This window comes from Acinetobacter sp. SCLZS86 (assembly GCF_021560715.1).
GTDB classification, from domain to species: domain Bacteria; phylum Pseudomonadota; class Gammaproteobacteria; order Pseudomonadales; family Moraxellaceae; genus Acinetobacter; species Acinetobacter towneri_A.
This window is the reverse complement of record NZ_CP090864.1, coordinates 2,822,244-3,052,929: the sequence shown is the minus strand read 5'-3', so window position 1 is coordinate 3,052,929 and position 230,686 is coordinate 2,822,244. Positions and strand designations below refer to the sequence as shown.

The following is a 230,686-nucleotide window of genomic DNA, read 5'->3' as shown; positions in this document are numbered from 1 at the left end:
TTTAAATCGGTGTAGTCGGTCAGTGATTTTTGAATATGTGCATTGATAAATTCGCGCACATCTTCAGTACTCATTGGTGTACCTTGTTTGGTAATCACGTGTTCAATTTCAGGTTGCCCTTCAATTTTAATACGATAAACAAAGTTTTTAACCACTTTGTAGGCATCGTCCAATTTTTCAATGCCTGTGACATAGTGGTAAGCATGTTCAAAATTAAGATCGGTATGTGAAAACACAAACTGATCAAACAGTTTGATTTTCTGACCGTTGTCGAGTGCCTGAATGTCATCTACGATGCTGGCTTCAAACTTCATGCCATATTTTTCAGAAATAGGCTGACCATCAATAAATAAAGACACCATACCATCTTCAAGTGGTGTCACGGTGATGTTGTTTAATTCAGTCATGTTTCTCTCTGCATCGTTGAGGTGAATTGAAATGTGGAAGCATGGCAATCAGGCTTTGCATTGCCAAAAATAGGCAGGATAAAAACTTGAAAATGCTTGTGTGATGCCATTTTACCGCAAATCAATGTGCAAAAATTGGCAATATGCTAGGTTAAGTCCATAAAAAAGGAAGCAAGCGCTTCCTTTCTTAGAATCAAATGACAGGACTAATCCTGTGCATCAATACTTTGACCATTCATGTGCAAGCTGTCATCGCCCATTAAATATAAATAGGCCGGCATGATGGCATCGGGTGTAGGTAAAGTTTTTGGATCTTCATTTGGATAGGCTTTGGCGCGCATGGCCGTGCGGGTCGCGCCCGGGTTAATGCAGTTGTAGCGAATATTCGGATGCACTTGCTCTTTGGCAAATAATTGACTCACTGCTTCAATTGCAATTTTAGATACCGAATAAGCACCCCAGCGTTCACGTGATTCACGACCTACACCTGAACTGGCAAACACCACTGAAGCATGTTGTGATTTCGCCAAAAGCGGCAATAATTCCTGAGTCAAGACAAATGGCGCACGTAAATTCACGGCCATGACATCATCCCAAACATCTGCAGGGTAATTGGCCAGCTCGGTGCGTTCACCTAAAATGCCCGCATTGTGCAAAATACCGTCTAAACGTCCGAATTGTTTCTCTAGAGTATCGACCAGCAACTCATAGTCACGTGGCGAAGCGCTAGACAGTTGCAGCGGTAAAATAGCAGGTTGTGGTGCACCTAAACTTTCAATTTCATCATAAATCACTTCAAGTTTATTGAGGGTACGACCATGCAGTACCACGGTTGCTCCGTGTAGTGCATAACTGAGGGCAGCCGCTCGTCCAATACCATCACCCGCACCAGTAATAAGGATAATACGATCTTTGAACAGATCGGGACGAGGTTGATATTCTGAATATTTCATGGTCATCCCTCCTATATTGATTTTTTATTGGTCATGTTTTAAAGGTGATATTCGTACTTTGACAGGTGTAATAGAACCAACTCAGGCATTGGCATTCAGGCTGTTTACTGATGTTGCGGCTTGCAGCACCAATTTATCTAAAACCGTATGTAATTCAGCGACTGAATCTACTATACAATCTGCTTGCCATGCTGTTAAGTCATCTTTGTGTTGTAACGGTAAATAACCGTAAGCGGCTAAAATCGTATACATATTGGCATTGCGACCTGCATCTATATCACGTGGATGGTCACCTACATAAATACAATCTTCTGGGGCAACTTCAATATGTTTGGCCGCCAAATACATAGGTTCTGGGTCTGGTTTAGTGTGGCTAACATCTTCAGGGCAGACCAAAACTGCACAGCGTTCAGTTAAATTCAGTGCTTTGAGTAAGGCTTCGCTAAGCCAGCGTGGTTTATTGGTCACAATGCCCCACGGAATTTGACGCTGTTCTAACGCTTCAAGCAGGGGATACATGCCTTCAAACAGATCAGTTTCGACTGCAATATCTGCGCCGTATAGATCTAAAAAACGCTGTCGATGGGCCAGAAATACAGGGTCATCTACCTCAAGTTCTGGATAGACCAGTTTGACCATTGCCCGTGCACCTTCAGATACCTGTGTGCGAATGGCTTCTGCTGCCACAATCTCACAGCCTTTATCGCGGCACATGTCTTGAATGATGCGAATAAAATCTGCAGCGGTATCAATTAAGGTGCCATCGAGGTCAAATAAAACCGCCTTCATTCCGTTGCCTCATTGACCGTGTAGACCATGTAGTTCACATCCACATTTGGTGCTAACCAATAGCGCTTGGTCAGTGGGTTGTAGTGTAAGCCCGTCATATCTTTTAGTTTTAAGCCTGCTTGGCGGATGTCATGCGCCAATTCAGATGGTTTAATAAATTTATGATAATCGTGTGTGCCTTTGGCCAGCATGCGCAGCACGTATTCTGCCCCAATAATGGCAAATAGGTATGATTTAGGGTTGCGGTTAATGGTGGAGAAGAATACATGACCACCTGGCTTGACCAGCTTTTGGCAGGCTTGAATAATTGAGGCAGGGTCGGGTACGTGCTCTAACATTTCCATACAGGTCACCACGTCGTATTGACCAGCTTGCTCATTAGCCAGTTGCTCAACAGGAATTTGGCGATATTCAATATTGTGTACACCTTCTTGTTCTGCATGCAGGCGTGCCACATTTAAAGGTGCTTCGCCCATATCGATTCCAAGCACATTGGCACCGCGACGCGCCATGCTTTCAGCCAAAATACCGCCACCGCAGCCGACATCCAGTACTTTTTTGCCTGCCAAGCCGCCTGCGTGTTCATCAATCCAGTTTAAGCGCAGTGGATTAATCATGTGCAGGGGACGGAACTCGGAATGCTGATCCCACCATATGGCAGCAAATGCTTCAAATTTGGCAATTTCTTGTGGATCAACATTCAAATGCGACATGGGTGTCACCTCAATTGGGTCGTGATGATTGGAAAAATAGATATAAATCCTAGTGTAGCGTTAATTCTAAAAAAAGCGATAAAAGCTGTAAAAAAGTTCACAGAAGGAAAACGAAATCGGCATAATTGATTTATAGTGTTGCCATACACTAAACAGAATGATTTAGAGGATTATAAACGCAATGAAAAAATTCCTTTTAGGTAGTTTGGCAACTGCCATCTTTGCTATTTCTGGTAGCACTATGGCTGCAAATTTTGTAGCAGGTAAAGATTATAGCGTTGTCGCTAACCCAGGTAAGGTCGATGTACCGGGTAAAATTGAAGTGCGTGAGTTCTTTTGGTATGGCTGTGGTCACTGCTTTACTTTAGAACCATATATGCAAACATGGTTACGCCAGTTACCTAAAGATGTGAATTTTGTGCGTACTCCTGCGGCTATGAACCCTGTTTGGGAAATGAATGCGCGTGGTTATTATGTGTCTGAAGCTTTGGGTGTGCGCAAGAAAACTCACTTGCCACTTTTCCATGCCATTCATGACAAAGGCCAGCAAATTTTTGACCAGCAATCACAGGCTAAATTCTTTGTGAAATATGGTGTACCTGAAGCGAAATTTAACAGTATGTTTAACTCGTTTGCGATCACCTCTAAAATTTCACAAGCTAAACAATTGGCGCGTCAGTACCAATTGACGGGTGTGCCTGCGGTAGTGGTAAATGGTAAATACATTGTGCAAGGCGATAACGGCAAAGTGATTCAAGTAGTCAACTACTTGGTTGATCAAGAGCGTAAAGCCAAGAAATAAGCAGATGCAATAACAAGATGATGCAATGCTGAATCAGCAGCACATCGTTACAAACCGCAATGATTGCAATGTCATTGCGGTTTTTTTAATGCAGGTTAAAAGCCTGTTGTATGTTTAATCTGCAACAGGCTGTGGACGTTGCCAGTGATAAACGCCACGAAATAATAAATGTACTTGGGTAATGGTTTGTTGAATAAAACGCTGCTGTTGTTCAGGTAATTTTTCGGCTTCAAATTGGCGTTCTAAACCAATCCAGCTCATTGCCCAATTTAATAATAAATTAATTAAAATATTGGCCAGAATGTGCAAGTCTTCAGTATGCTGAAAATGTTGTACACTTTCGACCCGTTGTAACTCATTGGCTAAGTCTTCAATTAAAAAATCAATTTCACGGGCAATCGCTTGGCGTAAAATGGTCGAACCGCCCCAGCGTTCGGAAACTAAAAAAATCCATTGTTGTGGGTGATGATCGACCGATTTAAAAAACAGGGTCAGTGCCGTTTCGGTCTGTGCATTGGGTTGGTACAAATAAGCTTGACCCAATTGATACAAAATCCCTTTAATGTGCAAGGCAACTTGATCGACCAAATCTAGCCCCAATTCATCCATATCTTGAAAATGCCGATAAAACGCGGTGGGCACGAGTCCAATCTGTCGTGAAATTTCTCGTAAGCTAATGCTACTAAATGAACGCCCTGCGCTGCTGAGGTGTAGCACTGCATCAAAAATTGCCTGACGACTTTGTTGTTTTCGTTCTTCCCGAATCGACATTGTATTTCCTGATTCTGCCAGTGCCACGCAGTCTAACAAAAACCTGTGTTTCAGGATAATACTAAAAGATGAATGAAGCTACCTTATAAAAATACAGGCAAAATTTACCGAAACAGAACACGACAAGCTTTGGATAAGCGACCTGCGCGGTGGCATCTGTTATACTTGCGGGCAATTTATTTGAGTCAAAAATAGGACACATTATGCGTATTGACCAACGAGCTTTAGATCAATTACGTGAGGTAAAAATTACCCGTAACTATACTCGCTATGCTGAAGGTTCAGTGTTGGTAGAGTTTGGTCATACCAAAGTTTTGTGTACTGCAAGTATTGATAACTCTGTACCGCGTTTTTTAAAAGGGCAGGGACAAGGTTGGGTAACTGCAGAATATGGCATGTTGCCACGTTCAACGCATACCCGTAGTGACCGTGAAGCGGCACGTGGTAAACAAAGCGGGCGTACACAGGAAATTCAGCGCTTAATTGGTCGTAGCTTACGTGCTATGGTTGATTTGAAAAAACTGGGCGAAAACACTATTACTATTGACTGCGATGTGATTCAGGCCGATGGTGGTACGCGTACGGCAGCCATTACAGGTGCAGCAGTAGCGTTGATTGATGCCATGAATGTGTTGCTAGAAAAGAAAAAAATTAAGCATGATCCATTAAAGGGTTTAGTGGCTGCAATTTCTGTAGGTATATACCAAGACCAAGTGTTATTGGATTTGTGCTATGAAGAAGATTCCAATTGCCAGACCGATTTAAACGTGGTGATGACCCAAGCAGGTGAATTTATTGAAATTCAGGGGACTGCTGAAGATAAGCCGTTTACTCGCGAGCAGTGCAATGCCATGTTAGAAATGGCAGAAAAAGGCATTCAGGAATTGGTGAAAAAACAGCAGCAGGCTTTGGGTTGGTAAGCCAAGTTTTCTAAGATTGTACCACTGATTTAAACGCATCTTCGGATGCGTTTTTTTATGGATGCGCTTGAATCATGTCAGGAGGGCTGAATCAAAATTATACAATACCGATGCGTGGATTCTTTTAAGATGATCAAAAATGTTTAAAACAGGAAGATGCCCATGAAATTACTGATTATTTTGATGTCTGCCATGATGTTGCTACTGACCGCATGTGATTCACGTTCAGAACGTGAAAATGAAGACAATCGTAGTGTACTCGGTCAAGCTTCCGACAACGACAACGACAACGACAACGACAACGACAACGACAACGACAACGACAACGAAGATGATGATTGAGTAGAAATTCAGGCATAAAAAAGGAGGCAAGTTTGCCTCCTGAATTTCAACTTATCTAAGTTTAAGCATTGAAACGCATTGATAAATCCACAGCTTTGACGTCTTTGGTTAAAACACCCATCGAAATATAATCTACCCCTGTGCTGGCCACTTCACGTAAATTTTCAATGGTGATGTTGCCTGACGCTTCAAGTTTGCAGCGACCTGCTACATGCTGAACAGCCTCAATCATTTGTTGCTGGCTAAAGTTATCCAACATTACAATATCGGCATTGGCTTCAAGGGCTTGATTCAGTTCATCCCAAGTTTCCACTTCAACTTCTACAGGTTTGCCCGGGGCAATGGCATGTGCTTTGGCAATCGCCTGAGTAATGCCACCTGCAGCCATAATGTGATTTTCTTTAATCAAAAAGGCATCAAACAAGCCTAAACGATGGTTTTGTCCACCACCGACAGTCACGGCATATTTTTGTGCAATGCGTAAACCCGGTAAGGTTTTACGGGTATCTAACAGTTTGGTGTTTAAGCCTTCGAGTTGTTGTACATAGGCCGCAGTTTTGGTCGCAACAGCAGACAGGGTTTGCACAAAATTCAATGCAGGGCGCTCTACGGTTAACAGGCTGCGTGCAGAACCTGCCAATTTCAAAAATGCTTCATTGGCAGCAACTCGATCTCCATCATTTTTTAACCACGTGACTTGCACATTGGCATCGTATGCTTGAATCAGGGCATTTACCCACGGTTGACCTGCCAAAATCATATCTTCACGGCTAATAATGGTGGCAGTGGCCTGCTCATCTTCAGGGGTCAATAATGCGGTAATATCACCATCGCCAATATCTTCTTGCAGCGCTTGCTGAATATTGATTCGGATGGATTGTTCAAGCAAAGCTGGAGAGATGCTCATAAGATTTTCCGTGTCGATCTTGCCCATGAAAATTGCGCGTTATATTAACACTGTTCTGCGTCTGGATGTGTTTTTTAGCCATGTTCGGGTGTAATTTATGATGTTCATTGTCATGGCTTGGCATTAAACTGAAATAGACTTCTATTTTTCTATTCTAATTGCTTGAGGGTTGCCTTATGCAGCATGAGCCGTCGTTTCAGGTGGTTGAGGGTCAATTACAAGGGGCAAGACAAGTCCCATCTCCGAATTTCAACGCACGTCCGACTGACCAAGAGATTCAATTGCTGGTCATTCACAATATTAGTTTGCCGCCGTCACAATTTGGTGGCGGTTATATTGAGCAATTTTTTCAAAATCAGCTGGATTGGTCGCAGCATCCTTATTTTCAGACTATTCAGGGCATGCAGGTTTCGGCACATTTGCTGATTTTAAGAACAGGCGAGGTACTGCAATTTGTTAATTTTGCATATCGGGCGTGGCATGCGGGGCGTTCTAGTTATTTGGCACAGCCTGAATGTAATGACTATTCGATAGGTATTGAGCTGGAAGGCAGTGACGATTTACCTTTTGAAGAGGTACAGTATGCACGTTTGGTACAAGTGGTGCAGGCCTTGCAACAGGCGTATCCACGTATTCAACAGCATATTGCAGGACATTCCGATATTGCACCGGGACGTAAAACTGATCCGGGGCCGTATTTTGACTGGCAGTATTTTCGTGAACAGTTATCTCAAGCTAAAGCTTCGACATCACAGGAAAAATTGATCAATCAATAACAAAACTTTGTTGATGCTTTGATTACAATAGCGACTAAATTTTTAATTGGGTGGTAACGATGGCGCTTTGGCGATCGACCTTTATTGTCAGTGCAATGACCATGCTGTCACGGGTGCTAGGATTAGTCCGTGATGTGGTGTTGTTGAATGTGTTTGGTGCAGGTAAAGATTTCGATACCTTTGTGGTGGCGTTTCGCATTCCGAACTTTTTCAGGCGCTTGTTTGCCGAAGGGGCATTTTCGCAGGCTTTTATTCCTGTATTGACCGAATATAAAACCAGCCGCACCCATGCCGAAGTACAAATTTTAATTAGTCGGGTTTTTGGCTGTCTAATGACGGTAATGACAGGGCTTACCTTTGCCGCCATGGTGGCTGCGCCTGCGGTGATGTATATCTACGCACCGGGTTTCCATAGCGACCCTGCTAAATTTGCTTTGGCGACAGATATGTTCCGCCTGACCATTCCTTATTTGTTGTTTATGTCGCTGACGGCATTTGCCAGCAGTATTTTGAATAGCTATGGCTCATTTACCACGCCTGCCTTTGCACCTGTATTGCTGAATGTGGCGATGATTGCAGGTGCATTATGGCTTACTCCGTACATGGCAGAGCCAATTATGGCACTGGGTTGGGCGGTGATTATTGCGGGGGCTTTACAACTTGCGATTCAAATTCCAGAACTATGGCGTAAAAAGCTGCTGATTCCCCCTAAAGTTGATTTCAAGCATGAAGGGGTGGATCGGATTATGAAGCTGATGCTGCCTGCTTTATTTGGGGTATCGGTCACGCAAATTAACCTGCTACTCAACACCATTTGGGCATCTTTTATGCAGGATGGTTCGGTGTCGTGGTTGTATAGTGCGGAACGTATGACAGAGCTGCCACTGGGCTTAATTGGTGTAGCGATTGGGACGGTCATTTTACCGTCACTGTCTGCGCGTCATGCAGAACAAAATATGGATAAATTCCGCGGCATGATGGACTGGGCTGCACGGGTGATTATTTTGGTAGGTGTCCCTGCCAGTATTGCACTGTTTATGTTATCAACGCCTATTATCCAAGCCTTGTTTGAGCGTGGTCAGTTTAGTTTTAAAGATACGCAAATGACCGCTTTGGCCTTGCAATGTATGAGTGCAGGGGTGATTTCATTCATGCTGATTAAAGTCTTTGCACCGGGTTTTTATGCACAGCAAGACACCAAAACACCAGTACGTGTGGGTTTAATGGCTGTGGCTGCCAATGCGATTTTAAACGTGGTGTTTATTGGCTTCTTTAAACTGATTGACTGGCAAGCTGAACACATGGCATTGGCATTGGCATCATCAGGTTCAGCGTTGGTGAATGCAGGCATGTTGTATTTCTATTTGCATCAACGCAAGATTTTCCGTTTTGGTGCGCACTGGAAAAAACTTATTCTGCAATTTTCCGTTGCCAATGCGGTGATGATTGCGGCGTTGTGGTATGCCTTAACTTGGTATAACGGGGATGTATCACAATGGATGCGTGTGGCTGAAGTGACTGCACTATGTGTAGTGGGTGTGCTGGCATATGCGATTGGTTTATTGGCAACAGGCTTTAGACCACGTCATTTAAAACCATAAATACAGAAATCGCTGTTGAATGCATCCCAAACATCAAAGTAAAAAAATACCGCAATTTAAATTGCGGTATTTTTCTCTCAGCGCTTGATCAAAAGTGTGAGTGGTGATTATTTTAAAATCTCTAAGAGTTCCACATCAAAAATAAGCGTGCTGTTTGGCTCAATGGCATCACCTGAGCCAATTTGACCGTAGGCCAATGCAGCAGGAATGAAGAAGCGGTATTTGGCACCGACTTTCATTAGCTGTAAACCTTCAGTCCAGCCCTGAATGACTTGACTCACCTGAAATTCAGCAGCCTGATCACGAGCAATGGAGCTGTCAAATACCGTACCATCAATTAGGCGACCTTCATAATGCACTTTGACAGTCGAGGTGGCTTTTGGTGATTTACCTGCACCCGCTTGTAAGACTTGATATTGCAAGCCAGACTTAGTGACTTTTACCCCTGCCTTTTTTGCATTGTTACTTAAAAAGGCTTGCCCAATTTTTGCATTGGCATCGGCTACTTTTTTTAGTTCAATCAGTTGTTTGGCTTCGGCTTGTTTTCTAAATTGGGTTAAAACCCGCGCCATTTCTTCATCGCTCAGACTGGCAGGCTGGTCTTGGGTAGCCATTTTTAAGCCTGTCATAAAGGCTTCTAAATCAATATCTTTTAGCGTTTCCGCATTACTGCGCCCCATTAAATAACCAAAGCTATAACCGACCTGATCTGCAACAGGACTTTTATTAGTTACGGTTTTGGCAAAACCACTGCTACTGAGTAGCGCAATACACACAAGGGCAAGGTGTTTTTTCATTCTTTACGTCCTAAGACCATACAGGAGAGCCAAGCTCTCCTGAAAGGGTGATGTTGTTATTTCACTTCAATCAGTTCAACATCAAAAATTAAAGTGCTGTTGGCAGGAATCATGCCGGGTACACCTTGTTCGCCGTAGCCCAGTTTTGATGGAATATACAACGTAGCTTTACCACCTTCTTTCATCAGCTGTAAACCTTCAGTCCAGCCTGGAATGACTTGATTCAGAGGGAATTCAATTGGCTCACCACGTTGCACTGAGCTGTCAAATACTTTGCCATCGACCAGTTTACCCGTGTAGTGCACTTTGACCACAGAGCTTGCCGTAGGTTGTTTACCTGTACCTTCTTTAACGACTTGATATTGCAAACCTGAAGCTGTGGTTTGTACGCCTGCTTTTTTGCCATTTTCAGTTAAGAATGAATCACTGGCTGTTTGTGCAGCTTGCGCTTGAGTGGCTTGTTTTTGTTGCAACTCTTGCTGAAATTGCTCATAAGCTTTTTGTAATTCTTCTTCGGTGTAGGCAGGTTGTTTACGCGCATGACCTTCACGCACACCTGTTACAAAGCTGTTGATGTCTAGCTCTGGTGGGGTTTGATGTGCCACTTCATAACCCAAAGCGTAGCTGATTTTTTCAACCGCAGAAGCATTTGCCGACGCTTTAGAGGTCGCCACTGCTGGGTTTTGAGAGGCATAATAAACAGGAACAAGTGCAGCACCGCCTAAAATTACAGCAACAGCGATGGGTAAGGCTTTACTCATAGGTTTTCTCAAATTCATTTTATAGTTAAAAAAGCAGCATTCATCTTAGCAGACTTTTTCACAGACTTTTCTATTTTGATACCTGCGTTGAAGCAGGTATCGATTCAACTTTTTAATATATGCTGCTTACGCAGTTTATTCTATAACAGACTGAATATCTAAAACATTTTTTATACATAAATCTTATCAATTCAGGATTCGCTGTGAGCAAATTAAGAAAACTCTGATTTAGTTTGAGCTGCAGGAAAATTTTTATTGTAATCGTAAAATGATTAAGACAGCGTTCTGTGGGCTTGTCGTCCAATAATTGGATTAACCTTCGGTTCGACCCACTTTTGTTTCGGCAAAAGTGGGCAAAACCATTGTCATCCACAAAACCTGTTTAATGCTTGTATCCCTTTCATTATTTCGCAAAAACAATAATGGTCTAATGCTACGCAGGTTGTGGATGACATTTCCGAGTATCTTCATGTTATCTAGGTTTTTAGATGAGCGGTTTTACCTAAATAAAGAGAGACATAAATATATTTGACTATCCTGATTTAACTTAAAAATCAGTCAAAGTCGGCCTTTAACACCACCCGATAGCGTGCCTTGCCCTGATGCAAATGTTCAATTGCCTGATTGATTTGTGACATCGGAAAAACTTCCACCTGTGGGGCAATCTGTTTGCGTGCGGCAAATTGTAGTAATTGACGCAGCGCTGCAGGCGAACCTGTCGATGAACCAGTAACCGATTTTGCACCGCCAATTAAGCTACCCGCCTTAATTTGCATGGGTTCTAGCGCTACACCTAGCATGTGAATAGTGCCATGTGGTGCAAGCGTACTTAAATAAGCATTCCAGTCCAAGCTTACGTTTACCGTACTTAAAATCAGGTCAAACTTGCCACGCTGGGTTTTAAGGGCAGCAGCATCACGGCTGTTCACTACATGGTATGCACCCATAGCCAGTAATTCTGCGGTTTTGTCTGGATTGGAACTGAACGCCGTAATTTCACAGCCCCATGCTTTTAATAATTTGATGGCGATATGCCCCAAGCCACCAATACCAATCACCGCAACATGATGTACTGCCTGAATTTGATGTTTCAAGATCGGATCAAATACGGTAATTCCACCACAGAGCAAAGGCCCTGCACTGACAGGATCGACCTCATCGGGTAATGGAATGACCCACTGCCAACCTGCACGGACTTTATCGGCAAAACCACCTGCATGTCCCACAATGGTTGCGGTGGTGCCATTGCTGCACAGCACTTGTTCGCCTGCAATACAGGCATCGCAGTGTTGGCAACTGTCTGCAGTCCAGCCAATGCCTACACGTTGCCCCACGGTTAAGCCTTTGGCTTCACTGCCCAATTGAGTAATCGTGCCAATAATTTCATGTCCTGCCACCACAGGATATACTGAGGAATGCCAGTCATTTTGAATGACTGAAAGATCGGAATGGCATAAGCCACAATATTCGACTTTGACTTCTACCTGATGCGCCTGCAGTTCACCCGCATCAAATTGATAGGCTTGCAGGGCTTCACCTGCCTGCATTGCGGCATAGGCTCGAATGGTATTACTCATATTGCACCGTCCTTGTCATAAGGCTGACTGTATTGATTGGTGATCTTGCTATTATGGGTTGAGCAGTTTTGAATACTAAAGCTTGGATGTTGCTTTAAGATGTTGTTTTAAAGTGACAGTGATTTTCATGATCATCGACCATGCCTACAGCTTGCATAAAAGCATAGCAGGTGGTCGGGCCTACAAATTTAAAACCATTTTTCTTTAGGGCTTTCGACATGGCAACACTGGCGTTGGTTTGTGCAGGTGCAAGACGATAGTCAGGCACATCATTCCTAAAAGGTCGCTGTGCGACAAAATCCCAAAGCCAAGTCACGACGTTTATATCGGTGTCTTTTAGTTTTTGCCATGCACGTGCGTTGTCACGAATCGCTTGTAATTTACCTCGATGTCGAATCAATCCAGCATCTTGTAATTTGAGCGTAAGATCGTCATCACTGAATGCGGCAATTTCAGTAATGCTGTATTGGAAAAAATGCTGACGATACGCTTCACGTTTTTTCAATACAGTAATCCAAGACAAACCTGCTTGTTGTCCTTCCAAACACAGCATTTCAAATAAATGCGCTTCGGTAAATACAGCTTGTCCCCACTCTAAATCATGATAGGCCATATAGAGTGGATCATCGGAACACCAACCACAGCGTTGTATCGTCATGGGTCATGCTCCTTGTTGAATAGATAGCTAAATAGATATAAATGGGAAGGACTTAAAGCTGAAAAGCTGCCCATTGGTCATGTTGGTTATCCCAGTAATATAGTTCTGCCTGTTGCAGATCGTGAAAGGAAATCCAGTTGTCTTTACCGACTTTATCTGAATAACCTGTGCTGATGAGCAGGGCATCTTCAGTAATTTCCATGACCCAGCCTTGGTGGACTTGTCCTGTCAACACAATTTTTTGTTGATTGCCAGATTCTGCAAATTCCACCAATCGATTTATCAAGGCTTCAGACATGAAATGTTCCTAACAAAATTAACGTAAATAAGGATAAGGATTGACCGCGCCGCGTCCTTTACCATTTAAATAAAGTCCGTAATGCAAATGTGCGGCAGTGTGTCGGGCGTTGCCTGTATTGCCGACATAGCCAATATGCGTTCCTGCCTTGACATAATCGCCCACGTTTAAACCGCGTTTGTGTCCATCTAAGTGTGCATAATAATGCCAAGTGCCTGCAGGCCCTAATATCCAAATTACTTTACCACCTAAGCGATTATCGCGTAAGTCTGCAATTAAACCTTCTGTGGCGCTATACACTTTGCTGCCTTTCGGAGCAATGATGTCGATGCCTTCATGTAAACGTCCGCGACTACGAGATGCGCCCCAAGTGTCATTCAATTGATGCGCTTTAATGCCCTGTACTGGAATGGGTAAGCGAGTTTTTAAACTCATTTGATTGAGTTTTTGCACCAAGGCAGGCGGGAGTGGGGTACTGGGACGTTTCGGTGTAGAACTACAGGCCGCAATCAATAAAGTGAAGAGTGATAGGCTTAAAACAGCAATCCATCGAAACATAAGACATCCTTGTAATGGCAGTGAAAAGCAAAAATTTCATTCATCACGATGCTTGACTATGTCATAAATTGATTGCCGAGATCAATTTTTTCATGGCGGTTGGAATGCCTAAATCGCTGGCGTGTTCTGGACTATGCCATTCTCCATTCAGTTCAATTGCCAAGTGTTCTTTTAAATCAGCATCGATCTGAAAACAAAGAGCTTCAAGCTGCCAAGTGAAATGGGTAAAGCTATGCGAAATCTGTGCACGTTGCTTTACGTGTTTAAGGCTCAAGCTTTGACACAGTTGTTCAAAAGCTTTTGCATCTTCAATGACAGGCAAACACCAGAGTCCACCCCAAAGTCCTGTATGAGAACGTTGTTGCCACAACCATTGATCAGCACATTGCAGCACCAAGACGTGTGCAGCTTTAACAGGCACAGTTTTTTTCGGTTTTTTAAAGGGCAATTCCTGTTCTAAACCTTGTTGATGTGCTTTGCAGTGTTGTTGCATCGGGCAATATAAGCACAGTGGTTTTTTGGGGGTACAAATGGTGGCACCCAAATCCATAATAGCTTGTGTATAGTCGTGATTACGCACTTCGGGGCAGAGTTGTTCTGCCAGTTGCCACATGGCACGTTCATGCACAGGTTTAGATAAATCGTCTTCAATAGCAAAAAAACGTGCCAACACCCGTTTGACGTTGCCATCCATAATCACGCCGTATTGGCGTAAACCCAGCGACATCATGGCACCGCCCGTAGAGCGACCAATGCCCGGCAAAGCCATCCACTGTTCTAGTGTGTTTGGAAAATATCCTTGTTGAGCCACAATGGCTGCTGCTTTGTGCAAGTTACGGGCGCGGGCGTAATAGCCTAAACCTGCCCAATATGGTGCAACTTCATCCCAAGTTGCGCGTCCTAAATCTTGCACTGTCGGAAAGCGCTGCAAAAAACGCTCAAAATATTGCAATACGGTTTTGACCTGAGTTTGTTGCAGCATTATTTCAGACACCCACACCGCATAAGGATCATCTGCGACTTGCCACGGCAGGTCATGGCGTCCGTGTTGATCGAACCATGTGAGGAGAGCATCGGAAAATGAAAAAGCAGTCATGCGAACCCAGTTTGTAAAGTAGCGGCTTAGTATAGCCAAACTGGCGTGGGAATTACGTGCATAAAAAAGAAGATGAGCGTGCATCTTCTTCTTTAGGTTTGGTTTCACTTGGTTTGGGATAAAACGAGTCGTGGTTTAAATTTGACCGCTCATGCCCCAACGGTTATCCAGTTTTAAGGTCTGACCTTCATAACGCGGAATAATGTGGATGTGTAAATGCTCAGATTTGGCATCGAATACATCGCCATCATTAAAACCCACATGGAAACCCGCAGGCTGATGACGTAATTGCAACTCATTGCGCGCCAATTCTAATAAAGACAATAAACTTTTACGTTCTTTGTCTGTAATGTCAAAAAAAGAACCCACATGACGTAGCGGAATGATTACGCAATGTCCTTTAGAGAGGGCATTGGGTTCAGGCAAAATCACCCCAAATTCATTTTTTGCCAAAACATCGTAATCATCATAATTGCAATAAGGGCATTGCTCAGTCATTGTTATATCCTCTTCTTTAAAATTTTCTTGGCTTGCGTTGAGTATATGCTGCGTAATGTGAACAGCAGATTAATCTGCTAAACGACGATCCAACACTTCATACATGGCAGCTAAACCTTGTTGCTCTGCCGATGCGTTGTAGCCTAAATCGACCCCATTGGCTTTGGCACGCTCATCAGCTTGAGGGTTACTAAAGCCGTGTTTGGCATCTTCAAAAATAATCACTTCATGCTCTACTTGAGCCGCGTGCATTTCTTCACGGAAACTTGCGACGTCGTCTAAAGTCACCATGCTGTCTAGTTCACCATGTAACACCAAAATCTCGGCTTGTACCTGACCTTGTTGCGCAGGGGCTTTCGGGCTGAGGTTGGCGTGAAAGGTCACCACGGCTTTTAATGCTGCGCCAGAACGAGCCAAATCCAGTACAACTTTGCCGCCATAACAGAAACCAATTGCAGCGAGTTTATCGCGATTTACTTCAGGTTGGGCAGCTAAAGTGTCCAAAGCTGCAGACGCACGAGTCACAATTGTGTCGGCATCTGCAAAAGTTTGCATCATCCATTCATTGGCTTGGGCTGCGGTGGTGGTGACTTTTTTATCGCCATACATATCAATCGCTAAGGCTGCAAAACCATGTTCAGCCAATTCACGCGCGCGTTGTTCGGTGTATTCGTTACGTCCCCACCATTCAGGTGCGACAATCACCCCCGCGACAGCTTGCGCTGTTTCTGGTGCAGCAAAATAACCGATCAGTTTGCTGCCATCTGCAGCAGTATATTCAATTTCGCGAGTTTTGATTGCTAAAGCCATGCCTTATTCCTTATCGTTTTCAATGCCATGATTAAAGCATAATAATATGGCACGCATTTTTAAAAACAGGGTAAATACTGCCTATAAATGTGAGAAAATATTTTTAAAAGAGCCAAATTGCCATTTGTTGCGTAAAAAGCGGATATAAAAAAAGAAGGAAAAATCCTTCTTTTTTATCTGATTTTTAGGAATTTATAGACGAGATGACTAGACTTTTCCGCGAGATAGGAAACCAACAATTGCTAAAATCACAGCAATCACCAATAAAATAATGGCAAAGTCTTTAGATAAACCTGCGACACCACCAAAACCAAGTAAACTCGCGATTAACGCAATCACTGCGAAGATTATAGCCCAACGAAACATAATTGTTCTCCATGTGTTTTTATAGCTTCTGGATTTATTATAGGGGGCTGAACGCAGCACACTGTTTTGTTTTTGTGTATTAAATGTTCAGTTGTTTGAGTTAAGTGTTTGATTCATTTAAAGACTAAACAAAAGCAACAAGTTGAAACAAGGCTGTTATAATGACGCAGTTTTGTTATTTTCTGTGCGCTATGTCTGATCAATTACGACCTGAATTTTGGAAAAACTATCCGCTGAATGCCTTAAATACTGCGGAATGGGAAGCCTTATGCGATGGTTGCGGTTTATGCTGTTTGGTCAAATTAGAAGATGAGGACACGCTGGAAGTTGCCTATACTAAAGTGGCATGCAAGTTACTGGATTGTAACACTGCATGTTGTTCAGATTATGCCAATCGCTTTGACTTTGTACCCGATTGCATTCAACTCACCCCCGAAAAACTGGAAAAAATTCACTGGTTACCGCCAAGTTGTGCCTATCGTCGTTTAAAACAGGGCAAAAATTTGCCATCTTGGCATTACTTAAATACGGGCTCACGCCAAAGTGTGATTAAAGCCAAAAAATCTGCGGCAGGGCGTTGTATTTCAGAACTGGATGTTGCAGAAGAAGATATCGAAGATTATGTGGTGCGTTGGGTGCGTTAATTCATCCTGCAGAACAAACCGTGAATCGTGTTTTAGCGATAAATCGGTACGATTAGAAATACTCCAAAGCTTGAGATCATAGTAGACTAGGTTGAAGTCAAGTATAGAAATAACAAGATGTCAGAGAGTCATATTCCACTGCCTGAGCGTTTGCGTCCACGCGATTTATCGCAAATTATTGGTCAAGATCATCTTTTAGGTGAGCAAGCGCCGTTACGCCAAATGATTGATCAGGGGCATTTGCCTTCAATTATTTTCTGGGGGCCACCAGGGGTGGGGAAAACCACCATCGCTTTGCTGTTGGCGCAGGCGGTAGATCGTCCTTTTATCAGCCTTTCTGCCTTGAATACTGGGGTCAAAGAGCTGCGTGAAATTATTGCCGAAGGCGGCGATTTGCTCACACCAGTGGTGTTTATTGATGAAATTCATCGCTTTAATAAGTCGCAGCAAGATGCCTTATTAAATGCGGTGGAAAAGGGCAAAATCACCTTAATTGGTGCGACCACTGAAAATCCATCTTTTGAAGTCAATAGTGCGCTGCTTTCACGTTGTCAGGTCTATACCTTAAAGGCTTTAGATGCCGATTCGATTCAGACTTTGCTTACTCAAGCCATTCAGCAAGATCAATTCTTAAAAGACCGTTATATTCAGATTGAAGAATTTGATGCTCTGATTCAGTTTGCTGCAGGTGATGCACGCAAGGCTTTAAACCTACTGGACTTGGTGGCAAGCACCTTTGAACCCGAGGTGGAAAATATCATCACCAACGCGATTGTGGTCAAGGTTGCGCAACAAAACATTGCCCGTTATGACAAGTCAGGCGAGCAACATTATGATTTGGTATCGGCTTTTATTAAGTCAATTCGTGGCAGTGACCCCGATGCTGCATTGTATTGGATGGCGCGCATGCTCAAAGGCGGTGAAGACCCGAGCTTTATTGCGCGTCGCATGTTGATTGCTGCTTCGGAAGATATTGGCAATTCAAATCCGAATGCCTTGTTATTGGCAGGTGAATGTTTCCGCTCGGTACAAGTGTTGGGTATGCCCGAAGCACGGATTATTTTAGGACAATGTGCAGTATATTTGGCGACCAGTGCCAAAAGTAACAGTACTTACTTGGCGATTAACAAAGCCATGAATTTGGCTGAAAAAACCGCCAACTTGCCTGTGCCACTGCATTTGCGTAACGCGCCGACCAAACTGATGAAAGAACAAGGCTATGGGGTAGATTATTTGTATCCACACAATTACCCCGAGCATTTTGTATTACAAGACTATTTGCCGCCTGAACTCAAAGGCACAAAGTTGTATGAGTCGGCACGTAATAAACGTGAGGTGGAAGGTGAGCGCTTACAACAACGGCGTTGGCAGCAGACTCAATCCTAAGCGATTTGGTATAGCTGAAAAGATATTTGTAAAAGTATTGGCATAAAAAAGCTCAAGAATCAACTTGAGCTTTTTTAGATTTGTTTGCAGCCTTGAGTGCTGCATTCAAAGGTTTAAAGCGGTTTGATGTTTACAGCGTTCGGGCCTTTTTGACCTTGCGCAATGCTGAATTCAACTTGTTGACCTTCATGTAAAGTCTTGAAGCCTGAGTGTGCAATTTCGCTGAAGTGTGCAAACACGTCTGGACCTGATTCTGGTTGAATAAAGCCAAAACCTTTAGTTTCGTTGAACCACTTTACAGTGCCTTTCATCGTAGTATTCGACATAGGGAAATATCCTGCTGAATTTTAATATGTTGCAATCTAAAAAGATTTGGAATAACTGGGAAAAAGATGCGACTTAAAATCTGAACAAAACGAAGGATTACAAAATAAAACTACGGGCTTAGACGATTAAAACGAACTTCATATTTTTCTAGTATGACAACAAGCATACACGGAATTGCAGAATACACAATTTAAATTCAAATTAATTTAAAAATAGGCAGACAGACTGGGCATTGTGGATGGGGCGATTTTTTCAAAGATTTGGTTTGTAAACCCTGTTTGGTCTACAGCAAAATACAAAAAACCGAGCAATGTTGCTCGGTTTTGGGAATTCAGCTTTTAAAATTGAAAAGCTTGAATTAGATGTTGTCTAAGTCGATGCCTAAACGTGCAGCAACTTCTTCATAAGCTTCAACCACACCGCCTAAACCTTGACGGAAACGGTCTTTGTCGAGTTTCTTCTTGGTGTCTTTGTCCCATAAACGGCAACCGTCTGGAGAGAATTCATCGCCCAAAACGATACGGTCGTGGAATACACCAAACTCAAGTTTGAAATCGACCAGAATCATGTTACCTGCATCAAACAATGCTTTTAATACATCGTTGACTTGGTAAGTCAGTTCTTTCATTTTTGCCAATTGTTCTGCATTGGCCCAACCTAAAGCAATCGCTTGAGATTCATTGACCATCGGATCGCCAAGCGCATCGTCTTTAAAGAACAATTCAAATGTAGGTGGGGTCAGTTCTTTACCTTCTTCTACACCTAAACGACGGCAGAGTGAACCTGCAGCGTAGTTACGAATAACGCACTCTACAGGAATCATGTCTAACTTTTTCACCAATACTTCGTTTGGTGTAAGTAGTTTTTCAAAGTGAGTTTCGATACCCGCTTCAGCCAATTTTTCCATGATAAAGGCGTTAAAACGGTTGTTCACCTTACCTTTACGATCTAGTTGTTCGATTTTTTCGCCATTGAACGCAGAGGCATCATCACGAAAGACTAAAATCAGGTGGTCTGCACTGTCTGTGGTATAAACAGATTTTGCTTTACCAGTATAGAGCAAGGTTTGTTTTAACATGAGGGAACCTTTTTCAAAAAAAAATGCCTAGTACGGCTAGGCTGACCAATTTTGGTAAATCTGGGCCAACAGATCTGCAGCTTTTTCTTGATCTGCAAAGCTGTTATCGGCATTGAATACGGCTAGGTTGTTGCTCGAACCGACAGAGGTCAATCTTAAGACATAAATCTGTTGATCGACCTTAATGGTTGCCTCGTAACGGTTCTTACTTTGACCAACAATGCTGTAATTCATACTGCTGAGGGTGGCAAGTGTGTATTGCCAAATTGTAGCAGAATTTCCATCAATTTTGAGTAATGGATTTTGGTTTCCGTCAACTACAGGTTGAGGACGCCCAATTTGCGTACTGTCTTGAACAGTCGTATTCGCTTGCACAGCTTCAGGACGTGGCATCGCAAAACGGTTGCCACGTGCATTTTCAAGCTTAGGTGCATTTGCCGTTGCTAGCGGGTCAACGCTTGGTGCAGGATACAATGGGGTTGCAGGTCGAACCACAGAACCTTCTGGATATTGAAGTGGTGCTAAAGAAGCGGTGTCTTTATAGTCCAAGGAACCATTATTGATGGCAAGAGAACTACAACCAGCCAAACTCAATACTGAAAGTGCGGCGATAAAACCAAAACGTAATTGCATCATACTAAGCTCTTTTATTGAATGACACCCGCAGCCTGAAGGGCTTCGCGTAACGGTGCACGATATTGTTCTGCAAGCGGAGTTAATGGTAGGCGAATTCCTGTACCAATTAATCCCATTTCATGAAGTGCCCATTTCACAGGAATTGGGTTCGATTCACAAAATAGAATATTGTGTAAATTTGCAATCGTACTGTTTTGTTGCTCTGCAGCTACAGCATCACCTGCAATTGCAGCTGCGCAAACTTGGCTCATGGCTTTTGGTGCAACATTAGCAGTTACAGAAATATTGCCTTTTGCACCATGTAGCATCAATTGATATGCCGTCGCATCATCACCTGAGTACACCACCATGTTTTTGCCGTTTAAGCCAGCCAGTAATTGCTGACCACGTGGCACATCGCCCGTTGCATCTTTTACACCCACAATATTAGGGATGTCGGCCAAGCGGATAACCGTTTCATTGGACATATCTACACCAGTACGACCTGGTACATTATATAAAATGATAGGTAAATCAACTGCTTCTGCAATTGCTTTATAGTGCTCGTATAAACCTTGCTGAGTTGGCTTGTTATAATAAGGCGTCACCAATAAAGCTGCATCTGCGCCCAATTGTTGTGCTTCTTTGGTGAGTTCGATGGCTTCATGCGTTGAGTTTGCACCAGTACCAGCAATGACAGGAATACGCTTATTTGCGACGCGAATAATTTCTGCGATTACTTTGGTGTGCTCTTCCATACTTAAGGTCGATGCTTCACCTGTTGTACCCACAGCAACAATACTGTTGGTTCCTTGTTCTATGTGCCACTCAACCAGCTTCTCGAGACCTTTCCAATCTACGCTGCCATCTTCTAACATTGGGGTGACAATTGCGACAATTGAGCCTTGAATGGTCTGTGCTTGCTGAGTCATTTTTTAAAAAGATCCTATTTTTCCATCCACAGAGGTGTAGAAAAGTAGATGTGGATGGTTGCAGTATTTTGATTTGGGGCAAAATTCAATCAAATTGATTAAATAATGCTTAGCCAAATTATGACTGATTCAGTGTGTCAGAACAATATGCTTTCGTCAAAGCAATCATAAACTTTGTTTAATTTAGTATTTTAGGATCAGCAGCTTGTTGTTCAAAATAAAAAAATAATAACCATCTCCTTTGTACCCAAATTTTCATTGGTATGGCGCAACCCTCATCAGCACTTTTTTAGCCTCAAGTTTGAAATACAACGCTGAATAAAGGGTCTGCTGACATTTCATAAATGGCTTGCGCTGTAGGCTAAAACTGAGCAGATCAGGCATGAAATGCAAGGAATAGCGAGACTGTTGCCAAGTTTCATAACGCAATCTGAGAAAGTTTTAGCCACATGAGCAAAAACAAAGCATTGCTTTGTTTGCTGCGCAAGGGGACAAGCATATTTTTTGCTGCTATTGCGTTATGTGCCAGTCATTTAGAATGACTAAATTTCCTGCCTCATGCCTTATATCAGCTAAAAAATCTTGCGAGATATATCTCTCACGTCGCAAACATAGATGAATTGTCAACAGACCCTAGATATTTATATAAAAAAACGCTCAATTCAGACCTTATAGCTCTTATATCTGACTGTTTTAATCGGGATATTTTGATTTTTGATTCTTAAGAATAATAGCTTTTAAGTCTACCTATGTTGTCGCTGACTTCTTAAATGGTGAGAAATCTTGCGCTGAATTTACTGCTTTAAGCGGGAAAATAGCGTGTAATTTGCCAGATTTATTGTTTTTTTCGCTATGTTTTTTTCTACATGCTGCGCAACACGTTTGCGCTGATCTGAAAAAATTCACTTTGGTCTAACACTTATTGATAGCTATTGCTGCAGTTTAAAACTGCGCAAGATGCAGGCTTTCACATGGCTATCTAATTCTAGTAGAGGGACCCAATGGATAGATCAACACAACATAGCGATCAGCGGCATGCGGTTATTACCGTCGCGATCTGCTTTTTAATTGCAGTGATTGAAGGTCTGGATATTCAGGCAGCAGGTATTGCTGCGGCAGGTATCCGTGAGCATTTTGGTTTAGACAGCTCGCAGCTTGGGGTATTTTTTAGTGCGGGTATTTTAGGTTTATTGCCAGGTGCTTTGGTTGGCGGACGTTTTGCAGACCGTATTGGTCGTAAAAAAGTATTAATCTGGTCTACAGCAGTCTTTGCTTTATTTACCTTATGTACGGTGTGGGTGAATAGCTTTGAAAGCCTATTGGCGGTGCGCTTCTTGGCAGGTGCGGGTTTAGGGGCAGCCATGCCAATTTTAATTACTTTGGCATCTGAAGCTGTTTCGCCACAAAACCGTGGTCGTGCTGTGGGCTTGATGTATTGTGGTATGCCTGTGGGTGCAGCCATTTTATCTTTAATTGCCAGTACAGATTTTGGCTCAAACTGGAAAAACATTTTCTATTTGGGTGGTTTGCTGCCATTTATTGTCATTCCATTGATGATGTGGTTATTGCCAGAATCACGTGAATTCTTAAAAGCACAAGCGGCAGGTAAAGATGTCACAGCACAAAATGCTGCGCCAAAAGCATCTTTTAAAGATTTGTTTAATTCACAAAACTTATTGCGTACCTTATTTATTTGGGTGAGTTACTTCTTTACCTTGATGGTGGTTTACATCATGTTGAGCTGGTTACCATCTTTATTTATGGAATTAGGTTTCTCGCGTAAAGAAGGCAGTACTGCACAGTTCTATTTCATGGTGAGTGCGACAGTCGGTACTGTAATTTTGGGTATGCTGACCGACCGTTGGAAAAAAGCCTACGTGATTTTATTGATGTATGGTGGTATTTTGGCAGGTTTATTTGCTCTAAATGCAGCGGGTTCACTCATGCAAATGTATATGGCTTCAGCTTTGGTCGGTGCTTTTGTGATTGGCTGTCAGGGCGTGTTATATGCTTTTGGTAGTATTGTCTACCCAACCGAAGTACGTGGTACTGGGGTCGGTGTTGCCTCTGCTGTTGGTCGTGTAGGCGCAATGCTTGGCCCTGCTATTGCAGGTCAGTTGTTGGCAGCAGGCTTTGGTGCGGCTGGGGTTATTTCAGCAGCCATTCCATGTATTATTATTTCAGCCATTCTCATGTTGTTATTGCTACGTCGTATTCAAACTGTTTAAAAGAATGAGAACAGTTGAAAGACCAAATAGCCTGCACCTGCAGGCTATTTTTTTGTATTTTGATTGCTGATTTTTGAGAGAAAATGCTCGAATGAATTGTGACAAGTACTGTCGCAAAGCTGCCTGTTCTACTGGGTGGTAATGACGCAAGCAGGGTATAATAAGACCTAAAAAACAGTAAAGATAAGAGCATTATTTGAAGCAGAAAAAATTAATCGCAGAATTTCAGTTGAATCAACAGCAGTTTTCGCTGTATCTGATTGAATATGAATTTATTTTAGAATTGAAATGCCATTTTCGAGCAACACGGACTTCTCCAAAACAAAATGCATGGCTGGCATTTGCCGATCAAGCCACTTATGAAGATGTCAACGCAGGTATTGATGCCTTTAAGGTGATGCGTTTAACTCGACAGCATTTGGTCAATTATTTAACTCGGCATCCACTGCCTTATTTTTATTTTCATGCTGCGACTGCACGCAAAGCCAAAATCTATCCACGTTTTGTAAGGCAATTATTGTTACAGCTACCGAACTATCAACATTGTGCCGAACACAATTCTTTTTATTTTTATCAAAGTGAAACCACTCAGACTTAAATTTCAGCTATGCTGAAGGTCGCATTTAGGATGAGAAAGGAAACAGCATGCAGCAGCTGAATAGCGCCTTGATTGTGGTCGATGTGCAAAATGGTTTTTGTCCAGGAGGTAATTTGGCGGTTGCAGATGCCGATCAAATTATTCCCTGCATTAATGCGTTGGGACGTGTGTTTCAAAACATTGTGATCACCCAAGACTGGCATCCTGCAACACATGTGTCCTTTGCTGCTAATCATGCAGGCAAACAGGACTATGAACAGATTCAACTCAGTTATGGCGAGCAAGTCTTGTGGCCTGTGCATTGTGTACAGGGCACAGCTGATGCCGAATTACACCCAGACCTAGATTTGCCTACAGCGCAATTGATTATTCGCAAAGGTTTCCACGAGCAAATAGACAGCTATTCTGCCTTTATGGAAGCAGACCGTAAAACCACCACAGGTTTGGCGGCCTATCTAAAAGCCCGTGAAATTGATACGGTTTATATTGTGGGCATAGCTACCGACTTTTGTGTGGCTTGGACAGCGATAGATGCCTGTGTGTTGGGTTTTAGTACCTACGTGATTGAAGATGCCACCAAAGCGATTGATTTAAATGGCTCTTTAGAACAAGCATGGCAACAGATGTTGGCACATGGGGTACAGCGAGTGCAGAGTCAGCACTTACTTGGCTAAAAGTAGATAACGAACTGGCCGCGAAAGGGAAGGGCGAAATCTTCCTTTTTGCTATAAAAATAGATTAAATGTAAAATAAATAAAAATCAATTTTTTACATATACCCAATTTTGACGAAATGTTCTGCGATTGATTGGGGGTGTAACATGATTGTCATAATCTCTACCTACCATGCCTTGCACAGAGGCGAAATAAGCAGACTGTCTTAAAAACAGCATAGAGAAGATATGGAACACTTTCAGCATTCATCTGATACTTATTTTAACCGTGAACTCTCTTTAATTGAGTTTAACCGTCGGGTTTTGGCGCAGGCTTTAGACCCTGAGTTACCTATTTTAGAGCGACTCAACTTTCTGATTATTTTTTCACGCAATTTAGATGAGTTTTTTGAAATTCGTGTTGCAGGTTTGATGAAGCAACTTGATTTGAATGCCACTACCCGCACCCCAGATGCCATTCCGACTGAACAGGTCTTGGCAGAACTGTCTGATAAAGTGCATCAGGCGGTTAAGCAGCAATATGACACGTTAAACTATGCCATTTTGCCGCAGTTGCAAAGTTTAGGGATTCACTTTATTCAATATCATGACATTTTGGATAAACATAAAGTGTGGATTGCTGATTATTTTGCGCGTCAGGTACAGCCTGTTTTGACGCCAATCAGCCTTGACCCATCACATCCATTTCCCCGTTTGGTGAATAAAAGCCTGAATTTTATTGTCAGCTTACAAGGCAAAGATGCCTTTGGTCGTGAAATTGAAATGGCGATTGTACCTGCGCCACGCTCCTTGCCACGTTTAATCAATTTGCCAAAAGAAGTGGCAGGCAGTGCAACAGAACACATTTTCCTGACTGCGATTATTCAGCAACATATCAATGATCTGTTCCCAGGCATGAAAGCCACAGGTTGCTATGCGTTTCGAGTGACCCGCAATGCCGACCTGATTTTAGCCGAAGATGTTGATGATTTGGCAGTCGCCTTAAAAGATGAATTATCTTCACGTCGTTTTGGGCGTGCAGTACGTTTAGAAATTGAAGATGATTGCCCGCAAGATATTATTGATTATTTGCTCAGCGAGTTTGATTTAGATGAACAGCAATTATATCGGATTAGCGGGCCGATTAATCTGTCGCGTCTGACCAGTAGTTTTGATCGACCTGAATTGAAATATCCCCCTTTTGCACCTGTGATTCCTAAAATATTTCGAAAGCAAAAGCCGATGTTTGAGATTCTGAAAAAGCAGGATGTGTTGCTGCATCATCCATTTGACTCTTTTCAGCCCGTGATTAATTTACTCAAAGAAGCGGCTAAAGATCCAAATGTGTTGGCGATTAAGCAAACGCTGTATCGCAGTGGCCCAGATTCTGAAATTGTGCAGGTACTTGCAGAGGCCGCGCGTAATGGCAAAGAAGTCACTGCCGTGATTGAGCTACGTGCACGTTTTGATGAAGAATCTAATATTATGGTTGCTAATGTCTTACAAGAGGCAGGTGCTGTAGTGGTGTATGGCATTGTGGGTTATAAAACCCACGCCAAAATGATTTTGATTGTGCGTCGTGAGCAAGAGCAGTTGGTGCGCTATGTGCATTTGGGTACAGGCAACTATCACGCAGGCAATGCGCGGATGTACACCGACTACGGTTTAATGACTACACATCCTGATATTTGTGAAGATGTGCATCGGGTGTTTCAGGAGCTCACAGGTATGGGCAGATCGGCAAAATTAAAAAACTTGCTGCATGCACCATTTACCTTACACAGTGAATTGCTCAAACTGATTGAACAAGAAATCGGGTTTGCACAAGCAGGCAAAGCTGGCCGAATTATCATTAAAGTCAATGCATTGACTGAGCCACAGTTAATTACGGCTTTGTACCGCGCTTCACAGGCAGGGGTACAGGTCGATTTAATTATCCGATCAATTTGTTGTTTGATTCCAAAAGTGAAAGGGATGTCTGAGCGTATTCATGTCCGTTCGATTGTGGGACGCTTTTTGGAACATACCCGCGTGTATTATTTTGAGCATGGCGGTGCGAAAAAATTGTACTGCGCCAGCGCAGACTGGATGGGACGCAACTTATTTTCACGGGTGGAAACCTGCTTCCCTATTTTGGATGAGAAAATTAAACAGCGTATTGTAGAAGATGGCTTGCTGAGTTATTTGCATGACAATCAAAATGCGTGGGAGCTACAAGCCAATAGTGAATGGCAGAAAGCTGCTGTGGTGGGGCAGGCTGCGGTACACAATGCGCAAATGTATTTGGTCGAGCAAAAGCAGCTGAATGTGTAAATTTGGCTGTAGTGAATGGATGTGATCTCGCGTCTACGAATATAAAAAACCTGAGTATGTGCGCATACTCAGGTTTTTATGTTTTTAAGGCATCTTATGGATTATTTTAAGAGGCTTTTGAATGTTTGCCTTTTAGAATTTCAGTGCGCAGGCTTTGCGCCAACTCAGCCGATTGGCTGTCCATACCATTGACCATAAAGGCGTGGCGCATCAGCACATTGGTCGGATTTGGCATACTCACCAATTCATAATGCGTAGACAGTTCATCCAGCAATTCTTTTGGTAGATGCACTGCATTTTCACGGGCAGATAATTGATGCACCAAACGCTCTGCCGCCTGCACCGCAGATAACTGCATGGCTTCGACGGCGGTAGATAAACCACTGCGAGTTTGCAAAACAAAACGTTTTTCTTCGCGGTAACGTTTATACAGCACTTCAGACAATAACTGGAACACCGTGCCAATCATTGCCATACAGGCTGCTGCATTTGGTGTATTGGCTGCAATACTGAGTGTTGCACCATCTTCATTGAATGGCTCTACCGTTTGAATATCGGAGCGGTTTAACTTGTAGTGTTGTACGCACAGTTCAATGCTTTTGTTCAGGAAAATCTGACATAAGCTAAAATAAGGCACAGACACACTTTGCGTGACCGTGTCTAATAATTGTTTCGGGTCATAAAACTGAATATTCAGCGCAATGTTGTTCTGATCTTGGCTTTGCTCAATGGCTTTTTTTGCTTTAGGCGAAATCACAGGTTTAGGTTGTTGCTGTGCCTGCGCAAGTGCCAAAGCAGTCTGATGTTTTTCTTGCTCAAGGGCTTGCGTCAATAATTGTAATTCGTGTTTGAGGCGGGATTCATTATTAATGCGTGCCAAATATTCACTACGGCTGGGACGGGCAATCGCGCGATAAGCCAACCATAACAAGGCATGAACCAGTAATGATAAAAGTGTGGCTAGCCATTGGGTACGCAGAATTTCACCAATACTTGGCTGAATTAAGGTAATTTCAATGCTGCCGACTTTCTTTTCATTGATGATGGCGTCGCGGACAAAGACTTCACCTACACGGGTACGTGACTGTCCACCTGTCGCCAAGACCTGATTTTTCGCATCTAAAATACGAATAGAAGCAATGCTTGGATTGGTGGCATAACGATTCACCAATAATGCCAGTGATACTGTATTGGCAGGTTCCAGCTCAGAAAGGCTGTCTGTGACCAGTTGGCTGGTCATTAACTGCCCCTGATTGGCGCGGTTTTCATTTAATTGGTGTGTTGTTGCAAGCACCAATAAAAAGGTGTGAAAAGCAAAACTTACTATCAATAGGCTAGCAAATAGCCCTTGTCTAGGCGCATTCAAGGTAAAACTTCCAAGGCATTTATATTCAATTTAGATTATGATTCTCACAATAGTTGTAGCTCAGACCCGAGTCAATTCATGCGAGAAATCATTCTTATATCATTTTTAGGACCTGACCAACCTAATCAGTTTACTCGATTAATGCAGGTATTGTCCGCTCATTCCTTACAAATCTTAGATGTTGGCCAAGCTGTTATTCATAATCAACTGACTTTAGGTATTGTTGTTGCATCAGAAGACCAGACTGCAACGGCTTTAGCCATGAAGGAGATTCTGATTTTAGCACATGATATTGGCTTAACTGTGCGTTTTAAACCAATCTCTGCAACTGAATATGAACAATGGGTCAAAGAAGGCGGTCGTACCCGTTATATCGTGACTGCACTGGCGCCGGAGCTGAATGCCTCACATTTACAGGCGGTCACGCATATTGTATCTAGCCAAGGTTTTAACATTGAAACCGTGACCCGTTTGTCGGGTCGTCCACAGCTTAATGCAGCCGAAGACGAACCTAAACGTGCCTGTATTCAGTTTGGATTAAGTGGGCAAATGCTAGATGCAGTGGCTATGCGTGCTGCGTGTTTAAGCCTGTCGAATGAACTGAGTGTGGATGTCGCAGTACAAGAAGACAACGCCTACCGTCGTAATCGCCGTTTGGTGTGTTTTGACATGGACTCTACGCTCATTGAACAAGAAGTAATTGATGAGTTGGCAATTGAGGCAGGTGTGGGCGATCAGGTGGCGGAAATTACCGAACGTGCCATGCAAGGTGAACTGGATTTTCAGCAAAGTTTCCGCGCGCGCGTTGCATTACTTAAAGGTTTAGATGCTGCTGTATTGCCTAAAATTGCCGAACGCCTGACCGTGACCGAAGGTGCAGAACGCCTGATTTCAACCCTGAAATCCTTAGGTTATCGCACCGCAATTTTGTCGGGTGGTTTCCAGTATTTCGCAGAATATCTACAGGAAAAACTCGGGATTGATGAAGTGCATGCCAACATTCTAGATGTAGAAAATGGCGTGGTTACAGGCGAAGTAAAAGGTCATATTGTAGATGGCGCACGTAAGGCGTTATTGCTACGCGAACTGGCAGACAAAATGGGGATTTCGTTGGAACAAGCCATTGCAGTGGGCGATGGTGCGAACGACTTACCAATGCTTTCTATTGCAGGTTTAGGTGTGGCATTCCGTGCTAAACCATTGGTACGCCAAAACGCAAATCAAGCCATTTCAAGTGTGGGCTTAGATGGCGTGCTGTACTTATTGGGCGTGCATGACAAAGATTTGAATCGTGCCTAATATGACAATTCAATGAAAAAAACGCAGCAGTCATGCTGCGTTTTTTGTTTGTATAATCAGCAAATAACGATGAACGGTAAACAAAAACTGTCGATAAAAACCGCAACAGCACCGAATGAAAAAAATATTCTTTAAGGAAAAAAATAAGGTGTTTTTTTGTAATGACACGCGAATAAAGAGCTAGCTTAGCTTCCCGAAAACTACAAAATTTAAAAAATGTAATGACAATATAATATTGCGACAAGGTGTGTCGCTTTATAAAAATACAAGTCTTTTTTTATCTCGAAAACGCAGCATAATGCATACATAGAATTTAAATCGACATCCATTATTTATTTAAACGGTATTTGAAGTTGCAAACCAATTCAAACAGAGGCTGCATCTTTAGACGGAGGTTTTTATGCTAACAGCGAATTTAGCGACCATTGTAGGCTTAAGCCTCGTCGCAGCTGCGTTGATTGCTGTTTTCTTTTCGCCTTATCGTCGCTGGTTAAACTTTATGTTGGCAGGTATGGTGTTTTGGGGGTTATTGGAAGTGGTGCGCTACAGTGTGCAACGCGTATTTGAACTGCCAATTACCTACAGTTACTTGTCGGCAATTTTCTTGGCGATGGCTTTGGTGACTTTATTATTATTACGAGAAGATCGTCGGGCAGAGCGTGCTTTGGCAAAACGTCGCTATATCGAACATACCCCCGTGTATGAAGACGATCAGCAGCAGTGCTCAAGCCGCTAAATCGTACAGACTAAATTCAAAAACTTTAAAAAAGATGCAACTGGCTTGCATCTTTTTTGCTTTATCCGAACGGCAGTTTGCGCCATCCAAACAGCGACAAAATTTTAACACCCTGCTAAAGATTGTTATACAAAGCCTTGCGGTAAAAAGCAGGAGATGTGATAGGATGAGTCTATTCATTATCCAACAATTACAATAGGCTTCTCGGTCATGAAACTTTCTGCAATTCCTGTGATCAAACTTCCTTTGGTTGATGTCAGTACTGATCCACTTGACCTGCTTGTGGCAGGCTTGGCATTGCGTATGAAACAGCTGGCACGTACCAGTCCAAAATTTATTGAGTTAGTGCATGAACGCCAGTTCCGCATTCAGATTGGCACTGATTTAGGTCTGGCGCGTCAAATTATTGTCAACAATGGACATATTGATACTGTGGCAGGCGATGCAGAAAAAGCTGACTTTATTTTGCAGTTTGCAGACAGCGAGCAAGGCGTAAAAACCTTAATGAAAGGCGATCCAACTGCGTTTATGACCGGCATGCAAAACGGCAGCATTAAAATGGAAGGTGATTTTGGCTTATTGGTGTGGTTTAACCAAGTAGCGAAATTGATTCCACCGAAACTGCCAAAACCTGTAAAAGAAAAAATTAAAATGGCACGCCAGTTTATTCAACAAAAAACGGGCAAATAAGTTGCTTAGACCCAAACAAAAACCTCTGATCAATTTTTGACAGAGGTTTTTTTTATGTGATTTACTCGACTTCCAAACAAAAAGTCACAGGCCCATCGTTTACCAGATGCACTTTCATATCGGCAGCGAAAATACCAGTTTCCACCTTGTCAAACTGACTTTTGGCATAGTCTACCAATTGTTCATACAGTGCTTTGGCATCGTTTGGTGGCATCGCAGGGCCAAAATCAGGGCGCAGGCCTTTTTGGGTTTGTGCCATGAGGGTAAATTGTGAAACCAATAGCACACTGCCGTTGGCCTGACTGACATTCCAACCCATTTTGCCTTGTTCATCATCAAAAAAACGATATTTCAAAATTTTATCAATCAGCTTTTTGCCTTTCTCAAAATTATCGTCTTTGCCTAAGCCCAAAAACACCAAAATACCCTGTTGAATCTCGCCAGTGATTTCACCATCGACCACGACTTTGGCTTCAAGAACTCGTTGTAATAATGCACGCATGGGGGCTAACTTTCTCAGTGTGGGGGATGGCTGCAGATTGTAGCAAACATAGGCACTTTGGCGTGCATTAACATCAATCACGAAAGCATCCGAACGGCAACTGCCCGCAGAGAGATAAAATATCTTGGGAAGGCTAGACTTCAGCAAAGCTGTAACAAGATTGTCGATAAATGCCCTTTTTTGCTGAATAAAGTATGCTTTAATGCAAGAAGTACCGCGAAATGATGATCCTTATGACCCCCATTATTCAATCTCTGCTCGATACTGATTTATATAAATTCACCATGTTACAGGTGGTGCTGCATCAATTTCCGCAAACGCACAGTGTGTATCAATTCCGCTGCCGTAACCTTGAAGATACTGCGTATCCACTGAGCGATATTTTAGCTGAGTTGAATGCGCAGCTAGACCATTTGTGTCAGTTGAAATTTAAAGAAGATGAATTGCAGTATTTGCGTAATTTACGCTTTATTAAAAGTGACTTTGTCGATTATTTAGAATTATTTCAGCTCAAGCGTCGTTTTATTCAAGCCAGTATTGATGCGCAAGGTCGTTTGGATATTCGGATAGAAGGTCCGATGGTACAGGCCATGATGTTCGAGATTTTTGTCTTGGCAATTGTCAATGAGCTCTATTTCCAGCGCATTCGCAATGATGAGGTCTGGGCAGAAGGTGAGCGTCGTTTACAGCAAAAAATTGCCCTGATTCAAAGTTACCAACAGCAACAACTGCCTGAAGATCCACCATTTTTGGTTTCAGATTTTGGTACACGCCGCCGTTATAGTTTTGCATGGCAAAAACACGTGATTACGGCTTTTCATCAAGCTGTACCTGAGGTGTTCCGTGGTACCAGTAATGTACTGTTGGCTAAAGAATTAGGCATTACCCCAATTGGGACAATGGCACATGAGTTTTTACAGGCTTTTCAGGCGCTAGATGTGCGTTTACGTGACTTCCAAAAAGCCGCACTAGAAACTTGGGTGCAGGAATATCGGGGGGATTTAGGTATTGCCTTGACTGATGTGGTTGGAATGGATGCTTTCCTGCGTGACTTTGATTTATATTTTGCCAAGTTGTTTGATGGCTTACGACATGACAGTGGCGATCCGTATGTATGGGGCGATAAAGCTTATGCCCATTATAAAAAGCTGAAAATTGACAGTAAAACTAAAATGCTGACCTTCAGTGATGGCTTAAATGTCGAAAAAGCGTGGGCTTTACATCAGTATTTTAAAGACCGTTTTCAGGTTAGTTTTGGGATTGGTACCAACTTAACCAATGATATGGGGCAAACTGCGCTGAATATTGTGTTGAAATTGGTGGAATGTAATGGGCAGTCGGTGGCAAAATTGTCTGATAGTCCGGGTAAAACCATGACCGATAATGACACTTTCTTGGCATATTTACGCCAAGTTTTTGAAGTGCAAACACCTGTTTAAAAATTTAGCTCATTCAAGAAACCGAAGAAAATCTTCGGTTTTTTTTCTAGATTAAAGCATGTGATTGTTAAAATTCTGCGAAAGTTATGAAAAAAACAGCATGCCATCAAAAATGACCTATACTAAGTTAAAGTTGATTGCCAAACAGACTGAACCGCATAAAAATGAGCACTTCTCCATTCAATTTTGGACTGCTGATTGAAGCAGAAGATTTAGTTCCCTTTTTAGGGCATGAAAAAATGCGCATTGTCGATTTGAGCCGCAATTCGGTGTACGAGCAATTGCATCTTCCGCATGCTTTACAGGTCAAACCGAGCATGTTGCTACGTCAGGATGAAGATACGTCGGGTTTATTGCCTGAACTTGAGGCTTTACAAGACTTGATTCAGTATTTGAATATTTCTCCTGAACATCATGTAGTTGCCTATGATGATGAAGGTGGTGCATGGGCAGGGCGTCTGATTTGGAATTTACACTGCTTGGGTTTTGAAAATACCAGTTTACTGAATGGTGGGATTCACGCATGGTTGGCAGCAGGTTTTCCAACTACTTCTGAGATTGAACCACTAACACCCGTCAGCACGCTTGTTCCTATTGCCGAGAAAAATCAGTATCGAATTCAATATGATGAGCTATTAGAAAAGTGCCAAAACCATTCGGTGCAACTTTGGGATTGCCGTACCGCAGATGAATACACAGGACTACGTTTAGCTGCACGGCGCGGCGGTCACATTCCTGGGGCATTGCATTTTGAATGGAGTACTGCCCTTAATCGTGAAAATGATTTAAAATTGCATCCCTTAGAACGCACACGACAGCGTCTGGAACAACTCGGATTCAATTTAAACGAACCTGTAGTGGTGTATTGTCAGTCACATCACCGTTCAGGCTTGGCCTACATTTTAGGGCGTTTATTGGGGTGGAAAATCCAGGCCTATGATGGTGCGTGGAGTGAATGGGGCAACCGCCCTGACAGTCCTGTTATTACTGGAGAGTTGCCGTCTTGAGCCTCACATCAAGTTTAAAAAAACAAATTTTCATTCAGGCACAACGCGTTGTGCCACAACATCAATTATCACGTGTTGTGGGCAAACTTGCAGCCAGTGAGCATCCTGTGCTCAAAAATGCGGTGATTACTGCATTCAAGGCGCAATATGGCATTGATATGTCTTTGGCAGAGCAAAGCAATGCCTTGAAATATAAATCTTTTAATGAGTTTTTTACCCGTTCTTTAAAGCAGGGTGTGCGGGAAATTGACAGCAATCCGAACAGCATTGTATCGCCTGCAGATGGGGCGATTTCGCAGCTAGGTAAAATTGAAGATGGTGCAGTTTTTCAGGCCAAAGGTCAGCAATTTACTGTTGAAAACTTAATTGCCGACCCGCAACTGGCTGAACCATTTAAAAATGGTCAGTTTGCAACCGTGTATTTATCTCCGCGAGATTATCACCGTGTCCACATGCCTTTTGCAGGCACGCTGACCGAAACTTTATATGTGCCGGGCGAGTTGTTTTCTGTCAATCAAACCACAGCCGAAAATATTCCGGGTTTATTTGCCCGCAATGAGCGCATGGTGTGTTTGTTTGATACCGAACTGGGGCGTATGGCGGTGGTTTTAGTGGGCGCAATGATTGTAGCGGGTATTGAAACCGTGGCGACAGGTAAAGTGAAACCATCAGGGCGTTTGGAGTTGAATCAGCACCAGTTATTCCTTGAAAAAGGTGCAGAATTAGGACGTTTTTATTTGGGTTCAACCGCGATTGTTTTGTTTGAAGAAAATAAAATGCAGTGGGATGCCGAATTCAAGGCTAATTCTGTGGTGGAAATGGGGAAAAAGTTAGGGGTTTTACTTTAATTTTCAATTAATAACGTTACAATTATCCATCAATATTAAATATCTGCCTATTTTATAGGCAGAAACATTATAAAATGAGGGTTTTATTTATGTGGTTATGGATTTTACTTGCCTTAATTACAGCTATTATTTATTTGGTTCTTACCTCTTATAATTCGCTGCAGCGTAAAGCGCATGATATTAAAGAGTCTTTATCCAATATCTCTGTCTCGATTAGTAAAAAAGTTAATTTAATTAATCAGCTTATGGATGTTGTTCGAGGTTATCAAGAAAGTGAGCAATTGACACATTTAACAGTTGTTAAAGAAACAGGAATGAATGCTATCTATTCTAGCTATCAAGATAGTAATATGATGTTAACAAACTTACAGGGTATGGCTGAGAGATACCCTGATTTAAAGGCAGACCAACAATACCATCGCTTAATTACAAATATTGAGCAATGTGAGCATGAAATTTCTCAATGGCGCAATGAATATAATGCTCGCGTGAAAGCTTATAACTCACATCGTTCATCTATCCCTACGATTTTGTTGCTAACGGGATGGGTTTTTCAGAAGCACCATATCTTGATTTAACAATAGAAAATGCAGAACAAACTATTTTAAAAGATTTTAAAATGGATGATGGAGAGCGTTTGAATGCTTTATTTAAATCAGCGAAAGATAATATTGTAGATGGTTCTAAAGCCTTAGCATCAACCTCTAAAGTTGTATTGGATAAAGCAGCAGATACAAGCAAAAAAATTGCGTCTAGTGAACAAGTACAAGGAATTGTAGATAAAGCAAATCTTTATATGGGGAAGCCAAGTACAACTAAATTCTTTTATTTATTATCTGATTCGACACCAAAAGGTCCTGTAAAAATAGAAGAAATTATTATGTTGGCTGAAGATCCAAATTGGGTTGAACAAGTCCGTTTATCAGAAGTCGGGACAGAACAGTGGATGAGCTTTGAAGAATGGACTACGCTTCATACACAACCAACACTGCAATTGCAACAACGTGATATTTAACTTAAATAGACTCTCCCTTCTATTATAAGAGGGGAGAGTTTTCCTATTAAATCTCGTAATACAAACGCTCTTTCGGGAACACGACTTTGAATATAGAGCCTTGATTTTCTTTAGATTCGACTTCTAAGTGTGCATTATGCTGCATCAAAACGTGCTTCACAATTGCTAAACCTAAACCTGTGCCGCCTGTTTGTCGGCTACGCGCGCTGTCTACACGATAAAAGCGTTCAGTTAAGCGTGGTAAGTGTTTCGGATCAATCCCGATGCCAGTATCTTCTACAGTAAAATAGCCTTGATTGCCATCATCATGCCAGCCAATGGTAACTGTCCCGCCTTTTGGGGTGTATTTAATTGCATTAGTGATTAGGTTGCTAAAGGCACTGGCCAATTCTACATCTGAACCAATCAGATCATAATGACTGTCGATATTTAGATTGAGCGTGTGTCCATAATCGACGTTATAGGCATGTGCATCGTCAAATAATTGATTCATTAAACTTGGCATTTCAATGATTTGATTTTTGGCGATGGTTTTTTCATTTTCCAGACGTGACAATAGCAGAAGGTCATTCACTAAAGCATTCATGCGTCGGGTTTGTGATTGCATTTGCTCAAAAGCACGTTTCCAACGCGGGTTAATATCATCCTGATCGGTAAAGGTTTCGATATAACCACTCAGCACGGTTAGTGGGGTACGTAATTCGTGTGAAATGTTATCGACAAAGTCTTTACGCATTTGTTCTAGGTTATGCATACGCGTCATGTCGTAAGCAAATAACAAACGGCTATTGCCACCAAACTGAGTCATTTTGACGTGCACATATTGCCCTTCATGCACACTCGATTTCATTTTTAAACCGTCGGGTGCTTGGTCAATATGATTAAAATATTCAATAAAACTAGGTTGGCGCAAAATAGTCAGGATGTTGCGTCCACGGTCTAAAGGCTGAATACCTAATATTTTTTCTGCAGCAGGGTTCCACCATTCAATCTGATGATTTTCATCAATCAGCATCACGGCTTCATCTAGTGCCACCAATGAAGACTGGGCGCGGTCAATCAACCCGACCATTTCGGCCTGAACGATACGTTCCTGACGTTGTGAGCGATAAACATTGAACAGTAATGCACCCCAAATACCATGCAGATTGGGCGGTACATCATAAGGACGATTGGAAATCCAGTCGTTGACTAAATAGAGTGAGCGCATTTGCTGAAGAAAAAACAGCAAAAAGGCGAGGCTAATACAAATCCAAAAATACCCAATCCCAAAACCAATCAAGCTTGCAATAATCAGGAAAAAGGCCAGTAATCGAAAGTCTTGTTTGGCAAAGGTCCATAAACTGCTGTAACGAACTTGTTTGAGGTCACGAGCGAGTTCAGGGACTGGGTAAGGTTCGTACATAAAATAATTTTAGCCTAAAGCAACATCCGCACGTGTCGAGAAGCGATAGCCTGTACCACGTACCGTTTGTACAAAACGGTCTACGCCATACGGTTCTAAGACTTTACGTAAACGACGAATATGCACATCAATAGTTCGGTCTTCAATATATACATTGCCGCCCCAGACTTGGTCAAGCAATTGCGCACGGGTGTAAGCGCGCTCTGGGTGCGTCATAAAGAATGCTAATAAACGATATTCGGTTGGGCCCATTTCTAAAATATTGTCGCCAAAACTGACGCGCTGGCTAACTGGGTCTAAAATTAAACCGTTGGCATCAATGGTTTTTTCACCGCTTAGAGCATTGGCACGACGCAAGACCGCTTTAATTCGCGACACCAATTCACGAGTTGAGAATGGCTTGGTCATGTAGTCGTCCGCGCCTGCATCTAAACCTTGAACTTTGTGATCTTCTTCGCCACGTGCAGTGAGCATAATCACAGGAATTTCGGCAAGGTTGTCATCGCGTTTTAGGCGACGGCACAAGTCTACACCGCTGACACCGCCTGGCATCATCCAATCAAGCAAGATAAGCGCTGGACGTTGATCGACAATCATCTGATGAGCTTGTTTTGCATCTTCTGCTTGTAAGCACTGAAAGCCTGCCATATCTAAAGAGGTATGGATCATCTCCCGAATCGGAAGTTCGTCATCGACGATTAAAATGTAGTCATCTTTCACAACGCAATATCCTATAGATGTTAACGGTGGACCGTTTTAATTTATGACAGGCTTATTACAAAGATTAATTATGACAGTATCATTGCAGAAAGGGTTAAATGGGCTGTTTTTGCAATAATTTGTGACAAACTAATGTCGATTTGATGAAAAATCTGAACAGATTCAGTAAAAGTAAAATAATGATTTGAAAAATATTATGAATATTTATCAGTTTTATGACAATGTCGAAGAATCTTTCATAAAAGCGTGCTCTTTTTCCGAAAAGGTCTGTAATAACGATAAAAATACAATACGGCAAGAAGACAGCACATCTTCCATAGACTGTTTAAAATCGCTCATCACCCAGCGAATGGCAATTTGGGTGACATAACCATTTAAACCTGTCGCCACCAATGAAATCTCTCGATTGGGGCGGTCTAAATGCGGCATCATCAGCATGACAAAGGCCTGAATCATGCGGTCAAAACGTGACATGGTTTCGTGAATAGTGGCTTGGTTATGCAGTTCTTGCACCAGCATGGCATCAATATAAATAATACGTGCCATTTGCGGGTTATTTTTTAGCGTAGTCAATAAAGCCGTTAGTCCTGCATCAATCATTTTTTTTGGATCCGCCGAAGCTTGCATAATGGCTTGCATGACATTTTGCTGTAATTCATCAATCAGTTTTAAAAAAATGGTCTGAAACAGTTCTTCACTTTTTTTAAAAGATTCGTAGAAATAGCGTTCGGTCAGTTTAGCTTCGGTACAAATATCTTTTACGGTCACGGCAAAAAAGCCATGCGTCCCATAGGCTTGAATACCTGCCTCAATCAATTTTTCACGACGTACCTGTTTGCGCTCAGTTAAAGATAAGCCTTTAAACTGACGTTCTTTTGGTGGTTTCTGGGTGGTTTTTTCTGTTTGTGCAGTCATAGGCAGTCGTTCTGTCCTGTTCAGTTAAGCCAAATACGAACCGTAAGCAGGCTTTATATTAGCAATAATTATCTGTTAAACCTATGATTTCAGATTCGTATGCGATATTCCTAATGGCTTATATTGACAATGCTTATTGTCAAAATTATATTTAAACCACAGCGCATTATACAGCCCTCCAAAACAACAAGCAGGTCTGAACTGTGCACGTCATATACTCAAGGAAATCACATGAAAAATTTTAAAAATAAAGTTGCCGCAATTACAGGCGCAGGCTCGGGTATTGGGCAGCAATTGGCTGTTCTATTGGCGAAGCAAGGCTGTCATTTATCGCTCAGTGATGTGAATGAACAAGGTCTGTCGCAAACAGTAGATTTACTCAAAGACAGTAATGTGCGCGTGACCATTAAAAAATTGGATGTTTCTCAATTAGAACAAATGCGCGAATGGGCAGCTGAAACTGTGCGAGACCACGGCTCGGTCAATATGATTTTTAATAATGCAGGCGTTGCATTGGGTTCTACTGTAGAAGGTGCAAGTTACAAAGAACTGGAGTGGATTGTTGGTATAAATTTCTGGGGTGTGGTGTACGGCACCAAAGAATTTTTGCCTTTCATCAAACAAACGGGAGATGGTCATATCATTAACATTTCTAGTTTATTTGGTTTAACCGCACAACCCACGCAGTCGGCTTATAATGCGACCAAGTTTGCGGTGCGCGGTTTTACTGAATCCTTGCGTCAGGAATTAGATTTGGAAAATTGTGGAGTGAGCGCGTTGAGCGTGCATCCAGGTGGGATTCGCACCAATATTGCCAACAACGCCAAAATGAACGACAGCATACGCACTTTGGGCATGAATCCTGAAAAATCGGCACGTGCGTTTAATAAATTATTGCGTTGCCCGCCTGAAGAAGCTGCACGCCAAATTTTAGAGGCAGTACAAAAAGACAAACGCCGCTTATTGATTGGTAATGATGCTAAAACTTTGGATTTAATCCAGCGTATTGTTCCAACGGGTTATCAGAAAGTAACCGCATGGGCGACTAAGTTTGGCAAGAAACGCGGTTAATTTAACTTAGAAATATAAGACCATTCAGACTAAAACCTGAATGGTTTTTTTCTTCCAGACAAATTGATAATACGCACCTTGACCAATGCACAGGCTCACAAATGCCAAGGCATAGGCATACCAAATTCCTTGCAAGCCCCACCACTGACTGAAGAAATAAGCACACGGCACTTCAATTAAAACAATCGCTAAAATATTGATGATCATTGGCACATTGACCGTGCCACTGGCGCGCATAATAGAGGCAAAAATTGCACTGGCACCAAAAAATAAAATGGCCCATAGCACAATAAATAAGAGTTGCTGACCCAGTACCACCACTGCAGGATCGGTAATAAACAGCGCCATCAGATATTTAGAAAATAAATAACCCAAGGTGACTAAAATACCTGTAATTAGCAGATTCATGCCCAAGGCTGTGCGGGTAACTTTAGCCAGTAATTCGGCTTTGCCTGCACCAATGGCTTGTGCTGCAAAAATTGAAGCAGCTATGGCAATCGATAGCGCAGGAAATTGAATATAGTTCAACACCTGATTGACAGCACCATACGCGGCAGTGGCCGCAGCACCATGTCGATTAACCAAACCAACAATCACCAAACCCGCCAGAGAGGTGGTGACCATTTGTAAGCCTGTGGGAATGCCTAAGCGTAAAATCACCTTGCTTAGATTGGGTTGATGCCGAATTTGACGTAGCAGATGCTTATCCATTTTTAGGGGATGGTTCTTTTTATTTAGATAAATCACCAAAAAAATTAAAACAGCCAGATAGCCCAGAATGGTGGCAATTGCAGGGGCAATAATGCCCAAGCGAGGAAAGCCAAAATAACCTGCAATCAGGATGGGGGTAATCACTAAGCCCATTAAACTAGTCAGACTTAGGGCAATGAGTGGTGTAAGGCTATCGCCCACTCCACGTAAAATAGAGGTATAAATAATATACACAAACAGCAGTAGGCTGCCTGCTAACATCCATTGCACATACGGCAGGGATAGATGCATCACTTTAGGGTCTGTGCCCAATAAGATTAAAATTTGTTTGGCAAAAATTACCCCTAAACAGGCAATCAAACTGCCGCCAATCAGGGTCATAAATAAAGTCGAGCCGACAATACAGCGCACTTTTTCGACATTTTGTGCGCCCCAGGCTTGTCCAACCAACACAGCCGAGCCTGCCGAAAGCCCAATCACAAAGGCCATCAGGCAAAAAATAATGGGAAAAAATACCGACACTGCAGCAATCGCTTCCACCCCCAGCATTTGCCCGACAAAAATTGTGTTAATGGTGCCCGAAAGATTTTGCAAAATATTGGTGGCAATCAGTGGCAATAGAAATACCAAAAAGGTTTTCCAAAGCTGAGGGTGATCGACCAGTGCCTGAGGTCTTGCCATGCCAAATCCTGCGCTTCACTATGCGGTTGTTTGAAATTTCACCCTAGCATGATTTGGTCATAAAAAGCCTTAGCTTTTCAGTAACTCAGTGACATTTCAGTAGAGCTTCATCGCTTAAATTGCCGATAAAATTTCACCTGCACGCAACAGGGTTTCAGTTTTTTTAGCAAAGCAGAAGCGGATTAAACGTAAATCATCGGGTGGGGTTTGATAAAATGCAGACACAGGAATACCGACAATGCCGTACTGCTCGGCTAGAAAATGACACATATCTACGGCATTTAAGCCGGGACGGATATTGCTGTAATCTAAATTTTGAAAATAAGTGCCTTGAGCAGGGCTGAATTGAAAACGTGAATTGGCAATCCCTTGATTAAACAAATCACGTTTGTCCTGATAAAACTTTGCCAATTCTGCAATATGTTCAGGATGCTGCTGCATATAATTCGCCAGAGCTACTTGCACAGGGCTAACCCCGCAGAAATTAATAAATTGATAGGCTTGGCGAAAGAGCTGCATTAAGGCAGGTGCAGCCGCACAGTAGCCTGTTTTCCAGCCTGTGACATGAAAAGTTTTACCAAACGAGCCCACGACAAAACTACGTTCCCTAAGCTCAGGAAAAGACAGCGCAGAGCGATGTTGATGCGTATCAAAGACTAAATGTTCATAGACTTCATCGGACAGCACCACAATATTATGTTCCTGAATGACATCAATTAAATGCTGCCAATCTTGCGCTGACCATACTGTACCTGTGGGATTATGTGGCGTGTTGATGATGATCATGCGGGTTTTTGAATGAATGGCATCTTTGACCCTATTCCAGTCCACCTGAAAATGTGGAGCCTGTAGCGGAATATGAATGGCTTTTGCACCCAATAATTTTACACAGGGCGCATAACTGTCATAACTTGGATCAAAAAGAATGACTTCATCGCCTGCCTGCAGCACGGTTTGCATGATGCTAAAAATAGCCAGTGTTGCCCCAGGTGTGATGGTAATTTCACTGATCGGGTCAAGTGTTAGCTGATCACGCTGTAAAAACTGCTGTGCCAGTTGTTCACGTAACGGCAAGTAACCATCGCCCGAAGGATATTGATTGAAGCCTGCGTGTGTGGCTTGGCTTAAAGCATCTAGTAATGCTGCAGGTGGGGGAAAATCAGGAAAACCCTGCGATAAATTTAAGGCATTTAGTTGTTGTGCCAAGTTAGACATGGTACTAAAAATACTCAGACCTTGAGCAGGCAGTTTCGCGTGAATATCGAGCATAGTGAGGTTCTAGTGGTGGCAGCAGCTTATTTTACATCGTAGCTTTTTCAGGCGTGAATGCAAATGGGGTAAAGGGTGATGATGTAGCTTGAGTAGATCATTCGGGGCGTTATTTTTGATTTAATACCTCAAGATCGTCTTATCAAAAAAATTTCATTTTAAATCAACTCCACCAATGCCCGAATAATCCCCAATCCCAAACCAATAAATGCACCTACGACCACACCATTGACCCGAATCATGTGTAAATCACCACCGACTTCGTTTTCAATTTTACCAATCATTTCGCGCGAGTCCCATTCGTGAATACGCTCACTAATAAAACGAATCACTTTTTCACTATATTGATCAGACAAATTCACCGCAATCGTACTCATTTTTTCATTCAGTAACTGACGTACTGCGGTATTGGCAATAATATTTTCACCGACTTGCTGAATGGCAACACGCAGGTTTTGGGCAATTCCTGAATCAGGTTTTTGTAAATCTTCCTTAATCGCATTACACAGAATGACCACGGCACCACTGATAAAATTCAAGACTTGTGGGCTGTCTAACAGGGCATTTTTAGTATCATTTAGGCGCAGACTGGCACTGCTGTTGTTATCTGCTAGTTGTAACATGAGTTGCTGCCCAGCCTCTTCAATTTTTTGTCGCCAAGGATGTTCAGGGTCTGCCAACATGGATTCGACCCGTTGCAGTAAAGAATCTATAGTGCGTTGCTGCACATCAATTCCAATCCAGCTCGCACCTTTGGCCAGTTTCCACACGCCAAGTTCTTTAAACAATTGACGGGTCAATTCACGGCTTTTTTCAGGATGTTTCAGCATCCAGTCATGGGCAAGGTCTAAACCGCGTTGCAGCACATCCTGATGGAAGTCATTTTCCAAAACTGCACGCAGCATTTCACTGGCCAAGTGGTTGACCTGTGTTTTGCGAACCCATTGCACACTGTTGCTTTGAATAAAGCGGCCAATTTGTTCTTGCCCGACAAATTCAAAAATTTTCGGTACAGTCTGCTGAATGACTTGGGTCACTTGCGCATTATTTTGCTGATTCGCCAGCCATTTGCCCACAGCTAAAGATAAGTCAGTGCTGTGCAGGCTTTTTTGTACCACGTGTGGCGATAAAAAGTTTTCCTGCACAAAACGCCCCATCGACTCGGCAATACGGTCTTTGTTGCGTGGAATAATTTCGGTGTGATCACGCAAGAATTTAGGAATTGGCATTTTGCCAAAAGGATTGCGAAACAGCACCGTAATAGCATACCAATCTGCCAGACCACCCACCACACCTGCTTCGGCAGACAGCATGAGTATGTGAATTAACCAGGTGTATTCTGGCAGTAATTTTGCAGTCAGCATTAATGCTAGCCATGCCACCACGGCAATCACTAAAGCAATGGTGGCAAAGCGTTTACTGCGTTGCAGACTCGGAGAAGTACGCTGCGAGCTGCTCGCTAAAGTGTGGTCAGACGCTGTATTCATGCAGGCATCCTTATTTCATTAGGGCGCGGCAGGGGCAGAGGTTGGTGGGGGTAATGGTTGTCCTGTTGCACTTAAACCATATTTTGCCCCCAGTGATTGTAAAATCAGGCTCGCATCAAAAGCATCTTCCGGTGCAGATTTTTGATCTTTAAAACATTGAATGGTGTAAGACACTTGAGTTGGGTCGAGGGTGACCACTTGTGGCATGTCATAGAATGGGTCAGGCCAGAAGGGTGCGCGACGATGATAATAGCCATACGGATAATAAGGATAATAACTTGGTGCAGGATAGACCACGGCCTGTCTAGGTGGTTTCTGGCTACGGTTACTTGGGTCATCTAGAACTTTAAACAAGCGAAAACCATGTTGCAGTGTGGTTTGTGCTGCTTTCACCAAAGTAATTTCTTCTGCGGTGCCAAAACTCATGTTATGACCCGCTAAAAAACTAATCCGATAGGTCTGCACATTCAGTGGTGTGGTGCTGAATTGCCCCAACTGTTCAAAGCTGAGTGGTTTAGAGGGTGTCGTGGCACAGCCTGTAAACAGCAAACTGCTGGCAAGGGCAAGACCGAGTAGGAAATATTTCATGTGAAAGCTCCTGTACACATCAACCAGCCAAGACAAACTCGCCAGTTAAAAACTGCTATTGGGTTGGGTTAAAAACTCAAGTTCTTCTGCGCTAGATGTACGTCTTAACACCTGATTCCGATGCGGATAACGTCCAAAACGGTCAATAATTACTTTATGTTTCAATTCATAGTCCAACACGGTGGGGTCATTCAAACTTTCAAATAACGTCAATGCGACTTCGTGAATACGTTTGGATTCACTGTGCATAAATGGCATATATAAAAAACGACGTTCGGTTAGGTTTAAGTCCTGATCCAATTTTAAGTGAATCATTTCCTGTGCCAATACCAAGGCCATTCCATCTTGGGCAAAAGCACGCGGGTCATTGCGGTATAAATTACGTGACAATTGATCTAAAACAATGATTTCAGCCAAACGACCTGCAGGTGTTTCGCGCCATGTCCATAATTCTCCTTGTGCCGCTTGTTGCAGTACATCGGTAAATTTTTCTGCGAGCAGGGCATCAAATTCTGCGCTTTTGACAAACCAGTTCGGTTCTGCAACAGGAGAAAACCAAAAATTTAAAAAATCTTGATAATTCATACGCTTTATTATTTACCTCTGTTCTTTTGATTATAAAATCACAAATTGAGCATGTCTTATAGTGCAACTTTGTGTTGACATCCTCCCCGACCTAAAGGACGGAGATTCCTACTGCTAGACGCTCATGTCCGAGCGCAAGAATATTCAGTGCGGAATTTACATCCCGATCATGGAGCGTACCGCACTCCACACACTGCCACTCTCTTATTCCAAGTCCTGCTCTACCTTTCGGACTACTGGAGCGTGAGCCACAGCACGAACAGATTTGGGTGGTATAGGCTTCATTGACTTCTTCATAACATACCCCTGCGTTCTCGCATTTATACTTGAGCATGGTTCTTAGTGTTGTCCAACTGGCATCTAGCACTGATTTAGCCAATCTGGTTTGTGCTAATGCTTTGGCATTCACATTGCCAACGAAGATGGCTGCATGTTCATTAACCAATTTTCGGCTGAATTGATGCAGCATGTTTTGTCTTACATTTTTAATCTTGGCATGGATGGCTTTGACACGTTTCTTATTTTTTGCACGTTGAGCAATACCAAGTTTTTGTTCATATTGCCGATAGATTTGAGGTGCTTTAAGTTTTACGCCATCTGAACAAGTCGCTAAATCTTTTAAACCTAAATCTATGCCAATTGAGGTTTTAGCGTTGTTTTTTTCTATTTTGACTGCATCAACTACAAGACAAACATACCAACGTCCACGACTATCTTCTACGAATGTGCCTGTTTTGATATTGTATTGACTTAATCCGTAACTATCCCATAGTTTAAATTGATGCTTGCCATATTGAACATAGCCATCAGCATATTTGATTGCAACCTTTTTAAACGGTATCCAACCCAGTGAACGTCTAGCTGATTTTTTATTACTGACACGCCATTTTAGTTTTGCTTTTTTGAACTGCTTGCGTCTTGTGACCAATTCTTCTGTCACTGCCTGAATAGTTTGACTGTGCAAGTTGCATTCTTTCGATGTGCCTTTCGTGTATTTTGCAATGTCGTATGCTGAAAAGAATTGTTGTTTTCTTTGAAGATGTTTAAAACACAAATCATTGACATAATTCCAGACAAAATTTACTTCGGATGCTAACTGATATAGCACCTTACAATGTTTGTCTTTTATGCGTAATTTGAGTGTCTTCATCCAATTATTTTAACAATATTTTTCTTAATAATGACTATAGTACAAGTATTTAAAACGACATTTCGTGTCGTTCATATGGTTTACTCCAGTCGCTTATATCCTCGTGCTGAACCACGAGGTTTTACGCTCCAGTGGATAAAAAATTGCCAAATTAAAATTTATTGACGTTGACCACTTTATAAAATGTCAGCATGCCCCAAAATCATCATTTTGTTAGAAAAAAACAGCCCAAGCGCATGTGCTGATGCAAATCAAGTTATACTTGAACGGTAGTAATTTCATCTCAGATCATGTGTATGATTGAGAAAATTGCCACCGACCCAAAATCAGCCTGTGGTTTATGTGGTATTTGTAGTGTATTGGATTAAGCGAGAGTGTAATGAGTGAACCCGAACCAAATGCGCAAGATGTTCTACCAACATGGGTAGATGCTGCGTTGCTTCAAGGGATGTTGCGCGGGATTGAACGCGAAAGTCTGCGTATGCAAAGCGATGGCTTCTTGTCGCAGCAAGCACATCCTCAAGCCTTAGGTTCGGCACTCACACATCCACACATTACCACAGACTATTCTGAAGCGCTGATGGAGTTCATTACTCCACCGCAAAGCAGCATTCAACACGCGCTTGATTATTTGCGTGATATTCATAGCGTGGTGCATCAACACTTGGGCGAAGGTGAAAAGCTTTGGCCGCTGTCCATGCCGTGTATGCTCGATGAAACTGATGACAATATCCCACTGGCGCAATATGGCAGCTCCAATATTGGGCGCTTTAAAACCTTGTATCGTCGTGGTTTGGGGGTGCGCTATGGTCGCCGTATGCAGACCATTTCAGGGGTTCATTATAATTTATCCTTCCCTGAGCATTTATTTGCCGCCTTGCAACACCATGAAAGCGATGAGCAGCTCAAAGCACTGAGTTTGCAAGATTATCGCAGTCATCGTTATTTAGGTTTAATTCGTAATTTTATTCGTTTAACGCCATTGGTAATGTTTTTAGTCGGTGCGAGTCCATCGGTCTGTAAGTGTTTTATGACAGGGCGTGAGCATCATTTATTGCCGTTGTTACGAGGCACGTTGTATTTGCCGTATGCGACTGCGCTGCGTATGGGTAACTTTGGCTATCAAAACTCGGCGCAGAAAAAACTTGGTATTCATTACAATGACTTAACAGGTTATTTGGATGGTTTGCAAAAAGCTGTAAAAACCCCGTACTTGCCATTTAGCCGCTTAGGTTTAGATGATGCCACGGGTGAACCAATTCAAATTAATGACCATGTGCTGCAAATTGAAAATGAGTACTACAGTTTGGTGCGACCAAAACAAGTACCACAAGAAGGTGAAACCCCATCTCAAGCTCTTGCCAATCGGGGTATTGGTTATGTCGAATTACGTGCGGTAGATGTCAATCCGTACAGCCCAATTGGGATAGATGAAGATACGGCAGGCTTTTTGGAAGTCTTGGCATTGTATTGTTTATTGCAAGACAGCCCTGCCTTGTTAGATGCAGAACAAAGCATTATCGAAAAAAATCAGGCTGAAGTGGTCAATCGTGGGCGTGCGCCAAATGCGCAAATTCAAGAGGGTGATGTAAAAACCCCAGTTCAAGCGTGGGGACAGCAGCATGTCACCGCGATGCAACCTTTGGCTGCTTTACTTGATCAATGTTATGCGACGCAGCTATATTCTCAAGCTTTAGAGCGCATGATGGTACGTTTGCATGAAGACGATGAAACCCTGTCGGCACACATGATTGCCGATACTATTCAACATGGCGGTACCTGGGGCTTTGGCAGTTATATGGCGCAGCAACATGCACATGCCTATGAGCAACATACTATTCGTCCTGAAACACAAACATATTTTGATGAAATTGCAGTGCAATCTATTCAGCAACAAAAACAACTTGAACAAGCACAGGGTCTGAGTTTTGCAGACTATGTCGCACAATATAGATAACAACTCAGAGATTTAAACATGCAATTGAGTTATCGTCTGCTAAGTGGTGTTTTATTTTTAGCCAGTGTCATTGGGATGACATTTGCATTGTATTTAGAGCATGTGCAAGGTTTAGCGCCGTGTCCACTGTGCGTTTTTCAGCGGGTGGGCTTAATTGCATTGGGCTTGGTTTCACTGATTGCCTTTGTGCATAATCCTAAATCTAACGTAGTTAAGCGTATTTATGCGCTGCTCGGCAGTATTGGAATTTTGTGGTCAGTGGGTGTGGCAGCACGGCATGTGTGGCTGCAAAACTTACCGCCCGATCAAGTGCCAAGCTGCGGTCCAGGGCTAGATTATTTGGTAGATGCCTTACCCATGAAAGCCGTATTGCAACAAGTACTGTCGGGTTCAGGTGAATGTGCTGTGATTGACTGGATGTTCTTGGGGCAGTCTTTACCTGTGTGGTCATTGCTGTTCTTTAGCGTGTTGGCGCTCATCAGTTTATGGCAATTGCTGCGTAACTATCCTTTTGTGGCATCGGCTACATTTGGCAAAGTGAAGAAGAAATAACTTCGGCCTACTTGCGCACTAAATTGATAAAAATGCGTCATCCATAAAATTGCGATGGCGCATTTTTTTTGTGTATCTGTTGATAATCTATCTACCAATCATCGTGTTGTAGGGTATTTTGAACTGCTTGGACTGTGTTAGGTGAGCGCAATGCCTTCTAAACTTGACCAATCGCCAATAAATTCATGAATTTGCTGCTCTGGTACTTCTTCATGCGCAGGATAAAACCATTTCACCAATTGCTCTGCCACACTTGGATGATATTGTAACTGAAAGTGGTTCAGACCATAGAACACAGCTTTGTGCGATTCAGGCAGTTTTAATTGAAAACGTGGGTTAGGATGTTCTCCCAAAGCACTTTTTATACTGACCAAATAATCGCCAATGATTTTGCGGGTCAGGTTCTGCTTTTTCTCAAACTCAATGCTGCCTGCCACGAAATAAGCATTAATATGGGTCGGCAAAGGCGCAGGTTTGCGGTTGTCATCTACCTGTCCAATTCGTGCTTGATTGTGTTCCCAGTCATCATCTCGCACACTGCCATAGCGCAAATCTAAAATACCGTTGCTGCGAATATTGACCAAATGCCCGACAATTTTCACAATGGGAAAGCGACCTAATTTTTCCTGTAAATGGAAACCAAAACGCTCTAAAACTGCCCCATGATGTGGTGAGCCCAAACAAACCAGATTTTCAACCAAGTGAATCCAGTGCTGTAAATTTTGCTTGCCGTAAAATAGCGCACTGCGCGATACCAAACCACCCATGCTGTGCCCAATTAAATCAATACTGGTAATTTTAGGATGGCGCTGAATTAAATCATCTAAGGTATTGGCAAGGCTGCGACCATTGGCAGAAATGCGACGTCCTGTATTGTAATTCAGATATAGCATGGTGTTATGGTCACGTTGAGCCAGTAATTTTTCACCAAAGCCACCAAATTGATGTGTAGTCCAATCGAGGTGATTACGGCATAAACCGTGCACAAAAATTACCACACGCCCAGACAAATCGCCTTGTTGAACTTCGCCATAATGGTCATAGAGCACCATAGGTAAGGCGAGCGGATTTTGCTGTTCGAGTAGATAATCTCCCAGTATGCCATTCAGTACACCCACTAAAAAATGTAGGTTTGGTGTAAGTGCCTTGTCATGTAAGTTGGGAAATTGCGCAATAATTTTACGTAAACCAGGCGCAACAAAATGATAGCCATACTGTTGTAAGCTGTGGAATGCAAACTTATACAACTTTTGAAAAGTCGCAGTTTTTTGAAACTTTTGAGAGCGTTGTTCGCTCATGCCAAATACACTGAGCAAAACTTCACGCTGAATGGTTTGAATCACTTCGCTCATCACTGCATTCAGGCGCGTGCTGACCAACTGCGCCAAGCCTTCTAAGATATCGGCCTGACTTGGAGGTGTACGGTCCCATCTACAATAGGTTTCATGGAGCGGTGTTAAACTTGGCATACTGTGTTGCCCCTTGTGTTCCCATATACCGAACGCTTTATTTTTACTTGGGTTCGCGGTATAAACTCAAGGGTCTGCTGGCATTTCATGAATTTACAGGATTGCAAATTTTTAGCTGAATTGTCACCAAACCCGATACTTCTATTTTATCGTGTTCATCTTAAACTACTTGTAAAATACCGATGACTGCTAAGATGTTTGCATCTTTTTGTCTAACAATTGCATTTTTCCATGAAAATTAAATTAAAAACGCAAAATAAGTGCTGTATCAGCCAAAAAATGAATGGTGTTGCTCAGAAATGTCACGCATGAATTTAATTTATTTACATGGTTTTCAAAGTAGTCCCTTGTCCATGAAAGGGCAGCTATTGCATGCTTATGTACAGCAGCATCGCCCTGATATTCAAATGCACTTGCCCGATTTAAATGCCCCACCTTTAGCGGTCTTAGCAAACGTTTCGGGATTGATTCAAAGTTTGACCAACGTGGCGTTGGTGGGCAGCAGTCTAGGCGGCTTTTATGCGACACAACTGGTCGCACAGCATCATGTACCTGCTGTTGTGATTAACCCTGCTATGCGACCATGGCAATTGTTTCAGGACTTGTTTGGCGATGTGTTGCCATACGTGGTACATCCGAACTGGAGCTTAACTGCAGCGCAATTGGATGACTTAGCAGACATTGCGTTGCCAGTTGCGCAAGATGCAGACAAAATATTGGTGTTATTGCAACAAGGCGATGAAGTTTTGGATTATCGTGAAGCGCAGCGTTATTATAGTGCTGCCTCGCCTTCGGCCATGATCATGACTGAAGCACACGGCAATCATGCCATGGATGATTTTGCAGACAAAATTCCGATGTTACTGCAATTTTTATCGGATTCCCTAGCTTAAGGAAACAGTACAACGTGTCTCAATATACCGCTCAATCTCTTGAAGTTTTATCTGGTTTAGATCCAGTACGTCGTCGCCCGGGCATGTATACCGACACCACACGTCCGAACCATTTGGCGCAAGAAGTTATTGATAATGCGGTGGATGAAGCACTTGCAGGGCATGCCAATAAAATTACCGTAAAAGTCTATAAAGATGGCTCTTTGTCGGTAGAAGACAATGGCCGTGGTATGCCTGTCGATATTCACCCAGAATACGGGCAAAGCGGGATTGAAATTATTCTGACCAAGCTGCATGCAGGCGGTAAGTTCAGCACCGACAACTACCAATTTTCGGGTGGTTTGCACGGGGTCGGTATTTCTGTAGTGAATGCCTTGTCCAGTCGGGTTGAAGTGACCGTACAGCGTCAGGGCAACCTGTATAAAATGGCTTTTGATCAGGGCGAAGCCGCTGCACCTTTAGAAGTCTTGGAAGGCAAAGCGCCAAAACGTGCTTCGGGTACGTTGGTACATTTCTGGCCTGAAGCTAAATATTTTGATTCACCTAAATTTGCGCTAAAAGCCTTAAAGCACAATTTAAAAGCCAAAGCGGTACTGGCTGCAGGTTTAGAAATTCATTACATTGATGAAATTAACGATGAAGAAATTGTCTGGCAGTTTGAAAATGGTCTAGTCGACTATTTGATGGATGAGCTGGAAGATCGTGAGATTGTACCTGCTCCTGCTTTTGTGGCGACAGGTGAGGCAGAACGTGCCAGTGCCGAATTTGCAATTTGTTGGAATGTAGAAGGCGGCGAGCAAATTCAGGAAAGTTATGTCAACTTGATTCCGACTGCGCAAGGCGGTACGCATGTCAATGGTCTGCGTTCTGGTGTGACCGATGCTTTACGCGAGTTTTGTGAATTACGCAATTTATTGCCACGTAATTTAAAACTGTCTGCCGAAGATGTTTGGGATGGGGTCAACTACATTTTATCGTTAAAGTTCCAAGAACCGCAGTTTTCAGGGCAAACCAAAGAGCGTTTATCGAGCCGTGAAGCAGCAAGTATTATGCAGAATATCGCCAAAGATGCCTTTGCCTTGTGGTTGAACCAAAACTCTGACATTGCCATGCAACTGGCGGAAATGGCTATTTCCAAAGCAGGTCGTCGTTTAAAAGCGGCGAAAAAAGTAGAACGTAAAAAAATTGTTTCAGGCCCAGCCTTACCAGGTAAACTGGCCGACTGCGTGGGGCAAACCCGTGAAGAATCGGAACTATTTATTGTAGAAGGTGATTCTGCAGGGGGGTCTGCCAAACAAGCGCGCGATAAAAACTTTCAGGCGATCATGCCAATTCGCGGAAAAATTTTAAATACGTGGGAAGTATCTTCGGACGAGGTTTTGGCTTCACAGGAAGTACACGATATTGCAATTGCGATTGGGGTTGACCCGGGCAGTGATGACTTGTCTGAATTACGTTACGGGAAGATTTGTATTTTGGCCGATGCCGACTCGGATGGTTTACACATTGCTACCTTGCTGTGTGCTTTATTCGTGAAACATTTCCCAAGCTTGGTGGAAGATGGGCATTTATACGTCGCCATGCCGCCATTATTCCGTATTGATGACGGTAAAGATGTGCATTATGCGCTAGATGAAGATGAGTTGGAAAATACGCTTAAAAAAGCCAAAACCAAAAATCCGCAAATTACCCGATTTAAAGGTTTGGGTGAAATGAATGCCAGTCAACTACGCGAAACCACAATGGATCCAAATACACGCCGTTTGGTGCAACTCGATTTAGATGACAGTCATTTTACTGCAGGTTTATTAGATAAATTGCTGGCTAAAAAACGCTCTGCAGACCGTAAAGTATGGTTAGAGCAGAAAGGTAATTTAGCCGATTTAGCGGTTTAAGCTGATTTAATTTAGAAAAAGCATCCATTATTTCAAAAAAGTAATGGATGCTTTTTATTGTAATTTTGATTGGTGTTTATAATTCAATATTTTCAGGCCATAAAAAATATCCACCATATTGACTGGTTTTAAATTCTGCACCTACGTCTTTGCCTTGTTGAGTGAGTATGTGCTTTCCAGCATCATTGATATTTAATAAGCCTTTTTCGGTAAAATGAGCCAACAATTCATTGGTTTTCATTTTATGTTTTGCTGCAAGTTTAGATGATGTTAATTTACCAACATTATTGTCATTGGTTTCTTCAACAGATTCATTGGTTGGTTCGGCTTTCACTTCATCTAAACTAATTCTAACTTCATCACTAATACGAATAATACGTTGTGCTTCTTCATAAGCATCTTTAAAGACATCTTGATCTTCATATTTGCGAATCAAAATGCCCATTTCGTTATTATTAATTTGGCTAAATTCATAAAGATTTAGACTAGAAATAATACATTCAGATTCATTGAGATAGCATTTAGCATGTAAGTTTTTACAAAAACTGAGCCGAACAAAATCAAGTTTTTGCATCCATTTTATTTCATCAGGATGTAAATCACTTTTTCCATAAACGATTCGAATATCAATTTTGAGTCGATCTTTATCTTCAAGTAACTCTTTAATACGGTCATTTAAACGTAAATATGGGCTAATTAAAATTAACCTTTCTTTGGCATTTTTTATCAGTTCTTCTAAGAAAAAATTGGTCGCGCTCGTATTTAAAAACTTAGCCATTTAACCCTCCTCATTGTGTCTAAATTATTATGTCCTGAGTATAGCGAATTTATTTAGGTAATGATTTGATGATTAAAAATATTATAAAATTAAGGTGAAAAAAATGGAGCATCTTGTGCTCCATTTTTTTATTGATCCTTAACTAAAGAACCAATATACGAATAATGAAATAATAAATACGCACATGACGTTCAAGACCATGCCCACACTCATCATTTCACTTTGTTTAATTTGACCAGTACCAAATACAATCGCATTTGGTGGCGTTGCCACAGGTAACATAAAGGCACACGATGCCCCAATACCAATAATTACCACTAAAATTTCTTTTGGAATACCCATTTGGTCTGCAATTGCAGCAAATACAGGGACCAATAATGCAGCAGACGCCGTATTACTGGTAAATTCAGTTAAGAAAATAATGAAGATGGTCACCGCAAAAATCACCACCAATGGAGAGGTATCCCCAAAGGTATTGGCAAGGGTTTGACCCAATACCAAAGATGCACCTGAATCTTTTAAGATTGCACTGAGGGTTAAACCACCACCAAACAGTAATAACACGCCCCAATCGGTATTTTCAGATACTTGCTTCCATGATGCAGTACCTAGCATGACCACCAAACATGCAGCAGCTAATGCAGTCCATGTATCGGGTTGGCTAATACCAAAGGTATCGCTAAGTTTTTTACCAAAAATCCACGCCACGGCAGTACATGCGAATAAAATCATCGTTGCAATACGGGTTTTGGTCCAAGGAATGACTTCAGTTTCAAAATGAATTTTCTGGTTTAAATTTGGACGCAATACCAAGTATAAGCTGACCAACATCGCTGGTAGTAAAATCAGCATCATTGGTAAACCAATTTTCATCCAGTCAGCAAAGTCATAGTCTAATGCTTTGGCTGCAATGGCGTTTGGCGGCGAACCGACCAAAGTACCCAAACCACCTAAACTGGCAGAGTAGGCAATCCCCAATAAAATGAAAACGAAGGTTTTACGCTCTTTGGTGGCATCAAGGTGTGACAATAAACCCAGTGCCAGTGGTAGCATCATTGCCGCGGTGGCTGTGTTGGAAATCCACATTGACAGCGCAGCAGTGACCGCAAAAATAGATAAAACCGAAATCCCCAAGTGACCGCCCGACATGGAAATAATCCACATTGCAATTTTACGATCCAGTTTCTGAATGTGCAGTGCAGTCGCTAAAGCAAAACCACCAAAGAACAGGAAAATAACAGGATCGGCAAAAGTTGCCAATGCTTGCTTGGTTGAAATTGGTACAAGTTCTTTGCTGGCATTTTCAAGTGGCATACCTAAAGCCACAGCAAGCACAGGTACTAACAGTGCTGTAATGGTAATGTGTACAGCTTCGGTGAGCCATAATATACCAATAAAAAGCAACAGACTTAGACCCTTATTTGCATTTTCATCATAGGGCAAGACATTATACAAACCGAAAGAGAGCAGGGTCGCAAGAATAACAATGGCCCAGGTCTTGATCAGTTCTTTTCGCTTAATATTGGCTGGCACTTCTATATGGTTATTTTCCATAGAAGTTCACTCCGTCAAAAAGGAATTAAAAGAAAAGAGGGAAGATTGGTCGATGCAAACGACCGAAGCAGTCTGAATAGACTGTCTTTTAAGCTAGCTTTAATTATAGGTTTAAAAATTTATTTAAGCAAAAAAAATCTAAATAATTTTCCATTTGTTATGTACATTATAATGATTTATACCATCAATGCAGGCTGTTTTAAAATGATGGATAATCCTTGAGCAATTGCGTAAATAGCCATAAGACCCAGTAAAGTAAATACAATCTGCTTAAATACAGTCTGAGAAATATTTTTACGAATCTGACTGCCCACATAAACCATTGCCACAGAAATTAGGCAAATCAGGGCTAAAACTTGTAATTGTATGTGATTAAACTGTTGAATGACTGGAAATAAAACTGCCAGTTGAATGAGTTTGGAAATAATAAAATTTAAGTTACTAATCACTACAATATCAGTTTTGCTGTGTTGGGTGCTGAGCAAATACATCATCAGAAATGGTGCCATGGCATTCGTTGCACCACCAATCACGCCTGCTAGAAAACCAAAAATCAGCATATTTTTCAGTGAGGCAGAAATTTGCAAAGGACGTTGTCGAAATTGATCGGCCACGTACAATAAAATTAGTACGCCCATTGCCAATTTTAAATAGCCTTCATTTAGAATCAGCAGCAAACTGACGCCCAAATAGCTGCCAATCAGCGCACTGAAGATTAAGCCCCAATATTTTTTGCAGTAGCCATATAAACTGCTCAATAAAGATTGTGTGGCATCGCCCCGCAGCATGTAGATATTGAGAAGCAAACAGGGAATAAGGACTAAGGCAACCGCAGTACTGAGTGGATACAGCATCGCTACTGCTGCGGTGCTGAGCATAGGAAAGCCAAAACCACTCATGCCATGCAAAATTGCAGCAATCGCACAAAACATCAGAATAATGAAATCGGTTTTTTGCATGCTGGGCTTCACATTGCTTTTTATTTGAAATTTAACTCAATGTAGCGGAGTTTTGAGTAAAGTACAAATGAGTCGCATGCTAATTTTATACGCAAATATCAATAGAAAAATTTTAACGACCAATAAAAAAGCAAGACTGAAGTCTTGCTTTTTTGAATAGCGATGAAACTGGCTTAGAAGTGGTATTTGACCAATGCGCTAACATCGTGTTCGTCTAAACCTTTAATTCCGAACTTGTTGTTCCAAACAGAGTGTTCGATACCCACGTATAATTTAGTTTTAGGTGAAATGTGTTTGCCCACATTCCATTTATATTGAGAAGTCCAGTTCAATTCGCTGGAATGGTCATTTTTTTCAGCCGTAGACCAGTCTAGGAAAGCATCGGCCAAGAACTCTTCTGAACCAATTTTAAATGGAACAGCATAATTGATGGTCATTTGATAATCATCTTCTTGGTCATCATTTTCTGCTTTATAGAAGTTGATGTTTGCATATTGGGTATATGGAATGTCTAAAGCAAATCCAATACCGTACAGGTAGTTGTTAAAGCCTTCACCACCTTCCCAAGTCGTTGCAATCAAAACGTCTTTAATTGGGCCGACTGCCAGTTTTTGGCCTGAAACAGCACCCAAGCTTAAACGTGGTGCAACTTCAAAATAAGTTTCGTTGCCACTTAGATCATTATTGGTACGGTCAGCAAAGGCAAAAAAATCACCGTATTTCAATCCAGCAGCATATTCAGCAGTAATAGTGGTTTGCTCTAAATCATCAACCATGCCAACAGGATGAGCATAATTCTCACCATATAAACCTGTAATGCTAAAATCTTGCCAAACTGGCGCAGCTTGCGTAAAAGTTGCAGCAGTGGAGAGAGCGCATAGCGCAGCAATGTGTGTAAATTTCATAAAATAAGCCCCCAAGAAAAGCGTTTCAAGGATACAGATTCTTAAGCAAAAATAAAGCAAAATTCGATTATTGACGGGTCATTTCTTGGTATTTTTTGCCAATTCTAAAAGCGCTGCATTTTTTGCAGGATTTAAAACCAATGGTAAAAATAATGTCTAGCTTTTTGCATGCCATGCTAAGCCCCTTAAAAGCATCAAGTTTCTGTGTTGAAAAACCAATCACATCTGCTTGAACAGTCAAATTGGTTGCTTATTGAACATCTGAGCGAAAACTTGTCCTAAAAGGGTTATTCTTTTGCTGCTTTTGTATAAATATCGCTTGCATATTTTTCAGATAGGCCCGATATTCAAGGTATAGGGACACGGTTCTGCAGAATTAAAAGTATTCATCATTCACGTAGGAGGAAGTGATTCCAAATTCAGTGGAAGATGTACTTTATGCTGTAAAAACAGCATATTATAAACAAGCCAATACGTATGTATTTAAGATTTTTGGCACAACAAGATTCAGAAATAACGAACGCAAGAGGATGAAATTATGAACATTGAAATCCGTACCGATAAAAACATTCAAAACAGTGATCGATTAATTAGTTACGTTCGTGAAGAACTGAATAATGAATTCCAACGCCACAGTGAGCGTATTACCCATTTTTCAGTGCATTTTAGTGATGAAAATGGTGAAAAAGGCGGTGATGACGACATTCGTTGTATGATTGAAGCACGTCCAGCAGGTTTAAAACCAGTGGTTGTGAATCATCGTGGTCATAATATTGACACAGCCATTCATGGTGCGATTGACCGTTTAAAACGCAGCCTCGAACATGCGTTTGAGAAAAATGAGAATCCTCGTGGTGCTCGCCCAGAATTTGTAGATACAGATGTTGGTGGCGACGACGAATAAGGATCAGACAGATTCCAAGAGCCTCGCAAATTTTGCGGGGCTTTTTTGTGTTTGCATGCAGCCAATGCACTAAATTCACCATTTCCTGACATTTATCTCATACAAATGTCGCTTTATTGGGCATAATAGTTCTAAATTAAACATTGAATAAGAGAGCTCTCTGCATGTTAACTGCGCAACAACAAGTCTTGGTGCAAGCAATAGAAGAATTAGACCTTGCCCAAGTGCAACGCCTATTGGCAGACGGTTTAGACCCTAACTTTATGGATGCCGAAAAAGGCCCTGTGATTTCAGTTTGGTCAGATGGTTTATTTCAATGGTGGGAAAAAGTCTGTGAAGCATACGAAGCGGGTCAACCACTCACAGAGCAGCAAAAACAGCAAGATTTACAAGTGCATTTAGATATCTTAGATGCCTTGATTCAAGCTAAAGTGAATTTGCGTTTATGGGATGCCGAAGAAATTTATGGCCCGTTATGGGATGCGGCTTCTGCAGCGTGTGTTCCTGCTGTACAGCGTTTGTTGGATGAAAAAGTCGATCCGAACAGCAAAGATGAAGATGGTTTAACTATTCTATCTTCAATTAGTGATTTATTGTTTGATTGTGATTTTGACGAAATTCAGTGGTCGGATGCTTTGCCAGAAGAACAACAGACTTTAGAATTGTTGCGTCGTTATGGCGCAAAAATGAGCAAAGAATTGGCCTAAGAGCAGAGATAATAATATGTCAGCATTAAAAACAGTTGGTTTGATCGTGGCGGCAGGCATCAGCATGCAGGTGAGCGCGGCAGATTTTGAATTTGATCGTCCTGGTGCAGGAATCAGTACGGGTATTACACCTGTAGGGAAATTGGCTTGGGAACAGGCTTTGCCAAGTGCAAGTTATCAGGAAAGCAACAATGTTTTGGGCGAAAAAGTTAAAACCACTCGCCTCAATGCTGACATGCTGTTACGTACAGGGTTGGCACAAGATTTAGAGTTGCAATTGGGCTGGCAAGGTCCTGCATGGAGCAAAAGCAAAACCGCAGGTCAATCGGCTGAAGAGGATGGTTTAGGCGATGTCAGCATTGGTTTGAAACAAGCCATTGACTTAAATGACGACAAACTTTCTATGGCTGTGTTGCTGCAAGCGTTAATTGCCACAGGCAATGATGGCTTTAGCGAAGAAGATGATATTTATAGCTTGGCTACGGCAGTCAACTATCAATACAGCGAGCTGTTAAAAACAGGCATCAACATGCGTTATGATGTGCAAAATAACGATTGGGCGATTACAGCGATTCCCAATATTCAATACCGTTTAAACGATCAATGGTCAGGTTTTTCAGAATTGGTCTATCGTAAAGCTGAAAGTCAGGATAATGAATATGGCTTAACTTCAGGTGTAATTTACGCACTGAATGACCGCACTCAACTGGATGCCAGTGTCGGTGTCGATTTAGACGGTGCAGATAAAAGTTACCGTGCAGGTTTAGGGATGGCGTTCCTATTCTAAGCAATCAAAACCATTTAAAGCTTTAAAATACGTTGTATGCTGCAGCAGGCCAAAGTTATTAAGTATTAAGCTTGCTGCAGATTCGTTTTAATCCTAATAAAGTTCATGGCGAGGCGAGCAGAACATGAAGCAGTCCTTATTTCAGACTTTTTGGCAAGCTGCTGTTGATCTCATGGCTGACATTATGCGCTATGTGAATAGGGGCTTATCTTGTCTGCTCGCAAGTCTATTTTTATTGTGTTCGTTAAGCCTACATGCAGAAGCGCCTTTACTTCCACCTGAACAAGCCTTTCAGTTTAGTGTTGAATCGGTCAATCCCCAGCAAGCCGAACTGCGTTGGAACATGCCTGAAAAGTATTATTTGTATCAGCATCAATTTAAGGTTGAGCATGGACAGCAAATACTGGCTTTAGAGTTGCCTCCCGCAGAAGATGTCTATGATGAAAACTATGGACACACTCAAGTTTATTATCGACAAGTCAGTTTTAAAATCCCCACGCAGGCTGCACAGCGCTATCAAGTGAGCTGGCAAGGTTGCGCGCAAGATCGACTTTGCTATCCACCACAGCGCATTGAATTTCAGACCGACAGCACGGGTTTGGTGATTTTAGACAATCAAAGTGCAGCACAAAAAAATCTGTGGGGCGGACACAGTAACCCACCCCAGAATGTGTTTTCCACAACACCTGCCAACTCCACGCTAGCATCTTCAACAAGTCCTGCGACAGCGCAACCCATCACTGCACAAGATCAAATGTGGTCAGAAAAATTGGCACAGAGTTCGTTTGCTTATGGCTTGCTGCTGTTTTTTGGTTTAGGGGTTTTATTGGCCTTTACCCCATGTTCCTTGCCGATGTTGCCGATTTTGACTTCCTTGTTGGTGCGTGAACATAAAGGTGTCAAAGCATGGACGATTGCACTGGTCTTTGTCTGTAGCATGGCAATGGTCTATGCCATATTGGGTTTAATTGCGTCATCCGCAGGTTTGAATTTTCAGCGTTGGTTACAACAACCTGCTACCTTAATTGCTTTTAGTTTGCTGTTTGTGCTATTTGCCTTAAATCTGTTTGGATTGTTTGAAATCAAGTTGCCGCGTGCTTGGGTCAATCGACTCGATCAGGCACAATCCATGCAAAAAGGCGGTAATTTGGCAGGTGCTGCACTCATGGGCATGTTGTCGGCACTTTTGGTTGGCCCATGTATGACTGCACCAATGGCAGGGGCGTTATTGTTTATTTCACAAACCCAAAGTCAGATGCAAGGGGCATTGCTGCTATTTACGCTCGGTTTTGGCATGGGCACGCCGTTATTGTTGGCCAGTGTGCTTGGTGCAAAAGCTTTGCCACGCGCAGGTTTGTGGATGCATCAAGTCAAAGTGCTGTTTGCTTTTATTATGTTGGCATTGGCATTGTATTTTATTCGTCCTTTATTGGGTGAAGCATGGATGCAATGGCTTAGTTTGGCACTTGGACTGAGCTTTGTTGGCTATGTGCTGCATCGTTTGAGTGGCTATCATGGTACGCTGCGGGCGATTTATCTGAGTGCGTTATTGGTGGTGGTGCCGTATCTGATTTATAGCCAATATCAACACAGTCAGCGTTTTTGGCAGCAGGAAAACGATGCCGTCTTAGAATGGCACCGAGCAACGACTGCAACAGAATTAAAACAGTTACTTGCCCAAGCTCCGAAAAATCAGCGCATGATTATAGATGTCTATGCCGATTGGTGTGTGGCGTGCCGTCCGATTGAGCAGCAGGTATTGACATCCTCCACCGTAAAACAGGCACTTGCAGAATTTTATTTAATTAAACTCGATTTAAGCCATTACGATGCCAGTCATCAAGCCTTGTTGAATCAATGGGAAATTTTAGGGCCACCTACCTTTTTATTTTTGGATCCACAACAACAAGAAATTCGCAGCCTACGTTTAACGGGTGCATTTAACGAAAGCACTTTGTTAAATCAACTGCAGCAACTTCAAACCACACAGGAATCATCGCCATGATGCAGCTGTACATTGCCAATAAAAATTATTCGAGCTGGTCGATGCGCCCGTGGTTGGTACTAAAGGCATTTGAGTTAGCCTTTGAAGAAATACAACTGAACTTTCCATGTGAACGTGGCGAGGGTGATTTTAAAAAACGTGTCCTAGAAATTAACCCCAATGGTAAAGTGCCTGCCTTATTAGATCGGGGTAGATTGGTTTGGGATTCTCTCGCCATTTGCGAATACTTGGCAGAGCAATATCCTGAACAGGCACTTTGGCCACGTGACGCACAGCAACGAGCTTGGGCGCGTAGCATTAGCGCAGAAATGCACAGCGGTTTTACCGATTTACGCAGTTTATGTGGCATGAATATTCGCGCCAATTTAGCAGAAGTGGGTGCAAAATTTTGGCAAGAACATTCGGCTTTAAGACTGGATGTGGCACGCATTGAACACATTTGGTCGGCACGTCCTGCAGCAGATAGTTTCTTGTGTGGTGAATTTAGTATTGCCGATGCGTTTTATGCTCCTGTAGTGACACGTTTTATGAGCTATGCTTTGCCTGTGAGTGCAGAAAGCCAACACTATATGCAGCGGGTCATGCAACATCCAGCCATGCAGGCTTGGGTGCAGGCAGCTTTACAAGAACCGATGTGGGTTAATTATTTAGAGCCTTATCAAAACCAAGCAAAATGACTTGGAAAAAGCAGGATTAGGAAAAATACTGCGGAAGTTTTTGTGCGGTAAAGTGGTCTTTTTTGTTCCAAAAATAAAACATAGTGTCTTAGTTTTTCTAATTATTTTATTTACGCTGCACGATTAAAATAGCGTTATTAAATGAATACAAGAGTGGAACATCCCCATGAAAATTTTACACATCGACTCGGGTATTTTGGGTAAAAACTCAGTTTCACGTCAGTGAAGCCAAGCGATTGTGCAACAATTGACTGCAAAAAATAGCAATGCGCAGATCGGTTATTTAGATTTAGCACAACAGTCAATTCCGCATTTAACTACCGAAATTTTAATGGGGCAGGATGCAGAACAAGCGACTTTAAGTTAAAAAATCATCCAGCAATATATTGATGCCGATGTCGTGGTGGTGGGTGCAGCCATGTATAACTTTGGTTTGACTTTAACCTTAAAAGCATGGATTGACCGCATTAGCGTGGCGGTGGGTATTGTTGATAACAACCTTGCCGACCTTCAGGAAGATTTCCTGAAAACCATTTTCAACTTTACCGGGTGAATGATGTAGAAATTATTCGCGCTGAAGGGGTGAGCATGTCGGAATTTAAAGACCAAGCCCTTGCCAATGCAATGCCAAAAAATCAGGCGATTTAACCCACTATTTCAATAAAAAAAGCTCAGTGCTTTAAGGGTACTGAGCTTTTTTAAAATAGATGGATCGGCTAAAAGGGTAGGTGAGCAAAGACTTATATGGTTGAACTTAACTTTGATCTTGTCGATGTGCAAACTCTGCCAAATCTGCGAATGCACGTTTGGCTTCTTCAAACCACGGTGAAAACATTTGAAAATTGTGCCACATACCCGTGTAGAGTTTGTAATGCACTTCTACGCCTGCCTGTTCGGCTTTTTCTTTAAAGCGTGTTGCATCGTCCAGCAAAATTTCTTTAGAACCAATTTGTACTAAAACGGGTGGCAATTCATGTAAGTCGTCAAATAATGGCGAAATTTGCGGGTCTGCCCGATCAAGTTCAGGTGGTACATAATAATCAATGCCTGTTTCCAGCGTTTCAATTGACAGCAGGGCATCATGCTTGCTGTTATAACGCAAGGATTCACTGGTGAGGGTTAAATCTAAAAATGGTGACAGCAGCATTAAGCCACTCACTTGCGGCAATTGCTCATCACGTATTTTTAAAGCTAGCGCCAACGCTAAATTTGCACCGCAAGAATCTCCTGACAAAATAATATCTTTGGCGTGTATACCTTGCGCCAACAGACTTTGATAGACATCAAACACGGCTTCCAAAGCATGTGGAAAAGGATGCTCAGGTGCAAGCGGATAATCGACATGAATCACTTGCATTTGGGTGCGTGCCGCAACTTGACTCAAAAATGCTCGATGGGTATTTAACGAACCCAGAAAAAAAGCCCCGCCATGAATATGAAAAATGAGCTGTGTTGCAGCATTCTGTGGTTTTAATTCTTCGGCATGCAGACCTGCTAAACGCAGCGCGCGTACCTGCACCGACTTTTGCATGGGAAATAAACGGCACATTTGTTCTAGTGCAAAACGTACAGAATTGGGGGGTAAATTAAATTGGCTTGGTTTGCGAATGGTGGTTTTTAAAAACTGCTCTGTAATAATTTGTTTCCACATGGGGTTAATCTTCATGATTTTTCCATCTTGTTCTTTATTTGATCGGATATTTGTGTATTTACCAACATACTTTACAAGGGTACACTAAACGGTCACATTCAAAAATTGCAAATTTGTTGTGACTTTTTAATAATAAAGTTGTCTGATAGTAGACTAGGGAAACAAAACAATGAAAAAAATTGCACTTGCATTCGGGCTGTTAGGTTTAAGCGCTTTGGCCAATGCTGCAGATCCGCTTAACGGCACAGTTTGGAAAACAATTGACGACAAAACCAAACAACCCAAAGCCACGGTAAGATTTACTGAGCAAAAAAATGGAACTTTAACCGCAAGCATTCAGTCAATTTTAACGCCTGGTGAAGAAAATGCCTGTACAAAATGTGAAGGTCCGTATCACAACAAATCACTCAAAGGTTTGACCATTGTTCGCGGTCTGAAAAACACAGGTGGCACGAGCTACGATGGTGGTTCAATCCTTGATCCTCAAACAGGTAAAACCTACAAGCTAAAAGGTAAACTTGCCGATGGTGGTAAGAAACTTGAATTGCGTGGTTTCATTGGTGTAGCGGCATTGGGTCGTAACCAAACATGGATTCGTGCAAACTAAGCATGTATTCCATCCTCTGCAATTGAAATGATATTGCACAGGATATAAAAAAACCTGCTCCTTGTGAGCAGGTTTTTTATTGGCATTTTTTGAACTTAACCCAAAGCACGATAAGCCGCTTCATCAAAACCTGCAATAAAGCCTGATTCAGTTTTTAAGACAGGACGTTTAATTAAACTGGTGTGAGTGCAAAGTGCTTCAATTAATTTGTCTTCACTTTCCAAAGCAGCTTGCTGTTCTGCCTCACTGAGTTTGCGCCAAGTGGTGCCTTTTTTATTCAGTACCACATCTTGTCCAAGTGCATCTAACCAACTTTTGACAGTGTCGGCATCAATCCCTTGCTTTTTATAATCATGAAACTCATAACTTAGCCCCAATTCATTGAGCAAATCGAAGGCTTTTTTCATTGAGTTGCAGTTTTTAATCCCATAAATTTTTAACATATTTTTTCACGTTAATATCATCAAATTGGCTATAGCCTAGCCCAAAATAACGCTAAGTGCTAGAAACCTGCAGTGAACAATGATTGGCTGTTTAAATGGTATGTGTCATCAATACGTCATATCGATGTCACCAAATTGACACTTGATCGCTCTAAAATGGGACGTATAAACAGAACAAAATAAAAAACTTGATAAGAACAGACTCAAGTGAAAATAAAAAATACAGTGAAGAACAACAGTAATAGCGCAAAATAGAAAATAAGAGGATAAAAAGAGAAAACCCGCATTTAATCATCCTGATTATGCGGGTCTCATTTTAACGTCCATTGTTACTTCCTTGAAACTAACTAAAACCAGTTAGTTTATTTTCCATCCTTCGGCTTCCAATCCTTTTGTGTCATCCTGACTGTCCCTTTGCCGTGATGCAATAATGCGCTGAATCGACTTGAAGATAAATACACAAAGTCGACAGATTATGTGCGAATTGAACCTCAGTTGAGTGAATAATTGTTCACTCGTGTAGGCTGTGAAATTTGTGTGAATAAGGGACTATTGACAATTCGTCTATGTTTGCGACGACGCATATTTTTAGCTGATATAAGGCATGGGACAGGAAATTTAGCCATTCTAAATGACTGGCACATAACGCAATAGCAGCAAAAAAATATGCTCGTCCTTCGCTGCGCCTTGCGCTGCAAACAAAGCAGTGCTTGTTTTTGCTCAGGCTGTGGCTAAAACTTTCTCAGATTGCGTTATGAAACTTGGCAATAGACCCACTATTCCCTGCGTTTCATGCCTGATCTGCTCAGTTTTAGCCTACAGCGCAAACCATTTATGAAATGTCAATAGACCCTAAATCTTATAATCAATAATCACAGGAGCATGGTCACTAAACCATTCGTCTTTATACACCCAAGCATTGACAGTACGTGCTTTCCAGTCGGGTGAACAGGCATGATAATCAATCCGCCAACCAACGTTTTTGGCACGTGCTTGCCCACGATTTGACCACCAAGAATACAGCTCTGCTTCATGGCGTACTTCACGGAAGGTATCGACATAGCCTAAGTCATTATAAATATGATCTAACCATGCACGTTCATGTGGTAAACAGCCTGAAGACTTTTGGTTACCCGACCAGTTTTTAATATCAATACGTTTATGTACGATGTTGTAGTCACCACAGACAATGATCGATTTATTCTCTTCACGCCACTGTTTTAGAATTTTTTGATACTCTTCTAAAAAGTGATCTTTGCGCATTTGCGCTTCTTCACCTGAAGAGCCAGAAGGCAAATACAGTGAACAGATGTAAATTGGGTGATCTAGTCCTACATCAAATTCAGCACTGATAAAACGACCCTGAGAATCGGCCAATTCAAAGCCTAAACCATTTTGCACAGAAACAAAGGGCAAACGGCTATAAATGGCTGTCCCTGCGTAACCTGCGCGTTCTGCAGGGAAAAGATGCGTGTGCCAGCCTTCGGGCTTAAATTTATCGGTCCATTGGGCGTGGGTGATGCGGCTTTCCTGCATGCAAATCACGTCTGCTTCAGACTTTTCTAACCATTCGAGTAAGCCTTTGCTTACCGATGAACGCAACCCATTGACGTTAATTGAAACCACTCGAAGAATTTTTTGATCACTCGGATAGCTACTCTTTGGTATCATGCTCGGGTCTTACCTCAATGTATTAATTTGGAGCACCTCATGACATCGCCAGCTCAATTTAACCCGCAAGCTTTTATCGAACTCGCCTTATCACGTGGTGTGCTTAAATTTGGTGAGTTTACTTTAAAATCGGGTCGTGTGAGTCCTTATTTTTTTAATGCAGGTTTGTTGAATGATGGAGAGGCTTTATCGCTATTGGCTTCGGGCTATGCAGATCAACTCATGCAATGCAAACACGTAGATGTTATTTTTGGGCCTGCTTATAAAGGTATTCCATTTGTAGCAGCTACAGCAGTGGCTTTATCACAAAATCATGGCGTTAGTGTGCCGTGGGGTTTTAACCGTAAAGAAGCCAAAGACCATGGTGAAGGTGGTGTGTTAGTGGGTGCTGCAGTTGAGGGCAAAAAAGTTTGGATTATTGATGATGTGATCACTGCGGGTACCGCTATTCGTGAAGTGGTGACCATTTTGAAAAATGCAGGTGCGCAAATTGCGGGTGTATTGGTCGCTTTAGACCGTCAAGAAAAAGGTCAGGGCGATTTGTCTGCCATTCAGGAAGTACAAAAAGAGTTGGAAATTCCTGTGCATGCTTTAATTACCATGAAAGATTTAATGAATTATTTGGATGCCAAAGGTGAAAAAGAGGCCTTGGCGAAAATGGAAGCGTACCGTGTGAAGTATGGTATCTAAATCATTATTTCTTATATAAAATAGGGTGTTTTATCACCCTTTTTTTATTTTTATTATGTCTGAATTAGAAAAGTATGCGTATATACGTTGCCCGAAATGTGGACGTGATAACAGGTTAATCATCGACTCTCGAAAAACAGGTCTTTACCAATGTGGCGGTTGTCAATCTCATTTAATGTTTTATGGTACAGAAAAACAGCATAAGTATAAAAATTGGATTTGGGCTACATTAATAGGGTTGCCAGTAGCTTTTATGGGATATAAAAGTTTGGTAGATAACAATTCATGGACGGATAAAAATATTCAAAAATTTGAAAAAGCATGTGAGGCTAGAGTATTCCAAACATCCAATTTAAGCTTGTTAGAAACAGAACAGTATTGTGAATGTGTGATAAATAAGCTTATTCAAATTGATTATGACAAAGTGGTGAAATCTACACAATATTATATGAATCGATCACAGGGGGAATGCCGAAGTGGTAGGCAGCAGTACAGAGGTTACCGATAAATTTAATACTCTTCTAGAGCAATGTTATAAAGGTAATTTAAGAGAATTTTGTTCTGAATTTGATGTGAAAAATCGAGGGGAAAGTTTTTACAAAAGAGTACAAAAAGCTAGACATCGCATGAGGAATCAGAGTATCAGTCAGGAAACAATTGATGAGTTTAAAAAATATATTGTATTTATGGAATTTAAGTTATTAGAACAAGAGAGTTCTTGGGATGAAAAAAAACTCTTATGGAGTTTAAGAGCTTCTTCTAATTTTTTAATTAAAAGATTTTTTTATAACGATTGACAAATTTTTGAGAATCAAATTTTATTTGCTTTAATGCAGTTTCTGCTGAAACTTGCCATAATGGAGAACTATATTTATACCCACTCGTGTAACCATTTTGAAAAAAACGTCCTAGTGGATCAATCATTAAATATGATTCAGTCATGTCATTATTATTCTCTGAACTGATAATAGACTTGAAGCTTGAGTGTTTTTCAATAAATTGATCAAACTCTTGCTCTGTGATATCTAATTTATTTGAATAAACAGGTAAAAGTTTAAAAATTTTCCATTTATTAGGTTGGATTTGAGAAATAAAGTAGCTTAAATCCTCAGATGCGTTGAGCTTATTGACGACAGTATTAATTTTTATTTCTATCATAGGGTTATACTTTTTAATTTTATTGATAGCTGTTAAAACTTGAGACGGATTAAAGGTATTTTGCTTAGATGTACGTCCAATAGCTAAATTGGTGTATTCATTTATAGAATCTACACTAATACCTAATGACGAAAAATTCTGAGCAATAAACTTCATATCAATTTCATTGAATAGACTGCCATTAGTAATCGCGGAAAGCCTGAAATTATACTTTTTTGATAAATTGATAATATTTTTCAATTGTTTCATATAAAGAAAAGTCTCGCCTCCGACTAAATTGAGACGTAATTGATCAAAATAAACGGTTTGACTTGATTTGTTTAATATATGTCTAATGTTTTCAATTTGCTCAATTAGAGTTTCAATTTTTATTTGAGAGTGCAAAACCTCTTTACTATCGCTATCCCATTTTGCGAAGCAATAATCACACTTGTAGTTGCATGCTTCTGTAATATGCCAGTTTACTACGAGTTCTTTAGTTAATTTTGGCATTTCAGTTTCCCCTTTAAATTGTTTTGGATGTAACAAATTTAATTGAGAAATATTATTGTATCGGAGACACTAAGGAGACAGTGATTTAGATTGGTGTCTCCTCCTCACACTTCTTACACTCGAGCATCACCCCCAACTTTTCCTTGCGCCCTTGCTCTGTGATTACCCACGGGCGGTTTTGCCACGGCGGATTATGCCGCACATGCTGCCCGTGACCGCAGGCCAAATCTGCGACCCAATCATTTTCTTCATCTAAATGAAAACCAATAATTGCTTGTTGCATCGCGTACTCCCAAGTGCATGATGATTGTGGATGAAGCGTTACGAAAATTGCAGCAACACCAAAGCCAAACTCCGCTATACTTTTGCTTATTCAATTCTTCAAAAGAGCACCGAAATATGCGCGTACTTGTGGTGATGGATCCCATTGAAAGTGTCAATCTCAAAAAAGATTCCACCATGGCAATGTTATGGGCTGCAAGCCGTCGTGGGCATACCTTGGGCTATGCATTACAGCAAGACTTATATATTGATCAGGGCAAGGCATTTGGTCTGATTGCATCGCTTAAAGTCTTTGAAGACTATAACCATTATTACGAATTGGGCGAAAAACGCAAAGAATCCTTAGCCGATTATGATGTCATTCTCATGCGTAAAGACCCGCCTTTTGACATGAATTTCGTTTATACCACGTATATTTTAGAGCAAGCTGAACGCGAAGGCGCATGGATCATCAACAAACCGCAAAGCCTGCGTGACTGTAATGAAAAGCTGTTTGCGACCCAATTCCCAGAACTACAAGTTCCGACATTGGTTACTTCACAACAAAGCCTGATTCGTGAATTTATTCAGCAACATGGCGATGTAATTGTTAAACCGCTCGATGGCATGGGCGGCATGGGTATTTTCCGTTTGTACCAAGACGGGGTCAATATTGGCTCAACCCTTGAAATTTTGACCAACAAAGGCACTCAGCCCATCATGGCGCAGCGTTATATTCCAGAAATTGTAGAGGGTGATAAACGCATCCTCATGATCAATGGCGAGCCTGTGCCGTATTGTTTGGCCCGTATTCCACAAAATGGCGAAGTGCGTGGCAACTTAGCTGCAGGTGGTTTGGGTGAAGCACGTCCATTGACTGAAAATGACAAAGTCATTGCCGCCAAAGTTGGACCATTTTTACGTGAAAAAGGCTTGATTTTTGTCGGGTTAGATGTGATTGGCAACTATGTCACTGAAATTAACGTGACCAGTCCAACGTGTATTCGTGAAATTGACGCACAGTTTGGCACATCTATTGCCGATGATTTATTTAAAGTACTTGAAGCAGGTCGTTCAAACTAAGTTTAGGCTTTATGTTCACTGTATCAATACAAAAGCCGTTTTCTATTTGAAAGCGGCTTTATTTTTAGACACGTGGAGACAAAAAACAACTTAAACACTTTGCAAAATAGATCAAGCAAAGCATCTAAAATTGAATAAAACTTAACATTTTCCGTAGATTAATAATAAAACTAGTTTAAACTTGAAAATCTGTAGAAAAAAACAATCAAGCACTTGGTGAAAAAAAGTAAATAACCTTTCAAGCCCATGCGTTTGTGATTACAATTGATAGCTTATACAAGATTTTTATTTGCCTTATTTTGAGTTGAAGAATTAAACCGTGACTGATGCACAGCAACAACAGCCTAAACATGTCATGATGATGGCCGCAGGTACAGGTGGACATGTTTTTCCCGCTTTAGCCGTCGCAAAACAATTACAGCAACAAGGGATTCAAGTGTCATGGTTGGCGACCCCAACGGGCATGGAAAATCGTCTGCTTAAAAATCACAATATCCCGATTTACCAAATTAATATTCAAGGTGTGCGTGGCAACGGTTTGATCCGTAAACTGGCTGCACCATTTAAAATTTTAGGTGCAACGCTCAGTGCTGTGCGTTACATGAAGCAATTAAAAGTTGATGCAGTTGCAGGTTTTGGTGGTTATGTAGCAGGACCAGGTGGCTTGGCAGCACGCGCTTTGGGTGTTCCTGTGCTGATTCATGAACAAAATGCAGTCGCGGGTTTTACCAACACTCAATTGTCACGTGTGGCAAAAACCGTGTGTCAGGCTTTCCCAAATACCTTTCCAAACAGTAACAAAATTGTCACCACAGGCAACCCTGTTCGTGAAGAAATCACTGCGACCTTAAGCCCTGCATGGCGCTATCAGGAACGTGAAAAAGCAGGCTTGCCAATTCGTATTTTAATTGTGGGTGGTTCGCTTGGTGCACAAGCCTTAAATGAATGTGTACCTGAAGCGTTAAAGCAACTGAATGTTGCTTTAGATGTCTATCATCAATGTGGGCAAAACCATGCCGATGCGACGCAGGCACGTTATGCACACAAGCCTGACCATTTACAGGTTGAGGTACAGCCTTTTATTGAAGATATGGCCAAAGCCTATAGTGATGCCGATTTAATCATTTGTCGTGCGGGCGCGCTCACGGTAACCGAGGTCGCGACTGCAGGTGTTGCAGCAGTATTTGTGCCACTGCCTAGTGCGGTGGATGATCACCAAACTGCCAATGCCAAATTTTTAGCCGATCTTGGTGCAGCAAAAATCTGTCCGCAAGCCAGTATGACCCCCGAAAGTTTAACAACATTATTAACCCCGTTAATGAATCGTCAATTGTTGTCTGAAATGGCGGTCAAAGCCCGTCAGCAGGCACAGCCAGATGCAACTCAGCACGTGGTTCGTCTTATTCAAGCATTGTTCGAGTAAAATATGTCTCCATCTACACCCGCTGATCAAGCGAAAAAATTAATCAAAGTGCCTGAAATGCGCCGTATCAAACACATTCATTTTGTGGGTATTGGTGGCGCGGGGATGTGTGGTATTGCCGAAGTCTTGAAAAACCAGGGCTATAAAGTATCGGGTTCAGACATCAAAGCTTCAAAAACCACAGCGCAATTAGAAGAAAACGGCATCAAGGTTTATATTGGGCATGCGGCAGATCATATTAAAGGCGCAAATGTGTTGGTGGTGTCTACTGCAATTGACCCAGAAAACCCAGAAATTAAAGCAGCAATTGACACCCGTATTCCTGTGGTGCGTCGTGCTGAAATGCTGGGCGAGTTGATGCGTTATCGTCATGGTATTGCAGTGGCGGGTACGCATGGTAAAACCACCACCACCAGTTTAATTACCTGTATGTTGGCCGAAGAAAATATGGATCCAACTTATGTGATTGGTGGCTTGCTAAACCGTACTGGTGTCAATGCAGCATTGGGTGCGAGCCGTTATATCGTGGCAGAAGCCGATGAATCTGATGCATCGTTTTTATTCCTAGAGCCCATGGCGGCTGTGGTGACCAATATTGATGCCGACCATATGGACACCTATGGTGGTAGTTTCGATATTTTAAAAGATACCTTCATTCAATTCTTGCACAAACTGCCATTCTATGGCTTAGCTGTCGTGTGTGGTGATGATGCCAATATCCGTGAAATTATGCCACGTATCGGGCGTCCTGTATTGACCTATGGTTTTAACGAAGACAACGATATTCGTGCCATTGATGTCGATCAAGACGGTATGCGCACACACTTTACCGTATTGCGTAAAGACCGCGAACCGTTACGCGTGACGGTGAATCAACCTGGTCTGCACAACGTATTAAATGCTTTGGCTGCAATTGGAATTGCCACCGATGAAGGTGTTTCTGATGGTGCAATTTGCCGTGCTTTAGAAGGCTTTAGCGGTGTTGGTCGTCGTTTCCAAGTACAAGGTGAGTTTGCGGTAGCAGACGGCAATGTGAAATTGGTAGATGACTACGGACATCACCCGAAAGAAGTGGAAGCCACTATTAAAGCTGCGCGTCAAAGTCATCCTGATCGCCGTTTGGTGATGTTGTTCCAACCACACCGTTTTAGTCGTACTCGTGACTGTTTTGATGACTTTGTTGAGGTGTTGTCACAAGTCGATCAATTGCTATTGCTCGATGTTTATCCTGCGGGCGAAAAACCAATTGTTGGTGCAGATAGTCGTACTTTAGCGCGCAGTATTCGTTTGCGTGGTCAGGTTGAGCCAATTTTGGTCGATCCAAACGATGGCAACTTACCGAATATTGTGAAACAAGTGTTACAGGCTAATGACTTGTTATTGACCCAAGGTGCAGGTAATGTGGGGGCGATTTCAATCGAACTTGCACAAAACCATTTGTATTTAAAATAATCACAACCTGTGATGTTTGAATTTGATCGACCAGTTTAAAGTTTAAGGATATAAACGTGTCAAATGCTTCAAAGTTCGGCAAAGTTGCCGTGTTATTGGGTGGAAAATCTGCTGAGCGTGAGGTTTCTCTAGACAGCGGTCAAGCAGTACTCGAAGCACTGCTACGTTCAGGGGTCAATGCAGAAGCATTTGATCCACAAACACGTAGTGTGACCGAATTGGTCAATTATGATCGTGCCTTTATTGTATTACACGGGCGTGGTGGTGAAGATGGTCAAATTCAAGGTGTCTTGGAATGGTTGAATATTCCATACACCGGTACGGGCGTGCAAGGTTCAGCGATTGGCATGGACAAAGTGAAAACTAAGCAAATTTGGCAAGGTTCGGACTTGCCAACTGCGCCATATCGTATTGTCAGCAAAGATTCCAATATTGAAGATGTGGTTGCTGAATTGGGCTTGCCACTCATCATCAAGCCTGTGCATGAGGGTTCAAGTATTGGCATGAGCAAAGTCGAAAAAGTTGAAGACTTTGCTAATGCTGTGGCGAAAGCAACTGCACATGACGCCATTGTTATGGCTGAAAAATGGATTACAGGGCGTGAATTTACCATCGTGCTGTTAAATGGTCAGGCTTTACCGATTATTCGTTTAGAACCCCCGAAAGATGTAGCGTTCTATGATTATGAAGCCAAATATCAGCGTAACGATGTGCAATACGGTATTCCGTGTGGTTTAAACGCTGCCGAAGAGCAACAGTTACAAGCTTTGGCATTGCGTGCCTTCCAAGCGGTGGGTGCAAGTGGTTGGGGGCGTATTGATGCCATGCAAGATGAAAAGGGTAATTTCTGGTTACTCGAAGTGAATACCGTACCGGGAATGACCAGCCATTCTTTAGTTCCGAAAGCGGCAAATGCAGTCGGCTATAGTTTTGATGAGCTGTGTGTGGCAATTTTGGCACAAACCCTCACAGGTGAAGCACACTAAATATGGCTCAACTTCCTGCATCCTTGCGCCGTAAACGGGCAGCGATTACCTCGATTCATGACAAACCGCCAACAGCCAAAGAAAAGCTGATCCATTTTGGCGGTTGGGTAATGCTTTGCGTTGCAGTGCTCGTGCTGGCAGTGGGTGCGTATGGGCTATATAAAGTCATGACCGACGCACAAATTGCCAAGCTAGATGTAGTGGGTACACGTTCAGATGCGGAACATCGTCAAGTGATGACGCATGTGAACCCTGTGATGACTAAGAACTATTTCACCTCTGACCTAGAGCAAATCCGCGATACTGCTTTGGAGTTGTCTTGGGTAGATCGAGTGGTGGTTTCACGCGCGTGGCCGAATGCCATTCGTGTGCGGGTCATGCCGCGTCATCCAATTGCCCGTTGGGGTACAGGTCGTTTGCTCAGTGACAGCGGTGAGGTCTTTACCGAAGTCACGCCACAAAATAATCAACATTTACCGTTATTACACGGACCAACGCATCAATCTAAAATGATGATGCGTCGTTATAATGAAATTAATCAATTATTCTTGCCCGTCAACGATCGTTTAAAAGAACTATATTTAACAGAACGTATGACGTGGTTTATGCAGTTTGATTCAGGTCTACGTGTTATTGTAGATAAAGATCAAACCATGAGTAAGCTGCAGCGCTTGGGACATCTTGCACAAAGTGATTTGAAACCTGTATGGTCTAAAATCTCCGCCATCGATTTGCGTTATCGCAACGGTTTAGCCATTCAATGGAAAAACTCAATTCCGCCAAAAATTGCAAATGGTCACTTTGTTGTAACGATTGATGACACAAGCATTGCAGAGGGAATAAGAGCAAAGCCATAATATTGGGCTTTAAAAAAATAGAGGCATTAAGCCATAAATTAAACATACTGGTAATGGTAGTGAATAAATGAGTGAAGCTGTTCCCTCGGTTGTTGCGATTGACATTGGGACGCATAAAGTTTCAGTTTTGATTGCTAAGGTCCATGCGCCAGACAATATCCAAGTCATTGGTATGGCCACCGCACGTAATCGAGGCATGAGTAAAGGAAAAATTGTCAGTCTCGATAAAGTGATTACTGCAATTAAAAATGCCGTGCAAGAAGCGGAAGATATGGCAGAATGCCGTGTGCATTCGGCATGGATTTCTATTCCTAGTGCAGAGCTAAAAAGCTTTTATGCTTCAGGTCGCACACCTATTGAAAGTAGTGATCACACCATTACTACCAGTGAAGTGGTACGCGCACTGGACTTGGCCAAAGCCAGTCACCTCACCTCAGACCATTATTTGGTGAGCGCTGTACCACTCGGTTTCGATTTAGATGATTTGGGTGAGTGGGTACAAAACCCAATTCGTATGTCGGCACATAGCATGACAGGGCATTATCAATTGATGATGTTACCTATTAGCACCATGCAGAATTTAGACCGCGCTTTAAAAGGTGCCAATATTGGTGTCGAAAAAATGGTGGTGTCAAATTTAGCCACTGCAGAAGCCAGTCTACTTAAAGATGAAAAAGAATACGGTGTGTGTTTGGTAGATATTGGCGCAGGCACGACTAGTATTGCGGTTTATTTAGATGGGCGTTTGGCCTTAGCACACACTTTGCAACGTGGTGGTGAGCATGTCACCCGCGATATTGCAGCGGTGTTACAAACCACAACTGAAGAAGCAGAACGAATTAAGCTATTGTATGGCTGTGTAGATATGAAAGTGGTCAAACCTGATCACATGATTCAAATTCAAGGCATTGATGGGCCACAAACCATTAGCCGCATTGAACTGGCGGAAATTATTATTGCGCGTTATGAAGAAATTTTCGCACAAATTCGTCAGGAACTTGAAAAAAGCGGTGCCATTCATGGTTTATATCATGGTGTGGTTTTGGCGGGCGATGCCTCACAAATTGAAGGTATGATCAGCTTGGTACGTCGTATGTTAGGTGTTTCGGCGCACTTGGGGAATCATCCTTCACAAGTTTATGCCGATGAACCGCATCAGGCTGCTTTACGCCGTTCACAATATGCAACGGCCTCAGGCCTATTGCTTTATAGTCAAAACTATACTCAAGACACAATTGTAGAACATGAAGACCCTGAAACCTTATCGGTTTGGGGGCGTGTCGGACGGGCATGGTCAGGCTTGAACGAAAAGCTAAAATCTATTTTTTAGTTGAGTTTTTTGGGGAATATTGTTAGGAAGTTGTAAGGATCATGGCTGGTACTTGACAAGCCAGAAGTTGAACAGCATTCTTAAAAATAATTTTTATGAAGATCAAGGCAGTATACGGGCTTAAGTGACTGCCAATAACGTATTAGGAAATCTAAAGGTCATGGCCTCATTTGAATTTATAGATGATCAAACCGATAGCAACGGTCAAGCCCGTTTCACTGTGTTTGGTGTGGGTGGTGCAGGCGGTAACGCTGTGCAGCACATGCTCGAGTCAGATATTCAGGGTGTAAAATTTGTTTGTGCCAATACGGACAAACAAGCACTCGATCGCATGAATTCGCAATTCAAAATCCAGCTAGGTGAACAAAGCACACGTGGTTTAGGCGCGGGCGGCGATCCTCAAGTGGGTCAAACTGCAGCAGAAGAAAGCCGCGAGCTAATTTGTCAGCAACTTGAAGGTACAGACATGGTGTTTGTGACTGCAGGGATGGGTGGCGGCACAGGTACAGGTGCTGCGCCAGTAGTTGCTGAAATTGCCAAAGAAATGGGTATTTTGACCGTAGGTGTGGTGACTACGCCATTTAACTTTGAAGGTAAGCGTCGCTTACTTTCTGCGGAAAAAGGAATTGCGGCATTAGAGCAGCATGTAGACTCTTTAATCATTATTCCAAACCAGCGTTTAATGAAAGTTTACCGCGATATTTCAATGAAAGATGCGTATAAAAAAGCCGATGACGTTTTGTTGAACGGTGTACGCAGTATTTTTGATTTGGTGGTGCGTCCGGGTCACATCAACCTTGACTTTGCTGACTTGAAAACGGCAATGAGCACGCGCGGTTATGCGATGATGGGTGTTGGTTCAGGGCGTGGTGAAAACCGTGCACGTCAAGCGGCTGAACAAGCCATTCGCAGCCCATTGCTCGATAGCGTGACTATTGCAAATGCCAAAGGCTTGTTGATTAACGTCACGGGTGGAGATGATGTGACCTTCGGTGAAATTGATGAGATTATGGAGGTAATTCATCAACTTTCAGATACTGAACAAACCCAAGTATTCTATGGTACGGTATTTGACCCTGAAGCGCGTGACGAAATCAGCGTAACGGTTATTGCTACAGGTTTGGCGCGTAACACAGGCGACACACCAGAGCCTGCGAAACGCACTGTGACACAAACCGCTTCTGCAGCACCAACAGCGGCAGTGGAAGAGGACGATGTTCCTGCAATTCAGCGTCAACAAGCAGAAACTGCACCTGCAATTAGTGCGACAACCACATCAGGCTCTGCGCGCCCAACGCCGATGAGTATTCAAGACTATTTGAAAAATCAGCAGCGTAAATAAGCCAAGAGGCTCAATTTCATCGTGTGATCGGGAAAAGGCAGTTTTAAACTGCCTTTTTTGTTTTTTATCAATGGCTAAATATGCTAACGTATAACGGTTTTAAAATTTAGATGAATTGAGAACATGCTGAAACAACGTACCCTACAACGTGTCGTCAAGGCGAGCGGTATTGGTCTGCACAGTGGTCAAAAAGTATTGATCAACTTTGTGCCGCATCATGCTGATGGGGGAATTGTGTTTCGTCGTATCGATTTAAATCCACCTGTTGATATTCCAGCCGATGCCATGCTGATTCAAGAAGCATTTATGTGCTCGAATTTGGTTCAGGATGATGCCAAAGTTGGCACCATCGAGCATATCATGAGTGCCATAGCAGGTTTGGGCATTGATAACTTGATTATTGAGGTGTCTGCTTCTGAAGTGCCTATTATGGACGGCAGTGCAGGGCCTTTTATTTATTTGTTGATGCAGGGTGGTTTAAAAGAACAGGAGGCTCCTAAAAAGTTCATCAAAATTTTAAAACCTGTATCAGCATTAATTGATGATAAGCGCGCGGTGTTCAGTCCGCATGAAGGTTTTCAGCTCAATTTTACTATCGACTTTGATCATCCTGCCTTTAACAAAGAATTTCAGTCTGCCACTATCGACTTTTCTACAGAAACCTTTGTCTATGAAGTTAGTGGCGCACGTACTTTTGGCTTTATGAAAGATTTGGACTATTTAAAAGCCAATAATTTGGCTTTGGGTGCGAGTTTAGAGAATGCGATTGGGGTAGATGATACAGGCGTGGTCAATGAAGAAGGTTTGCGCTTCTCGGACGAGTTTGTACGGCATAAAATTTTAGATGCTGTGGGGGATTTGTTCTTACTTGGACATCAAATTATTGCCAAGTTTGATGGTTACAAGTCAGGACATGCCTTAAATAATCAGTTACTACGCAATGTTCAGAGCGATCCAAGCAGTTATGAAATTGTAACATTTGATGACATAAATTCTTGCCCGATCACTTATGTGCATGTGACATAAGTCATTGTCTTTTCTTACTACGTTATAATGTAACAACAATAATATGTGAACTTAATCACAAATTTGAGTACGAGTATTTGGAGTTTTCTGCAAACAATTATTTTTTATTGCTTGCCAAACGTAACAAAGCTTGGCTAAGCTTAGGGTCGCTCACAAAGTCAGCAGCACCTCGTAACATATCTTGAGTTTCTGGACTAAGTGTTCTTAAAGGCTTTTCGCTTTTTGGGGGCGTTTGAGATTCAACTCTTAAACGAACTTGGATTTTTTGTAAGTCTTTTAGTTCATGTAGTTGTGACAGTGGAGTAATGTATTGCTTTTGCAAATAAGCAAGTTGGCTCACCATCGCTTGATTCGCTCCAGTAATGGTTAAGACACCTTGTTGATAACAAACCACCTGCCATTGCTCTGGTTGCGGCAGTAAAGGTTGAATAAGTTTGCCAAGTTTCTGCCATGCAGCAACTTGGGTTGAGAGAAACGTTAGGTTTCCTGTTTTTATGTGTTTTCTTGTTTGTTGAAAGAGATTCACAGGTTCGGACATACATCATTCCTTCATGATTATGCCCTAATCTTATGCGCTCCTTTCAGTAGATATCAAGGAAGAGATCACAAGGAACTTCAAGTAAGAACAGTTAAGAGGTTTTTTTATGCATTCGCGCCGTATTTTATTAGCGTTTTCACTGGCAGCTTCGGCAGCATCTGTCGCATTTGCTGATTTAGTTGAGTTAGATTCTCAAAATTCATCGACTGATCGTATTGAGCAATTAACCCGTACCTTGTCACAAGGTTCTTATACAGAAACACAAGACATTGACATTCCTGCACAAACGCAGATGACCGTTAAGCTTCGTGAAAAGACCACAGAATTAAATAACGCCTCTTTAGCCAAAAAATACGGTACCAATACCAGCACTCGTTTTGCTTCTTCAAATCCTTATGCGTGGTTAGTGTCACATCCTTTACCGAATGCACGTATTAGCTCGAACTATGGCGGTCGTGTGATGAGTGGTCGCGCTGAAAACCATTCAGGCTTAGACCTTGCTGCACCAAGCGGTACACCAATTTATGCGACTGGCCCAGGTATTGTGACCAAGTCAGGCTGGGGCACAGGTTATGGTCAATATGTAGAAATTAACCACGGTAATGGTTATATCACGCGCTACGCACACGCTTCACGTTTAATTGCACGTGTAGGTGACCGCGTTGAAGCAGGCGAACATATTGCTAACGTGGGTTGTACAGGTCGTTGTACAGGTCCACACTTACATTATGAAGTAGTGAAAGACGGTCAACGTAAGAACCCTTCAACCTATTTAGCAATGTTGCCGTAATGCTTTGGCTAGAAAATCATGCTCTAGCCACATTCACTGTAAACTACACGCGAACTATAAATTAAAACATGAAATTAAAGCGGCAAAGGTCGCTTTTCTTTATACTCACGTTTTAGCTTTTAGCGAAATCTAGTGAGACATTTCAGACTTCAACTTATCACTTAAAAAAATAATAACACGCAGTTTCTGCTTTATTGTATAAAAAACCGCCTAAATTGGCGGTTTTTTTGTTATTTGCTGTAAGAATGTGTCAATCACTATTTATTTTCTAAATAGTATGTAGGATACGCATTTAAGATTAGCCATATCTACTAAAGTTTAAATTATGATACATATAATGCATATGATTAGGCTTAGGAATAGTGAATTATGGCGTTTTACGGTGATACGGACTCACAAGAAACCCAAGAATGGCAAGATGCCTTTGATGCTGTGTTACAACATATGGGTACTGAACGGGCAGCATTTTTACTCGAAAAACTGTACCAACGTGCAATCGCAAAGCATGTACCCATTCAGCGATTAAATACTCCCTATCTCAATACTATTTCAGTGGAAGAACAACCTGCTATGCCTGGTGATCAGGATATCGAGCGCCGTATTCGGGCCTTGATTCGCTGGAATGCATTGGCAATGGTGTTACGTGCCAATAAAACAGGTGATGATTTAGGTGGTCACCTTGCAAGTTTCGCATCTTCAGCAACATTGTATGATGTTGGTTTTAACCATTTCTTCCGTGCCAACAGCGATCACTTTGGTGGTGACATGATCTACTATCAGGGTCATTGTGCACCAGGTATTTATGCTCGTTCATTTTTAGAAGGGCGTTTAACCGAAGATCAATTGAATAATTTCCGCCGCGAAGTGGGCGGTAACGGTTTACCTAGCTATCCACATCCTTATTTAATGCCTGACTATTGGCAGTTCCCAACAGTATCGATGGGTCTAGGTCCAATCATGTCCATTTATCAGGCGCATATTCAAAAATATTTAATGAACCGTGGTTTGATTAAAGAAGAAGACCGTAAAGTCTGGGCATTTCTAGGCGATGGTGAAATGGATGAGCCAGAAAGTCTGGGGGCGATTTCACTGGCAGGTCGTGAAAAGCTAGATAACCTGATTTGGGTGGTCAACTGTAACTTACAGCGTTTAGATGGGCCTGTACGTGGTAACGGTAAAATCATTCAAGAACTCGAGTCGTTATTCCGTGGCGCAGGTTGGCGCGTGATTAAAGTGGTTTGGGGGCGTCATTGGGATGCTTTATTGGACAAAGACGATACAGGTGCATTAAGAGCCATCATGGAAGAAGCGGTGGATGGTGATTATCAGCGTTTACAAGTGAAAGGCGGTGCATACGCTCGTGAGAAATTCTTTGGTAAATATCCTGAAGCCAAAGAATTGATCAAAGATTTAAGCGATGAAGATATTGATAACCTGAACCGTGGTGGTCACGATCCGTATAAAGTGTTTGCGGCGTATGCTGAAGCATGTAAGGCCAAAGGTCAGCCAACGGTGATTTTAGCCAAAACTGTCAAAGGCTATGGTTTGTCGGATGAAATTGAAGCGGTGAACAAAACCCACCAAATCAAAAAAATGCAGTTGGATTCTTTAAAATATGTGCGTGACCGCTTTAACTTGCCATTTAGTGATGAGCAACTTGAAGAAGTGCCATTCTATCGTCCAAGTGAAAATTCGCCTGAATTAAAATATATGAAAGCGCGTCGTGAAGCCTTGGGTGGTTATTTGCCTGCGCGCCGTAAAGACAGCGAAACTTTACAAATTCCTGAATTATCAGTTTTTGATTCAGTCTTGGCGGGTTCAGGTGGAAAAGAACAATCGACCACTATGGTGATGGTGCGTTTGATATCAGCCTTGCTCAAAGAAAAAGCCATTAAAGATCGTGTGGTACCTATTGTACCTGATGAAGCACGTACTTTTGGTTTAGAAGGCATGTTCCGTCAATTGGGTATTTATGCCGCACATGGGCAAAAATACACTCCTGAAGACCAAGAACAGTTGATGCATTATCGTGAAGCCAAAGACGGTCACATGCTGCAAGAAGGTATTAATGAAGCCGGTGCAATGAGTGCTTGGGCAGCTTTAGGTACCAGTTATTCAACCAATAACTTGCCTATGATTCCAATGTATATGTATTACTCCATGTTTGGTTTCCAGCGTATTGGCGATATTGCATGGGCAGCAGGTGATGCGCAGGCGCAAGGTTTCTTGTTGGGGGCCACTGCAGGACGTACCACACTCAATGGTGAAGGCTTGCAACACCAAGATGGTCACTCACATATTTTAGCCAATACCATTCCAAACTGTGTGTCCTATGATCCATGTTTTGGTTATGAGCTTGCCGTGATTGTACATGATGGTTTACAGCGCATGTATGTCAATCAGGAGCGCGTATTCTATTACCTCACTCTCATGAATGAAAACTATGAGCATCCTGAAATGCCGCAAGGTGTTGAAGAAGGCATTAAGCGCGGTATGTATTTACTACAGGAAGATGAAAAAGCCACGGTTCAATTGTTGGGTTCAGGCGTGATTCTACGTGAAGTGATTAAAGCGTCGAAAATCTTGCGTGAAGAGTACCAAATTCACTCGAATGTCTACAGTGTGACCAGTTTTAACGAATTGGCGCGTGATGGTATGGCGTGTGAAGAGTACAACCGTTTGCATCCTTTGGCTCAAGAAAGCAAAGAGCCTTGGATTTCACAACAGTTACGTGGCAAAGATGGCATTGTAGTGTCTGCAACCGATCACATGCGCGTCTATAGCGAGCAAATTCGAGCATACTTGCCAGACAATCGACCATTTGTTGCTTTGGGTACCGATGGTTATGGTCGTTCCGATACCCGTGGTAATTTGCGTAGCTACTTTGGGGTCGATGCTGCACACATTGTGGTAGCAACCTTGAAAAAACTGGCTGATGAAGGCGAAGTCGATGCACGCTTAGTCAAAGATGCAATTTCGACATTTGAGTTAGATACCGATCGTCCTGTCGCGTGGGCGCCGCAAGCGGTTCCTGAAGTACAAGCGGTTGCTGACTACAAAGAGGAGCACTGATCATGCAAATTCAAACGCCTGATATTGGTGTCGATAAAGCGACTGTTGCAGATATTCTTGTTAAAGTTGGCGACACGATTGCAGTTGATGACAGCATTGTTCTGTTGGAATCAGACAAAGCTTCTGTTGAAGTACCAAGCACCGCTGCAGGAGTAGTGAAAAGCATTTTGGTACAACAAGGCGATGAAGTGACTGAAGGTGCAGTGCTGATTGAGTTAGAAACAGATGCTCAAACCGCAGCTGCTACAGAAGTTGCTGCACCGCAAGCCGAAGTAGATGCTGCACCGAAGCAAGATGCTAAACAAGTGGTCGCTGCAGCGCCAAGCTTAGCGACATCAAACACTGCACAAGAAGTAGATGTGCAAGTACCTGACATTGGCGTGGAAAAAGCCATTGTTGGGGAAATTCTAGTGCAAGTCGGCGATGCGATTGATGTTGATCAAAGCATTATTGTGGTGGAGTCGGACAAAGCCACAGTAGAAGTGCCTAGTACGGTGTCGGGTACAATCACTGCCATCCAAATCAAAACGGGTGATACCATAAAAGAAGGTGTGGTGATTCTGAAAGTGAAAACTGCCGCTGCTGCAGTCACACAGGTGGAAACACCTCAAGTGGCACCAGTAGAAGCGGCTGCTGCAACAGTGAGCGCAGCAAGTGCATCGGCACCACAAACTACAGCATCAGCTCAGATTGAAGTTGCAGTACCTGATTTAGGAGTGGATAAAGCCACAGTGGCAGAAATTTTGGTACAAGTGGGCGATACAGTTGCAGCGGACCAAAGTTTAATTGTGGTGGAGTCAGACAAAGCCACGGTTGAAGTACCAAGTACTACCGCAGGTGTGATTCAAGCGATTCATGTAGAATTAGGACAAAGTGTTGCGCAGGACAATGCCTTAGTGACGATAGTAACTGCAGGCGCAGCTGCACCAACAGCAGTTGCAGCAGCGCAAGTTGTTTCTACGCCAAGTACATCGCCAGCAGTCAGTGCTGAATCTACAGCACAAACCACAACGGTTGCAGCAAGTGCACATACGAATGTAGACAAACTGAGTAAGGCACAACATGAAGCCAATGCAAAAGTGTATGCAGGCCCTGCTGTGCGTAAACTGGCACGTGAGTTAGGTGTAGTTTTAGCCGATGTAAACGCCACTGGCCCACATGCGCGTGTACTCAAAGAAGACTTGAAGGCTTATGTTAAAGCGCGTCTTACTGCGCCGCAGACAGCTCCTGTCGTTGCCACAACGCAGCAAGTTACAGGTTTGCCAAAGCTGCCTGACTTTAGTGCATTTGGTGGTGTGGAAGAAAAAAGTTTGACCCGTTTACAGCAAGTGTCAATTCCGCAATTGTCCCTGAACAATTACATCCCACAAGTTACGCAATTTGATTTGGCCGATATTACCGAGCTAGAAGCGTGGCGCGGTGAATTGAAAGCCAACTTCAAAAAAGAAGGTGTCAGCCTGACCATTTTGGCGTTCATTGCCAAAGCTGTAGCGCATTTGCTGAAAGATGAGCCGTATTTCGCTGCGCATTTGGCAGACGATCAAAAGTCTGTGCTGCTGCGTAAAGAAATCCACATGGGCATAGCCGTAGCAACCCCTGATGGTTTAACCGTGCCTGTACTGCGTAATCCAGATCAGAAAGCGATTAAACAAATTGCGATTGAACTGGGCGAGTTGAGCCAAAAAGCACGTGATAAAAAGTTATCGCCTAAAGATCTACAAGGTGCAAACTTTACCATTACCAGTTTAGGTTCGATTGGCGGTACGGCATTTACTCCATTAGTGAATTGGCCACAGGTTGCAATTTTGGGTATTTCACCAGCGACCATGCAGCCTGTTTGGAATGGTGAAGGTTTTGATCCGCGCTTGATGTTGCCGTTGTCATTGTCGTATGACCATCGGGTAATTAATGGCGCAGATGCAGCACGTTTTACCCATAAACTGACGCAGTTGTTGGCAGATATTCGTAGCTTGCTGCTCTAAATCAAGTCAAAAAATTTACTTAAAACCCTGCTATGGCAGGGTTTTTTGTGACTTATTTTTATTCGCTTTGATGTCAGCACAGCATTTGCTTAAGCACACTATTCCGTTTAGAATAGGCTTACTTCATTGGGGAGTAGCCGCTTTTTACTTACGGGGTTTCAACTGAATCAAGTAAAAAGGTGATGATCAACATATTTGTTCCACAGAACATGGTCATCATAGCAAAGAACCAAGTCAGCTTTATCAAGCTTTCTTTTGTTGGCAAGACCTTTGATTTATCACTCTGCAGATTTTGGCTAGCAGGAGGGATAGGTCATTGGTATGTGTGCTAGCCAGAGAAAAACATCATGTATGAATTCCTCATCTCGACTGCCATTGTCGCCTTAGCCGAAATGGGTGATAAAACACAGCTACTGGCTTTATTACTCGCGGCACGTTTTCGTAAACCTGCTCCAATCTTGGTTGCTATTTTACTGGCAACACTCATTAATCACGGACTTTCTGCAGTTTTGGGGCAGTGGATTACCACGGTATTTAGCCCTGAAATTTTATTGTGGATTTTATCTTTAGGTTTTATTGCAATGGCAATTTGGATGCTTATTCCAGACCAATTGGATGATGAAACTGAAAGTATCAACAAATGGCAAAAATACGGCGTATTTGGCGCGACCTTTGTGTTGTTCTTTTTGGCAGAAATTGGCGATAAAACTCAAATTGCCACAGTGGCTTTAGCAGCACGTTATGACAGCGTTTTCTGGGTCATGCTTGGAACTACTTTGGGGATGATGCTGGCCAATGCACCTGCGGTGTTTATTGGCAATAAATTAGCGACCCGATTGCCAATTGCTTTAATTCATAAAATTGGTGCACTGATTTTCTTGATTATTGGTGTGTCGACTTTGGCGCAACATTATTTATTCTAGAGAATCAGTGGATGTGTATAAATCCTGAGCAAAATGCTTGGGATTTATTTATGTAAGTTGTGCTGCAATTTACTGATATTTCAGATAATCCAAGCTATTTTATTTATTGTAACTTTCCATAAATAGCTATATGTTATTCAGTCATAGCAAATGTATTTTTAAAATGAAAAAATTGGGGTTTGGTTATGGCATTTGACCGTACAACATCGCAGGTCTTATTTGATAATGGGACACACAAATGTATTAGTTTTACCAGTTTGGTCAAAGGTGAAGGTGTTCAGGCCAACCAATTTTTGATTATTGATAATAATCGTGCTGCGGTGCTAGACCCAGGTGGCGACCTGACCTATGTGCCACTGACCATGGAATTAAACAAATATACCCGTTTGACCAATCTTGATTATGTCATGGCATCGCACCAAGACCCAGACATCATCACTTCAATGCCGCGTTGGTTGGTCTATACCGAAGCAAAAATTGTAGCATCAAAATTGTGGGCGCGTTTCTTGCCGCACCTAAGCTCATCTTTTATGAGTGATCGTATGAAAGGCGACTGGCTAGATCGTTTGGTGGAGCTGCCAGATGAAGGACAGGCGATTCATTTGGGTGAGTCTAAAATTGTTGCTGTGCCTGCGCACTTCTTGCACTCTGTCGGTAATTTCCAGTTTTATGATCCTATTGCTAAAATTTTATTTTCTGGCGATATGGGCGCATCGATGGTAGAAGACGCTTCAATTCCATTGACTGATTTTGCTGCGCATATTCCTACTATGAAAGGCTTCCATCAGCGCTATATGTGTTCTAATAAAGTGATTCGCCTCTGGGTGAATATGGTGCGCACTATGGACGTTGAAATGATTGTGCCGCAACACGGTACACCATTTGTGGGCAAAGAACAGGTGAATCAATTCCTAGACTGGATCGAAACATTGGAATGTGGCGTCGATTTGATGGATGAGCACGTATTTAGCTACCCCGAATAAGCAACAAAAAAAGCTGAAAAAACTGTAAAAAAAACTTGAGTGCAAAAACAACTTTTTTTAAGATTTTCGCCCAAAAACGATTTTTTTGATGACGAGAACTTAACGAATGTTGTCTCAAGTACCTACAGCAGATGCCTGCTTAAGCTGCGGCGCGTGTTGCGCTTATTTTCGTGTTTCATTCTATTGGGCTGAAGGCATAAATATGCCTGAGCACTACACGGAACCAGTTACAGCAGTCTATTCATGCATGTGTGGTACCAATCAGAGTCAGCCGCGTTGTGTTGCTTTAGAAGGTGAGGTTGGACATAAAGTAAGCTGCGGGATTTATGAATTACGCAGCAGCTCTTGTAAAGAAGTACAAATTGCCGATGATCAATGCAATAAAGCACGTCGTGCGCATAACATGATTCCATTTGTGCAGGTTGATCCAGCCATATCTGTGAATGATGATGACTTCGATCAAGTCGTTTAATTGTGCTTTAAGTTGTTGATGGCAATCTAGATTGGAAAAGCAAGGCTGTGGCTTTGCTTTTTTTGTGACTCAATTTTGGGTAGATAGCCAAATCATGTTTCAGATTGGAGCGGCTTTGTCTGGCTGAAAAACGAAACCTCGCAAGTTTTAAACCTGCACGGCTAAAAAGCAAACTAAGGATGAAAACTTCAATTTTTAGATGAAAATTACCGATTTTTTCGTGCAGCATTCCCCAGAAGGGTAGAATAAAAAATATTTCTTAGAGAATAAATGAAATTTGTGCCCAGATTTGTTTATAATGGCTCACGGAAATTACCAGTGAGACTGTTATGCTGACCATCGTTCAAGAAGCGTTAACCTTCGATGATGTCTTATTACTCCCTGCCTATTCTACTGTTCTCCCAAAAGATGTCTCCCTAAAGACACGTTTTACCCGCGGCATTGACCTGAATATTCCTTTGGTTTCAGCAGCAATGGATACGGTGACTGAATCTCGTATGGCAATTGCGATGGCGCAAAACGGTGGTATTGGTATTTTGCATAAAAACATGGACATCGTTGCGCAAGCAGCCGAAGTGCGCCGTGTGAAAAAATTCGAAGCGGGTATGGTGAAAGATCCAATTACCGTAACCCCAGAAACCACAGTACGTGAATTGATTGCGCTGACCCAAGCCAACAACATCAGCGGTGTACCTGTAGTAAAAGATGGTAAAGTTGTGGGTATTGTGACAGGGCGTGATACACGTTTTGAAACCAACCTTGAACAACCTGTTAGCAACATCATGACAGGTCAAGATCGTTTAGTGACAGTACGCGAAGACGAATCTAAAGAAAATATTCAAGCTTTATTGCAACAACACCGCATTGAAAAAGTGTTGGTTGTCAATGACCAGCAGGAATTAAAAGGCTTAATTACGGTGACTGATTTCCGTAAAGCAGAATTGTATCCAAACAGCTGCAAAGATGACTTAGGTCGTTTACGTGTGGGTGCTGCAGTCGGTACAGGTGCAGAAACACCAAGCCGTGTTGAAGCGTTGGTTGAAGCAGGTGTTGATGCGATTGTGGTCGATACTGCACACGGTCACTCTGCAGGCGTAATTGAGCGTGTACGTTGGGTAAAAGCCAACTATCCGCAAGTTCAAGTCATTGGCGGTAACATTGCAACTGGCGATGCTGCTTTGGCATTGTTAGATGCAGGTGCAGACGCAGTGAAAGTGGGGATTGGCCCAGGTTCAATTTGTACCACACGTATTGTGGCAGGTATTGGCATGCCGCAAATCTCGGCAATTGACGCTGTAGCCAATGCATTGAAAGAACAGATTCCATTAATTGCCGATGGTGGTATTCGCTTCTCTGGCGATATGGCCAAAGCAATTGGTGCAGGTGCAAGTACCATTATGGTGGGTTCATTGCTTGCGGGGACTGAAGAAGCACCGGGCGAAGTTGAATTCTTCCAAGGCCGTTACTATAAAGCTTACCGTGGCATGGGGTCATTGGGTGCAATGGCGGGTGCAACAGGTTCTGCAGACCGTTATTTCCAAGACTCTAAAGCAGGTGCAGAAAAACTTGTACCAGAGGGTATTGAAGGTCGTGTGCCGTATAAAGGTCCAATGGGTAACATCGTGCATCAAATGATGGGCGGTCTGCGTTCATCTATGGGTTATACCGGTTCTTCAACCATTGAAGATCTACGTCAGAATGCAAAATTCGTGAAAATTACTGCAGCAGGTATGCAGGAATCTCACGTGCATGATGTGACGATTACTAAAGAAGCGCCGAACTATCGTGTTGGTTAATTTTTAGTATCGTTTTCAAATAAAAGCCGTCATCTATATGACGGCTTTTTCATTTTTGGTGTAAAGTAACTTGCAGTAAAAAAGTGATGATAAAGATCACCTCTAAGAAGTGAGAACAATATGAGTTATTTTGGTACAGACGGCATTCGAGGGAAGTTCGGAGAGTTACCTATTACACCTGAATTTGCATTAAAACTGGGTTTTGCAGCAGGTAAAGTTTTAAAAAAGCACACCAAAAAAAATAAACCAATTGTGGTATTGGGTAAAGATACGCGTCTTTCAGGCTATATTTTAGAAGCAGCATTACAGGCGGGTCTGAATGCCGCAGGTGTATATGTGCATTTGTTGGGCCCATTACCCACGCCCGCCATTGCACACTTGACCCGTGCCTTACATGCCAGTTTAGGCATCGTGATTTCAGCATCACATAACCCGTACTTTGATAACGGAATTAAATTTTTCTCCGGTGAAGGGAAAAAACTTCCAGATACCTTGCAAGAAGAAATTAACCAAGAATTACAGCAAGAGTTAAAAATTGAAGACACAGCCAACTTGGGTAAAAGTGTTCGTGTAAAAGATGCCAATGGGCGTTATATCGAGTTCTGTAAATCGACCTTTCCATATCATTTAGATTTAAATGACCTGACCATTGTGGTCGATTGTGCCAACGGTGCAGCCTACAATGTTGGCCCTGCGGTATTCCGTGAATTAGGTGCGAAAGTGATTGCCATTCACAATGAGCCGAATGGTTTAAACATCAACGAAAATTGCGGCTCAACCCATCCTGAAAGTTTGCAAAAAGCGGTGCTTGAGCATCAGGCGGACTTGGGTGTTGCATTTGATGGCGATGCAGACCGTGTAATTTTGGTAGACCGTCATGGCAAGCAAATTGATGGTGACCATATTTTATATATTCTTGCCACGCAAGGCTCGAAAAAACCTGCAGGAATTGTTGGGACATTGATGAGCAATATGGCTTTGGAATTGGCTTTAGAAGAAGCCCAAGTGCCATTACTCCGTGCCAAAGTAGGCGATCGTTATGTGCTGCAAGGTCTGGAAGAAAATGGCTGGGTGATTGGTGGTGAGCCATCGGGGCATATTTTGACTTTGGATAAGAGCACTACAGGGGATGCAATTATTGCTGCCTTACAAGTGTTAACGGTGATGGTCGAACAAAACAAAGCTCTGCATGAATTGGTGACAGATTTTAAACTGTTACCAAACGTGCTAGAAAATGTACGCTTAGCAAATATGTTTGACCCTTATACTGTCCCTGCTTTGGTTGCAGAGTTTGATCGTGCCACGGAGCAGCTGAAAGGTCGTGGACGCTTATTAATTCGTAAATCGGGCACTGAACCTGTGATTCGTGTCATGGTGGAAGGTGATGATTTGGCTGAAGTGCAGGCATTGGCGAAAAATTTAGCAGCTGCTGTACGTCGTCATGCCGTCTAAAGGGGGCAAATCATGAGTGATTTAATTAAAGATTTAAGTGAGCTGCGTTTAAGTTACCAAAAAGGTGAATTGCTAGAAGCACAGGTCAGTGCCAATCCGCATATTCAGTTTTTGAATTGGTTTAACCATGCTTTAGACGCTAAATTACATGAACCCTATGCCATGTCATTGGCAACTGCCAATGCGCAAGGTCGTCCGCATGTGCGTACCGTGTTGCTGCGTGGAGCCACCGAAGCAGGTTATGACTTTTATACAAATTATGACAGTCAAAAAGGGTTAGATTTAGCTGCCAATCCTTATGCTGAATTGTTGTTTTACTGGCCTGAGCTAGAACGTCAGATTCGTGTCAGCGGCTATGTCGAAAAAATTGATGAGCAAGAGTCGACTGCGTATTATCACAAACGCCCGCGTGACAATCAGATTGCTGCGCATATCAGTACCCCACAAAGTGGTGTGATTGCCAGCCGTGAAGAATTACAGGCGCGTTTTCAAGACTTGCATGCCCAAGTGGGTGATCAATCTGAATTGCAAAAACCCGTATTTTGGGGTGGCTACCGATTGCAGCCTGATTATTACGAATTTTGGCAAGGCCGTCCGAACCGTTTGCATGACCGCTTAGCTTATGAAAAAATTGAAGGTGAGTGGAAACTACAACGTTTGATGCCTTAAATAACTGGAAAATATGTCAAAAATTCTAATAAAACAAAGACCTTTACTTACACGCCCTGAAAAATTTCAGGGCGTCTCTGCATTTGTTGCCCAAATTTTAGCGCGACGTGGCGTTGCATCTGAGCAGGAGCTAGAGCTTAAACTGAAGCACTTGCTTGCCCCAAATATGAAGGGTCTTCCTGAAGCAATTCAGTTGATGGATCAGGCGATTGATCAGCAGAAAAAAATAGTGATTGTGGGCGATTACGATGCCGATGGTGCTACCAGTACCGCATTGATGATGTTGGCCTTACGCGACATGGGCGCACACGTACAGTATTTGGTGCCTGACCGCTTTAAATATGGTTATGGCTTAACTCCCGCCATTGCCAATTTGGCTTTTGAGCGTTATGCCCCTGATTTATTAATTACTGTAGATAACGGAATTTCCAGTCATGAAGGTGTGGAGCGTGCGCAAGCTTTGGGGATGCAGGTCATCATTACCGATCACCACCTCACCACAAAAGCCACTCCAAATGCAGAGGCTGTGGTGAATCCGAATCAATTGGGTTGTGATTTCCCAAGTAAAGCCTTGGCAGGTGTGGGCGTGGCATTTTATGTGTTGGCCAACTTATCCAGTCAGCGTAAAAAACAGGGTAAATCTGCTGCAAATTTAACGCAATATTTAGATTTGGTGGCTTTGGGCACCTATGCCGATGTCGCTAGTCTGGATTATAACAACCGTATTTTGGTGGATGCAGGCTTGAAACGGATACAGCAGAATTTATGTCGTCCTGGGATTAGCGCATTGCTGGATTTGGCAGGACGTGAACCCTCACAGCTCAAAGCGCAGGATTTAGGTTTTGTTTTGGGGCCACGTATTAATGCTGCAGGGCGCATGGAAACCATGGATATTGGAATCGAGTGTTTACTGGCAACGGATATGCAAAGTGCCTATGCTTTGGCACGTCAGTTAAATAGTTTGAATCAGGAACGTCGTCAGGTTGAAGGGCAAATTAAACAAGATGCGCTGGCAGAATTGGAAAAGTTACAGTTAGATCAAAGCGATTTACCGCATGCTTTGATTATGTTTGAAGAACATTGGCATCAAGGCGTGATTGGAATTGTCGCAGGACGTTTAAAAGAGCAGTTCCATCGTCCTGCGATTGTATTTGCTGCCGATGAAGATGCTGAGCATATTAAAGGTTCGGCCCGTTCAATAGAAGGGGTTCACATACGTGACACCATTGAATTGGTCGCAGAGCAATATCCACATTTGGTTAGCCATTTTGGTGGGCATGCGGCTGCAGCAGGCTTGACCATTAAAAAGACGCACTTTGCAGAATTTAAACAGGTCTTTGAACAGATCATTGCGCAAATGGATGCAGATTTATTTCATGCTGTGCTGTGGACAGATGGTGAATTGCCGCAAGAGGATTTTCATTTACACACGGTAGATTTACTGCAGCAGTTGGCACCGTGGGGACAAAAATTTCCGCAGCCTGTGTTTGAGGGACGGTTTAGAGTGGTCGATTTTAGATGGTTGAAGGACAGTCATTTAAAATTGCGTTTAGCATTGGACAATGGACAAGTGGTTGATGCGATTGCGTTTGGTGCCAAAGACAAATTTGAATTTAACCCGATGCGAGATGATGTGCGTTTGGTTTATGAATTAGAGCGCAATGTGTTTAATGGCAATGTCAGTTTACAACTGCAGATTGTACATTTGGAGCAGTAGCCCAAATAAAAAAATCCGCTCAAATTTGAGCGGATTTTTTTGCTTTTAATTTATGGAATTAGAAGCGATAAGCAGCACGAAGACCGAAGACATTTGCATTTTCTTCAAAGTCAATAGAGCCTTCTAGGCTGACTTGTTGATTGAAGAATTTTTTAGCACGAATTTGGAAGGTATCATCTTCACCGTCATCGGTATAACCGAGGCCAATGCTAAATGTTTTGTCGAGATATAGATCAGTACCTAGGGTGAAAATTTCATCATCAGCAAAAATAACGCCACCTTCAAAGTTCATGTCGTATGCACCGACTTGAGTAACATATTTAGCGCGTAATGTTGCATCAGAATCATCAGTATTATCGTTATCAAAACCAGCAATACCCGCTGCAATGAGTAAACCTGAAACTGGAAGGTAACCTAACTCAGCTGTATAACTTGTAGTGTCAAAATCCTCAGAACCATCTTTTTCAATTGTTGATTGACCAATGCTAGCACTTACATAGAAGTCTGTATTTGGAACAAAATATTCAACACCGATACCAAAAGTTGTGCTTTCGGCTACATCAAAATCCATATAACTAATAGCGGCACTAACGTTGCTCGCACGATTTAAAAACGCAGCTTCATTTAATGGTGAGTTCTTCACTTGAACTGGATTAAAGTAAAAAGTTCCATCAAGCGCAAAACCTGTAGACGTATCTGCATTTTCATAATCAGGATCAATCACTAAAAGTGATCCAACAATTTCAGCTTGATATGCATGAGCAGTACTTAAACCAGCAAGAAGAGCAGTTGCAAGCGCAAGTTTTTTAAACATTATTGAGATTCCCTCTGTTATAGAAATATGACTGTTTTGTTACAGTTGTTGCTGATTGTACGGAAAATACTCAGCACGTTAATGCACTATTTCTACCTAACTGCTTTATTTTAGGGCATAAAAAAACACCCTTCCGAAGAAGAGTGCTGTTTGAATATCTAATTAGGCTAAACTTAGAAGCGATATTTAGCTGCGACACCAAAGCGGTTGTAGTCATTGTTACCAACTTCACCAAAGCCTACACGACCTTCCAAGCTGACTTGTGGTGTAAAGAATTTACGTGCATTAATACCAAATTCGTTAGTATCACCGTAGTCACGATCTTTACTGTAGTAGTCTACACCTAGACTTAAGGTTTTATCGATGAAGTAATCTGCCGCAAGATTATATTCGTCTAAATCACCAAAACCTGCGCCTGCTTCTAAGTTGATATCTTTACCATTGCTTAGAGAAGTGACATATTTAGCGCGAAGCGTAGGATCGACACCGTCGTCATAATCGTTGTCGTAGCCTTTTAGACCTGCAGCAATTAATAAACCTGGTGCGGGTAAATAACCGACTTCAGCGCCATAAACAGTCTCATCAAAATCGCCACCGCGGTCAAATTTCATATCGTCGCGACCAACATTACCACTCACATAGAAATCTGAGTTAGGAATGTAAACTTCAGCACCTACGCCGTAACGATGACGTTCATCATTACCGACTTCGTCATATTGGTATTTGGCATTTACGTTGCTAGCACGATCAAGGAACGCTGCTTCTGCCAAAGGTGCATTACGGGTTTGTACAGGGTTAAAGTAATAAGTACCATCTACACCGAATGAACCGCTTGAACTGTCGTTGTCTGGATCAATCAGTCCTGCTGATGCACCAATTTCAGCTTGGTATGCGTTCGCAGTACCAGTGATAGCCAAAGCTGAAAGTAGGGCTGATGCGATTGCTAATTTTTTCATGGAAAGTACCCCTCTGAAATCTGGTTAACAGTTAAACTTTTTGTTACAACTTTTAGTCTAGGCAAAAAAAAATCAGCGTCAATCACAGGAAAGTTACCGCATTGTTTCAAGCGTAAGTTTGTGTAATATTTTGAGATTAAGTGATTGAAATAAAAATGAAATAATTAAATGTTTTGTTTTATTAAAACTATGTGTATTTTGTGAATTTTACTAAAATTGATCATTAAATCATCAAACTTGTTTCATCTTTGTTTTATTTTGGCGGGTTGAAGCAATTACCATACACCACTTTTTAAGCATGTTTTCAGCTGAATGTGTCAGGCAAAAACTCAGCGCGATAGATCAGCCATTAAGATAAACATCAGTGTTAATCGTGCATGCTATTTTAGGTTGGATATCATCAGGCTTTCACTTTAAAAGTTGAAAGCGATTTTTATTTTTAACCTTATTTAGCATTCAACCTATAAAAGTTGAAAAGTTATGCTGGAATTTACAGCAGGGTAGAAATGCCAGAACAGGTCTGTGCTACAATTATCAGTTAATAAGCTTCATTGTTAATTGAGAGAATTTACGTGGAAATTAATCCTTATCTAAACCAATTAAAAGACTTGAACGAACGTAGTCAAACACTACGGGGGTATCTTTGACTACGATCTGAAAAAAGAGCGTTTAGAAGAGGTTCTCCGCGAGTTAGAAGATCCTGCAATCTGGAATGATCAAAGTCGTGCGCAAGCCATGGCCAAAGAAAAGGGCGAGCTTGAAAACGTGATTCATGTCCTAGAAGGTTTGGCGACACAGTTAGAAGATGCCCAAGCCATGTTGGACTTAGCTGTTGAAGCCGATGATGAAGATTTATTGGTGGATGTGCAGTCTGAATTGACTTCTGCTGAAGAAGAACTGGCGAAACTAGAATTCCGCCGTATGTTCAGTAATCCAATGGATCCAAATCCATGCTATGTTGAAATTCAGGCAGGTTCGGGTGGTACAGAAGCGCAAGACTGGGCATCGATGCTGTTGCGTATGTATATGCGCTGGATTGAACGTCACGGCTTTAAAGCAGAATTGATGGAAGAATCGGATGGTGATGTGGCAGGGATTAAATCTGCGACCATTCGCGTTGAAGGCGAATATGCCTATGGTTGGTTGCGCACTGAATCGGGTGTACATCGTTTAGTACGTAAATCGCCATTTGACTCAGGTAACCGTCGTCATACGTCATTTTCTGCAGTGTTTGTTTCACCAGAAGTGGATGACAACATTGAAATTGATATTAACCCTGCCGATGTTCGTACCGATACTTACCGTGCTTCAGGTGCGGGTGGTCAGCACATTAACAAAACCGACTCTGCGGTACGTTTAACCCACGCACCTACAGGTATTGTGGTTGCTTGTCAGAACCAGCGTTCACAACACGCCAACCGTGACCATGCGTGGAAACAATTACGTGCCAAGTTATACGAATTGGAAATGAGTAAACGTAATGAGGCGGCTCAAGCACTGGAGGACTCGAAGTCTGATATTGGTTGGGGCAGCCAAATTCGTTCTTATGTATTGGATGATTCACGTATTAAAGACTTACGTACAGGCGTGGAAACTTCAAATACAGGTGCAGTTTTAGATGGTGATTTAGACAAGTTTATTGAAGCCAGTTTAAAACAAGGCCTGTAAGTTTAAATTTACAGGACCCAATAAGTCTGCCCAATTCGGTTGATCTGCTTAAATTGTTTAAATAATTTGTATAAATCGTAAAAAATCGATATTAATATCGAAAAAATACGATATAGTAAGGGCAGCTGCTGAATTGGGCTTATATTTACGAATATGTGTCTGAATGATGGATGTCGATTTAATCTTTAAAGCCTTAGCCAATCCTACCCGTCGGCAAATTTTAGAATGGTTAAAAGCACCAGAACAATTTTTGTCGATCGATGAATGTGGCGACTTTAAGCGTGGCGTATGTGCAGGACACATTGAGCGTTTGGGCAACGTGTCGCAATCGACCATGTCAAATCATTTATCGGTACTGCAACAGGCAGGTCTTATTCGTGCAGAAAAATATGGACAATGGTCATATTTTTCTCGTAATGAAGCACTCATTCAGCAATATGTCGAATATTTGAAACACTCACTTTAACTGTGAGATTAGAGGCAAAAATGGCTGAATTAGACTCTCCTTTGGTTTTGGGTGATCTGCATCTTAAAAACCGTGTGGTGATGGCACCTTTAACCCGTAGCCGCGCCAGCGATGACCGTGTTCCAACGCCAATGATGGCAGAATATTATGCACAGCGTGCCAGTGCAGGTTTGATTCTTTCAGAAGCAACAGTGATTTCTGAAGAAGCCAATGGCTATTTGAATACTCCAGGATTGTTTACCTATGCTCAGGTCGAAGGCTGGAAAAAGGTCACTCAAGCCGTTCATGAGAAGGGTGGTCTGATTGTTGCCCAGCTTTGGCATGTTGGTCGTGTATCGCATCCGGATCTGTTAAATGGTGAAACACCAGTTTCTGCAAGTGCAGTACAACAAGCGGGTCATGTCAGCTTGTTACGTCCAAAACGTCCATACGTTACGCCACGTCCTTTGGAAGTTTCTGAAATTCACGCGATTACCGAGCAATATAAGCAAGCCGCGATTCGTGCTAAAGAAGCCGGTTTTGATGGTGTTGAATTACATGCTGCCAATGGTTATCTGATTGACCAGTTCTTGCAAAGCAAAACCAATCAGCGTGAAGATGAATACGGCGGTGCTGTGGAAAATCGTGCGCGTTTCTTGTTAGAAGTGATGGACGCCTTAATTGAAGTCTGGGGCGCAGGTCGAGTCGGTGTGCATTTAGCACCACGTGGCGATGAGCACGACATGGGAGATGATGATCCACGTGAAACCTTTGGCTATGTCATGCAGCAATTGGGGCAGCGTAAAATCGCCTTTTTCTTTACCCGCGAATATTTAGCCGAAGACAGCATTTCCCAAGAAATGAAAGTACGTTCAGGCGGTGTGCCATATATCGCGAACATGCGTTTAAGTCGTGCTGATGCCGTGGAATTATTGGCTTCGGGCAAGGCTGATGCGGTGGCTTTTGGTAAGGCGTATATTGCCAATCCAGACTTGTATGAGCGTTTATTGGTAGATGCACCTTTAAATGAACTCAAACTAGAAAACATGATTGGCACTGCTGTTGCAGAAGGCTATATCGATTATCCAACTTTGGCTGAAACACAACACGCTGTAGAATAAAAGCCCGTATAGCGCCACACATGCAATTAACATGCGCGTGTGGCTCTGTTATATTTTGCCGACAGTCTTTCTTTAGGGCGCATCTTTTGGCAACTCCATTATGGTATAACGCAGCCTTGTCGCTGTTAAAACCGATTTATCGGTCACGTATTCGTAAACGTGCCGAACATCCTGAGCAATTACAACAAGAACTGCTTGAGCGTTTTGGCCCATTTCAGCCAGCTAAAAATTTACATGCCATCTGGTTTCATGTGGTGTCGGTAGGAGAAACCAATGCCGCGCAACCTTTAATTGAACATTATTTAAAAGCGGGACATCCGGTTTTAGTCACCAATACCACCAAGACGGGGCAGGCGCGTGCCAAATCATTATTTTTAAAAGCACCGTATTTAGATTTATTTCAAGCCGTATATTTACCTGCCGATCAGGTGCATCTAATTCGTGAGTTTTATCAGAAATATCAGCCTAAATTATTGGCACTGGTCGAAACAGAATTGTGGCCAAATTTGATTGATCAGGCGCAGCATTTTCAAGTCCCGTGTTTGTTGATTAATGCGCGGCTTTCGGAAAAATCCGCCAAAGGCTATGCCAAAGTTAAAGGATTAACACGTGGCATGTTGCAAAAATTGCAGCAACTTTTGGCGCAAGACCCTGCCACACAGCAGCGTTTTATTGCATTGGGGATGCCTGCAGAGCGTACAAAAGTGGTGGGTAATATTAAATTTGATATTACTGCACCAGAAGATTTTGTAGAGCAAGCCGCGCAGTTGCAACAGACATGGCAATTGGCACATCGCAAAATTATTACCCTTGCCAGTACCCATGCGCCTGAAGAACAGCAATTATTGACTGCACTGAAACCTTATTTCGCACAGCATCCTGAACTGTTATGTATTGTTGTGCCGCGCCATCCAGAGCGTTTTGATGAAGTGGCTATGCAGGTACAAAAACTGCAACTCAATATACAGCGCCGTAGCTTGGCTGAAGCGATTCAACCTGAAACACAAGTGTATTTAGCCGATAGCATGGGTGAAATGTGGTTGTGGTACGCCTTGAGTCAGGCCTGTTATGTCGGTGGTTCGCTGAATGAACCTGGCGGTGGGCATAATATTTTAGAGCCTTTGGCCTTAAATGTCGCCACGGTATTGGGCAAAAATTATTTTAACTTCCAAAGTATTGTGGATGAGTTTGTTGCAGCAGAAGCCGTGTATGTGGTCGAAAATGCTGAACAAGCTGTAAATACGTTAACGCAATTGTTGTTTGAACCTGCGTTGCGTGCTCAGCTGAATCAAAATGCTCAAGTGATTATGTATAAAAATCGTGGCTCTTTAACTGAGCATATTCACGTGATGAATCAGTATCTTTAAATATGAATATCGTTTTGATTGACCCGCGACAGACCACAAATGAAGTGTGGTCTATTAGCGCCCAGCGCCAAGTGCAGCATTTGCATACGCATGTCGGTGTGCAAGTTGGTGACACCTTGAAAGTCGGGATTCGTGGTGGCAAGCGTTATTTGACCGAAGTGGTGGAAGTCAGTGAGCAGCGGATTCAAGTCAAAGCCCTGCGTGAAGAAGCTGTACCGAAAAAACTGCCTGTGACCCTGATTGTGGCTTTGCCGCGCCCCAAAGTATTGCGTCGTTTAATTATGGATAGCGTGACGCTAGGTGTGGAAAAAATTATTTTGTTGCACAGTTATCGGGTCGATAAAAGCTATTGGCAAACACCATTTTTGCAACAACTCGATCAATATGTAACTTTGGGTTTGGAACAAGCAGGCGATACCATTGCACCTGAGATTCAGCTTTATAAACGCTTTAAACCTTTTGTGGAAGATGTTTTACCCAGTTTGATTTCTGCCGATTGTCCTGCTTATGTGGCGCATCCTTATACTGATCAAGCTATGCCACATGCCATTCAACATCCATGTAGTATTGTGATTGGTCCTGAAGGTGGATTTATTCCCTACGAAATTGATTTGCTCGAAAAAAACGGCTGCCAAGCGCGGCACTTGGGCAACCGTATTATTCGTACTGAAACCGTTGTTGCTTATGTTTTAGGGCGTTTGTTTAGCACGGGCTGAATCATCTTCATTGACTGTTGCATCACCACGATAAACTTTCACTTCCTGCACAGGATAAGGAATGGAAATATGATGTTCGGCAAAAGCGGCAATTACCCGTTCCTGCACTTCACTGATGGATGCTGAGGTGGTAGTTTCCGTCGTATTGACCCACCAACGCACATTTAAATTAATCGAAAAATCGGCCAGGGCAGTGACATTGACGCTAAATGCAGGTTGGCTCAAGATTTTGATGTCACGGTCTAAAATGGCCAAAATAATATCTTTGGCTTTTTGCACGTCATCTTCATAACCAATACCCACCACAAACTCGCAACGACGACGGGTGTAAGCTGTATTGACCGTTACTGCACTGGTATACACTGTCGCATTTGGAATCACGATACGACGCCCATCGGGAGAGCGCAAGAAGGTTGCACGAATCTGAATATCTTCTACCGTACCTTCCATATTATTTACGATGATGTCATCACCAATTTTAAATGGCTCGCCAAGCAAAATCAGCACGCCCGATAGTAAATTCTGGAAAATATCTTTAAAAGCAAAACCAATTGCAACAGAGCCTAGACCTAAGGCACTCATGAGTTGGCTAGGGGTGAATCCTGGAATCGCAATCACCATCGCAATCAGAAAGCCAAAGAAAATAATAGCGGAACTACCAACCCGATTCAGCACCAAAACCAGATTTTGTCGGGTATAGGAGCGATTGTTTAGGGTCTTACGGATAGACCATTTGAACACGCGAGCAAGCAGCCAAAATACAATCAGCACTACGGCTGCAATTATCAAATACGGCACACGCTCCCAAAATCCTTCCATAATTTTGTCGATGGTTGAATAGGCGTCATTGTACTTGGCTGTATGATTGATCACGGTTTGCGTAGTTTTTTCAGTGGCCTCATGCAACAGTTGACTGGTATTTTCAGAAACTTCACTGAGTGAGGGTTTGGATTCTGCCACGATAATTCCGAATTCAAAATGAAGCGACTATTTTGCCTGAAAAACTCAATTTGGTTAATGCAGCAACGCTTACTTGCGAGTATTTTAGACAACTTGGATAGATGTGATGTGTGTACTATTTTGTAGCACTTAAACTGCTGGTTGTATGTTGTTTTTACTTTAAGATAGGGTCGCAGGTATGAATGATTAGCTGCGTAAAAAAATGTTAATACTCACGGTTATTGGGCGATATTTTGTTTAAAAATAATGCAATGTGCAGTACAGTGGAATGTGAACCTGAAAAGTATGAATGCAAGAACATGGCATTTGATCAACGCTTTGGCATGCTATTTTTTGTATAAAACTTATGCGACTAAAGCCGAATGGTGAGCCATAAAAAAGAAAGTTCATACTGTGAATATGCAGAAATAATAATCAATAACGTGGCATACATCTCGTGATGAGATGCGAGAATATCAAGGAAGTAGCAGATGAAAGACGTATATCCTGTTCCAGATGAATTTAAAAAGACTGCCCGCACCACTGAGGCAGAATATTTTCAACGCTATCAACAATCTATAGATGACCCTGAAACTTATTGGGCAGAGCAGGCCCAACGCTTAGATTGGATTAAACCTTTTACCCAAGTCAAAAATATTAGCTTTGACCCTGAGAATTTTAAAATTGAATGGTTTGTGGATGGGCAACTGAATGTCAGTGCCAATTGCTTAGACCGCCATTTAAAAGAACATCCGCATAAACCTGCAATCATTTGGGAAGGAGATCATCCTTCGCGGCATAAAGTGGTTTCTTTTGCTTCTTTGCATGATGAAACCTGTCGTTTTGCCAACGTACTGAAAAAGAAAGGGGTGCAAAAAGGAGATCGGGTGGTGCTGTACATGCCAATGGTTTCCGAAGCTGCGATTGCTATGCTGGCCTGCGCGCGGATTGGTGCAGTGCATTGTGTGGTTTTTGGTGGTTTTTCCCCCGATGCTTTGGCTAGCCGAATTGAAGATTGTCAGGCCAAGTTAATTGTCACTGCAGACTCGGCCATGCGTGGTGGTAAGCCAATTTATTTAAAAGCTAATGTCGATGCTGCCCTAAAAGTAGCAGGTACTGACTGTGTGCAAAATGTGATTGTGGTGCATCGTACAGGGAATCCGATTGAGATGCTGCCCGAACGCGACTTGTGGTATCACATGGAAATTATGTCGGTGAATGATATCTGCCCACCTGAGCCAATGAATGCAGAAGATCCACTATTTATTTTATATACCTCAGGTTCTACTGGAAAACCCAAAGGCGTTTTGCATACCACAGGGGGTTATTTGACCTATGCGAATAGTACGTTTAGAGAAGTTTTTGACCTGAAACAGGATGATGTCTTTTGGTGTACCGCTGATGTAGGCTGGATTACAGGGCATTCCTATGTTTTGTATGGTCCCTTATCGAATGGTACATCCACTGTGATGTTTGAAGGAGTACCGAACTATCCGAGTTGGGGGCGCACAGGGCATATTGTTGATAAACACAACATCACCATTTTATACACTGCGCCAACTGCCATTCGCGCCATGATGCGAGAGGGAGATCATTTCGTACGTGAAAGTGACCGTAGTAGTTTGCGTTTATTGGGTTCGGTAGGCGAGCCAATTAATCCTGAAGCATGGAACTGGTATTACAACGTAGTAGGCGAAGGACGTTGCCCAATTGTAGATACATGGTGGCAAACCGAAACAGGGGGTATATTAATTTCAGCATTGCCGGGCGCAACTCCGCTGAAACCAGGTTCGGCAACACGACCTTTATTTGGGGTACAACCTGCAATTGTTGATGCCGAAGGTCATGAACTGGAAGGAGCGACCGAAGGCAATTTGATTATGAAAGATTCATGGCCAGGGCAAATGCGTGGTATTTGGGGTGATCCTGCACGTTTTATTGAAGCGTATTTTTCGACTTATCCGGGTGCATATTTTACAGGAGATGGTGCGCGCCGTGATGAAGATGGCTATTACTGGATTACGGGGCGTGTGGATGATGTCCTGAATATTTCAGGGCACCGTTTAGGGACTGCAGAAATTGAAAGTGCCTTGGTGGCGCATGAAGCTGTGGCTGAAGCGGCCGTGGTGGGCATGCCTCATGAAATTAAAGGACAGGGGATTTGTACCTTTGTAACCTTACAAGTTGGTACACCCGAGTCAGAAGAATTGCGTGAAGAATTAGTCAACTGGGTACGCAAAATTTTGGGGCCTGTGGCAACACCTGATGCGCTGCATTGGGCACCTGCTTTACCCAAAACCCGTTCAGGTAAAATCATGCGCCGTATTTTGCGCAAAATTGCAGCAAATGAATTGGATAGTTTAGGAGATACTTCTACTTTGGCTGAGCCGCAAGTGGTGGAGCAATTGATTGCAACGGTGTATGGGGAGCGGTAGGTTAAGGTTACTGTCACTGTACACAAAGAAGTTAGATAAGGTTTGTTTTTTATTTTTTTCGATGAAGTAAGGTGATTGTTTATATCATCTTACTTTATGCGACAACTCGTGTCGTCTTGCTTGGTAATTTGCTTGGGTGATTAAAAAATAACTGTAGAATAAATAACCATCATACAGATGATGTGGAATGGCATGAATATTCTAGGGTTACAGGCCAAGTATCGGCGTTTATATCATGAAAACTCAATTTGGAAATTATTAAGAGCAGATAACGCACCACATATTTTAGCGTTCATTGTTGACTTATTTGCAGAACAAAATGAAGTCCCTTATGGCCGTGCAAGAAATGTCTTGGATGAGTTGATTAAATCTAGTCGTGAGCAGGGTATTTGGCAGACAGAAAATAATGCAGCGCATTATTTAAATCATTGGATTCATTCAGGCTGGCTCAGAGAAATAGATGGCAAGCTGAGTAAAACGGATATTAGCGAAACCGTATTACGTTTTTGTCAGGGCTTGGATGAGCGAGCAACCCATACCACAGCATCACATTTAAGAATTGTGCAGGATGCGGTTCGTGATTTTGTGGTCGCATTGAGTGAAAATATTGAAGAACGAGTGGAGTTGCTCGAACAAAAAAAATTAGTGATTCAAAATGAAATAGATGCTTTGTTGGCGGGTGTTGTTACACAATTAGAAGAATCAGAACAAAAAGAAAGAATACGAGAAATTTATCAACTTGCTTCCATTCTTACAGGCGATTTTAGACGGGTCGAAGATGAGATTCGTCTACGAGATAAAGAGTTGCGTCTAGATATGATTAGTGGTGCTTATTCACGTGGAGAAGTATTGCTGAGCTTAATGGAAAAAGAGCAGTTGCTTGCCCAAAGTGATGCAGGCAGTGCTTTTGATGGGTTTTGTCAATTACTTCAGGATCAAGATCGTTCTACTGAGTTTAGAGAGCAGTTACGCAGTATTTTGAATCATCCTATTGCACAACAATTAAGCGAATCTCAACGTAAATATTTAGGTCAGTTAATGCGTGAGTTAGGACGCGAAAGTAGCCGAGTTTTCCAAGTCCGACGTCGTACAGAAGAAGGTTTGAGAGCTTATATTGAAAGTGGTGCAGCATTGGAAAACCGTTTGATTGATCAGTTGTTGTCGGAATTAGAAAAAAATGCAGTGGCATTGTTGGAATCGGAGTGTGATTTAAAAACAGAAGTACAAGTGGATTTAGCCGTGGGTTCCATCCAGCTGAATTCGCCTGAAAGTCTTGCTTTAAAAAGTCCCACAGAACATATGGATACACGTGAGGTCGAAGAGCAACAAAACAAGACTGAACCTAGTGATCAGATGCTGAAGTACTTAGACAATGTACGGGTTCGTGCTGTTGCTGAAAAAGTATATCAAACGCTCGCACAGAAAGGGGTGATGAGTATTGCCCACTTAACACATGAACATCCTTTACAAGCGGGGCTTGAAGAACTTGTTGCTTATTTGCGTATAGCAAAAGCCATTAAAGCACCACAAATGCAGCATACCGAGCAAGTTGAACTTAAGGATCGTTCAGGTGTGCATTTGCAGGCCAGTATTCCAGTGTATTACTTGAGTGCAGATTTATTTCCCAAAAATATAGATGAGCTGGCACTTTAAGGAGATCGAGATGCAATCAGAAAATAAGATACAACAGCATGACAACTTCTTTGAAATGGTACGCAGACCATCTTCAAATTCAGAGAAAAATATAGAAATCCAAGCTAATCAGCCTGTAGAAGATTCGTTTCCTACAACTGGGGCAGAGGAACAACATGCAGATAATCAAACAGAGATGGAGCATGCTCAGGATCGTGATACAGATGCGCTTATGCCACATGCAGCCCGACGCGTATTGGTCTATCTCATGCGTCAAGGGGTTATTCTTGCAGCAGAAAACTTAAAACTTTTTGATTTATTGTGCCGATATGAAGCGGAAATTCGTAGACATTTGGCAGAGGTTTATATCCAGTTGGTTTTGGATGCCAAGAAAGGTGTAGCTTATATCATCAATCTCGAAAGTATTGAGGATGAACAGGAAGATGAGAACCAGCCTTTAGATGATTTTCCTGTAATGATACGAAAACGAACTTTGACTGTATATGACACCTTAATTTTACTTATTTTGCGGAAGTATTATCAGGAGCGGGAAACTGCGGGTGAGCAAAAAATTATTATTGATGTTGAGCGAATCCAGAGCAGTTTAATTCCATTTATTCCTTTAACGAATCATGACAGCAAAGATCGTAAAAAGCTAAATGCAGCATTAGAAAAATTTATTGAGAAAAAAGTATTAACGGGACTGCGTGGTGAAGAAGGGCGTTATGAAATTACGCCAATTATCCGCTATGTCGTGAATGCCGAGTTTTTACAAAGTTTATTATCTGAATATCAACAATTAGCAGCAAAGGCCAAGTTGCAGCAATCCGAACAAGAATATGGAGAATCATCATGCAAGAAATGACCCTCTCAACTTTATTTGCACAAGGCCAAATTCGCTTGTCAGAAATTTCAGTATTTAACTGGGGCTCCTTCCATAACTTGCATACCGCACGTATTGATCCTGAAGGGACACTTATTACGGGAGATAATGGTGCAGGTAAATCTACCTTTATTGATGGTTTAATGGCATTGTTACAACCTGCAAGTAAAGCTAGTTTTAACGTAGCAGCTGCGCAGGGCGATCGCTCAGACCGTACATTACTCTCTTATATGCGTGGTAGTTTTGGTTCAGAACATGATGGGGCTGGAACGCGAGTAAAAAATAAGCGTGAAAAAGCAGTGACAACAGCATTAAGAGCGCTATATACCGCTGATGACGGTTCGATGATTACTTTAATTGGATTGTTTTGGGTTGGACAAGGTCAACATTCGCTGAGTGAAGTGAATCGTTTATATATGATTGCAAGTCGTAATGTGCAACTGACTGAAGTGTTAGAAAAATTTGCAGACGGTAATACTCGCCAGCTAAAACAACATTTTAATCCTAAAACAGATGCACGCGTGCATTATTTTGATAGCAAATTTGAAGACTATCAGGAGATGTATCGTAAATATTTATTTATGGATAATAAAAATGCACCTGCGTTGTTATCACGTGCTTTAGGCTTAAAGAAAATTGATGATTTGACTAAATTAATTCGCGAGTTGGTTTTAGAACCAAGCCAGGTTCGTGCTTTGGCACAGACTGCAGTAAATGAGTTTGCTGACTTAGAGGCAAACTATAAGCATTTGGTAGATGCGCGTGAACAAGTCCTACATTTACAGAAATTACCTGAGTTAGCTGTTCAAATAACAGCGTTAACTCTGCAACTGAATAATCTACAGCTCGAAAAACAAGCTTTTCCTGCATATTTAGGTGAATTGTATGTTCAGTTTTGGACTGAAAAAATACATCAGCTGGAGCAAGAGATACAGCGATTACATACGCAGTTTAAGCAATTAGAACAACAAGAACATGATGCGGAAAAACGACAAGAGCGCTGCCATGAAGACTATTTACAAGTCGGCGGTAATCGGATTGAAAACTTACAAAAAGAGCTAGAACTGATACAGCGTCAGTTAAAGCAATTAACCATAGAGGCATCGCGCTATCAGGAAGATGCTCAGCAATTACAATTGCAAGATGATTTAACCGAGCAAAATTTAATTGATAACCAAAAAATAGCCCATGAGCAGCTTCTAAATATTGGGCAAGAGAAAACCCAACGACAAGATGAGTTTGCTCAAGTCAGTAGCAAATACGCACAAACGCAACAGCAACTGAAAGAAACTCAAAGCGATATTCAGGAAATAGAAACCAGACCTAATAGTAATATTCATGATGTACATTTATTGCGTTTAAGAGATGAGCTTAGACAGCATTTAGATTTTGATGAACATGAATTAATGTTTATTGGTGAGCTCATTGATGTAAAAGAGGCTGAAAAAAGCTGGCAAGGCGCAATTGAACGAGCATTAGGTGGTTTAAAAACAACGTTATTGGTGCCGAAAGATCGTTATTCGATGGTCACTCAATGGGTGAATGCGCGTCATAATAAAACCCATGTGCGTTTACAGGTGATCCATCTTGATGCTACAGAAAGTGTGTATTTTAAAGAAAATGGTTTTCTGCGGAAATTGGTTTGGCGAGAGCATCCATATCGTGATTGGTTAAAACAACATCTGCTTCGCTTTGATCTGCAATGTGTGGCAGATACAACAATCATGAATACAACGCCTTTTTCTATGACACAACAGGGCTTAATTCATCGTGAGCAAGGTCGTTTTGAGAAAAAAGATCAACAGCGGATTGATGATCGAAAAATTTGGTGTTTGGGATTTTCCAATACTTCACGTTTAAATTTATTAAAGCATGAAGCGAAACAACTTGAGGTACAGTTGGAACAGTATGCCTTGAGTGTTGCACAATCGCGTAAGGTGCTAGATCAGGTAACACAGCATAAGAGTTTGTGGGAGCGAATGTTACGTTACCAATGGGAGATGATAAATATTCCTTATTGGACAGAGCGCCAGCAACAGACTAGCAATGACTTGCAACATTTACAACAGGCAGATACCAATATTGAACAAGCTCGACAACGTTGGGAGCTTGCAAAAGAGGAATTAAAACAACTACAGGAACATAAAGGACAGTTACAACACACTTGGGGGAAACTCAAACAGAAACTCAGTGATGCAGAAACACAACAACAACAAGCGCAAAAGGCAGCAAACCAAGGTGTCCCAGAACAAGCCAGAGAACTGTTGCTACAGCGTATAGGAGAAACACCTTGGTTGGAGGATGCTTATCTTACTGCTGTGGAAAAAGAGCTAGAGCGTTTAATTGAACATACCAGCAACCAAAATACCTCAGCAAAAAATAGCGCAACGTACATTATTGGTCAGTTTCGTGGCAAGGATAAATGGTCACATATTGCATTACAACGTGAATGGGCAGTTGGTTTGGCCGCATTGGATGATTGCGTTACCTATTTTCATGAACTAGAAAAGGAAGGTTTGCCTGCCTTAGTTGAACAGTTTGAACAGCGTCTGCAAAAACATACCATGCAGTCTTTAAGTGTGATTCAGAATCGCCTTGAGGCAGATAGAGAAGAAATTACTGACCGTATTGCCATAATTAATCAGGTTTTACGGCGTACAGAATTTAAGTCTGGCAGCTATCTAAGACTAGGATACAAAAAGGAAAAGTATCCACACGTCATAGATTTTGAGCAAAAACTAAAATGGGTCGTATCTAGTATTAATAGTATTGAATATGAACAACGTTTTAAAAAGTTAGCTGAATTAATTTCTATTTTAGAAAAAGCGAGTAACTCGGTTACAGCGCATACTTTTGAAAGCCAGCGTTTACTTGATCCTCGTCATCAAATGTCTTTCTATGCAGAAGAAGTCGATTTGGCTACAGAAGAAATACGAGATGTTTTGGAGTCATCGAGTGGTAAATCTGGCGGAGAAAAAGAATCATTTGCTGGAACCATTGTGGCAGCGAGTTTGGCTTATGTATTAACACCAGACGGCTATGATTATCCAATCTACAGTACAGTGTTTTTAGATGAAGCTTTTTCAAACACAGCTGAAGCGGTTAGTCGTCGAGTACTCAAAGTATTTAAGGCGTTGAAAATTCATGTTAATTTAATCACACCTTATAAAAACTTAAATTTAGCGCGTGAGTCAGCACGTTCTTTATTAATTGCCGAGCGAGATATTGAGAAACATGAAAGTCATTTATGTGAAATTACTTGGCAGGAAATTGATGAAAAAATGGCGCAAAAACAACAGCAACTGCATAGAGAGGCACAACAGCTTGGGGTGCAGTTAGATGCCTAAAATTGAGAAGTGGGGATTACTTCCAAATACCGTTTTGGGTGTTTTGCATAAAAAAGAATGGGAAAATCGTCGAAATTTAAAGCAGCGGTTGTTAAATCAACGTCCTTTTCCAATCGAAATTTCACTGAAAGTGCCCACAGACCAACAAGCTAGAGATAACTTGGGGCATTTTCATGCTTTTTTTAAAGCGTGGACAGATTTTGCTTATCCTGAACTGGTTGAATGGCAAGAACGGCAGTATCGACAACTTTCAGAACAACGTGTTCCAGTAAAGTTACGAATTTTTTCTTTACAGCAGCTTACTGAGCTTTTAGGAACAGAGCAACAACTTGAAAACTGGTTGGATAAAATATCCAGCTTTTTGAAGCAGTCTTTTGTGCATGATCGTCATCAGCACCGTTTATTTCAAACTTTAATTCATCATTTAGAGCAGATAGAACGCTATAGCCAACAAGAATGGCAATGGTTGATTCAGCTGATTGAACAGCTGAAACCGAATATGGGGGCAGGGCTTTATTTAAGGGCCTTGCCATTAAGCGCTGTAAACACGAAGTTTCTTGAGCAGAACTTATTGCTGACGGAGGCAATTTGCAATGTACTTTATGATGATGAGATCGTACTGGCTGGAGGGTTGTTGGCATGGCTAGATTGCTTAGATAGCCCCAAAGGTTGGTTGACGATCAAACCCGTCTGCCCAAATGTGCAGGAAAAATTGGGAGGACTCCCCGTTTTTCAATTGTCCACAGAGGTGCTAGATCAATTTGAGTTACCTGCGGAACGAATAATTGTAGTTGAAAATATTCAGTCAGGTTTAGCGTGCCCTTACTTGGAAAATAGTATTGTGGTTTGTGGTGGGGGTAAAAATATTACATGGATGAAGGCCAAGTGGTTACAGTATAAACAGGTTTTTTATTGGGGAGATATCGACTCTGAAGGTTTAAATATTTTAAGTATGGTTCGGCAAAAAATTCCACACGTGATTGCTTTAATGATGGATGAAGCCACAGTTTTACAGTTCCAAAATCATATGGTGGATGAACCAGACTCTATTTTTAGTGAGCCACAATATCTCACTGCTGACGAGTTAAAATTATTTCATGATTTGCGTGCACAGACATTTAAAAATAGGCGTTTAGAGCAAGAGCGCATTTCGGTTGATTGGGTGCATCGTTATTTAGAGTTACTTTGAAAATTAATTTGATTGATAATAAGGGGTGTAATGTTTAAACCATCTGGGCGATGGCAAACTTAAACGCATCATTTCATCTGAACTGGTCGCACTTCTAAACCATCTGGGCGATGGCAAACTGCAATTGTGATAGCTTCATAACTTTTCCTTACTTCTAAACCATCTGGGCGATGGCAAACCATGTGACCACTCCCGCTTTAGTTGCTATTGCCTTCTAAACCATCTGGGCGATGGCAAACATGTAGATGTGCAATATTTTAGCCACTTGAATCTTCTAAACCATCTGGGCGATGGCAAACTGATCTAAAAGTATCAGGGCCGATGATGCTTTCTTCTAAACCATCTGGGCGATGGCAAACATCCTAGTGGCGCAACACACAAAGACGTAGATCTTCTAAACCATCTGGGCGATGGCAAACGATTGAGCAAGCATGTAAATACGCTGCATTGTCTTCTAAACCATCTGGGCGATGGCAAACCGTCTAATCTTAGGGCTTTCAATTTCCCACATCTTCTAAACCATCTGGGCGATGGCAAACCAATTGAGCCAATATTTGCGGGTCAATGTCTTCTTCTAAACCATCTGGGCGATGGCAAACATAAAATTCTTGCTGAATTAAAATATGAAGTTCTTCTAAACCATCTGGGCGATGGCAAACAGCTAAATACAATATCAGTGCACAGACTGTTACTTCTAAACCATCTGGGCGATGGCAAACTTCTAAGCTGGCAAGTCCACACGCTTGATGTTCTTCTAAACCATCTGGGCGATGGCAAACTGGCCACATCATTTCTAAATTTTGGAAGCGGGCTTCTAAACCATCTGGGCGATGGCAAACTTGCTGTTGTGAATGTCCATTCTCAAGCCTTACTTCTAAACCATCTGGGCGATGGCAAACGAGATGTCGCCACGTGTGAGTGTTGCATTTGACTTCTAAACCATCTGGGCGATGGCAAACGGCATCGTGTCTGAAACGAAGCAAGCCGCTGCCTTCTAAACCATCTGGGCGATGGCAAACAAGACCAAGCCACATAATGCTGTGGTGTCGATCTTCTAAACCATCTGGGCGATGGCAAACACGCCTGCCCCCAACGGCTTAAAAGACTTGTGCTTCTAAACCATCTGGGCGATGGCAAACTTTTTGGTGTGTTGCCTGTGCTAATTCAAGAACTTCTAAACCATCTGGGCGATGGCAAACCGAACAGCAAACCCCACGCAACTCGGCGTGTTCTTCTAAACCATCTGGGCGATGGCAAACGCATTGGCAACACCAAAGATATTGCTGAACTCCTTCTAAACCATCTGGGCGATGGCAAACCATTCGTACCTGTAGGGATTGTCTCGATTATCCTTCTAAACCATCTGGGCGATGGCAAACTGAGCGCGTTAAGCATGATCTCAATTTCTGATCTTCTAAACCATCTGGGCGATGGCAAACGGTAACAGTTATGTGACCTGGTGCATCGGCTTCTTCTAAACCATCTGGGCGATGGCAAACATTCGAAGCTGATAATCCGATTGCTATTGCTTCTTCTAAACCATCTGGGCGATGGCAAACTTTAGTGTGTCGGTCAGCTTATATGGCGGTGCCTTCTAAACCATCTGGGCGATGGCAAACATTGATTTAATGCCTAAAGCGCCTGAGTTTGTCTTCTAAACCATCTGGGCGATGGCAAACGAACCATCAATCCAAACTGGTACATTGATGTACTTCTAAACCATCTGGGCGATGGCAAACAGCCAATCGTGCAGAAATTACCGCCAAAGACTCTTCTAAACCATCTGGGCGATGGCAAACAAACCCAAAATTTCAGAATCCAGCGGGATGTACTTCTAAACCATCTGGGCGATGGCAAACGAAGTTGTTATGGCGGGTGAAGCGCAAGACAACTTCTAAACCATCTGGGCGATGGCAAACAAAATGTGTATGTTGAGAAATTCTATAAAAATCTTCTAAACCATCTGGGCGATGGCAAACTGGCTTGGTGAATGCACTTAAAAACAAAGATTCTTCTAAACCATCTGGGCGATGGCAAACCAAAAATAGCCACAACCGCAATCGCTCAAGAACTTCTAAACCATCTGGGCGATGGCAAACTAGAACTTTTATCATAAAAAGCTCTAGATAATAATGATATAGGTTTTTAAAGAGTGAAAATAGATCAAAAAAACAAAAATCAATAAACTTTTGAAATCATTTGATTTTATTGCATAGCTCAGAAATGAAGTTAAACATATAGTCTAAGACATCCTGATCTTGGCAGGATTCAATCAGTTGCATTCTAAACTCTTTTTGATTATGTCCATTTTTGGCAGAAATAAACGCTTGTGGCATAACAAAAGCATCTTTTACTAAATCTGCAATATCGAAAACTAAACCACCACGACGTGTCTTACCGTGCAAAATAGGTAAGGCAAAACTTATTCCCATACCATTTAGTGTGACAGAAGCATAACCATAAGCAATGTAATTACCATGATCTAGATAACTATTGGCAATATCACGTAAGGACTCATGCGACCCTTTTCCTTCCTCACGGCTAAATTCAAAATTTAAACCCGATGCAAGTTGTTTATAGAGACTTTTTGCCCAACGGCCTTCGGCTGCTAATAATTCTGTTTGATTATTTGCCAAATCAATATCTTGTAGAAAACGTGTCATAGCAATGGGGTCAAGCGATATACCGTGTTGTATTAAGTTGATATTCTTTTTCCATGCTTTTTCAGTAATAGACACACGTTCGCTTAGTAAAACTTTAGCCATCAGTAAGCGAGCATCATCTTCAAGCCAAGCTCTCATCCACGTTTGCATATATTCGGTTGGGCGATATTCACTTTGTGGTGCGAGGAAAGTGAGATCAAGTGATGAAAAGAGAGGAGAACCGCCTGAACCACAAAATCCAACCATAACATTAGATTCTGCCAAACGACGGGCGGCAGCATCGGTTAAGGAGCTGCCTTTACCGAGCAATAAGAACGCCGTATTTTTTTCAGGAATATTATAAAAATGTTCCATCGGTTGAAGGTTATCCGTCAGATACACAATCCGATCATCTTTGAGCATGACACGTACCCGCTCAAGGTAAAATACACAGGCTCGTTTAGATAACATCAGAGCACGACTGCGTTGCTGACGGAAATCACTCATTTTTATACCTCAAACACAGGTAATGCGAAAGCGTGTTGTTTTCGTGCTAGGCCATACCCATCAGGTAAACCACTTTTTAACACGTTAACATCCTTGTAATTTTCAGGAAGTCCAAAATTTTCTTCCTCAAAATTAATATCAAAAATCTCAATAGGAACCGTAAAACTTTGCCCAGTACTTTGACTAATGACCTTAAAGTAAGGAAGTTTCTTGGCTTTATTAAAGCGTTTGGTGTGTAAACTTTCTCGTTCAGGATAATTCTTTAAAAAATTGGGTTCAGCTTTTAAGGTTGGTAATCGAAAACGAAAATAACAGCGCCAACCCGTCACCTTTGCTATAGGTACAGCAACAGGATGATTGAGTACAGCATAGTCCCTGATTTTCCAATGACCTTTAATGCGCTCAACTAATTGATCTAAATCATCTTGTTCCGATGCAAAAATACGTAAAACATCATAATTTGGTGTTATGGGATAATTATATTTTGCTTCTTTGGTCAGCATTTTTCGTTGCTGGCGTGGTGAAATTTCTAAAGCTAAGGCAAATTTTTCTGGCATTTTTCGAAAAGCACCATGCACAATACTGTAAATTTGATTGCGCAGATGGGTGAGGGTAAGCTCACCATCATCCGCACTGTCTAAAATACGAATATCAAGATAATAGTTGGGTTGCATATTACTCTCCCTCAGAGTAAACGCCGCCACGAACTAAGCAGGCTATTAAGAACATACCTTTATCGCTATTTGGGTCTAAACTGCGAATTTCTTTTAAAATATCAAAAGCAGAATCTTTTTTCTTTTTGTCTACACGGAAAAAGTCCTGTGCGTCTAGGCTTGCGCCATTTGGCTCTACAGGAATTGGTTTACTATCATTTTCTAAAAATTTGTCATACCAAGTATCAATGGTGCGTAAGGCATTACCAATTTTTTGGTCACGAATCGCTGCTTGTCCTAAAAACTGATTGTCTTTGGCTTGACGTTCAGGGCGGATAGGATTGAGTTGATACAGTGAGCGCGAAAAACCTTTTGGTTTTTCTTCAAGATAGTTTTGTGATGGAAAGACTTCAACACCACCCATGCCAAAATCTACAATCGCTTCAATATGTAATCCTGAATTGACATCACCTTGCATGCCTCTGACTAAGATATTGGCAATTTTATTTTCACTTTCAGAAACATCATCAAATGATTTTAGGCTGTAATCCAAAGCATTAAATTCAGCAATTAATTTATAGCTTTTAGTCGTCTGACTTTGATCATGTTCAATAATTTCGCTGACTTTAATCGAAATATGTTCTGCAACGCTGCGATTACGCCATAACCAACGTCCATTCACAATGTTGCGGACATAACGACGAGCAACTTCTTCAATCCCTTCGCTATTTTTAGCCTTTTCGATAAAATCCTTGAAACTTGCGCGAAAATCTTTTTCCTCTTGTTTGTCTGCACCTGCTTTGGATGCTGAAGCAAATAAAATATGATCTAAGTCGATGAAACGTAAACTCCATTTGACTAGAAGCTTAGCATCGGGCAAAAGTTTCGCCGATTCTGTCATTTGAATATTGGAAACTTCACGGGCGACAGAGTTACCCGAAGCAGCACCTTTATCTTTATTGCCTGCCACGTTTTGAGTACCACGAATACCATGATACATTACATGTAGCGCATCTTCTTTGCCATCAGCATGTAAATGGTAGAAGGCAGCATCACTGATTAATGTCCCGCGTTGTAAAGAAAGGCTGCCTGGTAATTTTTTGAAATTTTCAGATGTAGACATGATGTTTATTCCTTATAAATGTCAATTAGTTGTTGAACTGTTGATTTTGTTGCAATAAAAAAACGTCATCTTGAATCCAGTGATACGACCATTGGATTTGTTCTAAATAGTCATCGGGATAAATTGATGTTTCAAGGCGGATTTCATTCAAGATTGAATTAAGTGAGTGATACTGAATCAAGCCTGTTAAAGGTTCTGCATAGGCATGCTGTGTTTCATCCTGATCATCGGCATGGCGAATTCCAGCACGATCAGCAGTTGGTTGTTCAAGTAAGGCATAACCTAAAGTTGTTGCAGAAAGCCATGCTAAGTTTTCATTCGGTAAATGTTCTAAAATAGGTGTATCACTATTTTTAGCTTGTGGACGATGCGCTAAAAGTTGGCTAAAGGCTTGCAAACGATTTACTTGATATGCTTTTTGATAGGCGGTTAATAAATCATTCCTATCATGAATTAAAAAGCCAGAGCTGATCTGAGCCAAGGCATCTTCAGCATCATTAAAATCTTGAATTTTCCCAAACTCGAGAATATGACCGCCTGCAAATTTACTTCTTTTGATAGTTTGAACTAATGTGTCTAGATCTGGACGTCTAGCGTCAAATTCAATTACTAAACTGAACAGCAAATGACAGCTTGCAGTAGGCTGTAGTGAAAGCGCATATTTATTTTTTGATGAGTAATCTGTTTTACCAATGAATGTCGCGCCGCGTCGTTGTGCTGGAGTGAAGCGACCATAAGCTTCTCCACCAAGTGGTTGTATATCATGGTGCACATAATAAAAGCCGAGATCTTCTTCATCAATTTGACGCGCAAGGTGATGGCTAAACATGGCAGCAGCCATCAGTGGAGCACCACCCATAATTAAGCCATTGCTCTGAAAATTTGCTGCTTGCACTTTAATGTATGGAATAACGACGAAGTAACTCATTTTAAAAGCTCCTGAATACGACGTGAGAGGAAGCTTTTGGCATCAGCTTCCGATAGGCTAATATCAACCGTATTTTTAATCTCTTTTTTCCAGTAACTGTGTTTCGTGATTCGTCTTGCTAAATCATCTGCAAAAAACTGTTGCCAATCTTCAAATTGTTGCAGTTCAGGATTAATTAAGCCTTGAGCGATCAGAGATACACGCGGATGGCTCCACCTCGATTTTCTCTCCAACACTTTTAAACTAGGCAAATCATTTGCAACAGACTTTAAAATTTGGAGGATGTCTTGCCCTTGTTGCAGAACATCATCGACAACTTTCTGAATAGTGGTTAATTCTGCTGCACGTGTTTGCATATTTGAAAAAGGGGCGTGTATGCCATGTTCATGGAAGCCCACCTTTAAACTTAGTTTTTGTTGTTCAATCAAGGATTTTGCATATTCAGTCAATTCCTGATACATCGCTCGATTGATATAGGCATTTGAAATTTGGTAATCAAAGCCTTTATAAAAATACTGAAAAGCAAGGCGTGTTTCAGGATCTTGAGTAGGTGAGTCAAGAACAAGAGGACGTTGCATGGATCGGACTAGACTTCCGACGTTTTGCGGATTTGATCCGCCAATACCAAATACAGCTGTCTTAATATTCTTCAGTTTTGTATTTTTACCTTCTGCTTTACGTTGTTCTTTAAGTGCATCAACTTCAGTATTAATCAGTAAATTCAGACCTGCTGCTGAAAGTGGGCTGATGGATAGATACTCATTATTTTTAGGAATGAGTAATTGACGCATGCGAATATCAATAATATCCAACCCTGCAGTAAATGGTTGTTCAAATATCTTGTTTAAATGTGGTTTAAGCAAGGCCACGTTTTGCTTAAATTCTTCATCTGCTTCGGACAGCTCTTCATCTAATTGAGCTGCTTTGACGACTTTAAATAAAGTTGCAGTTTTACCTGCATTTGCTTGGTAGTCGGTTGGAACAAGAAAATCATCAGCAAGTAATGTTCGTGCTGAAATATAAGGTAAGTTTAATGCATGGCTTTGCGCAAGGCGGATACCGCCTTTTTCAATATTTGAGTTAACGGTTTTTAGGCTGTAATGAACAGATTCAGCCAAGGCTTGCTGATAAGAATTTTCCTCTGTATCTTTTGTCATAATGCATCCTAAGTTATTAAAATATATTTGTTTAGAGTATTAATAGCGGATGAAATATTTATTATCAAATGCTATTTTTAGTTAAACGACATGATGTGTCGCAGAGATGCGATTAAATCCAATGAATAATTATATCCATCCAATATGCATACAATTTTTATATCCGCTTGTGAAAAACGCGCTTTAAAAAAGACCAGAGCTGTTTTAGATAGCTATGCAATTCGCACTGGGCAAAGTTCATGGCAGGCACCTATGACCATGGAAGGACTTAAAGAAATTCGCAGTGCACTGAAAAAAACAGCAACACGTCAAACTGCTGTAGCAGCTTATGTGAATTATGGTATGCGCAGAATGAAATTGGTTTGGGTCGTAGGTTCTAAGCATCGTTTTAATTTAGAGGGTGCTTATCCAGTTGCTTCGACATGTAAACAACAAAAGCAGCTGCAAGTGCCTGAATGGGTTCGAGCAGCAAGTTTACTTGCAGGTGCTGCAGGTGATGTACATGACATTGGTAAGGCTTCTCAGCACTTTCAAAGCAAATTAAGTCCTGCGATGGCAGGGCAGATGCTCAAAGATGATGTACGACATGAATGGTTGTCGATGAAACTATTGCAGCAAATGCGTAAAAATAACTGGAATTGGCCAGAAGCATGGAAAAATATTGATCGTAACTTAACAGATTTAACCCTGGGCGAACGTACTAAGATAAGAAAACAATTTTTGCTGAATGAATTAGAAGCCGTGGATTATTTGGTGGTGACGCATCATGGCTTATTGGGAGATAACAACTGGTATCCAAATGCGGATTTGCATGTCAGGGAAAAACATCCTCGTGTAGAACAATTCACCTGTGCGGGTGATTTAAATGACAGCATATTTAAAAGTCACCAAAACCGTATGGCCCGCTTAGCGAAAATGACCCAAGCAACGGAAGATCAACAGTTATATTGGAAAGCTTTAGCACTACATAGCCGCGCAGCACTCATTCATGCAGACCATACCGTTTCTGCGGAACAGTTTTCTGAAACAAAACCTGAAAATGTCAGCCTATTTGCCAATACAAAGATAAAAAATAGTCCACAAGGCAAAAAGGAGCGAATGCAAGATCAACCTCTGGATTGGCATTTGCAGCAGGTTGGAGATCGTGCTGCGTATATCGCCACAAAAATGATGACAGATTTGAATCTTGCTGGTTTAAGTGAACAAACGGTTGAGTTTATCTGTCAGCCTTCTACTTTACCCAGATTTCAGTGGCAAAATTTGGTTGCTCATGCCTTACAAAAGCAAATCAATAAAATGCCAGATACCCCTTGCTTATTGCTGAATATTGCAGGAACGGGGAGTGGTAAAACCAGAATGAACCTGCGTGCAGCATGTATATTAAGACCGAATGATCCACGCCTTGCCATTGCACTGAATCTTCGCTCATTAACGTTACAGACTGGTGATGCACTTAAAAGCTCCATGAATCTGTCGGATGATGAAATTGCCGTGATTATTGGTGATCATGTCAGCCAAAAGTTATTTAATGAAAGTCGTGCAAATGCGTCTGTGGCTGATGAAGATGAAAATTTACCAGAACCTGTATTTGATGCTTATGCACAGGATCAAGACTTACCACAGTGGTTGCATCCTCTATTTACTAAAATAGTCAAAGGAAAAAGGGGAGTAGATAAAGTTGCTCAAAATGTTTTAGCCTCGCCTTTATTGGTATCCACGATTGATTATTTAATCGCGGCAGGCGAACCACACCGACAAGGGCATCATGTTAAAGCGTTGCTCAGAATTATGAGCAGTGACCTGATTTTAGATGAAATTGATGGTTATGAACCTAAATCATTAATCGCTGTATTGCGTTTAGTCCAATTGGCTGCAATGTATGGTCGTCATGTCATTTGTTCATCTGCAACGCTTTCAGCAACAGTAGCAGATAGCATTTACCGCGCTTTTGAATCAGGAGTCGAGCTTCGCGCAGCCTTATATAAGGAACCACAAAAATTTATTGCAGCGATTGCAGACAATGAATTGAAGCCTAAAATACTGGTACAAAAAAGCCATGAACCATCAGTATTTAATCAGGTTTATCAACAGCATTTAGATGAGTTGCAGCACGTTCTTACGGTTAAAGCAGAACAGCCATATCGTTTGGCACGTTTAGCCAGTATTGAAAATCCTTCTGTTGATCAATGGAAAAGGACGATTTTGGAGCAGACAGAAGCTCTACATCAACAACATCGATGGTCACTTAAAAAACAGGACAAAAAACTTTCATTTGGTTTAATCCGTGTGGCAAATATCAAGCATGCTATTGATTTAGCAAAGCATTTATCAGGCCGACTGCCACATGCACAGATTGCTTGTTACCATGCTCATGATTGGCTAATCTCACGATTCCACAAAGAAAAACGACTCGACTTTTTGCTCACACGGCATAAAAATGGCACAAAACGTCCAACGGGAAATGAACATATTTATACGGATGAAGAGATATTAAGTATCGTTCAGACCTCTAACGCTATAGATATTCCATTGATTGTGATTGCAACGCCTGTAGAAGAAGTTGGGCGCGATCATGATTTTGACTGGGCGATTATTGATGCTTCAAGTGTGCAGTCGATAGTTCAGACAGCAGGGCGTGTTAATCGACATCGTTTAAATATTGTGCAACATCCCAACATTGTGATTCCACAATTTAACTATAAATACTGTGCAAATAAAGATAGGACTCAGCCAAAAAAGCAGGCGGTATTTAATCGGCCTGGTTATGAAGGTTATGTGGACACCAAAAAACAATATAAATCGCAAGATTTATCGCAACTTTTGCCTTGGTCTAATAATGAACTGGTGGTTGATGCCAGACTTAGATTCAATGCCAATACCTGCGACTTTACAAAATATGATGATGAACAAATTCAAAAGTTTAATCAGGACTTTTTTGCTTCAGAAGGTGAACAACTCTTTTCTAATATTCAGGTGAATGCAGCTTTGCTAACGGAACAGTTATATAAAGATACATGTCTAAGAGATATGCAAAATCAGGAAGTATATAGCTTTGATGTTGAGGATGATGAATTATCTATTTATCAGCATTTTCCAGATTCCGTAGAACTGAATATTCAGACTGGAAAATATGAGCAAGCTGTTAAAAGTGTCACTTTTAATATTGAACCAGCTCCTGATAATGCTTGGTTGAGTTTATCACCTGCGCAACTCAAGGAGCTAACATTAGAGTATGGGCTTGCAGTGCAAGAGGGATGTAAGTTGTCTTTGTCTGTTTATAATGACCAAAGCCCGCAGTGGATATACCATCTTGGGTTCGGGGTTTATCACTGATCTGTTATTGATTAAATTTTATATGTATTTCCAGATTGCTTTTGATTAAATCGGATGGTTTATATTCAATTCAATAAATGAATATTATGCTCAATCCTATTTTGGATCATTTGGAGAGTTTCAGATCTAATTTGTTCAGGTAATAGATCATGAGCAATCTTCGTAAATCGGCTGGCAACTTCGCAAATTGAGTTAATCATTTCATCAACCTCTTGAATAGAAAGCTCTGCTTCCTGAATGCCCAGTTTGACAATGGCAGACCGAGTAATATCCAGTGCTTCACCCATAATATCCATTTGATGATATCCACCTGGGCCTTCACAGAAAGTAACGTCGTAGGCTGGGGCGAGTTTCCATTGTCCATTTTGAGACATTAAAAACGAAAAGTTTTTGCAATGATCATCTCGATTATTGAACACCACATTGAAAACAGCGCGCTTGAATGCAATCGCTTTTTCGCGAATATCATTGGTACAAAAGTGTGTAGCACGAAGAAAGTTGCTGTAGTCTAAACTCCCAGGTGATTTAAAATCAGCCCCTGTAAAGGCAGCTAAACTTTGCATAGGGATGCGCATGCCATCGCAGCGGTCAAATCTTTTTGAGGCAAATGCAGTTAGGCCATTCGGAAGAGTGAAGTATTGGGTGTCTGGGGTGTCAATATGACAATGACGCAAACATTCTGCATAAACAGTTTCAATTGCACAAACTTCAGGATGCTCTTGCTGAGCGGGAAATTTGATCAGCCAAGCTTCATGTTGATGTGAGTGAACTGTTGAGAATTCATTAGTGACAGGATCACGATAAACAAGTGCTTTTGGCCTTGCACCTTGTGGAGACCCGCCCATAATTAATAAATGCTGTAAAAATTCGGCACCTTCTCCTTTGAGAACTTCCTGAACTTCTTGAGCGAGTCTTAGCAATGGAATATTTTCAGCTAATGTTAACTCGGATGCTGAAGGTTCAAAGGATAATGCCCCCATTGCATGTGTACTAATATACGTGAGGCGTTCTAAAGGCCCAACTCGTGCTGGATTAAGTCCATTTTTTTTAAATAAGCGATCCATCAGGAGCATGCCCCAGCCATCGGGTAAGGCATCGTATATAGGGCCTGGTAATCCCATTTGATGTGCAGGAAAGTTCTTTCTTAATGGGTCACCTTTTAGCGGAAGTAGGTAAGATGAAAGCTCTAAACCTTTACTAATTGCTTCTGCGCTGTATTCAAAAGCAATCAATGGTCGACCTGTGATTGCAGTTGAGGAAACTAGTGTGCCCCAAAGCCAATATTCGCCCCATCCATTGTAGTAAACATCAAGTTTTTTGAGCATGGATTCATTTCCTTTTGATACGTTGGCGAGCCGTATTACTCTCATAGCGGAGCATGTCATCTACACTATTTAAATGTGGTTTGAAAAGTTCCTCTAATTCTTTTAATCGGCCGAGCACCATGGCAACACGTACTAAATTTTCAAATGAAACATTTCGACCAGCTTCTAGATTAGATACAGTATTCACACCAATACCCGCACGCGCAGCAACATCTGCCTGAGTCATTTCCAGATAAAGACGTTCTTTACGAAGCCTCTCACATAATAAAGCAACAACTTCTTCAGGTTTTTTGAATATTAAATCCATAATATTGTGTTTTACATTGTGATATCACCATTAAAACACAAAAAAATGGATTTATGAAATTATGCCAGTTGGTCGATAATGAGATGCTTGATTGGCTGATGAGATTCTATTGGATTAAAGAAATCTAATGATTTTAATGCATTTATTTTTTGCAACTACCTACGAATATGTCGTATTTGGGGCCCGAAACTGTGAAATAAAAGATAATAAAGAAAGTATGATTGGGGATAACATAATATAAAATCAATAAAAAAGCCCCAATCTTTCGATTGAGGCTTTTTGAATCTGGAGCGGGAAACGAGACTCGAACTCGCGACCCCAACCTTGGCAAGGTTGTGCTCTACCAACTGAGCTATTCCCGCATGCGGTGTATAATACATGATGAAAAAATAGGGTCAATCATTTTTTGCATGTCATTGTACTGACTGAATAAATAAACAACATTTTTAGAAAATAGTGTGGTTAAATGACTTAGGTTATTTGTTTTTATAAAAGTTTTCATTATCTGCAAAATTTTCTATATCGCTTGCTATGAACTGTAGTCACGCGAAAAATAAAAGTATTAGATATAAAAAATCCGCAGTACTGAATTTCTAAAAGTGAAGTAGACTGCGGATTTTTTAGATGAGTCAAATTAATTTTATTAAATTTAAATCATTGAATTTAATCAATATTATTCCACTGTTACGCTTTTTGCCAAGTTTCTAGGCTGATCGACATCTGTACCGCGCAAAACTGCCACATGGTAAGACAACAATTGTACAGGAATACTATACACAATTGGCGCAAGCAACGCGCTGACCTGTGGCACATAAACTACATGCTGACGTTCTTTATCTGCAGGAATGCCGCTGTGTTCATCTGCAAATACAAATAGCTCACCACCACGTGCCTGTACTTCTTCCATATTGGATTTTAGTTTATCCAGCATGTCATCTTGCGGTGCTAAAATCACCACAGGCATGTCATTGTCTACCAATGCCAATGGGCCGTGCTTTAATTCACCCGCAGCATAACCTTCTGCGTGAATATATGAAATTTCTTTCAGTTTTAACGCACCTTCCAAGGCAATTGGGAATTGTGTGCCACGACCCAAGAACAAGCAGTGATTTTTCTCTACAAACAATTCAGACAAACGTAAAATTGCCGTATCATTTTGCAAAGTATCTAAAATCACTTTTGGTGTGTGCCACAAGCCTGCAATAATTTCAGCTGTATCTGTCGCTGCTATTGCATTTTTCACCTGACCAATTTTGAGCACCAACAGCATTAATGCTGCCAGCTGTGTGGTAAAGGCTTTGGTCGATGCCACACCAATTTCAGGACCTGCAAGCGTCAACAAACTATGATGGGTTTCACGTACCATAGACGAAGTTGCCACGTTACAAATGGTCATGGTGCTAATATTTAAACCTTTTGCAGCAGCACGTTTTTGCGTGTCGCGTAAAGCAGCTAAAGTATCTGCAGTTTCACCGGATTGTGAAATGCACACATACAATGTGTGATTCACAATCACTGGGGTGCGATAGCGATATTCGCTGGCAATTTCTACATGACATGGCAAGTTGATAAGCTGTTCAAACCAGTATTTTGCAATCATCCCTGCATGGTAGCTGGTACCACAGGCAATAATCTGTACTTGTTGAATCTTGGCAAAATCAAGCTCAGCATCTTTCAGGAAATCTTCACGTAAAGCGTTGCCATTTAATGCTTGTGAAATGGTTTGTTGAATCGCTTCAGGTTGCTCATAAATTTCTTTGAGCATGTAATGTTTATATTCACCCTTCGATGCATTGCTTACAGTTGCATCTAGCTCTTTTACAGGGCGCTCAACAGTTTGACCATTTACAAAAACTTCAATGCTGTCGCGGGTTAAGCGGGCAATATCACCTTCTTCCAAATACATGAAACGATTGGTAATTGGCAACAACGCCAATTGGTCTGAACTGATAAAGTTTTCGCCAATACCGACACCAATCACCAAAGGCGAGCCTTCACGTACCGTAATCAATTCATCTGGATAATCGGTATGGATAATTCCAAGTGCATAAGCACCTTTCAGTTGAGGCACCACTTGCTGTACCGCATCCAATAAATTCGGTGCAGTTTTAAGGGCATGGTCGACCAAATGGGCAACCACTTCAGTATCCGTTTGAGAACTGAACACATAGCCTAAAGTTTCTAGCTCATCTTTCAGTTCTTGATAATTTTCGATAATGCCGTTGTGTACGACAGCAACATTGCCAGAAATATGCGGATGTGCATTGTTTTCGGTCGGTTTACCATGTGTTGCCCAACGCGTATGGGCAATACCAAGTGAACCTGTTATTTGAGAATCTAGTACTGCTTGCTCAAGATTTGCTACTTTACCGACACGGCGCTCACGCAAGACCTGACCTTGACTAATCAGTGCCAAACCTGCGGAATCGTAACCGCGATATTCTAAACGCTTTAAACCTTCAATGAGGATATTGGTAATACTACGTTCTGCAACGCCACCGACAATACCGCACATAGGAACTTCCTCTTATTTTTTCAATTTTTGTGGACGTTGATAATTTTCTTTAGTGAACTGTTTAGAACGTTCCACAGCTAAACACTGTTCTGCAACATCACGGGTAATGGTCGAACCTGCCCCTACCGTTGCACCATTGGCAATGGTGACAGGTGCAACCAATGAACTATTTGAACCAATAAAGACTTGGTCACCAATAATGGTTTTAAATTTATTGGCACCATCATAATTGCAAGTAATTGTACCTGCACCAATATTGCTGCCTGCACCCACTTCGGCATCCCCTAAGTAGGTAAAGTGGTTGGCTTTGGAGCCTAAACCAATTTGACTGTTTTTCACTTCAACAAAGTTGCCAATATGCACTTCATTGGCCAATACTGCACCCGGGCGTAAACGTGAGAATGGGCCAATTTGTGCATCTTCGCCCACAACCGCTTGGTCAAATACGCTATACGGTTGAACTTTAGTGCCCGCAGCAATTTTGGTGTTTTTGAGGATACAACCTGCACCAATTTCTACGCCATCACCTAGTTCACAATCGCCTTCAATAATCACGTTAATGTCAATGCGAACGTCTTTGCCTACAGTGAGATTACCACGTAAATCAAAACGGGTTGGGTCAATTAAATGCACACCTTGTTGCATGAGTTGCTTGGCTTGGAAGTTCTGGAATTCACGTTCTAAGGCAGCCAATTGCACACGGTCATTCACGCCTTCTACTTCAAAAGCCAGTGCGGGTTCTACAGATGCAACTTCTAAACCATCGGCAATGGCCATCGCCACAATATCGGTCAGGTAATATTCACCCTGCGCATTGTTATTGCTCAGTTTTGGCACCCATTCATGTAATTTGGCATTGCTGACGCAGTAAATACCCGTGTTGATTTCTTGAATTTGACGCTGTGCTTCAGATGCATCTTTATGTTCAACAATCGCTTGAATTTTACCGTTTTCACGCACAATACGACCATAACCCGTAGCATCGGCAAGGGTGAGTGTCACCAATCCAATTTGGGTTTCACGTGAAACATCGAGCAGCTTTTGTAAAGTTTGCTCTGTAATGCAAGGTACATCTCCCGATAAAATTAGCGATACACCTTCACGTGGTAAAACAGGCAAAGTCACTTTGACTGCGTGACCTGTACCCAGCTGTTCAGCCTGTTCGACCCACTGTACCTGTTCATGCGCAAACGCATTTTGAACCAAAGCACCGCCATGACCGTAAATGGTAATTATATGATCTGCTTGTAATTTTTTTGCGGTATCAATCACGTGACCCAAGAGTGGGCGTCCTGCAAGAGGTTGTAATACTTTTGGTAAATTTGAACGCATGCGCGTGCCTTTACCTGCTGCAAGAATAATCACGGTGGTAGACATGTTGAATCCTAGTGATGGCTAAACCAAAGTAAAAGATAAATAAATATAAATACATAATGCGGCCCAAAGACCCGCAATAATATCGTCCAGCATGATGCCAAAACCACCCTCGACCCGACGGTCAATCACACGTATTGGCCAAGGTTTCCACACATCAAATAGTCGGAATAGGGCAAAACCCACAATTACCCAGACCCAGCTGATTTGATTGATAAAAATCAGGGGTAAAAAGGTAATCGATTGTCCTGCAAATTCATCCCAAACAATACGACCATCATCATGTACGCCCATAACCTGTGCAGTACGTCCACAGATATATATGCCAACGAGGGACATGATGGCAATGGCAAAAAGGCTTGGAATGAAACCAAGCGCGAACCAAATGGGAATGAACAGTAGGGCAAAGGCCGAACCAAAGGTACCGGGAGCTTTGGGTAGTAGACCTGAACCGAAGCCAACACCACAGCATACAATCAGTCGGTCAGTCCAAGACATGGCTTTGAAATTAATCGTGGGTTTTTGCAAAGTGTTGGTATCCATGAAAATGAAGTGAACGATCTACGCCATTCTGTTCAAAGCTTAAGCGGTTTTGATTGTTAATTTTGCCAATAATATGAATAGGGGTATTCAGCGGTTTTTGCAAAAGCTGCTGATAATTTTGTGGGCTTATTGTAAAGCATAACTCATAGTCATCGCCACCTGCCAAGGCATATTGCCACTGCTTTTGTTGTGGTAATTCGGTTAATGCAGCATCTATAGGCAGTTGGCTGAGTTCAATACAAGCACCGACCTGAGAGGCTTTGAGAATATGCCCTAAATCTTGAGCTAAGCCATCTGAAACATCAATCATGCTTGAAGCCAGACCTTTGAGCTGTCGTCCAAGTTGGCAGCGTGGTGTTGGATAGTCCAAACGCTGTTTTAAAGGGTGTTCAAGATGGTCTAAACCAAAAGCAGCATCACCAACTTGTCCGCTGACGCAAATATAATCGTCGACTTGCGCGCCTGAACGTGGAATGGCTTGTCCGTGTTCAATCCAGCCTAAGGCAGTAACGGAAATGGTGAGATGCGGGCTTTGTGTGGTATCTCCACCGATTAAACTTACCCCAAATTGATCGCAACAATCATGCAAACCCTGACTAAACCCTTTGAGCCAATCATGATCAATTTGGGGTAGGCTCAATGCCAGTAAAATACTATGTGGGGTGGCACCCATGGCGGCAATGTCAGATAAATTGACCGCAACCGATTTCCAACCAATCGCATGTGGGTTGGTATCGAGGGGGAAATGTCGTCCAGCGACTAAAGTGTCGGCACAAATGACCAATTGCTGTTGCGGCGGAGGAGTGAGCAGAGCTGAGTCATCACCGACACCTAAATCGACTGCATCTGGACGCGGTCTGTTGAAATAGGTCTCAATAATGGAAAACTCAGCCATACAACAATCGACTCAATATTTTGAATTAGTTACTTTGTTGCTTTTCTGCTGCACGTAAGCTGTTGGCAAGACGGTCTAATACACCATTGATGTATTTGTGGCTGTCTGCACCGCCAAAGTGTTTTGCCAATTCAATCGCTTCATCCAATACCACACGATATGGAATTTCTAGATGTTGTTCTAACTCATACGCACCTAAACGTAAGGTAGCCAGTTCAACACCATCTAGGGCTTGAATATCACGATCAAGAACAGGCACCAGTAATGCATCCAATGCTTCATGATTGGCAACCACTTGAGTCAACAATTCATGATAATAGCCGAGATCCACTTTGTGCATGGCATTTTCCACACGGGTGCGTGCTTCAATTTCATGTACTGGATTGTGGCTCATCTGCCATTCATAAATACCTTGCACAGCAAAACGACGTGCTTTACGTTTTGCTGCATAAGTTGCTTGAAGTGTTTGCGACATAGCGTTAAATAGCCTTTAACAAGTTAACCATTTCAATTGCAGTTAAGGCAGCTTCACTTCCTTTATTACCTGCTTTTGTTCCAGAGCGTTCAATCGCTTGTTCAATACTATCCGTAGTCAATACACCGTTAATCACAGGTAAGCCTGTATCTAAACCCACCACGCCTAAACCTTTGGCACATTCGCCTGCAACAAAATCAAAATGTGGTGTGCTACCGCGTATTACTGCGCCGAGTGCAATAATCGCGTCATAACCATTCGATGCAGCTAATTTCTTAGCCACAACAGGAAGTTCCCAAGCGCCTGGTGCATGAACAACGGTGATATTATCCTCTGATACGCCATGACGTTTCAATGTGTCAATTGCGCCATCAAGCAAATGCTCAACCACAAAACTATTAAAACGACCGACTAAAATCGCATAACGGCCTTCGCTAGCGAGATGTAATAAACCTTCAATACGGCGAATTGCCATAGCAACCTCGATTATTTCTCTGATGTTGGATCTGCGGTGACGTATTCCACCACTTCTAAGTTAAAGCCTGATAAAGCATTGAAACGTAATGGTGAGCTGAGTAGCTTCATTTTTTCAACACCTAAATCACGTAAAATTTGTGCACCGACGCCAATGGTTTGATACTGCTGTGACAATGCAGCATTGGCTTTGCCCTGTTTCGGGGTTTTAAGGCTGTCTAGGGCAGGGCCCAAGTCTTGCAATTGAGCTTGACCAATCCAGACCAAAACACCACGTTCACTGTTGGCAATTTCTTTTAAAGCACGGTCTAAATTCCACGTTGCCGAAGCATCTTCTTTTTTAAGCTTGAGTAAATCACGGGTTGGATTAAAACCATGCACACGTACTGTAGTAACGCCTTCTTTTGGTTCGCCCTTGACCAATGCTAAGTGAATGTCTGGGTTGCCCAGTTCACGGTAGCGATATAAGTCAAAAGTACCATATTCAGTGTCGATGCTTTGCTGATCCAAACGCTCTACAGTTTGCTCATTGGTCATGCGATAGTGGATCAAATCGGCAATAGTGCCAATTTTTAGTCCATGTTTTTCAGCAAAAACTTCTAAATCAGGACGACGTGCCATGCTGCCGTCTTCATTGATGATTTCACAAATCACCGACGCAGGCTCTAAACCTGCCAAACGGGCAAGATCACAACCTGCTTCGGTATGTCCTGCACGGTGCAATACACCACCTGGCTGTGCCATGAGTGGGAAAATATGCCCAGGCTGAACAATATCGGCAGGCTTGGCATGTGCAGCGACCGCAGTTTGAATGGTATGCGCACGTTCTGCGGGAGAAATACCGGTCGTAATGCCTTCAGCAGCTTCAATGGATAAGGTAAAGTTTGTGCCATGTTGCGCACCGTTGGCATCGACCATTAAAGGTAGGTTCAATTGCTGGCAACGGTCACGACTTAAGGTCAGACACACAAGACCACGTGCATGCGTAATCATGAAGTTGATATCTTCAGGGCGAACGTGAGTCGCGGCAATGACTAAATCGCCTTCATTTTCACGGTCTTCATCATCCATGAGGATGACCATTTTTCCTGCACGGATATCTGCTACGAGCTCTTCAACAGTATTGAGCGGCATCTACCTTCACCTTCTGATTTGTCTGGAACGACATTTTACTGACATAGACGCATAGTCTAACGCTTTTTGCCCTGTTTTGCCTATGCTTATCATTTGCATTGCGTGACTTATGGTTATACACAGTGCAGCAAGGCTTGCAAAGGGGCGTAAATTGTTATTTTACTGTTTGGTGTAGATTATTTAGGCAGTTGGAGTGCGGTAGGAATTAGAAAAACCAGCAACTGAGCGCATCCAGTAAATCAAGCCTTTAGGGTGAGTGTCGTCACTAGATGCTGTTCCAAATAATAGGATGCTCACTTTAGACAGGATGTGACCAATCCTGTCTAAAGCGCTGTTGCTGTTAGGGTAAAATAAAATTTTGATAAAGTCAGATTGTTTTAACGCTCACTTAAGGCTTCTTTGGCTTTGTTAAATGGCTTGATGAGATAATCCAATACCGTTTTTTCTCCAGTTTTAATATCTACAGTCGCGACCATACCTGGGGTGATGTTAAAATTTTGACCTGCTTTATTGCTTAGTTGGTCTGAATCGGTACGAATATAGACCCGATAATAAAATTGATCTTGTTTGACTTCATCTCGCAAGGTATCGGGCGAAATTACGGTTACTTTGCCTTTTAAGCCGCCATAAATTGAATAATCATAGGCGCTAATTTTCACCAAAGCGTCTTGATCAGGGCGAATAAATGCAATGTCACGTGGCAAAATTCGTGCTTCGACCAGCAGTTGTTCATCCAGCGGTACAATGGTCATCAGCTTGCCATTTTGCGGAACGACACCACCCAAAGTCATCACATCAATTTCTTTGACAATGCCATGTACAGGTGATTTAAACAGCGTGCGGCTCAAGCTATCTGACTTGCCTTTCACCACTTGTGCCTGAGTTTCAATGTCGGTATTGGCTTTGGCCAGTTCTTCACGTGATTTCACATAATACTGATTGCGCACATCACTCATTTGATTGCGTAAATTATTGGCTTCACGTTTTAAACGCAGTACTTCTACCTCGCTGGCTGCACCTTTGGCAACCAACGGTTCGGTCATGGCCAGTTCTTACTCTACCAGTGTCAGTGCTTGTTTTAGTCCAGACAACGATTCTTCTAAATTGGCGCGGCGTGAGCGATATAGTGCTGTTTCTTCATTGACCAGTTGGGGCTCTTTTAATACTTCGGCAGGGAAGGACAAGGCTGTACCATTTACTTCTGCGCGCAGGCGTGCAGCTGTGACCTGTGCTGCGAGCAATAATGATGTGGACTCACCAACATTCGAGGCAAAATGCGTTGGGTCGAGTTGTGCTAAAACTTGACCTTGCTTGACAATTTCACCTTCACGAACGTGCAGCTGAGTTAAAATACCACCTTCCAAAGATTGCACAATTTGCTCTTTAGATGAAGGAATGACCTTGCCTGTACCCGTCGTGACTTCCTCAAGTTTAAACACCCATGCCCAAACCAGTAAGACCAGCAAACCAATACAAATCAGCCAGATAAAAACACTGGATTTAGGTAATTCAGGTTCAAGATCGGTCAGTTTCATCGCACGCTGAGGGTTAAGTTCTTTTTCGCTCATGCTTTTACTCCCGACGCAGGGCTGGTTTTTATCTGAGATTGGCTTAAGACTTGATCACGTGGCCCATCCATGACAATTTTTCCATCATTCATGACAATAATTCGATCTACCAATTCCAAAACCGCCCGACGATGGGTCGCAATCACCAAAGTACGTTGTCCCAGCCAGCCTTTTAAATGCTCAATCAATTGTTTTTCGGAAATATCATCAATTGCAGCGGTAGGTTCATCCAGCAGCAAAATATTCGGTTGGCGAATTAATAAGCGTGCAAGTAATAAGGCTTGACGTTGCCCACCTGAAAAGCCAATGCCACCTTCTAAAATGACATGATCCAGTCCTTCTTTTTTGTCTTGCACAAACTGGAGCGCCCCTGTGATTTTAAGCGCATGTAACAGATCATCATCACTGGCCAAAGGCGCACCCGCCTTAGGGTTTATCACTGAAATTAATATTTTTTAAAAGGTAGGTTTGTTGCTCTATCGAATAGCTTTTTGAAAGTCTTTATTTGAATTTATCTTATCCGCTGCAATATGAATTGATTATGGCTGTGGATAATTTTTTGAAACGTGTGCATAACTATTGGATTCAATGTAGTTAGACCATCGTCTTGTTGTATATTCGAGACGTGTTGACAGGGGATGTCATAAACAATACACACTTTTCTGTGATTTCTTGCACAATAAATGCAAAAAAGTCATATCTTGCATATCCTTCATTGTCTTTGTGTGGTTAGAATAGAAGAACTGTGCACAAGATCTCTCACGTCTGTTATGAATATATTAATCGTTGATGATCATCCGCTGTTTCGCCATGCCTTAATTCAGGCGGTTCGTTATAGCTTACCGCAAGCTCAAATTCATGAAACTGCTGCAGTCAATGAATTGTACGAGCGTTTGGAAAATGGACCTGAGCCTGATCTTGTTTTATTGGACTTGAATTTACCAGGGGCATCGGGCTTTTCTGCATTGGTGCATGTGCGTGCGCAATATCCATCTATCCCAATTATTGTGGTGTCCGCTCACGAAGAAGCATCGATTATTCAACGTTCAATTGCGCATGGGGCGATGGGTTATATCCCAAAATCGGCACATCCGAGCCATATTGGCGAAGCAATTCGTCAAGTTTTAGAAGGTGAGATTTGGTTGCCGCCAAACTTGGCTGCGAATGTTAACTTTGACCCTCGCGCTGCAGATGAAACAGCTTTGGCTGAACGTATTCAGTCTTTAACACCACAGCAATTCCGTGTATTGATGATGGTGGCAGAAGGTTTGTTGAATAAGCAAATTGCCTATGAATTAGATGTTTCTGAAGCGACGATTAAAGCGCATGTGACCGCAATTTTCCGTAAATTGGGTGTGCAAAATCGTACTCAGGCGGTATTGGCAATCAATGCGTTAAATATTGAAGAAAAGAAAATGTAAGATGTGACTGATCTGTAAAAGATGAGTTTAAAACCGCTGTGTTGATCTGGAAGATTGAGCAGTGGTTTTTTTATTGGGTGTTTGGCTGATTATGACCTTTTTAAAAAGCTAATTCGCTTTAGGATGTGACATTTAGCGTTCAGGTTGTTGATGTGCTTAAAACCTAAAAGGAATATTGTCTTATTCCTTTAGCTGTATGGCATAAACATATTCAGGCTTTCATGTCGATAAAACTGACAAAAATCGACATGAGAGAGTTGTCATGTCGATGACATAAACATATTCAGGTTGTCATGTCGATAAAATGGGTAAAAATCAACATGAGCTGAATAGCATATCAGTCTAATGATAGGCGATATGCTTCTTTTGAGATTCTTAGGCTTTGATTGTATCTGTACCCATAAATCCAATAGTGTGAAGTTGTCCGCAGCGGGAAAACCCGCCACTAATAAGAAATACATAGAAGGACGAATATATTTTAATAGTAATAGATGAATGGTGATTTGAATAAATCATACCTAAGTGAGTAGGGGGCTTTCCCCTATATGGGTTCAACTTTTAGAATTCACGATAACCAAGCCCGCCAGCCGTGATATGTGCTAGATTTCGATCATAGGTAATTATTTGGCTTTCTTTTCCGATGGTTTTATTTTTCTGACTTGAGCATCTGTAAGCATTGCAATGATTCCACAGAATTGGGGGTATAATTTTGGGGGTAATTTATTATATCCCTAGTTATACCCCCAACAAGATCAAGCTTGCAATAGATAAAGTAGATTGCATTAGACATAAAAAAAGCTTAAACCCTTTAGATTTAAGCCTTTTGCACTACGGTACAGTCCCGTAGAAATCAATTTTGGCGGTGAAAGAGGGATTCGAACCCTCGATACGCTATTAACGTATACACACTTTCCAGGCGTGCTCCTTCAGCCACTCGGACACTTCACCATAGGCGGTGGATAATAACCAAAAAATTGTACAAAGCCAAGTTGAAACATTTGATTTAGAGAAAAACTTTCAGCGTAGTGCTATGATTCTCAAAAATACCGTCTAAATCGAAGACACCTATGCAAAGTACTGCAAAAAAAGCAGCCTTACCCGTCATTACCTTGGCTGCGCTTGGCGTCGTATTTGGGGATATCGGAACCAGCCCCCTGTACGCCTTCCGACAAACTTTTTTAACGGCCCATCTTGCAATTACTCAAGCCAGTGTATTGGGAATTTTATCCCTGATTTTCTGGTGCATGATGCTCACCATCAGCTTCAAATACGTCACCATCATTATGCGTGCCGATAACAATGGCGAAGGCGGGATCATGTCATTATTGGCATTGAACCTGCGTACCACTCGCATTGCCGAGGACAAAAAAATCTTTCTGATCGCACTTGGCTTTATTGGCGCATCACTTTTCTTTGGCGATGGCATTATTACCCCCGCCATTTCAGTATTGTCAGCCATTGAAGGGCTAAGTATTGCCACACCTATATTTAATCAATGGCTCGTACCGCTCTCCATTGGTATTTTGGCGGGACTGTTCATTGTGCAGCGTCATGGTACCGGCACGATGGGCAAATTTTTTGGACCACTGACTTTGCTGTGGTTTTTAGCGATTGGCGGTGCGGGGCTGCTCAGTATCATCCAAACTCCGTTTGTATTGGCCATGGTCAGTCCACATTGGGCGTTTAACTTTGTAGTAGAGCAACCTTTTGTTGCATTTCTCACTATGGGCGCCGTAATTTTGACCATGACAGGTGGCGAAGCACTCTATGCCGATATGGGACATTTTGGGCGGATGCCCATTCGCCTTGCGTGGTTTTTAATTGTCTTACCTTGTTTGTTATTGAATTACGCGGGACAAGGCGCATTACTGCTACGCAACCCTGCAGCAATTGAAAATCCGTTCTATATGTTGGTGCCTGAATGGGGCTTATATCCGATGATTGGTCTAGCCACAGCTGCAGCAGTGATCGCTTCTCAAGCGGTGATTACAGGGGTATTTTCAATGGTCAATCAGGCCATTCAATTGCGTTATTTGCCACGCCTGACTGTACGTCACACGTCCGATGTTGAACGTGGTCAAATCTATTTGCCATTCATTAACTGGGCCTTATTTATTTCGGTGCTTATCTTAATTTTATTATTTGAAAATAGTGCCAGACTTGCCAGTGCTTATGGCGTGGCAGTGACCATGACCATGCTGTGTGGCACGATTTTAATTTCAGTGCTGGCCTATGGTTTTTGGCGTTGGCCGATGTGGAAAGTTGCCCTTTTTGCAGTGCCATTTTTAACCCTAGATTTAATTTTTGTGGCTTCGACCTCGCTCAAAATTGTGTCAGGGGGATGGGTGCCAATTTTAATTGGCGCCATCATGTATACCATTTTAATGACGTGGAAAGATGGTCGTGCATTGGTTTTCAATCGTTTGGAAAAAGATGCCTTGCCGATAGACCTATTCATTCACAGTATTAGTATGGGCAATGAAACCCAATTTGTCCCTGGCGATGCGATTTTCTTGACAGGTACGCCTAACATTGTGCCACATGCCATGTTGCATAATATTAAGCACAACAAGGTCTTACATGAACGCAATATCATGGTAACGGTCATCACGCGTGATATTCCATTTGTGGCGCAGCAAGATCGGATTCAAGTCGAAAAACTGGATGATCGTTTTTATCGGATTGCCATGTATTACGGTTTTAAAGATCAGCCAAATATTCCAAATGCCTTGAAACAAGCCTATGAACAGCTTGAGTTTGAATTCGATATGATGCAAATGAGCTTCTTTATTTCGCGTGATCGAATTGTGCATACGGTGGGCGATGGCATGTCACCGTGGCGTGAAAAACTGTTTATTTCAATGCAGCGCAATACCAGTCCTGTGAGTGATTTCTATCAAATTCCAACCAACCGTGTGGTGGAATTGGGTAGTCAAATCGAAATTTAAAAACTGCTCAATAGATTTTAAAAAACCAGCATTATAAAGTGCTGGTTTTTTATTTTTAGCTCAAGATTGGTCTTAAACAGATCTTATTGTTCCGTATCACTTGGTTGTAGATGGCTTAAATCTATATCGTTTACATCTGCGCCCTGTGCCGCAGGTGCTGTGGTTTCAAGCCGTTCAGTCGTGGGCAGATTGACTGCTGCTTGTTCAGATGCAGCAGGGTTTTGTGGTGCAGCATTTAGCGCTTCTGCGGTGACATCCACATCATCGCCAGCATTTACAGGTAAATCGGCTGAAGATGACAATAATGGCGCAGAGGTGGCTTGTATGTGTTGTTCGCTCACTTGCTCTGCCTGCGCTGCGTGTTGCAGTTCGGATTCAGTCCCGACAGGCATCGTCATCGGTACATTGTCTTGAGCCAGATTGGCTTGTTCGGCTGAAATTTGGTTTGCAGGCTGTTGCGCTATATTTTCTGCTGGACTTGTTAAGTTTGTATCTGTACTCGGTACAATGCGTATCTGACCATTGGCGATTAATTCTTGTAGTGAGCCTGCTTGCCCATTAATCGTGGTGCTTATTTTGACTTTAGATAAACTTTCTAAAGTATCACCTGCTTGAATGGGTGGTTCGGCAAAGGCAGAAATGCTGATACTGCTACCAACCAAAGCACAAGCAAAAAGATGAAAACGCATGTATTTCTCCATCAAAAATCGCAAAAATAAAGTTAAAACCAATTTAAATCGTCAATGACATCCAGCTAGAGCAGCGCAATGCGCTTGGGTGTCGCTGAGCGATGTCTTTAAGGTGTATTTAGCTTGGCAGATTCGCTAAAACGGATGCAATCAAATCTACCAAACTTGATCTAGACTGATGTCAAAAGTGCTTAAAACTCAGGCTGTGTATGGCTTTTGTGGTGTTATGGCGCGGGTTTTGTTTAATTGTTAGACGAACAAGAGGTGCTTCATATACAAGCTGTGAGTGGATTGTTAAGCTCGGGCAAACTCTGCGGATTTAGAGCGAAGTCACAGTAACGGTTATGGCAAGAAAACGGCGCAATTCCAACAACATTTGGACTCAAATTTTCAATCAAAACAGCTTGAAAGTGCTACTCGGTGTAGTGGCAACAGGGAGTTTTGTGATTGCTTTTGGTCAAGAAAAAATTAGCCAGTGGACTTCACTGGTGCCGAGTTCAGGAAATAGTGCTTGCCTAACCCAGTTCTATCGAGAAACGCCGCCCTATTTGCTGAAAAATAGCCTGCAAAAAAACAGCTATCCGCTTTGTTTTAATGACTTTAATGTGATGTATTCAGGGGTATCCAAAACCCCGTTATGGGTGGCAGAAGCTTTAACACCTGCGCGATTGAGCCAACGGATTCCGCGTGAAGATAACTTTCATGAAGAACCGCGCGTCAAAGCCGAGCATCGTGCAACTTTGCAGGATTATCGTGGTTCGGGTTATGACCGTGGACACATGGCTCCGAATGCTGACATGACCAACTTAGCAGCCCAGTTTGACAGTTTTTCTTTGGCAAATATGGTTCCGCAATCCCCTAAAAATAATCAGCAGGTTTGGCGTGAACTTGAAGAAGCTACGCGTGCGGTGGTGACCAAACAAAAGCAAGATGTGTACGTGATTACTGGGCCAAGTTTTAATGCCAAACGTCTAAAAACCATTGGGCAGGGCGTTATTGTGCCGACTGCGGTGTATAAAGCCGTGTATATGCCTAAAACAGGCGCGATAGGGGCTTATTACGCGCCCAATAATGATTCGCTGCAGGTGCAAGTGGTGAGTGTCTGCTATTTAGAAGAACAGTTAGGCATCAATTTATTCCCACAATTAACTGAAGAAGAAAAGCGTAATACCTATAAATTGCCGTTAACTGCAAATGCTGTAAAAGCCAATATACCTATTGCTTATTCGCATTGGGATGCAGAAAGTCAGTGTGCGGAAGATGTATCTGCCGAGCAATTACAAGCTTTACAAAATGAATTTAAACGCTCGGGTAGTAGTCCAGCATCGGGCGCTAGCATTGATGCAGATACTCAAGATGCAATTGCGAAGCAGTTGATTGAAGCTTTATTGCAATATATTTTACAGTTGTTGAAATCTTAAACTAAGTTAACATGATGGATATTGCAACCTTCATTCTAGGGTGAATTCAATGTTTAAACCGTTTCAAAATGGGACTGAATCACATGCGATTCATGACTTAACCTTAGAAAATGATTTAGATTGCATCAATGTGTATGGCAATTTGCAAATCAGCAAAGATCAGGCAGGTTTACAGGCAGCTAAAGCACTGCAGGCATTTTTAAATGAAGTTGTTGCGACTTTGGAGCAGACCCCCAATTTGCCTGAAAAGTTAGATCGTCCTGAAGCGGGTGAAATTGAAAATCCATTTTTATAATGGATGCCATCTCAAGATATTAAATCTACTTTAATCTGCTCATCTAAGCCATTAAAAAGCCCGCTCAAACGCTTGAACGGGCTTTGTTGTTTTGTGTGTTTTTAGATAAATCCCAGACATCTTGAAAAGCTGTGGATTTAAAGTTTTGAAGATCAGTCTTCAGCTTTTGCCATAGCGCGATACAGCACCGCACCAATCACCGCACCTACAATCGGTGCAACCTAGAAAGCCCAAAGCTGGCTGAGCGCTGCAGTGTCAGCAAAGAAGGCCACACCTGTACTACGTGCAGGGTTCACCGAAGTATTGCTCACAGGAATGCTGATCGGGTGGATTAAGGTCAGTGCCAAACCAATTGCAATTGGAGCAAAACCAGCAGGTGCGCGTTTGGCGGTTGCACCCATAATCACCATCAAAAAGCCAGCAGTGAGTACCACTTCAATCAATAATACTGAACTGAGGGCATATTTTCCTGGAGATAAATCACCATAACCGTTGGTCGCGAAACCGCCTGTGCCCGCAAAACCTGCCTGACCTTGCACAATCAGGTAAAACACCAATGCGGCTAAAGTCGCACCAATAATTTGTGAAATAATATACGGTGCGAGTTCTTTGGCTTCAAAACGTCCATCTGCCCACAAACCAATACTGACTGCAGGGTTAAAGTGTCCACCTGAAATGTGCCCAAGTGCATAGGCTGCAGTTAATATGGTCAGACCTAACGCAAGGGATACCCCCACAAAACCAATGCCCAATTCAGGAAAAGCTGCAGCCAATACCGCACCACCACAACCACCAAATACCAGCTAGAATGTGCCAGCCAGTTCTGCGAAATACTTATTCAATTTGATTCTCCAGTGCTTATTTTTTGAGTTAATTAATCAAACTTCAATTAAATTTATCGCATTTTAGATCGATATTGTGATGAATTTAACACAAATTAAAGTAAAAAGAAGCAATCATGAAGCACGTTGCATCCGCCATTGTTGTGGTGTGTGCTGCGTCCATTGTTTAAACGCACGCTGAAAGGCACTTTGTTCTGAATAACCCAGCAATAGCGCAATTTCTTGCAGACTTAAATGTGGGTCTTGTAAATATTGTTCTGCCAATAAACAGCGTACTTCCTGCATGCGTTTTTGGTAGGTCGTGCCTTGCTGTTGCAAATGACGTTGCAACTGACGTACAGAAATATGTAATTGCTGAGCAATATGTTCAATTTGATACATATTTTTTTGCAGCCCCGTCAAAATGGCTTGCTGTAAACGCTGATCGGTTTGGGTGCTATTCGGTAGCTTTTCCAGTAAGGCTTGCGCCTGTTGCAACAATAAATGCTGTAAGGTTTGATCGCCCTGATGAAAAGGTTTTGCCAGTTCGGAAACAGGCAACAACACTTGGGTAATTGGCTGAGAAAAGCGCACTTTACAATGAAAATACTGCTCATACAGTGCAATATTTTTGGGTGCAGGATGATGAAAATGTACTTCGTGCAGGCAAATATCCTCAAACTGCATAAAGTGCTTCAAAAATTCCATCATCAAGGCAATGGCAATTTCATCGGTTAATTGTGTGGTCATGTGCACGGATAATTCTGACCAACGAATGGATAAGTAATCGTTTTGTGCTTCGACCTGCAATGGGCCACCATCGTAAATCAAGCGATGAAAATCGTGGTAACGCTGTAATGCTTCACCCAGATGATCACAGGACAAGGCTAAATACGCAATGATGCCTAAATGTTTGGGCTGCACGTATTTGGCAATTTCCAAACCCAAAGCAGGTTGTGGTAATTGTTCCTCCAAAGTGCTGAGCAAGTCACGCCAGAGGGCATAATCAAAACGTTCCAGATTTTGAATCTGATGTAATTTTTCTGGAATGGGCAGCTTTTTTGCTTGGTAATAGCACATCAATAAATGCCCTAAGCCACCATAGACCGAGCCCGTATATTCTTTGAATTGTTGCATGTGTTATCGGTTTATTTTTGTCGTCATTTGTCAATGATATTGATTTTTTTGGTCAAGATCTAGTCAATCTCACATGCCTATAGTGAACATCAGAGTCAAGATGTCCTGTGTTTAAGGAGAAATAGCGATGTGGAAAGGATTTCTAGCAGGTTTGGTGGTTGCCAATTGTTTTGAATGGGTGGCACATAAATATATTTTGCACGGAACGCATCGAGCAGGGCAGCGCCGTTATAGCCCTGTGCCCGAAAGCATGAAATCACACTGGGAGCATCATCGTGAAGTGCGTAAAACCAGTTTTCACGATCATGGCTATGTCGAAGGGATTCGCAACTGGCGTACCAAAAATGAAATTGTGTCTTTGGCTGTCGTGGCAACGGTGGCCAGTGGCGTGTTCTATCCTATTTCTAAGGGCATGAGTCTGGCTGCGCTATATAGTGCTGCGAATTATTATTATATTCATCGTCGTGCGCATTTAGAGCCAGAGTGGGCAGTTAAGAAAATTCCGTGGCATTATGACCATCACATGAACAGCAATCAGGATGCGAACTGGTGCGTGACCAAACCGTGGTTTGATTATATTTTAGGAACGCGAGTGATTTCTTCACAGGAACTGCAGGAACAAAACCCTTTAGGGATCACTTTGCCGCATGTTATGGCACAAGGTTTAAACCATTTGTCGGCTGCGTATTTTCCTGCCAAGTGGGTCGAGAAAAAAGTGACGGTGGCAGAACGAGTCGCCTAAACGGTATAGGTGCTCATGACGCTTTAAACTGACTGATTTGGCAAGGCTTGTCGCAAATGGTCAATATTTTTGGTGTTTTTGGTCAATATTTCTGCTGAAATGCTGAATATATTATGTGCAGTGAAATACCTAAGGGTATTTTGAGCGAATTTAATTGTTTATTGCTTTTTTTTATTTATTTTTTTTAAATTTAAAAGATATAAAAACTTCATCGCTGTGGTTTTTTGAGTTAATAGGAGTCTTCGGACTCCTTTTTTTCTGCCTGTATTTTGGGCTAAATAAAAAAGTGTAACCCGAGGATTACACTTTTGAAGCTTAAAAATTAAAGTCCAAAACAGTTTTGTTTTAGAAATTACAAACGCATTTCAATACCTTGCGCTGCCAAATATTGTTTGGCTTCTGGAATAGTGTGCTGACCAAAGTGGAAAATTGAGGCAGCCAGTACCGCATCGGCGCCGCCTTTTAAAATACCATCTGCCAAGTGCTGTAAATTCCCCACACCGCCAGATGCAATCGTCGGTACGGTGACACGGTCATTGATGGCACGCATGAGCGCCAAGTCATAGCCTGCCTTGGTACCATCGGCATCCATTGAAGTGATCAAGAGCTCACCTGCGCCATAGTCAGCCATTTTTACTGCCCATTCAATGGCATCAATACCCGTTGGTTTGCGGCCACCGTGAGTGAAAATTTCCCATTTGTTATCGCCCGTTTTTTTTGCATCAATAGCAACCACAATACATTGCGCGCCAAAACGTTGTGAGGCTTCTTGCACAAATTCAGGGTTAAAGACTGCTGCCGAGTTAATACTGACCTTGTCTGCACCTGCGTTCAGCAATAGGCGGATGTCTTCAACCTTACGCACGCCCCCACCCACGGTGAGCGGTACGAACACAGTTTCTGCCATACGCTCTACGGTACGATAGGTCGTATCACGGCCATGATGGGTAGCGGTAATGTCTAAAAAGGTGATTTCATCGGCACCTTGTTCATTATAACGACGCGCCACTTCGACAGGGTCGCCCGCATCACGAATATCAAGGAATTGCACGCCCTTGACCACGCGACCATTATCTACGTCTAGGCAAGGAATAATACGTTTCGCTAGCATAAATTTTTCCAATTATTACAGCCGATTATGAAACTCACCCACACAAGCGCTACACCTTGGCAGATGGAGCGGGTATTCTATCAAACTTAGCTCAGGTTTTTCGCAGGTTTTCTATGTCGGTTTATACTCCTTTGACTTTAAAGGAAGTTCAGGTTTTTGCAGCAGCCTATGGATTGGAGGTCTTGGCGCTGCTTCCCATTCAAGGCGGGATTCAAAACACCAATTATTTTTTGCGTTGCGACAATCAAAACGAGTACGTGCTGACCATTTTTGAAGAATTAGACCAACAGGCAGCGGCTGAATTAATTCCTGTATTACAGCATTTAGGGCAAACAGGTTTGCCTGTGGCAGTGCCTTTGTCACACTCGGGACAAGCCATTCACCAATTAAAAGAAAAACCTGCACAAATTGCACCGCGTTTAATTGGGCAGCATCCGACACTGGCAACAGTGGCACAAGTGGAAGCGATTGCGATTGCACAAGCTAAAATGCATGTGGCCTTACAAAATTTTCCTTTGCAGCGCGATCATGTGCGCGATCATGCTTATTGGGCAGGAGTTGCACGCCAATTAAAACCAAGTATGCATGTGGCCGATCAAGCCTTATTGTCCAAACTTTTGGGCTTGTATGAGGCCTTGACCGCAGTCTATCCGCAGCGTCCCAAAGGCTTTATCCACTCAGACTTGTTCCGTGACAATACCTTGTTTGCAGACGATCAATTGCAAGGCATTTTAGATTTTTACGAATTAAATCAGGATGAATTGCTGTTTGATATTGCAATTACCCTGAATGATTTTTGTACTGACTTTCCTGAACTGAGTTTAAATGAAAGCAAAGCGATTGCATTTTTAAATGCCTATGAAACGGTGCGCCCTTTAACTCAGGATGAAAAAGCCTGTTTAGAATTATATTTGGCAATGGCGGCAGGACGTTTTTGGTTAATGCGTTTACAGGTGGCAGCTAAAAATGCTGCAGAAGGCCGTACAGGAGCTGATATTTTGCAAAAAAATCCAGATGAAATGCGGAATATGCTGATTGAACGCTTAAAGTTTGTGACGGCTTGAGGGATACAGCAGATGCGTGATCAAGGACGTTTAGTAGAGTGGTTTGATGAGCAGGGTTACGGTTTTATTCAGCCAAATGACCGCCAGAAAGATCGGGTGTTTTTACACATTAAGGATTTTGCTCGTCAGGGGCCACGTCCCATTGTTGGTTGTGCTTTGGAATATACCGTAACGGTAGATGAACGTGGTCGTTATCGAGCGCAGCAAGCCGTTTATTTAAAAGCTACACAGACCAAAGCAGCAAAGGCAGCTGCTATGAGTGCAAAAACATCCAACAGCACACAAAAAATGCAGCCCATGCAAATATTGTGTGTGGCCTATATTGTTGTTTTGGCTTTGTTGACGCTGTTGGGATTGCTCAGTGGGATGTTGTTATTATTCATCAGTTTGATGAATGCTCTGAGTTATTGGCTGTATGCACAAGATAAAGAAGCTGCACAGCGGGGCGGGCGCCGTATTCCTGAAAATAATTTGCATATCGTCGCTTTTTTAGGGGGCTGGCCTGCGGCATGGTTGGCACAACAAAAATTACGCCATAAAACACAAAAACAACCCTTTGGTAAGATTTATTTTTGTACAATAGGCTTAAATATCTTACTGATTTTATGGTTTATTTCTCCGCTGAATCAGCTTAATATCTAATTGGGAATATTGTTCCAGTAACAGGCTTATCAGGTGCATTATGTCAGACGCAGAGCAATCATATTCAGTAGATCAAGACCCACATCGTTTATTGACCATGATTTTATATGTGTTGTATATCGTGGCAATTTTTTCAGCGGGGATATTGGCTGTTATTGCTTTAATCATCAATTATTTAAAACGTAGTGATGTACAAGGTTCAATTTTTGCCAGTCATTTTACTTGGCAAATTCGCAGCTTCTGGTGGTATCTGTTTTGGAATATTGTGGCCTTTGTGCCGTTCTTTTTGGTGTTCTTTAGTCCAGATGCGCAAAGCTTTGCCAGTATGACTTTGGCTGCGACACTTTTCTGTATCGCAGTGGTTGCTATTTCGTGGTTATGGATTGTTTACCGTGCTATACGCGGTTTAATTCGCGTGAATGATAATTTACCGATGTATCATTAAATTCACGTTCGTTCGTCTTTTAAGATGTTTTGAGCATCTCGCCTAGATGCTGTTCATTCAACTTTTTGGGATGATGTGTTTCGTTTTAAAAATTTTGGTCGCCATTCGCTGACCAGCACGCCTAAAACCACCAGTAGTCCACCGAACAACGCCAGAACTGCCAAGCGCTCGCCTGCCAAACGTCCAATCAATGCGGCCCAAACAGGCTCACCTGCATAAATAATAGCAGCTTGCGCAGGGTCTACTTGTCGTTGCGCCCAGTTCATCACCAATTGAATCACGGCACTGGCAATGCCTAAGCCGAGCAAAACAGCAAGGAGTGACCACTGAAATTCGGGCAATTGAGTTTCTCCAACCCATGGTGCAATCGCAAAACACAATAACGATGCACAACCCAGTTGGATGAGGGTAACGCGCTTTAAATTGACCCGATTGGCAAAATAGCTAATTAAAATAATTTCAAAGGCAATCGCAATTGAACCGATTAAAGTAATGGCTTGTCCAAAACTTAACTGAATTGCGCCTAAGCCATTGCCTGTTAAAAAGACCAAGCCTACAAATGCCAAAATAGCACCCAACCAAGTCATGACATGCGGACGTTGATCAAAGCATAACCACAGCAATAGCGGTACAAGCGGGACATACAGCGCCGTTAAAAAGGCCGATTCGCTACTGCTGATACTTTGTAAGCCAATGGTTTGAGTGACATAACCTAGCGCAATGACTGCGCCTATGGCAAAGCCTGCATAGAGTTCATCGATGCTAAAACCACGTAAGCTTCGCCATGAAATCAGCCCCACGGCCAACGTGGCTGCGGCAAAACGTAAGCCTACAAACAGTACTGGACTGCTGAAGTTCAAACCGTATTGCACGGTAATGAAGGTTGCACCCCAAATTAAGGTAATCAAAATGAGCGCCAGTTGCGGGGCTTTGCTGCGAAGCATTGGTGAAAGCTGAGACATAGAACCAGTGGGAGATGAAGAAAACTCAAAATGAGTAAAATAAAATCAAAATAAAAAAGAGGTCCGCAGACCTCTTTAAAAATACGCGGCAGAATTACAAAGATTGCTCATCTAAAAGCAACTGTGCCTGACGCAGGCTTAACGTGCCTTCGTAAATTGCACGACCTGTAATCGCACCTAAAATGCCAGGCTGACCTTTTAGATTGCGTACGTCATCTAAATTGGTTACACCGCCAGAAGCAATCACTGGTAAGCCTGAATATTGTGCCAAGTTCACGGTTTGTTCTACGTTCACACCTTGCATCATGCCATCACGGGCAATATCGGTATAAACAATGCTAGATACACCTGCATCGGCAAAACGCTTGGCTAAATCTGTTGCTTTCACGTCTGTAACGTTGGCCCAGCCATCGGTTGCCACCATGCCATTCATGGCGTCAATTCCGACAATAATGTGTCCTGCAAATTTCTTGCATGCTTCTTCTACAAAAGCAGGCTCTTGCACGGCTTTAGTGCCAATAATCACGAAAGACACGCCAGCATCTAAATAGTGTTCAATGGTTTCGAGTGAACGAATACCACCACCAATTTGAATTGGAAGCTCAGGTTGTGATTTTGCAATGGCTTCGACCACAGGTTTATGAATTGGCGTACCTGCGAAAGCGCCGTTTAAATCGACTAAATGCAAGCGACGCGCGCCTTCATTTACCCAGTGCTGTGCAGTCGCCACTGGATCGTCAGAAAATACAGTATCATCTTCCATACGACCTTGTTTTAAACGAACACACTTGCCATCTTTCAGGTCAATTGCAGGGATGATCAGCATGCTTTCGCTCCTTGCCAAAAACTTATTGAATTCAATCTGTGCATCTTAACAAAGTATTGTTAAATCTCTAAGCATCTGTTGCAGGTTTTGTTTTAGAGGGACGAATCCGCAATTTGAGTGAGCTGTTTGGGATATGCTCGGGCAATAAACCTAAACGCCCTAATTCTTCAAATACCAATACAGGTGCGTAGGCATCGGCTGCGGCATAGGCAATTTGCGCTTCACTAAGCTGATTGCATGCCCAGTTTGAGGTGCTGATACTTCGGCTTTTAGGGAAATGAACGTGAAATAATAATGCCATGGCATTTTTGAGCCCAAGCGGACTTTTAAAGCCAAAGCTACCAAAACACTTGGATAATTCAATCACGCTATTCAACTGCATGCCTTTTTTACGAAATAAATGAGCATCATTTTTAAGCCCAAAACCGACTTTAATTTGATCGCGATTGGCAAAAACTGGCTGCAAAAATTGCCAAATGTCATCATTGAGCTGAAATAGATAGGCTTTTTCTAAGGTTGCGAGCTGAATTAAATGCGGGCCTGTAGAAACTTCGCCTACATTAAACGTGGGTTTAGATTCAGAATCGAAACCCAAGACAGCTGCGGTTTTCAGTTCAGCTTCAATTGCTAGACATTGCTCTAGATTTTGAATCAGTACAATATTTTGACGCGCAATATTTTCAAACAGTGGCAATTGCCGAATTTCATCAGGGCTTGGCAGGGTGCGCAAACGAGTGAGATCCATAATATTCAAAGCGGTAAAGAAGCCGTTTTAGCCTAAAGCGTTTTGCAGAATTTGGCAAAGTTTAAACGATTGAAAATACTGTGCAAGGCAGAGATTGATGTGAATATCCTGAAAAAATAGCCCAACAGATGGGCTATTTTGAAAGATCAACCAAGCGGAATATTTTTGCTTAGAGGGTGCTGAATATGCCTGCCGAGAAGCTGCCAATAATCGCCAAAATCATCAGCACAATGAAAATCCAAGCCAGTACTTTTTCCCAACCTGCGGTTGGACGTGGCGCACCATAGCTATTCTGACGGTCATCGCCCGGGGCAAATACCAGATATAAACCCAGAATAATGTTGACCACAGGTACTAAAATTAGCAAAGACAACCAACCCGTATGATTGCGGTCATGCAAGCGGCGGATGGTAAAAATAAAGCTAAAGTAGAATGCAACGATATAAATAATCACGAGTAAGATCATGCTAATGCCCATAGAACCAGAGCCGAGCTCTAGCAATAAATTGGGTGCAACAACGGCAATAATTGCAATCAGTACTGCAAGCCCCAAGCTGAGCAAACAGTTCCAAGCTAAAAATGATAATCGACCAAAACGCCCCGCTGCACTCAGTGCAGAATCTTCTACATATTGACTCATTGTTGTAATTCCTAGATTTTTTGAATTTTCTGTCGCATACCGTATATTTGCTCAAAAATCTTGTGAGATATCTCTCTCACATCGCAAACATAGACCAATTATCGACAGACCCTCAGTTTATTTTGAATAAAAGGTATAAAAAACGCTTTAATTTTAAACACAAATCAATGTGCAATAAAAGTGAAAAACATTCACGCAAAAATAAAGCCGAGATTCACTCGGCTTTATTGATTGAAGCATCCTGAATATTAGATATTCCATTCCACAAAGTTTTTTAGTAACTGCAAACCAACAGTGTGACTTTTTTCTGGGTGAAACTGCGTTGCAAACAAGTTGCCTTGATGCAGTGCAGTACAGAAGGTTAGACCGTAATCACAGGTCGCGGCCACAATTTTTTCATCTTGCGGTTCAACATAGAAACTGTGCACGAAGTAGAAACGCGCGTCTTGTTCAATGTTGTTCCACATTGGGTGGCTTGGGTCATGTTGATGTACCTGATTCCAACCCATGTGCGGTACTTTTAAACCTGCTACTTCTGGAAAGCGTTTAACCGTACCTGCAAAAATACCCAGTGCATCTGCACCGCCATTTTCTTCAGAACGCTGCATCAGCGCCTGCATGCCCACACAAATAGCGAGTACAGGCTTGTTAAAGACTGCGTTGCGTACCACGTGATCAATTCCTGCTTCATGCATGCCCTGCATACAGTCACGCATGGCACCCACGCCAGGAAAGACGATTTTATCGGCTTGAGCAATCAGTTTTGGATCATTGGTGACATCCACCGTGGCACCCACATGCTCTAAAGCTTTGGCTGCCGAGTGTAAATTTCCCATGCCATAGTCAAGAAGGGCAATTCGGGTCATTAGAGTGTCCCTTTGGTCGATGCCACAGTATTTTCAGCACGTGGGTCTACTTCACATGCCATGCGTAAAGCACGTGCAAATGCTTTAAATACGCTTTCAATTTGGTGGTGGCTGTTTTTACCTTTAAGGTTGTCAATGTGCAGCGTCATTAACGCGTGGTTGACAAAGCCTTGGAAGAATTCTGAAAATAAATCCACATCAAAAGTACCAATGCGCGCGCGGGTAAAAGGAATATCCATAAACAAACCTGGACGGCCTGATAAATCCACAATCACACGGCTTAAAGATTCATCGAGCGGTGCATAAAAGTGACCGTAGCGTTTTAAACCTTTTTTATCACCCAATGCTTGAGCAAAAGCTTGTCCAAGCGTGATCCCGCAGTCTTCTACGGTGTGGTGATCATCAATTTCCAGGTCGCCATCACAATGAATATCAATATCAAACAAACCATGTCGCTTGATTTGATCAATCATATGGTCTAAAAATGGAACTCCAGTGTTGAGTGTGCCTTGACCCGTACCGTCCAGATTCACACGAACTCGAATTTTAGTTTCGTTGGTATTCCTCACCACTTCACTGATACGTTGGGTCATAGACACGTTCCTCAAAAAAACGTCAAAAATGATTGATGTAAAATGTTTTCGCTGTGACGAAGTCTCAGCATATTAGATTGCTCAGGAGGGTTAATCAATGCCTATTACCGTACATGCCTATACTTCACTGGAAAATACCGAAGTGCGCAGCCAGCTTGAGCGACTGTATGATACCAGCCCTGAATTTGGCGATGGGCAAGATGCGGTAAGCCAACTTGAGCAGAACTTGGCTCAGTATACCCTACTTTACACGGCAGAATTTAATACTAAAGTGATTGGTGCGATTTGGTGTACAGGCCAAAATGATCATCGCACGCTTGAATATATTGTGGTGCATCCTGCAAACCGAGGTCGAGGTGTGGCAGATCGCTTGGTAAGTGAAGTGTGCCGTATGGAAGAAGCCAAAGGTGTTCAGCATTTTCAGCCAGGCTGTGGTGCGATTCATCGTTGTTTAGCACATTTGGGTAAATTGTGAGTTTTTAAAAAGCTGACGTTGTGTCTGTCTTTTCAGTTTATCCGTATAGGTCAAAATTAAATTAGTATCGAAAATCCCTTCTCTTGCGCCATATATGGCTCAGGGATGAGGAATATCTTCCGTAAGAGGATGATGGGGGATTGAAGTATGGTTTTAATCGGATTTGTGAAAGAAGTTTATCTAAATCCTATATTGTTTTTTGTGCTTGCACAGCCACAATTTTTAGCTAAGGTTTAAATAGCTTTGCGTAGGCATCTTCCTACTTTGGCAAGACCCAAAGTAGGCAAAAGTCTTTTGTTACCCATACACGACATCCTTGTCGTGATGGGTAACGTGGGGCATCCGTGCCCCACATTCGCGTATCGGAAGTTTGTCAAAATTTAATTGGAAAAGAACTAATTTTTAAATTTTTGGGTGATATTTCAGCAGAAATAGAATGAGGTTGCTGTAAAAGTAAACATTTACACTGAAAAGCGTAAAAGACTATTGACGACTTACAGATGAAACTGTTTAATACGCGTCATTGGCGTGATAGCTCAGTCGGTAGAGCAACGGATTGAAAATCCGTGTGTCCCCAGTTCGATCCTGGGTCTCGCCACCATATTCTAAACGGTTAAACGTTTTCAATCCCTGATCCCATCAGGGATTTTTTTTGCCTAAAGTTTATGCGATCAAATAAAAAAGTGATGATTTTTATTGACTATTCAGCCGAGATACGGCTTAATACAGGGCATTGGCGTGATAGCTCAGTCGGTAGAGCAACGGATTGAAAATCCGTGTGTCCCCAGTTCGATCCTGGGTCTCGCCACCATATTCAAAAGCCTCAAACACTGTTTGAGGCTTTTTTATGCTCCAAATTTTTTATGTCTAAAATAAAATCTTGTACTCAAAGCCGCTTTGCATCTTCATCTAAAGTCCACAATACGTATTAAACAAGCTGAATTAAAATCAAGCGATCATGGTCAGGGAATGCAGCATGAAAGATTTGTTTTCGCGGGGTAGCGATTTATATCGTCAGGCACGTCCGCAATATTCCACTGCAATTGTCGATACGATTTTACAACATGTACCCGAGCGCGGTTTGGCATGGGACTGCGGTGCAGGTTCAGGGCAGTTTACCCAGTTATTAGCACCACATTTTCAACAGATTTTAGCCACAGATTTAAGTCGGGCACAGTTGGATCAAGCACCACACTGGGCGAATGTGCGTTATCGCGCTTGTTTGGCGCAAGACAGTGGATTGGCAGATGCAAGTGTGGATTTGATTACCGTTGCGCAAGCGATTCACTGGTTTGATTTTGAAGCCTTTTACGCCGAAGTGCATCGGGTGTTAAAACCGCGTGGAGTATTCGCTGCGGTGGGCTATGGGCTGATTCAAGTTGTAGACCCTGGGGTGAATGCAGCAATTCAACGCTTGTATTTTCAGACCTTAAAAGGTTATTGGGATGCTGAGCGCCGTTATATTGATGATTTATATCGCACGATTCCTTTTCCATTCCAAGAAATAGTGACACCCGAACTTTGCCTGAAATATTGTTGGTCGGCAGCTCAGTTGTTGGATTATTTAAATACTTGGTCGGGGCTGCAGCATTATTTAAAGCAGCATACAGAGACGCCTTTGCTTGAATTACAACAATTGTTGCAGCAGCAATCTGCTCAAGGTTTGGAAATTCAGTTTCCAGTTTTGCTGCGTTTAGGTTGCTTGGTATAAAAAGTCAATGTATTGAGTGATTTTTGAACTTAAAATATAAGTTGGTGAAAAAAGGATGTTTCTCCACAGGTGTAATTTACCTATGTGCGAGGTGTCCAATGTTAAAATTTTCTCTCCCTATTTTATTCAGCCTTGTGCTGAGTCTTCCTGTGACTGCTTTTGCCAATCTTGATCAGCCTTTACAGGCCTTAGATGACCGTGCATTAAGTGCTGAATATGGGCAATCCAACACCTTGAATTTGGTGCAAGATCAATACCGTTTTACTGCACAAGATGTGGTGAATCAGGTTCGAGCTGAACAAAACCTAGACTTAGCAAGCAAATTTGCAACTTTGGGTTCTCGTTTTTATATTAATCCGCAAGGTCAAACCGTGCTGCAAATTCAACGTGATGTGGTGTCTTTAGGTGTGATTGAAACCACACTCAGTGTGGATGGTTTACGCCAGTTAGGACAGCATTTTATAGATGAATTTAAAGCTTTGGCATTTGAGTAAAATGGAGTGAGTTGTCGCAAATGACGTTGTGGCCATCTAAAACATAAAAACTTAAGACATAAAAAAACGCCCTGAAAAATCAGGGCGTTTTTTTATTGCACATGAATTACGCTGGTTGCGCAGATTCTTGTTGTGCAGGAGTCAACATGTGACCGTGTTCTTCAAAGTTTGCATGCCAAGACAATGCTTCACGAAGTAGGTGAGGAGTGTGACCACCTTTTGCACATGCACGCTCGAAGTAATCGTTCAAGGCATTGCGGTACATTGGGTGTACACAGTTGTCGATAATCGCACGAGCGCGTTCACGTGGTGCAAGACCGCGTAAATCTGCTAAACCTTGCTCAGTAACTAAAATGTCAACGTCGTGTTCGTTGTGGTCTACGTGCGCAGCCATTGGAACGATAGATGAAATGTCACCGCCTTTCGCAATTGATTTAGTTACGAAAATAGCCAAGTGTGCGTTACGTGCGAAGTCACCTGAACCACCAATACCGTTCATCATTTTGGTACCACATACGTGAGTTGAGTTCACGTTACCGTAAATATCAAACTCAAGTGCAGTATTAATGCCAATGATGCCTAAACGACGGACTAATTCAGGGAAGTTAGAAATTTCTTGTGGACGTAAAATGAATTTGTCTTTGTAGTGTGCAAGATTGCCAAATACGCGATCGCCACATTTTTCAGACAAGGTCATTGAACAGCCAGAAGCGAACTTCATTTTGCCTGCATCAATCAATTCAAATGTACAGTCTTGGAGGACCTCTGAGTACATCACCAAGTCTTCAAAGTTAGAGTGTTTGAAGCCTGTTAATACAGCGTTTGCAATTGAACCGATACCTGCTTGTAATGGCGCTAGGTTTTTCGGTAAACGACCTTGTGCAACTTCATTTTCAAAGAATGCAATCAAGTGATCTGCAATTGCTTGAGTTTCGTCATCTGGATCGGTCACGTTAGATGGAGAGTCAAGCAAGGTATCGTTAAATACAATCCCCACAACTTTTGCAGGGTCTAACTGAATACCTTTGGTTCCAATACGTTGGTCAACGTGAGTTAATGGTACTGGACCACGTGTTGGACGCGCTTCAGGAATATAAATATCGTGTAGACCTTCAAATTCTGTGCTTACAGTCGTGTTGATTTCGATAATGACTTTATCTGCATATTCAACAAAGCTTGCAGAGTTACCTACAGAAGTTGTTGGAATGATTAAGCTGTCTTCAGTAATCGCTACTGCTTCAACAATCGCGATGTCTGGGCGTTTAAGCGTATTGTTACGCATTTGCTCAACGGTTTCAGACAAGTGCTGGTCAATGAACATCACTTGACCTTGGTTAATTGCTTTACGCAACGTGTTGTCTACTTGGAACGGCATACGACGAGCCAAAACACCTGCTTCTGTCAATTGCTTGTCTAAATCGTTACCAAGACTTGCACCCGTAATTAAGTCAATTTTTAAAGGATTGGTTTTAGCGCGTGCCACCAATGCAAGTGGAACAGCTTTTGCTTCACCCGCACGAGTAAAGCCACTCATACCTACGGTCATACCATCTTGAACGAATTCAGCAGCTTGTTCTGCGCTGATTACTTTGTCGTGGAGGGAGGCTAAACGGATGCGATCTAAAGACATGGCGAACTCTCATAAAATACTTGACTGATACCGATTGTACCGATCAAAAAAAGTATTTTGCATAGGTATTAGGCTAAGGTCTAATTTTCTGCCTAAATGGTGGTATAAAAATATAAAATAATACATAAATAATTGAATTTAATTGTTTATTTATATATCAAAAGGTAAATATTACAATTTGTTTGATATATTTTTATACAATTTTGATATGCGCCATCTTAATTTTTTACTTTGATCGTCCATCCGATTTGCTGTTGGTCTGAAATTGGTGTAAAGCAAGCTAGATGGAGATCAAAAGCGTCAGCCGTTTAGAAATGTTCGCTCAAACTTTGTTTGATTTTTTCTAGTGTGCCAATATTACTTTTTTCTTCCACAATTTCAGCTTGTAATGGCAGGGTAATAATGGCTTCTAGCCCCCCGTGTTCACGATTTTGAATGGTCAACTCGCCTTGATGAATATCGACAATACGTTTTACAATTGCCAAGCCTAAGCCACTGCCTTGTACGGTGCGGGCTTCATTGCCGCGTACAAACGGCTGCATTAAATCGGCAATCTGGTCTTCAGGAATTCCTGTACCATTGTCAGCCACGCTAATCCGAATCTGATCCTCCAGCACTGCTGCAGACAACTCAATCGGCTCTGCACCATAGCGTTTAGAGTTGTTAATCAAGTTGCCAATCAGACGTTTCAGCGACAAACTACGCGCCTGAATTAAAGGTAATTCTTGTGCGTTAAAGCGAATATCCAACGGTTTAAATTGAATAATCAATTCCTGCAGCAAAACATTTAAATCGGTTTCTTGTAATTCTTCATCAGAACCATCACGCATATAAGAAATGAATTGATTCAAAATCGCATCCATATCTTCTACATCGTAAATTAAGCCTTCTTTTAAAAAATCATCATCAGGCATCATTTCGGCACTTAAACGAATCCGTGTCAGTGGCGTACGCAGGTCGTGTGAAATACCTGCCAACATGATACGACGGTCACGTTCAGTCTGTTCCAAGGTATAAATCATGTGGTTAAAGGCTTGGTTGACCTCACGAATTTCCTGCGGGCCGTGATTGGTTTCCAAATAAGGGGCTTTACCTGTTTTACTGTAGCTGTTGGCAGCATTTTGCAGACGACGCAAAGGACGGTTCAACTGACGTACTAGAGTTAAAATAATGGCTGCAGCCAAAAGTGGAATCCCCAAAAGCCAGCCAAACACCAATTCAGGGCTGTAGTTAGCATAAGTTTTGAGGGGTTCACGTACCCAGTTGCCATTCATTTCTGGGGTTTGAATCCAAATGCGCGGGCTTGGTTTGAACTGGAAATAAACTGTGACATCCTGCATTTTTAACTCAGTTGCCAGTTTCTTTTCAATTTGTCGGGTAAAAAATTCGGCAATGACTTTTTCCCGTACATTGGGAAACTCACGTGGATCGGTCACATATTCAATGCCGACCCGATTTTTAAGCCATGCATCGACATCGACTTCGGCTTCATTGTGAAAAATGCGCAAATCTGGATTGTTTAAAATTTCCAGTTCAACCGCTAAATAGCGGGCGTGCTGTTGAATTTCAGGTAAATACAAGGTGCGCCAAAAGAACCACAACGACATAAACAAGCTAAACAGCACTACAAACACCACCAGTACCGTGGTACGCATGGCTGCAGAGCGTGGTTTGATTTTGTCTAAAAAACGTTCCCAGCGGGTACGTTTCTTTTCAGAATACGCCACATAGTCGGTAAATTCTTGTGGGTCGATGGGTTCGGGTTTCACATCTTGTCCTGTGGCAGAGGTTGTAAAGCGAATTTGGTGAGTGAAATTTTATGATAAATATACTTGTTATTAGAATGTGTGTTCTTTAAATCTAGCACAATGATCGGTGTGCGCATAAATGTTGATCATTGCATGAAGATGTGAGGCTTAAGCCTCACATCATTTTCAACTTATTCCGCGCCATCTGGAACAAATACATAACCTACACCCCAAACCGTTTGAATATAACGCGCACGAGCAGGATTTTCTTCAATTAAACGACGTAAACGTGACACCTGAACATCAATCGAACGCTCCATCGCACCCCATTCACGACCACGTGCTAAATTCATTAACTTGTCACGGGTTAAAGGCTCACGAGGATGTTGTACCAACGCTTTGAGTACTGCAAATTCACCTGTAGTTAGGGTCACGACCTGACCTTCACGGGTTAAAGTGCGGGTCGATAAATCGAGTGACCATGGGCCAAACCCGACCACTTCCATTTGCTGACTTGGTGCGCCCGGTACTTCTCGCACTTGACGACGTAATACGGCACGAATACGTGCTAACAGCTCGTTTGGATTAAATGGTTTTGGCAAATAATCATCTGCACCTGCCTCAAGTCCTGCAATACGGTCAGAGTCACTACCGCGAGCCGTGAGCATAATAATTGGCGTGTCGATGTTAGATTGACGTAAACGACGGCAAATACTTAAACCATCTTCTACAGGCAGCATAAAATCAAGCACGATTAAAGAGAACAGTTCACGTTGTAACAAACGATCCATTTGCGTTGCATCGTGGGCAGTTTTAACCACAAAGCCCTTATCTTCCAAGAAACGTTGTAACAGGGTACGTAAACGCACATCATCATCCACAACGAGAATGCGTTCAACGCGGTCAGTTTCGCTGTGTACGGTATCTGTTTTTTCAGCAGGTACAACTAAACTCATGATGTGCTCCTTTATTCTTTATTGTCGTCGTAAACAAAAAGTTGAGTTGGCTTTGAGTATACGATTCATTGGTATCTTTTGCATATGTTCTAAAGCAACAAATATTGCAGATAAAATCAAGACATAGATACCAAATATATACAGCATTCCCATGCGAAAAACTGACATATTTGCCCGTTTAAGTCTAACATCAGCCTGAATTTTATTTAGATTTATAAAATTTTGCCGAATTGGCAAAAATCGCCAAATCACCACCATTTATAAAATTCATAAAACAATTGTGGATTTTATAGTCTTGGTCTTTATAATCATGGCTTTTAGTACTTATCCTTGTAGGATCACACACGATGACTGACTTAGTTCAGCAGTTAGCAAAAGAACTTGCCGTACGACCAAATCAAGTAGAAGCTGCCATCAAACTTATTGATGAAGGTGCTAGCGTTCCATTTATTGCACGTTACCGTAAAGAAGTGACGCAAGGTTTAGATGACACGCAGCTACGTCAGCTCGATACACGTTTATCGTATTTACGTGATTTATATGAGCGTCGCGAAAAAGTAATAGAATCACTCAAAGAACAAGATAAATTATCTGATGATTTATTGGCACGGGTAAACGCTGCTGAAACCAAAAATGCCTTAGAAGAAATTTATGCACCTTACCGTCCTAAACGTACCAGTAAATCGTTTAAAGCCAAAGAAGCAGGTTTAGGCCCAATTGCAGCGCAAATATTTGCAGAACAAGTCGAGCCAAGTGAAGCTTTAGCAGGCTTTAGTCATGCAGAATATCCAGATGTAGACAGTCAGTTAGATGCTGTACAGCACATTCTGATTGATGAATGGGCACAAAATATTGCCTTAACGACAGAATTAAAAGAAATTTTTGCCAAAACAGCGGCATTAAAAAGCTTGGTTGCTTCTGAAGAAAAAAAAGAAGTGGGCAAAAAATTCCGTGATTACTTCGATTTTTCAGAAAACCTGAACAAAGTGCCGTCACATCGTTTATTGGCGATGTTGCGTGGTCGCCAAGAAAACGTCTTGGGCTTAAAAGTTGATGGTGAAGATAGTGCACCTTTGGCACGTATTGAAACTGAATACAATTTAGATCAGATTCAGCCGCAAGCACGTCAGGACTTTTTAAAGCAAACTGCAAAATTGTTCTGGTTGGGCAAAGTGCGTCCACAAATCGAACATTCATTATTGACTGAAAAACGTTTGGCTGCTGAAGCCGAAGCGATGGATGTCTTTGCAGAAAACTTGCGTCATTTATTGCTTTCTGCACCTGCAGGCGCACGTTGTACGCTGGGTGTAGACCCTGGTATCCGTACAGGTGTCAAATTGGCTGTGGTGAACCAATCTGGTGATGTAGTTGCACATAGCACGGTGTATCCATTTGCACCTAAAGAAGACAAAGCAGGCGCGATTGAAGAACTTGCACGTTTATGCCGTGAGCACCATGTTGATTTAATTGCGATTGGTAACGGGACTGCAAGCCGTGAAACTGAAGCGGTGGTGGCAGAAATGATGGCTGCACACAGCGACTTAAAATTGACGCGTGTATCTGTATCTGAAGCGGGTGCATCTGTGTACTCAGCTTCAGAGTTGGCATCGCAAGAATTGCCAGAGCTAGATGTGTCGATTCGTGGTGCAGTGTCTATTGCCCGTCGTTTACAAGACCCATTGGCAGAATTGGTAAAAATTGATCCAAAATCAATTGGTGTGGGTCAGTATCAACATGATGTGAATCAGGCAGGTTTGGCAAAAACCTTAGAAGCCGTGGTTGAAGACTGTGTGAACTCGGTAGGTGTTGATGTCAATACGGCATCTTCAGCAATATTGGGTTATATCGCAGGTCTGAATAAATCAATTGCACAGCAAATTGTAGATTACCGTAAAGAACATGGTCGTTTTGATAACCGCCAAGCCTTGAAAAACGTACCACGTTTAGGCGAGCGTACTTTTGAACAAGCCGCAGGTTTCTTGCGTATTCAAGCAGGTTCTGAGCCTTTAGATGCTTCTGCAGTGCACCCTGAATCTTATGGTTTGGTAGAAAAAATTGTGGCTGCTAAAGCGACCACGGTCAAAGACATCATTGGCAATACCGAAATTATCCGTTCAGTGAATGCTGAAGAATTTGTGGATGATCAAGTCGGCTTACCTACCATTCAAGATGTTTTATCTGAATTGGAAAAACCAGGTCGTGACCCACGCCCTGAATTCCGCACGGCTAAGTTCCGTGAAGATATTACTGAAGTGGCACAGTTGACTGAAGGCATGCAGCTTGAAGGTGTGGTGACCAATGTGACGAACTTTGGTGCTTTCGTAGATGTTGGCGTGCATCAGGATGGTTTGGTGCATATTTCTGAGTTGGCCAATGAGTTTGTGGCTGACCCACATAAAGTGGTGAAACCAGGTCAAATCGTGCAAGTGCGTGTGTTACAGGTTGATGTAGAACGTAACCGCGTGAATTTATCGATGCGTCCTGAAGGTTCGGCTGCACCTGCAAAAGCGGCGCGTGCGCCACGTCGTGATCAAGAGCAACGTACAGAGCGTAAGCCACAGGCGAAACGTCCTCAGACTGAGCGTCCACAAGCGAAAAAACCGCAAGCTGCTAAACCGCAAGAAAATAAAATTGGTGGTTTAGGCGCATTGTTGTTACAAGCAGGGATTAAAGGTTCGAAGTAATTTTGAATTACGCAAACAAAAAGCTCCCGAAATTCAGGAGCTTTTTGTTTTGCAGGAACATTTTTATATACAGATTTTTTGATGGATTTTAAATCAACGGCACAATCCAGCTCACTAAAATCAGCATGATTCCCAAATGCCCAAGTTTACGTGTCACTGCCACTAGTTTTGATGGTGGTGCTTCAAGTTGGCGAGCATATTCCTGAAGATTTAAACCTTGTGAGGCTTTGCTGCTAAATAAAAATACGCCTAAATCAATACAAATTAAAATCGTGCCTACATCGGCAACAACCTCTAAGAGTTCATATTCTTGCTGATAAAGCGCCGTTGCAACCTGATAACTTAAAAATAAGGCAAAGGCAAAACAGCCATACTGTAAAATGAGGGCTAGTGCTCGCATAATCCATTCAAAATACTTGAAACAGCTGTGTTATAGCATAAAAATAAGGTGCAATTGAATGTTTTGTTATGGTTGAGATTGTGGATCTTAAATAAGCAATTAACGGATTAAGCCTTGCAGAACAAAACTTGTGGCAATACTGCCTGCTGCCAATTTAGACATGAAATAACTGTATAGGACTTACGCACTATTATTTATAGATTCTCTGTGGTAGCAGATGATTTTTATCGAGAATAAAGTCATCAATGAAGTTTTTGATAACTGGTCTAAATAATTTCTTCTGCCAACGATATACATTTTCAAAGATCCGCTCAAACTGGTTCTTTTGTATCTCGACGTAGGCCATCAAGGCTGAAAAAATATGATTCAAAATCAGTTTAGATCGTCTTACTTGAAACTTTTCAATATGACAAACCTGTTTAATCACCCGGTGATATTGCTCTATTTTCCAATGACTTGAATGTAATTCATGAAAACCCTCAAAGGACAATAAATCATCTTCATCTTGATGCACAATATAAAACCTCTGCTGTTCTTTTAACTGAGTCTTAAATAATTGTACAAAGCCAAAATCTTTGAGCCAGACCACTTGACCCAGATGGAAATTTGGCAATAAACGCAGTTGAAACCATTGTCCTTTTTCTGGGGAAACCTTACGGTTACAGTCGATACCAAACATAAATCGAATACCATATTTTCTTATGGTTTTTAGATTTCCAGTCGATGAATACCAACTATCACCTGTAATAAATTGAATCTTTGCCCCCCAACTGAGTACTTCACTTAACATATCCATAAAGTAATCATTCTTGGTTTTACTTTCAGATTTGTCATAAATTCGGAAATTAATTGGAATATTTTGACCATTCTGATCTGTCGCATACAAGGTAATGAGATTAATACCCTTGACGGATCGGTGGTGTTTGCCTGACCAAAAATAGCTAACCAAGTCCATATGTTGACTATAGGGTTTATCTAAAACAGTATCATCAATACTGACTATAAGTTTATTATTATCAATATGTTGAATTGCTTCTTGATATAGGTCGTGAGGTGTGTAGTCTTCACGTTCTAGAAAGCGATTTACACTATCATGCGAGATGTTATAAGTCTCGGCAAGTTGTGTGCAGCTAATAGAGTTCGGTTCTGTCATGAGAAAGCCCATATAAATGGGTAATGTACAAGTTGCTGTAGAAGCATGTTTAATTCGTCTGATCACAGATACTTTATAAAGTATTTTAATACTTTTTTGAATCCGTCAATGCGTAAGTCCTACTGTAATTAGAAGAGGCAGAAACTTCGGACATCGCACCAGATGAATGCGACATGGACACGGCAAGTTGGCTGCGATAGCCCAATTCGACTAACAAGACCACCAGGCCTGTCAGTGTCATCACTTGAAATGTGTCTACATGATTGCGCGTAAGCTCAGTATATAAGTGATAAAAACTTAAGCCCGCAGCAGAAAAACAAAATAGCTTAAACAGATACAGAGTTTTCATGTGTTGTACCTTTCATTATTGTAATGTCATTTTGAATGCTATTTCTTAAACCAATATTAAAATCACATGAAAAGTTGCGGCTGCACAATTTAAAAATTGTTGAAGTGATGTTGTATTGTTGTGCGCTGTTCAACCTAAGCTGTAAAAACAAATAGGCGATCCGTAGATCGCCTAAAGCAAAACTTGAATTGTGTATAAATTACCAGTGTTCACCTGGGAACAAGCGTGCATATGCCTTTTGTACCCAGTTCAGTTTTTGCTGCTCGCCTACAGAAGCGGAAGAGCTTGGGAATAGGTTATAACCAATCGACATAAGTTTGTTGTTGATGTCTGGTGCAATCGCATATGTGATTGAAGCCAAACGACCCAAGTGTGTCGCAATTTTCTTCGGACGTTTCACAATCGCATAGGCAATTAAATCTGCTGCTTGCTCAGGTGAAAGGGTGGGTACGTACTTGTAAATTTTGGTTGGTGCGATCATTGGGGTACGAACCAGTGGCATATACACTGATGTAATCGCAATTTTGTGTGTATGCGCTTCTGCAGATAGACAGCGACTAAACGCATCTAGTGCGGCTTTAGATGCCACATAAGCCGAGAAGCGCGTTGCGTTGGCTAATACACCAATCGAGCTGATATTGATGATGTGACCATCTTTGCGGTGCATCATCTGCGGCAAAATATTTAGTACTAAACGTACAGCACCAAAATAGTTGAGCTGCATAGTACGTTCAAAGTCGTGGAAACGATCAACCGACTCGTGTACTGCACGACGGATTGAGCGGCCTGCGTTGTTAATTAAAATATCAATATGATCGACAGAGGCGAGAATTTGTTGCGATACGGCATCAATAGAGTCCATATCGTTTAAATCGCAAGGGAAAACTGAAGCTTTGCCACCACGTGCTTCAATTTCAGCTTTGACTTGTTCAAGCGTTTCCTGAGTACGTGCCACCAAAAGCACATGCGCACCTGCATCGGCTAGTTTATGTGCTACGGTTAAACCAATACCACTCGATGCACCTGTAATAAGGGCAACTTTACCATTTACACGCTTTTGAAAAAGTTTCTCTAATTTTGGCTTCACGCTAATATTCCTGATTTTGATTCCTGAGTTGTCATTTTTATTGAAAGTGCCGATTCAAATTTTAGATTGAATTTGAACTGTTTTCCTTGGCTTTATGATAGCCGATTTCACAAAAAAAGCTATGCAATAAGTGGTTGAATTTAAAAATGAATATAGAGTAATTGCTCTATTTTTGTGATTTGTATATCTTTATTTTTACCATGAAATAAAGCTAATGCAAAGACATACAAAGAAAAATTAAAATAAAAAAGCATCCTGTTGAAATTAATCAGCAGGATGCCAGTACAAAGCTTGAACTGATGAGTTCTTATACAGCTGCTAAAGCTTGCTCTAAATCGGCAATTAAGTCATCGGCATGTTCAATCCCGATGGACAAACGCAACATATCTTCACTCACACCAGCCGCTTTGAGTTCATCTGCACTCAACTGACGGTGAGTGGTGGTCGCAGGGTGGCAAGCTAGACTCTTTGCATCGCCAATATTGACCAAGCGAGTGAATAATTGCAGCGCATCAATAAAGCGAGTTCCGCCCTCTCGACCATCTTGCACGCCAAAAGACAGAATTGCAGAAGGTTTGCCTTTTACATATTTTTGCGCCAACGCATGTTGTGGGTGATCTTTTAAGCCTGCGTAATTAACCCATTTCACTTTTGGATGTGCCTGTAAATATTCCGCGACTTTTTGCGCATTTTCAGTATGGCGTTCCATACGCAGGCTTAAGGTTTCTAAACCTTGTAAAATCAGGAATACGTTATGCGGGCTAATCGCTGCACCTGTGTTGCGTAGCGGTACCACACGTGCACGTGCAATAAATGCCGCAGCACCTAACGCTTCTACATAATTAACCCCGTGATAGCTTGGATCAGGTGTATTTAACGCTTTAAAACGCTCAGGATATTTGCCCCAAGGGAATTTGCCGCTATCGACTATAATGCCGCCAATAGACGTACCGTGACCGCCTATATATTTGGTCAGTGAGTGAATAATAATGTCTGCGCCAAAATCAAACGATTTTTGCAAGACAGGCGTGGCAACGGTGTTATCCACCACCACTGGAATGCCATATTCGTGTGCAATTTTTGCAATCGCTTCAAGGTCAATAATATTGCCCAATGGGTTGCCAATTGACTCTACAAAGACCAGTTTGGTTTTGTCATCAATCAGGTCGCGCAAGCTTTCAGGCTGTTGATAATCGAAGAAACGCACCTCAATGCCTTGTTTAGGCAAGGTATGGGCAAATAGGTTGTACGTACCGCCATATAAAGTTGATACTGAAGCAATGTTGTCGCCTGCTTCGGTAATGGTCTGAATGGCGTAGGTAATTGCAGCCATGCCTGATGCTAAGGCCAAGGCTCCAATCCCGCCTTCAAGCGCTGCAACACGTTGCTCCAACACCGCAGTGGTTGGGTTCATAATGCGGGTGTAAATATTGCCTTGTACTTTTAAATCAAATAAATCGGCACCATGTTGCGTATTATCAAAGGCATAAGAAGTGGTTTGGTAAATCGGCACAGCCACGGCTTTGGTGGTTGGTTCTGGGCTATAGCCTGCATGAATGGCCAAGGTTTCATCTTTATAGGTCATGTTTACTTCATCTTCGTGAGTTAAATTGGCTTGAGTCTAGCATTTTTCAATATGAAAGAAAGCGTCAAAATGCTGCAATATTTAGCTGTAAATTTGATATAGCAGGCAAAAAGTCCTGTGCTTATCCGCTGATCGCTAGAGTTGTAACAAAGCATGCAAGATGTTTGAGGTGTCTTATTTTTTCTCTGTATTCAGGTATAATACCCGATTATTTTTTCGCTCATTAGAGCAGGGGCTGCTCATCTGAGCCCCAGATTTGGTTTTCTATTGAGGAGTCCTACGTGGCCCAATATATTTATACGATGAACCGAGTGTCGAAAATGGTTCCGCCTAAGCGCGAAATCCTGAAAGACATCTCTTTATCATTTTTCCCAGGTGCGAAAATTGGTGTGCTTGGTTTAAACGGTGCAGGTAAATCGACGTTGCTCCGTATTATGGCGGGCGTAGACAAAGATTTCTCGGGTGAAGCACGTGCGCAGCCAGGCATCAAAATTGGTTATCTTGAGCAAGAACCACCACTAGACCAGAGCAAAGATGTACGCGGCAACGTGGAAGATGGTGTGCGTGAAGCTTTAGATGCTTTAGAGCGTTTAGACCAAGTTTTTGCAGAATATGCAGATCCAGATGCAGATTTCGACAAACTTGCAAAAGAGCAAGAGAAGTTAGAAGCGATTATCCAAACTTGGGATGCACACAACCTGAACAATCAGCTTGAACAAGCAGCGGCAGCATTAAATTTGCCAGCTTGGGATGCTGATGTTAACAAATTATCGGGTGGTGAGCGTCGTCGTGTGGCTTTATGCCGTTTGTTATTGTCTAAACCAGACATGCTGCTTCTAGACGAGCCGACGAACCACTTGGATGCAGAATCTGTATCTTGGTTAGAGCGTTTCTTAAAAGACTTCCCGGGTACGATTGTGGCAATTACCCACGACCGTTACTTCTTGGATAACGTTGCAGAATGGATTTTAGAACTTGACCGTGGACATGGTATTCCATATCAAGGTAACTACTCTTCATGGTTAGAGCAGAAAAATAACCGTTTAGAGCAAGAACAGAAGCAAGAAGAATCTTTTGCTAAAGCCTTGAAAAAAGAATTGGAATGGGTACGTTCTAATGCGAAAGGCCAGCAAAAGAAAAACAAAGCGCGTATGGAGCGTTTTGAAGAGCTTAACTCGCGTGAATTCCAACAGCGTAACGAAACTTCTGAAATTTATATTCCACCTGGCCCACGTTTAGGGAACAAAGTGGTGGAAGTGGAAAACATCAGCAAGTCATTTGGTGATCGCTTACTTTACGAAAACCTTTCCTTTACTATGCCGCCTGCAGCGATTGTGGGGATTGTCGGTCCAAACGGTGCAGGTAAAACGACTTTATTCCGTATGATGACTGGCGAACAGCAACCAGATACGGGCAGCGTGACTTTAGGTGACTCGGTAAAAGTGGCTTATGTCGGTCAGATTCGTGACACTCTAGACGATGACAAAACTGTTTGGGAAGAAGTGTCTGGCGGTTTAGACATTTTGAAAGTGGGCGATTATGAAATCGCATCTCGTGCCTATATCGGTCGCTTTAACTTCAAAGGTCAAGATCAGCAAAAACGTGTGGGTCAATTGTCGGGTGGTGAGCGTAACCGTTTACAACTTGCAAAAATCCTACAGCAGGGCGCTAACGTGATCCTGCTGGATGAACCATCGAACGACTTGGATATCGAAACTTTACGTGCACTTGAGGATGCCATTCTGGTATTCCCAGGTACTGTGATGGTGGTATCGCATGACCGTTGGTTCCTAGACCGTATTGCAACGCACATCTTGTCATTCGAAGGTGAGCAACCAGAATTCTTTACAGGTAACTATACTGAATTCGAAGAATATCGCCGTAAGAAATATGGTGATGATCTGGCAACCAAACGTAGCAAATACCGTAAAATTGGCGCTTAAGTCTAAAAACTTGAGTTCTCATTAAAAAAACCAGCCGAGAAGGCTGGTTTTTTTATATTTGCTCGATGATGTGGTCTTGTGATCAATCTAGCAACATTTTTCTTAATCTAGATGTAGACCAGTGAGGTTTAAACTTCCCACTCATGTGAACATTCACGGCACTTCCATTTTTTTTGCGACTGCATAAAAGCCTGCATGGAAATTTTAAAATCAGGCAAATCACGGTAGAACAAGAAGCCTGCAATCACACACAGCACAAATACCGCTACTGTAATGCTTTGTAAGGTCGTGCCTGCGCCATCGCCAAAAATCCACATGGCAATACTAATTAAAACCAGAAGTAATAATACAAATACCGCAGGAATGAGCATCACCAAGCTTTTAGGCACAACAGGACGTGGCGTTGCTTGACCTGCCTGTGCAACAGGCATGATTTTTGGGCTTTGACATTTAGGGCATCGGTATTGCATTACAACTCCAAAATTCTGATCTAATTGTTATTCTAACGAAATGTGCGACAAATAAAAAACAGTCTGTCAGAAAACAGGGCAATAAAAAAGCCCAAGTCGTTGCTTGAGCTTTATTATAAGATGAAGATAAGTGATTATATTCATCTTGAATATGGCGTCCCTACGGGGATTCGAACCCCGGTTACCGCCGTGAAAGGGCGATGTCCTAGGCCTCTAGACGATAGGGACTTGATGAGGCAACACAGGTAAAGCCTTATTTAAACTTGGTGGAGTCAAGCGGGATCGAACCGCTGACCTCTACAATGCCATTGTAGCGCTCTACCAACTGAGCTATGACCCCAGTCTGTGTGAGCGCAATATTAGGGCTATTGCGTTCACACGTCAACAAAAAAATGAATTAAGCTGGATCAATTGCATCATTTTTCGGCAATTTGATGCTTTCATTCAGTTTTTCCCAGACTTTGACTTCTTTTTTGCTTGGGCCGCCTACAACTTCTAAGGCATGACGCAAACGTGCAAAAGTTAGGTCAGGGCCAATGGTGACCATGGTTTGCATGACTGGCGTAGATGCGGTTGAACCTGCAATTGCAATAAAGAACGCAGGCATGAAATCACGCAATTTGACTTCCATTTGGTTCGCTAAATCCATCAGGGTTTGGCTCACCGTGTCGTTGTTCCAAGTAAATAGACTTTCTAAACGCCAAATTGCAAATTGCAAGCTTTGACGCACTTGTTCTTCAGACAGTTTTTTACTTTCAAACTGTTCCTTGCTTAAGCTTGGGAAATGGTTGAAGTAATGTGCAGACCAATTGACCGCTTCTGAGAGTAAATGAATACGCGGTTGAATCGCGGCAGCAATCTCTTCCAATTTGGCTCGATCTGCTTTCCAAGCCAATAAGGTATCTAAGAGCTCAGCAGGTGAAAGTGCTTTAATCCATTGACCATTCAGCCAATTGAGTTTTTCTACATCAAAGATAGGGCCGCCCAGTGAGACACGTTGAATATCAAAGTGTTTAATCATTTCGGCTAAAGTGAATTTTTCACTTTCATCTGGCATTGACCAACCCATGCGACCTAAATAGTTCAACAGAGCTTCTGGTAATACACCAATGTCTTTGTAGTAGTTGATTGAAGTCGGGTTTTTGCGTTTAGATAATTTTGATTTGTCTGGGTTACGCAACAGTGGCATGTGACACAACACAGGCATATCCCAACCAAAATATTGATAAAGCAATTGGTGTTTCGGTGCCGATGGAATCCATTCTTCACCCCGAATCACGTGGGTAATTTGCATCAAATGGTCATCGACCACATTTGCCAAATGGTAAGTTGGCAAGCCATCGGTTTTGAGCAGAATTTGCATATCGACTTGCGCCCATGGAATTTCCACTTCACCGCGCAGCATATCATTGAATTTACATACGCCTTCGGTTGGCACTTTCATACGAATGACATGCGCTTCGCCTGCCGCTAAACGACGCTGCACTTCATCTGCTGACAAGTTTAAACCACGACCATCGTAGCGCGGGCTTTCACCACGTGCTTGCTGTTCTGCACGCATTTGATCGAGTTCTTCGCTAGTAGCGAAGCAATAGAAAGCATGTCCTTGTTCAACCAATTGCAAGGCGTATTGCTTATAAATATCCATACGTTCAGATTGGCGATACGGTGCATGCGGGCCGCCTACATCTGGACCTTCTGCCCAATTTAAGCCTAACCAACGCAATGAATCCAAAATCATTTTTTCAGATTCAGGGGTTGAGCGCAGTTGGTCAGTATCTTCAATACGAAGAATAAATTCACCACCGTGTTGTTTGGCAAAACATAAGTTAAACAAGGCGATATACGCTGTTCCCACGTGCGGGAAACCAGTAGGAGAAGGCGCGATACGGGTACGAACAGTCATAAGCAAAAATTAATTCAAAATGTAAATTACAACCATTATAACGAAAAAGCCCAAGTACTTAATGTTAAATTCAACATTCTGTACTTGGGCGTTTCAACTGCATTTGAAAAGGGGATCAAAGGCAGTGAATTTAATGCAGAGTTATGAGTTGTCTTGCGGGAATAAGGCTTGTACGAAACGGCTAAAACGCTGATTTTGCAAGGCAAAGAAATTTTGTGTTGGAGCAAGATGAATAGAAGTCAGCACCTTTAAATCATTATTTGATTCAAACTTTTGCTTGTCTGCCTGTTTTTGTTGGGTAAGGGCTTTTTCAATTAAAGAGCCTTTTTCCGCAGTTAAATGGGTCTTACTTTCAGTAGACTTGATCACAGCACTGTGACTGACTGTACTTAAGCTGAGTAATGCTGCGCATATGAGTTTAGATTTCATCTTGATTCCCCCCCTTTCCTTTATGAATGAACTCACAATTTATAAATTGTTTTAATCACTTAAATATTTAATCACAAAAACCTTAACAAAAGCAGATTTGCGTCACACTCTTAATAAGATCTTTATCATTATTTACTCACTATATACCGATTTTTCAGATGAGCTTTGATTTAGAACATGTTGTAACAAACAACTGTGGAGATATCGTGAAGATTTTTACAAAAGTCACAATAAAATAGTTTTGAAGCGGGTTTGATTGCTGTGATGTCGCTTATTTTACCGTTGAGTCTAAAAACGGATCAAAGTTTTATTCACTTTTCATATATCTAATTCATAAAAAGGTATAAATTTGGAATAAACGCTGCATCTTAAATTAAATTGATTAAAAACAATTAATTAAAGCTAAATTATTTGAATTTAATCATTTTTTGCATGTTTTTTACAAATTGCGCAGCGCCTAAGCATTGCATATATTGAGTGATAGATTAAAAGTGATGTGTGTTGTAATGAAAACTCAATTGAAAGCTTTATTGGCTGCTGCTCTATTGGCAACAGGTTTTGCTGCAACGACTGCTCAGGCTGCAGATCGTCAGTTTTTAAATGTATCGTATGATGCAACCCGCGAATTTTATGATGAATTTAACAAGTCGTTTGGTCAGTACTGGAAAAAACGTACAGGTTTAGACGTCAACTTTAAACAATCGCATGGTGGTTCGGGTAAGCAAGCGCGTTCCGTGGTCGATGGTTTAAAGGGCGATGTTGTAACTTTGGCATTAGCGAATGATATTGAAGAAATTGTAAAGTCAGGTCAGATTCAAGCGGGTTGGCAAAAAGAATTTCCTCATAACTCTGCGCCTTATACCTCGACCATCGTCTTTATGGTGCGTAAAGGCAATCCGAAAAAGATTAAAGATTGGAATGACTTAACCAAACCGGGCTTACAAATTATTACCCCAAACCCGAAAACAGGTGGTTTGCCGCGTTGGGTGTATTTGTCGGCTTGGGGTTATGCAGAAAAGCAACCGGGCGGTTCTAAAGCCAAAGCGCAAGAATTTGTAGGTAAGATGTACCACAACGTAAAAGTGATGGATTCGGCAGCACGTGCATCGATGACCACATTCGCTGAACGTGGCATTGGTGATGTGTTGTTGACTTGGGAAAATGAAGCCCTTGTGACTTTAAAAACCTTAGGCAAAGACAAGTTTGATATTGTTTATCCATCTATTTCTATTTTGACTGAACCTTCGGTGGCAATTGTAGATCGTACAGTAGAAAAAAATGGCAATAAATGGTTGGCGAAAGGTTATATCAACTATTTGTATTCGCCTTTAGGTCAGGAAATGGCGGCTAAACATTTCTACCGTCCACGTAATGAAAAAGTCCTTGCAAAATATGCTGCACAATTCCCGAAATTAAAAACTTTCACCATTGATGAAGTGTTCGGTGGTTGGGAAAATGCACAAAAAACCCATTTTGTGAATGGTGCAATTTTTGACCAAATTTATAATGCTAAGCGTTAAACAGATATTCATTTTCGGCTAATCTTTGATTGGATTGGCGTACAAAAAAATCTCTACGGAGATTTTTTTGTTCTTTAAAAAAGTCAAAAACGGTTTTCCCTATGAAAAGTAATATTTATCTACAAAAAGACGTTTGGAGCTTTGCCAAAACAAGGTAATAATGTGCAGTTAAATTTTAGCTGTATTGATTGAACCTTATGTCGCATATTTCTGTATTACTTCATGAAACTGTTGATGCCGTGTTGGCAGATCGCAATACAGGAATTTATGTCGATGCTACCTTTGGACGCGGTGGACACACGCGTTTGTTATTATCCAAATTGGATGCGCAGGCGCGAGTCTATGCCTTTGATAAAGATCCACAAGCTTTGGCTGTGGCAGCAGAATTGGCGCAGCAAGATTCTCGCTTTCAAATTATTCATGCCAGTTTTGCCGATATGCAGCAAGCGTTAAATGATTTGGGTGTCACTCAGGTCGATGGTGTGATGGCTGATTTAGGCGTGTCGTCACCACAGCTCGATCAGGCAGAACGCGGTTTTAGCTTTATGAAAGATGGCCCGCTTGATATGCGTATGGACAATTCGCAAGGCCCGACTGCAGCAGAGTGGTTGGTGGATATTGAAGAAGAAGCCTTAGCCAATGTGATTTTTCAATATGGTGAAGAGCGCTATAGCCGCCGTATTGCCAAAGCCATTAAACAGGCGGGTTATATTGAAACCACTGCACAATTGGCTGAAATTGTAAAAGTTGCCCATCCGAAGTGGGAAAAAAACAAACATGCTGCAACGCGTACTTTTCAGGCAATTCGTATTGCGATTAATAAAGAATTAGAAGATATTAAAAACTTCTTGCCACAGGCGGTTGAGGTGTTGAAACCCGAAGGTCGTTTGGCTGTAATTAGCTTCCATTCTTTGGAAGATCGTTTAATTAAACAGTTTATTCAAAAAGAATCGAGCTTGCCTGAAGATTCAGGTTGGGGCTTGCCACAACAGCAACAAGATACACGTCGATTGAAAAAAATCTTACGTGTACGTGCTAGTGATGAAGAAGTCAAAGCCAATCCACGCTCACGCAGCGCATGGCTACGTGTTGCAGAACGATTAGCTTGAAAAGGCCAATAATGAAAACTGAAAGCGTTGAAAAAAATCAATCTCAAGTGCGACTGAAAAAAATGGTCGCCTATTTTATTTTATTGGCGCTGGTGTTTATCAGCGCGATTATGGTGGTGTTTCAGGTGTTTGAATATCGCCATGATTATCGTGAGCTGAGTTCTTATATGCGCGAGCGAGATGACTTAAATGCCGAGTGGGGGCGTTTGTTAATTGAACAGCAGACCTTTGGTGCAACTGCCCAAATTGGCACCCGTGCGGTGACGCAATTGCGCATGTATTCACCGCCTGCACAGCAAACGGTGGTGATTTCTTTGCCTACAACTTCAGCACAACAATAAGGCGAGTTGCACATGGTCGATACGCGCAAAAAGCAAACCCGAAAGAAACAGCAATCGGTAACTGGAAAAAATGCCATTCATGTAGAAATGTGGCGTTTTTACTTAATGTGGGCTGTGGTACTGCTAGTGTTCGTGGCACTGGTGGGGCGTGCGTTTTATGTGCAAATTGTGAACCATAACTTTTTACAAAACAAAGCCAATGCCAATATTTTAAGAACAGAAAAGCTCAAAGCCATGCGTGGGGTGATTTATGATCGCCACGGTGTGCCTTTGGCAATTAGTACTCCTGTAATGAAAGTGGTGATTGATCCACGTGATTATTTTGACAATAAAAAGTTGTTTGATGAAATTACCGCAGAGCTGGAGAAAAATCCGACTAGCCGTAAATTGCAGCGTCAGTTACCAGATAAAAACTTAAATTTAGATGAACTGGCCGATGCGGTTGGCATGGATCGTCAGGAACTCAAAAATAAAATGAATGAGCGTCCGCGTTCACGTTATTTGGTTTTACAAAAAGAAGTGCCACCGCAACAGGCAGAACTGATTTTAAAACGCAATTTCCAAGGGGTATATACCGAAAAAAACTATAAGCGTTATTACCCTCAGCCACAGCCAAATGCACAAATTATTGGTTTAACCAATAGTGAGGGCACAGGTATTGAAGGCTTGGAAATGCAGTTGAATACTCGTTTGGCAGGCGTGGATGGCGAACAGCAAATCGTGCGCGATAAAAAGGGTAACCGTGTCAAAGACCCAGAAGTGGTGAGAGAGGTTGAACCGGGTGAAAATATCACCTTAAGTATTGATTCACGTTTGCAGTACATTATGTACCGTGAATTAACCGCAGCAGGGGTGGCCAATAATGCACGTTCGGCAACTGCTATTGCGGTGGATGTCAAAACAGGTGAAATTCTGGCAATGACCAGTTGGCCATCGTACAACCCGAACGACAAAAAAAGCTTATCGAACAAAGATGCGATGCGTAACCGTGGCGCGGTGGATTCCTTTGAACCAGGTTCGACCATGAAGCCTATGACTGTGGCAATGGCACTGGAAAGTGGCAAATATTCACCGAATACCGTGGTCAATTTAAGTGGTGGCTCAATGCGGGTTGGCAACCATACCATTCGTGATACCCACAACTATGGCTCACTGACTTTGGCGGGGATTATCCAAAAATCGTCAAACGTGGGGGTGGCGAAAATAGCTTTATCTTTACCGTATGCTACCTTACCGACTTTTTATAAGCGTTTAGGATTTGGTGCGCGTTCGGCGGTGAAATTTCCGGGTGAAAGCGCAGGTTTAATCTTGCCGCCAAGCAAATGGAATGTGTCCGAAGTGGCGACCATGTCTTATGGTTATGGTTTGAATGCCACTGTGCTGCAATTGGCAGATGCTTATGCCATGCTTGCCAATAAAGGTGTAAAAATGCCGCTGAGTTTATATAAATTAGAAGAACAGCCCAAAGGTGAACAAATTGTCGATGCTAAAATTGCTGACCAAGTTCTACTGATGATGGAAGCGGTAACTTTGCCAGGTGGTACAGCACGTCAAGCCAATATTCCAGGCTATCGAGTTGCAGGTAAAACGGGTACAGCACATAAACTTCGTGCAGACCGCAAAGGCTATTCACAGACCGAATATCGTGCCTTGTTTGCTGGGGTTGCGCCAGTCAGTGATCCGCGTTTAGCCATGGTGGTCGTGGTGGAAAATCCAAAAGGACAGTATTATGGTGGTTTGGTGGCAGCGCCAGTATTTGCTCGTGTGATGCAAGAATCTTTACGTTTAATGAATGTACCTTTAGATAAACCTTTAGAAACTCCCAACATCCAATAACAGGTGACGCATGTCTATCAGCTTTCAACATATTTACCGCAGTTCTCGCGTTGCAGATTGGATGACACAAGACTTTCAGGGCTTTCAGCTCGACAGCCGCCATGTTACACCAGGGCAAATTTTTATTGCCCTGACCAGTTTGTCTCAGCCTGAAAAAACCGCTCAATTTGCACAAGCCGCTTTAGATCAAGGGGCTTTGGCGGTGATTTCGGAAACTGAACTGGCAGTTGCCAATAATTTGGTGGTGCCCGATGTGCGTCAGCGCATGGGACACTGGCAAAAACAATATTTACAAGCGCGACAGCCCATACCTTTGGCACGTATGCTTGCCGTCACGGGGACCAATGGTAAAACCACCATTTCACGTTTAATTGCCGAATTGTTGATGTTGCAAGCTAAACGCTGTGCGGTAATGGGTACCACGGGCAACGGAATTTTGCCTAATTTGGAAGTTTCTACGCATACCACTTTAGATGCCTTGCAGCTGCAAAATGCTTTATACAGCTATGCACAACAAGGCGCAAAATTTGCCGCAATTGAAGCCAGTTCACACGGTTTAGAGCAAGGGCGCTTAAATGGTTGCGATATTGAAATTGCGGTATATAGCAACCTGAGCCGTGACCATTTGGATTATCACGGGACTTTAGAGGCGTATGCTGCAGCCAAAGCGATGCTGTTTCAGTTTGCCAGTTTAAAAGTTGCCATTATAAATTTAGATGATGAATATGCAGGCATCATGTTGCAAGCGGCTCAAGAGAATCCTGCTCAACCAAAAATTTTAACTTATTCCACGCAGCAGGCGGCAGATTATCAAGTAGAGCAGATTGAATACAGTCTGAATGGTGTGCGTTTCCATCTCCAAACTGCTACGGCAGAATATGTGGTGCAAAGTCCTTTGCTTGGACATTTTAATGTTGAAAATTTGCTGGCGAGTTTAATTGCCGCAGAGCAAGCAGGTTTTGCATTGCCAGATTTAATCCATACAACTGCACAACTCCAAGGCGCACCGGGGCGCATGCAAGTGTTACGGGATGCAGATCGTTTATTTGTAGTGGATTATGCGCATACGCCCGATGCCCTTATTCAGGTGCTGCAAACTCTAAAACGTCATGTCAGCGCACAGCTTTGGGCGGTGTTTGGCTGTGGTGGAGATCGGGATCGTGGCAAGCGCCCACTCATGACCCAAGCGGCATTAGATTATGCCAATGTTGTGCTTTTGACTTCAGATAACCCGCGTACAGAAGATCCTTTACAAATTTTTGCCGATATGCAAACTGGTGTCGATTTGTCGGTAGCACAGAGCCATGAAATTCATGATCGTCGTGAAGCGATTAAATATGTCGTCAAACATGCACAATCGGGTGATATTGTCTTGATAGCAGGCAAAGGCCATGAAAATTATCAAGAAATAGATGGGGTAAGACACTGGTTTGACGATGTGGTTGAAGTGCAATCTGCGATTGATGCACAACATTGTTCAGCTACTGCTTATCCTGCCCAATAAGGAATTTGTATGCACACTTCCACCACCAGTACCGCAATTTTAGACCCTTGGACTGCCGAACAACTCAAACAAGCAACACAGGGTTATTGGTTTAATGGGCAAACACCGCAAGGCGAAATTCAACGTATTTTGACCGATTCACGTCATGCCAAAGCAGGCGATGCCTTTTTGGCTTTAAAAGGTGAGCGTTTTGATGCGCATGACTTTGTGGCACAAGTGGCGACACAGGGCTGCTCTATGGCAATTGTCAGTCAGCCTGTAGATGCGGATATTTGCCAATTGGTTGTACCTGATACTCGCTTAGCTTTAGGACACTTGGGTGCCTTTCGTCGTCAGCAACATCCACAATTAAAAGTAATTGCCTTAACAGGCAGTAGTGGCAAAACTACCACCAAAGAAATGCTGGGTAGTATTTTGTCGCGTTTGGCACCGACTTTAATTACTCGTGGCAACCTGAATAATGACTTGGGTGTGCCGATGATGTTATTGGAGTTGAATGCAAGCCATCAATATGCAGTGATGGAATTAGGCGCCAGTCATCAAGGTGAAATCGATTACACCTCAAACTTGGTGCAGCCGCAGGTGGCAGGCATTATCAATATTGGTACTGCGCATTTGGGTGAGTTTGGTGGACGTGAGGGCATTTGTCGGGCTAAGTCTGAAATTTATGCACATATTGCCCCACAAGGCACGGCCATTGTCCCTGCTGCCGATGATTTTGCCGAACAGATTCAGCAAGCGGTTCAGTCGGAACAGCGTCTAAGTTTTGGTGAAGGCGGTGATGTATTTGCGACAGACATTCAGTTGCAGCCACAATCGGCAAGTTTTTGTTTAAATACCACGCAAGGTGTGCGTCAGGTTCATTTACCCTTTGCAGGTGAACACAATGTACAAAATGCCACGGCAGCTGCTGCTTTTGCACTGGCAATTGGCGTAAGTTTAGATGATATTGTCGCAGGCTTGGAGCAGGCACAAGGCGCAAAAGGGCGCTTAAACTTTATTCATCATGGCACGCATTTGTTCATTGACGACACCTATAATGCCAATCCAACCTCTATGCGTGCTGCAGGCGAAGTCCTTGCACAGCAAACAGGTGTGCGAGTTATGGTCATTGGTGATATTGGTGAGCTGGGCAATAGTGCAGCACAACAGCACTATATGTTGGGGCGTGACTTGGTGTCTATTCGTGGCATCAATTTTGTGGTGGCGGTCGGTGAATTTGCACCTGCGACCCACGAAGGTGCGCGTAGTACCCAATATGGAAAAAAATTACAGGCTTTTGTCACTCAAGAACAAGCCTTGCCGTTTTTAATTGATCTGGTAAAAACACATCAACCTCAGTCCATGAGTTTCCTATTTAAAGGTTCTCGTTATACCCATATGGAAACGTTGATGGCTGCATTGATGGAGAAAATTTAAATGCTGTTATGGTTATTTGAACAGCTGGCGGGCTATAACAGCTCGTTTCAGGTGGTTCGTTATTTAACATTACGTTCATTACTGAGTGTCTTGACTGCGCTTGGCATCGGTTTGGTGCTAGGCCCTGTGATGATTCGTAAACTGCAAGCATTAAAATACGGTCAAGCAGTCAGCTCTTATGCACCTGAAGGGCATGCCAAAAAAATGGGTACACCAACCATGGGTGGGGTATTAATCCTGCTTTCCATTGGTATTTCGACTCTATTATGGGCAGATTTATCTAACCCTTATGTCTGGATTGTACTGGCGGTCATGGTCATTTTTGGCGCTGTAGGCTGGGCAGATGACTGGATTAAAATTCGTTACAAAGACAATGCGGGTTTGCCTGCACGTAAAAAATTCTTCTGGACTTCGGTGGCCTCATTGGGTGCGGGTATTGCATTGTATGTGATTGCAAGCCAACAACCAAATCCTACACAAACCGCAGATATGTTGGATGTGTTGATTCCATTCTTTAAAGATTTCAGCATTCCTTTATCTTTGATTCCACTCGGTGTTGGCTTCATTATCTTTACTTATTTGGTGATTAACGGTGCCTCAAATGCGGTAAACCTGACTGATGGTTTAGATGGCTTGGCGATTATGCCAATCGTGTTGGTTGCGGCCGGTTTAGGTGTATTTGCCTACTTGGCGGGGGATGTTCGTTTTGCCGATTATCTGCACATTCCTTATGTGAAATATGCATCCGAGTTAGTGGTGATTTGTGCCGCGATGATTGGTGCAGGCTTAGCCTTCCTGTGGTATAACGCTCATCCTGCACAAGTCTTTATGGGCGATGTCGGTGCGCTATCTTTGGGGGCAATGCTAGGTACGATTGCCGTCATGGTACGTCAGGAAATCGTATTTGCGATTATGGGTGGTGTGTTTGTGGTTGAAGCGATTTCGGTCTTCCTGCAAATTGGTTCACTGCGCATGCGTAATAAACGGGTATTCTTAATGGCGCCGTTGCATCACCACTATGAAAAGAAAGGCTGGCGTGAAACCCAAGTGGTGATTCGCTTCTGGATTATCACAATTATGCTGGTGGTTTTAGGTTTAATGACCTTAAAATTACGTTAAGCCTATGCAACCAAAAATTTTAAAAGTCGGCACTCGCCGACTTTTTTATGTCGTCCACTCTGGAGAAAATGATGAATTTGCTGATGTGTCCTGTATGTCGTCAGGTATTGCAACTGCATGATAGAACATGGCGTTGTGCCAGCAATCACAGCTATGATGTTGCGAAACAAGGCTACGTCAATTTACATGTGGTGCAGCATAAGCACAGTAAAAATCCAGGGGATACACCTACTTCTGTGCAGGCACGCCGTGCATTTTTAAGTGCAGGGCATTATGCACCCTTGCAACAGGCAGTGGTGCAAAAAATTCGCACGTTACGCATCGAAAATTTGTTGGATATTGGTTGTGGTGAAGGTTATTACACTGCTGCCATGCAAGGCGAAGTGTTGCAGTGTGTCGGGGTGGATATTGCCAAGAATGCCGTACAAGTAGCGGCAAAACTGAATCCTGCAGTGACTTGGGTGGTGGGGACAGGAGCAACTTTGCCTGTTTTGGAACATTGTATTGATTTATGTGCCAGCCTGTTTAGCCCAATTCCGCAACAGGAAATTTTACGGGTTTTAAAAACACAAGGTTATTTGTTGGTGGTGACGCCTGCGCCTGAGCATTTATTGGCGATGCGTCAAGCTTTGTTTGAAGAAGTGAAGCCGCATGAGCCTGAAAAATTTATTGCGCAATTGCAAGACGCCTTTGATTTGGTAGAGGCTAGCGTGGTGGAAACACCATTACAACTCAATCAAAATGATTTAAATCATTTAATTGCTATGACACCTTATGCCTATAAAGCCAAAGCAGAGCGCCGTCAGGCGTTGGAACAGCAAACCCAGTTTGACGTGACAGCACAGCATCAAATTTATCTGTTTCAGAAAAAGTAAGTTTGAGTACTTCTGTAAAATTCATACTTTTGCAAAAACTGAATGCCCATAAAAAAAAGCCCTCATCTTTGTAAATGAGGGCTTTTTTCTGACTGCTTGTCTGTTGTTACAAGACTTCGTCAATTAAGTTTTCTAACGCATCGGGAGCAGGTTTGGCTGCATTGGGTTTGGAAGGGCTGTTGTTTGGCGCTTGCATGGCAGGCGGTGCAGCGTTTTCAGGAATTAACACTTCCTCGCCTGGTAAGTCGTCAAAATCTCGCTCAGGCGCACGTGCTGGCGCAACAGGTACAGGTCGATACAGTGGACGTGCCAAAGGCGGTGAAGCACGATAATCCTGCTGTTGTTCTGCATTCATTTGATTGAGTTCACGTTGTGGCGCTTTGGCTTTGCTGTCTAAACTGACCCATGCTTCAGGTGTGCCTTTAAGTGCATTGCCCATAAAATCTGTCCAAATTGGCAGCGCTGCGACACCCCCATATTCACGACGTCCTAAAGTGGTAGGTTGGTCAAAGCCGACCCAAGCTACAGTCACTAGTTTGCCGTTAAAACCTGCAAACCAAGCATCTTTGGCGTCGTTGGTGGTTCCTGTTTTACCGCCAATATCGCCACGACCAATTCTCAGCGCAGCACGTCCAGTACCATGTTGAATTACGTCACGTAAAATATTGGACATATCATACGCCGAGCTAGATTTTAAAATACGTTGTGCCTGTTTGTACTGACTACGCTCTGCCAATAAGTTCGGATCCTGTTCAGCTTGTGCCAGTTTTTTATTGGTCACTTCAATCACTTCATCATCGGGCGTGGTGGCTTCGGCACTTTCAAGCGTTTGTTCTTTGGAATTAATACAAGCAATACACGCATATTCAGGATTGGCTTGATAAATCACCTTGCCATAAGCATCTTCAATACGGTTAATGAAGTGCGGTTGAATACGGTAACCACCGTTGGCAAAAGTGGCATAGCCCGTTGCCATTTGAATAGGCAAAACTTGTGGTGTACCCAATGCAATGGTGTAGTTACGCGGAATCTGATCTTCCTGCAAACCAAAATCCATAAACAATTGGCGAGTTCGTTCAATACCCACATCTTGCAATAAACGTACCGAAACCGTGTTACGAGATAAATAGAGTGCACGACGTAACGGAATCATGCCTAAATGGCGACCATCGGAGTTACGTGGTGACCATTTACCAATGGTGATTGGACTGTCATTGACCATGGTGTGTGGTGTCATACCGCGCTCTAAAGCCAGTGCATACACAAAAGGTTTAATGGTCGAACCCGGTTGACGCCAACCTTGTAAAGTACGGTTGAATTTGGATTGATAGAAATTATATCCACCCACCAATGCTTCAATGGCGCCGTTATTCGGGTTAATTGCGACCAATTGACCTTGCACTTTTGGTACTTGTACTAATGACCAAGCGGTTTTATTTTCATTTGGACGTAAACGGACAATATCTTTGACTTTTACAATCTGTGCCGCGCGACTTGGCGCATTGCCTACACTGTTAGCATTGCGATAGGGGCGCGCCCAAGACATACCTGACCACGGTACAGTAACCGTTGTGCCATCTTGCATTATCGCTTCAAAAGAATTATTCAGTACTTTGCTAACTTGCGCAGGGTAGGTATTGGCATAAGCACGAAACTCATGCAGAGGCTTGTCATGTGCCTCTGCACCACGCCATCCGTGACGACGATCATAGGCTTCTAAACCTTCTTGCACCGCCTGTTCAGCATACATCTGACGTTTGCTGTCTACCGTCGTGTAAACTTTATAGCCCGAATCAACCGCTTGTTCGCCAAATTTACTGACCAGTTCAGCACGTACCATTTCTCCAATATAGGGATGTTTATTGCTAATGCTACGGTCTGGCATATCTAAATTAATGGGTTCAGCAATGGCTTTTTGGTACTCATTTTGGTTGATATAGCCCAGTTGCAACATGCGTCCTAAAATCCAGTTGCGACGCTCTAAAGCACGTTCAGGATTGACGACAGGGTTATAGCGTGACGGTGCTTTAGGTAAGCCTGAAATCATCGCCATTTGTGCAATCGACAGTTCTTCTAAGCTTTTGTTGTAATAAATTTTGGCAGCGGCCGCGATACCATAAGCATTTTTACCCAAAAAGATTTTATTAACGTATAAGGTTAAAATTTCTTCTTTGCTCAGGTTTTGTTCAATTTTACGTGCTAAAAAAATTTCGGTCAGTTTACGCTTTAAAGTGCGTTCAGGGCTTAAATAATAATTTTTCGCAACTTGCATGGTAATGGTAGAGCCACCAGTTTGCACGTTGGAGCCTGTTACCGCCTCGCTCACCGCGCGCCCTAAGCCTTTAAAGCTAATCCCACTGTGTTCAAAAAAGGCAGAATCTTCGGCTGCCAAGAACGCAAAAATGAATTTTTCAGGAATATGTTCATAATCGACAGGCACAGAAAGCTTGCCGCCATACTCGGCAATCAGCTCATTATCGGCACTATAAACCTGCAACGGTTTTAATAATGGCGCTTTTTTTAAGGTGGTCATTTCTGGCAAAGATGGGGTAATATAGAGATACATGCCATAGAAACCCATCGGTATTGCGACCAAAATTATAATTATGATCAAAAAAAATGGATGAACACGACCCGAACAAGATAGCTTTTTCATAACAAGTGCGTTTTAATAAGCGCTAATAGCAAACTAATTGCTGGTCAGTATAGCGAGTAGATTTACGGATTGTTAGATGAATTATTGTATCCGTAAAAAATTATAGACCAGCGCGGATTAGTAGGTTAAATTTTTTTGGGGATAAAAAAATAATAGGAATGGTATTATCGTGCGTAGGTTATATCGTAAGCCAAGTAAGGGGTTAATAGGTGTAGATATTAGTTCTACTTCTGTTAAGTTATTAGAACTCTCTGTTAAGAATGGGAGATATTGGGTCGAAAGCTATGCGCTGGTCCCACTTTCAGAAGGCAGTGTGGTTGAAAAAAACATTCTCAATCCAGAAGCAGTCGGGGATGCACTTGAGCGTGCATTGAACTTAGCAAACACGCAATCTACATCTGCAGCATTTGCAATTCCAACCTCAATGGTGATTACCAAAATCATTGAAATGGATGCAGATATGACCAGTGATGAGCGTGAAGTTCAAATTCGTATGGACGCCGAGCAATATATTCCATTCCCATTAGATGAAGTCAGCCTAGACTTTGAAGTCCAATCAGACCGTTTAGCCAATCCAAACCGCGTCAATGTGTTACTCGTTGCGACACGTTTAGAAAACGTCGAAGCACGAGTAGAAGCATTAGAGTTGGGTGGTTTGAAAGCCAAAATTGCCGATGTCGAAAGTTTTACCATCGAAAATGCCTTTAAAGTGTTCTCCGATACCCTGCCAATGGGTGTGAACACTATTGGTATTTTGGACATTGGTCATAGCATGACTACCTTGTCGGTGCTGCAAAATAACAAAATTATTTATACCCGCGAACAAACCTTTGGTGGTAAGCAGCTGACACAAGAAATTCAAAACCGTTATGGTTTGTCCTACGAAGAAGCAGGTCGCGCGAAAAAAAGCCGTACTTTGCCAGATGACTACGATGTAGAAGTGCTCGAACCGTTCTTAGAGGCGGTGGTGCAACAAGCTGCACGCTCACTGCAGTTCTTTTTCTCATCTTCACAATTTAACGAAATTGATCACATTTTATTGGCAGGGGGGAATGCCAATATTCCAGGTCTTGCGAAGTTGTTGCAGCAAAAACTGGGCTACCGTGTGACCATTGCCAATCCATTCTTGCAAATGGGCTTCTCTCCACAAATCGACATTAAAAAAATTGAAAGTGATGCACCGTCATTGATGGTGGCATGTGGTTTAGCAATGAGGAGTTTTGATTAATGGCAAAGATTAACTTACTCCCTTGGCGCGATGAGCTAAGAGAAAAACGAAAAAAAGAATTTATTGTATTTTGTATTGCAGCGGCTGCTCTTGGGGTGTTATTGGTGACTTTAGCGTGGTTCTTCTATAACGCGAAGTTAGAAGATCAAGAACAAGCCAATCAATTGGTGATCAGCACCAACCAAAACCTAGATGTACAATTAAAATCTTTAGAAGGCTTGCAAGAACAGCGTAATGCTATTGTTGAGCGCATGAAGCTTATTCAGGGCTTGCAAAGTCAGCGTCCAATTGCTGTGCGTTTAGTGGATGAATTGGTGCGTGTGACACCAAGCAATATGTACTTAACCAAAGTGAGTCGGACAGGCAATAAATTTACTTTTGAAGGTAAGGCTGAAAGTCCAAATACAGTGGCTGAATTCTTGCGTAATTTGGAAGCATCGCCTTGGTATCGCAATGCATTTATGAATTCATTCTTAGCCAAAGAAGAAAACAAAGAAAAAGCACCAAGCTCTGTGGTTCCTCGTGTAGAGGAAAGTTACGGTACTTTCGTAGTGACTTCAGATTTAGAAGATATTGCAATTCCTGTAACACCAACAGAACCTAATCCAACATCAGCAGCGGGGGCAGCACAATGAGTCTCGATGAATTTGATGAAGTAAATCAGGATGCTGCTGTTGCTCCGAAAAAGAAAATGACCGTTGAAAAGTTTTTTCAACAGTTCAATACCCTAGATCCAAACAATTACGGTGCTTGGCCGCTTTCGGTCAAAATTACCTGCTGGATTTTTATTATTTTCCTGATTTTGGCTTTAGGTTATTTTGTCGTGATCAAGCCAAAGTTAGATGCCATTGCAGCAGCACATACACAAGAACAAAACTTGTTAAATGAATTCCGCGAAAAAGATTCTAAATTGCGTAATTTGCAGCAATATCAAGCACAATTACAAGAAATGGAAGCGAACTTTAATCAACAACTTGAACAATTGCCAAAAGAAACTGAAATTCCAGGATTGGTTGAAGATATTAACGTCACTGGCGTGAATTCAGGTTTAAAGTTTAAAAACATTCGTTTAGAGAATGAGATTAGGCAAGAGTTCTTTATTGAACAGCCAATTTCAATTGAAGCAACAGGTGATTACCATGCCTTTGGTTCATTCGTGAGCGGTACAGCAGCATTGCCGCGTATTGTGACCATGCACGACTTTGAAATTGTAGCGACTGAAAATACAGACAAGAAAACTGATATTCCGCAAGTAACCTATAAAGCGCAAGCAAAAACTTATCGTTATGTAGGCAGTGCAGATGCGCAAACTACAATGGAAAGCAGTGCAACCGATACTGCTGCGAATAGCGAGAAGAGTAATAAAAGAGTAAATAATACTGCGAAAAGGGGTAAAAAATGAAAATTAAAAAGCTTTCGTTGGCTCTGATGGCGACTGTATTGATGGTAGGTTGTGATTCTCGGATTGATGCTGTGAATACACAAATGGCTGAAATTCGTAATCAGCCGCCACTGCCAATTGAACCTGCACCTGTGTTTGAATCTGCACCAACTTTTAACTATGCAGCACACCAGCTCAAAAGCCCATTTTTGCCTAGTTCATTGGCGGCAGAGCTTAAAATAATGGCAGGGAAACGCGTTTATCCGAACCTTGCTCGCCAGTTACAACCGCTGGAAAATTACGCACTTGAATCACTGACCATGAAAGGCAGTATGCGTCAAAATGGTCAAATTTTGGCATTGATTCAAACACCAGACGGTGAAATTGAGCGTATCCAGCGTGGTAGCTATATGGGGGTAAATCATGGTCGTGTAGTAAATATCACACCTACACAAATTGATTTAATCGAAATTATTCCAGATGGTCGTGAAGGTTATGTAGAACGTCCAAGAAGTTTAGTTTTAATTGGGCCTGCGCCATAAATTAAAGGAATAAAAATGAATAACAGTGTGAAAGATTTTATTTTTGGGGATGGTAATACAATGAACAATTTGTTCCGTCAGTTTTCAATGGGTGCAGTCGCAATGGCCGTGATGCAAGTTGCCAATGCCCAAGTCAGCATTACCAACATCGTACCCATGCAAATTCCGGGGCAAGGCACCGAAATTCGTGTGATGTTTAATGGTTTGCCACCTCAACCTGCTGCATATCAGCTCGAACAACCTTCCCGCTTGATTCTAGATTTTGATAAAGCACAACAAACCCTGAAACAAAACAGTGTTGCTGTTGCGACAAAAGAAGCTAGCTCTGTAGAGATCAGTTCAGATGCACAGCGTTCACGTTTAACTGTGAACTTAGCAGATGCGGGGGCATTCACCACACGGGTTGAAGGCAACACCTTTATTTTAAAAATCAACTCAAAAACGGCTACCCCTGTGGCTGCCGTGACTGCTCAACGTAGTGCGCAAGGCGTTTCCAATATTGGTTTCCAGCGTGGCGGTGAAGGTGAAGGTCAGGTGGTGATTGATCTACTCGGTAGCAATACGCCTGTAGATGTACAGCAGCAAGGCAGCAAAATTGTGGTACGTACTTTAGGCAATAAAGTACCTGCACATTTGGCACGCCGTTTAAATGTCAATGACTTTGCAACGCCTGTTTCGACCATTGATGCACACAATGATGGCAGCAATGGCGTGATTACTATTCAGGCTGCAGGCAGCTATGAATATATGGCGTATCAAGCAGAAGACAAACTAACGATCAGCCTCAAACGCCCGGTTGATAAAAACCTGTTAAAACCTCGTGCAGCGCAAAGCTATACAGGCAAAAAGATTTCATTGGATTTCCAAGACATCGAAGTGCGTCGTGTATTACAGCTGTTGGCAGACTTTACAGGCATCAATATGGTGGCTGCAGATACAGTACAAGGTAACATTACCTTACGTTTAAAAGATGTACCTTGGGATCAGGCCTTAGATATTATTCTGAAAAGCAAAAACTTGGATAAGCGTCGTAATGGTAACGTCATCTGGATTGCGCCTGTTTCTGAATTGATTAAAGCCGAAGAAGAGGAAGCTAAGGCGATTGCGCAAAGTGTCAAGTTGGCGCCATTACAAACTGAATATATTCAATTGAACTATGCTAAAGCCGCAGATATTGAGAAGCTGATTACTCAAGGTAAAAATGCATCACGTAGTGGTAGTTCAAATACAGGTTCTGGTGCTGACCCATTAGGTGATAGTGTGGGCAGTTTGCTGAGCCCACGTGGTACAGTCTCGGTAGATCCACGTACCAATACCTTAATCATTAATGATACATCGGCAAAAATTGATCAGATTCGTCAAATGATTGATTTGCTTGATGTGTCTGTGAAGCAGGTGATGATTGAAGCACGTATTGTCCGTGCAACCACAGATTTCACCAAAGAAATGGGGGTGAAGTGGGGCATCTTGTCACAAGGGATTACCAACAATAATCACTTGTTAGTCGGTGGTAGTGATACCACCTTGTGGAACTTGCGTGAACCAGAAAAAGATGATGATACGGGTGGTTGGAAGTATGAAATTGAACGTCCGCAAAACCTGAATGTCGATTTAGGAGTGACCAGTGCAGGTGCTAGCCGCATTGCCTTTGGTTTAATCAGTTTATCTGACTTTATGCTAGATTTGGAATTGTCTGCATTACAAGCCGATGGTTACGGTGAAGTGATTTCGACACCAAAAATCCTGACTGCAGACAAGCAAAATGCCAAAGTCGCATCGGGTACGCAAATTCCGTATCAATCTTCTGAGGGTGGGGGTGTCAATGCTGTATCGACCACCGAATTTATTGATGCGACTTTAAGTCTGGATGTGACTCCAAGTATCACACCTGATGGTAAAGTCCAAATGCAATTAAATATCACCAGTGACTCACCAGGTGCAGCAACACCTACAGGTCAGCTCACCATTAACAAGAACGCCGTGAATACCAACGTTTTGGTAGATAATGGTGAAACTGTAGTCTTGGGTGGTATTTTTGAGCAACTAACGGCTAACTCACAAACCAAGGTTCCATTCTTGGGCGATATTCCTTATATCGGACGTTTATTCCGGAAAGATGTTAAGTCGGAAAACAAACGTGAGTTGCTGATTTTTGTTACACCACGAATTGTTAATGACAGCGTTTCAAGAAATCATTAATATATTTTCAATTTAAACAAAATTTATAGGTGACTCCTTGCTAAGCAAAGAGTTTGATACCCTACCAAATATCTATTTGGTAGGGCCGATGGGGGCAGGTAAGACTACTGTAGGACGCCATTTGGCGGAATTGTTAGGGCGTCAATTTCTAGACAGTGATCATGAAATTGAGCGTAAAACAGGCGCTACGATTCCTTGGATCTTTGAAAAAGAAGGCGAACAAGGGTTTCGTGGTCGTGAAACAGCAGTCATTGATGAGTTAACCACACGGCATAAACTTGTACTCGCTACAGGTGGTGGTGCGGTAACTCAAGCCCCGAATCGTGAATTTTTAAAACAACGTGGTATTGTTGTTTATCTATATACTCCTGTTGAAATTCAACTTCAGCGAACCTATCGCGACAAAAATCGTCCTTTACTTCAAGTCGAAAACCCCGAACAAAAATTACGCGATTTGCTTGCAGTGCGTGATCCGTTGTATCGTGAGGTGGCACATTATATTATTGAAACCAATCAGGGTGCCGCACGAGATTTGGCACAAAAAATATTAAATACGATTGTTTCAGAGCAAATATCTTAGGAAGAAAGCGACTTTTTCATGCAGACTTTACATGTTGAACTCGGCGATCGCCGTTACCCTATTTTTATTGGTAGTGATCTTCAACCCCAAGAACTACTTGCACCTTATATTCAAGGGCAGCAAGTCATGATTGTAACCAATACCACGGTTGCAGCTTTGTATTTAAGTCACTATGTGACCGCTGTTGAAGCACTGGGCAAAAAAGTGGCAACCTGTATTTTGCCTGATGGAGAACAATACAAAGATATTCAGCATCTGACTCTTATTTTCGATGCTTTACTTGAAGCGGGTTTTAACCGCGACTGTACAGTGCTGGCTTTGGGTGGTGGAGTGATTGGCGATATGGCAGGCTTTGCTTCGGCAAGCTTCCAACGTGGGGTGTACTTCATTCAAGTACCAACCACTTTATTGTCGCAGGTCGACTCAAGTGTGGGTGGCAAAACCGGGATTAATCATCCACTGGGTAAAAACATGATTGGCGCGTTTCAGCAACCACAAGTGGTGCTGGCCGATATGTCTCAACTGAATACTTTACCTGAGCGCGAGTTGTCTGCAGGCTTAGCCGAAGTCATTAAATATGCGCTTTTGGGGGATGTCGAGTTTCTAGAATGGCTTGAAACGCATATGGAAGCATTAGTGGCGCGTGATCCTGCCGTATTGGCAGAAGCGGTATATCGTTCATGTGCACATAAAGCACGTATTGTTGCTAATGATGAAAAAGAGCAAGGTGAGCGCGCTTTATTGAATCTTGGGCACACCTTTGGGCATGCGATTGAATCTTATTTGGGTTATGGTGAATGGTTACATGGTGAAGCTGTCGCGACAGGAATGGTGATGGCCGCTGATTTATCGCAGCGCATGGGCTGGATTTCTGCCGAAGATCTAGAACGTACAAAAAAAATCATTTCTCGTGCTAATTTACCGATAGTATGTCCGAAAATTCCACTGGATCAGTTTTTGGCTTATATGGCACATGATAAAAAAGTGTTGAATGGTCAATTGCGTTTGGTGCTCATGAAGCAATTGGGTCAAGCCATCATCACCAAAGAGTTTGACTTAGAATTGATGAAACAGGCGATTATAGCCAATCAAGCATAAAGGCAGCATATGACAGCACTGCGTACACACTGGCAAAAAATTCAACAGTCGATTTGGTTGCTGGGCGCGGTGCTGTGTTTATTGGCGGCACTGATTTTTTGGGCGGTGACTGACCGTGACGAACTGGTTGAAATTGAAAAACAACCTGAGTCTGAAATTGAATTGCAAATTCAACCTGAAAAGGTTGCTGCAACCACTTATTTAGGTGGTTTACAAGAAGAAGTTCGACCTTTGGAGCTCACCACGCGATTAACGGCTTCAGGCTTGCATGAGGGTGAATTTCGGGGTACTAAATTTATTCAGGAACAAAAAAATAACAGCACAATTGAATTGTTTCGGGTCAGTGATGAAAACATCATTAAAAGTTTTATTAAAAAGCAAACAGATCGGAGCAAGCTGTTTTATATTCGTTTAAGTGGTGAGGGGCAGTCTGAACAATATGTGATGCTATATGGTAGTTTTGGCAATAAACGCGAAGCTGCACATGCTTTGACAGCACTGCCATTTAAATTTCCTGAAACCATTCAGCCTGTAGTGGTGCAATTTGCAGATTATCGTCCTTATGTCAATGATTTAGGGGCAGATGAAATTGGATTGAGCACTAAATTATATGCAGTAAATTTACGTCCTGCAGCTGTGCCTGTAATCGATGAAAGTGTGTTAGCTCGTCCACCTGCAACCACAACGACTGCACCGACTACGCAGGCTGTTGCCCCACAAAATAGTACCACTAGTACTACGATTACCCGCCGTGATCAGGAGGGTAATGTCGTGGATGTACAAAAATCACAAAGTGGTACAGCGCCTGTTCAGCCTGATGCACCTGAACCTGAAGTGCGCGATCCTTTTAACTAATGTGCGGAATCCTCCATCTATAATCTGTGATTTAGATGGAGATGGATAGCACGCTATTTCATTCAGGTCTTTCTTGGTTTTGGATGTATTCCCGAATTACATCAATTGTAGCCCCGCCTGTTGTGAGTAGACAGTATGCTCTCGTCCAAAGTACAGGCTTCCAATAATACGGTTTTAGTTCTTCCTCAAATTCTTTGCGTATCAGTCGGCTTGACACTGTTTTTAGATTGTTAATGAATTTGCTTGGCATGATATTCGGGTGCATATCTAACAATATATGGACATGATCGGCTTCACCATTGAACTCGATCAAGTCAATTTCCCAATCGGTACAGTTCTTTTTTATGATTTCTTCAAGCCGATTGAGCATTTCATTTGAAAGGCATTTCTTGCGATATTTTGTTACTAACACTAAATGATATGTGAGCTTGTAAACACAGTGATAATGTGATTTCATTATATTTACACTAAGCAATTAATTTGTTAAATTATAACCATGAAACAACCTTTTTTGAAAGCGTATAAATATCGCATCTATCCAAATTCTCAACAGAAAGTGCAGTTTGAAAAGCACTTCGGATGCACTCGCTTTATTTTCAATTGGGCTTTAGCTCTTCAAACCAAAGCCCATTCAGAAACTCAAAAATTATTATCAAAAAAGGATATTCAAGACCAATTGGTTGCAATGAAGAAGCAACCTGAATTTGAATGGTTGAATGAAGTAAACAGTCAATCACTTCTTAGTGGATTACTTCATCTGCATACCGCTTATAACAATTTCTTTCAGCGATTGAAGAAAGGTAAGATTGAGTTTAGGAAGATTAAAGGCTACAAGCCAAAACCTGATGAAAAACGCCCATTGAGTCATATTGTTGGCTATCCACGGTTTAAGTCCAAGAAAGTACCTCAACGGTCTTATCAATGCCCTCAACACGCAACGGTGAGCTTTGAGCATGGTTTACTACATCTACCCAAAATTAAAGGGATAAAAACTGTATTTAGTCGGACATTTGATGGGAAAATTAAAACTGTCACCATTAGTAAAACAGCAACAGGTAAGTATTATGCTTCGATCTTAGTCGAGTCTGAGTTAGAGCTTGTTGCACCAACAACAGTTCAACCCGATCAAACTATTGGAATTGATATGGGTTTGAATCACATGCTCATTCAATCTAATGGTGATAAAGTTGAAAACCCAAGATACTTACGGCACGCTCAAAATCGCTTAGCTATACAGCAAAAAATATTTGCCCGAAAACAGAAAGAATCTAAGAGTTATCAGCGTCAAAAATTAAGTGTTGCATTCATCCATGAAAAAGTGCGTTTGCAACGCTTAGACCTACATCACAAACTAACGCATCACTTGATCTGTGAAAACCAAGCGACCACGTATGCTGTAGAGGATTTAGGGATAAAAAACATGGTAAGGAATCGAAAATTAGCGAAGTCTATTTCAGATGTAGCTTGGGGTCAATTTCTTACGATATTGCAATACAAGGCGAAATGGTTTGGCAAGAATATTCTGCAAATTGGAAGATTTGTACCAAGCTCTAAAGCATGTTCATGTTGTGGATACACCATGACAAAATTGCCACTAAGCATAAGAGAATGGCAATGTCCTGACTGTGAAACAGTGCATGACCGTGATTTGAATGCAAGCCTAAATATACGCAATTTCGCTTTAGCTGATGCACTAGGACATAGTGTTGTATAAAGAGTTCCTGTACCGCCATACTGTCAGCGCAGTGCGGTATCGAAAGGTGTAATCTCTAAGATTACATGGGTCGCAAAGATTCCCCCACCATAACTCTTAGTTTGGTGGTGGGAGTATGTCAACTAATCATAAACACTTCCAATATTCTTTTAGCTCAAGTCGAGTCATTCAAATAGCTACTTGAGCTTTATCCTTTTTGTCTATGATTTGCATTGAGCTATTTTGGCTCAGTTGCACCAATTTGATCTAAAAAAACTATTCTTCTCATACATAAATGCGTTCTAAAATGGCGCAGCATGGTGTATAAAAAGAATGAAGTGCACAAAAACAGTGCGAATTTGACTTAATAATGCGATTTTATTTTACATTTATGCGGTGAATGCTGAAATTTGGTTATGGTTGAATAAAAAAATAAAGTTGGCATTGTTTTTGCTTTTATTGGTGCATGAATTGAGTTGTTGTCCCTATTTTGGCGCAAAAAATTCAATGATTGTGCGAAACTGTCAAATTTGCCTGCTACATTCAAGTGTAAAAGTTGCGTAAATGATGAATGACACGTTTGAGGTTTAAGCCAAATCAGACTTAAACAAATGCGTGAAACTTCATTTACATAAGATTGATGTTTAGAGTTGTAAATTGAGTTAAATCGCAAAACTAGATTGTTTAATTGGCCCAATTGGGCAAGTAAAAGAAGGGTACGCTATGCACATGCCATCGCCTAATACTGTAGCTCCCGCTCAAGGTTTATACCAACCGGATGAGTTTAAAGATAACTGTGGTTTCGGTTTAATTGCCCATATGCAGGGTGATGCAAGCCATGATCTCGTCAAGACTGCCATTCATAGTTTAAGTTGCATGACCCACCGTGGTGGTATTGCTGCAGACGGTAAAACGGGCGATGGATGTGGTTTGCTGTTGGCAATGCCAAAGCAATTTTTCCGTGAAGAAGCAAAACGCTTAAGTGACATTACCCTGAGCGAAATTTTTGCAGTGGGTACAGTATTTCTGAACCTAGACCCTGCTTTAGCGACGCATGCTAAAAATATCCTGACCAAAGAAATTGAAGCAGAAGGTTGTAAAGTTTTGGCTTGGCGTGTGGTGCCCACCAATAATGAGGCATTGGGCGAAATCGCCATGCAGTCTTTGCCTGCTTTTGAGCAAATTATTGTCAATTGCCCATTGGGTGTGACTGAAGTTGAATTTAACCGCAAATTATTCTTGGCGCGTCGTCGTGCCGAGCAGCAATTGACTGCCGATCCATATTTTTATGTGACCACGCTATGCTCAACCGTGATCAGCTATAAAGGTTTGATGATGCCTGCAGCGATTGCAGACTTTTATACCGACCTTGCCGATGAACGTTTGGCATCGCATATTGTGGTGTTCCACCAGCGTTTCTCGACCAATACTTTGCCACGTTGGCCGTTGGCGCAGCCATTCCGTTACTTGGCACACAATGGTGAAATCAACACCATTACCGCCAACCGGAACTGGGCGATGGCACGTACCCCTAAATTTGAAAATCCATTATTGCCAGGTTTGACAGAGCTAAACCCAATTGTTAACCGTACAGGTTCAGACTCCTCAAGCTTAGATAATATGCTGGAAATTCTGGTGGGTGGGGGAATGGATTTATTCCGTGCCTTGCGTATGTTGGTTCCGCCTGCATGGCAGAACGTAGAAACCATTGATGCCGATTTACGTGCTTTCTATGAGTTCAACTCTAAGCACATGGAAGCGTGGGATGGCCCAGCAGGTTTAGTAATTCAGGATGGCCGTCATGCAATCTGTATGCTGGACCGTAATGGCTTACGTCCTGCACGTTGGGTGATTACCAAAAACGGCTACATCACCTTGGCCTCTGAAATTGGGGTGTGGGGTTATGAGCCTGAAGATGTGATTTCTAAAGGACGTGTTGGTCCTGGTCAAATTTTGGTAGTCGATACCTTTACTGGCAAAGTGCTAGATACGCAGGATGTAAATAACCATCTGAAAAGAATGCGTCCTTATCGTGAATGGTTACGTGAAAATTCAATCCGTTTACAAGGTAGTCCAGAGCTTGAAGAATATTTGTGTGATCAGGGTTTAAAAGGTGATGCCTTAAAAGCCGCACAAAAAATGTTTATGGTGACCTTTGAAGAGCGTGATCAATTATTGCGTCCAATTGCAGAAAGTGGTCAGGAAGCCGTGGGTTCTATGGGTGATGACACCCCAATGGCAGTATTGTCGCGTCAGGTACGTCATGTGTCGGATTATTTCCGTCAGCAGTTTGCGCAGGTGACCAATCCACCGATTGACCCATTACGTGAATCAATCGTGATGTCTTTGGAAACCTGTTTAGGCCGTGAACAAAACGTATTTGAGCAAGGCCCAGAACATGCAGACCGCTTGATTATTTCAAGTCCTGTGCTGACCAATTCCAAAATGCATCAGATTCGCACTTTAGGACGTAAAGGCTATGAAATTGCCGACATCGACCTGAACTATGCAGAAAGTGAAGGTTTACAAGCTGCGATTCAACGGATTTGTGAAGCTGCGGCGCAAGCAGTGCGTGATGGAAAAACTTTATTGGTGCTTACTGATAAAAAAATCCGTGAAGGTTATTTGCCTGCCAATGCAGTCATGGCGACTGGTGCGGTGCATCACCACTTAATTCAAGTCGGTTTACGTACCGATGCTAATATTATTGTGGAAACAGGTTTTGCCCGCGATCCGCACCAATTTGCAGTATTGCTCGGTTTTGGTGCAACCGCAGTGTACCCATATTTGGCTTATGATGTGATCAATGACTTGATTGCCAAAGGCGAGTTATTGGGCGATCCAGTCTATGCGCAAAGCAATTTCCGCAAAGGTATTGAAAAAGGCTTGCTCAAAGTCTTATCAAAAATGGGTATTTCAACTGTAGCCTCTTACCGTGGTGGACAATTATTTGAAGCGGTTGGTTTGTCTGCTGAAGTGGTGAATACCTGCTTTATTGGTGTACCGAGCCGTATTCAGGGTGCTACTTTTGCCGACCTTGAAAATGATCAAAAAAAACTGGCAGACACTGCGTGGAAATCACGTAAGCCAATTGATCAGGGTGGTTTGCTGAAATTTGTCTTTGGCAAGGAATACCACGCTTTTAACCCAGATGTGATCAATGCGTTACACAAAGCAGTGCGTTCAGGCAATTATGCAGATTTTAAAGAATATGCAGAAATCGTGAACAATCGCCCTATTGCGACCATTCGTGATCTCTTTAAATTGAAAACAGACAATTCAATTGCCTTAGATCAAGTGGAATCGGTTGAGCAAATTTTACCGCGTTTTGACTCTGCGGGGATGTCTTTAGGTGCGTTGTCACCAGAAGCACATGAAGCCATTGCGATAGCCATGAACACCATTGGTGGGCGTTCAAACTCAGGTGAGGGCGGTGAAGATCCTGCACGTTATGGCACGATTCGTAACTCGAAAATCAAACAGATTGCTTCGGGACGTTTTGGGGTAACACCTGCTTACTTAACCTCTGCAGAAGTGTTGCAGATTAAAGTGGCGCAGGGTGCAAAACCAGGCGAGGGTGGTCAGTTACCAGGCGGTAAAGTGAATGGGTTGATTGCACGGTTACGTTATTCTGTGCCAGGTGTAACTTTGATTTCACCACCACCACACCACGATATTTATTCGATTGAAGACTTGTCACAATTGATTTTTGATTTAAAACAAGTCAATCCACAAGCCATGGTATCAGTCAAGTTGGTATCTGAACCAGGTGTGGGGACCATTGCAGCAGGTGTAGCCAAAGCCTATGCCGACTTCATTACCATCTCGGGCTATGATGGCGGTACAGCAGCATCGCCGCTGTCATCTATTCACCATGCAGGTTCGCCGTGGGAGTTGGGTTTAAGTGAGGCGCATCAGGCATTACGTGTGAATGACTTGCGTGGCAAAGTTCGTGTGCAAACCGATGGTGGCTTAAAAACTGGTTTAGATGTGGTGAAAGCGGCAATTTTAGGTGCGGAAAGCTTCGGTTTTGGTTCAACCCCAATGATTGCCTTGGGTTGTAAATACTTACGTATTTGCCACTTAAATAACTGTGCAACTGGGGTAGCGACTCAACAAGATCATTTGCGTGAGGAACACTATATTGGTGAACCACAAATGCTGATCAACTTCTTCACATTTATTGCGGAAGAAACCCGTGAATGGTTAGCTGCACTGGGTGTTGCTAACTTGAAAGATTTGATTGGTCGTACCGACTTGCTAGAAATTTTACCGGGTGAAACCGAAAAACATGCGCATCTTGATTTAAGCGCCTTGTTGGAATCGCACCCTGCGGCAGAAGGCAAAGCGCAATACTGTCAAGTTGAAGGCAATGCACCGTTTGATAAAGGCATCTTGGCTGAAAAAATGATTGCAGAGATGTTGCCTGCAATTGAAGCAGGTACGGGCGGCGAATATTACTTTAATGTGAGCAACTGTGACCGTTCAATTGGTGCCCGTATTTCAGGTGAAATTGCGCGTCGTTATGGTAACTTGAGCATGGAACATCATCCTGTCAAATTGAACCTTACGGGTACAGCGGGACAATCTTTAGGTGTTTGGAATGCAGGTGGTTTGCATATCAAACTTGAAGGCGATGCCAATGACTATGTGGGTAAAGGCATGGCGGGGGGGCGTATTTCCATCTTCCCACCAAAAGGTTCGCCTTTCCAAACGCAGAATACTGCCATTATTGGTAATACCTGTCTCTATGGTGCAACCGGTGGTAAATTATTTGCTGCAGGTACGGCAGGTGAGCGTTTTGCGGTGCGCAACTCAGGTGCCTTTGCAGTCATTGAAGGCGCAGGCGACCATTGCTGTGAATACATGACAGGCGGTATTGTGACTGTATTGGGCAAAGTGGGTCATAACTTCGGTGCAGGTATGACCGGTGGTTTTGCTTATGTACTCGATTTAGATAATGACTTCGTTGACCATTACAACCACGAATTAATTGAGCTGAATCGTATTTCGACTGAATCGATGGAAGAACATAAAGCATTCTTAGGCCGTATTTTAGATGAACATATTGCCGAAACAGGCAGTGCGTGGGCGTATAAAATCCGCCATGAGTTTGATTTCTATAGCCGTAAATTCTGGCTGGTGAAACCAAAAGCTGCAAACTTGCAGACTTTGTTAAAAACCACCCAAGCAGATCCACAATAATCCACGACTCAGCATTCGGCAGGTGTGGATAACTTTAGACTTATACCCAGCGTAAAAGTGAAGTTATCTACACCCACCTACGGAGAAAGACATGGCAGAACGCCTACATAATGACTTTCAATTTCTGGATGTAGCACGCCAAGATCCAGAGAAAAAAGATCTCGATGTCCGCAAAAATGAGTTTGTGGAAATTTATAAACCGTTTACTGCAGAAGTGGCGGCCAATCAGACCCATCGTTGTTTGGGCTGTGGTAACCCGTACTGTGAATGGAAATGCCCTGTGCATAACTACATTCCGAACTGGCTTAAACTAATTTCGGAAGGTCGTGTTTTTCAGGCGGCAGAATTGTGTCATCAAACCAATACTTTGCCTGAAGTTTGTGGACGGGTTTGTCCACAAGACCGTTTGTGTGAAGGCGCATGTACCTTAAATGATGGTTTTGGTGCAGTGACCATTGGCAATGCCGAAAAGTACATTAACGATACCGCTTTTGCCTTGGGTTGGCGTCCAGATATGTCGCATGTGAAATGGACCGATAAAAAAGTTGCGATTATTGGTGCAGGCCCTGCAGGTTTGGGCTGTGCCGATATTTTGGTGCGTAACGGAGTAAAGCCGGTAGTCTTTGACAAACGCCCTGAAATTGGAGGCTTGCTGACCTTTGGTATTCCAGAATTTAAAATGGAAAAAGACGTGATGAAACGCCGCCGTGAAATTTTTTCTGGCATGGGGGTTGAATTCCGTTTAAATACCGAAATTGGTACAGATATCACGATTGAACAATTGCTTGCAGATTACGATGCCGTGTTCATGGGCATGGGCACTTATACCTATATGAAAGGTGGCTTTGCAGGCGAAGATTTAGATGGTGTTTATGATGCGCTGGATTTCTTGATTGCCAATGTTAACCGTTGCCAAGGCTGGGAAAAAGACCCTGCAGAATACATCAGTGTTGAAGGTAAAAAAGTGATTGTACTGGGTGGTGGTGATACTGCCATGGACTGTAACCGTACATCAATTCGTCAAGGTGCGCAGGAAGTGACCTGTGCTTATCGCCGTGATGAAGCCAATATGCCAGGTTCACGCCGTGAAGTGACCAATGCCCGTGAAGAAGGGGTGAATTTCTTATTTAACCGTCAACCAATTGAAATTGTCGGTGAAAATGGTAAAGTCACAGGTGTAAAAGTGGTCACCACGCAATTGGGTGAGCCAGACAGCCGTGGTCGTCGCAGCCCAGAGCCTGTACCAGGCTCAGAAGAAGTTTTAGCTGCAGATGCCGTGTTGCTAGCTTTTGGTTTCCGTGCTAGTCCTGCAGATTGGTTTAGCACTGCCAATATTGGGGTAGATGGTTCAGGTTGTGTAGTGGCAGCAGAACAGCAAACATTTAAGTTCCAAACATCTAACCCGAAAATTTTTGCAGGGGGCGATATGGTGCGTGGTTCTGATTTGGTCGTGACTGCAATTTGGGAAGGTCGTCAGGCGGCAGAAGGTATTTTAGATTATTTAGATGTCTAAACTGGCAGAATATCGCTAGATAGTAAAGGAGCTGAATTTCAAGGAATTCAGCTCTTTTTTTAATAGATATCTTCCATAAATCAAGAAATGATCGTTATATTCATATTTAAATGGATATTGAAACTTCCTTCTTCCTCTGGGAGAAGGAATTTCCTTTGCAGAGATTCAAAAATAATTTATGAAAACAACCTTTTGTAGTGGATAAAATCCCCTCATCCTCTTGCGGAATATATCCCTCATTCCTGAACCATATTTGGCCAAAGAGAATGAACATCAATATCAATTCAATTTGCAGTAAGCATTCTGGTAATACACTGCGATTAAACAAAATACACAAACAGGTCAGAATTTCACGTTAGAATGAAATCATTTCATACAAATACAAAGAAAATTTAGAGGTTAATTTATGAATTTCACAAAAAAAACCATGCTCGCAGTAGCTTTAACCAGTACTTTGACATTAAGCGGCTGCGGCTATAACACCTTACAAGTGAAAGATGAAGCTGTGACTGCTTCTTGGTCAGAAGTCCAAAACCAATATCAACGCCGTGCCGATTTAGTGCCAAACTTGGTGAATGTGGTCAAAGGCTATGCCAAACACGAAGAACAAGTCTTGACTGAAGTCACTCAGGCACGTGCCAATGTCGCAGGCTTAAAAGTGGATAAGTCGGTATTAGAAGACCCTGCGTTATTCCAGAAATATCAGGAAGCACAGGCGCAAATGACCAGTGCCTTATCACGTTTAATTGCAGTGTCTGAAAATTATCCAGACTTAAAAGCCAATGAGCAATTCCGTGATTTACAAGTACAACTAGAAGGCACAGAAAACCGTATTGCCGTGGCGCGTAACCGTTACATTAGCACAGTGCAAGACTTTAACAGCTATGCACGTCAGTTCCCGCAAGTCATGACCGCAAAAGTCATTGGTATGGACACCAAACCAAACTTCAGTGCCGAACAAAGCGCACAAACCGCACCTAAAGTTTCGTTTGAATAACGCCTAGGAGGATGTCTGGATGCTGCAATCGCACAGCAAGACCCGCATAAATCTAGTGCAGATGCTGCTGCTCATGGCAGTTATGTGTTTCAGTGGCTTGGCATATAGTGAAGTTGCCACAGCAACCGATGAAACTGCCGAAGCTGTGGTGCTGGGTAAAATTGTGCAGCAACAGCATCCTCAAAGTGCCAACCCTATCCCAGATCTTGCGAATTCACGTCACTCTACATCGAGCACTCAGCAAGCACCTGTAGAAACACCCGTTCAGCAACCGCAAATTGCCAATGATATGGCAGATGGTGAATCCATCCGTGCTTTGCCAACCTTAAATCAGCCCGTGGTCGATCAAGCCAATTTGCTCACTGCTGCAGAAAAACAGCAAATCAGCCAGCGTATTTTAAATTTACATCAACACGCCAAAGCTCAAATTGGCGTGGTGATTGTACCGACCACAGGGCAGGAAGATATTTTTGATTTTGCCATGCGGGTCGCAGAACAATGGCAGCTCGGTTCTGCCAAGCAAGACAATGGTGTGTTGATGGCAATTGCAGTCAATGACCGCCGTATTCAAATTTTAACAGGTTATGGTTTAGAGGGCGTGCTGCCCGATATTGTGGTCAGTCGGATTATTAACCAACGCATTACGCCGTATTTTAAACAAGCGCAATATGCACAAGGCATAGATGCAGGCGTGGCAGAAATTGAACGGATTTTAAACTTAGACCCCGAAGTTGCGGCACAGGCAGCGCAAGAACTGAAACAGCGTCAGGAACAAGCCTTGCAAGAACAACAGGCGCGTGAAAAAACCTTGAGCACTGCTTTATTTATTTTAATTGCGGGGGTAATTGGCTCACTGATTGTCGGAAAACGCCTAAGTGCTTCAACCGCCGCCGTGGCAGGAACAGTAGCAGGTTTGGTCAATGGTGCAGGCTTAATCACCAGTTTAATGATTGGCGCAGGAATTTTCTTTTTACTCATCACTGCCATTGCACAGACCATTTTCCAAATTTTCTTGTCCTCTGCAGGGCGTGGTGGCGGAGGTGGTGGGGGCGGTTTTGGTGGTGGGGGCGGCTATAGCGGCGGCGGTGGTGGCTTTGGTGGGGGAGGAGCATCAGGATCATGGTAACCACAACCGATACAACAGAAATTATTACTCAACCGAAAATGGACATTGCAGCGCGTCCGAGTGTAAAGCGTTGGCTGAAGCATTTCTTTTATTTACCTGCCACCAAACGTTTTTTTAATGCGCAAGATCAACATGCCATTGCAGAAGCGGTGACGGCTGCCGAGCATGGGCATGTAGGTGAAATTCAGGTGGTGATTGAAGGTTGTTTACCCTCGCGGTTGGCGTATGCGATAGATACGCATACCCGTGCACGCCAATTATTTGCAGAATTAGGTGTTTGGGATACTGAACTGAACAGCGGCGTTTTACTGTACCTGAATTTGTGTGAGCGCAAGGTGGAAATTGTGATTGACCGTGGCATTAAAACCGCGACCACGCAACAGGTGTGGGATGAGGTCTGTGCACATATTGTGCAGGGTTTGGCACAGCAGCAATATCGGCAAGCAGTGATAACTGGTGTGCAAGAAATTGGTGAAATTTTGTATGTGTTTTATGACCGCCAGTTGCTAGATCAGCAAAATGAATTGGGCAATGCGCCGATTATTTTGGGATAGATCTTTGTCAATCAATGTCTCTCTTTTAAAGATGGGGGGAGGGCTTAGTCATGATTTTTTCTATAAACTTTCCTTTGTAATTTTAGAATTCTCCTGCTTGTGCCGTAGATGGCTTACTAGGTCAAAAGCATAAAATTACAAAGAGACCCATCGTACACAACTTAAATTTGCTTAAAGAAAATACATCGGAAAATAGTTTACTGCTTTTAAAAAGATTTGAGTTGAGGCTAAGTGTCCGAACTTTATAATTGAGATAGCCACTAAATTTGGTAATTTAGTGGCTTTTTAGTCTTTATTTCTTTTTCCAGTTACAGGGTTAAATGCTATATTTGTTCATTCTTTTATCTTAGGAAATATTTACGACAATTAAGGTTTAAGTATTTCAAAGGTAGGTTTTTAATTGGGGAAAAATTAAAAAATGAAGAAGCAACGTATTCTTCTTATAACACGTAATTTACCACCTTTGGTTGGGGGGATGGAGCGTCTAAACTGGCATATGGCAGACGAGCTGAGTAAATATGCAGAGGTTAAAGTCGTTGGTCCTACAGGTGCTGCTGCAGTTAAACCTAAAAACATTCAGGTTTTGGAGTCACCTTTAAAGCCTCTCGTGTTATTTATGTTGATTGCATTGTGCAAAGCTTTTTGGACTGCTGTGTGCTTTAAGCCAAATGTGATTATTGCTGGAAGCGGTTTAACTGCTCCTTTAGTTTGGTTAGTCAGCAGGCTTACGGGTGCTAAAGCAGTTGTTTACCTGCATGGTTTTGATATTACTGCTGCTCATTGGGTGTATCAAAAAATTTGGGTTCCTTTTTTTAAACGCATGGATTGTGTAATTGTAAATAGTACACCCACGAAGATATTGGCACTGAATGCAGGTGTATTAGAAAAAGACATAAGTATTGTACATCCTGGTGTGACTTTGCCTGTAACAGCTCAGCCCTTAAATGCGATCCAGTCTTTTAAGAAAAAATATAATTTAGAACATAAAAAAATATTGCTATCAGTCGGTCGATTGACTACACGTAAAGGCTTAAAGGAGTTTGTTGAAAATTCCTTAGCTTATATTGTTCAACAAGAACCAGATGTGGTTTTGGTTGTAGTTGGGGAGTCACCTAAGAATTCTTTAGGCGCGGGGCTACAAACTCGTGAGGAAATTTTAGAAGCAGCAAGAAAAAATCAAATTGAAAATCATATTCTATTTTTAGGGGTAATTACCGATAATGAGCAGCTTGCGACTATTTATGAAGCCGCGGATATTCATGTTTTCCCAGTACGGCATATTCCTGATGATCCAGAAGGTTTTGGTATGGTTGCAGTAGAGGCAGCAGCACACGGTACACCCACAGTTGCTTTTGCAACAGGTGGTATTGTGGATGCGGTAGCGGAAGGTATCTCAGGTTATCTTGTCGAAAAGAACAACTATAGCGGGCTGAGTAAACAAGTTATTGCATTATTAGCCGACCCTCTACCAAAAGAGAACATCCAAGATTTTGCGGGGCAGTTTGAGTGGGGGCGTTTTGGACAAGGTATAGTTCAGCAGATAGAAAGATAAAAGTATGGAACAAGCTAAACAACGACAAGCGCATGCTGTATTAGACACATCTTCACGAGTGGCTAAAGCAAAAAAAATAGAGATTCTAATGCAACTTGGCTCTTATACGGAGCCACTTCGAGTATTAGAAATTGGCTGTGGATCGGGTGGTATTGCTTATTATTTTGCAACGCACCCCACGTTAGAATGTGAAGTTTTTGCAGTCGATGTGTATGACAACCGTCTTGTATCTGATGGTTATCATTTTCAAAAGGTGGATGGTGTAGAGTTACCATTTTTTGATCATTATTTTGACTTGGTTATCACTAACCACGTAATTGAACATGTGGGTGAATATTCTCAGCAGCAGCGACATCTTGAAGAAATAAAAAGAGTATTAAAAACAACAGGACAGTGTTACTTAGCTGTGCCTAATCGCTGGATGCTCACAGAACCCCATTATAATTTAAAATTTTTAAGCTGGTTACCACATTCTTGGCGGAGTAGCTATTTAAGGTTTTGGGGTAAAGGCGATTTTTATGACTGTGAACCGTTTAGCCTATCGGGATTGGAGAGCTTATTAAAGCAAGTAGACCTTAAGTTTGAGAATTTAAGTGTACAGGCAACCAGAGTTACTTTAAAACTAGAGATGCCTAGTAGCTCTATAACGTCATTTTTAGAGCGTGTACCTGATAGTGTGTTACAGCTTCTTAGACCTATTATTCCAACGTTGATTTACAAAATTGAGCTAAAGGAATGAGTAATAAAGATAGTAAATTAGCAATTTGGTTTTTGACTGTTCGTACAGGTACGGGTACAGATGTTTTTACTGAACGCTTAGTCGAAGGATTACGAAAGCGAGGTATTAGGGCAGAAATAACGTGGCTACCTCTTCGAGCGGAGTACTTGCCTTGGACAATCGCTATTCCAAAACCACCAAATTGGGCAACTATAGTTCATGTTAATACTTGGTTGCACAGTCGTTTTTTACCCAAAAATTTACCAGTGGTTGCGACTTTACACCACTCGATACACGATCCAAATTTACGTCCATACAAAGGTTTGCTAAGAGCGGTGTATCACCAGTATTGGATAGCTCCAAATGAGCGTCGTGTTATGCGACAAGCAGCACGCGTTACGGCTGTTAGCCAATTTGTTGCAGATATGGCAAAACAGACTTTATGTGATGTTCCTATACAAGTTATTTACAATGGCATTGATACTGATTTGTTTTGCCCAGGTAATAGGGTACGACAAAAAAATGAACCTTTTCGGCTTTTATATGTTGGTAGTTGGATGAGTCGTAAGGGGGTAGATTTATTATCTCCTATTATGCGTGAGTTGGGTGAAGGGTTTGAGTTATACTATACTGGCGGTGCGGCTGCTGAAAAAGACAAAAAAACAATGCCAAATAATATGCATGATTTAGGACGTCTTAATCAGCAAGAAGTTGTTGAAGTGATGCAAAAGTCTGATGTTTTTTTGTTTCCATCAAGAAGTGAAGGGCATCCTTTGGTTGCTATTGAGGCAATGTCATGTGGTCTTCCAGTTATTGCATTTAAAGGAACTGCTGTTGAAGAAATCATAGATCATAAAATTAATGGCTATTTAGTAAAAGACATTAATGATGCTGTGAGCACTATAAATAAAATTTATGAAAACGCCTCTAAATTAACGCAATTATGTAGCATGGCAAAAGAAAAAGTAAACAACAATTTTTCAGAAAAGAGCATGTTACATTCTTATATTAACCTTTATGACACCTTATATAAAATTTGAGATCAAGCTATTATGCGCATATTATTTGTTCTTCCACGCATGGTTACTGGCGGTGTTGAACGGGTTACATTAAATTTAGTCAAAGAATTACAAAATAGAGGTCATGATTGCGCATTTGCTTTAAGAAAAGCTCATGGTGAGTTGCTACCCGAAGCACAAGCTTTGTGCCCAGTCTATGAAATCGGAGCAAAGGGCTTACATCAAGTTGTACCAAAGCTCAGTAGCCTAATTCACCAATGGCAACCAACACATATTGTGAGTGCCTTAGCCGATGTGGGTTTTCTAACTTACTTAGCGATTAAATATTCAGGGCAAAAGGTGTTCTGGGCACATGGGGTACATGGACCCCATCATTTAATTACAGCGCAACCTACCTTTATAGGTAGGTTGCGTTTTAAGCTTGATAAGCTATTTTCCTCTGTAGTTTATCAAAAATGTAACGTGGTTATTGCTGTATCAAATGGTGTGCGATACGATATATTAGATAAATTTAAAGTAAATCAAGATAAAGTTATAACTATTTACAACCCTGTGTTAGATACGTCACAGCTTGTACCAAGAATACCAAAAGAGCAAATATTAAGTAACCCACCAAGAATAGTTGCATTAGGTCGGCTTACTCGCCAAAAAGGTTTTGATATTCTTATCGAAGCGATGAGTAAAGTTCCTCAACCTTGGCTATTAGATATTTGGGGTGAGGGCGAAGATAAGCAAATACTACAAAGTTTGATTAACCAATACGATCTACAACACTATGCCTTTTTGAGGGGTAGCACAAGTAAACCTTTTGATGTATTAAGACAATCTGATTTATTCGTGCTGTCTTCTCGATTTGAAGGATTGCCTACTGTACTGATAGAGGCTATATGTTGTCAGTGTAATATTGTCGCTACAGATTGTCCTCATGGTGCTGTAGAAATATTAGAAAATGGTCGTTGGGGCATTTTGGTAAAAAATGAAGATACAGATGCTCTTGCAAAAGGTATTATACAGGCTTTAACAGGAGAGAAAACGGTCTCTCCACAGGCATTATTATCGCGTGCAGAGATATTTGTAACGAAAAAAGCAGTTGATAGCTGGGAAAGTGTTTTGAGGAGTTTCGAATGAAAGCACAAATGATATGGTCACGTGGTGAATTAGAAACTTTGGATAGATGCCCAGCTTGTAATAAGAGTATTGAATCTAAACCACTTTACAAAAGATATGATGATGAAAATATTATTCCTGATGAATGGAACATCTATCGTTGTAATCATTGTCAGTCATTTTTTGTAAATCCAAGACCTACTCTAGAAAGCTTGCCAGCACTCTATCAAGACTATCTTACACATAGGACAACTGAAATAGAACCAGTCTTCACAAGTAATTCATTATCATGGAAATTAATTAGAGGATTTTTATCATTAAGATTGGGAATTGTATTTAAAGAGAAATGTCTAAACATAGGGTATCTAGTTTTTATGATAATTCCAGCATTTCGTCATAAACTGGATCGGTTTGGACGAAACTTAATATTAAAAAATTTTAATAAAAAAGGAAAGTTACTTGATTTAGGGTGTGGTGCGGGGGAATTTTTGAATGTTGCAACCATGATGGGATGGGATACTTACGGGTGTGATTTTGACCCTGTAGTTGTAAAGAAATGTCGGGATGACGGATTTGATGTCAGGCTTGGCGGATTAGAAGCTTTTAGCACGGGTGAAACATTTGATGTTATTACCATGAACCAAGTCATAGAGCATGTTGCTAATCCTCAGAAAATAATAAAAGATTGTTATCAAGCATTAAATAGCGAGGGCTACCTTTGGATTGGAACTCCTAATCCTAATGCTGCTGGTGCGAGATTTTTTGGTGCTGCATGGGTTGGATTGCATCCACCTTACCATTTGTGTATACCTTCACAGAATGAATTAATTCGGTGGCTTAATGAAGCAGGATTTGACCATTACAAAGTCTTACAAAGAGGGACTCATGCAAAATTTAATTGGATAGAAAGTACAAAACTTGCTGGTAAACTAGGAAAAAATAATATTTACTTTTCTAAAGCAAATTATTTAAAAGCAGAGCTTGTTAATATGTTTACGCCTAAAAATGGAGAAGAAACGGTTATTATCGCTTTTAAAAAATAAGATCTTATACTATTGGTGGGCTAAACTTCGTAAGAGATTTATGATGATTAAGTTTTTTTACACCATTCGCCGTAATAAAAGAAATTATTCTAATAAATAGCTTTACAAGAAAAGGGGAAAATCTTAGCATTTCTTGCATTCTAGTAATCTTTCCTACTCTGTACGGTTTGGCTGTCTTGTTAATACTTTTATTCCATATGTGAGTATAGTCAGATTGTTGTAATAGGATGGGCTTATCTGCATTTCTTGTGGTTCTAACAATCACATAAGTTTCATTTTTTGTTCTAATGTTTATACGCTGCCCATTATCTGGTCTATTTACTTTGTACCATTTTTGAGGATCATATAGGTCAGATAAGAAAACCTCTGTATCAATAAAACCATTCTCCTTCGAATAAAGTGAAAAGAAAAACTCTGGAGTAAATTGGTAAAAACCATGCCCGCAGAAGCCATCTGCTGGCAAGATGTGTAATATTGTGCCACCTATTTTACAGGTGTTTATTGTGTTTTTAAATGCCTGTGCTACATCGAAAATATGCTCAGAACAGCCAAAATCCAATATAGTATCGTATTGGTTTTTTAACTCTTCAGGTATAGGGTGGTTATAGTCATAGATTATGCTTGCGTCTTCATAATCCGAATTGTCGATAGAGTCTACTTGCTGTGCAGCAAAGTGTTGAATCAGTAAGTCCTCGCACCATGCGCCTTGATCTGTGCCAACCCATTTATTTGCGAGTTTAGATCCTACTAGTACAGCGTACCTCCCTAATGTGAGCGTTTTTCCAAGCTTCTTATTTTTCTGCTTATTATATTGGAGTAGTTGTAGTGAATGAATATCAATTCCCATTATAATGTTTCCTTTTTAACGTATTCTTAGAGACTAAAAAACCACTAGATACCACCATCCCCCATTCCGAAATAGCCAGAGCCCATATCATACCGACTACACCCAGCAAAGGATAAAAAATAACAGCCCCAATAACAAGTGCAAACATACCAAAAATTTCGACTCCCGCTCTAGCCCAAGGTCTGTCTACCGCCATTAACATACTCGCAAGACTAAGCCTAAGCGCAAGAGCAGGTACAACCCAGCAGAGCCATTGCAGGATTTGGGTAATACCTTGGTATTGTTGCCCAAATAGCCACTCTACCCACGGCGCAAACAACCATAACAGCCCAGCCAAAATAACACCATATACCAGTACCGAGACCAATATCCAACGATTCAACCGTTCTAACTGTGCTTTTGTCTCAAGCTGCCCTCGGAATAATCGAGGTAATGCCGCCAGTAATAAGGCGGTGACAGGCAAAGTGGCAGCACCCACTACTCTTGAGGCTGCAATATAAAGTCCGCCTATTCCTAGAGGCAGTAGCTTCACAGCCAGCATCTTATCTAGCTCACTAGGTCCTGCAGCGGTGAGTGCTAATGTGGCATAGCCTGCACTATGTTTAAGCTGTGGTGGGGTTGCCAGTTGCCACTGGTGAGGATGGAGCCAAGCATTTTGTTTGTACCATTTCATACAGAATAATGCCACTACCGCACTAATCAAGTATAGCCAAGCAAACACAACCAAAGGATGAGATACCGCGAGCAGCATGACCACGAATGCTGCTAAAGTTCGTAAGGCTAAAGGAAAAATCATCAATAGTTGGGAACGGGCGGTTTTTTCAAGCGCCAGCTCTTCGGTGGCAGGAATCAAAAACAAAGGAAGCAGTATGGTTTCCGTTAGCCCGATACAAAATATAATCGACCCAGATAACCCAATATTTTGAAAAAATAACAGATAGCTGGCAATATAAACAAAAAATAGAATACTGCCCGTGATCAACGTCGTCGGTACAGCATAGCTGAGTACATGTGATCGTCGTTCTGGATCTTTGGCAACCTCAGCAAACAAAACAAGATGCGTCCCAAAAGTTGAAAATGTACCCAGTAATACAGCTAAAGCTGCTATCCCAGCAAAAGCAGCGTATTGGTCGGGCCCAAGCATGCGGGCGATGACAAGCAAAGTACCTGCTTGGATGAGTAAACGTAAACCCAGTACGGCACTAGTGCGTAATGTAGAGCGAGCGATTGGGCCCATAAAAAATTATTGACTATCCTTATACATCAAAGCCGTTACTTGCTCTGAAATAAGCCCCATTAAGAAGATCATAATGCTACCTGTATAAAGCAATGCACTCATATTGGTAAAACGTCCTGCATCCCATAAGGTATATCCATACCACCCTGTTGCCATCATAAATAACATCACAGCAATGGGTAAAAACATCTTTAATGGTGAAAATAGTGTGGCAATTTTAAAAATAATCAAAAAAAACCGCACACCGTCTTTTAAGGGGCGAATATGACTTTTTCCAATTCGTTTAGCCGCATGAATAGGGACATAACCAACAGAGTATCCTGCACGGAAAAAAGCCATCGTACTAGTGGTGGGATAAGAAAAACCATTAGGCAGTAAATATAAAAATTCACGGAATTTATCTGTGCGGACGGCACGAAAACCAGAGGTGAGGTCTTCTACTTTTTGTTCAGTCATATATGTTGCAAGGTTATTGTAGAGTGCATTGGCAATACCACGACCAATACTGGCTTGAGAGCCTTTTTGTCTGGCCCCTACAACTAAGTCATAACCTTGTTCAATTTTCTCAATCAAGCGAGTGATATCTTGCGGATCATGCTGCCCATCTGCATCCATAAAAACAATAATGTCACCTGTTGCAGTACGTGCCCCTGTTTTAATGGCTGCACCATTACCTTTTGAGTAAGGATGAGTGACTACTTTAGCACCAGCAGATTCTGCAACTTGTTTTGTTTGGTCTGTAGAACCATCATTCACCACGATAATTTCATGAGCAAGCTGTAATTGTTGAATCTGTGCAAGGGTTTGACCAATCGCAGCAGATTCATTTTTTGCAGGTAGAACAATACTAACTTTCATGGTTTGCTCTTTTTTTAGTAAGCATAGCATTATCTATAATACGCTGTTCAATCTCAATCTCTTTGATCCAAACATTCTGAGTATCGAGTTGCTTTGCTTGTTGCAATTGTTGTTGAGCTTGGGTCAACTTATTTTGTAGACGATATACTTGCGTGAAAATTAAACGCCCATTAATATCTTCATGTAACATGATCGCATGTTGCATAAACTCTTCACCTTTTTTAAAATCAGAAATCACTCCCACAAAATATTGTGTTAATAATTTATAAATTTCTGATTTTAAACGATTGTCTATTCCTTTGTTATCTAGTCCAGCAGCAATAATCGATATAGCTTGCTCATGAGGCACTTTACAAAAGCCATTAATTTGACAATTTGAAAAGGCGCTCAAAAAACTGACATTACTATTTTGGAAGGGTTTATATTCCAAACGCCAGATTAATTCATTAATGGTTTGTTGTGAAACAGGATTTCCGAGATAAGATGCTAAGTGTAACTCAGCAAACCAAGCACCATTCGCAGGTATATAGCTATTTTTCGCTTTATTTAAGGCGTGTTGAGCAAGCTGTGCATAATGCCTTTTCTGTTGTGAATTTTGTTCATTTTGCATTAGTTTCATATAAATACGGGCCAATTGATAATTAGCGCGATCTGACTGTGGGTGCATCGCCGCTTCATACACTGCATGATCTACAAGATTTGACCAAATTTCGGAGCGCTGCCATGTTGTCCATGCTAAATTAGCAATATAGATAGCACTTAATATATAAATAAAAGGTTGAATTTTTTTATTATTAATTTGAGCAATATAATAGACTGCTGAAACTATAAAGCCAATGATGCCAAAGTAATTACGATGTTCATGGACTAATTCAAGACTAATAAAAGTTGATTCGAGCAACTGACTTATCACATACCAACCCCAAGCAAAAAGTAACATAGGGTGTTTTTTAAACAAGGCTATACAAGCTAGGCTAATTCCAAGTAGTCCAGCCAAAGAGTATAGTGTTGTTATTGGCTGAGTGATTGATTTGGAAATGGTAAAATCATCATGATATAAACTTAAATCCGAAAGTAATGGATAAAAGGTCATTTTTAGATAATAAAAAATCACTCGTGATTCGGTAAGTAGTCGCTCATCTAAAGTAAAATCACGTCTTGCGAAATTTACAGGGTTAAGATAGGGTGGCAATAAATATAAAAATATTAATCCAGCAGCAATTACTCCACCCCAAAGCATATGAATTAATTTAATTTTTTTGATATAAATCGGTTGAAATTGTAGGTTTTTAGCTTGGAAAATAATCAATTCAACCCAGTAAATTAAGGGAATAAATAAAATTCCAGATTCTTTACTTAGTATAGAGGCTAATAGGCTTAAAGCTACACCGCATAACGCAAATATAGTATTTAATCCGGTGATTGCTCGAGTACGCCAGAAACAATAAATAGCAAGTGCGAATAATCCAAATAATGTGGATAGGCTAGTCATGCGTTGTACAACGTACAATACGCTGGTTAGATTTAAAGGGTGAATGAGCCATATTAAACTGACTAAACAAGCAAGATATACAGCAGATTGAAGCGAAATTGTTTGGTATTGTTGGCTTAGCCATTGAAATAATTTTAGGCTAATAATAAAAACCAATAAACCATTGATTAAGTGAATAAATAGATTTGTAAATTTAAAATAAAAAGGCTCAAAACCTGTAAAATAATGATTGAGAGCAAAGGACAACATGCTGATGGGGCGACCTAGCGGACCTGCATCACCAGCATACCAAGCAGATTTTAAATTTTCATAATCTAAAGCTGAAATTGCTATTTTTTTATTATCAATAATATTTGCTATATCATCAAAAACATAATCACCATGTAATCCTGGAAAATACATTAAAAATGAAAATAATAATAATAAAATTAAAATAAATGTTGGTTTAATTTTATAAATTATTTTAATCAAATCAAGCCCCAAATACAAAAAGCAGAAAATTCATCTTACTAGTAAAACTTTATAAAAAACAGTAAAATTAATTTAAATAAAACCGCAATATGATTAATTTTAAACCATATTGCGGTGATTTTCATATATTAAAAACCTAAATAGCCTCTTAATATAAATTAGCGACAATTTGAAGGACGGAATTTAGCATCTAAATTACCACTACTTGAACCGGAACAAGACCACTCCATACCACCACCTGATGGAGTACCTTTCATAATTAAAGTTGCGCCTGCAGCAACTTTAGTATTATAAGTAATAACAATCGTACTACCATTTACAAGCACAGATCTTACAGCATTACCCTTAATACTGCCAGCAGGTGCCAAGCCAACTGAAGCATTACCGGTAGCGCCAGGCCAACGATTATTAGATGAATAAAACTCAGTAATACCTGTTTTAGCACCACCAGCCAAACTTAAACCTTCAGAAACGTGTGAACGTTTCGTATAGTTCTGATAAGCAGGAATCGCAATTGCAGCCAAAATACCGATAATAGCGACAACAATCATAAGCTCGATGAGCGTGAAGCCCTTCTGCATTGTATTCATAACATTCTCCACAAATGTTGTTAATTTAGTTATAAGCTTTGTAAGCTATTTTAATATTAGCACTAAACGTGCCAACTTTTATTATAGACAATTTAGACAGAAAAACAGCATCTTATACATAAAAAAATTCACACTATAAATTTCACGGTATATTTTTGTTAAAAAGTGACAAATATTGTCAGGTTGAATCTTATACTTTGGACAAATATTGTAAGCGTCCGCTGAATCCCATACCTATTTTTTAATTCGATTTAGGTTTCCAGCAGTGTGGCAGTAACTCTTCAATCTGGGTCACTTTATGTGTCGGCAGCCTTTTCAGCACATCACTTAAATAGGCATACGGATCCAAGCCATTCAGCTTTGCTGACTGGATTAAAGTCATGATGTTTGCCGCTCGCTGACCACTGCGCAGCGAACCTGCAAACAGCCAGTTCTTGCGCCCCAACGCCCAGGGACGCATCTGATTCTCGACCCAATTATTGCAAATAGGTAGATTGCCATCATCCAGATAGCGGCTTAAAGCTGGCCAACGCTTCAGAGTGTAATTGATGGCCTTGGCGGTGGGAGAACTCGATGGCACTGTCAGATGATGTTGGTTGAGCCATTCATATAGTTGTTGCATCACTGGTTGACTATGCTGTTGTCGGTATTCGCGGCGGTCTTCCGCTGTACCATCGGTCTTTTTCCTGAGCTCTGCTTCTATCGCATACAGTTTCTGAATCAGCACTAATGCCTGTTCAGCGACCTGACTTTTTTTGGTCACATGCAGTTCATGGAATTTACGACGCGCATGCGCCATGCAGCCCACCTCAATGACCTGACCTGATTTAAAACGTGCTTTATAACCACTGTAATCATCACAGACTAGATAACCCTGCCAGCCTTTCAAGAACTCTTCAGCATGCTGGCCTGAACGACTATCCTGAAAGTCATAGATCACCGCCTGAACTGGATTGTACTGTGTAGTGGCATAGGCCCAGACATAACCTTTCTTCGGTTTTTTATTATTCTCACCCATCCGCATGATGGTGACCGGTGTTTCATCTGCATGCAGCACCCGCTGTTGCAGCACCACCTCTTTTAAGGCATTGGCCAGAGGTTCCAGTTCTACACCGCAGCGACCTATCCAGTCAGATAACGTGGATCTGGACAGATCAATGCCAGCCCGCTGATAGATCAGGCGCTGACGGTACAGCGGCAAATGATCGGCATATTTCGATACCAAAACATGGCTGAGCAGTTCAGGTGAAGCAATGCCTTTATCAATCACATAGGCGGGCATCGCTTGCTGAGTCAGAGTGTCACACTGATCACAGACCCATTTACCACGCACATGCTGTTCCTTATAGAACTGTGCCGGTCTGAAATGTAGTTTTTCACTGACATCTTCGCCGATACGACGGAGTTGGCAGCCACAAGCACATTGGGTTGATGCAGGTTCATGCTCAATACGGATGGTGTGTAGATGATCTGGCAGTGGTCGACGTTTAGGTTTATTGGTTTTGGCTTTCTGTGTCGCTGCATTGGTTTTATCTGCATTTAGCCGTTCCAGTTCTAGATCAACCGCGGCAATATCTTCTTCAACCGCTTCATCCCACAGATGGATTTGTTTTGCCGTTAAGTGTTCATTCTTTTGGGCGAATTTGTGCTTTTTAAACAGCGCCAGTTCATGCTCGTATTTTTGATTGAGAATAGAAAGATGTTGAACTTTAGAATCTAATTGCTGGTTTGATTTTTCTAATTCTTGATTTGATTGTGCCAGAGACTGATGCTGCATCGCCAACTGTCTGGTGAATTCCAGCAGTTGTTCATGGGTCAGTTGGCTTAAGTCAGGCAGCGTATTCATGACCGCAGTATGCCTGAGGTCATGAAGAGAATGAAATAGAACGTTTGGAGGATGGCAGAATGGTCGAGCTTGGTTTAGAGCATATTCACCACTTGCTGCAATCCAATTCTCTGCCAGGGCAAACCTTGGATTAATGCCTGTAACTGTTCCGGGCTGAGGGCCACGGTTTCACCTTGGTGAACTTGAGCCCAGTGAAATTTACCCTGTTCCAAACGCCGGGCACACAGCCAGATGCCCAGTCCATCATGTACCAACACTTTCATACGATGACCACGTTTATTACAGAACAGGTAGGCGCAATGCGGTTTGATGTAGCCAAAGGCTCTCACCACCTGAGCCATGACAGTATCCATTCCTGCTCGCATATCCATGGGCTGGGTAGAGAGCCAAATTTCATTGATACGGATCATGTTGCAAGTACCTTGAGTAATTCTGCTAAAGCAGATATTTTCGATACTTGCCATTTCAAGCCAATTTCTGCTTTTGAGTGGGGTAAAGTAATTTGAACTTTTAACATGTCAGTAGGAGTAGGATCTAATGGTGCAGAGCAAGATAAGGCAATAAATGCAGGTTTATTCGGTAGTGGTGAGCGATCACTCCCTGGCTTAGCATCAATTAAGCGAATCCATTTGGATACAAGATTTGTATTCAATCCATGTTGCAAAGCGACTGAAGCAATTGAAACGTCTGGTGCTTTACAAGCCTGAACGATCTGCTGTTTAAATTCAGCACTGTATGTTCTTCGTTTTTTCGCAAGAGATGCGATGGATGTCTGATTATTTGTAGTCATAAATTTAAGTCCCCACTTGTTTCTAAGTGGGGACTAAATTAAGGCTTATAGGATGAATTCAGAAGGTGTGTTCAGCGGACGCTTACCAAATATTGTCATTATGTGAAGTGCATCACACTTTTGGGCTAAGCAGCGGGAGCATAACAAGACTCACTTAAAGTTGCTTGTCCATTTGTATGCAATAAGCTTGTGTAATAATTTGCAACTATGCGGATCAACGTAATATGCTATTTGAAATAGTAGTTAAGTTTTGTCATCTTGGCTATTGAAAAGGATTTGTGTGCTGTTTTAAGTACTCGATACCAATTTGCTTAGAACCAGCGTAAGTTAGATGTTGATTATCTCTATATAAAGCAACATTATTAAGTGAAGAAAAACAAGAATTCTTATTACAAATTATATTGTTAAAATCTATAACCACAAGATTTTTATGTTCTTTTTTAATTGTGTTTAATATTTCATGCCATTCCATAAAGTCTTCTTCATATTTTTTTCTTTCAAAACTGCAATCTGAAAAAGAAGATCTCACATGACAGTTGACATCCACGTCTGTAAGAATTGGATTGTCATTCATTAAAACAGGTATAGCACCTGAATTTTCAATCAGAGTTATAGAATTCTTCAATCCTTCTATAAAGAATGCTTTAGAGGAAGAGGTGGAAGGAGTTGTATTTGTAGAGTAAAGATTGCGCTTCCAGTTATGAGGGAAGTAACCACCCATAACGACATACTTGAATTTATTTGCATGTATGAGATCAGCAACTGTTGTGTTATGGGGGTAATAATCTGATATTAAATGAATCTCCTTGCTTTTTGGATTTTGTACAGATCTGTGCAGTCCGTATAAAAAGGCTGAGGAAGACTTTGTGAGTTCATAACCTTGTAAATTGGCATCTAATAAAAGGTGATTGATGAAGCCTGATTGTGCATTAGCATGACTATCTCCAATCAATAATACAGAAATTTTTTCAGCATTTTTATTACCCATCAAACAATCGTTAATGGGGTGTTGATTTTGGTCAATACATTTTATGATTGGTGTATCCAGTGTATTATTATTTTCTTCTTTTTGGTGAAATAGTGAGCTACTTGTACTGAGAAAAATAATAAATAAGGATGGAAGGATAAATAATTTTTTTATGGGCATAGTTGCTGTTTTTGAAGTTTTTTTAATTTTTTTCTCAATTTTTTCATAAGTTAAGACAGAAAATACAATCGTAAAAATTAAAATTAAAATTTTTATAATTAAATTTAAATTAATAGAAAGTGTTGTTAAGTAAACAATAATAGGCCAATGCCACAAGTACATCGGATATGAAATTTTTCCTATATACTCTATCCATTGGGTTGAACGTCCAGTGAAGTATCTTCCAAAGTAGATAAACCCTGCAGCAGCGAGACAAGGGAGTAAGGCTGTATAAGAAGGGAAGAGAGATTGATTATTAATAAAAAAACTTGATGCAACAATGATGGAAATAAAAAGTATGCTTAGTATTATTGATGTGTTTTTCTTCGGCTTTGAAGAAGGCAGGAAAACTAAAGCTGCACCGATTGTAAACTCAAATATTCGTGAAGGGAGTAAATAGTAGGCGGCAATCGGATTACTTTGAATTAGTATATGAGAGGTAATCAATGAAAGTATAGTAATAAAAAATAATGAAAAAATTTTAAAATTTCTTGATAGTTGAATGATCCCTAAAAGTAATAACGGCCAAATTAAATAAAATTGCTCTTCTAGGCTTAAAGACCAAATATGTAAGAGAGGTGTTGATTTCCCTGAAATACTAAAATAATCGTTTAATAAAGTGGTGTAATAAATATTGGATGTGAGAGTGACAGTTGCTGCTGCTGTTTTTAAATACTGAAACCATTCTTCAGGGGTAAGAATGAAGTAAAAAGCAATAGAGCAAATTGATAATACAGTAAAAAAAGCTGGCGCTAGACGTAGCACTCTTCTTTGATAGAAGTGTTTGAAAGAAAATGATCCTGATCTATTTTTTTCCAACAGAATATTTTTTGTAATGAGATATCCTGAAATAACAAAAAATACATCTACGCCTATAAATCCACCTGAAAAAAAAGAAAAATCTAAATGATTCAGTATTACTAGTATTACTGCAAGTGCACGTAAAATATCGATATGTGATTGATATTCGGACTTCATAGGATGCTAAGTCTTTTTTTATAAATAAAAATTAAGGGAATGTAGCAGAAGAATTGCGATTTGAGAATGGGCGAATTCAAACATGAGGTGCGACAGTTTCCTTTTTTTATTATCATAGCTCATCTTTTTTTCAACTGTTACAGCATGAAATTCTTCCTCTTGCTTCTGACCAGTATCTTTATCTCCGTTGCATGGCTATTGCCCATTCACTATCGTCCGTGGGTCACCTATACAGGCGAACTTTACGCATTTTTTGCCTTGTTTGCTCTTGCAGCCAGCCTTTTTAAAGCAAAATTACAAATACCCAAAATCAGCCTGCCCTTACTGACATTGAGCAGTGTTCCACTCATTCAGTGGGGCTTTGGCTTAGTCTACTTCTTTGACAAAGCTTTGCTCAGTAGCGTGTATATCTTCAGTTTTTGGTTGGCAATCATTTTGGGCTATAACTTCACGCAAAACAACAGCGAACGTGAACGCATCTTTACGGGCTTTAGTTATGTGCTACTCGGCGTGGGAAGTATTACCGCATTCATGGCAATTTGCCAGTGGCTCACACTCGACCAATACCTGCCAATGATGGTGGATATAAAAATTGGACAACGCCCTTATGCCAACTTCGCCCAACCGAATAATATGGCGACCTTTTTGGTAATGTCACTCATGGCATGCCTATATTTATACGAAAAACAAAAACTTAAAACCGTATGGATTGTGATCGCAGCTGCCATGATTTTGGTCGGTGTGGTACTGAGTCAATCGCGGACTTCATGGTTGGCGTCACTGTGTCTCTTGACCTATTTGAGCTATCAACAATACCGTGGCGTGATGCGGATTAAATGGCGCTATAGCTTGCTGTGGTTTGCCGCATTTATCGGGCTGGTTTTTATCGCACCTGCTTTTAGTCAATTGCTTTCACAAAGTGCAGACCTTTCGGTTCAATCTCGTGATGTGGTACAACGCGCCACAGGTGATATGTCGCGCTTGGCGATTTGGCAGCAAATGCTCGCTGCGATTGAGCATCAACCATGGTGGGGCTATGGTTGGCATCAAACCAGTGTGGCGTATGTCATAATTAGTGAATTTGTGCAAGGTCCTGTGTGGATTCGTAGCGCACACAATTTCATTTTAGACTTTTTACTTTGGAATGGTGTGATACTCGGCGTGCCATTTTTGGCGTATTTGGGCTATTGGGGCTACCAACTGCATAAATATACCCAATCGGTGGAATCGGTTGTGGGAATTTTAATGCTCGGTGCATTTAGCGTGCATGCCATGCTGGAATTTCCACAAAACTATGCCTACTTCTTGCTGCCTGTAGGTTTTATTATCGGCATGATTCAGTCACAGCGTGTGTTAAAAGGCTTAACTTTATCTGCAATTTATTTACGCACGACTTTTGTGATTGGCGCATTGTTGTTGATGCTGATTTATCGTGATTATGAAGTGATGGTGCCTAAACTGAATCAGTCGGTACGCTACGAACACACACCTGAAAAAATCACCCATCAAGAGCATATTTTTGTACTGGAAGAATTTAACCGCCGCATTGAGTGGATTCGTTTAAATCCGTATAGCCTACAAACGCCTGATCAATTGCAGGATATTCATGAAATGGTGTTGAATTATCCAACCCGCTACGATTTATTGAAATATGCACGCGTATTAGCATTTAACGGTTATGAAGCAGAAGCCCAAAAGCAATTATGGTTGTTAAGCACTTTGTGGCAGGTCAATGTAGATTATGCGACTTTATTGGATAAGGCAAAGCCGCGCTGATTTGTGTAGCGCAAGGAGGGGGATTTGAAAATAGTGAGCCAAATATGGTGAAAATTTTCAATGTTGAAAATCTCTCCCAACTTCTCTTTAAAAAGAGAGGGGTATTCATTATAAAATTGATTTCATGTGCGAAAATTTAAAGAGATGCTGAAATTTTGTTCAGATAAAGGGAGTTGTGTTAGAATTGTATGATCTATTCACACAATAAGGCATGCTGATGGCGAGAACTACAAGTGTAACAATTGGCCCACAACTCGATGACTTTGTGAGCAAACTGATTGAATCTGGACGTTATGGTTCAACCAGTGAAGTGATGCGATCTGCATTAAGATTATTGGAACAGCAAGAAAATCAAACTGCAGCTTTAAAGCAAGCGATTGAAGCAGGTGAGAACAGTGGAGAAAGTACACTTAGCCTAAAAGATATTGCGGCTCAAGTGAAGCAGAAGCATCGTGTATAAGCTATCAAATTTAGCTGTCGACGACTTCACTGCTATTTATGAATACACCTTACTTAACTTTGGTGTAGCTCAAGCTGACCAATACACGCAACATTTGGAAAATACCTTTCATTTGTTAGTGAGTTCACCGCTGATTGGTTATGCATGTGTAGATATTGGCGAGGGAATACGCCGTCACGATCATCATCAACATGCTATTTTTTAAAAAAAACAGGATTATGGCATTTTTATTATTCGGATATTGCATCAACAGATGCAACCCATGAAACATTTTTTTGCGTTATAAATACTTTTTTATAAATCCAAGAATTTAAAATGCGCATAAGTAAAATATATTGATATTGAGAGCTTCTTCATTAGAGATAGGCAAGATACTGAATTTTAGGTAAAGTGCCCCAAAAAACAAAAGACTGGAAAAACCAGTCTTTTGAGTTATCTAAACGAGATGAATTTTAGAGTTGACTTTGAATATAGTTTTCAATGCCTACCGTTTCAACCAAATCAAGCTGTGTCGTTGCCCAGTCTAGGTACTCTTCTTCTTTCTCTAGAATTTCCTGAACCAAATCACGAGTTACATAGTCCAGTTGTTGCTCTGCCAAAACCACCGCTCTTTGAATCGCTTCAATATTTTCTTGGACTTTACGCACATCGCAGTTCAGCACTTCAGCAGTGTGCTGACCGATATACAATTTGCCCAAGTGTTGTAAATTTGGCAGACCTTCTAAAAATAAAATACGTTCAATAATTTTGTCAGCATGTTTCATTTGACGAATCGACTCTTTATATTCAGCCGAGCCGAGTTGTTCAATACCCCAATCATTAAACATACGTGAATGTAAAAAATATTGGTTAATCGCAGTCAGGTGATGATACAAAACTTGGTTTAACTGATTAATCACATCACGATTGCCTTTCATTGCAGCACTCCATCAACAATTTCTGCCTTAAACCGCTTAAGGCAATCTATATTTCTATCTTAAACAAGACTGGACAAAATGGCGAGTGATTTAGGGAACCGCAAATGAAAATCGCAATCGAAAACAATTAGCTAGGCAATGTGGAAAAATGTAAGCCAAGAAAAACCCGCTGTAGTCGAAAGCGGGAGAGGAAAAACACGGTAAAAATTTAAATAACTAAATGTGGGGAAATGTATTAGAAAATATGAGATTTATGCAGCAACGGCAAGACGAGATGCAATTTGTGCAATTTCATCGCTAATGATAGCGCGAGTTTCAGGTGCACAGCGACCACAACACGTGCCCAAGTCAAACATATCGCGAATTTCACGATAGCTTTCTGCACCATTGGCAACGGCTTCTTTAATGTCTTGATCTGTAATACCACGGCATAAGCAAACGTACATGAATGCAACCACAATAATTGAAATAAGATAAGTGTTATTATTGATAATTATTATCGTTTGTCAATAAAAATCATTTGAAAAGTCATTTATTGTAATTGGGTTTTTGAATAAAAAAATGCCACCTGATAGGTGGCATCGTTTATTTGTTTTTAAGTATTTGAATGATAATGACTTATGAGTTGATGATAACCACACCATCCATTTCAACCAATGCACCTTTAGGTAAGCTGGCTACACCTAAGGCTGCGCGTGCAGGGTAAGGTTGCGCAAAATATTCCCCCATAATTTGATTGACCAATTGGAAGTGAGATAAATCAGTCAGGAAAATATTGAGCTTGGCAATATCGGCCAAAGAGCCACCCGCCGCTTCGCAAACGGCCTTTAAGTTATCAAATACGCGGCGAATTTGCGCTTCAATGCCTTCCACCAATTCCATGCTGTATGGGTCTAAACCAATTTGACCTGATAAATAAACAGTATTGCCCACTAAAATGGCTTGAGAGTAAGTACCAATTGCTGCAGGTGCATTTTCAGTATGGATGACTTGGCGAGACATTGATTTCTCCTAAAATAATGTACGAACATCATAGACCATCCGACTGCATCACAGTAGTCTTATTGGTAACTAATGCGAAAAGTAGTGTCTGTACTGTGTAGGCGAATTGCCTTGCCAAGCCTTAACAAGCTTTGGCTTCTTCTGCTATGCTGATGGGACGTGCTAAACGGCTAATTCGTGGGAAACCGAAGCGCATACGTAAATCACGAATAATTTTGGCAATTTGCTTACGGTTATTCACCACAATATTCACATAGGTTTTGCCATCGTGGCTACGTACCATTTCTACTCCGGTTTTGGCCTTACGACATTGATAGATCAAATCGGAAATTTGTTCGTCATTCATATCCATATCAATGCTGAGATAAGCTGTAAAACTCACGTCATCTACATCTTCTGAAGTCCATTGTAGCGGCATGATATTTTCAGGATGCTGATGTTGCTCATGCAGTAAGTTGTTGCAACGCGCACGATGCACAATCAAGCCACGGCGTGACAAGTTACCCTGAATCGGATCGCCCAGTACAGGGTTGCAACAGTGCGCATATTTCACGTCAATGCCTTCTGTGCCCTGAATCAGGCGGTCAGAATGTTCGCTGCTGTCGTGATCGAGTGCGTAAATGTGATTTGCCACCAACTGTGGCAATAAATCACCGACTGCAATTTGCTCAAATAAACGGTCTTTAGAGTCAATATGACGCCATTGCAACACATTTAACCAATCGGCTTCAGTTAAGTCTTGAATCGAGTGATTAAATAATTTCAGCGCACGGTTAAGCGCTTGCTGACCCACCAAACGCTGTTCTTCAATATCCTGATCACGCAGAATATTTTGTAAGGCACGACGGGCTTTTTGGGTATTAATGAAGCTCAGCCAATCTGGGTTGGGTGTAGCTAAAACATCGGTAATGATTTCGACCACTTGCCCGCTGGTGAGTGGTGTGGAAAGTGGTTTGCTTTCGCCATTAATTTTTGTACCGACGGCATGGTTACCTAAGAACAAACTGGCTGCATAGGCAAAATCAACTGCGGTGGCGCCTTGCGGCAATTCATGTAAATGTCCGTGCGGGGTATAAACATGAATTTTCTCTTGGTGTAGATAATCCAGTAAATCGCTAAATGTAGTTTTAGCGCATTCACCATCAATCAACACGTTTAAGCTTTTCATAGAGGCTTGAATAGCAGAACGGCAGGCTTGCGGTGCGTTTTCACCCAAGACTACGCCAAAACGTGCGGCTTTACGCATCAATTCAGTTTGAATGGTGAGTGATAAGGTGGTTTGTTCACCTTTTAGACGCATCATGAGTGATTGGTTACCGCCTGGCAGAGGGCGACGGATATGATCTTCATAATGCAAGACCTGAAAGCTGTCACGTAAAATATCGGCCAAACGGTCACAGTCAGCAATGCTTTGTAAAATAATTTCAAACGCATGGCTGTGGGTCAGTTCTTGTAGATCAATATCGTTTTTAACAAAGTGGCGCAGTAATTCAATATTGTTATTTTTCTTTTTAATCCGACCTGCAATTTGATTGTCTTGTAGCAGATCGGCAAGGTTTTGTTCCCATCTGGATTGGTATTCACAGCGTTTTGGCTTGGTGTGTAAAAGGGCGGCTTGCACATCGTTATACATATCTAAATCAAGGTTTTGATAACACAGATGTTCAAGGTTATCCGCCATTTCATTCATACCCACAATACGTGCCATAGGTACAAACACATCAAAGGTTTCTTGGGCAATGCGTGCGCGTTTGTCTGGTCGCAGCGCATCTAATGTGGTCATGTTGTGATAACGGTCTGCCAGTTTCACAATAATGACACGTGGATCCTGTAAGGTGGCTTGCAGAATTTTACGGAACGAAGCGGCTTTGTTGTATTCCTTGTCGCTGGAATGGCTCAGCTTGGTTACACCATCGACCAGTTCAGCAACGGTACGTCCGAATTTTTCTGTAATGTCATCTTTGCTGTAGTCGGTATCTTCAATGACATCGTGCAATAGCGCAGCAATGAGCGTGTCGGCATCCAAACGCATGTGCGCCAAAATGCAACTCACCGCAATCGGGTGTAGCACATAAGGTTCACCACTTTTACGGGTAACGCCATCATGCGCATGCTCAGCATAATCACAAGCCGTAAGCACCTGTTCGACTTCACTTACGCTAAGGTAAGGTTCGATCATGGTTTGAAGCTGTTGTTTGGCTTGGCTGACCATCGTGCCTGGCATATAACACCCTTTAAAATACAAGTGATAACGAATTTACAGTTAGACCTTATAATGAAAAGCATATTGCATGACTTGTCAATTTTTTTCATGCCAAAATAGTGATAAATTTGGCACTAATAATTAGGGTCTTAATCCTTATGTTATAACGGTTTTTAGCGCAAGATTAAAGTTCAGACAACAAAAAAGCCTAGTAAAAAACTAGGCTTTTTTAGAAAGTTGCTCTTATTGGAAAGAAAAAACATCTAAATTCAAATTATTTGCAGAAAGTGCAAGGTCAAGACTCGAAGTTTGATAGTCTTGATCACGTTGTTTCAAAATGTCTTTAGAAACGTGACCTTCTGCAATTTCACGTAAAGCCACTACGGTAGGTTTGTCGTTGTCCCATTCTACGGTAGGTTCTATGCCTTGACGTGCCAATTGACGCGCGCGCTTGCTTGCCACTAGTACAAGCTCAAAGCGGTTGTCTACATGGTCTAAACAATCTTCAACGGTAACGCGTGCCATAAGAATTCTCGTTCGAATAATAAATTTAAACAGACTGTGCAGTATAAGGTGCTTTGCTTATAGACTCAAGTTTTAATCACGCGCTTGGCGGGCTAATTAACTTTTCAATCAAGGCTTGATGACGATGTGCCTGCTGCGCCGTCACCAAACGGTTAGCCGTAATCACTGCTTCTAAATCGTGCAGGGCTTTATTAAAGTCATCATTAATAATCACATAGTCAAAATTGACATATTGCTGCATGTCTTCAACTGCGCAGCCCAAACGATGCTCAATCACATCGACTGTATCGGTGCCACGGTTAGACAAGCGCTCACGTAAATCAAACTGGCTTGGTGGAAGAATAAAAATTTGCTTCGATTCAGGAAAAAGATTGCGTACTTGTTGAGCACCTTGCCAGTCAATTTCAAGCAACACATCGTGACCTTTGGCTAACTGCTCTTTAACCGTTGCTTGTGCGGTGCCATAATAATTGCCAAATACTTCTGCATACTCAATAAAACCGCCTTGTTCTACCAAGTCAATAAAATCTTGTTTTTGTGTGAAGTGATAATGCACACCATCGAGTTCGCCGGGACGCTGACCACGTGTTGTGTGAGAGACTGAAACGTGTAAATTATTCACACGCTCAAGCAGGGCTTTAACAAGGGATGTTTTGCCTGTTCCTGAGGCGGCAGAAACGACAAACAATAGACCCGACATGATATTTTTCCTGATATGATAAAATATCTTCTCTATTTTAGAGTAGACGCCCCTTAAACAAAATAGCCAAGATGGCTTTTGTTGGCATAAATTTTTAAACATCCGACCTATTTAACTTCAACATAGAGGGTTCTATGGAAATTGTATTGGCGAATCCACGTGGTTTTTGTGCAGGTGTAGACCGAGCAATTGCGATTGTAAATCGTGCCCTTGAGTGTTTTAACCCCCCTATATATGTACGTCACGAAGTAGTACACAATAAATTTGTGGTAGATGACTTACGCCAACGCGGTGCAATTTTTGTCGATGAGCTAGATGAAGTGCCCGATGACAATATTGTGATTTTTAGTGCACATGGCGTATCTAAAGCGGTGCAGCAAGAAGCGGAGCGTCGTGGCTTAAAAGTGTTTGATGCGACTTGTCCGTTGGTCACCAAAGTACATATTGAAGTCACTAAGTATGCCCGTGAAGGTACAGAGGCGATTTTAATTGGTCACGAAGGACACCCCGAAGTTGAAGGGACGATGGGGCAGTACGATAAGAAAAATGGCGGCGAAATTTATTTAGTGGAAGATGAAGATGATGTGGCTGCACTTGCGGTTCATCATCCAGATAAAGTGGCTTTTGTGACGCAAACTACTTTGTCGATTGATGATACTGCCAAAGTAATTGATGCCTTGCGCCAAAAATATCCGAATATTCAAGGGCCACGTAAAGACGATATTTGTTATGCTACTCAAAATCGTCAGGATGCAGTGCGTGACCTGGCCAATCAATGTGATGTGGTGTTGGTGGTGGGTTCGCCAAATTCATCTAACTCTAACCGTTTACGTGAACTTGCTGAACGTATGGGGAAACGAGCCTATTTGGTGGATAATGCCGACGAATTAAACCAAGCATGGTTTCAACCGAATACAAAGATTGGTGTAACTGCAGGCGCCTCTGCACCAGAAATTTTAATCAAACAAGTGATTCAGCGCTTGCAAGACTGGGGTGCAACTTCCCCTGAAGAGCTGGCAGGCCGCGAAGAAAATATTACCTTTAGTTTGCCCAAAGAGTTACGTATTCCTGTAACACAGGCTTAAGCTGCAAAGCATATAACACTTTAAAAAACTGATTAAAAATAGGCAGATAACCATTATATGACGGTTATCTGCTTTTTTATGCCTTTTGTCCTGAAGTGTGAGGGTTTTGTAAAGTTGTTGGTTATTATTTTTAATAGGGCAATGTCTGTGTCTTGGGGGGAGTATGCGAGAAAAAGAAAACGGGTTCACCTTAATAGAATTGATGGTGACGATTGCGGTGATGGCAATTATCGCGATGATAGCGGCTCCGTCTTTTATCCAAATGGTTCGGAGTAATCAATTGCGAAGCGATACCCGTGATTTTGTAGATTTATTGGCGGAAACAAGGTCTGAAGCGATTTTTAAACAGAGTGATCGGGTCGTAGCGTTGGATAGTAGTGTGGCAACACCTTTTAAAACTTGGGTGCCAACGCATGTCACAAAAACGAGTGGGGATAGCAGTGTGACTTTTAATCGTTTGGGGCAGACCAGTGTTTCCACAAACGGACAGTGCTTTATTTTTGAACACAGTAGTGATGCTGCGTTAAAAGCATATGTGTATGTACAAAAGGGTGGAACGGTTGTTTACAATAAAGCGGCAACAAGTTGTCCGACTTGAGGGGAAGGAATAATAAAAATGATGAAACGTCAAACGGGAGTTGGGTTGGTGGAGGTGCTTGTGGCTTTAGTACTTCTAAGTATTGCTGTATTGGGGTTTGTGGCATTACAAATTAGAGCCATCACGGCTAGCAACGAAGCGACGATGAATGTTCAGGCGACCAATATTGCCCGAGATTTGGCGGAGCGGATGCGTATGAATCGAACAGGGCTGGCGGGTTATGTTGCGAATACCGATACCACGAATTGCGCAACTGCATTTTGCTCCCCTGAAGATATGGCTAAATACGATTTTAGACTAGTAAGCAGCCGTGCAACTGACTTGGGTATGAGGATGAATGTGCTTAATTGTCAAGGGTCTACCTTAGTTCGAAAATGTATATATGTAGCGTGGGAAGGAACAACAGCGACCAATGGTACAAGTAGTTCTGATTGCACCAATGGTGCGGCTTATGTACCAAATGCGAAATGCATCATCATGGAGGTATATAACTATGGCTCATAAGCGATATACCTCAGGTTTCACCCTCATGGAGTTGATGATTGCTTTAGCATTAGGATTGTTAATTGTTGCAGCAGGTTTGGCGGTATTTTTGAGTAGTCAGCGTTCTTTGAATTTGCAGTCTGGCATGAGTGAGTTGCAGCAAAATGCTAATTTTGGTTTATCTTTAGTCACACATGATCTGCGTCATACCAATTTAAATACTTTATCCGAGCAAAAAGTAAATAGTCGGGTTATAGGTTCAGGCATTATTTTTAAAAAAGAAAATCTACCAACTGCATTGCAAGCAACACCTAATTTGGAAGCTGAATTTGTTACTTTGCAAAATAAGGATACTGACAACACCACAGGGAAAAGTGATCGCTTAACCATACAATACACGCCTGCAACAAGTACAATTTTTAACTGCGAAGGCGTACAGGTGACGAATGCGTCCTCGAAAACTATTGTGCAACGTTATTATGTGGCAGAAAGTCCACAACAAGTCACGGGTGAGCCGACCTCGTACTCGCTGTATTGTGATGCTGCTTCTTATGATGGTGCAGGGCTAGTCGGTTTAGATACCGATGCACAACAAATTATGCAGCGGGTCGATGCGTTTAAAGTACGCTTAGGGGTAAAAAATCCTGCGGGTCAGTTACGCTATATGACAATTGATCAATATATTACTGCGATGAATACGATCCGCACTGCTTGTGCTAGACCTATCGTGGAAGATACCTGTTCCAAAACCTATTTGAATGTTGTTTCTATGGAGATTGGCATTTTGTCTCGTTCTACGGGAACAATTGGTGCAGATGCAAATTTAAATACTCAAACCAGCTTTAATGTTGCTGGAACTCCAGTCACGCTTTCAGGGGATGTAGCAGTAAATAAGCGATATTTGCGTCAGGCGGTAAATCAAGTGGTCGCCATTCGTAATACCTTGGGAGCATCATCATGAAACAACAAAAAGGCGCAACACTCATTACGGTATTGGTCATTTTGATCGTTATCACATTACTGGGGACTATAGCGGTAAAAATGGGGATTGTGGGCTTAAAAATTGCAACTAATAGTCAGGTGAATGCGTTGTTGTTAGAAAACTCTGATTCAGCGTTGTTTAATATTGAAAACCCTGCTGAGGTTGAAAGACAACTGGCCTTGGATGGTATGTTTGCTTATTTTAACTCGGCTGCCAATGCTGAAGACGAACTAGTGTTTTGCTATCGTGCCGCACAATCATCATTTTTTTCACTCTCAAAAGCTAGTGCAATTCAAGTTGCTTCAGATGGAACCGTCACTACAACAAAGATTGGGATCGATGGTTATTGTAAAGCCAACCAGTTTGCAATGGGGCGTTCTGCAGTGTTGTCACAAGTGTATTTAACCAAGAGTTCTACGGTTTCTGCCCCTTTTGGTTCAGTTCCCAAGGGGACCAGTATCGGGCAAAGTAATGTTCCTGCAACCAGCAACAATATTGGTGCGACTGTTATTTCGGTATTACCAAGTTTTGCAGGTGCGACTACTACGCAAATAGAGAACTGTTTTAAGCAGCGGGCTTCGGCCGTGGGGGCATGTTTTGATGGGTTAGGTATTCCCTACAACATGCAGCATTCGGACTATACCGTTGGCGGTCAGCCGAAGTTGGTATCGTAAAGAAAGAGGATTGAAAAAATGAAAAAATTAAATCACAAAAATGCGCTTTCTGCTACGGTGTCGATGCTGATGACTTTAACCGTATGTAGCAGTGTGTCACAAGCCAGCGATATTGATATTTATAGTAACGCAACAGGTGGTAAAACCACCATTACGCTAATGTTGGATACCTCAGGGAGTATGAGTGAGTCACAGGTTGGGGGAAGTGCATGTGATCTTGCATCAGGCACATCTTATACAGCTGGAAATGAACCTTCGGGAACGACACCTGGTTATACCAAATATTTTTGTGCTGTAAATATCCCAGGTTCAAGTTCTCAGCAAAAACGTTACGACCGCCTCACTCGATTAAAAGATGCAATTTTTACCCTAATGGATAGTAACCAAATTGATTCAAATTCGGTAGCGATGGGGATAGGGCAGTTTTCTTCTCAAAGTGGTAGTAACAACGTGTATACCAGTGCGGATGGAACCAGTGGGAAAATAGTCGTTCCTGCTGCGCTTTTAAGCACAACACAACGTACAGCGATTAAAACAGCGGTTGCAAATTTACGAGGTAGTGGAAACACACCTACTGCAAATGCTTATGCTGAAGTGGCTGCGTATATGTTGGGTGAGACGACAGCAACAGGACATTCAAATTACCAAGGGTATTTTTTATTGACGGGAGGATATGCTGGTTATTATGCTATTTGCCAACAATGGAGTGGTACCACATGTACTTCTTGGGCTGGATTTTATTATCAAAGTGGCTTCACACCGAGTGGATATACAGCGGATACTACAGGGACTCTAAGTGGATATGCGGGACGTTATTATTTAGGCGAAAAAACTGATCGCGGTTTTGCTAAATCAGTGACTACATCTAAAAGTGGAGCTAAATATATTAGCCCATTATCCACCACCAATACGCAATGTGATGGTCAGGGTATTTACTTCTTAACCGATGGTCAACCGAATAGCTCATATGACCCTGTTTCGGTAATGCAAAAAGCTTTAGGGTCTACAGGGTCATCTTTCAGTGTTCCTACTACAGGAACGCTACCAGACGGTAGTCAGGGAGGGCATGGTATGCCCGCTGTTGGCGAGTTTGCCAAAGCATTACGTGATAAAACGAGAAACCCTTTAGGATTAGAAATTAAAACTGCGGTTGTTGGTTTTGGGTCAGTATTCAATGTGGATAGAATCGCTGATGCTGCAAAACCTGTCGCTCAGAGAGTTATACGCACTTTGGATTATATTAATAGTGCAGGTGTGCGTACCAATGAACAAAGAGATTATTATAATTGCTCACTTATCACAAATGTAGATGCCCAAAATGCTTGTAACTGGGGAGCTAAGCCGCATCCTGATTTACCAAGTAGTGTTGGAGGCTATGGGAATGGTGGTTTCTATTCTGCACAATCAACAGAAGATGTTGTACAAAGTGTGGTGAAATTTTTGGATGATGTTAAGCCTGAATTCGAGCCGATCGCCACAGGTTCGCCTACCCTACCACAAGACGCATTGAATCCACTACGCATTCAACCTTATGGTTATTATGGGTCATTTACACCGAAACCTCAGGAGTCTACTCAGCTTTGGGTCGGAAATATGAATAAATATCATATTTTTAACGGTGAACTATATAATGCAAGCAAAACTATTCGCTTAATTAAGGCAGATGGTTCGCTTGACGCAGCCGCCAAAGGGCTTTGGACTGACGAGGGCATGAAAGGACAATTGCCTTTGGGAATTACCACCATTGCAGCCAATGAAAAAATTGCCAACCGTACTCTTTATACCAATCGTGAAATTACAGGTACTGCGGCTCCGTATGCAGCAAGTGAAATCGGTTCACTGAAAAAAGTCAATGTGGAGACGCTATTTGGTACAGGTAGCACGGCATTGTTTGTGAACGACCCAGATAAAAATTATTGGTTGAACTTGCTTGGTTACAATGTTGCTGCAACAGAAACGGTGACTTTGGCCGACCTTATAACCAAACCTGAACTACGTCAGGTCGGTTCGGTTATGCACTCCACTCCTATTTTACTCACCCAGTCAGGTAAAATTTCATACACTTCTGGCACTATTGACACCACTGATCGTGACGATTACTTATTATTCGGTAGTACACAAGGATTATTGCATGTCGTACGGGCAGGCAAAAATGCAACTGATGCAAATCGTGGTAAAGAGGTTTTTGCCTTTGCGCCAAACGAAATGATGCAAAATCAAAAGAATGCTTTTCTATCTGAAACCAGTAGTACCTTGGGCAAAAATAACCTGTTCTACGGTATAGATGCACCGTGGACGGCTTATACCCAGTATGTTGCAAAAGCAGATGGAACATTGACCGTGAAGGATTCAGGTCGTGTTGCACAGAATGCCAGTGGTGATGATATTGCCATTAAAGGCTTGCAGTGGGTCTATGGTGGTTTGCGTATGGGAGGCAAAAGTTATTACGCCTTGAATTTATCTGACTTAGATAATCCAGAGCTCAAATTTCACATCGACCCAGCTAGCTCAAAAATTTATAAACCAAGTTCCACAACTACAGGTGTAACCGCTCTAAGTTATATGGGACAAAGCTGGTCTAAACCAACGATTGCCTATGTTAAATTTGGTGGAGTGAAAAAACTAGTCATGTTTGTGGGTGGTGGTTATGATGCTACAGGTGAGACTACTGCATGTAATGCTACGGGAGAAACTGCGGCTAAAAATATTGGTTATGAATGTGCCCAATATAATCAAACTAATGGTATCGGCGCAGGCGTATATATGTTTGATGCCAATAATGGCGACTTACTGTGGTGGACCAGTGCTAATGCAACAGCAGCAGGTGGTGCAGAAGCATTTACCGATGCCAGTGACCCTACTACAATTAACATGAAATATAGCGTCGTCAGTCAGATCAATGCGATTGATCGTGATAGTGATGGTTTAGTCGATAACTTATACTTTGGTGATTTAGGTGGACAGGCGTTCCGTGTCGACTTAAATAATGCGGCGACTGGTGCGGATGCGAGTGCTAAAAAAGCCAATTTTGCTAAACGTGTCGTTCGTTTATTTAGTGAAAATGTAACCACTGGTGCAAGTCCAAGATTCTACGAAATGCCAAGTGTGTCTATACATGACAGCGATGATGGTTATGTTGCAGCCGTTGCATTTAGCTCAGGGAATCGTAGTTCTCCATTATCAGGTGCGGCTGGTACTAATCAGGCGGGTTCAGAAACCAGTGCAACAGATGGTGTATTTGTTGTTTATGATAAAGACGTTGCTAAAACAGATCTTTATGCTTCTCCAACATTAACGACGCAAAATATTAGCTTTAGTTCTTTAAATACAAATTTTAGTACAGGCGTTCCAGTTACTGGAAATAGCGGTTGGAAATATACCTATTCAAGTACTGCAGGTGCTTATAAAGGAATGAATGAGCTGTATGCCTTAGATGGCATGTTGTATGTCAATGTGTTTCATCGTGATGGTACAGGTATTGGTGGTTCGTGTGGTGCAGGTGTCAAAGGTGACAGCTATGTCTATCAGTTCTGTTTGCCTACAGGAAAATGTCCATTTAATACAACCACATCTGGGGTACCGAATCGCGTTAAACTTGGTGCGGGTATTTTGGGTGCTGGTTTAGGTCAAGGACGTAGTAGTGCCAATAATACTGGGTTGATTGTAAACCGCCCAACCACGCTCAATTGTACCACTACCCCAAATTTACCTGAATGTCAGGAGTTTACCACCACAGCGAAACTTAGACAGTTACGTTGGTATGAAACTCGTTAAGGGGT

The 230,686-nt window shown here is 42.0% G+C and carries 208 protein-coding genes, 6 tRNA genes, 4 pseudogenes, 1 CRISPR repeat array and 1 riboswitch (1 of these 220 running past the window's edge); of the genes and pseudogenes, 114 read left to right on the top strand and 104 right to left on the bottom strand.

What is annotated here, in order from left to right; all coding sequences use genetic code 11:
* The 4 genes from LZP46_RS14645 to ubiG form a co-directional block, all read right to left on the bottom strand.
* A protein-coding gene (locus LZP46_RS14645) for a hypothetical protein (RefSeq protein ID WP_026438096.1) crosses the window boundary here: on the bottom strand, positions 1–407 show its 5' portion. The gene continues 13 nt to the left of window position 1, outside the view; the window shows 407 of its 420 coding nt (coding positions 1–407); its start codon is at positions 405–407; the stop codon falls past the left edge of the window.
* A 206-nt stretch (positions 408–613) separates the two neighbouring features.
* A complete protein-coding gene (locus LZP46_RS14640) occupies positions 614–1,360 on the bottom strand; it encodes a YciK family oxidoreductase (protein WP_236094263.1) in 747 nt (248 codons plus the stop codon).
* Between the two features lie 81 nt (positions 1,361–1,441).
* Positions 1,442–2,149: an HAD family hydrolase gene (locus LZP46_RS14635; protein WP_236094262.1), complete on the bottom strand. Its 708-nt coding sequence runs from the start codon at positions 2,147–2,149 to the stop codon at positions 1,442–1,444.
* On the bottom strand, positions 2,146–2,862 hold the full coding sequence (gene ubiG, locus LZP46_RS14630; protein WP_236094261.1) for a bifunctional 2-polyprenyl-6-hydroxyphenol methylase/3-demethylubiquinol 3-O-methyltransferase UbiG: 717 nt from the start codon (positions 2,860–2,862) through the stop codon (positions 2,146–2,148). Before ubiG ends, LZP46_RS14635 begins: the two co-directional genes overlap by 4 nt.
* Before the next feature lie 181 nt (positions 2,863–3,043).
* On the opposite strand from ubiG, the gene LZP46_RS14625 reads away from it, so the two are divergent.
* Positions 3,044–3,664, top strand: coding sequence for a thiol:disulfide interchange protein DsbA/DsbL (locus tag LZP46_RS14625; protein WP_004974070.1), 621 nt, complete (start codon positions 3,044–3,046; stop codon positions 3,662–3,664).
* A 114-nt stretch (positions 3,665–3,778) separates the two neighbouring features.
* Here the strand turns inward: LZP46_RS14625 and LZP46_RS14620 are convergent, their stop codons facing one another.
* Positions 3,779–4,435, bottom strand: coding sequence for a TetR family transcriptional regulator (locus LZP46_RS14620; protein ID WP_236094260.1), 657 nt, complete (start codon positions 4,433–4,435; stop codon positions 3,779–3,781).
* A gap of 203 nt (positions 4,436–4,638) precedes the next feature.
* Here LZP46_RS14620 and rph point away from each other — a divergent pair, with 203 nt between their 5' ends.
* Together rph and LZP46_RS14610 are read left to right on the top strand one after the other, a co-directional pair.
* The gene (gene rph / locus LZP46_RS14615) at positions 4,639–5,355 is read left to right on the top strand and encodes a ribonuclease PH (protein ID WP_019837013.1); all 717 of its coding nucleotides are present in this window, start codon (positions 4,639–4,641) and stop codon (positions 5,353–5,355) included.
* 162 nt (positions 5,356–5,517) lie between these two features.
* Positions 5,518–5,697, top strand: coding sequence for a hypothetical protein (locus tag LZP46_RS14610; protein WP_236094259.1), 180 nt, complete (start codon positions 5,518–5,520; stop codon positions 5,695–5,697).
* 61 nt (positions 5,698–5,758) lie between these two features.
* On the opposite strand, the gene nadC is transcribed toward LZP46_RS14610, so the two are convergent.
* On the bottom strand, positions 5,759–6,604 hold the full coding sequence (gene nadC / locus LZP46_RS14605) for a carboxylating nicotinate-nucleotide diphosphorylase (protein ID WP_236094258.1): 846 nt from the start codon (positions 6,602–6,604) through the stop codon (positions 5,759–5,761).
* A gap of 176 nt (positions 6,605–6,780) precedes the next feature.
* Here nadC and ampD point away from each other — a divergent pair, with 176 nt between their 5' ends.
* Together ampD and murJ are read left to right on the top strand one after the other, a co-directional pair.
* The gene (ampD, locus tag LZP46_RS14600) at positions 6,781–7,380 is read left to right on the top strand and encodes a 1,6-anhydro-N-acetylmuramyl-L-alanine amidase AmpD (protein ID WP_236094257.1); all 600 of its coding nucleotides are present in this window, start codon (positions 6,781–6,783) and stop codon (positions 7,378–7,380) included.
* Between the two features lie 50 nt (positions 7,381–7,430).
* Complete coding sequence (gene murJ / locus LZP46_RS14595; protein WP_236094256.1) at positions 7,431–8,981, top strand: murein biosynthesis integral membrane protein MurJ; 1,551 nt, start codon at positions 7,431–7,433, stop codon at positions 8,979–8,981.
* Between the two features lie 107 nt (positions 8,982–9,088).
* Here the strand turns inward: murJ and LZP46_RS14590 are convergent, their stop codons facing one another.
* The 10 genes from LZP46_RS14590 to LZP46_RS14545 form a co-directional block, all read right to left on the bottom strand.
* Complete coding sequence (locus LZP46_RS14590) at positions 9,089–9,778, bottom strand: FKBP-type peptidyl-prolyl cis-trans isomerase (protein WP_168417642.1); 690 nt, start codon at positions 9,776–9,778, stop codon at positions 9,089–9,091.
* 56 nt (positions 9,779–9,834) lie between these two features.
* Complete coding sequence (locus LZP46_RS14585; protein ID WP_236094255.1) at positions 9,835–10,539, bottom strand: FKBP-type peptidyl-prolyl cis-trans isomerase; 705 nt, start codon at positions 10,537–10,539, stop codon at positions 9,835–9,837.
* A gap of 554 nt (positions 10,540–11,093) precedes the next feature.
* The gene (ahr, locus tag LZP46_RS14580; RefSeq protein WP_019838049.1) at positions 11,094–12,116 is read right to left on the bottom strand and encodes an NADPH-dependent aldehyde reductase Ahr; all 1,023 of its coding nucleotides are present in this window, start codon (positions 12,114–12,116) and stop codon (positions 11,094–11,096) included.
* A 94-nt stretch (positions 12,117–12,210) separates the two neighbouring features.
* A complete protein-coding gene (locus tag LZP46_RS14575; RefSeq protein WP_236094254.1) occupies positions 12,211–12,774 on the bottom strand; it encodes a DNA-3-methyladenine glycosylase I in 564 nt (187 codons plus the stop codon).
* 52 nt (positions 12,775–12,826) lie between these two features.
* A complete protein-coding gene (locus tag LZP46_RS14570) occupies positions 12,827–13,072 on the bottom strand; it encodes a hypothetical protein (RefSeq protein ID WP_236094253.1) in 246 nt (81 codons plus the stop codon).
* Between the two features lie 18 nt (positions 13,073–13,090).
* A complete protein-coding gene (locus LZP46_RS14565; protein ID WP_236094252.1) occupies positions 13,091–13,630 on the bottom strand; it encodes a M23 family metallopeptidase in 540 nt (179 codons plus the stop codon).
* Positions 13,631–13,691: 61 nt separating this feature from the next.
* Positions 13,692–14,726 (bottom strand): A/G-specific adenine glycosylase, encoded by a 1,035-nt coding sequence (gene mutY / locus LZP46_RS14560; protein ID WP_236094251.1) that lies wholly within the window; start codon positions 14,724–14,726, stop codon positions 13,692–13,694.
* 135 nt (positions 14,727–14,861) lie between these two features.
* Positions 14,862–15,224: an HIT family protein gene (locus LZP46_RS14555; protein ID WP_236094250.1), complete on the bottom strand. Its 363-nt coding sequence runs from the start codon at positions 15,222–15,224 to the stop codon at positions 14,862–14,864.
* Between the two features lie 69 nt (positions 15,225–15,293).
* Positions 15,294–16,034 (bottom strand): dienelactone hydrolase family protein, encoded by a 741-nt coding sequence (locus LZP46_RS14550; protein ID WP_136144130.1) that lies wholly within the window; start codon positions 16,032–16,034, stop codon positions 15,294–15,296.
* A gap of 207 nt (positions 16,035–16,241) precedes the next feature.
* Positions 16,242–16,400 carry a DUF1328 domain-containing protein gene (locus LZP46_RS14545; protein WP_004647174.1) on the bottom strand — a complete coding sequence of 53 codons (159 nt, stop codon included), beginning with the start codon at positions 16,398–16,400 and terminating at the stop codon, positions 16,242–16,244.
* 191 nt (positions 16,401–16,591) lie between these two features.
* Between LZP46_RS14545 and LZP46_RS14540 the strand changes: the two genes are divergently transcribed.
* On the top strand, positions 16,592–17,044 hold the full coding sequence (locus LZP46_RS14540; RefSeq protein ID WP_236094249.1) for a YcgN family cysteine cluster protein: 453 nt from the start codon (positions 16,592–16,594) through the stop codon (positions 17,042–17,044).
* 117 nt (positions 17,045–17,161) lie between these two features.
* Entirely contained in the window at positions 17,162–18,430 is a 1,269-nt protein-coding gene (locus tag LZP46_RS14535) for a replication-associated recombination protein A (protein ID WP_236094248.1), read from the top strand.
* A 113-nt stretch (positions 18,431–18,543) separates the two neighbouring features.
* Here LZP46_RS14535 and LZP46_RS14530 read toward each other — a convergent pair whose 3' ends face one another.
* From LZP46_RS14530 to dapA, 4 genes are all read right to left on the bottom strand, one after another.
* A complete protein-coding gene (locus LZP46_RS14530; protein ID WP_236094246.1) occupies positions 18,544–18,756 on the bottom strand; it encodes a cold-shock protein in 213 nt (70 codons plus the stop codon).
* Positions 18,757–19,115: 359 nt separating this feature from the next.
* Complete coding sequence (gene purC / locus LZP46_RS14525) at positions 19,116–19,835, bottom strand: phosphoribosylaminoimidazolesuccinocarboxamide synthase (RefSeq protein WP_004974116.1); 720 nt, start codon at positions 19,833–19,835, stop codon at positions 19,116–19,118.
* A 36-nt stretch (positions 19,836–19,871) separates the two neighbouring features.
* A complete protein-coding gene (locus LZP46_RS14520; protein ID WP_236095229.1) occupies positions 19,872–20,468 on the bottom strand; it encodes a lipoprotein-34 precursor (NlpB) in 597 nt (198 codons plus the stop codon).
* Positions 20,469–20,482: 14 nt separating this feature from the next.
* Positions 20,483–21,382 carry a 4-hydroxy-tetrahydrodipicolinate synthase gene (gene dapA, locus LZP46_RS14515; RefSeq protein ID WP_236094244.1) on the bottom strand — a complete coding sequence of 300 codons (900 nt, stop codon included), beginning with the start codon at positions 21,380–21,382 and terminating at the stop codon, positions 20,483–20,485.
* Between the two features lie 1,001 nt (positions 21,383–22,383).
* Here dapA and mhpT point away from each other — a divergent pair.
* From mhpT to ppk1, 4 genes are all read left to right on the top strand, one after another.
* Positions 22,384–23,610 (top strand): 3-(3-hydroxy-phenyl)propionate transporter MhpT, encoded by a 1,227-nt coding sequence (gene mhpT, locus LZP46_RS14510; protein ID WP_236094243.1) that lies wholly within the window; start codon positions 22,384–22,386, stop codon positions 23,608–23,610.
* A 196-nt stretch (positions 23,611–23,806) separates the two neighbouring features.
* Positions 23,807–24,208: a hypothetical protein gene (locus LZP46_RS14505; protein WP_236094241.1), complete on the top strand. Its 402-nt coding sequence runs from the start codon at positions 23,807–23,809 to the stop codon at positions 24,206–24,208.
* A gap of 47 nt (positions 24,209–24,255) precedes the next feature.
* Positions 24,256–24,882: a bifunctional nicotinamidase/pyrazinamidase gene (gene pncA / locus LZP46_RS14500; RefSeq protein WP_236094240.1), complete on the top strand. Its 627-nt coding sequence runs from the start codon at positions 24,256–24,258 to the stop codon at positions 24,880–24,882.
* Positions 24,883–25,109: 227 nt separating this feature from the next.
* Positions 25,110–27,173, top strand: a complete 2,064-nt coding sequence (gene ppk1 / locus LZP46_RS14495; protein WP_236094237.1) for a polyphosphate kinase 1 — start codon at positions 25,110–25,112, stop codon at positions 27,171–27,173.
* 106 nt (positions 27,174–27,279) lie between these two features.
* On the opposite strand, the gene LZP46_RS14490 is transcribed toward ppk1, so the two are convergent.
* Positions 27,280–28,539 (bottom strand): hypothetical protein, encoded by a 1,260-nt coding sequence (locus LZP46_RS14490; protein WP_236094235.1) that lies wholly within the window; start codon positions 28,537–28,539, stop codon positions 27,280–27,282.
* Positions 28,540–28,617: 78 nt separating this feature from the next.
* Between LZP46_RS14490 and serB the strand changes: the two genes are divergently transcribed.
* The 3 genes from serB (at position 28,618) to LZP46_RS14475 (ending at position 31,264) form a co-directional block, all read left to right on the top strand.
* The gene (serB, locus tag LZP46_RS14485) at positions 28,618–29,838 is read left to right on the top strand and encodes a phosphoserine phosphatase SerB (RefSeq protein ID WP_236094232.1); all 1,221 of its coding nucleotides are present in this window, start codon (positions 28,618–28,620) and stop codon (positions 29,836–29,838) included.
* Positions 29,839–30,238: 400 nt separating this feature from the next.
* Positions 30,239–30,574: a ciprofloxacin tolerance protein AciT gene (gene aciT / locus LZP46_RS14480; protein WP_236094230.1), complete on the top strand. Its 336-nt coding sequence runs from the start codon at positions 30,239–30,241 to the stop codon at positions 30,572–30,574.
* A gap of 210 nt (positions 30,575–30,784) precedes the next feature.
* Entirely contained in the window at positions 30,785–31,264 is a 480-nt protein-coding gene (locus LZP46_RS14475) for an SCP-2 sterol transfer family protein (RefSeq protein ID WP_236094229.1), read from the top strand.
* A 61-nt stretch (positions 31,265–31,325) separates the two neighbouring features.
* Here LZP46_RS14475 and dtd read toward each other — a convergent pair whose 3' ends face one another.
* Positions 31,326–31,766, bottom strand: a complete 441-nt coding sequence (dtd, locus tag LZP46_RS14470; RefSeq protein ID WP_236094227.1) for a D-aminoacyl-tRNA deacylase — start codon at positions 31,764–31,766, stop codon at positions 31,326–31,328.
* 233 nt (positions 31,767–31,999) lie between these two features.
* Between dtd and pncB the strand changes: the two genes are divergently transcribed.
* The 5 genes from pncB to LZP46_RS14445 all read left to right on the top strand — a co-directional run bounded on the left by pncB (position 32,000) and on the right by LZP46_RS14445 (position 36,075).
* Positions 32,000–33,205 (top strand): nicotinate phosphoribosyltransferase, encoded by a 1,206-nt coding sequence (pncB, locus tag LZP46_RS14465; RefSeq protein WP_236094222.1) that lies wholly within the window; start codon positions 32,000–32,002, stop codon positions 33,203–33,205.
* Between the two features lie 164 nt (positions 33,206–33,369).
* Positions 33,370–34,212: a sulfurtransferase gene (locus tag LZP46_RS14460; protein WP_236094217.1), complete on the top strand. Its 843-nt coding sequence runs from the start codon at positions 33,370–33,372 to the stop codon at positions 34,210–34,212.
* Positions 34,209–35,060 carry an archaetidylserine decarboxylase gene (asd, locus tag LZP46_RS14455; RefSeq protein WP_236094216.1) on the top strand — a complete coding sequence of 284 codons (852 nt, stop codon included), beginning with the start codon at positions 34,209–34,211 and terminating at the stop codon, positions 35,058–35,060. The genes LZP46_RS14460 and asd overlap by 4 nt, the downstream gene beginning before the upstream one ends.
* A gap of 89 nt (positions 35,061–35,149) precedes the next feature.
* Positions 35,150–35,638, top strand: a complete 489-nt coding sequence (locus tag LZP46_RS14450) for a LemA family protein (RefSeq protein WP_236094215.1) — start codon at positions 35,150–35,152, stop codon at positions 35,636–35,638.
* Positions 35,605–36,075: a hypothetical protein gene (locus tag LZP46_RS14445; protein ID WP_019838074.1), complete on the top strand. Its 471-nt coding sequence runs from the start codon at positions 35,605–35,607 to the stop codon at positions 36,073–36,075. The genes LZP46_RS14450 and LZP46_RS14445 overlap by 34 nt, the downstream gene beginning before the upstream one ends.
* A 46-nt stretch (positions 36,076–36,121) precedes the next feature.
* Here the strand turns inward: LZP46_RS14445 and phoR are convergent, their stop codons facing one another.
* From phoR to LZP46_RS14430, 3 genes are all read right to left on the bottom strand, one after another.
* Positions 36,122–37,480: a phosphate regulon sensor histidine kinase PhoR gene (phoR, locus tag LZP46_RS14440; RefSeq protein WP_236094214.1), complete on the bottom strand. Its 1,359-nt coding sequence runs from the start codon at positions 37,478–37,480 to the stop codon at positions 36,122–36,124.
* A 9-nt stretch (positions 37,481–37,489) separates the two neighbouring features.
* Positions 37,490–38,200 carry a phosphate regulon transcriptional regulator PhoB gene (gene phoB / locus LZP46_RS14435; RefSeq protein WP_004974162.1) on the bottom strand — a complete coding sequence of 237 codons (711 nt, stop codon included), beginning with the start codon at positions 38,198–38,200 and terminating at the stop codon, positions 37,490–37,492.
* A 213-nt stretch (positions 38,201–38,413) separates the two neighbouring features.
* Positions 38,414–39,115 carry a TetR/AcrR family transcriptional regulator gene (locus tag LZP46_RS14430; RefSeq protein WP_019838076.1) on the bottom strand — a complete coding sequence of 234 codons (702 nt, stop codon included), beginning with the start codon at positions 39,113–39,115 and terminating at the stop codon, positions 38,414–38,416.
* A gap of 231 nt (positions 39,116–39,346) precedes the next feature.
* On the opposite strand from LZP46_RS14430, the gene LZP46_RS14425 reads away from it, so the two are divergent.
* Positions 39,347–40,186 carry an SDR family NAD(P)-dependent oxidoreductase gene (locus tag LZP46_RS14425; protein ID WP_019838077.1) on the top strand — a complete coding sequence of 280 codons (840 nt, stop codon included), beginning with the start codon at positions 39,347–39,349 and terminating at the stop codon, positions 40,184–40,186.
* Positions 40,187–40,210: 24 nt separating this feature from the next.
* On the opposite strand, the gene LZP46_RS14420 is transcribed toward LZP46_RS14425, so the two are convergent.
* The 6 genes from LZP46_RS14420 to LZP46_RS14395 form a co-directional block, all read right to left on the bottom strand.
* Positions 40,211–41,578: an MATE family efflux transporter gene (locus LZP46_RS14420; RefSeq protein WP_236094213.1), complete on the bottom strand. Its 1,368-nt coding sequence runs from the start codon at positions 41,576–41,578 to the stop codon at positions 40,211–40,213.
* 114 nt (positions 41,579–41,692) lie between these two features.
* Complete coding sequence (locus LZP46_RS14415) at positions 41,693–42,847, bottom strand: methionine aminotransferase (RefSeq protein WP_236094208.1); 1,155 nt, start codon at positions 42,845–42,847, stop codon at positions 41,693–41,695.
* Between the two features lie 158 nt (positions 42,848–43,005).
* Positions 43,006–44,334 carry a DUF445 domain-containing protein gene (locus LZP46_RS14410; protein ID WP_236094207.1) on the bottom strand — a complete coding sequence of 443 codons (1,329 nt, stop codon included), beginning with the start codon at positions 44,332–44,334 and terminating at the stop codon, positions 43,006–43,008.
* 18 nt (positions 44,335–44,352) lie between these two features.
* A complete protein-coding gene (locus LZP46_RS14405) occupies positions 44,353–44,922 on the bottom strand; it encodes a CC0125/CC1285 family lipoprotein (RefSeq protein ID WP_236094206.1) in 570 nt (189 codons plus the stop codon).
* 45 nt (positions 44,923–44,967) lie between these two features.
* Positions 44,968–45,507: a DUF924 family protein gene (locus tag LZP46_RS14400; RefSeq protein WP_236094205.1), complete on the bottom strand. Its 540-nt coding sequence runs from the start codon at positions 45,505–45,507 to the stop codon at positions 44,968–44,970.
* 91 nt (positions 45,508–45,598) lie between these two features.
* Complete coding sequence (locus LZP46_RS14395) at positions 45,599–46,657, bottom strand: RNA-guided endonuclease InsQ/TnpB family protein (protein ID WP_236094204.1); 1,059 nt, start codon at positions 46,655–46,657, stop codon at positions 45,599–45,601.
* 379 nt (positions 46,658–47,036) lie between these two features.
* Here LZP46_RS14395 and gshA point away from each other — a divergent pair, with 379 nt between their 5' ends.
* Together gshA and LZP46_RS14385 are read left to right on the top strand one after the other, a co-directional pair.
* A complete protein-coding gene (gene gshA / locus LZP46_RS14390; RefSeq protein WP_236094201.1) occupies positions 47,037–48,614 on the top strand; it encodes a glutamate--cysteine ligase in 1,578 nt (525 codons plus the stop codon).
* An 18-nt stretch (positions 48,615–48,632) separates the two neighbouring features.
* Positions 48,633–49,166, top strand: coding sequence for a disulfide bond formation protein B (locus LZP46_RS14385; protein WP_236094199.1), 534 nt, complete (start codon positions 48,633–48,635; stop codon positions 49,164–49,166).
* A 137-nt stretch (positions 49,167–49,303) separates the two neighbouring features.
* Here LZP46_RS14385 and LZP46_RS14380 read toward each other — a convergent pair whose 3' ends face one another.
* On the bottom strand, positions 49,304–50,635 hold the full coding sequence (locus tag LZP46_RS14380) for a GPI inositol-deacylase (protein WP_236094197.1): 1,332 nt from the start codon (positions 50,633–50,635) through the stop codon (positions 49,304–49,306).
* Positions 50,636–50,943: 308 nt separating this feature from the next.
* Between LZP46_RS14380 and LZP46_RS14375 the strand changes: the two genes are divergently transcribed.
* Positions 50,944–51,528: a YqiA/YcfP family alpha/beta fold hydrolase gene (locus tag LZP46_RS14375; protein ID WP_236095228.1), complete on the top strand. Its 585-nt coding sequence runs from the start codon at positions 50,944–50,946 to the stop codon at positions 51,526–51,528.
* A 14-nt stretch (positions 51,529–51,542) separates the two neighbouring features.
* Entirely contained in the window at positions 51,543–53,423 is a 1,881-nt protein-coding gene (gene parE / locus LZP46_RS14370) for a DNA topoisomerase IV subunit B (RefSeq protein WP_236094195.1), read from the top strand.
* A 76-nt stretch (positions 53,424–53,499) separates the two neighbouring features.
* On the opposite strand, the gene LZP46_RS14365 is transcribed toward parE, so the two are convergent.
* The 5 genes from LZP46_RS14365 to LZP46_RS14345 form a co-directional block, all read right to left on the bottom strand.
* Positions 53,500–54,201, bottom strand: coding sequence for a phospholipase D family protein (locus LZP46_RS14365; RefSeq protein ID WP_004974184.1), 702 nt, complete (start codon positions 54,199–54,201; stop codon positions 53,500–53,502).
* Between the two features lie 138 nt (positions 54,202–54,339).
* Positions 54,340–55,755: an SLC13 family permease gene (locus tag LZP46_RS14360; RefSeq protein ID WP_236094193.1), complete on the bottom strand. Its 1,416-nt coding sequence runs from the start codon at positions 55,753–55,755 to the stop codon at positions 54,340–54,342.
* 176 nt (positions 55,756–55,931) lie between these two features.
* Positions 55,932–56,714 carry a sulfite exporter TauE/SafE family protein gene (locus LZP46_RS14355; RefSeq protein ID WP_236094192.1) on the bottom strand — a complete coding sequence of 261 codons (783 nt, stop codon included), beginning with the start codon at positions 56,712–56,714 and terminating at the stop codon, positions 55,932–55,934.
* Between the two features lie 173 nt (positions 56,715–56,887).
* On the bottom strand, positions 56,888–57,619 hold the full coding sequence (locus LZP46_RS14350) for an outer membrane protein OmpK (protein ID WP_236094191.1): 732 nt from the start codon (positions 57,617–57,619) through the stop codon (positions 56,888–56,890).
* A gap of 67 nt (positions 57,620–57,686) precedes the next feature.
* Positions 57,687–57,860 (bottom strand): hypothetical protein, encoded by a 174-nt coding sequence (locus tag LZP46_RS14345; RefSeq protein ID WP_236094190.1) that lies wholly within the window; start codon positions 57,858–57,860, stop codon positions 57,687–57,689.
* A gap of 297 nt (positions 57,861–58,157) precedes the next feature.
* On the opposite strand from LZP46_RS14345, the gene LZP46_RS14340 reads away from it, so the two are divergent.
* The 6 genes and pseudogenes from LZP46_RS14340 (at position 58,158) to LZP46_RS14315 (ending at position 63,347) form a co-directional block, all read left to right on the top strand.
* The gene (locus LZP46_RS14340) at positions 58,158–58,523 is read left to right on the top strand and encodes an HPF/RaiA family ribosome-associated protein (RefSeq protein WP_004974190.1); all 366 of its coding nucleotides are present in this window, start codon (positions 58,158–58,160) and stop codon (positions 58,521–58,523) included.
* Between the two features lie 164 nt (positions 58,524–58,687).
* On the top strand, positions 58,688–59,230 hold the full coding sequence (locus LZP46_RS14335) for an ankyrin repeat domain-containing protein (RefSeq protein WP_236094188.1): 543 nt from the start codon (positions 58,688–58,690) through the stop codon (positions 59,228–59,230).
* 16 nt (positions 59,231–59,246) lie between these two features.
* Positions 59,247–60,017: a transporter gene (locus LZP46_RS14330; protein ID WP_236094187.1), complete on the top strand. Its 771-nt coding sequence runs from the start codon at positions 59,247–59,249 to the stop codon at positions 60,015–60,017.
* 184 nt (positions 60,018–60,201) lie between these two features.
* On the top strand, positions 60,202–62,022 hold the full coding sequence (dsbD, locus tag LZP46_RS14325) for a protein-disulfide reductase DsbD (protein WP_442863550.1): 1,821 nt from the start codon (positions 60,202–60,204) through the stop codon (positions 62,020–62,022).
* The gene (locus LZP46_RS14320) at positions 62,019–62,699 is read left to right on the top strand and encodes a glutathione S-transferase family protein (RefSeq protein ID WP_236094186.1); all 681 of its coding nucleotides are present in this window, start codon (positions 62,019–62,021) and stop codon (positions 62,697–62,699) included. The genes dsbD and LZP46_RS14320 overlap by 4 nt, the downstream gene beginning before the upstream one ends.
* Before the next feature lie 166 nt (positions 62,700–62,865).
* A pseudogene (locus LZP46_RS14315) lies at positions 62,866–63,347 on the top strand (FMN-dependent NADH-azoreductase).
* Between the two features lie 106 nt (positions 63,348–63,453).
* Here the strand turns inward: LZP46_RS14315 and LZP46_RS14310 are convergent.
* Positions 63,454–64,365, bottom strand: a complete 912-nt coding sequence (locus LZP46_RS14310; RefSeq protein ID WP_178318903.1) for an alpha/beta hydrolase — start codon at positions 64,363–64,365, stop codon at positions 63,454–63,456.
* 154 nt (positions 64,366–64,519) lie between these two features.
* On the opposite strand from LZP46_RS14310, the gene LZP46_RS14305 reads away from it, so the two are divergent.
* Positions 64,520–64,957: a DUF2147 domain-containing protein gene (locus LZP46_RS14305; protein ID WP_004974208.1), complete on the top strand. Its 438-nt coding sequence runs from the start codon at positions 64,520–64,522 to the stop codon at positions 64,955–64,957.
* A 95-nt stretch (positions 64,958–65,052) separates the two neighbouring features.
* On the opposite strand, the gene LZP46_RS14300 is transcribed toward LZP46_RS14305, so the two are convergent.
* A complete protein-coding gene (locus tag LZP46_RS14300; RefSeq protein ID WP_070155844.1) occupies positions 65,053–65,400 on the bottom strand; it encodes a Spx/MgsR family RNA polymerase-binding regulatory protein in 348 nt (115 codons plus the stop codon).
* Between the two features lie 852 nt (positions 65,401–66,252).
* Positions 66,253–67,071: an exodeoxyribonuclease III gene (locus LZP46_RS14295; RefSeq protein WP_019838101.1), complete on the bottom strand. Its 819-nt coding sequence runs from the start codon at positions 67,069–67,071 to the stop codon at positions 66,253–66,255.
* A 39-nt stretch (positions 67,072–67,110) separates the two neighbouring features.
* Here LZP46_RS14295 and pyrE point away from each other — a divergent pair, with 39 nt between their 5' ends.
* From pyrE to LZP46_RS14280, 3 genes are read left to right on the top strand one after another with little or no spacing between them, the layout of a single operon-like run.
* Positions 67,111–67,761: an orotate phosphoribosyltransferase gene (pyrE, locus tag LZP46_RS14290; protein WP_070155850.1), complete on the top strand. Its 651-nt coding sequence runs from the start codon at positions 67,111–67,113 to the stop codon at positions 67,759–67,761.
* Positions 67,762–67,816: 55 nt separating this feature from the next.
* A complete protein-coding gene (locus LZP46_RS14285) occupies positions 67,817–68,269 on the top strand; it encodes a hypothetical protein (RefSeq protein ID WP_178318902.1) in 453 nt (150 codons plus the stop codon).
* Positions 68,238–68,558 carry a hypothetical protein gene (locus tag LZP46_RS14280; protein ID WP_236094185.1) on the top strand — a complete coding sequence of 107 codons (321 nt, stop codon included), beginning with the start codon at positions 68,238–68,240 and terminating at the stop codon, positions 68,556–68,558. Before LZP46_RS14285 ends, LZP46_RS14280 begins: the two co-directional genes overlap by 32 nt.
* Here the strand turns inward: LZP46_RS14280 and LZP46_RS14275 are convergent.
* Together LZP46_RS14275 and LZP46_RS14270 are read right to left on the bottom strand one after the other, a co-directional pair.
* Complete coding sequence (locus LZP46_RS14275; RefSeq protein ID WP_178318901.1) at positions 68,533–69,411, bottom strand: viperin family antiviral radical SAM protein; 879 nt, start codon at positions 69,409–69,411, stop codon at positions 68,533–68,535. The genes LZP46_RS14280 and LZP46_RS14275 overlap by 26 nt on opposite strands.
* Positions 69,412–69,496: 85 nt before the next feature.
* Complete coding sequence (locus LZP46_RS14270; protein WP_004974221.1) at positions 69,497–69,694, bottom strand: DUF3565 domain-containing protein; 198 nt, start codon at positions 69,692–69,694, stop codon at positions 69,497–69,499.
* Between the two features lie 116 nt (positions 69,695–69,810).
* Between LZP46_RS14270 and gshB the strand changes: the two genes are divergently transcribed.
* From gshB to lpxC, 8 genes are all read left to right on the top strand, one after another.
* The gene (gene gshB, locus LZP46_RS14265) at positions 69,811–70,755 is read left to right on the top strand and encodes a glutathione synthase (RefSeq protein ID WP_236094184.1); all 945 of its coding nucleotides are present in this window, start codon (positions 69,811–69,813) and stop codon (positions 70,753–70,755) included.
* A gap of 319 nt (positions 70,756–71,074) precedes the next feature.
* On the top strand, positions 71,075–72,178 hold the full coding sequence (murG, locus tag LZP46_RS14260) for an undecaprenyldiphospho-muramoylpentapeptide beta-N-acetylglucosaminyltransferase (RefSeq protein ID WP_236094182.1): 1,104 nt from the start codon (positions 71,075–71,077) through the stop codon (positions 72,176–72,178).
* 3 nt (positions 72,179–72,181) lie between these two features.
* Positions 72,182–73,630 (top strand): UDP-N-acetylmuramate--L-alanine ligase, encoded by a 1,449-nt coding sequence (gene murC / locus LZP46_RS14255; RefSeq protein WP_070155860.1) that lies wholly within the window; start codon positions 72,182–72,184, stop codon positions 73,628–73,630.
* 56 nt (positions 73,631–73,686) lie between these two features.
* Positions 73,687–74,616, top strand: a complete 930-nt coding sequence (locus tag LZP46_RS14250) for a D-alanine--D-alanine ligase (RefSeq protein ID WP_019837077.1) — start codon at positions 73,687–73,689, stop codon at positions 74,614–74,616.
* A 2-nt stretch (positions 74,617–74,618) separates the two neighbouring features.
* Positions 74,619–75,473 carry a cell division protein FtsQ/DivIB gene (locus tag LZP46_RS14245; RefSeq protein WP_004974235.1) on the top strand — a complete coding sequence of 285 codons (855 nt, stop codon included), beginning with the start codon at positions 74,619–74,621 and terminating at the stop codon, positions 75,471–75,473.
* A 67-nt stretch (positions 75,474–75,540) separates the two neighbouring features.
* A complete protein-coding gene (gene ftsA, locus LZP46_RS14240) occupies positions 75,541–76,803 on the top strand; it encodes a cell division protein FtsA (RefSeq protein ID WP_236094181.1) in 1,263 nt (420 codons plus the stop codon).
* Between the two features lie 160 nt (positions 76,804–76,963).
* Positions 76,964–78,145 carry a cell division protein FtsZ gene (ftsZ, locus tag LZP46_RS14235; protein ID WP_019837079.1) on the top strand — a complete coding sequence of 394 codons (1,182 nt, stop codon included), beginning with the start codon at positions 76,964–76,966 and terminating at the stop codon, positions 78,143–78,145.
* Between the two features lie 123 nt (positions 78,146–78,268).
* Entirely contained in the window at positions 78,269–79,171 is a 903-nt protein-coding gene (gene lpxC, locus LZP46_RS14230; protein WP_236094180.1) for a UDP-3-O-acyl-N-acetylglucosamine deacetylase, read from the top strand.
* Between the two features lie 97 nt (positions 79,172–79,268).
* On the opposite strand, the gene LZP46_RS14225 is transcribed toward lpxC, so the two are convergent.
* Positions 79,269–79,709, bottom strand: a complete 441-nt coding sequence (locus LZP46_RS14225) for a DUF721 domain-containing protein (RefSeq protein WP_236094179.1) — start codon at positions 79,707–79,709, stop codon at positions 79,269–79,271.
* Between the two features lie 106 nt (positions 79,710–79,815).
* Here LZP46_RS14225 and LZP46_RS14220 point away from each other — a divergent pair, with 106 nt between their 5' ends.
* The 10 genes from LZP46_RS14220 (at position 79,816) to recJ (ending at position 93,565) form a co-directional block, all read left to right on the top strand.
* Positions 79,816–80,499 carry a M23 family metallopeptidase gene (locus tag LZP46_RS14220; protein WP_236094178.1) on the top strand — a complete coding sequence of 228 codons (684 nt, stop codon included), beginning with the start codon at positions 79,816–79,818 and terminating at the stop codon, positions 80,497–80,499.
* A gap of 369 nt (positions 80,500–80,868) precedes the next feature.
* Positions 80,869–83,571, top strand: a complete 2,703-nt coding sequence (gene aceE, locus LZP46_RS14215) for a pyruvate dehydrogenase (acetyl-transferring), homodimeric type (RefSeq protein WP_236094177.1) — start codon at positions 80,869–80,871, stop codon at positions 83,569–83,571.
* 2 nt (positions 83,572–83,573) lie between these two features.
* The gene (locus LZP46_RS14210) at positions 83,574–85,553 is read left to right on the top strand and encodes a 2-oxo acid dehydrogenase subunit E2 (RefSeq protein WP_236094176.1); all 1,980 of its coding nucleotides are present in this window, start codon (positions 83,574–83,576) and stop codon (positions 85,551–85,553) included.
* Between the two features lie 116 nt (positions 85,554–85,669).
* Positions 85,670–85,829: riboswitch (yybP-ykoY riboswitch) on the top strand.
* Positions 85,830–85,900: 71 nt separating this feature from the next.
* Positions 85,901–86,476 (top strand): TMEM165/GDT1 family protein, encoded by a 576-nt coding sequence (locus LZP46_RS14205; RefSeq protein WP_236094175.1) that lies wholly within the window; start codon positions 85,901–85,903, stop codon positions 86,474–86,476.
* 185 nt (positions 86,477–86,661) lie between these two features.
* On the top strand, positions 86,662–87,459 hold the full coding sequence (locus LZP46_RS14200; protein WP_236094174.1) for an MBL fold metallo-hydrolase: 798 nt from the start codon (positions 86,662–86,664) through the stop codon (positions 87,457–87,459).
* Between the two features lie 106 nt (positions 87,460–87,565).
* Positions 87,566–87,931: a YkgJ family cysteine cluster protein gene (locus LZP46_RS14195; RefSeq protein WP_236094173.1), complete on the top strand. Its 366-nt coding sequence runs from the start codon at positions 87,566–87,568 to the stop codon at positions 87,929–87,931.
* 329 nt (positions 87,932–88,260) lie between these two features.
* The gene (gene guaB / locus LZP46_RS14190) at positions 88,261–89,727 is read left to right on the top strand and encodes an IMP dehydrogenase (RefSeq protein ID WP_004974257.1); all 1,467 of its coding nucleotides are present in this window, start codon (positions 88,261–88,263) and stop codon (positions 89,725–89,727) included.
* Between the two features lie 120 nt (positions 89,728–89,847).
* Positions 89,848–91,179 (top strand): phosphoglucosamine mutase, encoded by a 1,332-nt coding sequence (gene glmM, locus LZP46_RS14185; protein ID WP_236094172.1) that lies wholly within the window; start codon positions 89,848–89,850, stop codon positions 91,177–91,179.
* A gap of 12 nt (positions 91,180–91,191) precedes the next feature.
* The gene (pdxH, locus tag LZP46_RS14180) at positions 91,192–91,848 is read left to right on the top strand and encodes a pyridoxamine 5'-phosphate oxidase (RefSeq protein ID WP_236094171.1); all 657 of its coding nucleotides are present in this window, start codon (positions 91,192–91,194) and stop codon (positions 91,846–91,848) included.
* A 13-nt stretch (positions 91,849–91,861) separates the two neighbouring features.
* Positions 91,862–93,565, top strand: a complete 1,704-nt coding sequence (gene recJ, locus LZP46_RS14175) for a single-stranded-DNA-specific exonuclease RecJ (RefSeq protein WP_236094170.1) — start codon at positions 91,862–91,864, stop codon at positions 93,563–93,565.
* Between the two features lie 58 nt (positions 93,566–93,623).
* Here the strand turns inward: recJ and LZP46_RS14170 are convergent, their stop codons facing one another.
* Complete coding sequence (locus LZP46_RS14170) at positions 93,624–94,379, bottom strand: putative porin (protein WP_178318894.1); 756 nt, start codon at positions 94,377–94,379, stop codon at positions 93,624–93,626.
* A gap of 173 nt (positions 94,380–94,552) precedes the next feature.
* Positions 94,553–95,335 (bottom strand): putative porin, encoded by a 783-nt coding sequence (locus LZP46_RS14165; RefSeq protein ID WP_236094169.1) that lies wholly within the window; start codon positions 95,333–95,335, stop codon positions 94,553–94,555.
* A 572-nt stretch (positions 95,336–95,907) separates the two neighbouring features.
* On the opposite strand from LZP46_RS14165, the gene prfB reads away from it, so the two are divergent.
* The 5 genes from prfB (at position 95,908) to LZP46_RS14140 (ending at position 100,652) form a co-directional block, all read left to right on the top strand.
* Positions 95,908–97,003, top strand: a protein-coding gene (prfB, locus tag LZP46_RS14160) for a peptide chain release factor 2 (protein ID WP_096901669.1) whose coding sequence is annotated in 2 segments (ribosomal slippage) — positions 95,908–95,979 and positions 95,981–97,003 — 1,095 coding nt in all. Because the reading frame shifts where the segments join, the coding sequence is not laid out codon by codon here.
* Positions 97,004–97,169: 166 nt separating this feature from the next.
* Entirely contained in the window at positions 97,170–97,469 is a 300-nt protein-coding gene (locus LZP46_RS14155; protein WP_016658749.1) for an ArsR/SmtB family transcription factor, read from the top strand.
* Between the two features lie 20 nt (positions 97,470–97,489).
* Entirely contained in the window at positions 97,490–98,569 is a 1,080-nt protein-coding gene (locus LZP46_RS14150) for an alkene reductase (RefSeq protein WP_236094168.1), read from the top strand.
* 86 nt (positions 98,570–98,655) lie between these two features.
* A complete protein-coding gene (locus tag LZP46_RS14145; protein WP_236094167.1) occupies positions 98,656–99,936 on the top strand; it encodes a 3-deoxy-D-manno-octulosonic acid transferase in 1,281 nt (426 codons plus the stop codon).
* Positions 99,937–99,938: 2 nt separating this feature from the next.
* Positions 99,939–100,652, top strand: coding sequence for a 16S rRNA (uracil(1498)-N(3))-methyltransferase (locus LZP46_RS14140; RefSeq protein ID WP_236094166.1), 714 nt, complete (start codon positions 99,939–99,941; stop codon positions 100,650–100,652).
* Here LZP46_RS14140 and LZP46_RS14135 read toward each other — a convergent pair.
* Positions 100,626–101,612: a mechanosensitive ion channel family protein gene (locus tag LZP46_RS14135; RefSeq protein ID WP_236094165.1), complete on the bottom strand. Its 987-nt coding sequence runs from the start codon at positions 101,610–101,612 to the stop codon at positions 100,626–100,628. The two genes, LZP46_RS14140 and LZP46_RS14135, sit on opposite strands and share 27 nt — an antisense overlap.
* A 470-nt stretch (positions 101,613–102,082) precedes the next feature.
* Here LZP46_RS14135 and acs point away from each other — a divergent pair, with 470 nt between their 5' ends.
* The 5 genes from acs to LZP46_RS14110 all read left to right on the top strand — a co-directional run bounded on the left by acs (position 102,083) and on the right by LZP46_RS14110 (position 111,077).
* The gene (gene acs, locus LZP46_RS14130) at positions 102,083–104,026 is read left to right on the top strand and encodes an acetate--CoA ligase (RefSeq protein WP_236094164.1); all 1,944 of its coding nucleotides are present in this window, start codon (positions 102,083–102,085) and stop codon (positions 104,024–104,026) included.
* Positions 104,027–104,218: 192 nt separating this feature from the next.
* On the top strand, positions 104,219–105,679 hold the full coding sequence (locus tag LZP46_RS14125) for a DUF3375 domain-containing protein (protein WP_070155917.1): 1,461 nt from the start codon (positions 104,219–104,221) through the stop codon (positions 105,677–105,679).
* A gap of 10 nt (positions 105,680–105,689) precedes the next feature.
* A complete protein-coding gene (locus tag LZP46_RS14120) occupies positions 105,690–106,523 on the top strand; it encodes a DUF4194 domain-containing protein (protein ID WP_178318889.1) in 834 nt (277 codons plus the stop codon).
* Positions 106,511–109,888, top strand: a complete 3,378-nt coding sequence (locus LZP46_RS14115) for an ATP-binding protein (RefSeq protein ID WP_178318888.1) — start codon at positions 106,511–106,513, stop codon at positions 109,886–109,888. Before LZP46_RS14120 ends, LZP46_RS14115 begins: the two co-directional genes overlap by 13 nt.
* Positions 109,881–111,077 (top strand): Wadjet anti-phage system protein JetD domain-containing protein, encoded by a 1,197-nt coding sequence (locus LZP46_RS14110; RefSeq protein WP_178318887.1) that lies wholly within the window; start codon positions 109,881–109,883, stop codon positions 111,075–111,077. The genes LZP46_RS14115 and LZP46_RS14110 overlap by 8 nt, the downstream gene beginning before the upstream one ends.
* A gap of 31 nt (positions 111,078–111,108) precedes the next feature.
* A CRISPR array of direct repeats spans positions 111,109–113,176; the repeat unit is 28 nt; unit sequence CTTCTAAACCATCTGGGCGATGGCAAAC.
* A gap of 96 nt (positions 113,177–113,272) precedes the next feature.
* Here the strand turns inward: LZP46_RS14110 and cas1f are convergent.
* Genes cas1f through LZP46_RS14085 form a run of 5 tightly spaced genes read right to left on the bottom strand, consistent with a single transcriptional unit; the run spans position 113,273 to position 118,087 of the window.
* Complete coding sequence (gene cas1f / locus LZP46_RS14105; protein WP_070154190.1) at positions 113,273–114,226, bottom strand: type I-F CRISPR-associated endonuclease Cas1f; 954 nt, start codon at positions 114,224–114,226, stop codon at positions 113,273–113,275.
* 2 nt (positions 114,227–114,228) lie between these two features.
* Positions 114,229–114,900 (bottom strand): type I-F CRISPR-associated endoribonuclease Cas6/Csy4, encoded by a 672-nt coding sequence (locus tag LZP46_RS14100; protein WP_178318910.1) that lies wholly within the window; start codon positions 114,898–114,900, stop codon positions 114,229–114,231.
* 1 nt (position 114,901) lies between these two features.
* Positions 114,902–116,002 carry a type I-F CRISPR-associated protein Csy3 gene (gene csy3 / locus LZP46_RS14095; RefSeq protein ID WP_178318886.1) on the bottom strand — a complete coding sequence of 367 codons (1,101 nt, stop codon included), beginning with the start codon at positions 116,000–116,002 and terminating at the stop codon, positions 114,902–114,904.
* Positions 116,003–116,027: 25 nt separating this feature from the next.
* Positions 116,028–116,930, bottom strand: coding sequence for a type I-F CRISPR-associated protein Csy2 (csy2, locus tag LZP46_RS14090; protein ID WP_178318885.1), 903 nt, complete (start codon positions 116,928–116,930; stop codon positions 116,028–116,030).
* Complete coding sequence (locus LZP46_RS14085; protein WP_178318884.1) at positions 116,927–118,087, bottom strand: type I-F CRISPR-associated protein Csy1; 1,161 nt, start codon at positions 118,085–118,087, stop codon at positions 116,927–116,929. Before LZP46_RS14085 ends, csy2 begins: the two co-directional genes overlap by 4 nt.
* A gap of 144 nt (positions 118,088–118,231) precedes the next feature.
* Between LZP46_RS14085 and cas3f the strand changes: the two genes are divergently transcribed.
* The gene (gene cas3f / locus LZP46_RS14080) at positions 118,232–121,420 is read left to right on the top strand and encodes a type I-F CRISPR-associated helicase Cas3f (protein WP_178318883.1); all 3,189 of its coding nucleotides are present in this window, start codon (positions 118,232–118,234) and stop codon (positions 121,418–121,420) included.
* 65 nt (positions 121,421–121,485) lie between these two features.
* Here the strand turns inward: cas3f and LZP46_RS14075 are convergent, their stop codons facing one another.
* The 12 genes and pseudogenes from LZP46_RS14075 to LZP46_RS14020 form a co-directional block, all read right to left on the bottom strand.
* Positions 121,486–122,745, bottom strand: a complete 1,260-nt coding sequence (locus LZP46_RS14075; protein ID WP_131261189.1) for a type II toxin-antitoxin system HipA family toxin — start codon at positions 122,743–122,745, stop codon at positions 121,486–121,488.
* A gap of 4 nt (positions 122,746–122,749) precedes the next feature.
* Positions 122,750–123,052, bottom strand: a complete 303-nt coding sequence (locus tag LZP46_RS14070; RefSeq protein ID WP_070153706.1) for a helix-turn-helix transcriptional regulator — start codon at positions 123,050–123,052, stop codon at positions 122,750–122,752.
* Positions 123,053–123,338: 286 nt separating this feature from the next.
* Positions 123,339–123,414 (bottom strand) — tRNA-Gly (locus LZP46_RS14065).
* A 311-nt stretch (positions 123,415–123,725) separates the two neighbouring features.
* Positions 123,726–125,567 (bottom strand): glutamine--fructose-6-phosphate transaminase (isomerizing), encoded by a 1,842-nt coding sequence (glmS, locus tag LZP46_RS14060; RefSeq protein ID WP_236094163.1) that lies wholly within the window; start codon positions 125,565–125,567, stop codon positions 123,726–123,728.
* Between the two features lie 12 nt (positions 125,568–125,579).
* Positions 125,580–126,944, bottom strand: a complete 1,365-nt coding sequence (glmU, locus tag LZP46_RS14055; protein WP_236094162.1) for a bifunctional UDP-N-acetylglucosamine diphosphorylase/glucosamine-1-phosphate N-acetyltransferase GlmU — start codon at positions 126,942–126,944, stop codon at positions 125,580–125,582.
* Positions 126,945–126,962: 18 nt separating this feature from the next.
* Complete coding sequence (locus LZP46_RS14050; RefSeq protein WP_236094161.1) at positions 126,963–127,484, bottom strand: phosphatidylglycerophosphatase A family protein; 522 nt, start codon at positions 127,482–127,484, stop codon at positions 126,963–126,965.
* The gene (gene thiL / locus LZP46_RS14045; protein ID WP_236094160.1) at positions 127,450–128,379 is read right to left on the bottom strand and encodes a thiamine-phosphate kinase; all 930 of its coding nucleotides are present in this window, start codon (positions 128,377–128,379) and stop codon (positions 127,450–127,452) included. Before thiL ends, LZP46_RS14050 begins: the two co-directional genes overlap by 35 nt.
* A gap of 25 nt (positions 128,380–128,404) precedes the next feature.
* Positions 128,405–128,854 carry a transcription antitermination factor NusB gene (nusB, locus tag LZP46_RS14040; RefSeq protein ID WP_004974349.1) on the bottom strand — a complete coding sequence of 150 codons (450 nt, stop codon included), beginning with the start codon at positions 128,852–128,854 and terminating at the stop codon, positions 128,405–128,407.
* A gap of 4 nt (positions 128,855–128,858) precedes the next feature.
* Complete coding sequence (gene ribH, locus LZP46_RS14035; RefSeq protein WP_004974350.1) at positions 128,859–129,329, bottom strand: 6,7-dimethyl-8-ribityllumazine synthase; 471 nt, start codon at positions 129,327–129,329, stop codon at positions 128,859–128,861.
* An 11-nt stretch (positions 129,330–129,340) separates the two neighbouring features.
* Positions 129,341–130,462 (bottom strand): bifunctional 3,4-dihydroxy-2-butanone-4-phosphate synthase/GTP cyclohydrolase II, encoded by a 1,122-nt coding sequence (ribBA, locus tag LZP46_RS14030; protein WP_236094159.1) that lies wholly within the window; start codon positions 130,460–130,462, stop codon positions 129,341–129,343.
* Between the two features lie 377 nt (positions 130,463–130,839).
* Positions 130,840–132,030, bottom strand: a pseudogene (locus tag LZP46_RS14025) (HlyD family efflux transporter periplasmic adaptor subunit).
* Positions 132,027–132,464: pseudogene (locus tag LZP46_RS14020) on the bottom strand (ATP-binding cassette domain-containing protein); the annotation flags it as partial. The pseudogenes LZP46_RS14020 and LZP46_RS14025, both read right to left, overlap by 4 nt.
* A gap of 336 nt (positions 132,465–132,800) precedes the next feature.
* Between LZP46_RS14020 and LZP46_RS14015 the strand changes: the two are divergent.
* Positions 132,801–133,451: a response regulator gene (locus LZP46_RS14015; RefSeq protein WP_004974358.1), complete on the top strand. Its 651-nt coding sequence runs from the start codon at positions 132,801–132,803 to the stop codon at positions 133,449–133,451.
* An 857-nt stretch (positions 133,452–134,308) separates the two neighbouring features.
* On the opposite strand, the gene LZP46_RS14010 is transcribed toward LZP46_RS14015, so the two are convergent.
* Positions 134,309–134,399, bottom strand: a tRNA-Ser gene (locus tag LZP46_RS14010).
* 119 nt (positions 134,400–134,518) lie between these two features.
* Here LZP46_RS14010 and LZP46_RS14005 point away from each other — a divergent pair.
* Entirely contained in the window at positions 134,519–136,399 is a 1,881-nt protein-coding gene (locus tag LZP46_RS14005) for a potassium transporter Kup (protein ID WP_236094158.1), read from the top strand.
* 83 nt (positions 136,400–136,482) lie between these two features.
* On the opposite strand, the gene LZP46_RS14000 is transcribed toward LZP46_RS14005, so the two are convergent.
* Positions 136,483–137,088 (bottom strand): hypothetical protein, encoded by a 606-nt coding sequence (locus tag LZP46_RS14000; protein WP_004974369.1) that lies wholly within the window; start codon positions 137,086–137,088, stop codon positions 136,483–136,485.
* A 344-nt stretch (positions 137,089–137,432) separates the two neighbouring features.
* On the opposite strand from LZP46_RS14000, the gene LZP46_RS13995 reads away from it, so the two are divergent.
* Together LZP46_RS13995 and LZP46_RS13990 are read left to right on the top strand one after the other, a co-directional pair.
* A complete protein-coding gene (locus tag LZP46_RS13995; RefSeq protein ID WP_236094157.1) occupies positions 137,433–138,509 on the top strand; it encodes a DNA/RNA non-specific endonuclease in 1,077 nt (358 codons plus the stop codon).
* A 49-nt stretch (positions 138,510–138,558) separates the two neighbouring features.
* Entirely contained in the window at positions 138,559–138,804 is a 246-nt protein-coding gene (locus tag LZP46_RS13990; protein ID WP_004974374.1) for a hypothetical protein, read from the top strand.
* A gap of 152 nt (positions 138,805–138,956) precedes the next feature.
* On the opposite strand, the pseudogene aqpZ reads toward LZP46_RS13990, so the two are convergent.
* Both aqpZ and LZP46_RS13980 read right to left on the bottom strand, forming a co-directional pair.
* Positions 138,957–139,607, bottom strand: a pseudogene (gene aqpZ / locus LZP46_RS13985) (aquaporin Z).
* 153 nt (positions 139,608–139,760) lie between these two features.
* Entirely contained in the window at positions 139,761–140,762 is a 1,002-nt protein-coding gene (locus LZP46_RS13980) for an AraC family transcriptional regulator (protein ID WP_178318874.1), read from the bottom strand.
* Positions 140,763–140,889: 127 nt separating this feature from the next.
* Here LZP46_RS13980 and LZP46_RS13975 point away from each other — a divergent pair, with 127 nt between their 5' ends.
* A complete protein-coding gene (locus LZP46_RS13975) occupies positions 140,890–141,504 on the top strand; it encodes a sterol desaturase family protein (protein WP_178318873.1) in 615 nt (204 codons plus the stop codon).
* Positions 141,505–141,856: 352 nt separating this feature from the next.
* Here LZP46_RS13975 and hisF read toward each other — a convergent pair whose 3' ends face one another.
* Positions 141,857–142,615 (bottom strand): imidazole glycerol phosphate synthase subunit HisF, encoded by a 759-nt coding sequence (hisF, locus tag LZP46_RS13970; RefSeq protein WP_236094156.1) that lies wholly within the window; start codon positions 142,613–142,615, stop codon positions 141,857–141,859.
* Positions 142,616–142,728: 113 nt separating this feature from the next.
* Here hisF and LZP46_RS13965 point away from each other — a divergent pair, with 113 nt between their 5' ends.
* Genes LZP46_RS13965 through LZP46_RS13955 form a run of 3 tightly spaced genes read left to right on the top strand, consistent with a single transcriptional unit; the run spans position 142,729 to position 144,766 of the window.
* On the top strand, positions 142,729–143,679 hold the full coding sequence (locus tag LZP46_RS13965; RefSeq protein ID WP_236094155.1) for a homoserine kinase: 951 nt from the start codon (positions 142,729–142,731) through the stop codon (positions 143,677–143,679).
* A gap of 12 nt (positions 143,680–143,691) precedes the next feature.
* Positions 143,692–144,321: a DUF1294 domain-containing protein gene (locus LZP46_RS13960; RefSeq protein WP_236094154.1), complete on the top strand. Its 630-nt coding sequence runs from the start codon at positions 143,692–143,694 to the stop codon at positions 144,319–144,321.
* A 40-nt stretch (positions 144,322–144,361) separates the two neighbouring features.
* Positions 144,362–144,766, top strand: a complete 405-nt coding sequence (locus tag LZP46_RS13955) for a DUF4870 family protein (protein WP_236094153.1) — start codon at positions 144,362–144,364, stop codon at positions 144,764–144,766.
* Between the two features lie 53 nt (positions 144,767–144,819).
* On the opposite strand, the gene LZP46_RS13950 is transcribed toward LZP46_RS13955, so the two are convergent.
* From LZP46_RS13950 to hisB, 6 genes are all read right to left on the bottom strand, one after another.
* Complete coding sequence (locus tag LZP46_RS13950) at positions 144,820–145,728, bottom strand: DMT family transporter (protein WP_104852667.1); 909 nt, start codon at positions 145,726–145,728, stop codon at positions 144,820–144,822.
* A 94-nt stretch (positions 145,729–145,822) separates the two neighbouring features.
* Positions 145,823–146,554, bottom strand: a complete 732-nt coding sequence (gene hisA, locus LZP46_RS13945) for a 1-(5-phosphoribosyl)-5-[(5-phosphoribosylamino)methylideneamino]imidazole-4-carboxamide isomerase (protein ID WP_236094152.1) — start codon at positions 146,552–146,554, stop codon at positions 145,823–145,825.
* Between the two features lie 67 nt (positions 146,555–146,621).
* The gene (locus tag LZP46_RS13940) at positions 146,622–147,299 is read right to left on the bottom strand and encodes a 3'-5' exonuclease domain-containing protein 2 (RefSeq protein WP_236094151.1); all 678 of its coding nucleotides are present in this window, start codon (positions 147,297–147,299) and stop codon (positions 146,622–146,624) included.
* 169 nt (positions 147,300–147,468) lie between these two features.
* The gene (locus LZP46_RS13935) at positions 147,469–147,939 is read right to left on the bottom strand and encodes a DUF805 domain-containing protein (RefSeq protein ID WP_236094150.1); all 471 of its coding nucleotides are present in this window, start codon (positions 147,937–147,939) and stop codon (positions 147,469–147,471) included.
* A gap of 248 nt (positions 147,940–148,187) precedes the next feature.
* Positions 148,188–148,805 (bottom strand): imidazole glycerol phosphate synthase subunit HisH, encoded by a 618-nt coding sequence (hisH, locus tag LZP46_RS13930; protein WP_236094149.1) that lies wholly within the window; start codon positions 148,803–148,805, stop codon positions 148,188–148,190.
* Positions 148,805–149,398, bottom strand: coding sequence for an imidazoleglycerol-phosphate dehydratase HisB (hisB, locus tag LZP46_RS13925; RefSeq protein WP_236094148.1), 594 nt, complete (start codon positions 149,396–149,398; stop codon positions 148,805–148,807). Before hisB ends, hisH begins: the two co-directional genes overlap by 1 nt.
* A gap of 97 nt (positions 149,399–149,495) precedes the next feature.
* Between hisB and LZP46_RS13920 the strand changes: the two genes are divergently transcribed.
* From LZP46_RS13920 to LZP46_RS13900, 5 genes are all read left to right on the top strand, one after another.
* The gene (locus tag LZP46_RS13920) at positions 149,496–149,873 is read left to right on the top strand and encodes a GNAT family N-acetyltransferase (RefSeq protein ID WP_070153592.1); all 378 of its coding nucleotides are present in this window, start codon (positions 149,496–149,498) and stop codon (positions 149,871–149,873) included.
* Between the two features lie 525 nt (positions 149,874–150,398).
* Positions 150,399–150,474: transfer RNA gene (locus LZP46_RS13915), tRNA-Phe, on the top strand.
* 134 nt (positions 150,475–150,608) lie between these two features.
* Positions 150,609–150,684, top strand: a tRNA-Phe gene (locus LZP46_RS13910).
* A gap of 165 nt (positions 150,685–150,849) precedes the next feature.
* Positions 150,850–151,584: a class I SAM-dependent methyltransferase gene (locus tag LZP46_RS13905; protein ID WP_236094147.1), complete on the top strand. Its 735-nt coding sequence runs from the start codon at positions 150,850–150,852 to the stop codon at positions 151,582–151,584.
* 98 nt (positions 151,585–151,682) lie between these two features.
* Complete coding sequence (locus LZP46_RS13900; protein WP_236094146.1) at positions 151,683–152,078, top strand: hypothetical protein; 396 nt, start codon at positions 151,683–151,685, stop codon at positions 152,076–152,078.
* A 106-nt stretch (positions 152,079–152,184) separates the two neighbouring features.
* Here the strand turns inward: LZP46_RS13900 and LZP46_RS13895 are convergent, their stop codons facing one another.
* From LZP46_RS13895 to ompR, 3 genes are all read right to left on the bottom strand, one after another.
* Positions 152,185–153,708 carry an acetyl-CoA hydrolase/transferase family protein gene (locus tag LZP46_RS13895; protein WP_019838222.1) on the bottom strand — a complete coding sequence of 508 codons (1,524 nt, stop codon included), beginning with the start codon at positions 153,706–153,708 and terminating at the stop codon, positions 152,185–152,187.
* Between the two features lie 308 nt (positions 153,709–154,016).
* Positions 154,017–155,477, bottom strand: coding sequence for an ATP-binding protein (locus LZP46_RS13890; protein ID WP_236094145.1), 1,461 nt, complete (start codon positions 155,475–155,477; stop codon positions 154,017–154,019).
* Between the two features lie 170 nt (positions 155,478–155,647).
* Complete coding sequence (ompR, locus tag LZP46_RS13885) at positions 155,648–156,412, bottom strand: osmolarity response regulator transcription factor OmpR (RefSeq protein ID WP_004974415.1); 765 nt, start codon at positions 156,410–156,412, stop codon at positions 155,648–155,650.
* A 347-nt stretch (positions 156,413–156,759) separates the two neighbouring features.
* Between ompR and LZP46_RS13880 the strand changes: the two genes are divergently transcribed.
* Positions 156,760–159,096, top strand: coding sequence for a Tex family protein (locus LZP46_RS13880; RefSeq protein WP_236094144.1), 2,337 nt, complete (start codon positions 156,760–156,762; stop codon positions 159,094–159,096).
* Between the two features lie 88 nt (positions 159,097–159,184).
* Here LZP46_RS13880 and LZP46_RS13875 read toward each other — a convergent pair whose 3' ends face one another.
* The 5 genes from LZP46_RS13875 to LZP46_RS13855 form a co-directional block, all read right to left on the bottom strand.
* Positions 159,185–159,496, bottom strand: coding sequence for a hypothetical protein (locus tag LZP46_RS13875; RefSeq protein ID WP_019838218.1), 312 nt, complete (start codon positions 159,494–159,496; stop codon positions 159,185–159,187).
* 190 nt (positions 159,497–159,686) lie between these two features.
* On the bottom strand, positions 159,687–160,715 hold the full coding sequence (locus LZP46_RS13870) for an IS701 family transposase (RefSeq protein ID WP_180062524.1): 1,029 nt from the start codon (positions 160,713–160,715) through the stop codon (positions 159,687–159,689).
* 19 nt (positions 160,716–160,734) lie between these two features.
* Positions 160,735–160,998, bottom strand: a complete 264-nt coding sequence (locus LZP46_RS13865; RefSeq protein WP_236094143.1) for a hypothetical protein — start codon at positions 160,996–160,998, stop codon at positions 160,735–160,737.
* 199 nt (positions 160,999–161,197) lie between these two features.
* Positions 161,198–162,085 (bottom strand): SDR family NAD(P)-dependent oxidoreductase, encoded by an 888-nt coding sequence (locus tag LZP46_RS13860; RefSeq protein ID WP_019838217.1) that lies wholly within the window; start codon positions 162,083–162,085, stop codon positions 161,198–161,200.
* A gap of 307 nt (positions 162,086–162,392) precedes the next feature.
* A complete protein-coding gene (locus tag LZP46_RS13855) occupies positions 162,393–163,670 on the bottom strand; it encodes an O-acetylhomoserine aminocarboxypropyltransferase/cysteine synthase family protein (RefSeq protein ID WP_236094142.1) in 1,278 nt (425 codons plus the stop codon).
* Positions 163,671–163,951: 281 nt separating this feature from the next.
* Here LZP46_RS13855 and ettA point away from each other — a divergent pair, with 281 nt between their 5' ends.
* Positions 163,952–165,613, top strand: a complete 1,662-nt coding sequence (ettA, locus tag LZP46_RS13850) for an energy-dependent translational throttle protein EttA (RefSeq protein WP_236094141.1) — start codon at positions 163,952–163,954, stop codon at positions 165,611–165,613.
* A 128-nt stretch (positions 165,614–165,741) separates the two neighbouring features.
* Here the strand turns inward: ettA and LZP46_RS13845 are convergent, their stop codons facing one another.
* From LZP46_RS13845 to LZP46_RS13825, 5 genes are all read right to left on the bottom strand, one after another.
* Positions 165,742–166,083 (bottom strand): hypothetical protein, encoded by a 342-nt coding sequence (locus tag LZP46_RS13845; RefSeq protein ID WP_236094140.1) that lies wholly within the window; start codon positions 166,081–166,083, stop codon positions 165,742–165,744.
* A 152-nt stretch (positions 166,084–166,235) separates the two neighbouring features.
* Positions 166,236–166,311 (bottom strand) — tRNA-Glu (locus LZP46_RS13840).
* A gap of 36 nt (positions 166,312–166,347) precedes the next feature.
* Positions 166,348–166,423: transfer RNA gene (locus tag LZP46_RS13835), tRNA-Ala, on the bottom strand.
* Between the two features lie 57 nt (positions 166,424–166,480).
* Positions 166,481–167,989 carry a glutamate--tRNA ligase gene (gltX, locus tag LZP46_RS13830; RefSeq protein ID WP_230245482.1) on the bottom strand — a complete coding sequence of 503 codons (1,509 nt, stop codon included), beginning with the start codon at positions 167,987–167,989 and terminating at the stop codon, positions 166,481–166,483.
* Positions 167,990–168,130: 141 nt separating this feature from the next.
* Entirely contained in the window at positions 168,131–168,418 is a 288-nt protein-coding gene (locus LZP46_RS13825; RefSeq protein ID WP_236094139.1) for a hypothetical protein, read from the bottom strand.
* A 506-nt stretch (positions 168,419–168,924) separates the two neighbouring features.
* Between LZP46_RS13825 and LZP46_RS13820 the strand changes: the two genes are divergently transcribed.
* The 8 genes from LZP46_RS13820 to LZP46_RS13785 all read left to right on the top strand — a co-directional run bounded on the left by LZP46_RS13820 (position 168,925) and on the right by LZP46_RS13785 (position 178,141).
* On the top strand, positions 168,925–169,938 hold the full coding sequence (locus LZP46_RS13820) for a sulfate ABC transporter substrate-binding protein (protein ID WP_230245481.1): 1,014 nt from the start codon (positions 168,925–168,927) through the stop codon (positions 169,936–169,938).
* 197 nt (positions 169,939–170,135) lie between these two features.
* On the top strand, positions 170,136–171,047 hold the full coding sequence (gene rsmH / locus LZP46_RS13815; RefSeq protein WP_236094138.1) for a 16S rRNA (cytosine(1402)-N(4))-methyltransferase RsmH: 912 nt from the start codon (positions 170,136–170,138) through the stop codon (positions 171,045–171,047).
* An 11-nt stretch (positions 171,048–171,058) separates the two neighbouring features.
* On the top strand, positions 171,059–171,388 hold the full coding sequence (gene ftsL, locus LZP46_RS13810) for a cell division protein FtsL (protein WP_372238848.1): 330 nt from the start codon (positions 171,059–171,061) through the stop codon (positions 171,386–171,388).
* Between the two features lie 12 nt (positions 171,389–171,400).
* Positions 171,401–173,224: a penicillin-binding protein PBP3 gene (ftsI, locus tag LZP46_RS13805; protein ID WP_236094137.1), complete on the top strand. Its 1,824-nt coding sequence runs from the start codon at positions 171,401–171,403 to the stop codon at positions 173,222–173,224.
* A 10-nt stretch (positions 173,225–173,234) separates the two neighbouring features.
* A complete protein-coding gene (locus LZP46_RS13800) occupies positions 173,235–174,728 on the top strand; it encodes a UDP-N-acetylmuramoyl-L-alanyl-D-glutamate--2,6-diaminopimelate ligase (RefSeq protein ID WP_236094136.1) in 1,494 nt (497 codons plus the stop codon).
* Positions 174,729–174,737: 9 nt separating this feature from the next.
* Complete coding sequence (locus LZP46_RS13795) at positions 174,738–176,147, top strand: UDP-N-acetylmuramoyl-tripeptide--D-alanyl-D-alanine ligase (protein WP_236094135.1); 1,410 nt, start codon at positions 174,738–174,740, stop codon at positions 176,145–176,147.
* Positions 176,148–177,266 (top strand): phospho-N-acetylmuramoyl-pentapeptide-transferase, encoded by a 1,119-nt coding sequence (gene mraY, locus LZP46_RS13790; protein WP_230245476.1) that lies wholly within the window; start codon positions 176,148–176,150, stop codon positions 177,264–177,266.
* A 71-nt stretch (positions 177,267–177,337) separates the two neighbouring features.
* A complete protein-coding gene (locus LZP46_RS13785) occupies positions 177,338–178,141 on the top strand; it encodes a putative RNA methyltransferase (protein ID WP_236094134.1) in 804 nt (267 codons plus the stop codon).
* 106 nt (positions 178,142–178,247) lie between these two features.
* On the opposite strand, the gene ponA is transcribed toward LZP46_RS13785, so the two are convergent.
* Positions 178,248–180,797: a penicillin-binding protein PBP1a gene (gene ponA, locus LZP46_RS13780; protein ID WP_236094133.1), complete on the bottom strand. Its 2,550-nt coding sequence runs from the start codon at positions 180,795–180,797 to the stop codon at positions 178,248–178,250.
* A gap of 169 nt (positions 180,798–180,966) precedes the next feature.
* Between ponA and LZP46_RS13775 the strand changes: the two genes are divergently transcribed.
* From LZP46_RS13775 to LZP46_RS13740, 8 genes are read left to right on the top strand one after another with little or no spacing between them, the layout of a single operon-like run.
* A complete protein-coding gene (locus LZP46_RS13775; protein ID WP_236094132.1) occupies positions 180,967–182,025 on the top strand; it encodes a pilus assembly protein PilM in 1,059 nt (352 codons plus the stop codon).
* A complete protein-coding gene (locus LZP46_RS13770; RefSeq protein ID WP_236094131.1) occupies positions 182,025–182,660 on the top strand; it encodes a PilN domain-containing protein in 636 nt (211 codons plus the stop codon). Before LZP46_RS13775 ends, LZP46_RS13770 begins: the two co-directional genes overlap by 1 nt.
* On the top strand, positions 182,657–183,427 hold the full coding sequence (locus tag LZP46_RS13765) for a type 4a pilus biogenesis protein PilO (RefSeq protein ID WP_236094130.1): 771 nt from the start codon (positions 182,657–182,659) through the stop codon (positions 183,425–183,427). The genes LZP46_RS13770 and LZP46_RS13765 overlap by 4 nt, the downstream gene beginning before the upstream one ends.
* Positions 183,424–183,948, top strand: a complete 525-nt coding sequence (locus LZP46_RS13760) for a pilus assembly protein PilP (RefSeq protein ID WP_236094129.1) — start codon at positions 183,424–183,426, stop codon at positions 183,946–183,948. Before LZP46_RS13765 ends, LZP46_RS13760 begins: the two co-directional genes overlap by 4 nt.
* A gap of 60 nt (positions 183,949–184,008) precedes the next feature.
* Positions 184,009–186,147: a type IV pilus secretin PilQ gene (locus LZP46_RS13755; RefSeq protein WP_236095226.1), complete on the top strand. Its 2,139-nt coding sequence runs from the start codon at positions 184,009–184,011 to the stop codon at positions 186,145–186,147.
* 37 nt (positions 186,148–186,184) lie between these two features.
* A complete protein-coding gene (gene aroK, locus LZP46_RS13750) occupies positions 186,185–186,727 on the top strand; it encodes a shikimate kinase AroK (protein WP_070153522.1) in 543 nt (180 codons plus the stop codon).
* 18 nt (positions 186,728–186,745) lie between these two features.
* Positions 186,746–187,825: a 3-dehydroquinate synthase gene (aroB, locus tag LZP46_RS13745; protein ID WP_236094128.1), complete on the top strand. Its 1,080-nt coding sequence runs from the start codon at positions 186,746–186,748 to the stop codon at positions 187,823–187,825.
* Positions 187,826–187,834: 9 nt separating this feature from the next.
* Entirely contained in the window at positions 187,835–188,680 is an 846-nt protein-coding gene (locus tag LZP46_RS13740; RefSeq protein ID WP_236094127.1) for a hypothetical protein, read from the top strand.
* A 58-nt stretch (positions 188,681–188,738) separates the two neighbouring features.
* Here LZP46_RS13740 and tnpA (LZP46_RS13735) read toward each other — a convergent pair whose 3' ends face one another.
* On the bottom strand, positions 188,739–189,137 hold the full coding sequence (tnpA, locus tag LZP46_RS13735; RefSeq protein ID WP_178319366.1) for an IS200/IS605 family transposase: 399 nt from the start codon (positions 189,135–189,137) through the stop codon (positions 188,739–188,741).
* A gap of 99 nt (positions 189,138–189,236) precedes the next feature.
* On the opposite strand from tnpA (LZP46_RS13735), the gene LZP46_RS13730 reads away from it, so the two are divergent.
* From LZP46_RS13730 to LZP46_RS13680, 11 genes are all read left to right on the top strand, one after another.
* On the top strand, positions 189,237–190,394 hold the full coding sequence (locus tag LZP46_RS13730; protein ID WP_236094126.1) for a transposase: 1,158 nt from the start codon (positions 189,237–189,239) through the stop codon (positions 190,392–190,394).
* A 708-nt stretch (positions 190,395–191,102) separates the two neighbouring features.
* Complete coding sequence (gltB, locus tag LZP46_RS13725; protein ID WP_236094125.1) at positions 191,103–195,578, top strand: glutamate synthase large subunit; 4,476 nt, start codon at positions 191,103–191,105, stop codon at positions 195,576–195,578.
* Between the two features lie 91 nt (positions 195,579–195,669).
* Entirely contained in the window at positions 195,670–197,091 is a 1,422-nt protein-coding gene (locus tag LZP46_RS13720) for an FAD-dependent oxidoreductase (RefSeq protein ID WP_236094124.1), read from the top strand.
* 406 nt (positions 197,092–197,497) lie between these two features.
* Complete coding sequence (locus LZP46_RS13715) at positions 197,498–198,088, top strand: LemA family protein (RefSeq protein WP_019836149.1); 591 nt, start codon at positions 197,498–197,500, stop codon at positions 198,086–198,088.
* Positions 198,089–198,107: 19 nt separating this feature from the next.
* A complete protein-coding gene (locus LZP46_RS13710; protein WP_236094123.1) occupies positions 198,108–199,214 on the top strand; it encodes a TPM domain-containing protein in 1,107 nt (368 codons plus the stop codon).
* Positions 199,208–199,768, top strand: a complete 561-nt coding sequence (locus LZP46_RS13705) for a TPM domain-containing protein (RefSeq protein ID WP_236094122.1) — start codon at positions 199,208–199,210, stop codon at positions 199,766–199,768. Before LZP46_RS13710 ends, LZP46_RS13705 begins: the two co-directional genes overlap by 7 nt.
* 418 nt (positions 199,769–200,186) lie before the next feature.
* A complete protein-coding gene (locus tag LZP46_RS13700) occupies positions 200,187–201,320 on the top strand; it encodes a glycosyltransferase family 4 protein (protein ID WP_236094121.1) in 1,134 nt (377 codons plus the stop codon).
* Positions 201,321–201,324: 4 nt separating this feature from the next.
* Positions 201,325–202,059, top strand: a complete 735-nt coding sequence (locus tag LZP46_RS13695; RefSeq protein WP_236094120.1) for a class I SAM-dependent methyltransferase — start codon at positions 201,325–201,327, stop codon at positions 202,057–202,059.
* Entirely contained in the window at positions 202,056–203,078 is a 1,023-nt protein-coding gene (locus LZP46_RS13690) for a glycosyltransferase family 4 protein (RefSeq protein ID WP_236094119.1), read from the top strand. Before LZP46_RS13695 ends, LZP46_RS13690 begins: the two co-directional genes overlap by 4 nt.
* 12 nt (positions 203,079–203,090) lie before the next feature.
* A complete protein-coding gene (locus LZP46_RS13685; RefSeq protein WP_236094118.1) occupies positions 203,091–204,185 on the top strand; it encodes a glycosyltransferase in 1,095 nt (364 codons plus the stop codon).
* Positions 204,182–205,207, top strand: coding sequence for a class I SAM-dependent methyltransferase (locus LZP46_RS13680; RefSeq protein ID WP_236094117.1), 1,026 nt, complete (start codon positions 204,182–204,184; stop codon positions 205,205–205,207). Before LZP46_RS13685 ends, LZP46_RS13680 begins: the two co-directional genes overlap by 4 nt.
* A 4-nt stretch (positions 205,208–205,211) precedes the next feature.
* Here LZP46_RS13680 and LZP46_RS13675 read toward each other — a convergent pair whose 3' ends face one another.
* The 9 genes from LZP46_RS13675 to LZP46_RS13630 all read right to left on the bottom strand — a co-directional run bounded on the left by LZP46_RS13675 (position 205,212) and on the right by LZP46_RS13630 (position 215,502).
* Positions 205,212–206,054: a hypothetical protein gene (locus tag LZP46_RS13675; RefSeq protein WP_236094116.1), complete on the bottom strand. Its 843-nt coding sequence runs from the start codon at positions 206,052–206,054 to the stop codon at positions 205,212–205,214.
* On the bottom strand, positions 206,044–207,291 hold the full coding sequence (locus LZP46_RS13670) for a lipopolysaccharide biosynthesis protein (protein WP_236094115.1): 1,248 nt from the start codon (positions 207,289–207,291) through the stop codon (positions 206,044–206,046). Before LZP46_RS13670 ends, LZP46_RS13675 begins: the two co-directional genes overlap by 11 nt.
* Before the next feature lie 6 nt (positions 207,292–207,297).
* Positions 207,298–208,149 (bottom strand): glycosyltransferase family 2 protein, encoded by an 852-nt coding sequence (locus tag LZP46_RS13665; protein ID WP_236094114.1) that lies wholly within the window; start codon positions 208,147–208,149, stop codon positions 207,298–207,300.
* Positions 208,139–210,112, bottom strand: a complete 1,974-nt coding sequence (locus tag LZP46_RS13660) for a hypothetical protein (RefSeq protein ID WP_236094113.1) — start codon at positions 210,110–210,112, stop codon at positions 208,139–208,141. Before LZP46_RS13660 ends, LZP46_RS13665 begins: the two co-directional genes overlap by 11 nt.
* 158 nt (positions 210,113–210,270) lie before the next feature.
* Positions 210,271–210,693, bottom strand: a complete 423-nt coding sequence (locus tag LZP46_RS13655; RefSeq protein ID WP_442863549.1) for a pilin — start codon at positions 210,691–210,693, stop codon at positions 210,271–210,273.
* Positions 210,694–210,943: 250 nt separating this feature from the next.
* Positions 210,944–212,548: an IS66 family transposase gene (gene tnpC, locus LZP46_RS13645; RefSeq protein ID WP_236094112.1), complete on the bottom strand. Its 1,605-nt coding sequence runs from the start codon at positions 212,546–212,548 to the stop codon at positions 210,944–210,946.
* 74 nt (positions 212,549–212,622) lie between these two features.
* The gene (gene tnpB, locus LZP46_RS13640; RefSeq protein WP_000619347.1) at positions 212,623–212,958 is read right to left on the bottom strand and encodes an IS66 family insertion sequence element accessory protein TnpB; all 336 of its coding nucleotides are present in this window, start codon (positions 212,956–212,958) and stop codon (positions 212,623–212,625) included.
* Positions 212,955–213,338, bottom strand: a complete 384-nt coding sequence (gene tnpA, locus LZP46_RS13635; protein ID WP_046880031.1) for an IS66-like element accessory protein TnpA — start codon at positions 213,336–213,338, stop codon at positions 212,955–212,957. The genes tnpB and tnpA (LZP46_RS13635) overlap by 4 nt, the downstream gene beginning before the upstream one ends.
* 262 nt (positions 213,339–213,600) lie before the next feature.
* Complete coding sequence (locus LZP46_RS13630; RefSeq protein WP_236094111.1) at positions 213,601–215,502, bottom strand: acyltransferase family protein; 1,902 nt, start codon at positions 215,500–215,502, stop codon at positions 213,601–213,603.
* Between the two features lie 144 nt (positions 215,503–215,646).
* On the opposite strand from LZP46_RS13630, the gene LZP46_RS13625 reads away from it, so the two are divergent.
* The 3 genes from LZP46_RS13625 (at position 215,647) to LZP46_RS13615 (ending at position 217,943) form a co-directional block, all read left to right on the top strand.
* Entirely contained in the window at positions 215,647–217,278 is a 1,632-nt protein-coding gene (locus LZP46_RS13625; RefSeq protein ID WP_236094110.1) for a PglL family O-oligosaccharyltransferase, read from the top strand.
* A gap of 217 nt (positions 217,279–217,495) precedes the next feature.
* Positions 217,496–217,738: a type II toxin-antitoxin system ParD family antitoxin gene (locus LZP46_RS13620; RefSeq protein WP_019836164.1), complete on the top strand. Its 243-nt coding sequence runs from the start codon at positions 217,496–217,498 to the stop codon at positions 217,736–217,738.
* A complete protein-coding gene (locus tag LZP46_RS13615) occupies positions 217,731–217,943 on the top strand; it encodes a type II toxin-antitoxin system RelE/ParE family toxin (protein ID WP_019836165.1) in 213 nt (70 codons plus the stop codon). The genes LZP46_RS13620 and LZP46_RS13615 overlap by 8 nt, the downstream gene beginning before the upstream one ends.
* Before the next feature lie 247 nt (positions 217,944–218,190).
* On the opposite strand, the gene bfr is transcribed toward LZP46_RS13615, so the two are convergent.
* The 6 genes from bfr to gmk all read right to left on the bottom strand — a co-directional run bounded on the left by bfr (position 218,191) and on the right by gmk (position 223,085).
* Positions 218,191–218,655, bottom strand: a complete 465-nt coding sequence (gene bfr, locus LZP46_RS13610; protein ID WP_236094109.1) for a heteropolymeric bacterioferritin subunit Bfr — start codon at positions 218,653–218,655, stop codon at positions 218,191–218,193.
* Between the two features lie 251 nt (positions 218,656–218,906).
* Complete coding sequence (locus LZP46_RS13605; RefSeq protein ID WP_004809963.1) at positions 218,907–219,101, bottom strand: bacterioferritin-associated ferredoxin; 195 nt, start codon at positions 219,099–219,101, stop codon at positions 218,907–218,909.
* A gap of 172 nt (positions 219,102–219,273) precedes the next feature.
* A complete protein-coding gene (locus LZP46_RS13600) occupies positions 219,274–219,657 on the bottom strand; it encodes a RidA family protein (RefSeq protein ID WP_004809961.1) in 384 nt (127 codons plus the stop codon).
* Positions 219,658–219,778: 121 nt separating this feature from the next.
* A complete protein-coding gene (locus LZP46_RS13595; RefSeq protein WP_236094108.1) occupies positions 219,779–221,881 on the bottom strand; it encodes a RelA/SpoT family protein in 2,103 nt (700 codons plus the stop codon).
* A gap of 222 nt (positions 221,882–222,103) precedes the next feature.
* Positions 222,104–222,385: a DNA-directed RNA polymerase subunit omega gene (gene rpoZ / locus LZP46_RS13590; RefSeq protein WP_236094107.1), complete on the bottom strand. Its 282-nt coding sequence runs from the start codon at positions 222,383–222,385 to the stop codon at positions 222,104–222,106.
* Positions 222,386–222,461: 76 nt separating this feature from the next.
* Positions 222,462–223,085 carry a guanylate kinase gene (gene gmk, locus LZP46_RS13585; protein ID WP_236094106.1) on the bottom strand — a complete coding sequence of 208 codons (624 nt, stop codon included), beginning with the start codon at positions 223,083–223,085 and terminating at the stop codon, positions 222,462–222,464.
* A 134-nt stretch (positions 223,086–223,219) separates the two neighbouring features.
* Here gmk and ispH point away from each other — a divergent pair, with 134 nt between their 5' ends.
* The 6 genes from ispH to LZP46_RS13555 all read left to right on the top strand — a co-directional run bounded on the left by ispH (position 223,220) and on the right by LZP46_RS13555 (position 230,681).
* A complete protein-coding gene (gene ispH, locus LZP46_RS13580; RefSeq protein ID WP_236094105.1) occupies positions 223,220–224,170 on the top strand; it encodes a 4-hydroxy-3-methylbut-2-enyl diphosphate reductase in 951 nt (316 codons plus the stop codon).
* A gap of 163 nt (positions 224,171–224,333) precedes the next feature.
* Complete coding sequence (locus tag LZP46_RS13575) at positions 224,334–224,768, top strand: pilus assembly FimT family protein (protein ID WP_236094104.1); 435 nt, start codon at positions 224,334–224,336, stop codon at positions 224,766–224,768.
* Positions 224,769–224,786: 18 nt separating this feature from the next.
* A complete protein-coding gene (gene pilV, locus LZP46_RS13570; RefSeq protein WP_179989822.1) occupies positions 224,787–225,272 on the top strand; it encodes a type IV pilus modification protein PilV in 486 nt (161 codons plus the stop codon).
* The gene (locus tag LZP46_RS13565; protein WP_236094103.1) at positions 225,262–226,212 is read left to right on the top strand and encodes a PilW family protein; all 951 of its coding nucleotides are present in this window, start codon (positions 225,262–225,264) and stop codon (positions 226,210–226,212) included. Before pilV ends, LZP46_RS13565 begins: the two co-directional genes overlap by 11 nt.
* Entirely contained in the window at positions 226,209–226,907 is a 699-nt protein-coding gene (locus LZP46_RS13560) for a pilus assembly PilX family protein (protein ID WP_236094102.1), read from the top strand. Before LZP46_RS13565 ends, LZP46_RS13560 begins: the two co-directional genes overlap by 4 nt.
* A gap of 18 nt (positions 226,908–226,925) precedes the next feature.
* Positions 226,926–230,681 (top strand): pilus assembly protein, encoded by a 3,756-nt coding sequence (locus LZP46_RS13555; protein ID WP_236094101.1) that lies wholly within the window; start codon positions 226,926–226,928, stop codon positions 230,679–230,681.
* The last annotated feature ends 5 nt before the right edge of the window (positions 230,682–230,686 follow it).

Coding starts and splice junctions, on each gene's coding strand:
- LZP46_RS14640 (WP_236094263.1), bottom strand. CDS start 1,360: ATGAAATATTCAGAATATCAACCTCGTCCCGATCTGTTCAAAGATCGT.
- LZP46_RS14635 (WP_236094262.1), bottom strand. CDS start 2,149: ATGAAGGCGGTTTTATTTGACCTCGATGGCACCTTAATTGATACCGCT.
- ubiG (WP_236094261.1), bottom strand. CDS start 2,862: ATGTCGCATTTGAATGTTGATCCACAAGAAATTGCCAAATTTGAAGCA.
- LZP46_RS14625 (WP_004974070.1), top strand. CDS start 3,044: ATGAAAAAATTCCTTTTAGGTAGTTTGGCAACTGCCATCTTTGCTATT.
- LZP46_RS14620 (WP_236094260.1), bottom strand. CDS start 4,435: ATGTCGATTCGGGAAGAACGAAAACAACAAAGTCGTCAGGCAATTTTT.
- rph (WP_019837013.1), top strand. CDS start 4,639: ATGCGTATTGACCAACGAGCTTTAGATCAATTACGTGAGGTAAAAATT.
- LZP46_RS14610 (WP_236094259.1), top strand. CDS start 5,518: ATGAAATTACTGATTATTTTGATGTCTGCCATGATGTTGCTACTGACC.
- nadC (WP_236094258.1), bottom strand. CDS start 6,604: ATGAGCATCTCTCCAGCTTTGCTTGAACAATCCATCCGAATCAATATT.
- ampD (WP_236094257.1), top strand. CDS start 6,781: ATGCAGCATGAGCCGTCGTTTCAGGTGGTTGAGGGTCAATTACAAGGG.
- LZP46_RS14590 (WP_168417642.1), bottom strand. CDS start 9,778: ATGAAAAAACACCTTGCCCTTGTGTGTATTGCGCTACTCAGTAGCAGT.
- LZP46_RS14585 (WP_236094255.1), bottom strand. CDS start 10,539: ATGAGTAAAGCCTTACCCATCGCTGTTGCTGTAATTTTAGGCGGTGCT.
- ahr (WP_019838049.1), bottom strand. CDS start 12,116: ATGAGTAATACCATTCGAGCCTATGCCGCAATGCAGGCAGGTGAAGCC.
- LZP46_RS14575 (WP_236094254.1), bottom strand. CDS start 12,774: ATGACGATACAACGCTGTGGTTGGTGTTCCGATGATCCACTCTATATG.
- LZP46_RS14570 (WP_236094253.1), bottom strand. CDS start 13,072: ATGTCTGAAGCCTTGATAAATCGATTGGTGGAATTTGCAGAATCTGGC.
- LZP46_RS14565 (WP_236094252.1), bottom strand. CDS start 13,630: ATGTTTCGATGGATTGCTGTTTTAAGCCTATCACTCTTCACTTTATTG.
- mutY (WP_236094251.1), bottom strand. CDS start 14,726: ATGACTGCTTTTTCATTTTCCGATGCTCTCCTCACATGGTTCGATCAA.
- LZP46_RS14555 (WP_236094250.1), bottom strand. CDS start 15,224: ATGACTGAGCAATGCCCTTATTGCAATTATGATGATTACGATGTTTTG.
- LZP46_RS14550 (WP_136144130.1), bottom strand. CDS start 16,034: ATGGCTTTAGCAATCAAAACTCGCGAAATTGAATATACTGCTGCAGAT.
- LZP46_RS14545 (WP_004647174.1), bottom strand. CDS start 16,400: ATGTTTCGTTGGGCTATAATCTTCGCAGTGATTGCGTTAATCGCGAGT.
- LZP46_RS14540 (WP_236094249.1), top strand. CDS start 16,592: ATGTCTGATCAATTACGACCTGAATTTTGGAAAAACTATCCGCTGAAT.
- LZP46_RS14535 (WP_236094248.1), top strand. CDS start 17,162: ATGTCAGAGAGTCATATTCCACTGCCTGAGCGTTTGCGTCCACGCGAT.
- LZP46_RS14530 (WP_236094246.1), bottom strand. CDS start 18,756: ATGTCGAATACTACGATGAAAGGCACTGTAAAGTGGTTCAACGAAACT.
- purC (WP_004974116.1), bottom strand. CDS start 19,835: ATGTTAAAACAAACCTTGCTCTATACTGGTAAAGCAAAATCTGTTTAT.
- LZP46_RS14520 (WP_236095229.1), bottom strand. CDS start 20,468: ATGCAATTACGTTTTGGTTTTATCGCCGCACTTTCAGTATTGAGTTTG.
- dapA (WP_236094244.1), bottom strand. CDS start 21,382: ATGACTCAGCAAGCACAGACCATTCAAGGCTCAATTGTCGCAATTGTC.
- mhpT (WP_236094243.1), top strand. CDS start 22,384: ATGGATAGATCAACACAACATAGCGATCAGCGGCATGCGGTTATTACC.
- pncA (WP_236094240.1), top strand. CDS start 24,256: ATGCAGCAGCTGAATAGCGCCTTGATTGTGGTCGATGTGCAAAATGGT.
- ppk1 (WP_236094237.1), top strand. CDS start 25,110: ATGGAACACTTTCAGCATTCATCTGATACTTATTTTAACCGTGAACTC.
- serB (WP_236094232.1), top strand. CDS start 28,618: ATGCGAGAAATCATTCTTATATCATTTTTAGGACCTGACCAACCTAAT.
- aciT (WP_236094230.1), top strand. CDS start 30,239: ATGCTAACAGCGAATTTAGCGACCATTGTAGGCTTAAGCCTCGTCGCA.
- LZP46_RS14475 (WP_236094229.1), top strand. CDS start 30,785: ATGAAACTTTCTGCAATTCCTGTGATCAAACTTCCTTTGGTTGATGTC.
- dtd (WP_236094227.1), bottom strand. CDS start 31,766: ATGCGTGCATTATTACAACGAGTTCTTGAAGCCAAAGTCGTGGTCGAT.
- pncB (WP_236094222.1), top strand. CDS start 32,000: ATGACCCCCATTATTCAATCTCTGCTCGATACTGATTTATATAAATTC.
- LZP46_RS14460 (WP_236094217.1), top strand. CDS start 33,370: ATGAGCACTTCTCCATTCAATTTTGGACTGCTGATTGAAGCAGAAGAT.
- LZP46_RS14450 (WP_236094215.1), top strand. CDS start 35,150: ATGTGGTTATGGATTTTACTTGCCTTAATTACAGCTATTATTTATTTG.
- LZP46_RS14445 (WP_019838074.1), top strand. CDS start 35,605: ATGGGTTTTTCAGAAGCACCATATCTTGATTTAACAATAGAAAATGCA.
- phoR (WP_236094214.1), bottom strand. CDS start 37,480: ATGTACGAACCTTACCCAGTCCCTGAACTCGCTCGTGACCTCAAACAA.
- LZP46_RS14430 (WP_019838076.1), bottom strand. CDS start 39,115: ATGACTGCACAAACAGAAAAAACCACCCAGAAACCACCAAAAGAACGT.
- LZP46_RS14425 (WP_019838077.1), top strand. CDS start 39,347: ATGAAAAATTTTAAAAATAAAGTTGCCGCAATTACAGGCGCAGGCTCG.
- LZP46_RS14420 (WP_236094213.1), bottom strand. CDS start 41,578: ATGGCAAGACCTCAGGCACTGGTCGATCACCCTCAGCTTTGGAAAACC.
- LZP46_RS14415 (WP_236094208.1), bottom strand. CDS start 42,847: ATGCTCGATATTCACGCGAAACTGCCTGCTCAAGGTCTGAGTATTTTT.
- LZP46_RS14410 (WP_236094207.1), bottom strand. CDS start 44,334: ATGAATACAGCGTCTGACCACACTTTAGCGAGCAGCTCGCAGCGTACT.
- LZP46_RS14405 (WP_236094206.1), bottom strand. CDS start 44,922: ATGAAATATTTCCTACTCGGTCTTGCCCTTGCCAGCAGTTTGCTGTTT.
- LZP46_RS14400 (WP_236094205.1), bottom strand. CDS start 45,507: ATGAATTATCAAGATTTTTTAAATTTTTGGTTTTCTCCTGTTGCAGAA.
- LZP46_RS14395 (WP_236094204.1), bottom strand. CDS start 46,657: ATGAAGACACTCAAATTACGCATAAAAGACAAACATTGTAAGGTGCTA.
- gshA (WP_236094201.1), top strand. CDS start 47,037: ATGAGTGAACCCGAACCAAATGCGCAAGATGTTCTACCAACATGGGTA.
- LZP46_RS14385 (WP_236094199.1), top strand. CDS start 48,633: ATGCAATTGAGTTATCGTCTGCTAAGTGGTGTTTTATTTTTAGCCAGT.
- LZP46_RS14380 (WP_236094197.1), bottom strand. CDS start 50,635: ATGCCAAGTTTAACACCGCTCCATGAAACCTATTGTAGATGGGACCGT.
- LZP46_RS14375 (WP_236095228.1), top strand. CDS start 50,944: ATGAATTTAATTTATTTACATGGTTTTCAAAGTAGTCCCTTGTCCATG.
- LZP46_RS14365 (WP_004974184.1), bottom strand. CDS start 54,201: ATGGCTAAGTTTTTAAATACGAGCGCGACCAATTTTTTCTTAGAAGAA.
- LZP46_RS14360 (WP_236094193.1), bottom strand. CDS start 55,755: ATGGAAAATAACCATATAGAAGTGCCAGCCAATATTAAGCGAAAAGAA.
- LZP46_RS14355 (WP_236094192.1), bottom strand. CDS start 56,714: ATGCAAAAAACCGATTTCATTATTCTGATGTTTTGTGCGATTGCTGCA.
- LZP46_RS14350 (WP_236094191.1), bottom strand. CDS start 57,619: ATGAAATTTACACACATTGCTGCGCTATGCGCTCTCTCCACTGCTGCA.
- LZP46_RS14340 (WP_004974190.1), top strand. CDS start 58,158: ATGAACATTGAAATCCGTACCGATAAAAACATTCAAAACAGTGATCGA.
- LZP46_RS14335 (WP_236094188.1), top strand. CDS start 58,688: ATGTTAACTGCGCAACAACAAGTCTTGGTGCAAGCAATAGAAGAATTA.
- LZP46_RS14330 (WP_236094187.1), top strand. CDS start 59,247: ATGTCAGCATTAAAAACAGTTGGTTTGATCGTGGCGGCAGGCATCAGC.
- dsbD (WP_442863550.1), top strand. CDS start 60,202: ATGCGCTATGTGAATAGGGGCTTATCTTGTCTGCTCGCAAGTCTATTT.
- LZP46_RS14320 (WP_236094186.1), top strand. CDS start 62,019: ATGATGCAGCTGTACATTGCCAATAAAAATTATTCGAGCTGGTCGATG.
- LZP46_RS14310 (WP_178318903.1), bottom strand. CDS start 64,365: ATGAAGATTAACCCCATGTGGAAACAAATTATTACAGAGCAGTTTTTA.
- LZP46_RS14305 (WP_004974208.1), top strand. CDS start 64,520: ATGAAAAAAATTGCACTTGCATTCGGGCTGTTAGGTTTAAGCGCTTTG.
- LZP46_RS14300 (WP_070155844.1), bottom strand. CDS start 65,400: ATGTTAAAAATTTATGGGATTAAAAACTGCAACTCAATGAAAAAAGCC.
- LZP46_RS14295 (WP_019838101.1), bottom strand. CDS start 67,071: ATGATACCAAAGAGTAGCTATCCGAGTGATCAAAAAATTCTTCGAGTG.
- pyrE (WP_070155850.1), top strand. CDS start 67,111: ATGACATCGCCAGCTCAATTTAACCCGCAAGCTTTTATCGAACTCGCC.
- LZP46_RS14285 (WP_178318902.1), top strand. CDS start 67,817: ATGTCTGAATTAGAAAAGTATGCGTATATACGTTGCCCGAAATGTGGA.
- LZP46_RS14275 (WP_178318901.1), bottom strand. CDS start 69,411: ATGCCAAAATTAACTAAAGAACTCGTAGTAAACTGGCATATTACAGAA.
- LZP46_RS14270 (WP_004974221.1), bottom strand. CDS start 69,694: ATGCAACAAGCAATTATTGGTTTTCATTTAGATGAAGAAAATGATTGG.
- gshB (WP_236094184.1), top strand. CDS start 69,811: ATGCGCGTACTTGTGGTGATGGATCCCATTGAAAGTGTCAATCTCAAA.
- murC (WP_070155860.1), top strand. CDS start 72,182: ATGTCTCCATCTACACCCGCTGATCAAGCGAAAAAATTAATCAAAGTG.
- LZP46_RS14245 (WP_004974235.1), top strand. CDS start 74,619: ATGGCTCAACTTCCTGCATCCTTGCGCCGTAAACGGGCAGCGATTACC.
- ftsA (WP_236094181.1), top strand. CDS start 75,541: ATGAGTGAAGCTGTTCCCTCGGTTGTTGCGATTGACATTGGGACGCAT.
- ftsZ (WP_019837079.1), top strand. CDS start 76,964: ATGGCCTCATTTGAATTTATAGATGATCAAACCGATAGCAACGGTCAA.
- lpxC (WP_236094180.1), top strand. CDS start 78,269: ATGCTGAAACAACGTACCCTACAACGTGTCGTCAAGGCGAGCGGTATT.
- LZP46_RS14225 (WP_236094179.1), bottom strand. CDS start 79,709: ATGTCCGAACCTGTGAATCTCTTTCAACAAACAAGAAAACACATAAAA.
- LZP46_RS14220 (WP_236094178.1), top strand. CDS start 79,816: ATGCATTCGCGCCGTATTTTATTAGCGTTTTCACTGGCAGCTTCGGCA.
- aceE (WP_236094177.1), top strand. CDS start 80,869: ATGGCGTTTTACGGTGATACGGACTCACAAGAAACCCAAGAATGGCAA.
- LZP46_RS14210 (WP_236094176.1), top strand. CDS start 83,574: ATGCAAATTCAAACGCCTGATATTGGTGTCGATAAAGCGACTGTTGCA.
- LZP46_RS14205 (WP_236094175.1), top strand. CDS start 85,901: ATGTATGAATTCCTCATCTCGACTGCCATTGTCGCCTTAGCCGAAATG.
- LZP46_RS14200 (WP_236094174.1), top strand. CDS start 86,662: ATGGCATTTGACCGTACAACATCGCAGGTCTTATTTGATAATGGGACA.
- LZP46_RS14195 (WP_236094173.1), top strand. CDS start 87,566: ATGTTGTCTCAAGTACCTACAGCAGATGCCTGCTTAAGCTGCGGCGCG.
- guaB (WP_004974257.1), top strand. CDS start 88,261: ATGCTGACCATCGTTCAAGAAGCGTTAACCTTCGATGATGTCTTATTA.
- glmM (WP_236094172.1), top strand. CDS start 89,848: ATGAGTTATTTTGGTACAGACGGCATTCGAGGGAAGTTCGGAGAGTTA.
- pdxH (WP_236094171.1), top strand. CDS start 91,192: ATGAGTGATTTAATTAAAGATTTAAGTGAGCTGCGTTTAAGTTACCAA.
- recJ (WP_236094170.1), top strand. CDS start 91,862: ATGTCAAAAATTCTAATAAAACAAAGACCTTTACTTACACGCCCTGAA.
- LZP46_RS14170 (WP_178318894.1), bottom strand. CDS start 94,379: ATGTTTAAAAAACTTGCGCTTGCAACTGCTCTTCTTGCTGGTTTAAGT.
- LZP46_RS14165 (WP_236094169.1), bottom strand. CDS start 95,335: ATGAAAAAATTAGCAATCGCATCAGCCCTACTTTCAGCTTTGGCTATC.
- LZP46_RS14155 (WP_016658749.1), top strand. CDS start 97,170: ATGGATGTCGATTTAATCTTTAAAGCCTTAGCCAATCCTACCCGTCGG.
- LZP46_RS14150 (WP_236094168.1), top strand. CDS start 97,490: ATGGCTGAATTAGACTCTCCTTTGGTTTTGGGTGATCTGCATCTTAAA.
- LZP46_RS14140 (WP_236094166.1), top strand. CDS start 99,939: ATGAATATCGTTTTGATTGACCCGCGACAGACCACAAATGAAGTGTGG.
- acs (WP_236094164.1), top strand. CDS start 102,083: ATGAAAGACGTATATCCTGTTCCAGATGAATTTAAAAAGACTGCCCGC.
- LZP46_RS14125 (WP_070155917.1), top strand. CDS start 104,219: ATGAATATTCTAGGGTTACAGGCCAAGTATCGGCGTTTATATCATGAA.
- LZP46_RS14120 (WP_178318889.1), top strand. CDS start 105,690: ATGCAATCAGAAAATAAGATACAACAGCATGACAACTTCTTTGAAATG.
- LZP46_RS14115 (WP_178318888.1), top strand. CDS start 106,511: ATGCAAGAAATGACCCTCTCAACTTTATTTGCACAAGGCCAAATTCGC.
- LZP46_RS14110 (WP_178318887.1), top strand. CDS start 109,881: ATGCCTAAAATTGAGAAGTGGGGATTACTTCCAAATACCGTTTTGGGT.
- cas1f (WP_070154190.1), bottom strand. CDS start 114,226: ATGAGTGATTTCCGTCAGCAACGCAGTCGTGCTCTGATGTTATCTAAA.
- LZP46_RS14100 (WP_178318910.1), bottom strand. CDS start 114,900: ATGCAACCCAACTATTATCTTGATATTCGTATTTTAGACAGTGCGGAT.
- csy3 (WP_178318886.1), bottom strand. CDS start 116,002: ATGTCTACATCTGAAAATTTCAAAAAATTACCAGGCAGCCTTTCTTTA.
- csy2 (WP_178318885.1), bottom strand. CDS start 116,930: ATGAGTTACTTCGTCGTTATTCCATACATTAAAGTGCAAGCAGCAAAT.
- LZP46_RS14085 (WP_178318884.1), bottom strand. CDS start 118,087: ATGACAAAAGATACAGAGGAAAATTCTTATCAGCAAGCCTTGGCTGAA.
- cas3f (WP_178318883.1), top strand. CDS start 118,232: ATGCATACAATTTTTATATCCGCTTGTGAAAAACGCGCTTTAAAAAAG.
- LZP46_RS14075 (WP_131261189.1), bottom strand. CDS start 122,745: ATGCTCAAAAAACTTGATGTTTACTACAATGGATGGGGCGAATATTGG.
- LZP46_RS14070 (WP_070153706.1), bottom strand. CDS start 123,052: ATGGATTTAATATTCAAAAAACCTGAAGAAGTTGTTGCTTTATTATGT.
- glmS (WP_236094163.1), bottom strand. CDS start 125,567: ATGTGCGGTATTGTCGGTGGCGTTGCAGAACGTAGTATTACCAATATC.
- glmU (WP_236094162.1), bottom strand. CDS start 126,944: ATGTCTACCACCGTGATTATTCTTGCAGCAGGTAAAGGCACGCGCATG.
- LZP46_RS14050 (WP_236094161.1), bottom strand. CDS start 127,484: ATGGATACCAACACTTTGCAAAAACCCACGATTAATTTCAAAGCCATG.
- thiL (WP_236094160.1), bottom strand. CDS start 128,379: ATGGCTGAGTTTTCCATTATTGAGACCTATTTCAACAGACCGCGTCCA.
- nusB (WP_004974349.1), bottom strand. CDS start 128,854: ATGTCGCAAACACTTCAAGCAACTTATGCAGCAAAACGTAAAGCACGT.
- ribH (WP_004974350.1), bottom strand. CDS start 129,329: ATGGCAATTCGCCGTATTGAAGGTTTATTACATCTCGCTAGCGAAGGC.
- ribBA (WP_236094159.1), bottom strand. CDS start 130,462: ATGCCGCTCAATACTGTTGAAGAGCTCGTAGCAGATATCCGTGCAGGA.
- LZP46_RS14015 (WP_004974358.1), top strand. CDS start 132,801: ATGAATATATTAATCGTTGATGATCATCCGCTGTTTCGCCATGCCTTA.
- LZP46_RS14005 (WP_236094158.1), top strand. CDS start 134,519: ATGCAAAGTACTGCAAAAAAAGCAGCCTTACCCGTCATTACCTTGGCT.
- LZP46_RS14000 (WP_004974369.1), bottom strand. CDS start 137,088: ATGCGTTTTCATCTTTTTGCTTGTGCTTTGGTTGGTAGCAGTATCAGC.
- LZP46_RS13995 (WP_236094157.1), top strand. CDS start 137,433: ATGGCAAGAAAACGGCGCAATTCCAACAACATTTGGACTCAAATTTTC.
- LZP46_RS13990 (WP_004974374.1), top strand. CDS start 138,559: ATGTTTAAACCGTTTCAAAATGGGACTGAATCACATGCGATTCATGAC.
- LZP46_RS13980 (WP_178318874.1), bottom strand. CDS start 140,762: ATGCAACAATTCAAAGAATATACGGGCTCGGTCTATGGTGGCTTAGGG.
- LZP46_RS13975 (WP_178318873.1), top strand. CDS start 140,890: ATGTGGAAAGGATTTCTAGCAGGTTTGGTGGTTGCCAATTGTTTTGAA.
- hisF (WP_236094156.1), bottom strand. CDS start 142,615: ATGCTAGCGAAACGTATTATTCCTTGCCTAGACGTAGATAATGGTCGC.
- LZP46_RS13965 (WP_236094155.1), top strand. CDS start 142,729: ATGTCGGTTTATACTCCTTTGACTTTAAAGGAAGTTCAGGTTTTTGCA.
- LZP46_RS13960 (WP_236094154.1), top strand. CDS start 143,692: ATGCGTGATCAAGGACGTTTAGTAGAGTGGTTTGATGAGCAGGGTTAC.
- LZP46_RS13955 (WP_236094153.1), top strand. CDS start 144,362: ATGTCAGACGCAGAGCAATCATATTCAGTAGATCAAGACCCACATCGT.
- LZP46_RS13950 (WP_104852667.1), bottom strand. CDS start 145,728: ATGTCTCAGCTTTCACCAATGCTTCGCAGCAAAGCCCCGCAACTGGCG.
- hisA (WP_236094152.1), bottom strand. CDS start 146,554: ATGCTGATCATCCCTGCAATTGACCTGAAAGATGGCAAGTGTGTTCGT.
- LZP46_RS13940 (WP_236094151.1), bottom strand. CDS start 147,299: ATGGATCTCACTCGTTTGCGCACCCTGCCAAGCCCTGATGAAATTCGG.
- LZP46_RS13935 (WP_236094150.1), bottom strand. CDS start 147,939: ATGAGTCAATATGTAGAAGATTCTGCACTGAGTGCAGCGGGGCGTTTT.
- hisH (WP_236094149.1), bottom strand. CDS start 148,805: ATGACCCGAATTGCCCTTCTTGACTATGGCATGGGAAATTTACACTCG.
- hisB (WP_236094148.1), bottom strand. CDS start 149,398: ATGACCCAACGTATCAGTGAAGTGGTGAGGAATACCAACGAAACTAAA.
- LZP46_RS13920 (WP_070153592.1), top strand. CDS start 149,496: ATGCCTATTACCGTACATGCCTATACTTCACTGGAAAATACCGAAGTG.
- LZP46_RS13905 (WP_236094147.1), top strand. CDS start 150,850: ATGAAAGATTTGTTTTCGCGGGGTAGCGATTTATATCGTCAGGCACGT.
- LZP46_RS13900 (WP_236094146.1), top strand. CDS start 151,683: ATGTTAAAATTTTCTCTCCCTATTTTATTCAGCCTTGTGCTGAGTCTT.
- LZP46_RS13895 (WP_019838222.1), bottom strand. CDS start 153,708: ATGTCTTTAGATCGCATCCGTTTAGCCTCCCTCCACGACAAAGTAATC.
- ompR (WP_004974415.1), bottom strand. CDS start 156,412: ATGAGTTTAGTTGTACCTGCTGAAAAAACAGATACCGTACACAGCGAA.
- LZP46_RS13880 (WP_236094144.1), top strand. CDS start 156,760: ATGACTGACTTAGTTCAGCAGTTAGCAAAAGAACTTGCCGTACGACCA.
- LZP46_RS13875 (WP_019838218.1), bottom strand. CDS start 159,496: ATGCGAGCACTAGCCCTCATTTTACAGTATGGCTGTTTTGCCTTTGCC.
- LZP46_RS13865 (WP_236094143.1), bottom strand. CDS start 160,998: ATGAAAACTCTGTATCTGTTTAAGCTATTTTGTTTTTCTGCTGCGGGC.
- LZP46_RS13855 (WP_236094142.1), bottom strand. CDS start 163,670: ATGACCTATAAAGATGAAACCTTGGCCATTCATGCAGGCTATAGCCCA.
- LZP46_RS13845 (WP_236094140.1), bottom strand. CDS start 166,083: ATGCAATACCGATGCCCTAAATGTCAAAGCCCAAAAATCATGCCTGTT.
- gltX (WP_230245482.1), bottom strand. CDS start 167,989: ATGACTGTTCGTACCCGTATCGCGCCTTCTCCTACTGGTTTCCCGCAC.
- LZP46_RS13825 (WP_236094139.1), bottom strand. CDS start 168,418: ATGAAATCTAAACTCATATGCGCAGCATTACTCAGCTTAAGTACAGTC.
- LZP46_RS13820 (WP_230245481.1), top strand. CDS start 168,925: ATGAAAACTCAATTGAAAGCTTTATTGGCTGCTGCTCTATTGGCAACA.
- rsmH (WP_236094138.1), top strand. CDS start 170,136: ATGTCGCATATTTCTGTATTACTTCATGAAACTGTTGATGCCGTGTTG.
- ftsL (WP_372238848.1), top strand. CDS start 171,059: ATGAAAACTGAAAGCGTTGAAAAAAATCAATCTCAAGTGCGACTGAAA.
- ftsI (WP_236094137.1), top strand. CDS start 171,401: ATGGTCGATACGCGCAAAAAGCAAACCCGAAAGAAACAGCAATCGGTA.
- LZP46_RS13800 (WP_236094136.1), top strand. CDS start 173,235: ATGTCTATCAGCTTTCAACATATTTACCGCAGTTCTCGCGTTGCAGAT.
- LZP46_RS13795 (WP_236094135.1), top strand. CDS start 174,738: ATGCACACTTCCACCACCAGTACCGCAATTTTAGACCCTTGGACTGCC.
- mraY (WP_230245476.1), top strand. CDS start 176,148: ATGCTGTTATGGTTATTTGAACAGCTGGCGGGCTATAACAGCTCGTTT.
- LZP46_RS13785 (WP_236094134.1), top strand. CDS start 177,338: ATGAATTTGCTGATGTGTCCTGTATGTCGTCAGGTATTGCAACTGCAT.
- ponA (WP_236094133.1), bottom strand. CDS start 180,797: ATGAAAAAGCTATCTTGTTCGGGTCGTGTTCATCCATTTTTTTTGATC.
- LZP46_RS13770 (WP_236094131.1), top strand. CDS start 182,025: ATGGCAAAGATTAACTTACTCCCTTGGCGCGATGAGCTAAGAGAAAAA.
- LZP46_RS13765 (WP_236094130.1), top strand. CDS start 182,657: ATGAGTCTCGATGAATTTGATGAAGTAAATCAGGATGCTGCTGTTGCT.
- LZP46_RS13760 (WP_236094129.1), top strand. CDS start 183,424: ATGAAAATTAAAAAGCTTTCGTTGGCTCTGATGGCGACTGTATTGATG.
- LZP46_RS13755 (WP_236095226.1), top strand. CDS start 184,009: ATGAACAATTTGTTCCGTCAGTTTTCAATGGGTGCAGTCGCAATGGCC.
- aroB (WP_236094128.1), top strand. CDS start 186,746: ATGCAGACTTTACATGTTGAACTCGGCGATCGCCGTTACCCTATTTTT.
- LZP46_RS13740 (WP_236094127.1), top strand. CDS start 187,835: ATGACAGCACTGCGTACACACTGGCAAAAAATTCAACAGTCGATTTGG.
- tnpA (WP_178319366.1), bottom strand. CDS start 189,137: ATGAAATCACATTATCACTGTGTTTACAAGCTCACATATCATTTAGTG.
- gltB (WP_236094125.1), top strand. CDS start 191,103: ATGCCATCGCCTAATACTGTAGCTCCCGCTCAAGGTTTATACCAACCG.
- LZP46_RS13720 (WP_236094124.1), top strand. CDS start 195,670: ATGGCAGAACGCCTACATAATGACTTTCAATTTCTGGATGTAGCACGC.
- LZP46_RS13715 (WP_019836149.1), top strand. CDS start 197,498: ATGAATTTCACAAAAAAAACCATGCTCGCAGTAGCTTTAACCAGTACT.
- LZP46_RS13710 (WP_236094123.1), top strand. CDS start 198,108: ATGCTGCAATCGCACAGCAAGACCCGCATAAATCTAGTGCAGATGCTG.
- LZP46_RS13705 (WP_236094122.1), top strand. CDS start 199,208: ATGGTAACCACAACCGATACAACAGAAATTATTACTCAACCGAAAATG.
- LZP46_RS13700 (WP_236094121.1), top strand. CDS start 200,187: ATGAAGAAGCAACGTATTCTTCTTATAACACGTAATTTACCACCTTTG.
- LZP46_RS13695 (WP_236094120.1), top strand. CDS start 201,325: ATGGAACAAGCTAAACAACGACAAGCGCATGCTGTATTAGACACATCT.
- LZP46_RS13690 (WP_236094119.1), top strand. CDS start 202,056: ATGAGTAATAAAGATAGTAAATTAGCAATTTGGTTTTTGACTGTTCGT.
- LZP46_RS13685 (WP_236094118.1), top strand. CDS start 203,091: ATGCGCATATTATTTGTTCTTCCACGCATGGTTACTGGCGGTGTTGAA.
- LZP46_RS13680 (WP_236094117.1), top strand. CDS start 204,182: ATGAAAGCACAAATGATATGGTCACGTGGTGAATTAGAAACTTTGGAT.
- LZP46_RS13675 (WP_236094116.1), bottom strand. CDS start 206,054: ATGGGAATTGATATTCATTCACTACAACTACTCCAATATAATAAGCAG.
- LZP46_RS13670 (WP_236094115.1), bottom strand. CDS start 207,291: ATGGGCCCAATCGCTCGCTCTACATTACGCACTAGTGCCGTACTGGGT.
- LZP46_RS13665 (WP_236094114.1), bottom strand. CDS start 208,149: ATGAAAGTTAGTATTGTTCTACCTGCAAAAAATGAATCTGCTGCGATT.
- LZP46_RS13655 (WP_442863549.1), bottom strand. CDS start 210,693: ATGCAGAAGGGCTTCACGCTCATCGAGCTTATGATTGTTGTCGCTATT.
- tnpC (WP_236094112.1), bottom strand. CDS start 212,548: ATGAATACGCTGCCTGACTTAAGCCAACTGACCCATGAACAACTGCTG.
- tnpB (WP_000619347.1), bottom strand. CDS start 212,958: ATGATCCGTATCAATGAAATTTGGCTCTCTACCCAGCCCATGGATATG.
- tnpA (WP_046880031.1), bottom strand. CDS start 213,338: ATGACTACAAATAATCAGACATCCATCGCATCTCTTGCGAAAAAACGA.
- LZP46_RS13630 (WP_236094111.1), bottom strand. CDS start 215,502: ATGAAGTCCGAATATCAATCACATATCGATATTTTACGTGCACTTGCA.
- LZP46_RS13625 (WP_236094110.1), top strand. CDS start 215,647: ATGAAATTCTTCCTCTTGCTTCTGACCAGTATCTTTATCTCCGTTGCA.
- LZP46_RS13620 (WP_019836164.1), top strand. CDS start 217,496: ATGGCGAGAACTACAAGTGTAACAATTGGCCCACAACTCGATGACTTT.
- bfr (WP_236094109.1), bottom strand. CDS start 218,655: ATGAAAGGCAATCGTGATGTGATTAATCAGTTAAACCAAGTTTTGTAT.
- LZP46_RS13605 (WP_004809963.1), bottom strand. CDS start 219,101: ATGTACGTTTGCTTATGCCGTGGTATTACAGATCAAGACATTAAAGAA.
- LZP46_RS13600 (WP_004809961.1), bottom strand. CDS start 219,657: ATGTCTCGCCAAGTCATCCATACTGAAAATGCACCTGCAGCAATTGGT.
- LZP46_RS13595 (WP_236094108.1), bottom strand. CDS start 221,881: ATGCCAGGCACGATGGTCAGCCAAGCCAAACAACAGCTTCAAACCATG.
- rpoZ (WP_236094107.1), bottom strand. CDS start 222,385: ATGGCACGCGTTACCGTTGAAGATTGTTTAGACCATGTAGACAACCGC.
- gmk (WP_236094106.1), bottom strand. CDS start 223,085: ATGTCGGGTCTATTGTTTGTCGTTTCTGCCGCCTCAGGAACAGGCAAA.
- ispH (WP_236094105.1), top strand. CDS start 223,220: ATGGAAATTGTATTGGCGAATCCACGTGGTTTTTGTGCAGGTGTAGAC.
- LZP46_RS13575 (WP_236094104.1), top strand. CDS start 224,334: ATGCGAGAAAAAGAAAACGGGTTCACCTTAATAGAATTGATGGTGACG.
- pilV (WP_179989822.1), top strand. CDS start 224,787: ATGATGAAACGTCAAACGGGAGTTGGGTTGGTGGAGGTGCTTGTGGCT.
- LZP46_RS13565 (WP_236094103.1), top strand. CDS start 225,262: ATGGCTCATAAGCGATATACCTCAGGTTTCACCCTCATGGAGTTGATG.
- LZP46_RS13560 (WP_236094102.1), top strand. CDS start 226,209: ATGAAACAACAAAAAGGCGCAACACTCATTACGGTATTGGTCATTTTG.
- LZP46_RS13555 (WP_236094101.1), top strand. CDS start 226,926: ATGAAAAAATTAAATCACAAAAATGCGCTTTCTGCTACGGTGTCGATG.